Raw genomic sequence first — 229,580 nt, 5'->3', positions numbered from 1 at the left:
CACCACTGTGGCGGGCGTCGTCCCGGCGGCTGTGTGACAGGTCAAGTCCGCCAACGAAGGCAACGTCCTTGGAAGGGTCGTCGCGACGGCGGATGACCACCAGTTTTTGGTGATGGGAACCAAAAAGACGCACGCGCTGGTCCAGCAGCGCTTCACCGCCGGCATCGTTGATTTGCCGGCTGAGGAGTTCGTTGGAGCGCCCGCTGATGGGTGCCGATATCCGTTCCCCATGGGACCGCCACACAAGTCCACGGACTTCGACCCCGGACCGGGCCAGGCCCGCCAGCACCGCGCCAATCGTTGGCCCGTCAGCGGACAATCGTTCGTCTGCGTCCCCGCGCCAGTCCGTGAACCACACCCGGTCGCCGGCCTGGAGCGCCTCCAGTTCGTCGTGCAAGCGGGAGAAGTAGGATGCTCCGTGGATCAAGGGCCGCACCAGGTTTCCCTCTGACCACGACCCCGAACCATCGTTCCCTGCCTGAACAACACTGGCGGGATTTCCCCGCTCGATCCTGCTCAAAAACCACGTGCGGGCAATGTTGTCCAAAGGGCGCTCCTTATCGGGGCCGTGGGGCAGGCCGCTTCGTTCCCAAACTAGCCTACGGACGCTGCCCGCCGGGGTATCCCGGGGAGCATCGTTTGCCCCGGTGATTCAGGGGAACTTGGGATAATTGTTACCCCTGTGCAGGTTGTTTTCCACAACATCGACAGTACGATGAGCACGTTCCAGTCACTTCTGACATCTGGGGGAAACCTTGAGCTATCCGCAATACCCGTCTCAGCAGCCCTATCCGCCGCAACAGTACCCGTCCCAGCAGTCGTGGCCCGGCGGGGAGCCCCCGCTTTGGGCCCCTTACTATGGCGCGCCGTTCCAGGCGGCAGCCAAGCGGTTCTTCAAGAAGTACGCGTCTTTCTCCGGCCGGGCCAGCAGGAGCGAATACTGGTGGTGGACGCTCGTCGCCGTGATCGTCGGCATCGTCCTGAACATCATTGTCGGCTCCGGGATGGTGACGTCCACCTCCGCTTACAGCAGCGCTCCGCAGCTGGGTCCGGGTGCCGTCGTTGGCCTGATCCTGGGCATCATCTGGGGCCTGGCCACCATCGTCCCCTCGCTGGCACTAACGGTGCGCCGCCTGCACGACAGCAACAAGAGCGGACTGCTGATCCTGCTGGCGCTGATCCCATTCGCCGGAGCGATCATCCTGTTGGTCTTCACCCTCATGGGTCCGGATCCGGCCGGACAGCGGTTCGACCAGCCCGTCCAATAACTTGGCCACCGGCCGGCCCTGCAGGTAAGGGGTAAAAGAAGAGGGGAAGACCGGCGCGGTCTTCCCCTCTTCCATGTCTTGAGTCGGTCGCATCCCCCGGGGTTTGGGAAGTCCGCTGAACACGCTGAGGGAATACTGCATGCCACGGTTAACGCGGGTGGTTTTTCAAGAAGGCACGCACGTCGTCCGGGAGCCGCTTCCCGGCGTCGTCTTCGCTGAGCCACCAGTCGCCGTCCAGGGCGTGCCGGCCCTGGTCGTCGTAAAGCATGTGCTCCATCGAATCCACCCAGCTTGCGTCACGGTCGTCAGGCTGCAACCTCAAGGGCGGGGAGGAGACGTATACGAGCCGGGCCACGTTGCCCATGCCGTGAGCGGCGATCCCTACCGCGTCGCAGCCATAGGACCAGCCGACTACGACGGTGGGCGCAGGGCTTGCAGCAATGGCAGCGCGGACCTCCTCGGCATCTTCCAACAGTCCGGCGCCGGGTACTCGATGCGAGGGGAGATCAGCGGCTTTCACTTGCGCCTTGGATCTTTCGCGGAGTGCGCGCTGGACCCACGCCCAGTCTTCGGGGACACCCCACATGCCGTGAACGAGAACAACGCCTTGGGGTACGAGGCCCCGATCATTTTCCATTAGCTGATTCCAACCCGAATCGGGAGGGCGCCGGGGGGCAGAAGATTCATGGTCACTATTCCTCCCGCAGCCCTGAGGGTTCTTGCGGACCTAGATTAGGCGCGCGCGGAGCTCCCGGTCGAGACACGGAAGCCCCCTTCATTCCCCCTCTTTTTGAGGGCGCGCCGGTGGGGGATTTCTGCTTCCGTCATCATGCCCGCGTCCTGCTGCAGGCCTGCTGCCGGACCTCAGGGGTTTCTCTGGCCGGCGTTTGACCCGGGCATGGCAAAGGGTGCACCCCGTTCGCTGGGCGCACCCTTCTTGCTCTCTCCCATTACCCAAAGCCGATCCCCTTCGGCTTTTCTAATAATAAGTAGGCTGATAGTTAATTTGTCAAGACTTTGTTTCACTGCACATCTCGCGACGGTGATGGCTCGCAGGCCCGGGCGCGAGCAGCGCACCCAGGGGTTGCGGGGCGACGGACTCACAAAGTCACTCTTCTTTGCCAATAGCGCCGAAGGACGCCCGCCGGTTCGGCGCGGCACCAGAGGCAGCAAGGTCCCGGCCCCCGGGAAGGGAACCTTGTTTAGGGCAGGCGTAAGCCCTGGCGCGATCGTTGGGGCTGGATGGGGAAGCATCCTTTGGGACGTTTGTCATACAAACGAACCTAGGTTGCCTAACTTAATTTCACGTGACGATATTGGTTATTTCAGGCAACCATCAGGCGCCTGGCTTATCGTGCCTGCTGCCGCAGGTGACCGTGTAGATCACACTGATGGTGGAGACAAAAAAGCCCCGGAAAATCAGCGATTTTCCGGGGCTTGCCATTGTGCGCGGAGGGGGACTTAAACCCCCTCCGCGTGTCGTTTCTAGGAAAACCCTTGTGCTGCGGGCTTTTTGGTACGAATCGTCCCGCCCAGGGGACTCAAATTTCAGTTGTTCAACCACGCCAACCACGCCAAGGATCCACCGATACAGGGTCTGACGCATTGGCTCAGGTGTGGGTCCGTTCCTGGTGGACCGCCGTCACCTCCTCTCGTGAATAGGAGTACGAGAACACATCTTTTTCTCCGAAGGAGCAACAGAACGGCCGCAATCGGCATGGACCAACTTTTCACGCCAGAAGAAATCGCCGAGCAATTCGGCGTGTCCCCTGCGAATGGTGCGGGAAATGTACTGAACCAACACTTGGCCGCACTTGCGGCTGAACAAGCGCACGGTCCGCTTCACCGAGAGTCACTACGATCAGATCATCGCAATGGGCGAATGTCGGGCAATTACAGAAGTCCAAAAGACTGCCTCGGCTCGGAAGGCGTCCGAGTTGACCGAACTGCTGGGACGAAGACGGTCAGCGTGAGAGCAGCCGCGCTCCTTGAGCGCCGTCGACCCCTTGGGAGCCTATGCAGCCAACCACTTCTTCGAGGCCTCCGCGGACCACCGGCGCTGCGGCATCGGCCGGCAGGGGCCATCGAGCTGCTTGAGGAGCGATCCACGAGCACACCCTTCGTGGCGCATTCGGAAGGCGCGGACGAGTTCTGGGGATCCCTGGGCTGGGCGCGGTTCGAGCACCGGACTGAGCGGAAGCACTTCGGCCGCATGTTCGTCGGCCAGGCCCAGGCTCCGATAGCCTGAGGGACCAATCGTCTTTGGGGGACCGATGAAACGCCTTGCCGTATTGCTTGCCGTGCCGCTTCTGCTGACCGGCTGCGCACCTTCCAGCGAGCCCACGCCGGCTGTGTCCAGCAATCCGCCGGCCGGAGCCAAGATCTACTCGAAGCTGGACGACGCTGGGATCGAGCAGATCAAATCCTCGAAGACGGCCCTGCTGGACATGACCTCCGGCAACCTGCGGAAGTCCGACGTTGGCCTCCAGGACGGAACCGGCCACGCACCCGATGTCCACACGTCGGGGCTGATGGACCTGTTCATCGAGGCCCCATACGGCGTGATCGCCGCTCACACCGACCGGCTGCGGCTGAACGGAATGAACAACCGGGCGGACTTCAGCGAGATCACCTACTTCCTGACCGCCACGTCGCGGGAAGACCTGGCGACGCTGATCCGGGATGGCGTGGGCCGCTACGGTATCGACAGCACATCCGCTGAGGACTGGATCGAATCGGTCTCCGCGAAGCCGGACCAGATGAGCGACTTCGCTATTACCCCGGGCACCTCGACCGGCCTGCAGGTGACCTACGACCTCCGCTACGACGGCACCAAGGACACCCAAGTCATCATCGTGCACGTCAACCCGCTGCCGACCACCGGACGCTCATCGTGAACGCGGCGCAATCCCGGTAGATTGCTCCCAGCAGCGCGCAAATCGCAAGCCATGGACATTGGCGATCGTCTTCGTGGAGAGGCCCCTATCCTGCATCTCCTTTAGCCACAGAACGATGTCTCGTAACTCGGAGGCGAAGTCCATGACGCCGAGGCTGTCGGCGATGTGGTATCTCTAATTGCCTTTGTAGCGCCGTAGTGTGTACCCGCTGGCTGACGTCAGGAGGTCGAGTGGTCCTCGATCATTCTCGTGACGGTGCACACCTCGGCAAAATGTCCGTCGTACCCCCGAGAGCCGCGTCCACGTCGCAGCCGTGAGCGTTGAGCACGGTGAGCAGCAATTGGGCGTACTCCAAAGATTCCATCTTTTGGGTCATTCGACTCCTGGAGCCGGGTCGATCCATCTGCAGTAGTCCGTAACGGAACCATTCTTGCGTTTCCGCTTCTCAATGCAAGCCATCGATTACTTTGCGGCCAACCCCCTGACAGGAGTGGCACATTCACACCGACGTGGGCGAAAACACATATCGCGTGGTTGGAGACACAAAAAAGCCCCGGAAAATCAGCGATTTTCCGGGGCTTCCCATTGTGCGCGGAGGGGGACTTGAACCCCCACCCCCTTTCGAGGACTAGCACCTCAAGCTAGCGCGTCTGCCATTCCGCCACCCGCGCAGGTGGTATTTCGGGAAGCGACCCCGCCTTTCAGCGTTTCGCGCCTCTCCGAAGCAGCGAGAAAAACTCTAACACGACTTTTCGTAGAACAACGAATCGGGGCAAGTGGGTAGGCTGAGCACAGCGATTCAGCTCGTGCCACCCAGTCATTCCCTACCAAGGAGGTACCTATGCCTGACGTCCTGCCCGAGGATGAAGTTGTCCGGATCTGCCAGGAACTCATCCGGATCGACACCTCCAACTACGGTGACGGTTCAGGGCCGGGGGAGCGGGCGGCAGCGGAGTACACCGCGGGCCTGATCGAAGAGGTGGGGCTTGAGGCCGAGATTTTCGAATCCGCCCCCGGGCGCGCCAGTGTGGTCACCCGCATGGCGGGGGAGGACCCGTCGGCAAGTGCCCTCGTGGTGCACGGCCACCTGGACGTCGTACCCGCACTGCGTGACCAGTGGTCGGTAGACCCGTTCGGCGCGGAGCTGAAGGACGGCCTCATCTGGGGCCGCGGCGCCGTCGACATGAAAGACATGGATGCCATGATCCTGTCCGTCATGCGCAGCTTCGCCCGGGACGGCAGGAAGCCCAAGCGCGACATTATCTTCGCGTTCTTCGCGGATGAGGAAGCCGGCGGCGTTTACGGTGCCCGCTACGCCGTGGACAACCGTCCCGAACTGTTCGAAGGCGCCACGGAGGCGATTTCGGAGGTTGGTGGCTTCTCCGCCACCATCGGCGGCCAGCGCACCTACCTGCTGCAGACCGCCGAGAAGGGCATCTCGTGGCTTCGACTGGTGGCACATGGCAGGGCCGGCCACGGCTCGCAGATCAACACGGACAACGCGATCACGCGCCTGGCCGCGGCTGTCACGCGCATCGGTGAGTACAAATGGCCCATCGAACTCACCCCCACCACCCGCCAGTTCCTTGACGGGGTGACCGAACTCACTGGCGTGGAGTTCGACGCCGACAATCCGGACCTCCTGCTGGACCAGCTTGGTACCGTGGCCAGGTTCGTGGGCGCCACCCTGCAGAACACCACCAACCCCACCCTCCTGAAGGGCGGCTACAAGCACAACGTCATCCCGGAGTCGGCTGAAGCCCTGGTTGACTGCCGCACGCTGCCAGGCCAGGAACAGCAGGTCCTCGAGATCGTCCGCGAGCTCGCAGGCACCGGCGTTGACGTCAGCTACGTCCACAACGACGTCTCGCTGGAAGTTCCCTTTGCCGGCAACCTGGTCGATTCGATGATCGACGCCCTGCACAAGGAGGACCCTGGCGCCAAGGTGCTGCCTTACACACTCTCCGGCGGTACGGACAACAAGTCGCTCAGCCGGCTGGGCATCACCGGCTACGGCTTCGCCCCGCTGATGCTGCCGGACGAACTCGACTTCACCGGAATGTTCCACGGCGTGGATGAGCGGGTCCCGGCGGACTCCCTCAAGTTTGGCGCACGCGTGCTGAACACCCTGCTCACCAACTACTGAGAGGTGCCGGCCGTGACTCCGGAGGAACTGCTGCCCGATGAACTCCTGGAACGCATCCGGGGCCGTGCTGCCGCCTACGACCGCGACAACGCTTTCTTCCACGAGGACCTGCAGGAGTTGGCTGCGGCAGGATACCTGAAGCTCTTCGTGCCGGCGTCCGACGGCGGCGCGGGACTTGGGCTCCAAGCGGCGGCGCAGTGCCAGCGCAGGCTGGCAACGGCTGCCCCGGCCACCGCACTGGCTGTCAATATGCACCTGGTCTGGACCGGCGTCGCGCATGTCCTGGCCGCCCGGGGCGATGACTCACTGGCCTTCGTCCTGAAGGAAGCCGCGCAGGGAGAAGTCTTCGCGTTCGGCAACTCCGAGGCGGGCAACGACTCCGTCCTGTTTGACTCACGGACCACCGCGACGCCGGCCCCGGACGGCGGGTACACCTTCGCCGGCACCAAAATCTTCACGAGCCTGTCACCTGCCTGGACCCGGCTCGGAATCTTCGGCAAGGACCCGGCCGCCAGGGACGGGGCCGGGGAACTGGTCCACGGATTCATCACCCGGGAAACGCCCGGCTACAAGATCCTGGACGACTGGGACACCCTGGGCATGCGCGCCAGCCAGTCCGCCACCACGGTACTGGACGGGGCCGCCGTCCCCGCGGACCGGATCTTCCGGAAGCTCCCCGTGGGACCCAACGCCGACCCCCTGATCTTCGCCATCTTCGCCTGTTTCGAAACGCTGCTCGCCGCCGTCTATACGGGGCTGGGCGAGCGTGCCCTGGCGGTGGGCGTGGAGACGGCCAAGCGGCGCACCTCGTTCAAAAACGGCGGCCGCAGCTACGCCCAGGACCCGGACATTCGGTGGAAGGTGGCAGAAGCCGCCATGGCCATGGACAACCTGTATCCCCAACTTGAAGCGGTGACTGCGGACGTCGATGCCTTGGCCGATCACCGGTCCCAATGGTTCCCCAAGCTGGTGGGCCTGAAGGTGAATGCGACTGAAACCGCCCGGCGGGTGGTGGACCTGGCCATCCGGGTCAGCGGCGGATCCAGCTACTTCAGGGTCTCCGAACTGGAACGGCTGTACCGGGACGTGCTTGCCGGCATGTTCCACCCTTCCGACGACGAGTCAGCCCACAACACCGTCGCCAACGCCTGGCTCGGCCCCCTGGAGGACTAGACAGTCCTTTGGACCTGCATCACCCGGCGGCGCAGCCAAAAGCGCCTGCCGCCGCCCACGTAGAGCTTGCTGCGTTCCAATTCCCACTTGCCGTACTCGGAGTGTTCCACCAGGCGGCGCCGCGCCTCCGGCAGGGAATCGTCAGGGCTGACGGTCACTACGAGGTACTCGTACTGACGCAAATAATCCCGCTCCCGCTGGACCGAGCTGGTGAGAAATTGTTCCTTCATTTGCTCTCCATTTTCGTCCTTTTCCGGCTAACGTGAAGTCATGAGCATCGATCCGCGTGTCGCGCTTTCGTCCCTGACCACCGCTTTGGAAGAACACCTTATAGCAGCATCGAACCGGCGCGGGGACGGTGACCCCTCGGTGGAGGCAGCCTTTTTTGCAGTTGCAGATGCTTTCGAAGTTTATGAAGACGCCCTCTACGAGGCCTACAACGAAGTGACACCGTTGCAGGTGTTCGACGATGAAGACGATGAGGATGAGGCCGACGTGGACGACGACGAAGACCTGGAGATCGTCGACGAATAGCGCCGAGGTAAACCAGTCCGGCCGGAGGCGGCCCGCGGTGGGGCGCTAGGCGGAGACGTCTTCCAACGCCCTGGCGATCTGGGGCGGCAACGGTGAAAGCTGGGCGTCCAGGATTTCCTTCAACTGCACGTTCGTGCGGGCCCCGACGACGACGGTGGCGACGCCGTGCTGCGACAGCAGCCAGGACAACGAGACGTCCTGGGGCGTGCGTCCCAACCCTTTGGCTGCCATGCAGACCGCGTCTACAATCCGGGACGGCTTCTCCGCCAGGTACGGCTCCACGTAATCGGCCTCGCCCGCAGAGGCGCCCCGGGAACCCGCCGGAATGCTGCCGCGGTACTTACCCGTGAGCACACCCCTGCCCAGTGGACCCCAGGCCATCAACCCCAACCCGGCGTCTTCCAATGCAGGCATCAGTTCGAATTCCGCGGTCCGGTTCAGGAACGAGTACTCGGCCTGCGCGGCCACGAGCGGAACGGTGCTGATGGCCGCAGCCTTAGCCGCCTGCCAGCCGTTGAAATTGGAGATTCCGGCGTAGCGGGCCCGCCCTGACCGGACGGCGAACTCCAGCGCGGCAAGCGTCTCCTCGAGGGGAACGTTTCCGTCCCACGCCTCGGCAAACCAAAGGTCCACGTAATCGGTGCCCAACCGGGCCAGGCTGGCGTCCAGTCCGGTGAGCATCGCATTGCGTGAGGTGTCCACGGCACGGCGACCATCCGGCGTCGTCATCCCCGCTTTGGTGGAGATGGAAATCTCCGTGCGGGACACAACGTCGCCCAGGAGCGATCCCAGGACGGCTTCTGAGCCTCCGCCGGCGTACGACGCCGAGGTGTCCACGTGCCGGCCGCCGGCATTAAGGAAGGTGCGCAGCAACTCGGAGGCGTCCTGCTCGTCAGTTTCCCCACCCCAGGACCGGGTGCCCAAGGAGAGGGCTGAAACTCGCAATCCACTGTTGCCGACGTAACGCTGCTGCATAGCAGCAAGCTTACGGGCAGAAGCATCGCCGCCATGCCGTAGGGTCTTAGCGTGAACTGGTTTGAAGCGGCCCTGCTGGGCCTAGTGCAGGGACTGACCGAATTTCTACCGATTTCATCGAGCGCACACCTGAGGATTGTGGGGGAGTTCCTTCCCAACGCGCAGGATCCGGGTGCCGCGTTCACGGCTATCACGCAGCTGGGCACGGAAACAGCGGTGCTGATCTACTTCTGGCGTGACATTGTCCGCATCGTCAAAGCCTGGGCAGGCTCCCTGGCCGGCAAAGTGTCGCGGCAGGATCCCGACGCCCGGATGGGCTGGCTGGTGATCCTGGGCAGCCTGCCCATCGTCGTCCTGGGGCTGCTCTTCCAGGACCAGATCGAATCGGTGCTCCGCAGCATGTGGATCGTTGCCACCATGCTGATCATTTTTGGCCTCATCCTCGCCGTAGCGGACGCGATCGGTGCCCAGAAGCGGGACCTGACCCACCTGACCTACAAGCACGGAATCCTGTACGGCCTGGCTCAGGCCATGGCCCTGATTCCGGGCGTATCCCGCTCCGGTGGAACCATCACCGCGGGGCTCCTGATGGGCTATACCCGTGAGGCTGCTGCCCGCTATTCCTTCCTGCTCGCCATCCCCGCCGTGTTTGGCAGCGGGCTCTACCAGCTCTACAAAGTGGTCACCAAAGAAGGCATCACCGGACCGTTCGGGCTGCCGGAGACCGCGCTGGCCACAGTAATCGCCCTGGTAGTGGGCTATGTGATCATCGGCTGGTTCCTGAAGTTCGTCTCCACGCGCAGCTACCGTCTCTTCGTCTGGTACCGGATTTTCCTGGGCCTGGCGCTGTACCTCCTGCTCGGTTTCGGCGTCATCAGCGCCTAGGACTAGGCTTTACCTGTGAAATCCTGGACTTCCCGCCCCGTTCCTGCCCTGCCCGGAAACATGGCCGCCCTGCGGCTGTTCGATACCGCGGCAGGCCGTGAGGTGGCCCTTGAACCGGAGGCCAGGCCCTCCATGTACGTCTGCGGCATCACTCCCTACGACGCCACCCACATGGGCCACGCGGCCAGCTACGTCGCTTTCGACCTGCTGAACCGGGCCTGGCGTGACGCCGGCAGCGAGGTCTCCTACGTCCAGAACGTCACCGACGTGGACGACCCCCTGCTCGAACGTGCCACCGCCACGGGCGTTGATTGGCGCGACCTCGCCGCACAGCAGGTGCAACTCTTCCAGACTGACATGGAAGCCCTGAACGTCCTTGCGCCGGACCACTATGTGGGCGCTGTCGAATCGATCGGCCTGATCGTCCCCGAAGTGGAACGGCTGGTCACCATGGGGCTGGCGTACCAGGTGGCAGGCGCCAACGGCGAGCCTGACGGGGATGTCTATTACGACGTCGAAGCCGCCGGCAAGCAGTCAACGGCACCTGATGCCTGGGCCTTGGGGTCCATTTCCCACCTCGGCGAAAGCGCCATGCTGGAGCTTTTCGCCGAACGTGGCGGCGACCCCGGCCGCGCCGGCAAGCGGCAAGCCTTGGATCCGTTGCTGTGGCGGGTGGCACGGGAAGGCGAACCGAGCTGGCCCGGTGGAAGCCTTGGCGCGGGCCGGCCGGGCTGGCACATCGAATGCACGGTCATTGCACAGAAGTACCTGCCGGCACCGTTCACCGTGCAGGGCGGCGGCTCCGACTTGGTCTTCCCGCACCACGAGATGGGTGCCGGCCATGCATACTCCTTGGCTGGAGTCCCGCTGGCGAAGCACTACGCCCACGCCGGAATGGTGGGGCTGGACGGCGAGAAGATGAGCAAGTCCAAGGGCAACCTGGTACTTGTGTCCAAGCTCCGCGCCGCAGGGGAGGACCCGTCCGCCATCCGGCTGGCCATCCTGTCCCACCGCTACCGTTCGGACTGGTCCTGGACGGACGAAGGCTTCGCCGCAGCCAAGGCAGACCTTGCGGCGTGGCGCAGAGCCCTGCAGCATGCCCCCGCGGGTTCGGGATCCGCGCTTCTGGCCGAGATGCGCGAAGCGCTGGCAGCAGACCTCAACGCGCCGGCAGCGGTTGCCGCAGTTTCCCGGTGGGCACGGTCAGCGAACGACGCCGGAGCTGCCGCCAGCGCCGCGGACGCCGCCTTAGTAAAGGACGCGGTGGACGCGCTCCTGGGCGTCCAGCTGTAAAGAGTCCGCTTCGATTGGCACAAAAGAGGGCCTGGCCCGGATAAATCCGGGCCAGGCCCTCTTCGCATCCGCCAGCTTTCAGCCCCGGTCCTGGCCCCGCCGTTTTAGGTACCGTTCGAATTCCCGGGCAATGGACTCGCCGCTCGCTTCGGGCAGATCTGCCGTGTCCTTGGCTTCCTCCAGCTGGCGCACGTACGCGGCGATCTCCGGGTCTTCAGTGGCCAGTTCGTCCACCCCGCGCTCCCACGCGTCGGCCTCCTCGGCCAGTTCATGGGTATCCAACGGGACCTGAAGGAGTTCCTCGATCCGGTGCAGGAGGGCGAGCTGGGCCTTGGGCGAGGGCGCCTGGGCCACGTAATGCGGCACGGCAGCCCACAAGGAGACGGTGGGAATGCCGGCCAGCAGGGACACCTCGGACAGCACGCCGACAATGCCCACGGGCCCCTCGTACTGGGAAGCCTCCAGGTTCATCCGTTCCCGGAGCGGGGCGTCGTCGGAGGATGTGCTCACTGGAATCGGGCGGCTGTGCGGGACATCAGCCAGCAGTGCGCCCACCAGGACCACGTAATCCACGTGCAACGCTTCCGCATGTACCAGCAGCTCCGCGGTGTAGGCGCGCCATTTATAGGACGGCTCGGTACCCTGAACGAAGATCACATCCACGTTGGAGTTGGGCGCACTGGCCTTGTAGATCCGGGTGGACGGCCACTTGATCTTGCGTTCGCCCGCGGCGTTCCTGCGGACTGTGGGCCGCGTGAACTGGAAATCGTAGTACTCGTCAGCATCGATGGATGCGACCTTCTTGCCGCCCCACAATTTGTTCAGGTAGCGCAACGAATCGCTGGCCGCTTCTCCGGCGTCGTTCCACCCTTCAAAGGCGGCAAGCATGACCGTTACGCGCTGTCCGTCTGCCACTGGCTGGAGGAACCGTTCCCGCTCGGGTCCGGCATCCTCCCCGGCCGTGTCTCCTTCGAAGCTATTCATTTCTTCACCCTACGTCCAAGGTGCTTGGTCATGCATGGATTGAAGCGCCGCGAATCCGCGTAAACCCGTCCTTGTAGCACCCCTGCCACGTCATATTCGCCAAGGGCGTAGCCCACAGCCTCCGCCCAGCCATGCCCCGTAGACTGGCTGTATGTCAATACCTGCCGCCAGTTCACCGCTCAAAGCTGTCCTGTGGGATATGGACGGGACCATCGTGGATACCGAGCCGTACTGGATCGCAGCCGAGCGCGCACTTGTGGAGGCCCACGGGGGCACCTGGAGCCACCAGCAGGCAATGCAGTTGGTGGGGCAGTCACTGACTTTTTCTGCCGGGTTACTGCAGCAGGCGGGCGTGGAGCTGGAAATTCGCGAGATCATCGACGTCCTCACGGCCCAGGTCATCAGCAGCGTGCAGCAGCAGGTGCCGTGGCGGCCCGGTGCCCGTGAGCTCCTGGAAGAGCTCCACCAGGCCGGGGTCCGTTGCGCTTTGGTCACCATGTCCGAGGGCCCGCTGGCCCGGGAAGTGGTGGCAAACCTTCCCAGGCCGTACTTCGAAATCCTGGTGACCGGTGACACCGTCACCCAGGGCAAGCCGCACCCGGAGGCGTACCTGACGGCCGTGGAGTTGTTGCAGGAAAATGACCCCGAGCTCGGCATCCACCACTGCGTGGCGTTGGAAGACTCCGTTCCGGGCGTAGCTGCCGCGGTTGCCTCCGGGGTGGCAACTGTGGCTGTACCGCACATTGTTCCCCTGCCCGACCATGAGAGCTACGAACTGTGGGATTCCCTGGCCGGCCGTTCCCTCGTAGAGCTGGAAGCCCTGCTGGTGGGCGCGGGCTCCGCACACCATGCGGAGCCCGCAGTAGGTGATCCCCGTGGCTGAACACAGCACGAAAACCGGTGCCGGCGAGAAGGCCACCGGCCGCCGCGAAGGGATCCCGCTGGGACGGATCGCCGGCGTCCCTGTAGTGCTGGCCTACTCGTGGTTCGTCATCGCAGCGTTCACGGTGATCGTCTACGGGCCGGTCCTGGCACGGAACAACCCCGCGCTGGGCGCCAGCGCCTACGTCGTCGCTTTCGCCTACGCCGTCCTCCTGCTGATCTCGGTGCTGGTGCATGAACTGGCCCACGCCCTCACCGCGAAAATCTACGGCTGGCCCACCGAAAAAATCGTCCTGAACCTCTGGGGTGGGCACACCCAGTTCGAGAGCTTCACAGCTTCGCCCGGCCGCTCCGTGCTGGTGGCCCTTGCCGGACCGGCGGCGAACTTCGTCCTGGCCGGCGGCGCGTGGCTGGTGCTTGGCACCAACAGCCTGGGAAGTGTCGCCGAAATCCTGACCAACATCTTTGTGTGGGCCAACTTCCTCATCGGCGTCTTCAACATCCTTCCGGGCCTACCGCTGGACGGGGGCAGGATGGTTGAATCCATCGTCTGGAAGGCCACCGGAAGCCAGGCGAAGGGAACGGTCGCCGCCGGCTGGGGCGGCCGGATTATCGTCGTCGCCATCGCATACTGGTTCCTGGTCCGCCCCTTCCTCGCCGGGGACCGCCCGGACTTCAGCTTCCTTATGATCACCATCCTTGTGGGCGGTTTCCTGTGGATGGGCGCATCGGCTTCCATCCAGCAGGGCACACTGCGCGGCAGGCTTCCACTGGTCAGTGCTGCAGCATTGTCGATCCCCGCCGCCGGTCTGCCCGCCACCGCCTCCGCCGGTGATGCGCTGCGCCTCTCCGAAGGAGGGGCAAAGGCAGTGGTGGTCTGTGGACCGGACGGACGGCCGCAAGGTGTGGTGGACCCGGATGCACTCCAGTCCGTCCCCGCTGCCGCTGCGGATTCGACGCCAGTCCAGGCCGTCTCTTTCCCGCTGGCCAGCGGGGCCTACATCCCCGAATGGTCCAAGGGCCAGGAGCTTGTGCAATTCCTGTCAAAGGTTGACGGCCGCCATTACGCCGTGGTGGACCACAACGGCCAGGTCACCGGACTGCTGACGCAGGAAGCCGTCCTCGCCACCATCACCGGAAAGCGTCCGCGGAACAATAGCGACCCTCAAGGCCAGAACCGGTAGAGTTACCTGCCGGTCATGCATTGCCGCCGCAGACGCCGGCTGGCGCCCCCGAGGGGCCAGTGGCGCGGCACCACCAGGTTTACAGGAGCGAGGAAAAAATCATGAGCAGCGAAACTGCCGTCAACGACGCCAAGGGTGCAGCGCAATCCGGTGTTGCCGCCAGCGGCTCGCAGCCGGTGGGCGCAGCCCGTCGCCGCGGCCCTTTCCGTGAGGGGGAACGCGTCCAGCTGACCGACGAACGCGGCCGCATGAACACCATCACCCTTGAGCGTGGCGGTGCCTTCCACACCCACCGTGGCTTCCTCAACCATGACGAGATCATCGGCCAGGTGGACGGCTCCGTCGTGGTAAACAACGTGGGCCAGCAGTACCAGACACTGCGGCCGCTGCTCTCCGACTTCGTCCTCTCCATGCCGCGTGGCGCCGCCGTCGTCTATCCCAAGGACGCCGGCCAGATCGTCACCATGGCGGACATCTTCCCGGGCGCCCGCGTGGTGGAAGCCGGCGTCGGCTCCGGAGCCCTGTCCATCTCGCTGCTGCGTGCTGTTGGCGACAATGGCTACCTTCACTCCTTCGAGCGCCGCGAGGAGTTCGCGGACATCGCGCGCGGCAACGTGGAAACGATTTTCGGCGGCCCGCACCCCGCCTGGCAAATATCCCTCGGCGACTTCCAGGAGGAAGTGGTCCGGGCCGAGGAGCCCGGCTCCGTTGACCGTGTGGTCCTGGACATGCTCGCGCCCTGGGAATGCCTCGACGCCGTCGCCACCGTGCTGGCGCCCGGCGGCGTGTGGATCAACTACGTTGCCACGGTCACCCAGCTGTCCCGCACCGCTGAAGCGATCCGGGCCGACGGCCGCTTCACCGAGCCGGACGCCTGGGAGTCGATGGTCCGCGGCTGGCACCTCGAAGGGCTCGCCGTCCGCCCCGACCACCGCATGGTGGCCCACACCGGGTTCCTCCTGGTCGCCCGCCGGCTGGCCGACGGGGTCACCGGAATCTCTGTGAAGCGCCGTCCGTCGAAGACCGAATTCAACGAAGAGGACGTCAACGCCTGGACACCCGGGGCAGTAGGGGAGCGTGCGGTCTCAGACAAGAAACTCCGCCGCGCCGCCCGGGACGCCATCGCCGGCACGAACGTCGTGGACACTCCCGAGGTTACGAACTAGTCCAGATTTCGAGAGTCTCCATCCCTACCCGGCATCTTGGGACTAATGTCTTAAGAGAAGCGCAGGAAGGGGCTGATACATCATGGAGACTCCAAACCAGGACTCCGGACGTACACCGGCAGAGCAGTCTGCCGCCAACGACCTCTCGGTTGCTGACCGCCAGGTCAACATACTTCGGGACAAGCTCAGGCACATTGACCGCCAGCTCGCAGCAGCAACGCAGAACAACACCAAGCTGGTAACCATGCTTGAAACCGCGAAAGCGGAAATCCTGCGGCTCAAGAACGCCCTGGACCAGGAGGGGCAGCCGCCGTACAGCTTCGGCACCATCCTCCAGATCAATCCCAAACGGCAGCCCGCCCCGGGCAGCAGCGGACAGGCTGCCACCGAGGAATCGGTGGACATCTTCAACGCCGGGCGCAAGATGAGGGTGGGCATCAGCCCGCTGGTCAACATCAACCAGTTGGCCGTGGGGCAGGAGGTGCTGCTCAATGAGGCACTCCTGATCGTCGCCGGGCTCGGCTACGAGCGCGCCGGCGAACTGGCCACGCTGAAGGAAATGCTGGGACGCGACCGCGCCCTGGTGGTGGGCCGGGCGGACGAAGAACGCGTTGTCCGCCTCTCCGGTGCCCTGCTGGCCGAAAAGCTGCGGGTCGGTGACGCCCTTTCCATCGATTCACGCACCGGATACGCGCTGGAGAAAGTTCCACGGTCCGAGGTGGAAAACCTGGTCCTTGAGGAAGTCCCGGACATTACCTATGAGGACATTGGCGGCCTCGGACCCCAGATCGAACAGATCCGCGACGCCGTCGAACTGCCGTTCCTGCATCCGGACCTCTACCGGGAGCACGGACTCAAGGCGCCCAAGGGCATCCTGCTCTACGGTCCTCCCGGCTGCGGCAAGACGCTGATTGCCAAGGCAGTGGCCAACTCCCTCGCTGCCCGGGCGGCAGAACGGTCGGGGAACATTGACCTCAAGAGCTACTTCCTCAACATCAAGGGGCCGGAGCTCCTCGATAAATATGTGGGTGAAACGGAACGGCACATCCGCCTGATCTTTGCCCGCGCCCGGGAAAAGGCCTCAGACGGCAGCCCCGTGGTGGTCTTCTTCGACGAGATGGACTCGCTGTTCCGCACCCGCGGCACCGGGATTTCGTCCGACGTCGAGACCACCATCGTGCCCCAGCTCCTGAGCGAGATCGACGGCGTGGAGCGCCTCGACAACGTGATCGTGATCGGTGCGTCCAACCGTGAAGACATGATCGACCCCGCCATCCTCCGCCCCGGCCGGCTGGACGTGAAGGTCAAGATCCAGCGCCCGGACGCGGAAGCCGCCGCGGACATCTTCAACAAATACATCACCCCGGACCTGCCGTTCCACGAATCGGATCTGGCCGAACACAACGGTGACGTCCAGGCCACGGTCGATGCCATGGTCCAGCGGACCGTGGAAGCCATGTACTCCACGGACAAGTCCAACGAGTTCCTCGAGGTCACCTACGCCAACGGGGATACCGAGATGCTCTACTTCAAGGACTTCAACTCGGGCGCCGTAGTCCAGAACGTGGTAGACCGGGCCAAGAAGTACGCGATCAAGGATTTGCTCACCTCGCACCAGAAGGGCCTGCGGATCGAGCACCTCCTGCGCGCCGTCGTGGACGAGTTCCGCGAACACGAGGACATGCCCAACACCACCAATCCAGACGACTGGGCACGCATCTCCGGGAAGAAGGGCGAACGGATCACGTACATCCGCACCATCGTCCAGGGCAAGGCCGGGCAGGAGCCCGGAAAGTCGATCGAAACCATGCCCACTACGGGACAGTATCTATGACGGGTGGATCAGGACCCGCCGTCGGGGACGCCCTCCCTGTCGGCGGGGCCATGCGGGTCATGGGAGCGGAAACCGAATACGGCATCCATGCTCCGTCCGCGCCATCGGCCAACGCCACCATGATGAGTGCCCGCGTTGTCCAGGCGTACGCCCAGGTCACCCGGCAGCGGGCTGCCGGGGGAGCGGAGACCCGCTGGGACTATACGGATGAGGAACCGCTGCATGATGCCCGGGGCTGGACCGTGGACCGCGGGACGGCTCACCCCAGCCAGCTGACCGACCAGCCGCCGGTGCTTGACGCCGAATCCGTTGCGTTGGCCTACGGCCGTGAGGAACTGGAGCTCGACGGTCAGGATGAGTCCGGGTCCCTGTTGATGAACATGGTCCTTGGCAACGGGGCCCGGCTGTACGTCGACCATGCCCACCCGGAGTACTCAAGCCCCGAGGTGACCAACCCGCGCGATGCCGTGGCCTGGGATGCCGCGGGCGATCTCGTCGCGCTGGCCGCGGTCCGCCGGCTGGCAGCGGACCCTTCCCTGCCCCCGGTCAATCTCTACAAGAACAACACGGACAACAAGTCGGTTTCCTACGGGTCGCATGAAAACTACCTCATGCCCCGATCAGTGCCATTCGGCGACATTGTCCGTGGACTGACACCTTTCTTCGTCAGCCGGCAGGTGGTGTGCGGAGCCGGGCGCCTGGGAATCGGCCAGGACAGTTCCACCTCCGGCTTCCAGGTCAGCCAGCGGGCCGACTTTTTCGAGGCGGAAGTTGGGCTGGAAACCACCATCCGCCGGCCCATCATCAACACCCGGGATGAGCCCCACGCCACCGCGGACAAGTACCGGCGCCTGCACGTGATCATTGGGGATGCCAACCTCAGCCAGGTGTCCAACTACCTTAAGTTCGGCACCACCGCCCTGGTTCTCAGCCTCATCGAGGCCGGCTTGGCGCCAAAAATTGAGGTATACGAGCCTGTCGCCGCACTGAAGGCGGTCAGCCACGATACCTCGCTGACCGCGAAGCTCCGCCTCCTGGACGGTCGCCGGGTGACGGCGCTGGACCTTCAGTGGATGTACCACGAGGCGGCCGCCAAACTTGCGCAGGACACCGGCGTGGGTGATGCCGTGGACGGCGACGGCCACACGCACGAGGTGCTGGAGCGATGGGCTACCGTCCTGACCCAGCTGGATAACGACCGGACGGCGGCTGCGGGGTCGGTGGAGTGGCTGGCAAAGCTCTCCCTCCTGGACGGCTACCGCCAGCGCGATGGACTGGAATGGAATGACGCCCGGCTGGGCCTGGTGGACCTGCAGTGGTCTGACATCCGGCCCGAAAAGGGCCTCTACTACCGTCTGCTGGCCAGGGGGCGGATGCGGCGGGTCGTGGACGACGCCGCCATTGCCGCCGCCGTAGCGGAGCCCCCGCGGGACACTCGCGCGTTCTTCCGTGGAAAGTGCATCAGCAGCTTCGGCAAGGACGTCGTGGGGGCCAGCTGGGATTCGGTGATCTTCGACGTCCCGGGGTACGGGCGGCTCCAGAGGGTGCCCACCCGGGAACCCCTGCGCGGAACCAAAGAGCTGACCGGAGCGTTGTTTCAGCGCTACCGGGAAGCGGGACCGTTCCTGGGAGAACTGCTGGGACACAACAGCGCTCCGCCTGCGGCGTAAACCGCGCCGGAATGCCCGTCCCGTGGCAGGATGGGGATATCGGAGGATCCGCCGGATCCGCCGGAAGTACGAGGAGGGAAACCGATGGCAGGCCAGGAGCAACAGCAGCCGCACTCACGTGACAGCCAGGTCGAAGACGACATTCCCGAGGCACCCCCGGCATCGCCCGAGGCGCAGGCATCGGCATCGACAGAAGGCGTGGACGACCTCCTGGATGAAATCGACGGCGTCCTGGAATCAAACGCCGAAGAATTCGTCCGGGCATTCGTCCAAAAGGGCGGCCAGTAACCCGGACCGGATGGGTGGCTGACGCCGCGGACGGCCGGAATCTGTACCGACGTTGAAGTACCACGTTCAAGGAGTGATGAGTGCAGGAATCAACCGCCAACCAGGTAGCCGCCAACGCCACCTCGTCCTTTACCGAGCATCTGCAGCGGGACCGGCCAGAGCTCTTGCCCTTTAGCCGGTCCCTCACCGGCAGTGCGTCAGCGGCTGCCCCCGTGCAGGTTCCCCACGCCACCACGATCGTTGCCATGAGCTACAACGACGGCGTCCTGATGGCGGGCGACCGGAGGGCCACCATGGGAAATGTCATCGCCAGCCGGCACATCGAGAAGGTCTTCCCGGCCGACCGGTTTTCGGTCCTCGGCATCGCGGGAACCGCCGGCATTGCGATCGACCTGACCCGGCTCTTCCAGGTTGAACTCGAGCACTACGAAAAGATCGAAGGCACCCAGCTCAGCCTTGAAGGCAAGGCCAACCGGCTGGGCGCCATGATCAGGGGCAACCTGCCCATGGCGTTGCAGGGCCTGGCCGTGGTGCCGCTGTTCGCCGGTTTCGATACCAGCGCCAACGTGGGCCGGCTGTTCTCCTACGACGTCACCGGCGGCAGGTACGAGGAACATGAGCACCATACCGTGGGCTCGGGATCGGTCTTTGCCCGCGGCGCGCTGAAGAAGCTTTGGCGGCCCAACCTCACCGCAGCCGAGGCGCTGTCCGTGGCCGTGGAGTCCCTCTATGACGCCGCAGATGACGATTCCGCCACCGGTGGTCCGGATACTGTCCGGCAGTTGTGGCCCGTGGTTTATACGGTGGACAGCACAGGTACCCGCCGGGTTCCGGACGCCCAGCTCTCGGCCGCATCGCGGAGCGTCATTGAGTCCCGCACCATCGCCGGACGGGAGGCCTGAGATGACGCAGCAGTTCTATGTCTCGCCCGAGCAGCTGATGAAGGACCGCGCGGATTTCGCGCGGAAGGGCATTGCCCGTGGCCGCTCGGTGGTGGTGATCAGTTGCGCGGACGGCATCGCCCTGGTCGCGGAGAACCCTTCCCCGTCGTTGCACAAGATCGGCGAGATCTACGACAAGATCGCATTCGCGGCCGTGGGCAAGTACAACGAATTCGAAAGCCTCCGCCAGGCCGGGGTCCGCTACGCCGACGTGCGCGGCTACTCCTACGACCGCGAGGACGTCACGGCACGCGGACTGGCCAGCGTGTACGCGCAAAGCCTCGGAGCCGTCTTCACCGCCGAGCAAAAACCCTTTGAAGTGGAACTTGCGGTCGCCGAGGTGGGCCCCACGCAGGCCGACGACCACCTCTACAGACTGACCTTCGACGGCTCGATTGCCGACGAACACAGCTTCGTCGTCATGGGCGGACAGGCCGAAAGAGTATCCTCCGCTATCGACGCGGGCTGGCAAGCCTCCCTCGGCTTCGCTGACGCCGTCCGCCTGGCGCTGAAAGGACTTACCCCCGCCACGGACGCGGACCAGCCGGCCACGCCGTTGCCCGCAAGTGCCCTCGAGGTAGCGGTCCTGGACAGGCTTTCCGAAAGCTCCCGCGGCTCACGGCGCGCATTCCGCAGGCTGAACGACGCGGACATTACGGCATTGCTGGCCTAGGAGGACCACATGGACAAGAGAATCTTCGGTATAGAAACCGAATTCGGGATCTCGTATTCAAGCCCCGATTCGAGGCCTCTTGCCCCTGAAGAGGTGGCGCGGTATCTGTTCCGAAAAGTGGTCAGTTGGGGACGCTCATCCAACGTGTTCCTGACCAACGGATCCCGGCTCTACCTCGATGTCGGATCGCATCCTGAGTACGCCACCGCCGAATGCGATGACCTTGCCCAGCTGATCGCCCATGACCGTGCCGGTGAGCTGATCCTCGATGACCTCGTGGACGAGGCCCAGGCCCGGCTCGCAGCCGAAGGGTTCAACGGCACCGTGTACTTGTTCAAGAACAACACGGACTCTGCCGGTAACTCCTATGGCAGCCATGAGAACTACCTCATCCCGCGGCGGGGAGAATTTTCCCGCCTCGCCGAGATCCTGATTCCCTTCCTGGTGACCCGCCAGCTCATCGCCGGGGCCGGAAAAATCCTGAAGACGCCGCACGGTGCCACGTATGCGTTCTCCCAGCGTGCCGACCACATCTGGGAGGGCGTCTCCTCGGCCACCACCCGGTCACGTCCCATCATCAATACCCGGGACGAGCCCCATGCGGACGCGGAATTCTACCGGCGGCTCCATGTCATTGTCGGGGACTCGAACATGTCAGAGGCCACGGCGCTGATGAAGGTGGGCACCGTGGACCTGGTCCTGCGGATGATCGAAGCGGGGGTGATCATGCGCGACATGCGGATGGAAAACCCCATCCGGAGCATCCGCGAAATTTCCCATGACCTCAGTGGCAGGGCACTGGTGCGGCTTGCCAACGGGCGCCAGCTCACTGCCCTTGAGATCCAGCAGGAATACCTCACCAAGGTGACCGCCTTCGTCCAGGAGCATGGCGCGCACAACCCGCACGTTCCGGTCATCCTGGACCTCTGGGAACGGACCCTCCACGCGATCGAAACCGGTGACACAAAGAGCATCGACACAGAGATCGACTGGGCCATCAAGAAGAAGCTGATGGACAACTACCGCGAACGCCATGGCTTGGGCCTTGAGGCGCCACGCATCGCCCAACTCGATCTGACGTACCACGACATCTCCCGCAGCCGCGGCATCTTCTATTTGCTGCAGTCCCGGGGTGCCGTGCGCCGGATCGTCGACGATACCATCATCAAGGGAGCAGTGGACGCGCCGCCGCAAACCACGCGTGCCAAGCTGCGCGGCGACTTCGTCCGCCGGGCCCAGGAGCTGGGACGGGACTACACGGTGGACTGGGTCCACCTGAAGCTCAACGACCGCGCCCACCAGACGATTCTCTGCAAGGATCCCTTCCGCAGCGTGGATGAGCGCGTGGATGCGCTGCTCGACTCTATGGGCTGACGTCCAGCTTCAGGGTCTATTCTGGATAAGGTCCCTTTAACGGGGCCTTCTTCGGCATTGTCCGCCGCCGTGCGGAATGTCGTATCCATCTTGCCCCGACGAAAGTTTTCCTACGTGCGCCGACTACTAGCAATCCTCCTTCCCGGCCTGCTGCTGCTGACCGCCTGTGGAGGCACAGCTTCACAGCCTGAGCCCACCAGCCAGTCTGCCGGGGACACTGCAAAGTTCGACTCCCTCAAGCTGACCGACAACGGCGACAAGAAGGCCCCGGGTGTGGACTTCGACAAGCCCCTGACCGTCACCGAGCCGACCGTCAAGGTCATTTCCCAAGGCAGCGGCGACGCCGTCAAGGCGAACCAGGTGGCCAAGATTTCCATCCTGGCCCTGAACGGCACGGACGGATCCCAGTTGGAGGACACGTTCCCCAACGATCCTGAGAGCCTCGAGCTCACCGACGACCTCAAGACCAGCAGCCCGGTCATCTACAACGCGTTCGTTGGCGCCAAGGTTGGATCCAGCCTGGCGCTGGCCGTCCCCGGCCAGCAGACTGCCCCGTCAGCAAGCCCCAGCCCGTCCGACGGCGCCAGCCCCAGCCCCAGCGCCAGCGCTGCAGCTGGTCCCACCCAGTTGCTGATCATCAAGGTGGTTTCCGCTGCCGACGCCACTCCTGTCCTGGACAAGCCCCAGGGTGAGACCGTGACGCCGCCCCCTGGCCTTCCCACCGTGACGGAAAAAGACGGCAAGCCGGAAATCAACGTTGCGGGCGCAGCTGCCCCCACGGCACTGGTGTCCCAGGACCTGATCAAGGGTACCGGCGCCGCCGTCAAGGAATCGGACACCTTGACGGTCAACTACGTTGGCGTCAACCTCGCCGACGGCACCAAGTTTGATTCCAGTTTCGACCGCGGACAGCCGGCAACCTTCCCGTTGAGCGGTGTCATCAAGGGCTGGACCCAGGGCCTGGCCGGCAAGACCGTAGGCTCCCGCGTCCTGCTGGTCATCCCCAAGGACCTGGCCTACGGCGATGCCGGCCAGGGCCAGGCAAAGGGTGACCTTGTCTTCGTAGTGGACATCCTCGGGGTCAAGTAGCAACACTTACAAGGAGGCCGCATCCTTTCGCGGCACCCACCAGAACACTCACGCAGAGGAGCAAGCATGTCGTTTGGACAGCGGGAATTCGACCGCCAGAAGCCCGAGATCGACTTTCCGGAAGGCGACGTCCCCACGGAACTGGTCATCACCGACCTCATCGAGGGCGACGGCCGGGAAGCCCAGGCGGGCGACACCGTCTCCACCCACTACGTCGGCGTGGCCTGGTCCACCGGCGAAGAGTTTGATGCCTCATGGGGCCGCGGCGCACCGCTGGACTTCCGCGTCGGCGTCGGCCAGGTCATCCAGGGCTGGGACCAGGGCCTGCTGGGCATGAAGGTCGGCGGCCGCCGCCGGCTGGAGATCCCCTCGGAACTGGCGTACGGCTCCCGTGGAGCCGGTGGGGCCATCAAGCCCAACGAGGCACTGATCTTCGTCGTGGACCTCGTCGGGGTCCGCTGACGTTCAGCGCACCGCGCCAACCGAGAGCGCGGCAGCACGGGGGATCACCCCCGTGCTGCCGCGCTTTCGTTTTTCGGGGGAGGAGTTTAGTAACGTAGCCAAGGTGTCCGTATCCCGCACTGAACGACTCCTCAACCTGCTGATCGCGCTCCTGAACACCCGGTATGGGCTGCGCCGCAGCGAACTGCGGGAAAAGGTCTACCATGATGCCTCCGGCAACGACGTCGCGTTTGGGCGGATGTTCGAACGCGACAAGAACGACTTGCGGGCCATGGGCTTCGAGGTCGAGACTCTGACGGATGCCGGCTGGAGCGAAGACGACCCCGCCACCACGCGTTACCGGATCGGTAAGGAATCCAACACGCTTCCTGATGTCCAGCTGGGACCGGAGGAATGGACGGTCCTGCTGCTCGCCTCCCAGCTCTGGGAGCGGGCCGCCATGGGTTCGGCCGCGCAAAGCGCATTGCGCAAGATCCAAGCCTCCGGCCGGCTGGCTGACGTTGAACTGCCCGCCGGCGTGCAGCCCCGGATCAAACCTGCGGGGCAGGCCTTCGATGACATCGTCACCGCCATGCATGCCAGACATCCCGTCAGCTTCACCTACCTGGCGGGCAGCACCGGCAAGGAAGAAGAACGGATGGTGGAACCCTGGGGCCTTGGGAGCCGCTTTGGCCAGTGGTACCTGATGGGGTACGACCGGACCCGCAGCGCGCCCCGGCATTTCCGGCTTTCCCGGTTGACCAGCGCGGTGACCACCTTGGCAAAGGACCACTACTCGCCGCCCGCGGACTTCAGTATCCGTGCCGAACTGGACCGGCTGCCTGAACTGCCGCTGCGTACCGCCGTCGTGGACGTCCGGAAGGGGCGCCTCCTCGCGTTGCGCAGCCGCGCAGGAAGCGCAGCAACGCAGGACCCGCACGAAGGGCCCGCTGACGGCTTTGACCGGCTCGTCCTGGAGTACCGTGACCCGGAAATGCTCGCCGAAGAACTTGCCTCCTACGGGCCCGACTCCCTGGCGGTGGACCCCGACGACCTCGCCGCGGCAGTGCGCCGCCGCCTTCGGGCCGCCGCTGCCTTCAGTGCTGCGCCCATCCCGGCCTATACCTTCGTCGACGTCCACGCCCGGGCGCCCCGCAAACGGACCTCCGAGGACCAGCTCAAGCGCATGCTCCAGCTGGTCCCCTTCCTGGTCCACAACCAAGGCCTGCACATCCAGGATGTCGCAGCGCATTTCGGGATCACCCGGGAGGAACTTGAGGCCGATCTCCAAATCCTCATCTGCTCCGGGCTGCCCGAGGGGTACCCGGATGATCTGCTCGATATCCAATGGGAAGACGACCACGTCTTCATTTCCCAGGACCTGGACTTGAAAAGGCCCGTCCGCTTCACTGTCGAGGAAGCCTGCGCGCTGCTGACCGGCCTCGAAACGCTCAATGGCCTGCCCGACCTGCCCGGCGGTGGGGCTCTGGAATCGGTCACCCTCAAGCTGCTGGCGGCCGCCGGCGAGGAGGGACTCCAGGCAGCCTCCATAGCCGGACCGCAGGTGGCGCCCGCCGACGCCCAGACCCATACCACCGTGCGGCAGGCGATCGAAGCCCGCTCGCAACTGCGGCTGACCTACCTCTCACCACAGCGGGACGCGGTCACAGTACGCGACGTCGATCCGCTGCGGCTCTATTCACTGGACAACACCTGGTATTTCGAAGCCTGGTGCCACCAGGTGTCCGGACTTCGGAACTTCCGCCTGGACAGGGTGCAGGAAGTGCACCCCAACGGCGTGCCCGCCGTTGGCCACGCCACACCGACCGGAGTGCCGGCCAAACTGTTCACCGCCAACGACGACGACACCACGGTGATCGTCCAGCTCACCAGGCAGGGGAGGGGGCTGGCGGACGACTACTACGCGGAGCGCATCGCGGAACTTCCCGACGGCGGCCTGGTGGCCGAGATCAGGTTCGGCAACACAGCGTGGCTGCCGATGTTCGTGGCACAGCACGGGGGTACGGCCAGGATCCTGGCGCCGGCAGACCTTGCCGACGCGGCCAGCGATTGGCTCGCGGCGTCCCTGGCTGCCTACGGCGGATAGACTTCCAGCATGCCTTGGTGGTCTTGGATCCTGATCTGGATAGCGCTTGTTGCGGTATCCCTGCTCTTCTATGTCCTGCTGGGCATCCGCCTTTACCGACAGTTCATGACGACAGTAAAGGACCTTGGCGATGCAAGTGCCAGGCTGGCTAGCCTGGGCCCGGCAGCGTTGCCGGAGGAGGCCACCGACCCGTCACGCGTCACGCCGGGTTCGGCCGTTTTTGCCTCGCCCGCCGTCATGCGACATGATTACGAGGCATCCAAATCGGCACGGCGCGAAGAACGCCGCCGCCGTCGAGTGCAGCGCAAAAAGGACCGGGGCCAGCCGCAGGCGCTCGGAGATCTCGACTTCACATAGAAGTAGGATGTATTTAGAGGAAAGGATTTCCCGTGGGAAGACTCTTTGATGGCCCCTGGCCAATCGTCATTATCATCGTCATTGCTTTGCTTCTCTTTGCTGCCCCCAAGCTGCCGGCCATGGCCCGGAGCCTGGGACAGTCGATGCGGATCATCAAGTCCGAGGTCAAGGAAATGAAGAACGACGGCAAAGCCGAGTCCACCGAGCCCTCCGGCCCCGTGGAAGGCACCATCGTGAACCACCCCAAGGCGAAGTCCGGAGAGCCGACAGACGGCACTGACGTTCCGCCGTCGACCCGCGCCTGACCTCCCGTGGCAATGTCGCGGGCCCGTAAAGCCAACCCTGAGGGGCGGATGTCCCTTTGGGAGCACCTCAAGGAGCTGAAGAACCGGCTGATCAAGTCGGCCATCGGCGTCGTCATCGGCGGCATTGGGGGTTGGATACTTTACGATCCGCTGTTAAAGGCCCTGGCCGAACCGGTCAGGCGGATCTCCAACGAAACCGGTGGCCTGGCGGCCATCAACTTCGGAACCATCGCCTCGCCGTTCGACTTCAAACTCCAGATGTCGCTGCTCATCGGGGCAGTCATTTCCAGCCCCATCTGGATTTACCAGCTCTGGGCGTTCATTACCCCGGGGCTGACGTCCAAGGAACGCCGCTACACGCTGGGCTATATGGCCGCCGCTATCCCATTGTTCCTTGCCGGAATCTGGGTGGGCTGGATGGTGGTCCCCCAAGTGGTCCACGCCCTGACCCAATTCACTCCCGAAGGCTCCTCAAGCGTCATCGACGCCCGGACTTACATCGAGTTCGTCACGCGCATGGTGCTGATGCTGGGCCTGGCATTCCTGGTCCCGGTGGTGCTGGTCGGCGTTAACATGGCCGGCCTTATTTCCGGCCGGACCATCCTCAAGGCCTGGCGCATCACGGTGTTCCTCGTCTTCGTCCTGGCTGCCATGGCCGCCCCGGGCGCGGACGCCATTTCAATGTTTATGCTCGCAGGGCCTTTGCTGGCGCTGTTCTTCGCAGCCATCGGCATCTGCATCCTGAATGACAGGCGGCGCGACCGCCGCCAGGCCAAGCAGGTCGCCGAAACCGAGGCCACCGCCGACATCGCCACCCCGAGCAGCGAACTCAAGAACCTCTAACCTGCCGCTAGGCTTGGGATATGTCTTCCAACACCGGGTCCTTCTCCACCGGACCCACCGATTCTGAAGAACTGTCTCCCGCTGAAAGGTACCGCGCCAGCGCTGAACGCAGGGCTGAGGCCGCCACGTACCTCGGACAGTTCTCCCGGACCCTCGAGTTCGAGCTTGATGACTTCCAGCGGAAGGCCTGCCTTTCGCTGCAGGAGGGCAGGGGAGTCCTGGTGGCTGCCCCTACCGGTGCCGGCAAGACCATCGTTGGCGAGTTTGCCATCTACCTGGCCCTCCAACGGGGCCTGAAGGCTTTCTACACCACGCCCATCAAGGCACTCAGCAACCAGAAATTCAGCGAGCTCGCCAGCAAGTACGGTGCAGACAACGTGGGGCTCCTTACCGGCGACACCAGCATCAACGGCGAAGCGCAGGTGGTGGTCATGACCACCGAGGTGCTGCGGAACATGCTGTACGCCGACTCCGCCACCCTGGACGACCTTGGCTACGTGGTCATGGACGAGGTGCATTACCTGGCCGACCGGTTCCGCGGGGCAGTCTGGGAAGAAGTCATCATCCACCTGCCCAGCGAGGTCCAGGTAGCCTCGCTGAGCGCCACAGTCTCCAACGCGGAGGAATTTGGCGCGTGGCTGGACACCGTGCGCGGGGACACGGACATTATCGTGTCCGAGCACCGGCCCGTACCGTTGTGGCAGCACATCATGGTGGGACGCCGGATCATGGACCTCTTCGCCGGTGAAACAACCTTCGACGAAATCGCCCCGCCCGGTGGCGAAGACGACGACCAGTCGCCCGTCCAGGACAAAAAGCGCGAGAGCGACAAGGGCCGCGGCTTCGACGTCAACCCCGAGCTGCTGGACGTGGCACGCCGTGAAATCCAGCAAAGCTTCCGGAACCGGCAAGGGCCGGGAAAACGCGGGCAGCGCGGCCGGCGCGGCAACGAGCGTCCAGTCCGCGGCACCGAACCGGAAGGGGTGCGCCGGGCCAGCCGTCCCCAGGTGATCGCCAGCCTTGACCGGATGGACCTCCTGCCGGCCATCACCTTCATCTTTTCCCGTGCGGGTTGCGAGGGGGCCGTTGCCCAGTGCGTCGCATCCGGGTTGTGGCTCACCACGGAAACCGAGCAGCGGATCATCGCCCAGAGGGTGGATGAAGCCGGACAGGATATTCCGCCGGACGACCTCGATGTCCTGGGCTTCTGGACCTGGCGGGACGGTTTGCTCAGGGGATTCGCCGCCCATCACGCCGGCATGTTGCCCACCTTCAAGGAGGTGGTGGAGAAACTCTTCGCGGACGGCCTGGTCAAGGCCGTCTTCGCCACGGAGACCCTCGCCCTGGGGGTGAATATGCCCGCGCGCTCAGTGGTGCTGGAGAAACTGGACAAGTTCAACGGCGAGGCCCACGTGGACATCACCGCCGGTGAATACACACAGCTCACGGGCCGCGCCGGCCGTCGCGGCATCGACGTTGAAGGCCACGCCGTGGTGCTGTGGCAGCCAGGGACGGACCCTACGGCCGTGGCCGGCCTGGCCTCCCGGCGCACCTACCCCCTGAACTCGAGTTTCCGGCCCACCTACAACATGAGCATTAACCTGCTCGCACAGTTTGGCCGGTCCCGGGCCCGCGAAATCCTGGAATCGTCCTTTGCCCAGTTCCAGGCCGACCGTTCCGTGGTGGGGCTCGCCAGGCAGGTCCGCAGCCGCGAGGAATCCCTCGCCGGCTACGCCAAATCCATGACCTGCCACCTGGGTGACTTCACCGAGTACGCCCGGCTTCGGAGGGAACTGTCGGACGCCGAGAATGCCACATCCAGGACCAAGTCCCGTGTACAGAAGTCCCTCAGCGACGACTCGCTGGCCCGGCTGTTGCCCGGTGACGTGGTCAACGTTCCCGGTGGACGCGCACCGGGACCCGCCGTCGTCCTCAGCTCGGACCACGGCAGCCGCGAACCGCGGCCGGCCGTGCTGACCCTGGATAACCAGCTCCGGAGGATCGGCACCGACGACCTCGAAGGACCCATCGCACCGGTAACCCGGATCCGCATTCCCAAGTCGTTCAACGCCAAAGTGCCCAAGTCACGCCGGGACCTCGCGTCATCGGCGCGGAACGCGCTGCGGGAGAACCGCCCGCCTGCGCCCGGCCAGAACAGGAACCACGATTTCGGCCGCGGCGCGGCGCTGCCCAACCAGGAAAAGCGCATCGCGGACCTCCGGCGCGCCCTCCGCGCACACCCCTGCCACGGGTGCAGCGAACGGGAAGACCACGCGCGGTGGTCCGAGCGGTGGTGGAAGCTGCGGCGGGAGACGGACGGCCTGGTCCGCCAGATCCAAGGCCGCACCAACACCATTGCCAAAACCTTCGACCGGGTCTGCGACGTGCTCTCCGCCTACGGCTACCTGGAAGACCCGGGAGACGGCAAGCTGGTCATCAGTCCCGACGGGCAGCGGCTGCGCCGGATCTATGGCGAAAAAGACCTACTCATCTCCCAGTCACTGCGGCTGGGCGCCTTCGACGACCTCGACGCCACGGAGGTGGCGGCGCTGGCCAGTGTCCTGGTGTACCAGGCTAAACGGGAGGACCGGGGGCTGCGGCCACGGATGCCCAGCGTCTCCCTGGAGACCTCCGTGGACATCGTGGTCAGGGAGTGGTCCGCGCTGGAAGACGTGGAGGAGGAGAACAAGCTTCCACTGACCGGCGAGCCTGAGCTCGGACTCGTCTGGCCCCTCTACAAGTGGGCCCGTGGAAGGCACCTTCAGGACGTCCTCAGCGGCACCGACCTCGCTGCCGGTGACTTCGTCCGTTGGGTCAAGCAGGTGGTGGACCTGCTGGATCAGCTGGCGAAAATTCCCGGCCTGGATCCGCGCCTTTCCCGGCTGTGCGTTGAAGCCATCAACCTGATCCGCCGCGGCGTCGTCGCCTACTCCTCCGTCCTCTAGTCCACGCATCCCGCCGGCCAGCACCGGCCCGTTCACACCCCAGGAGTCCTGCCAACCATGCCCCACCCCGATGCCACGTCCCGTCCCGCCCCGGTCCTGTACCGCAACGGATCCGTCTACACCGCGGCGGACCCGTTCGCGACAGCCATGCTGGTGGACGGCGACACCGTCGCGTGGGTCGGGTCTGAACAGGCCGCAACGTCCATCGCCGACAGCTCCATGGAGATTATCGACCTCCGCGGCGCACTGGTGGCACCGGGCTTCGTGGACTCCCACATGCACCTGACGGAAACCGGCATCGCACTGGAATCCCTGCAACTTGGCTCAGCCACGTCCGCACGCGCGCTCCTGGAGGCCGTCGCCGGCGCGAAGGGCGAGGGCCCCGTGCTGGGGCACGGCTGGGATGAGACAACGTGGGCGGATCCCTCACTGCCCACGGCGGAGGAACTGGAGCGGGCGGCCGGCGGCAGGCCGGTGTACCTGTCCAGGGTTGACGTGCACTCGGCACTCGTTTCGCCATCGCTTGCGCAGTCCGCGGACCTTCGGGGACAGGACGGGTACGACGGCGGAGCCAGGGTCATCCGGGCAGCCCACGCGGCAGCGCGGCTGGCCACGCGGAAGCTGCCGGCTGAGGCCCTGAAGCTGCACCAGGCCCGTGCCCTTGCCGAGGCTGCCGCCAACGGGTATGTGGCTCTCGCCGAAATGGGGGCGCCCCACATCGGCGGGGCCGAGGACCTCAGGATCGCCGCCGAATGGAACGCACAGGATCGTTCAGCCCGGCCGGTCCCGCACGTCCTGCCGTACTGGGGCCAGGCGGCGTCGTCCGAGGAAGAAGCCCGCGCCCTCGTTGCGCAGTTCGATGGTGCCGTCCGCGGGCTTGCCGGAGACCTGAATATTGACGGATCGCTGGGCTCCCGGACTGCCGCCCTCCGCACCGGGTACAACGATGCGGGGCACGACCGCGGTGCGTTGTACCTGGACGTCGAACAGGCCGCCGCCCATCTCGCCGCCTGTTCGCTGGCCGGCATCCAGGGCGGGTTTCACGTGATTGGCGACGCCGGACTCGACGTTGCCCTGGAGGCGCTTGACCGTGCCGCCCAGGAGGTAGGCGCACAACGGGTGCGTGCCGCCGGCCACCGCTTTGAACATGTCGAAATGGTGGATGCCGCAGCTGTGGAAAGGCTGGCGTCATATTCGGTGACGGTGAGCGCCCAGCCGGCCTTCGACGCAGCCTGGGGCGGACCCGGCGGCCTCTATGAGCGGAGGGTGGGGGAGCGGAGCCGGTCCATGAATCCCTTCGCCTCGTTCTACGCGGCGGGGGTTCCGGTCTGCTTCGGCAGCGACAGCCCGGTGACACCGCTCCGGCCCTGGTCCAGCGTCCGCGCCTGCGTCGAGCACCACAACGAGGACGAAAGAATTTCCGCGCGGGCGGCGTTCCTGGGCCACACCCGGGCCGGCTGGAGGGCGGCGCGGCACGCCAACACGATGGCGGGACAACTTGTCCCCGGAGCCCCGGCAAGTTTCGCGGTGTGGGAGGTGGAAGAACTGATGGTCCAGGTGGCTGATGGCCGGGTCCAATCCTGGAGCACGGATCCACGTGCCAGGACCCCGCTGCTGCCGGCACTGGACACGGGTTCGGATCCTGTATGCCTCCAAACCGTAAAAGACGGTGCCGAACTGTTTGCCAGCCCGGCCTTGCGTTCCTGAACAGGGATTGTTCCGCCCTATAATGGGGAGTTGCGCCCACCGCCGGCCAGCCCGGCAACAGGTGCTCCGACCACTTCCACCAGGAAAGGCCCTTCGTGCGCGTCCTTACGATCATTCCCACCTACAACGAACTGGAATCCCTGCCCAAGACGCTCCAGCGCCTGCGGACGGCTGTTCCGGCGTCGGACGTGCTGGTGGTCGATGACAACAGCCCCGACGGTACCGGCGCCCTGGCCGACGGCTTTGCCGCCGAGGATTCCCAGGTCCATGTCCTGCACCGCAAGGGCAAGGAAGGCCTGGGGGCGGCCTACATCGCCGGGTTCAAGTGGGGGCTGGAAGCCGGCTACGACGTCCTTGTCGAAATGGACGCCGACGGCTCCCACCAGCCGGAACAGCTGCCCCAGCTCCTTGAAGCAATCGAGCAGGGCGCGGACCTGGCCATGGGTTCCCGTTGGGTCCCCGGCGGCAGTGTGGTCAACTGGCCGCTGTACCGCCAGGCGATTTCCCGGGTGGGCAGCACCTACGCCCGGCTGATGCTCGGCCTCCGGATCAAGGACGTGACCGGCGGCTACCGCGCCTTCCGCCGAACCACGTTGGAGAAGCTCAACCTGGACCAGGTGGACTCGGTGGGCTATGGCTTCCAGGTGGACCTCGCCTGGCGCGTCGCCAAACTGGGCCTCCGGATCGAAGAACGCCCCATCACCTTCGTCGAACGCGAACTGGGTGCCTCGAAGATGAGCGGCAACATCGTGGTGGAAGCCATGATCAACGTCACCAAATGGGGGCTCGCCGCCCGCTGGAATACGTTGGCCGGCAAAGCGAAGAACGCGCAGCCGTAGCCCGTACCAAGACGCAAAAAAGGGGGCGTCCCCGCACGTGAAGTGCGGGGACGCCCCCTTTTTATTGCCGGGCCTAGGCGGAGCGGCGCTCTCCACGGCGTTCGCGCAGAATGGTCAGGCGGTCCTCGAGGATCTGTTCCAGCTCAGGCAGGGAGCGGCGTTCGAGGAGCATGTCCCAGTGGGTGCGGACTGCCTTGTCGTTACTCGTATCCGGCTTCTCGCCGTCTACCAGGAGCGCTTCCTTGCCGGTCTTGGAGACCCATACCGGAGGAATTTCCGCTTCGGAGGAGAACGTGACGAAGACCTGCTCGCCATCCTCGCAACGGTACTCGACCCGCTGGCGCGGAGCCGGCTCAACTCCGGACTCGGTCTCCATGCTCTGCGCACCAAGGCGCATGCCCCGCAGGCTGCGATCGCTCATGATTTCTCCCTCTGGTCGGTTCGCGGATGAAAACTCCGCGACAGCCGGTGGTGACGATGCGCCGCCGGACTACTGTGTGCACTGTGCTGCATCATAGGATTCAACGCATTGCGAAGCTGTGTTGTTCCAGCCGGTGTTATCCTGCCGGACAAATACCCAATTATACGGGCCCCATGCCGCCCGGACCAAACAGGGAGGGACCCGCGACGCGGGTCCCTCCCTGTTCAGTGTGTGCTTACGGCTCGGTACGCTGGGCCGGTACTTCGTCGAAGAGTCCGTTGGCCGCTTGTTCGGGTGCGTTGCCGCCGAGGGCGTTGCCGATTCCCTTGAGGGCCTCACCCACTTCACTGGGGATAATCCACAGCTTGTTGGCTGAGCCTTCGGCGAGTTTTGGCAGCGTCTGGAGGTATTGATAGGCCAGGAGCTTCTGGTCCGGGTTTCCCTTATGGATGGCGTCGAAGACCTTCTGGATGGCCTGCGACTCGCCATCCGCACGCAGGATAGCCGCCTTGGCCTCGCCTTCGGCCTTGAGGATGGCGGCCTGCCGCTGTCCTTCGGCGGTCAGGATGGCGGACTGCTTGGTGCCTTCGGCTGTAAGGATGGCGGCGCGCCGGTCGCGTTCGGCACGCATCTGCTTCTCCATCGAGTCCTGGATGGAGTGCGGCGGATCGATAGCCTTCAGCTCCACCCGGGACACGCGGATGCCCCAGCGGCCTGTCGCCTCATCAAGAACGCCGCGGAGCTGTCCATTGATCTGGTCACGGGAGGTCAGGGCCTCTTCGAGGTTCAGCCCGCCCACGACGTTGCGCAGGGTAGTGGTAGTGAGTTGCTCCACCGCCTGGATGTAGTTGGCGATCTCATAGGTGGCGGCGCGTGGATCAGTGACCTGGAAGTAGACCACCGTGTCGATGGATACCACCAGGTTGTCTTCTGTGATCACCGGCTGGGGTGGGAAGGAAACCACCTGTTCACGAAGGTCCAGCAACGGCAGGAGCCGGTCCACGAAGGGAATCAGGATGGTCAGTCCCGGGTTGAGCGTCCGCTGGTACTTGCCCAGCCGTTCAACGACGCCGGCACGTGCCTGCGGAATGATCCGGACAGACCGGACCAACACGATGATGACGAACACGATCAGGACCACCAGCACAACGGCCAGTGCGGTTCCGCCTGCGTTTTCCATAAAACTCCTTATCCCCCAAATGTCAGGCTGTTACAGGGCCGGTGGCCGCCGCCGGCGGTACCGAAACCACTGATGTTGCGCCATCAATGGCCGAGACGACCACTTTCTGGCCTGCGGGAAGTACTCCCGCCGCGGAGCGTGCGCTCCAAATATCGCCGCCGATTTTCACCAAACCGCCATCTGAGGTCACAGCCTCCATGACGATGGCGGATTCACCGATGAGCCGGTCCACGTTGGTCCTCTGCTCGGACGGTCCCTTTTTAAGGTGCGAGAGCGCCACGGGGCGCACGAAAGCGACCATGAGCAGGGATACGATGCAAAAGACCACTACCTGGAGCCAGGGTTCGGCGCCGGCGAAGTCGGCAGCCAGCGCGGCAAGTGCGCCGCCACCAAGCATGATGAAGAACAGGTCAAGGGTGATCATCTCGATCACGGCAAACGCCAGGAACGCCGTGAGCCACAGCGCCCACCAGTTTTCCCCAAGCCATTCGAACATCCTGTTTCCCCCTTCGTCACGGGGGAGCCGCGTCTGCGGACCCGCCAGCAACTGTCCTTTCATCCTAGTCCGAGGACCAGGCAAGCGCGCCGGACGCAGGCGCCGGCCCGGGGATAGTGGCCAAGTCGTTACGCGGTACCCCTTTTACCGGGACGGAACACCAGGAGCCTGAACTTCGCGCCCGCCGTCACCGGCTCGGGCACGCCATCCAGCCGGGCCTCGATCTGCCCGAGGTTCAGGTGGTGCCCCGCAGGTCCCATGAAAGCCAGGTCTGCGGCGGCCGCCCGGGTCAACTCAAGGGGTATGTCGACGTCACGGGCACTCTCCAGGTCGAAATGCCCGGCCATGGCCTCCGCGAGGCGTTCATCCTTGCCCTCTTCGATACCGAGCATTCCCGTGACCGCCGCCACTTCCGCGAGGTGGCCGCGGCGCGGAGTCACCACCACCAGCACCCCGGCAGGGCGCAGCACCCGGGCAAATTCGGCGGGGTTCCGCGGGGCAAACACCACTGTGACAGCGTCCACTGAGCCGGTGGCCACCGGGAGGGGCTGCCAGATGTCGCAAACCATGTTGACGGCTTCCGGATTAAGCCGCGCGGCGCGGCGCAGCGCGAACTTGGAAATATCCAGGCCGATTGCGGCCACGTGCCGCCCGTCCGCAGTGGCGGCATCGAGGATCTCCCGGAGGTAATGGCCTGTCCCGGTTCCGGAATCCAGCACCACGGCGCCGGTGCCCGGAAGATTGGGGACGACGGCGGAGGCCACTGCCTGTGCCAGCGGCCGGTAGTGGCCGCCCCCCAGGAAATTGACGCGGGACTGCACCATGGCGGCGCTGTCCGCTTCAAAGGACGTTCCTTTGCCTACCAGAAGGTTGAAGTAGCCTTGCCGGGCTGCATCAAAGTGGTGTCCGGCAGCGCATGCCAGCCGGGGTTGGGTCCCGGTGTTTGGTTCGAGGAGATCCAGCGGATCCGAACAGACGGGGCACAGGAGGGGGAAATCCGCGGATGGCATGGACACCAGTTTATGGTGGCCCGCCCGCCCCGACGCCCGTTCCATGCGGGGCACGGCACCCGCGGTCAGCCGAGGGACAATCCCGCGGGACCGACGTCGAACCCCAACCCGGCGCTGGCCCTGCCGATGCCCGCTTCCGCCCAATGCGCAGCGTACTCCGCGTTGCTGCTGAGGGAACGGAGCTGGGCGCGGTCGATATAGAGAATGCCGTTGAGGTGGTCCGTCTCGTGCTGGACGATGCGGGCCTGCCAGCCGGAGAACAACCGCTGCTCCTCCGCGCCGTCGGGCGTCTGGTACTCAAGCAGCACCGTGTCCGGCCGCGCCACCACGGCTTGCAGCCCGTTGAGGGAAAGGCATCCCTCGTAGAACGATGCAAGCCCGGACCCTTGCGCGCTGTAGCGGGGGTTGAGAATCGCAAGGAACTCCAGAGGGCTCCGGTGCCGCAGCGCCGCGGCGTCGGGGTCGACGTCGTATTGGTCTTCCAGGACCGCGAGTTGCAACGGGATGCCAAGCTGGGGCGCGGCAAGGCCCACACCGGGGGCCTCGTGCATGACCTGGCGCATGATCCCGATCAGGCGGCCCAGCTGGTCCGCGGAAAGTTGTCCCTGGTACTCCGCGGCCTGCTGTCGCAACGCGGGATGGCCGGCCTGGACGATGGGCGGCAGCGAACCGGCTGACAGGATCCGTTCCACGGCCTCGCGGATTTCGTTGGGCCCGGCAGCGGCCGGGGGAGCACTCTGGGTCATGGTGACAGCCTACTGGCGGTCGACATGCGGAAACCTCGGCTAGGGTCGACTGCATGGTTGACGACTTAGCGCAGGGTTCGCCGTTGGAGCGCGTCCTGGCATTTATCCGAATCCTCGAGTCGGACGGCGGCGCAGCCGGGATCCGGCCGTTCCTTGCCGAGGGTTTCGTCTTGACGGAGGCCCCGCACCTCCTGGCACCGGAGGGGTCCACCCGGACGCTGGAAGGCGTGCTTGCCGGTGCCGACCAAAGCCGACAGGTGGTGGCGAACCAGGAATTTGCCGTGCGGCGGACCACCTCCGAGGGCGGCCGGGTGGTTGTGGAAGCCGATTGGTCGGCCACGGTGCTGATGGATCTGCGGTACTGGGACCGTGGCGAAACCATCCGGGCCAGGACCTCGTCTGTCTTCGAAGTGAGGGATGGCCTCATTGTCAGCCAGGACACCTACGACTGCTACTTCCGCTAGGCACACCCCGGACAAGCGGTGGCTTACTGCATGGTGAACCGCCTGGCAGCCCACCGGTTCAGCGCGGGAATGGAGGCGGCGGCACCAAGTGCAGCCGTACGGAATCGGAGCAGGGGAGCCGGCAGGGGCCTGCCCAGCGCCATATTGATTTCGGCCTGGCGGCGGGCCCGGGCCGCTGCCTTTCGCCGCGACAATTCGAAGTCCCTGAACACTTTTCTGACAGGGCCGCCGGCAAGGGCTGCAGATATTAGCGGGGCGAGTGCCTCGGCATCCAGCCAGCCCAGGTTCATGCCCTGGCCGCCGATTGGACTGATCTCGTGGGCCGCGTCTCCCAGCAGGATTGCCCGGCCGGCCACTGTACGGCGGGAGATGGCCGAACTGACGCTGAAGGCGCTTAGCATCGACGTAGTGGCCGGATCGGGGTGGATTCCGGTCCGCCGGACTACCAGGCCGGCGAGGTCGGCTGCCGTTGCAGCACCGGCCGGGCGGTTGAGCCGCACCACCCACCGGCGGATGCCGCCGGGAAGCGGGAATGATTCCACGATTCCCTGCTGCTCGAGGAAGAGGGCAGCTTTCTCTCCCAGGTCGCTGCCGTCGTCGAAGTCCCCCATGAGGTAGTGGTCCGGATACGTCCTGCGGGAGGCGGGTCCGCCCAGGGCGTCCCGCAGTCCGGAGCGGGCACCGTCGGCGGCCACCAGCAGCGCTGCCCTGGCCAGGGCCGGCCCGCGCGAGATGTGTTCCCGGGACTCGAATCTCACGGTGACCCTGCCGCCGTCGTCCGTAAACCCCGTAACGTTCGCGCCCCTCACCAGCGCGTCGGGGTCCAAGGTCCGTACGCGGTCCTCCAGGATTTGCTCCGTCCTGAATTGGGGAAGTGCAAGGACAAACGGGAAATCGGCAGACACGGAGCCGAAGGACATGGTTCCCACCGTTCGCCCCCCGCTCAAGGCCACGCCTTCGCGAATCCGGACACCCGCCGGAACCATCGCCGCTGCCACGCCGACCCGGGCGAGGGCCTGCAGTGCCGGCGGGTGGATGCCGATGGCCCGGGTGTGCCGGTTCCGCGACTGGCGCCGTTCGAGGACCTTGACGGCGACCCCCTCCTGAAGCAGGAGTGCGGCAAGGTACAGCCCAACAGGGCCACCCCCGGCGATGACAACGTCGGCCGCCAGCTCAGCCACGGCGCCAGGTAAGGACTTGGTGGAATGCTGACGACCGTTCAACGGACCAGCCCGGGGGAGCGGCCGCGGACAATTCGGCGGGTCTGTAGCTGCGCCGGATGGAGGTGAGGCCGTCCTCGCGGATGAAAGAGTGCCGGAACGGGAGCGCGGCCATGCTGAAGAGGGCGAACGCAGCCGGGCTGCGGACGAGGTCGTTATGCAGCGCTGTTGTTTCCGCGAGGATTTCCGAATCCGCCAGCAGTTGCCGGAACTCTTCGGGCGCAAGGTGGTGGAGGACATGGTTGGAGATGACGACGTCGAACCGGGTCCCCTCACGGACGAGGTCGCTGCTGTGCGCCTCCCTGAACTCCACGCCGGACGCAGCAGGACGCTGCCGGGCAAAGCGGGCTGCCCGGGGATCCGGGTCAATACCCGTGATGTGCATCGGTTTCCCGTCCCGGGCGGCCCACCGGGAGAGCATGACGGCGAGGTCGCCGCCGCCGCACCCAAGGTCCAGGATGGTCAGCGGGCGTTGCAGCGGCGGCACCAGGGGGCGAAGCTCCACCGCGTAGAGTCTCCGCCACCCGGAGAGAACCCTGTTGATGACGCCGAACTGCCGGTATGTGTTGTCCAGGAGCCGGGCGTCGCAGTCCGGGCGGTCCATCTGCTCCACGGCTGTTGCAGCCCGGCGACGCAGCAGGAGCTCCCTTGCCAGGTCCACTTCAGCCGGCTGCTGTCGCTTCGGAGACAGCCGGTGCGGGAGCACGTCCGTCTCGGGTGGCTGTGTCGGGGACCGCTCCACGTCCGGCGTCGGCCTGCCGGAGCTTGGTGAACAGGCCTGTTTCCACAGTCAAACCCGGGCCAAAGGCCATGGAACAGATGCGTTCACCTCCGCGGGTCCCTTCCCGGATCGGTTCTTCCAGTACGTGCTTGAGGACGAACAGTACCGTGGCGCTGCTCATGTTGCCGTAATGGCGGAGGATGTCGCGTGCGGGTACCAGCTGCTTCTCCGTGAGGCTGAGCCGCGACTGGACTTTGTCCAGGATGCTGCGGCCGCCGGGGTGGATGGCCCAATGGGGGATTGAGGTGTAGGGGAGTGCCGCCAGCTCCGGTTCCCTTGCCAAGAGCGGTTCCAGGGCACCCACGATGTGGTCGTCGATGATGTGGGGTACGTAGTTGCCGAGCACCATTTCGAACCCGTTGTCGCCGATGTTCCAGGCCATCGAATCCTCGCCAACAGGGGTCAGCACGGTTTCGAAGTGGTCCAGCGTCAGCAGCGCGCTGTCCCGGGCTTCTGGCCGGGCGGTAACGACGGCGGCAGCGGCACCGTCGGCGAACAGCGCTGAACCCATAATGGCGTCGGGATCGTTGGACGTGCGCACATGCAGGGAACACAGCTCGGCGCAAACCACCAGGACGGCCGCCCGGGGGTCCGCCTCACAGAACAATCGTGCGGCGCGAAGGGCGGGGAATGCCGCGTAGCAGCCCATGAAGCCCAGGTGGTAGCGCTGGACCGCGGGGTTCAGGCCAAGCTCGCGGACCACCTTATAGTCCGGGCCGGGATTGAAGAATCCCGTGCACGAAACGGTAATGAGATGAGTTATGTCAAGTAAATCGAGTTCCGGGGCGGCTTCCAGGGCAGCGCGGGACGCCTCAACGAAGAGCTTTGTGGCTTCGCGGGCAAAGATGTCGTTGCGGACCTTGGTGCTGGGGTTCAGCAGGAGCCCGGATTCCTGGTCATAGAACTGCGGATTGTCTGAACGGGACGTGTTGGTCAGTTCCTCGACGGCGGTAAACCGGGTCTCGATGGCTGCACCGTCAAAGCAGGTATTCACCAGCCGCGAACCCAAACGCGACAACCCGGGCTGCGCCGCAAAAACATCACGGGCTTCGGACTGGACCAGTTTGGTCGCCGGGACTGCAGTTTCCAAGGAACACACGTAGGCCGTCATTGGCTTATTCTTGACGCGCGCCGGACCAATGACAATGGGGCTCATGCTGACTGACCAGTCAGGCAGGCGTGGCCCAGGCATTCGGCCCCGCTCCCGGACGTTACCAGACTGGCAGCGAGACGTGTTGATGTGGGACCAGTCGGCGCGATTGTGCTTGATAGGCGGCCTTCAGTCGCGGGGTGACGCGGATCCTTCCGATGCCGCCACCGAAGTCTGTGGAATTTGGGTTGTGCGTGTAGCTTCCGCTCTTCACATCCGCTTTTGGAAGTATCTGGCCAGGGGCGGCACCGCAACCACGGTGGTGACTGCCGCTCCAGCTGTCATGTATAAAATCTCTGCTTCTGGAAAAATTGCCCGGAGAATAAAGGTCACGACAAGGCCAGCGACTAAGCCAGCAATACAGAGAAGAATCAGCTTTCGAAAGCCTCGTTCGTCCGCCATGTCGACCTCTCTGGTCACCTTGCTGTTCACCTTGGGAAGGAGACTCTCAGCGCGAGTTCAGCGTAGTGGCCCCATCCTACGCGGGCGATTCTGAGTTCGCCCTCACTATCTTCACCAACCCTGCGTGCTGTCACGGTGCTTTCTATCTCGAGATGGCTGATTTCAAAGCAGAGACGTATTGCGCATAGTTGGCTGACGAGTCGATGGCGTGGCGATCGATTGTAGCCGCGGAGTAGCCAAGTGCTTCGGCGATGATGGCAACGGGGGCGAGTTTGGTGAGTTCGTGAAGTGTTCCGAGCCTGGCTGCCCGACTACTGAAGGCCGTGCTGAGGCGCTGGGTGAGGGTTGAGGCTTGGATGTGCTGGCCGGGTGAGCCGCCTCGGAACACCCACTTGCTGTTGGGGTGCGCTGCTGTCTGGTGATGGGTTGGGGTGGCTGCCAGGTCGCGCCACGGCTGATCGAGCGGCGGCGTGAGTGCGATTTCGACGGTTCCGAGCGTGATGCTGACGAGTTCCTCTGTCACGGTGACGTGTCCCAGGTTAGTTGGACGATGTCTGAGACTTGTTGGCCGAAGACCAGGATGAGGATGGCTGCGGCGCGGTCCCTCGGGCTCATGTCGGTTGTGTGGCTGAGGTTGGTAACGTGTTGGGTTTGGGCGGCGGCGTCGAGCCGAGGGCTGGTGCCGCGGCGGTGGGGCTGCAGTTTCAGGGACGGGTCGATGAGATTGGTCCTGATTGCCCAGTCAAGGAAGCGTGAGGCGATGCCTCGTGTCGTGGGGCCTTCTGCCTGCCATCGGTCCAGGTGCGCTTGATTGACTTCGGCGAGTTCGGCGCCTTGATCGGTGAGCCAGTTCAGTAGTTCGATAGCGACGGTGACTGCTTGTTTGGCCCGCAGGAACGTTCCTCGGGTGACTTCGTCCATCTGATTCATCCGGCGCTGGTGGTGCCAGCGGATGTATCGGCGGGTGATGTCGCGGTGGTTCGGGCTGGTGATCCGGTCGAGGGCCTGCTCGGCCCAGTCGCTGAACCTAGTGCTGAGTTCATCGCGGAGCGGCAGCGCGTTGTGTTCGACCAGTAGGCCGCGGACGTATTCGCGGGTGCGCGATGCCGGTATTTCGTCGAGGCGGGCGTGGGTGATCACAGGTTCGGCAGCGAGTTGTTGGAGGAACTCGGTGACGTGTGGCTGCTGGATCCAGGTGAGGCCGCTGTTAGCGCGTTTCATGGACTTCAGAGCGGTGGCAACTGCCTGGAGTTCGGGGGAGGGCGGCTGGTTTTCCGGCGGGCTGAGGATCCGGTCAACGGTCATGGCAAGGATGCATGACCAGCATCGGTTGCCTGAGTGGAGTTCGTCTTCTTTGCCGCATCCGGTGCAATCGATGTTGAGGCGGACGCCGGAGCATTCCCGGCAGGCCGGCAGGGTGTCGACGCGGCCAGGCAGAACGCCGTCGTGGCCGCAGGCGCAGGTGCCGCGGGTTCTTTTGGCTTGCTGGTAGCAGTAGCCGCAGATTGCGCCGTCGGGCCAGCGAACCACGATTTTGTGGTGTTCGGCGCAGCGCCCGCAGGCTTCCGGCCACTTTGCGGGGTCGCCGGCTTTACGGGGCCTAGGCATCTTCGTCCGGTGGCAGAACGCGGATTCTGCGTGCTATCGGCGCGCCGGGGGTGATGCCCAGGTCTTCTGGCCTCTTTGGGGCATTGGCGGTCTTCGCAGCGCGCATCTGGACGTAGGGTTCGAACAGGTCGTTGGGCGTGCATTCCAGGATGTCGCAGAGCGCTGCGAAGGTCTGGGCAGGAATGCGCTCGGGCGTTCCGGTGACGAGCCGATGAACCTGGGCGTTGGAGAGGTTGATGCCCCGGGATTTCAGCAGGGGGAGCAGTTCGGTGGTCTTCCAGAGGTTGCGTTGGGCCATCAGCTGCCGGAGATTCCAGCGGTAGCCAATCCGTCGCTGTTCAGCCATGGCTGTTCCCCTCGCCATCGCCGCTGCGTAGTCGCTGGGCGATCATTTTCTGGATGGTCTTCTGTTTGAAGTCTGCCGACACGGAAGTATAGAGGGCCGTGGTGGAGGAGTAGCTGTGCCCGACCTGCTGCTGGATAAACAGAGGGTCATAGCCGGCCTCGATCAGATGCGTCACGTACGAGTGTCTCAGCGTGTGAAGGGTCAGTTCCTCGGGGAGCCCCGCGATCTTCCGCACCCGCTGAAAAGACCGGTCAAAGTTGCGGAAAACCGTGGAGCCGGAGCGTTCCGAGGGCCAGAGGCTGGCGGACCGGTCCGCGGTGGGGAAACGTTTGCGGCCGTCAGGGGAGAGCCAGTACTCCAGGAGCCCGACCACCCAATCGAACTCCGGGACGGTCAGCACCGTCCGGCGGCGGGGGCCTGAGCCCTTGGTTCCCTTTGCCCATCGCACCTGGAGCGCCCCGAAGCGTCCGAACTGCTCAACGTGCGGGTTGGGCCCAAAGTCCACGTATTCGAGCATGGCCAGCTCGCGCCGCCGGAGCCCGTAGGCGTAGGCGATCTTGAACGCCGTCGAGTCCCGCAGTGCTGGAAGCCAGCGCTTGGAGCCCTTGGCGAACTCCGTATCGACCAGGTCGTCGGCGGCATCGAAGAACGTCTGCAGTTCGGCCTTGGTGAACGCCCGGCGTCGTGCCGGCATGGCATCGTCGGTGGTGTGCCGGGGTGAGTTCCACTCGAAGACCACCTGTACCGGGATGTCGGAAAAGACCCGTTCGCAGAAGCCCGCCCAGCCGTAACGTCCATCCGTCAGGTAGGAGCAGAACGCCCTGATGGCCCCGGAATTGGCCCTCAGGGTCGACAGCGCCAAACCCTTCTCGGAGCTGCGCCGGTCGGCCATGAACTCGTCCACGTGATGCGCCGACCAGGTCCACGGATACTCGTTCGCGTGCTCCTGGAACCGCTGAACCGTCCCGCATGAGCTCTTGATATACGACGTCGACAAACCGCGCGCCAGCATCTGTGCACGCCAGCCATCCAGCATCGCCTCGAAAACGCGATCCTCTGCGCGTAGCAGCCCGACATTTGCGTTGGTTAGAAAGGCCGGAATCCGCCCAGGTTCGATACTCACTGATCAAACTGTACGCAAAAATCTCTCATCTAATGAGAGAATACGTCGCTACGCCGCGCCACCACGTGCAGCAGAGTTCTCTCATCTACTTCTACTCGTCCCACTCAAGCGCCGATAATCTACATTATGTCAAGTAATGTTAATCAGAGCTCCTACGGGAGCGTTTCAGGGGCCCTCTCCCGGACCCACCATTGGCAGCCGGTCAGTGACGCCGGCGGATAGAGGCTCCAACGACGCCTCCCAGCGCGAGCCCAACCGCGCAACCCCAAAAAGGGCTCTGGTACAGGGCCAAGCCCAGGCTGAATCCAAGGGCGGCGCCGACCAGCAGGCAGATCCACAACGGTTTGTTCACTATCTCTCCGGATGCAGGGAGTGACGTCGATCCCTGCTGACATTACTGCATACTCTTGTAGCCGCCCCAGGGAACCGGGGGTCCGCGCAGAATCGCCTGCCTTGAATCCCGAGCCGATTGGGTGGCGGGCCGGCTTATCGGACGGGCTCACCAGGGCACGCCCGGGACCATGTTCCGGAAGCTCCTCGGCCTCCTGCTCCCCCGGCGTACTAAACCATGCAGCCGGACGGCGTCACACCCGGGACGGCTAAGCTGAAAGCCATGAATTCCCTCAAAACAGAGCCGGCAACGTCCGCTTCGACACGAGCCATCATCGTGGCCGTTGCGGCCGACATCATCCTCATCCTGGCGTTTGCGGCGATTGGCCGCGATGCCCACCACCGGGAAGAACCCGTCTTGGGTGTCTTGCTCACGGCGTGGCCTTTCCTGGCCGGCGCAACTGCCGGCTGGCTGGTTGCGCGGGTGTGGCGGACTCCCCTGTCGGTACTCCGGGCAGGCGTGCCGGTATGGCTTGGCAGCCTGATCGGTGGAATGGTCCTCCGGGCGTTGACTGCCCAGACTGTGGTCCTCCCCTTCATCATCGTGGCCACCTTGGCCTTGGCAGTGTTCCTGCTGGGCTACCGGCTGCTGCTCGCGGGCGCGGCACGCCTGCGTCGCAGGTAGACGCTTAGCCGCAGGCAGGAAATCCGGGCCTGGAACGCATCCGGAAGATGCCCGCCCGTGTAATAGGCTGGCAGCAGAGAAACAGCTGCCGGGCTTTGCCGCGGCGGAACTGATTAAAGGGGTACAAACGTGGTCACCGCATTTGTTCTGATCAAGACTGACGCCGCACGCATCCCGGAGACGGCCGAGGAAATATCGGCCATTGAAGGCATCAGTGAGGTCTACTCCGTCACCGGGGAATGGGACCTGATTGCGGTGGCGAGGGTGCCCCGGCACGAGGACCTCGCAGACGTCATTGCCGACAAACTCTCCAAGGTGCCCGCGGTGGTTCACACGACCACGCACATAGCCTTCCGCGCGTATTCGCAGCACGACCTGGACGCCGCGTTCTCCCTTGGCTTTGAACAGTAACCGGGCCTAAGCGCGGGACAGCGAGACCCAGCGGTCCAGCACTGCAGCGGCTGCCCCGGAATCGATTGAGTCCGACGCCCGCACGAAAGCCGCCTGCATGCGGGCCAGGAAAGGGCCCGCGGCATCGAGGTCAAAGGCGACGAGCCCCGCTGCAGCGTTGACCAGGACTGCGTCCCGGGCCGGACCTTGCTTCCCGGAGAGGACGTCGCGGACAACACCGGCGTTGGCGATCGCGTCTCCCCCGCGAAGCTGCTCCACGGTGGCCAGGTTGATGCCGAGATCTTCGGGTGAGAAACGGAGTTCGGTGACGGCACCGTCGCGGATTTCCCAAACGGTTGACGGACCTGTGGTGGTCAGTTCGTCGAGGCCGTCGTTCCCCCGGAATACCAACCCCCTGCTCCCCCGCCGCGCCAGGACGCCTGCCACCAGGGGCGCCATCCGCGCATTTGCAACGCCGACGGCGGACGCCTGCACGTTGGCTGGATTGGTCAGCGGCCCCAGGAAGTTGAACGCTGTGGGAATGGACAATTCACGCCGGGGAACGGCTGTATGCCTGAATGACGGGTGGAAAACCTGGGCAAAGCAGAACGTGATGCCTGCTTCCTCGGCATTTCGTGCCACCCGGTCAATAGGCAGGTCCAGCCGGACGCCCAGCGCCTCCAGCACATCGGCGGAGCCGGACGACGACGAAGCGGCCCGGTTGCCATGCTTCACCACCCGGGCGCCGGCGCCCGCTGCGACCAAGGCTGCCATCGTCGAGATATTGACAGTGTTAAGTTGGTCACCACCAGTGCCGACAATATCGAGCTTTTCCCCGGAAATCGCCACCGGATTGGCGTGGGCCAACATGGCATCCACCAGGCCGGAAAGTTCGTCCACGGTCTCACCCTTGGCGCTCAAGGCCACCAGGAAGCCGGCGATCTGGCTCGGCGTCGCCTCGCCGGACATGATCGTGTCCATGGCCCACGACGTGTTGTCGGCCGTTAGGTCGGCGCCCTTGATCAGCGCCGAGATGAGCCGGGGCCAGGTGTTGCCGGACGCTGCAGATGCCTGTGAAGTCACCTGCTGATGCTATCGAGCGATGGTGCGCGCTGACCAATGTGAACGTCGACGGGAACTTTTCGGGACGAATTCGCGTCTTTGTAGAAAAAGTCCCCCGAAAAGGCGGTTTGCGTTGGGCAGCACGGACTTTTGCAGACATAATGTCTATGTGACATCTGCGACCCATGCCCCCAGTACCCCGGCGCACCCCACGCTGAACCGCCCCAATATGGTTTCTGTCGGAACCGTAGTGTGGCTGTCAAGCGAGTTGATGTTCTTCGCCGGTCTCTTTGCCATGTACTTCACCCTGCGCTCCACGAGCGGTGAGATGTGGGCGGAAGAGACAGCCAAGCTCAACTTCCCCTTTGCGCTCGTAAACACGATCGTCCTCGTGGCCAGTTCCTTCACTTGCCAGATGGGCGTGTTCGCCGCCGAGAGGCTGCAACCCCGCCGCGCCGGTGGAGCTTTGCAGTTCGCCCGCTGGGGAATGAACGAATGGTTCACCCTGACGTTCCTCATGGGCGCGTTCTTCGTTGCCGGCCAGACCACCGAGTACGCGATGCTGGTTTCCGAACACGTCTCGCTCTCCTCAAACGCCTACGGCTCGGCCTTCTACATGACCACGGGCTTCCACGGCCTGCACGTCATCGGCGGTCTGATTGCCTTCCTGCTCATCATGGGCCGGTCCTTCGCCGCAAAGAAGTTCGGACATTTCGAAGCAACGTCCGCAATCGTCACCTCTTACTACTGGCACTTCGTTGACGTCGTCTGGATCGGCCTCTTCCTGGTCATCTACGTACTCAAGTAGCCAGCTTTGATTCTTTTTCTACAAGAGGCAGAATTTCAGGTAGCGGCTCCCGGAGCCGGCGCAGGATCGAATAAAGGAACCACCACGTGAAGGCACTCTCACAAAAGCGGCGTCACCCACTTGCAGCAATAGCGCTGCTCCTGATGGGGCTCCTCATCACTGGTGGGCTGTACGCCGTGGCCACCACCATGAACCAGGCCAAAGCGAGCACCACCACGGCAAGCGCGAGCGACGTCGAAGAGGGCGGCAAGCTTTTTGCAGCGAACTGTGCAACCTGCCACGGTATGGGCGCCAGCGGTTCCAAGGACGGTCCCTCGCTGGTAGGTGTCGGTGCTGCGGCTGTTGACTTCCAGGTGGGCACCGGACGCATGCCGATGCAGATGAACGGCCCCCAGGCGATGAAGAAGCCTGTCCAGTTCAACGAGCAGCAGACCTCACAGCTTGCAGCCTACGTCGCTTCCCTGGGAGCCGGCCCGGCAATTCCTGCAGACGACCTGACAAATGGTGGCGGCGACGCTGCTGCCGGTGGAGAGCTGTTCCGCACCAACTGCGCCATGTGCCACAACGCCGCTGCCGCCGGCGGTGCACTGACACGCGGCAAGTTCGCACCTGCCCTGGCGGACGTAACCGGCAAGCACATCTACGAGGCCATGGTCACGGGCCCGCAGAACATGCCGGTGTTCAACGACGCCAACATCACCCCCGAGGGCAAGAAGAACATCATCACCTTCCTGAAGCAGATCGAATCCAGCGGTTCCCCGGGCGGCGCTGACCTGGGATCGCTTGGCCCGGTGGCCGAAGGCCTGTTCGTGTGGGTCGCCGGTCTCGGCGTCATCATTGCCTTCACCATCTGGCTGACCTCGAGGACTTCCTGAAGTCCTGCAGGCCACTCACAACTTCTGCTGCCCTGTCAGCAGCTTGAAATTAGAAACTAACCCGGCGACTGCCGGGACGAGAGAAGGATGAGGCGAATTATGGGCAACCATAGTGACGGCAGTCCGAACCACTCGGGCACCGTAGCTACGGCTGGTCAGAATGAGGTGGAGAAGTTCCAGGATCCTGGAATTCCCCCGCATCGTTTGCGCCTGGCTGACACGGACCCGAGAGCCGCAAAGCGGGCAGAACGGCAGGTTGCCTTACTGTTTGGCATTTCTGTTGTTGGAACCCTGATCTTCCTGGTGGCGTACTTCGCCATCGATCTGGGTGACGACTCCAGCATCGCCACCATCCGGCTCCAGAACACCCTGTTGGGCATCGGCACGGCCTTTGCAATGCTGGGTATCGGAACCGGCATCGTGCACTGGGCCAAGGCCCTGATGCCCGATCACGAAGTCTCCGAAGAGCGCCACGCGATCCGTTACGAAGAGGACCGCCAGGCTGCTGTCCGCATCGTTGACGACATCGTTGAGGAAACCGGCATCAAGCGCCGCCCGCTGATCCGCAACACCCTCCTGGGTGCCGTGGCTCTGGCTCCGCTTCCTGCAATCGCCATCTTCGGCGACCTCGGACCCCGCCCTGACGACAAGCTCGCACACACCATGTGGGCCCCGCAGGACGGCAAGCGCAAGCGTCTGACCCGCGACCCCGACGGAACTCCCATCAAGGCCTCGGATGTCACTATCGGCTCGGCGTTCCACGTCATTCCCGAGGGACTCAACGAACTCAGCGAAGGCAAGCTCAACGAGAAGGCCAAGTCCGTTGTCCTTCTGATGCGCCTTGATCCCGCATCGCTGAACCCCTCCAAGGGCCGCGAAGAGTGGGGCTACAACGGCATCGTTGCCTACTCGAAGATCTGCACCCACGTTGGTTGCCCCGTTGCTCTCTACGAGCAGCAGACGCACCACCTGCTGTGCCCGTGCCACCAGTCCACCTTCGACCTCACCCAAGAGTGCAAGGTGATCTTCGGCCCCGCCAGCCGTCCTCTCCCCCAGCTGCCGATCGCAGTTGATGACGAGGGCTACCTCGTCGCTACCAGCGACTTCCATGAACCCGTAGGACCAAGTTACTGGGAGCGTGATTCGCATGAGCGCAGCATCAACAGCTGAGCCGGCTTTCGTCGCCAAAACCAAAACAGGCCGGATCACCGACTTCGTTGACTCTCGTGTTGGCGGTTCCGGAATCCTCCGCGAGTTCGGCCGCAAGGTCTTCCCCGATCACTGGTCATTCATGTTCGGCGAAGTGGCGCTGTACTCCTTTGTCATCCTGCTGCTGTCCGGAACCTTCCTGACGTTCTTCTTCGACCCGTCCATGGCGGAGACGCACTACAGCGGTTCGTACGTCCCCCTCAAGGGCGTGGAAATGTCGGTGGCCTACAGCTCGTCACTGAACATCTCCTTCGACGTCCGCGGCGGCCTCTTCATGCGCCAGGTCCACCACTGGGCAGCGCTGCTGTTCGTGGCGTCCGTGGCTGTGCACATGCTCAGGGTCTTCTTCACCGGTGCGTTCCGCCGCCCGCGTGAGATGAACTGGGTTGTCGGTTGTGTCCTGCTGATTCTTGCCATGGCCGCCGGCTTCACCGGCTACTCGCTTCCCGATGACCTGCTCTCCGGCAACGGCCTGCGCATTATTGACGGCGTGATCAAGTCCATTCCGGTCATCGGCACGTTCATCTCGTTCTTCCTCTTTGGTGGCGAATTCCCGGGTTCGGCCATCATCAGCCGCCTGTACATGCTGCACATCCTGCTGGTACCGGCATTGATCCTGCTGATGATCGTGATGCACCTCTTCATGGTTGTGGTCCACAAGCACACCCAGTACCCCGGCCCCGGCCGCAACGACAACAACGTCGTCGGCTACCCCCTGGGACCTGTGTATGCCGCGAAGGCCGGTGGATTCTTCTTCATCGTCTTCGGCGTGATCGCCTTGATGGCTGCGTTCTTCACCATCAACCCAATCTGGAACTACGGCCCCTACGACCCCTCCCCGGTCTCCGCGGGCACCCAGCCTGACTGGTACATCGGGTTCGTCGACGGCGCCCTCCGGCTCATGCCCGGAACGCTCGGCAACTGGCACGTCGAACAGATCTTCTTTGGTCACGTCTTCACGTTCAACGTCCTGCTGCCTGCACTGGTACCGGCCGGAATCCTCTTCACCGTGATGTTCACCTACCCGTGGATTGAACGGTGGGTCACCAAGGACGACCGCGAGCACCACGTCCTGGACCGTCCGAGGAATGCTCCGACCCGTACCGCGATCGGCATGGCCGGTTTTGTTTGGTACTGCGTTATGTGGGCAGCCGCTGGTTCCGACCTCATCGCAACCCACTTCGGTGTTTCGTTGAACGACGTCACGTACTGGCTGCGTGCGCTGTTCTTCGTCGGCCCGATCATCGCGTTTATTGTTACCAAGCGTGTGGCCCTGGCCCTGCAGCGCAAGGACCGCGAAATCGCCCTTCACGGCCGCGAGACGGGCCGCATCGTGCGGCTTCCGCACGGTGAGTTCATCGAGGTGCACGCACCGCTGGACGAGTACAAGCGGTACAAGCTGGTTGGGTTCGAATCACCCCAGGTCCAGCCGGCCGTGCCGAACGAGCACGGCGTAGTGACCAGCAAGGAAAAGCGGCGCGCGTTCCTCTCCCGCTGGTTCTTCGAAGACCGCGTTGCTCCGGCAACGCCTGCGGAGCTGGAAGCAGCCCATGGCCACGGCCATGACGCTGTCGAAGCCGCAGAGGGAACGAAGAGCCTGACGCACTAAGGCATCGTTGGATGCAATGAAGGGCCCGATCCATACCGGATCGGGCCCTTCACTTGTCTTGGAATTTTTAGGCCCTGCGCAGTGCGGGAGGCCGTGCCCCGTACACCGTCAGCTTCAGTGGTTGCGTGTCCTGCGGGCGCCAGGGCGCTGCAGGGGAACCCAAAGCTTGTACCGGTCGGCGCGGTAATACGAGACGGAGTAGTCCACCATTGCGCGGGCCACGAAAGCGTGCCGCTGGATTTTCAGCAATGGCGCCCCCACCTCGACGTTGAGCAGCCGCGCCGTCGAGGGTGATGCAGCCGTGGCCTCGATCATGTCCTCGCCCCATTCCATCACCAGCCCAAACTGCTCGCTGAGGACGTTGTAGAGCGACGTGGGGGGTTCGTGGTCCAGCAGGCCCGGGACCCGGTGGGCGGGGATGAAGTTCTCGTCCACACTCATCGGCTCGCCGTCCGCGAGGAGGAGCCGGCGGAACCGCACCAGCGGAGTTCCCTCATCCAGTTGCAGTTCACGGGCCAGGAAGGCACTGGCTCCGATCTGCTCGAAACTGAGGACCTTGGCCGCCGGAACCATGCCGCGGCGTTGCATCTCCTCGCTGTAGGACGTCAGCTTAACTTGCAGGTCGAGCTTCGGACGTCGAACGAAGGTCCCCAACCCCACCACCCGTTCGATGACCTCCTCCCCCACCAAGGCATCAATGGCCTGCCGCACGGTCATCCGGGCAAGGCCGAACCGCTCGGCAAGATCACGCTCAGACGGAAGAGCCGATCCGGGCAGGCAGGACTCGGCAATGTAGGTCCGGAGGATCTCGCGGAGCTGCACATAGATCGCGGTGCCGCTGGTGCGGTCTATTTCGCCCGTGATGGCGGTGGCGCCAGCTGCCATGGTCCCTCTTCCTGCCGTTGGTTGTCCCTTCCAATTTTAGGACGGTCTAGACCAGCTGGTGACCGCCCACCGTTTTAGGGTCGAAGCTTGCCGGACCGATATATTTGGTCTGGAAAATTTACCCGCAGACGGATGGGGCCGTCGTGACGAAGGAGTCTCCTTTGCCAATTCTGAAGGCCGTGGTGACCGCGCCCCAGGGCCTGCACGCACGCTCTGCCGCTGTGTTCGTCCGCGCCGTTGTGGACACAGGGCTCCCCTTGACCATCCGGAAAGCCGGAGGCGTCGTTGTTGACGCGCGGTCCTTACTCCAAGTGATGGCAGCAGACTTCCACCACGGTTGCGAGGTGGAACTGGCTGTCAGCGACGACGCCCTGGACGGCCCTCTGGACCCTCAGCATGCCCGGGGAGCACTGGAGCACCTCGTGGCCCTGCTGGCGTCGCAGGGGGCAGCCCAGTCGGTCTAGGAAACACAAAAACGTCGGGCCCCACCTTTGGGTGGGGCCCGACGTCGTTATGGATGCAGTTGCCTAGTGTGCGTGGTCACCGCGGCTGTACTCGTACACCCAGCCGACCAGGGCCACAACGGCGATGCCACCGGCGATGAAGACGATCCAGAAACCGACCGCCATGCCCAAGAAACCAGTGGCGCAGGCGATGCCCAGGACCAGCGGCCACCAGCTCCAGGGACTGAAGTGCCCCTGTTCGCCGGCGCCTTCGTGAATCTCGGCATCGCTGCGGTCTTCAGGCCGCAGGCCTACGCGCTTGCCGGTGAACCCGAGGTAGGCCCCGATCATTCCGGCAAGGCCGCCGACAAGGAGAATGCCCAGGATGCCGACCCACTCGCTCCAGTGGGTCAGGAAACCGTACACCAGGGCGACAGGCACGAAGAAGAAGACTCCAGCGCCAAAGATCCAGGATTCGATTTTCACTGTTCGGTGTCCTTCTGGTCAGCGTTGCCGAGCACTGCGGCTGCGGGGGCAGGCGAATCAACGGTGTGTACCTGCCGGAGTTCCGGGTGGTGCAGGTCCAGAGCGGGGCGCTCTGAACGGATCCGCGGCAGGGACGTGAAGTTGTGGCGCGGCGGGGGGCAGGACGTGGCCCATTCGAGCGAGGCACCGAAGCCCCAAGGGTCATCCACCTGGACCCTTTCCGCCTTCCGCCACGTGATGTACACGTTCCAGAAGAACGGAATAAGGGAAGCACCGAGAACGAAGGACGACACGGTGGAGAACTGGTTCATCCAGGTGAAGTTGTCCTCCGGCAGGTAGTCCGCGTAGCGGCGGGGCATACCCATGACGCCGAGCCAGTGCTGGATCAGGAAGGTGCCGTGGAAGCCCAGGAACAGGAGCCAGAAGTGGATCTTGCCGAGCCGTTCGTTGAGCATCTTGCCGGTCCACTTGGGCCACCAGAAGTAGAACCCGGCGAACATGGCGAACACGACCGTGCCGAACACCACGTAGTGGAAGTGTGCCACCACGAAGTAGGAGTCGGAAACGTGGAAGTCCAGCGGGGGCGAGGCCAAGATGATGCCGGTCAGGCCACCGAAGAGGAATGTGATGAGGAAGCCGATGCTCCAGAGCATGGGGGTCTCGAAGGTGATCGATCCCCGCCACATGGTGCCGATCCAGTTGAAGAACTTCACGCCGGTGGGCACCGCGATGAGCATGGTCATGAACGAGAAGAACGGAAGCAGGACTGCACCGGTGACGTACATGTGGTGGGCCCAGACGGTCACCGAGAGGGCTGCAATGGCAATGGTCGCGTAGACCAGGCCCTTGTAACCGAAGATCGGCTTGCGGCTGAAGACCGGGAAGATTTCGGAGACGATGCCGAAGAACGGCAGCGCGATGATGTACACCTCAGGGTGTCCGAAGAACCAGAACAGGTGCTGCCAGAGGACTGCGCCACCGTTCGCGGGATCGAAGATGTGTGCACCGAACTTTCGGTCCGCGCCCAGCGCGAACAGGGCTGCGGCCAGCGGCGGGAAGGCCATGAGCACCAGGATCGCCGTGATCAGCGTGTTCCAGGTGAAGATCGGCATGCGCCACATGGTCATGCCGGGAGCACGCATGCAGATGATGGTGGTAATGAAGTTGACCGCGCCGAGGATGGTGCCGAAGCCGGACAGTGCCAGGCCGAAGACCCACAGGTCACCGCCGATTCCCGGCGTAAACGTGGTGTCCGAGAGCGGTGCGTACGCGAACCAGCCGAAGGACGCAGCACCCTGCGGGGTGATGAAGCCGGACACGGCGATGGTGGAACCGAACAGGAAGAACCAGAACGCAAGGGCGTTCAGGCGCGGGAACGCGACGTCGGGCGCACCAATCTGCAGCGGCATGATCACGTTGGCGAACCCGGCGAAGAGCGGGGTGGCGAACATCAGGAGCATGACGGTGCCGTGCATGGTGAACAGCTGGTTGTACTGTTCCTTGGTCTGCAGGATCTGCATGCCGGGCTCGAACAGCTCGGCGCGGATCAGCAGCGCCATCACGCCGCCGAGGCAGAAGAACACAAACGAGGCGATCAGGTACATGTACCCGATGGTCTTGTGGTCTGTGGAGGTGATCCAGTTGACGACGATGCGCCCCTTGGATTTTGGTACCACGGGCGCCGACAGGGCTCCCGCGGGTGCGGATTGGGTGTACGTAGCCACGTCGCTCCCCTTACTTGGTTTCGTTCAGGTTCGGGTTGCGGTCGTAATCAGCACCAAGCAGGCCGGTGTTGCCGTCAGCCTTGAGCTGGTCCATGTGTGCCTGGAATTCAGTTTCCGACACCACCTTGACGCGGAACAGCATTTCGGAGTGGTACTCGCCGCAGAGTTCGGCACACTTGCCGTCGTAAGTGCCCTCTTTAGTGGGGGTGAACCGGATGTAGTTGGTCTTGCCGGGGATCATGTCGCGCTTCTGCAGGAAGGCGGGAACCCAGAAGGAGTGGATGACATCGCGGGAATTGAGCTCAAGGTCAACTGACTTGTTGACCGGCAGGTACAGCGTGGGGAGCTTTTCCATATCGATGTTGTTGCCGGTCAGGTGCGCCTGGACGCCGGCCTCATGGAGGTCTTCCTGGATCACGTTGCCGGACTTGTAGTTGAAGTCCCAGGCCCACTGCTTGCCGCGGACATCAACGACGACGTCGGCAGGCTGCGAACGGTCATCGATCGCCTGCTGGTCACGGTCGGTGAAGTAGAAGAACACCAGGACCATGAAGATCGGGATGGTGAGGTAGAAGACCTCGAGCGGGAGGTTGAAGCTGGTCTGCCGCGGGAAACCTACGGTTCCCTTGCGGCGGCGGTAAGCCACCAGGCACCAGATGATCAGGCCCCACGTAATGGTGCCCACCACGAGGGCAGCAATCCATGAGTTGACCCAGAGGTCCATGATGCGGTCGGTGTTGCTGGTGGTGCCACGCTCGGTGGGCATCCAGCCTTTCTCTACCTCTGGCGAACATCCGGTCAAAACCAACGCGCCGGCAATAGCCAAGCTTGAGATCGTTGTGATCGTTTTGCGTCGGCTGCCGGTTCGGTTCTGCGAACTCACAGACGGCCCTTCCTACTTGTTGCTGTTGTCCGGGCTGCCATGGGCGCTCCGGGCACACTAAAAGTTTTACTACTCGGTGTAGAGCTTACCGCTCTGCCGGGCGTTTCGCCCACATGTCGGCGCCGAGCCTCCGTGCCGTTTTGGACAGCTGGAAGCTCGGCGCGGACATCGGGCGAAATAACCGGGTTAGTGGAACGAATCACCGCAGGCGCAAGAGCCTCCGGCGTTCGGGTTGTCGATGGTGAAGCCCTGCTTCGAGATGGTGTCCTCGAAGTCGATGCTGGCGCCACTGAGGTAAGGAACGCTCATCTTGTCCACGACGACCTCAACCCCGTCAAAGTCGCGGACGGCGTCGCCGTCGAGGAGGCGCTCGTCGAAATAGAGCTGGTAAATCAGACCCGAGCAGCCGCCGGGCTGAACAGCCACGCGGAGCCGCAGGTCCGTGCGGCCTTCCTGTTCGAGGAGGCTGCGTACCTTGCCTGCAGCGACGTCGGTCAGGTCGACCTCGTGAACGGGCAGTTCCTCACTGGCCGCTGCGGTGGTCGCGGTGCTGTTTTCGTTGGTTGCGGTGCTCATTGGCCTACCTTCTTAGGACGGTCTGGCGGCGCCGCCTGACGACGCCTGCCCCTACGGATACGGTATGGGCTATAGCTACATGCTACGCGCGGCAGTCCTGTAGCTCTAACTCCTGACGTAACCGTCAAAACCTGCCGGTTGTTCCCTGGGAGCCCGGCCTAGGCCAGGCCTGCGCTGTTGAGCCGGGCCAGCATCAGGGCTTCGGCCAGGACGGCATTGCGGAAGTCGCCGAGGTGCAGGGATTCATTGGCGCTGTGGGCGCGGGAATCAGGGTCCTCCACCCCCGTCACCAGGATCTGTACGTCGGGGTAGACCTCCGTCAGGTCGGCGATGAATGGGATGGAACCGCCGATCCCGGTTTCGACGGCGGGAACTCCCCAGGCCTCCCCCAGGGCCCACATGGCCAGCGAAGCGGCGGCGGAGGTGGTGTCGGTGCGGAACGGATTCCCGGCCTCCCCCGGAGTGAAGACCACTCTCGCGCCGAAGGGGGCGTGCGCTTCCACATGCGTGCGGACCGCTTCCATGGCGTCGGCGGGTACCTGGCCCGGTGCCAGCCGCAGGCTGAACTTGGCCCGCGCCCGCGGAATCAAGGTATTCGAGGCAACATCGACGGCGGGGGCGTCGAACCCGATGATCGACAAGGCGGGCTTGGTCCACAGCCGTGAGGCGATGCTTCCGGTGCCGGCCAGGCGCACCCCGTCCAGGACCGAAGCATCGGCCCGGTAGTCGGCTTCCGGCATCTCAACGGATGTGTTGTCGGTGGCGACGAGTCCCTTGATGGCGACGTTGCCGTCGTCGTCGTGGAGGGTGGCAATCAGGCGGGACAGCAGGGTCGGCGCGTCGAGTACGGGACCGCCGAACATGCCCGAATGCACTGCGTGCTCGAGGACCTGGACCTCGATGACGCCGTCAACCAGGCCACGGAGGCTGGTGGTCAGGGCCGGTATCCCGACTTTCCAGTTGCTGGAATCCGCAACCACGATGACGTCTGCGCGCAGCAGTTCGCGGTTGGCCTCCAGGAAAGAACGGAACGTGGGCGAACCGGCTTCCTCCTCGCCTTCGATGAAGAAGGTCACGCCGAGCCCGAGGGAATCGGAAAAGACTTCGGAGACGGCAGCATAGGCTGCAATGTGCGCCATGATGCCGGCTTTGTCGTCAGCGGCGCCGCGCCCATACAACCGGCCGTCTTTCTCGACGGCCGAGAATGGCGCGGTCTCCCACAGGGCTTCGTCACCAATGGGCTGGACGTCGTGGTGGGCGTAGAGCAGGATGGTCGGCTTGCCTTCCGCGGCAGGGCGGCGGGCGACGACGGCGGGGCCGCCGGGGGTGCCGTCCTCCTTATTGACAGCCAGGACCTGGACCTCGGGCAGTCCTGCTTCCCGTAAGAGACCGGCGACGGCGTCAGCGCTGCGTTCGAGCGGGGTGCGGTCAAAACTGGGCCAGGCAATGCCGGGGATGGCCACCAGGTCCTTGAGCCGGGCGAGGGTCTGGTCGAAGGAGCGGTCTACCGCGGAACGGAGATCGTCCGTCGCCGCGGCAAGCTCATGGCCCTGTCCTGGTGTGCCTGTTGGGGTGTGCGGGGTCGCCGCAGGTGATGAAGTCATGGCCAAAACATTACCCCCGTCACATTCCGCTTCCGGCCGCCGTCGCCCGTCCGGGAAGGCCGCGGGCTGCCTCCCGCAAGGTATTCTGGTCTGGTGTTCGGACGTAGAAAAGAAGCGCCCTCGGCGCAGGAAACAGTAGACCAGCAGGCAGCGGAAGCGGCAGCCCGGCAGAACAGCGTGGTGGGCAAGGGTGCCCCGACCCCCACCCGGAGGGCCCAGGAAGCTGCCCGAAAGCGTCCGCTGGTGCCTGAGGACCGCAAGGCGTCCAAGGCCGCCGAACGCCAGGCTGTCCAGGACCAGCGTTTGAAGATGCGCCGGGCGCTGGACACCGGAGACGAGAAGTTCCTCCCGGTGCGTGACAAGGGACCGCAAAAGCGTTTTGCGCGCGATTATGTTGATGCCCGCTTCAACCTCGGCGAATACCTGATGTTCGGCGCGCTGCTGTTTGTCCTGGTGTCCTTGGTGGTGCCGGCCTCCAGCGACATGATGATCTACGTGCTCGGCGCGTTCTGGGTGATGTTCCTGGCCGTCTTCGTTGACGTTTTCATCCTTTCCCGCAAGCTCCGCAAGAGCCTGGCCCAGAAGTTCGGCGAGGTGGAACGTGGAACAGTCTGGTACGGCTCGATGCGTTCCCTGCAGTTCCGAAAGCTGCGCCTGCCCAAGCCGCAGGTCGGCCGCGGACAGTACCCTTCCTGACGCACCGGACTTAAACGCAGGAACCCCGGCGGGCGGACCGCCGGGGTTCCTGCGTTTAAGGGTGGTCAGCGGCGGTTCTTCGCCAGCTGCCTGTTGATCCGTGCCGCCCAGAACGGTCCTTCATACAGGAACGCGGTGTAGCCCTGCACCAGGGTGGCTCCGGCGTCGAGCCTGTCCTGTACGTCCTTGGCGGACTCCACGCCACCGACTGAAACCAGGGCCAGCGCGTCACCTGTGGCGGCTTTGAGCCGCTTCAAGACGTCCAGTGAGCGCTGCTTCAGGGGAGCCCCGGACAGTCCGCCGGCTCCGCACTTTTCCACGTCCCCGGCGGCCGAGGAGAGTCCTGTCCTGGCGATGGTTGTATTGGTGGCGATGATGCCGTCCAGCTTCAGGTCCAGTGCCAGCCGGGCAACGGCGTCGATGTCTTCATCGCTAAGGTCCGGGGCGATCTTCACCAGCAGCGGGACGTGCCGTCCGGCGGCCCGGTCGGCTTCCTGCCCCACCGCTGCCAGGAGCGGGCGGAGCGTTTCCACATCCTGGAGCAGCCGCAACCCCGGAGTATTGGGGGAACTGACGTTTACCACCAGGTAGTCGGCGGCAGGAGCCAACGTGCGGGCGCTGATCAGGTAGTCGTCCACGGCATCGGCGAGCTCCACCACCTTGGTCTTGCCGATGTTGACGCCGATGACCGGCCGAACTTCGGGGTACCGGCGCTGAAGCGCTGCGCGGGCTGCCTTGAGCCGTGGTGCAACGGCGGGGGCGCCGTCGTTGTTGAATCCCATCCGGTTGATTACAGCCCTGTCCTGGACGAGGCGGAAGAGCCGGGGCTTCTCGTTGCCGGGCTGCGCTTGGCCGGTGATGGTGCCCACCTCCACGTGGCCGAATCCAAGCTCGCTGAGGGCCTCGATGCCAAGCCCTTCCTTGTCGAAGCCCGCAGCCAAACCGAACGGCGAAGGAAAAGTGACGCCAAAGGCGGTGGTCCGCAGCGCCGGCGCCGGAGCGGTCAGCTTCTGAAGGACCTTCCCCGCGCCGGTGGCATGCGCGAGCCGGATGCCCTTGAATCCGATCTTGTGGGCGCGCTCGGCGTCCATCCATGAAAAGGCCAGCTTGAAGAAAGTGGGATAAACGCGCATGCCTCCAGTTTCCCGTCTGGTGGCGTTCCACGCCAAAACGGAGTAGCGGCCCGGCAGGGGTTCGAACACACAGCGCCGGATTAGCATGAGGGAATGCAGTGGCAGCAGGACATCCTGGGCGGGGACTTCGAGTCCTGCTCTTTCGTGGCCGCCGGGGCCGACGGCGTGGAGCGGACGGCGACCCTGGTCCGGCTCCGGCAGGCGCAGGACGTGGGCATTCCGGAGGGCCCCCGCCGGTCAGTGCTGTTCCTTCACGGTTGGAGCGACTACTTCTTCAATGCGGATCTGGCCTATTTTTGGGCGCGGGCGGGGTATGGGTTCTATGCGCTGGACATGCACAACCACGGCAGGAGCCTCCGGCCGGATTTCCCTGGCGGTTACGTTGCCGACCTGGCCGCCTATGACGCGGAAATCCAGGAAGCATGCCGCCTGATCGGCCTCGCGGCCGGGCCGGGGCCCTTGGCTTTGATGGGTCACTCCACCGGCGGTCTGGTGGCGGCCTTGTGGACCAGCCGCCACCCGGAGGCCGTGTCCCAGCTGATCCTCAACAGCCCATGGCTGGAGATGCACGGGAGCGCATTGGTGCGCCGGGCAGCGTCAGGAATGGTTGGGCCGGTGGCCCGCTTCCGGCCACAGGCGGTACTCCGCCTCCCACCGCGCGGCCACTACTGGCGCACCATCAGCAGCGCGGCCGACGGCGAGTGGCCGCTTGATGAGCGGTACCGGCCCCGCATGGCGTTCCCGGTGCGTGCCGGCTGGCTGCGGGCAGTGCTGGCCGGCCACGCCCGGGTGGCCCGCGGCCTGGGGATCCGGGTGCCGATCCTGGTGCTGCTGTCCATGGGCAGCGCTAACGGGCTTTTCTGGTCCGAGGACATGCGGCGGACCGATGCGGTCCTGGATGTTTCGATCATCGGCGCCCGTGCCCTGACGCTGGGCACCACAGTGACCGTGGAACGTATTGACGGCGCCCTGCACGATGTCTTCCTCTCCCCCGAGGCAATCCGGACCGATGCGTACGCACGACTGGCCCGCTGGCTTCGGGCCTACGGGTGAGCCTGCTCCGCGGTTGAATCAGCCGGTGCGGCGGCCGCCGCATCCACGGCCCCGCCATAGCGGCGGTCCCGGCTCGCATATTCCTCGACGGCGGCCCAGAGCGTCCGCCTGTCCACGTCAGGCCACAGCGTGTCCATGAAAACGAACTCCGCGTAGGCTGACTGCCACAGCAGGAAGTTGGACAGCCGCTGCTCCCCCGAACTGCGGAGGAAGAGGTCCACGTCCGGGAGGTCCGGTTCGTCAAGGTACTTCTGGATAGTCCGTTCGGTGATGGCGCCCGGTTTCAGCTTGCCGGCCGCGACCTCGGCGGCGATGGCGGACACGGCATCAGTAATCTCGGCGCGGCCGCCGTAATTAACACACATGGTCAAATTACATGTCGAGTTGCCGGCTGTGAATTCCTCGGCCTCCTCCAGTTCCCGAATCACGGAGCCCCACAGCCGTGGCCTCCGTCCCGCCCACCGGATCCTGATTCCCCAGTCATCCAACTGGTTCCGCTGCCGTCGAAGCACGTCCTTGTTAAATCCCATCAGGAAGCGGACTTCCTCCGGCGAACGGCGCCAATTCTCGGTGGAGAACGCGTACACGCTGACGTATTCAATCCCCAGCTCGATGGCACCGGCCATCACATCAAGCAGGGCCGGCTCCCCCGCCTTGTGACCCTCGACCCGGGGCAGGCCCCGCTGGTTGGCCCAGCGGCCGTTGCCATCCATGACGATGGCCACGTGGCGGGGAATGAATTCCGCCGGGATGGCCGGCGCCACCGCGCCGGAGGGGTGCGGGTAGGGCGCCACCACGGGATGGGTGCGCCTGCGGGCTGCGTTGTTCTTTTTTCCCAGGGCCACTGTCAGCTACGCTCCACATGTTTGAGGGACTTCAATACTCGTTCCAGGTGCCATTGCAGGTATGCCGCGACCAAGCCCGCAGCTTCCTTGCGGTGCTGGGACAGGGAAGCGTCCGCCGTCGTCCACTCGCCTGTCAGTAACGCAGCGAGCAGGACCACGGTCTCGGGCGCGGGTGCGGGAGACCCTGGCGGGCGGCACTGGGGGCAGACCATGCCGCCCAGCGGTGCGGAAAACGCGGTGTGCGGACCGGGCATGCCGCACCGGGCACAGTCGGTGAAGCTCGGAGCCCAACCGCCGGTGGCAAGGGCGCGCAGCAGGTAGGAATCCAGGATCAGGCCGGCGGCATGTTCGTCGCGGCTCAGGGACGCAAGGGCCCCCACCAGCAGGTTGTACTGCGCGGTTCCGGCATCACCGTCCACGTCGGTAAGCTTTTCCGCCGTCTCGGTCATGGCCGCGGCGACGGTGTACCTGCCATAGTCGGCGGCGATGCTCCCGCCGTACGCACCCTTGGCAACAGCCTGCGTGACAATGTCCAACGTGCGGCCCGAGACCAGCTGGAGGTCCGCCACCATGAAAGGTTCAAGCCGGGCGCCGAAACGGCTGCTGGGGCGCCGGACCCCCTTGGCGACGGCGCGAACCTGGCCGTGGTGCTTGGTCAGGAGGGTGATAATCCTGTCCGCCTCGCCCAGCTTGTGGGTACGGAGCACCACGGCGTCGTCCCGGTATGCCCGGGAGGCAAAAGACTGTTGAACCACGCTCTATCTTCCCATCCTGCGGGGGCAGCAGCCGGCAGGACCCGGTGGTGCCGCCGGAGCAAACCGGCGGCACCACCGTCCCGGATCAGGCCTGGGCGTCCCGGATGGCGCGGTTGACTGCCGAGATAACGGCCTTGAGCGAGGACATGCTGGTGTTGGCGTCGATGCCGACCCCCCACAGGACACGCTCACCAACGGCACATTCGACATAGGCCGCGGCCATGGCGTTGCCGCCTTCGGACAGGGCGTGCTCGCTGTAGTCCAGCACCCGGACGTCCACGCCGTCCTCGTGCAGGATATTCAGCAATGCGGCGATCGGACCGTTGCCGGTGCCGGTGCGCTGGACCTGCGCGCCATCAATGGTGAGTGAGGCGTGTAGCGTCATGCCGCCGTCGTCACCTGTTTCCGTCTTGACGGCACCCAGCGAGTAGCGTCCCCACTGGCCGTCGGCCTGTCCGGAGGGCAGGTACTCGTCCCGGAAGATCTGCCAGAGCTGGGCTCCGCTGACCTCCCCGCCGACTGTGTCGGTGCGGCGCTGGATGACGCCGGAGAACTCGATCTGGGCGCGTCGCGGCAGGTCCAGGCTGTGCTCATTCTTGAGCAGGTAGGCCACGCCGCCCTTGCCGGACTGGGAATTGACGCGGATCACGGCCTCGTAGCTCCGGCCCAGGTCCTTGGGATCCACCGGCAGGTACGGTACCTGCCAGGTGTAGTCGTCCACGGCCTTGCCGGCTGCGGCGGCATCCCGCTCGAGCGCTTCAAACCCCTTCTTGATGGCGTCCTGGTGGGAGCCGGAGAAGGCCGTGAACACCAGGTCACCGCCGTACGGGGAGCGTTCCGGGACGGGCAGCTGGTTGCAGTACTCCACGGTCCGGCGGACGTCGTCAATGTTGGAGAAATCGATCATGGGATCGATCCCCTGCACGAACAGGTTCAAGCCCAGGGTGACCAGGTCCACGTTGCCGGTCCGCTCGCCGTTGCCGAAAAGGCATCCCTCGATCCGGTCGGCGCCGGCCATGTATCCCAGCTCCGCGGCGGCGACACCGGTGCCGCGGTCGTTGTGCGGGTGCAGGGACAGGATGATGCCCTCGCGGGGGTGGAGGTGGCGGCTCATCCACTCGATGGAGTCGGCGTAGACATTTGGCGTTGCCATCTCCACCGTGGCCGGCAGGTTGATGATGACCTGGCGGTCAGCGGACGCCTCGAAGACATCGGCCACAGCGTTGCAGACCCGAACGGCATACTCGAGCTCGGTGCCCGTGAAGGACTCCGGGGAGTACTCGTAGGTCACATGCGTGTCTGCGAGCGTTTCCTCGTACTTCTTGCACAGGCGGGCGCCCTGCAGTGCGATGTCCAGGATTCCGTCCTCGTCCTGGTTGAACACCACGCGCCGCTGAAGTACAGAGGTGGAGTTGTACAGGTGGACGATGGCCTGCTTGGCGCCCACCAAAGACTCGTAGGTCCGCTCGATCAGGTGCTCGCGGGCCTGGGTGAGGACCTGGATGGTCACATCGTCAGGGATGTGGTTTCCCTCGATGAGCTGGCGGACAAAGTCGAAGTCCGTCTGCGACGCGGAGGGGAATCCGACCTCGATTTCCTTGTAGCCCATGCGGACCAGCAGGTCGAACATCTTCATCTTGCGGGCCGGGCTCATGGGATCGATCAGGGCCTGGTTGCCATCGCGCAGGTCCACCGCGCACCAGCGCGGGGCTTTGGTGATGACCTTGTCCGGCCAGGTGCGATCCGGCAGTTCGACCTTGATCTGGTCCTGGAACGGTGTGTACCGGTGGGCGGGCATTCCTGAGGGCTTTTGTGCGTTACGCATGATGTTCGTGGCCTTTTCTATCGATCTTCAGTGAAAGGGTGGCCGGGCAACACAAACTCCGCAGCGAGGGTGGGCCGTGCGCTAGATAGCGTCTGTGGCCTCGCCGCGGCAGCTAAGGAGAAGGAACTCTGCACGCACACTTTGAGCGTAACACGGGTGCGTAAGATGAAAGGGCACTACCGTCCGATAAGTCCAGCATGCAGACGCCTCCGTGTTCGCCCGGCAGCGGCGTCGCAGCAAAAAGGAGTTGCAGTGCCCATTTCGGGGATCGATCTGTCCACCATTGATCACACAGTCCGGCCTCAGGACGACCTTTACCAACATGTGAACGGCGCCTGGCTGAAAGCCACCGAGATTCCCGACGACCGCCCCCTGGAAGGTACGTTCACCGCCCTCCGTGACGGGTCCGAGATCGCCGTCCGGGACATCATCGAGGAAGCGGCGGCCAAGGGCGCGGATGCCACCGGGATCGAGCGGAAGATCGGCGATCTCTACAACAGCTTCATGGACGAGGCAACAGTCGAGGGCAAGGGCATGGAACCCATCCGGGCCCGGCTGGCCGATGTCTTCGCCACCGGATCAGCCGAAGAGCTCATTTCCCTGGCGGGCCGGCTCTTCCGCGCGGATGTGGGCGGCCTCTTCTACATCTACCCTGCACCGGATGCGGGAAACCCCGACCGGGTACTGCTCTACACCGGCCAGGGCGGCCTGGGCCTGCCCGACGAGTCCTACTACCGCGAAGAGAAGTTCGCCCCGATCGTTGCGGCATACACGGGACACGTGGAGAAGATGTTCGACCTCGCCGGAGTGGCTGATCCGGACGGTGCCGCTGCCCGGGTGGTCCACCTGGAAACGAAACTCGCAGCGCACCACTGGGACAACGTCACCCTGCGCGATCCGCAAAAGACGTACAACCTGAAGACGGCGGAGGAGGCCACAGCGCTCTTCCCGCTCCTGGGCACCTGGTTCGAGGCAGCGGGCATTGAGCCGGCCAAACGTGCCGAAATCGTGGTTAGCACACCTGATTTCTTTTTGGGGGCCACGGCGCTCCTGGACGAGGTGCCGCTGTCAACATGGCAGGAGTGGCTGGCGTTGCGCGTCGTCAGCGCCGCCGCGCCGTACCTGTCCTCGCCGTTCGTGGACGCCAATTTCGCGTTTTACGGGACCACGCTCAGCGGCACACCGCGGAACAAGGACCGCTGGAAGCGGGGCGTGGCCGTCGTCGAATCCGGACTGGGTGAGGCAGTAGGCCAGATTTACGTGGCGCGGCACTTCCCCGAAACGCACAAGGCGCGGATGCAGACCCTGGTGGCGAACCTGACAGAGGCCTACCGCCGGAGCATCACCGACGTTGCCTGGATGGGTGAGGACACCAAAGCGGAGGCGCTCCGCAAGCTTGCTGCCTTCCGTGCCAAAATCGGCTTCCCGGACGAGTGGATCGACTACTCCGCGGTCGAGATCAGGCCGGATGACCTGCTGGGCAACGTGGAACGCGCCCACAACGCCGACGTGGACCGGCACCTTGATGAGGTGGGCAAACCGGTAGACCGCAACAAGTGGCTGATGACGCCGCAAACGGTCAACGCCTACTACCACCCCATGATGAACGAGATCGTGTTCCCGGCGGCCATCCTGCAGCCGCCGTTCTTCACGGCCGATGCCGACGACGCCGTCAACTACGGCGGCATTGGTGCGGTGATCGGGCACGAGATTGGCCACGGTTTCGATGACCAGGGCTCGCAGTTCGACGGCGGCGGGGCGCTCCGCAACTGGTGGACGGACGAGGACCGCCAGGCCTTCGAGGCGCTGACGGCCCGACTCGTGGCACAGTACGACGCCCTCTCCCCCACCGCGGCACCGGGCCACCACGTGAACGGCAGGCTCACCCTGGGCGAGAACATCGGCGACCTGGCCGGGCTCACCATCGCCTACAAGGCCTACCTGATCAGCCTGGACGGCAAAGAACCGGACGTCCTGGACGGCCTCACCGGGCAGCAACGCTTCTTCGCCTCCTGGGCCGCCGGATGGCGCCAGGTCATCCGCCAGGAGGAAGCCATCCGCCGCCTGGCCACGGATCCGCACTCCCCCAACGAATTCCGCACCAACGCGATCGCCAGGAACCTGGATTCGTTCCACGAGGCGTTCGACGTGACCGAGGATGACGGGATGTGGATGCCCGCCGCCGAACGCGTCAGCATCTGGTAGCGGCCACGCCGCAGGTCCAGGCAGACAGCAGGCCCCGCCGGTACCGGCGGGGCCTGCTGTTTTGTTGCGGGCCATGGCCCGCAACGGACAGGGTCCTGCCTGCTACTGCCGGACGATCAGCTCAGGATTTGCCTGCTGGCAGACCTTGTCCCCCGCGGTCTGGTTGACGATGTCCGACGGCAGGGCCGGCGCGCCGGAACCCATCGCGGTGCCGGTGGTGAAATCGCTGCCCACGTACACCTGTACGCCCTGGATTGTCGCCAGCGGAATCATCTGTTCGACGGGAATTCCCAGCAGGGTGGCGACGTCGGTGGCCACATCGGCGAAATTCGGGCCGTAGTACACGGCAGTCTTTGCCACCGGCTGGGCCTGGAACTGTGATGTTGCGGCGAAGCCGCCGTTCACCAGCGCCTGGACAAGTTCCTGCGCGCGGCCGGGGACGCCACTGCCGTTGGCCACCGTGACGGGCTGGATCGCCTTGTTGTAGGGCGGTACCGGCACCGCCGTCTGGGTCGGCGAGGGCGATGGCGACGCGGACCCGCCAGGTGCCGGAGCGGTGGTGGTGGGGGCCGTCGGATCGGTCAGGTCGATGTTCTTCCGGAGGGCTGAGAACAGCTGGGCGCCCGCAGGTTCGGCGATCACGAGGCGGTTGGGGTCGGTGGGTGCAGGTGTGGTAGGCACGGCCACGAATGCAACCTTGCCGATATCGATGTTCTTTAGCCGGTTGCCGATGGTGAGGAGGGCCGGGACGGAGGCAAGCCCATCGTCCACGGTCAGGTTTTGGGTGACGACGTCGGCGATCTTGAGCATCTTGGCGGGATCGGACAACGTCCCGTCGTCCTTGATCTTGCGGGTCAGCGACGACAGGAAACCTTGCTGGGCCTTGATCCGGCCCAGATCGCCTCCGTCGGCGAATGCGTGGCGGGTCCGAAGGTAGGAAAGTGCCATTTCGCCCTGGACAGTGGACGTGCCGGCGGGCAGCCGAAGCCCGGAGTCGGGGTCGAAGACCGCGTCGCTGATGCAAACTTCCACGCCGCCGACGGCGTTGGAGAGTTCCTTGACGGCGTTGAAATCGGCCATCATGAAGTGGTCCACCTGCATGCCGGTCAGCTTGTTTACCGTATCCACGGCGCATCCGATGCCGGCCTCGCCCATGACCTCATTGATCATCACGCCGCTGCGGGCCGGATAGACCTTGTTGGTCTTCTGGTCGGTGCACTGCGGGATGTCCACCAGGAGGTCGCGTGGAAAGCTGATGACGTTAACGCGCTTGTTGTCCTCGGAGATGTCCATCAGCATCATCACGTCCGATTTGCCGTAGCCGGTGGAATCGTCGGCGGTCCCGTACTGGGAGTTCTTTCCGTCACGGGTGTCCGAACCGAGGATCAGGATCTGCATCCGGCTCGTAGCATCATTGACGGGCGATTCGGTGGTGCCGCCGCCGGCGTTCAACGGTGCCTTCGAAATGTTGCCCTGCAGCCGGAAGAACCAGAAGCCGGCAAAAGCGATCCCGCCCACCAGGACGGCAGCCACCACACCGGTGAGGATCTTCAGCCACAACGGCATGGCGCGGACCGGCCCCAGGTGGCGGCCCGCCCCCGTGGCACCCCCCTCCGCGTGCCGGGATACCGGTCCCGGTCCGGCTGAGAGGTCAGCCTCGTCGTCGCGTTTGTCGCGGCCTCGATCCACGTGGTGAACCTTCCTCTTAATACAAAATCCGGTCCATTTTTAGTGGTCCAGTCTGGAGATGTGGCGGGACCGCGCCGTTGGGCCCCGTGTTGGCGGGTCAGAAACCCAGTTTGACCAGCTGCTTCGGGTCGCGCTGCCAGTCCTTGGCTACCTTGACGTGGAGGTCCAGGTAGATGCGGGTGCCCAGGAGCGCTTCGATGCCCTTGCGCGCATTGGTGCCCACTTCGCGCAGGCGGCTGCCGCCTTTGCCGATAATGATGGCCTTCTGGGAGGGCCGTTCGACATAAAGGTTGACCCGGACGTCCAGCAACGGATTGTCATCGGGACGGTCTTCCCGGGGAACGATCTCTTCGACCACGACAGCCAGGGAGTGGGGAAGCTCGTCCCGGACGCCTTCCAGGGCAGCCTCGCGGATCAGTTCGGCCACCATAACGGCCTCGGGTTCGTCCGTGAGCTCGCCGTCCGGGTACAGCGGAGGCGACGGCGGCATGTGGCCGATCAGCACGTCGGCAACTGTTTCCACCTGGAATCCGTCGGCGGCCGAGACCGGCACGATGTCCTTCCAGCCGTCCTCCCCCATCACCTCGCGGCCAAGGGCCGCTACAGCGAGCAGTTGCTCGGTCAGTGCCTGGTTGTCCACCAGGTCAGCCTTGGTGACGATCGCGATGACGGGTTTACGCCCGACGGCTGCAAGCTGTGCGGCGATGAACCTGTCACCGGGGCCGATTTTCTCGTTGGCCGGCAGGCAGAATCCGATGGCGTCGACTTCGGACAGGGTATCGGCGACGAGGTCGTTGAGGCGTTTGCCCAGCAAGGTGCGGGGCCGGTGCAGTCCCGGGGTGTCCACAAGGATCAGCTGGGCGTCCTCACGGTGCACGATGCCCCGGATGGTGTGCCGTGTTGTCTGCGGCTTGGCCGACGTGATGGCCACCTTTTTGCCCACCAGTGCGTTGGTCAGTGTGGACTTGCCGGCGTTCGGCCTGCCAACGAGGACCGAAAACCCTGCGCGGAAGCCACCGAAATCGTCCGGCACCGCATCCTTATTTTTCTTGCTCACGTGGAACTCCCTGCTGGGTTGATTCGGCCTCCTCCAGGAGGCCTTCAAAGTCAGTCTCTACTCTTGGTACGGGCGCCGCAATGATGTGGCTGACCCTGTTGCGGCGGCCTTCGAGCCGCTCGGCGCGCAGGGACACACCCTGCACTTCCACGCTGCTGCCAACGATCGGGACCCTGCCAAGTGCCTTGGCCAGCAAGCCACCGACTGTGTCCACCTCGTCGTCGTCGAGCTCCAGGTCGAAAAGTTCGCCGAGATCGTCGATGCCCATCCTGGCGCTCACGCGGTAGGAGCCATCGTCCAGCGCCACCGCCTCAGCACTTTCGGTGTCGTATTCGTCCACGATCTCGCCCACGATTTCCTCGATCAGGTCCTCCAGCGTGACCAGCCCGGCGGTACCGCCATACTCGTCGATCACGATCGCCACGTGCGTGGATTCCTTCTGGAGTTCGCGCAGGAGGTCACTGACGGGTTTGGACTCCGGCACATAACGCACTTCGCGGGCCAACGCCTCAACCACGGGCGGCGCCTGGCCGGCTTCCAGCTCGTGAATGACCGCTGCAACGTCCTTGAGGTAGATAATGCCCAGGATGTGGTCGGTGTTTTCGCTGATCACCGGGATGCGTGAGTACCCGGAGCGGAGGAACAGTGACATCGCCTGGTGAAGGCTGGAGCCGGCGTCGATGCTGACAATGTCGGTCCGGGGCACCATCACCGCCCGCACCAGGGTGTCGCCGAAGTCGAAGACCGACTGGATCATCTCAGCCTCGGTGTCTTCGATCATGTCTGATTCACTGGCCCGGTCCAACAGCTCACGGAATTCCTGCTCACTGAAGAAGGCGTCGTCTCCGCCCGGCGCTCCGGGGGCAGCGGCACTTCCCACCGCCACGAGCCATCCAGGAATGGGGCCCAGCACACTGGTGAGGAGCCGGACCATGGGCGCCGTAAACCGCACCACGGTTGTGGAGTGCAGCCTGCCGAGCTGGCGGGGCGAGACACCGACTATCACGAACCCGAGAATTGCCATGATGCCGGTTGCCACGAGGCCGGCCAGCCACACGTTTTCCAGGAGACTTGCCACCAGGACGGCGACGGCCACTGCGGAGGCCATCTCGAACCAGACACGCCAAAACCGGAGGGCCCGGGTGTGGGCCACCGGCTCCGCGAGGATACGCCGCATGGCAGTCCCGCGACTCCTGTGCAGTGCCGCTTCGGCGTCGTGCCGGGGAAGGAAACTGAAAGCGGCCTCGGCTGCTGTCAGCACGGCCGCGACGACAAGGAAGACCAGTGCCACCGCGACCAGGAGCAGTTGAGTCACTGGGTGGTCTCGGCGGGTGCTTCTTTGCCGGTGAATCCGGTCAGGAGTTCGCGCTGCAGGCCGAACATCTCCGCCTTCTCCTCCGGTTCCGCATGGTCGTAGCCCAGCAGGTGCAGGATTCCGTGAGTGGTCAGGAGCAGCATTTCGTCCTGGAGCGAGTGGCCGGCGTTCTTGGCCTGGACCTTGGCAACCTGCGGGCAGATCGCAATATCGCCCAGCATGCCCTGGGGCGTTGGCCGCCCCGGAGTACCCGGCGTGAGTTCATCCATGGGCACTGAGAGCACATCCGTGGCGCCGGGCTCGTCCATCAGTTCGATATGCAGCTTTTCCATGGCCGGTTCATCAACCAGAAGGATGGACAGCTCGGCCTGGGGATGGATGTAGAGCTGTTCAAAGATGTACCGTGACAACGCAATGAGATCGGCTTCCTCGACGTCGACGCCGGACTCGTTGTTCACCTCGATGCTCACGCGTGTTCCCCCCGCTTTTCCTTGTTGACTGAGTGTTTGACGCGGTTCCGCTGGGCCTCATCCCAGATGCTGTAGGCGTTGACGATGTCCCCCACCAGCCGGTGCCGCACGACGTCGGCCGCGTCCAGGACCGAGAAGTTCACGTCCGCGATGCCCCGCAGGATTTCCTCCACGATCCGCAGCCCGGAACGCGTACCAAAGGGCAGGTCAACCTGTGTGACGTCGCCGGTGACGACCATCTTGGAACCAAACCCGAGGCGGGTGAGGAACATCTTCATCTGTTCCGGCGTGGTGTTCTGGGCCTCATCGAGGATGATGAAGGCGTCGTTGAGCGTCCGGCCACGCATGTAGGCCAGGGGTGCCACCTCGATGGTTCCGGCGGCCATCAGCCGCGGGATGGACTCGGGGTCCATCATGTCGTGCAAGGCGTCGTAGAGCGGCCGGAGGTACGGATCAATCTTGTCGCTCAGCGTTCCGGGCAGGAAGCCAAGGCGCTCCCCTGCCTCGACTGCAGGCCGGGTGAGGATGATGCGGCTGACTTCTTTTTGCTGCAGCGCCTGGACAGCTTTGGCCATGGCGAGGTAGGTCTTGCCGGTGCCGGCAGGACCGATCCCGAAGATGACCGTGTTGGCGTCGATCGCGTCGACGTAGTTCTTCTGGTTCAGCGTTTTGGGGCGGATGGTCCTGCCGCGGCTGGAGAGGATGTCATGGGTGAGGACGTCCACCGGGTTCTGCAGTGACTGGGTGCGCAGGAGCGCAACCAGCTGCTGCAGTACCGCCGGGGTGATCACTGTGCCGCGGGCCACCAGGCCACGGACCTCCTGGAGGAGCCGCATGATCCGTGGCACGTCGCTGGCCGGTCCGCTGATGGAGAGCTCGTTGCCGCGCACGTGGAAGTTGACATCCGGGAACTGGACTTCGATGAACCGCAACGCCTCATCGTGGCTCCCAAGTGACTGAACCATCTGGTCCGAGTTCTCGAACAGGACAACTTCGGTCCTGGTGCCCGGCAGGGAGTGGGGAAATTCCCCCGGGCTGCCATCGCCTGTGTTGAGCCGGCGCTTACCATTTGCTGATTCAGTCATGGTGCTGGCCCGCAGGCCTGTGGTCCCCTCGAAGTTCTTCAATCCAGTTTTCCGTGCCGGGAGAGGCGTCCGTTGCACGGTGCTCCTCGCCCAGCGATCCCTTCATCTTACGCCAGCGGGGAGCGGCGACGGATACGGCAGGTTGCGCCATACCGCCGCAGGAACGGCATTTAGGTATCAACTTCATATCGGCCTCATATCGTTCCCGTTGCAGTTGGGCCGTGACGGCTGCAGAACCGCTGCCGGGCCTCACCGCTGTGCAATGCTGGAAATCCAGCAGCCGCTGGAACACCAGGCCGCAAGGGGATCGGCCCGCCACGCCATGAAAGGACCAGGGCAGGAAAGTGCCGGATACCTTTGTGCCCAAACGGGCAGGCCGAACGAAGGGCCGCTTGCGCCCGGCTGTCCTGGCAGGAGTCCTGGTGCTGGTTCCCGTTCTGGCGGGCTGCACGGCGGAGGGCGGCCCATCCCCCACCGGCACCATTGCTTCCGTTCCGGCCAGCGGCGGGAGCATGCCCGATGCACCGTCCACCAGTGCCCCGCTGGAAACAACCCAGTCCTCCAACAAAGCACCCGTCTACTGGATCGGCCGCAGCGGCGGCAACATCTTCCTGTACCGCGAATTCCGTGACGTCCCCGAGCAGGACAACCCGGTGACCCGGGCGTTGCGCGCCATGATGTCGGAGAAGCCGCTCGACCCCGATTTCTTCACACCGTGGCAGAATCCGGCCAAGCTGGCCACCTCGATCTCAGGGAAAGACGTCATCACCGTGGACGTTTCGGCTGACGCGTTCAACAGCAACCTTGATGCCGACATGGCTGCCCGAGCCATCCAACAACTGATCTATACAGCCACCGCGGCGGCCGCCAGTTCGGGGCTGATCGACACCAGCCAGCAGGTCCGGGTCCGGATCCTCGTGGACGGACATACGGACTACGTAGCGTTCGGCAAGGTCCAGCTGGGCGCCCTGATGACCCGCGCCGCCGGCCTGGTGGCACCGGTGTGGATCATCGATCCGCAGGAAGATACCGAGGTCCCGGCCGGCAGCGTGAAGATCACAGGCCGCAGCACGTCCCCCGGAGCAAAGCTCCATTGGCAAATCCTTCAGGTTGTGGACAACGGCGCCGGCAAGACGCCCTTCCTGACCGGCGAAACGACGTCGGCCACGGAACAAGGCCAGGCGGGCGCCTTCACGCTGGCCCTTAACCTGCCCGCCGGTGACTACGAACTCCATGTGGCGCAGGCCGGATCCGGCGGAGAGCCGGACCGCAACGAGGACACACGGTCCTTTAAGGTGCGGTAGCCCAGCGTCCCAGGATGTCGCTGGCCAGCACGACGGCGGCCGGCCCGGCAGTGGAGGACCGCAGGACGTGATGCCCCAGCAGTGCCGTCACCGCGCCGTTGTCACAAAGTTTCGTTACTTCGCGGGGGCTGATGCCCCCTTCGGGGCCCACAATCAGCAGGATTTCGCGGGGCCCGGTACCGGCGCTCCCCTGCCATCCTTCAAGGACAGTGCGCAGGGGCCGGACTGCGTCCTCGTGCAGGATGACGGCCAGGTCCGCGGCTGCCACGGCCTTGCACAACCCGGAGGTTTCGACGGCGTCCCGGACTTCAGGAATCCAGGCGCGGCGGGCCTGTTTGGCGGCTGCGGCAACTGCCGACTCCCATTTGGCGTGGGCCCGGGCCGCCCTGTCCCCTTTCCAGCGGACAATGGACCGTTCGGACTGCCACGGTATGACGGCATCGATGCCAAGTTCGGTTGCTGTCTCGATGGCCAGTTCGTCCCGGTCGCCCTTGGCCAGCGCTTGCGCCAGCACCAGCCGGACCTCGGGCTTGTCTTCGGCCACGACGGTCCCGCACTCCACTTCCAGCGCGGAGGAGGCGGCCGATGCCACCGTCCCGGTCATGCGGGTGCCGGCACCGTCCACAATGTCCACGGCTTCCCCCGGCGACAAGCGCTTCACGGTGACCGCGTGGCGGGCTTCGGGGCCCTGCAGGACAAATACCTGCCCGGCAGCGAGGCCGTCCAGCGACCCGGGGGTGGTGAAGAATACGGGGTTGCTCACCGCTACAGGTTACCGAGCCGGTCCCGGAGCTTGGCGAACATGCCGCCGCTGGCAGCGAGCTTGCCTTCGGTGATCTGTTCGCCGCGAAGCTTTGCGAGCTGGCGCAGCAGGTCCTCCTGCGCGGGGTCGAGCTTGGCGGGCGTGTCAACCTGGAGGTGGACCTTGAGGTCTCCGCGGCCGTAGCCCCGCAGGTGGGTGACGCCCAGCCCGCGCAGGGTGACGATCTCCCCCGACTGGGTACCTGGCTTGACGTCAATTTCCTGGGTGCCGTCGAAGGTTTCCAGGCTGACGTCCGTGCCGAGGGCGGCCGCCGTCATGGGGATGTGCAACGTGGCGTGCAGGTCATCGCCTTCGCGGACGTAGGTGGCGTCATTGTTGACCCGGATTTCGACGTACAGGTCGCCGGCGGGGCCGCCCGCAGGTCCGGCTTCGCCCTGCCCGGAAAGCTGGATCCGGGTTCCGGTGGCAACGCCGGCGGGGACCTTGATAGTCAGCGACCGGCGGCTGCGGATGCGGCCCTGGCCGCTGCATTCGTTGCAGGGATCCTTGATGACGGTGCCGAAGCCTTCGCAGGTGCCGCACGGTGCGGCCGTCATGACCTGGCCAAGGATGGAGCGGACAGCCCGCTGGACCTGGCCGCTGCCGCCGCAGATATCGCAGCGTTCGGGGTGCGTACCGGGGCGGCAGCATGATCCCTCGCACGTGGGACAGACAACGGCTGTGTCCACTTCGAGCTTCTTGTTGACGCCAAAGACGGCGTCGCGCAGGTCGATCCGGACGCTGATCAGCGCATCCTGTCCCCTGCGCACCCGGGACGCCGGGCCGGACGTGCCGCCGGCGCCAAAGAAGGTGTCGAAGATGTCCTGGAACGCGAATCCCTGGCCTGCGTAGCCGGCACCGCCGAACCCGTTGTCCGTTCCGTTCTCATTGCCGGTGGTGTCATAGATGCGGCGCTTCTGGGGGTCGGAAAGGACCTCATAGGCGTGAGTGACTGCCTTGAAGCGTTCCGACGCATCCGCGCCGGGGTTTACGTCCGGGTGGAGGGTGCGGGCCAGTTTGCGGTAGGCCTTTTTGATCTCTTCGCCCGTAGCTTCGGGCGAGAGTCCAAGGACGTCATAGTGGCTGCTCAAAGTTCGTATCTCTTCCTTGTTGTACTGCGTGCAACGGGGCCCGGTGTCCGGACCTCCATCCGGAGGTGCTCCGGCTGGAGGGTCATGGCCCCAAAATCCTGGAAAGGTAGCGGGCAACGGCCCTGACGGCGGCCATGGTGGTGGGGTAATCCATCCGTGTGGGACCAAGGATCCCTACCTTCGCGGCGCTGCCAGGGCCATAGCCCGTGGCCACCACCGACGCCTCGGCAAGGCCGTCGTAAGGGTTCTCCCTGCCGATGCTGACTGCCACGCCGCGGTGGTCCTGGGCCATTTCGCTCAGCAGCCGCAGCATCACCACCTGCTCCTCGAGCGCTTCGAGTACGGGGCCGATGCTCAGTGGGAAGTCCACGTTGGATCGGGCCAGGTTGGCCGTTCCGGCCATGACCATCCGTTCTTCGCGGCTGCTCTGGGCCAAGACTTCCAGCCCCTGAGCCAGTGCGTGCGCGGCCTGCCGCTGAGGGTGCGGCGTGGCGCCTACGACGGCCGGCAGGGCCATGGCCAGGTGGCTCAGCGACGTGCCGCCCAGGGCGCCGAGGAACCGGGTCCGCAACTCCGCCAGCGCCTCGTCGCCAAGGTCCTGGCCGACGTCGATAACGCGCTGCTCAACCTTGCCGCTGTTGGCAATGAGCACCACGAGTACTTTGCGCGGGGCCAGCAGCACGAATTCGATGTGGCGGACCAGTGCCCTGCTCAGGTGCGGATACTGGACCACTGCCACCTGGTTGGTGAGCTGGGACAGCAGGCGGACAGTGCGGTCCAGCACGTCATCGAGGTCGTCCGCGCCTTCCAGGAGCGACTGGATGGCACGGCGCTCAGCCGCCGACAGTGGCTTGACTGCAGAGATTTGGTCCACGAACAGGCGGTAGCCCTTGTCCGTGGGAATACGTCCTGCGCTGGTGTGCGGGGCCGTGATCAGGCCCTCATCTTCCAGCGCCGCCATGTCGTTCCGGATGGTGGCGCTGGAAACGCCGAGATGGTGCCGCTCGACCAGCGCCTTTGAGCCGACAGGCTCGCGGGAGTGGACGTAGTCCTCCACGATCGCCCGCAGCACTTCCAGTTTGCGTGGCTCGCTCACTCTCCACCTCCATCCACGGTCCGGGGCGCGTGCCCCGTCCGGTGTAGCCCAGGGGTTAGCACTCGACATGCCTCAGTGCTAACAGTCTATTATGCCTCGCCCCGTTGTTAGCATTGGTACCGCTCCGGGCGAAACTCCGCCGGGTGAGGACTTAATGCGAGGCGGATCGAATCCATGGATTACCAGAACTGGGGCCCCCGCGGGATCTCCGCCCCTGCCCGGACCGAACTGCCGGAGGTTCCCGCAGAGCGCGGCATGGTGCTTGAGGAAGTCCAGTCGGGCTGGGTGGGTGCGGTCACCCGGGTGGAAAAGTCGGGCGGAATGCATGTGGTGGCCCTGGAGGACCGCCGCGGAAAGTCGCGTTCCTTCCGGCTTGGGTTCGGGTTCCTCCTGGAGGGCCAGCCGATCCGCCTGATGCCGCCGGCCCCCGCCCGGGCTCCTGCCGGACCCGCTGCCGGGCGTACGGCTTCAGGGTCGGTACGGGTTGCCGGGCAGCGGGCCCAGGTGGCAAAGGCCAGCCGGATCTGGGTGGAAGGCAAGCATGACGCCGAACTTGTCGAGAAGGTCTGGGGAGACGACCTCCGGGTGGAGGGCATCGTCGTCGAGCCCCTCCACGGCATCGACGACCTCACGGCCGCGGTGGCGGACTTCAGGCCGGGACCGGGGAGGCGCCTGGGGGTGCTGGTAGACCATCTGGTGCCCGATTCCAAAGAGTCGCGGATCGCCGACGCCGTGATGGCATCCCCGGGCGCGGCCGGAAATGTCCTGATTGTCGGCCATCCCTACGTCGACGTGTGGCAGGCTATCCGCCCGGCGGTGCTGGGCATCCAGCAATGGCCGGCGATTCCCCGCGGACAGGACTGGAAGACCGGCATCCTGAAAGCCTTTGGCTGGCCGCACGCCACCAAGGAAGATATTGGGCTCGGGTGGCAGAAACTCCTGGGTGCGGTACGCACCTACGCCGACCTGGAACCCTCGCTGCTGGGACGGGTTGAGGAAGTGATCGATTTCCTCACCGTGCCGTGAAAGCGGCCCCAGGCCCGCGACCCAGTATTCTGGATACTGCGATGCCTTGGTTTTGGCAGAGCTGCACCGAGTCCCTAGTAGTCATCCGCACCACTTGCACCCCCGAAGGAAAACAGACTGTGGCAGAAAACGCACGTGATCACAGGGATGGCCAAGGCCGTTCCGAGTACCATGGCGTCCCCGCCAATGCGCTGCCGCTCACGGCCAGCGAAGACCGCCAATGGGCCACGCTGGCCCACTTCGGCGGGATCCTGGGGTGCGTTCCATCCCTGCTGATCTACCTGATCTTCCGGGACCGGGGACCGTTCACCGCGCAGGAATCGAAGGAAGCGCTGAATTTCAGCCTCCCGCCCACTATCGCCGCAGTCCTGGCCAACATCCTGGTGTTCATCCCCTATGTGGGCAACATCTTCGCCGTCATCGCTACGCTGATCTGGGTCGCGCTGACCTGCTTCTCTGTGGCCGCAGGGATCCACGTCAACCGTGGACAGCCGCACCGCTACCCGTACAACCTGCGCTGGATCAAGTAGCCACACCCGCAGCGGTTAGTCGGGGAGGATCCTGCGAACCACCGCGTCCGCCAGGAGCCGGCCCTTCAGCGTAAGGACCAGCCGTCCGTGGAATGCCGCCGCCGGTTCCACCAGGCCGTCCGCGATCAGGCCCGCCACTTCATGGCGCCCCAAGGCGCTGAGCGTCGAGACTTCAAGCCCGGACTGCAGGCGCGCCTCCAGCATCACCCGTTCCAGCCTCCTGGTATCCGAATCCAGGGTTTCCCGGCCCGCGGCCGGAGAGTGGCCCTGCGACAGCCGGTTGGCGTACGCGGCGGGGTGCTTGACGTTCCACCAGCGCACACCGCCCACATGGGAATGCGCCCCGGGGCCGATCCCCCACCAGTCATCGCCCCGCCAGTAGGCCAGGTTGTGCCGGCAGGCCTGCTCCGGGGTCCGCGCCCAGTTGCTGACCTCATACCAGCCAAGCCCGGCTTCGGTGATCAGCTCGTCGGCGAGCTCGTACTTGTCGGCGTGATCGTCGTCGTCGATTCCCGGGACCTCGCCGCGGCGCATCTGCGCGGCGAGCTTGGTACCGTCCTCGACGATCAGCGCGTAGGCGCTGATGTGGTCCGGTTCGTAGGACAACGCCGTTTCGAGGGAATACCGCCAGTCCGCCAGGGATTCGCCGGGCGTGCCGTAGATCAGGTCCAGGCTGACGGCAAGCCCTGCCTCCCGCGCCCACTGGACCACCTGCGGAACGCGGCTCGGGGTGTGCGTGCGGTCAAGGACCTTCAACACATGCGGGACGGCGGATTGCATGCCGAACGATATCCGGGTGAAACCGGCTTCCTTGAGGATGGCGAGGGATTCGGGCGTGACCGAGTCGGGATTGGCCTCGGTGGTGACCTCCGCACCCGCCTCGATCCCCCACTGGTCAATGGAGGCACGGAGGATCATGGCGAGGTCGGCGGCAGGCAGGAGCGTCGGCGTGCCGCCACCGAAGAAAACGGTGCTGAGCTTGCGCGCCGGGACGCCGGAACGCTGCAGTACCTGCGCGGCCAGCACCACTTCCGAGACCGCGGTGCCCGCGTAGGCGTCCTGGGATGCGCCACCGCCGAGTTCCGTAGCCGTGTAGGTGTTGAAGTCGCAATACCCGCAGCGGACAGCGCAGAACGGGATGTGTACGTACAGGCCGAAAGCCCGGGCCGCCGCACCGTCTGCCGCCTGCGCAGGCAGTAAACCGTCCGACGGCGCCGGGTCGCCAAGGGGAAGAACGCTGGGCATCAGCGGATCCCCCGCTGCGCTGTGGTCACTTCTTCTTGGCCTTGTCCTTTGATTCGTCCGTTGTGAGGGCGGCGATGAACGCTTCCTGCGGTACCTCCACGGTGCCCACCATCTTCATGCGCTTCTTGCCCTCTTTTTGCTTCTCCAGCAACTTGCGCTTACGCGAGATGTCGCCGCCGTAGCACTTTGCCAGCACGTCCTTCCGGATGGCGCGGATGCTTTCGCGGGCGATGATCCTGGAGCCGATGGCCGCCTGGATAGGCACCTCGAATTGCTGCCGCGGGATGAGTTCGCGCAGCTTGCCGGTCATCATCACGCCGTAGGCGTAGGCCTTGTCCTTGTGCGTGATGGCGCTGAACGCGTCCACCTGTTCGCCCTGGAGCATGATGTCCACCTTGACCAAGTCGGCTGCCTGTTCGCCGTCGGCCTTCCAGTCCAGGGACCCGTAGCCGCGCGTCTTGGACTTCAGGATGTCGAAGAAGTCGAACACGATTTCGGCCAGCGGGAGCCGGTACCGGATCTCCACCCGGTCCTCGGACAGGTAGTCCATGCCCCCCAGGACGCCGCGGCGGGCCTGGCAGAGTTCCATGATGGCACCGACGAATTCGTTGGGAGCCAGGATGGTGGCGGACACCATGGGTTCACGCACCTCGGCGACCTTGCCGGTGGGATACTCGCTGGGGTTGGTCACCTGGACCACCTTCTTGTCCTCCAGCGTGACCTCGTACTCGACGTTGGGTGCGGTGGAGATGAGCGCGAGGTTGTATTCACGTTCCAGGCGTTCGCGGGTGATCTCAAGGTGAAGGAGGCCCAGGAACCCCACGCGGAAACCGAAGCCAAGGGCAGCGGAGGTTTCCGGTTCATACACCAGGGCGGCGTCGTTGAGCATGAGCTTTTCGAGGGCGTCACGCAGTACCGGGTAGTCGGCCCCGTCCAGCGGATACAGGCCGGAGAACACCATGGGCTTGGCATCGGCGTAGCCGGGCAGCGACGTTGCGGCCGGCTTGGCCAGGTTGGTGACCGTGTCGCCCACCTTTGACTGGCGCACATCCTTCACGCCGGTGATGAGGTAACCCACTTCACCGACGCCGAGGCCCTTTGACGGCGTGGGTTCCGGGGAGCTGACCCCTATTTCCAGCAGCTCGTGCGAGGCCCTGGTGGACATCATCTGGATGCGTTCACGGGGGTGCAGCATGCCGTCCACGACGCGGACATAGGTGACCACGCCGCGGTAGGTGTCATAGACAGAGTCGAAGATCATGGCACGGGCCGGTGCGTCGGGGTCGCCCTTCGGGGCGGGCAGGTCACGAACAATCTTGTCCAGCAGCGCCTCGACGCCGGCGCCGGTCTTCCCGGACACCCGCAGGACATCTTCCGGATCGCCACCGATGAGGTTGGCCAGTTCCGCAGCGTATTTCTCCGGCTGGGCTGCCGGAAGGTCGATCTTGTTCAGCACTGGGATGATGGTGAGGTTGTTCTCCATGGCCAGGTAGAGGTTGGCAAGCGTCTGCGCCTCGATGCCTTGTGCTGCGTCGACCAGGAGGATCGCGCCCTCGCAGGCGGCCAGGGACCTGGACACCTCGTAGGTGAAGTCCACGTGGCCCGGCGTGTCGATCATGTTCAGGGCGTAGCTGACGCCATCCACTTCCCACGGCATACGCACGGCCTGGGACTTGATGGTGATGCCGCGCTCACGCTCGATGTCCATCCGGTCCAGGTACTGGGCCTTCATGTCGCGCGCCTGGACAACCCCGGTGGACTGCAGCATCCGGTCAGCCAGCGTGGACTTGCCGTGGTCAATGTGCGCGATGATGCAAAAGTTCCGAATAATTGCCGGATCTGTCGCGGCGGGCACCGGTGCGGTGCGGGCCATGGGAGACACGCAGGGTCCTTACTGTTGGCATTGTTCGCAGCCAACCGCAGGCACCCCAAAGGAGCCGGGCGGTGTGGCCGCACATCTTGAACTTCCAGTGTCCCACGTCCCGGGCCGCGGCACCGCATCCTGCCGCGCCACAGGGGAGGCACTTTGCCGGCCCCGCACCGCTATAGGGTTTCTGGATGGCTATCGATCTCCGCTCCGTGGCTCACGCCGTCCGCCGCGGCCTGCGCCTGCTGCAATTCAAGCGCCCCACCGAGGCTGCGCCCGGTTCCGCATATCCGGGCGACTTCACCGGCCGGTCCACCGTCCGGTACGCACCCCGGCCTGACGGCGACCCGGACCCCGGCGAGGTGGTGTGGACCTGGGTCCCCTACGAGGAGGACTACAGCAGGGGTAAAGACAGGCCCGTGCTGCTGGTGGGACGTCACGGGAAGTATCTCCTGGGCCTGATGATGACCAGCCGGGACAGGGTGGCGCCAGGCTCAGCCTCCGACCTTTACGTGGACCTTGGCTCCGGCGCCTGGGACCGGCAGGGCAGGGCAAGCGAGGTCAGGCTGGACCGGATCCTGCGCATCAGGCCGGACAGTGTCCGACGCGAGGGTGCCGTCCTGGACAAGGCGCGTTTCGAGAAAGTCGCAACCGGGCTGCGGCGGCGCCACGGCTGGACCTAGCCGCCGGAAATGGCCAGTCCCGGGCCTGACCTGCTATTCTTTATAGCTGTGTGTCCGTGCAGGTCGACGGTCACTGATGGTTGGCCGCCATAGGTATCCCCACGCCGCTCAGTCAAGGCCAGCCTGAAAGCCCTCTAGACCATTTCCGCATTACAAAGAGAGTTCACACGTGGCGAATATCAAGTCCCAGAAGAAGCGCATCCTGACCAACGAGAAGGCACGCCTGCGCAACAACGCAGTCAAGTCTGAGCTGAAGACGGCCATCCGCGCCGTCAACACCGCTGTTGACTCCGCTGATAAGGAAGCTGCTACTACTGCACTCGTCTCTGCCAGCCGTAAGCTGGACAAGGCTGTCAGCAAGGGTGTTCTGCACAAGAACAACGCAGCGAACCGCAAGTCGGCGATCTCCAAGAAGGTCAACGCACTCTAAGGTTTCCAGTTCCCGCGAACTGATGGTGTGGCCGGTACCGGAAGGTACCGGCCACATGCTTTTAATGTGCGCCCCCAGGCGCCGGGATGGGCACACGTGCATTCCGGGAGCAGTACGGCCGGCTGCGCCCGCCGGCAGTCAGGTGTGTGTGCCGGCCTTACCTGCCCTGGACCGACATGGCGATTACGGTCACGGCATGCTCCACAGCGTAGACCGGGTCCCGTGAGAGGCCTTTGACCTGCGCATCAGCCTCTGCCGTCGCCTGGATGGAACGCACCAGGCCTTCAGGGGTCCAGCGTCGGACGTCCCGCTGGGCCTGTTCAACCAGCCAGGGCTGCATTCCGAGTTCCGCCGCAATCTGCGCGGACGATCCTGACGCACCCGCCACCCGGGCCACCGTCCGCAGCTTTGCGGCGAGGGCGGCCACCAGGGGAACCGGATCCGCACCCGTAGCGAGGGCGTGACGCAGCGTGGACAGCGCCAGCGGCGCATTTCCCGCCATGGCGGCGTCGGCCACCTTGAAGGCGGTGGCTTCGATGCGCCCGCCGTAGTACCGGTCCACTGTTTCGGAGGTGACGGTAGTGGTGGCGTCGGCAATCAGCTGGCTGCAGGCGGCGGCGAGTTCTGACAGGTCTGCCCCCACAGCGTTAACCAGGGCCTGGACGGCGTCCTGGTTGATCCGGCGGCCCGCCGCTTTGAATTCAGTGGAGACGAAGGAGATCTTGTCAGCGTCTTTTTTCAAGGGCTGGCAGTCAACCACCGGCCAGCCACCTTTTTTGACGGCGTCGAGCAGCTTCTTGCCGCGGGCGCCGCCGGCGTGTCGAAGTACGACGACGGCATCCGGCTCGGGATGCTGCAGATAGTCGAGCGCATCGGCCAGGAAGGCTTCGTTCATGCCTTCCACAGACTCGACCTCGATGAGTTTGCTTTCGCCGAACAACGATGGGCTGACCTGCATGGTCAGGGCCCCCGGCTCATAGCCGGCGGCGTTCATGCGGCTGAGTTCGACGTCGGGCGCCGCCGCCCGGACCAGCGACCGGATCCTGTCCATGGCCCTGATACCCAAGTATTCCTCCGGCCCGGTGACCAAGACGATCTGGGCCGGGGTTACGTCACGCCAGGAGGCAACGTTCGACGCCGGAGAGCGGGTTTCGCGTTTTTGCGCAGCGGCCATCGAAGGTCCCTTCCGGAGGTTTTAGTGCAATATCCCAGCCTGCCATGTCCGCGCCCGCGCACCAAGCTGCCGGTGCTTATGCGGCGGGCGGAAACGACCAGCGGCCCTCCCCGGGAACCCCGGACAGGGCCGCTGGTGTAACTGGCCTACACCGCTGCGGACGGCTCGGCAGGCCGCATTCTTCCCACTAATACCTGCTGTAGGTCAGCTTTACCTTGCCGTCCTCAACGTCGACGTTGGCACTCATGGAAACCGAGGTGGTGTCCGTTGCAGGCTTCCAGTCAGCTGTTCCGAAACCGTACGAGTTGTCCTTTTCGTAGGTGACGGTGGCTTTCCCGGGAGTCTGCGTAGTGATGCGCCAGGGAGACGAACCGTACGGGTCCTTGCTCATGGTGAACGTGGGTTTCGTGGTGAGCGTCCAGTGGAAGTTCCGCGAGTAGCGCGAGGAAGCGTAGGTGTTGAGCGGGCAATTGGCCGGCTCTGCCTCGGTGGACTTCACGCACTCGGCAAGATAGGCGTCGATCTGTGCCAAGGCTTCGGACTTCAGGGCGTCAGAGGCGTCCACTTTGAGGCGGGCGGTCGCCGGTGCCTGGGCGTCCCCGATCGTGACCAGCGCCGTGGACTTCTGAGCGGTTAGATATTTTTCCGAGGAGGGCAGTTCAACGGTGTATTCGCCGGGCAACGCAGGGTAGCTGAGGCCGGATGAACCCAAAGAGCTGCCGGCAAGGTCGACGTCGAGCTCTTGACCGTTGATTACGATCTTCTTCACCGCGGTGTCCGTCGTGATGCGGACGCTCTGAAGAGGTGTCGACTCCATCTTCCAGTGATCGTCCAGGAGTTCAGGGTTCGACTTGCGAAGGCTGTACGTCGCCTGCTGCTTACGGCCGTCCTGGTGTACCTCAGCCACCACCGTGGCGGTGTCATCGGAGACCTTGGTGGACACAATGTCGAAGCCGTCGATGCGCTTGGCAGCCTTGGCGTAGACCTGATCGGACAGCAGGATCCGTTGGTCGTTGGCCAGGCCGGGATCGGCCAGTGCCATCGCCTTGGAAGCTTCGCCGTTCTGAAGTGCCTGGAGGTAGCTGCCCACGGCCTTGTCAGGACCGTTATTGCCCTTGATGACGTTCAGTGCGATGACTCCACCGACCACCAGGACGACCACGAGACCGGCGGAGCCCAGGATGAGTCCAAGCTTGCGCTTCGCGCTGGCGGACATCGGCGCACGAGGTGCCAGCGCAGGATGGGCTCCCGGAGCTGCATAACTGGTTGGAGCCGCAGCAGCACCCGCAGCAGGGGCAGTAACAGCCGGTGCGGTACCAGCCCGTGCAGCTGCTGCCGATCCGGCAGGAGCAATCGTGTAGGCCCAGGCCAGGGGAACGTAACGGCTCAGCTGAGGCGCGAGATAACGCGCTGATGCTTCTGTGGCCCCTCCCCAGAGCATCAGGAAGAACGGGGTGAACCAGGCCAGCGTCATGCTGCCGGCACCCGACGCCAGTGACCCGGCGTCAAAGGTGCCGGTCACGCTGCTCAGCCACGTCACCAGCGTCCCGGCAACGAGGAATGCAGCAGGGAGCGCTGCCCAGTCAGTGATCTTGTTGGTCACCATGGGTCCCCGGCGCAGGTACCAGAAGACCGAGGCCGCCACGATTGAGATCAGCGCCAGGAGAAGCAGCAACCATCCGGCCCAGCCAGGGATGCCGTACTGGTCCAAGGCGCGTCCAAAGCCGAAGATGATGTCGGAGCCGGAGGAATTCGCCGAGGAGCCGAAGTTCCAGTTGCGGGTGAGAGCACCCAGGTGGCCCAGGCCGAACATGAAGAAGCCTGCCGTGGGTGCCCACAGCGGCGAGGAGAGGGTGGACTGCCACCCGGACTTGATGCCCAGGGCAATCACAACCACCGGGATGGCGATGGCCAGAAAAACGACGTAATGCACCGCGACAGTCTCAAACGCCCGGCGGACCGCCGCACGGACACCGGCCCCTGTAGTGGCGCGCGGGCGCACTGATGCCCGCCCTGCGAAAGTGGCGAGCGTTCCGATCACGAGCGCAAATACGAATGACCCGAAGGTCACCGCGCCGATCGGGCTGATTTTCACGCTCGGCACCGGTATGGAAATGGCGAAGATCGCCCCGAGGATGTTGACCAGGAGAGTGAACACCAGGCCCGTTGTTACTGCCTCGATCCAGGTTCCGGCCGTTGTTTGGGCTGCGGCCCGCTTGGCGGCGTACCGGCCGCCGAAGTACAGGGCTGCGATCGAGACGGCCGTCAGCAGCAATGGAACCGCGAAGACGGAAGCGGATCCGTGCACGTTCCCCATGAACGGAATGGTTGCGTCGATGCTCGAACCGAGCGCGCCAAGCTGGCTCATGACGACAAGCTGGACGGCCAGCTGTCCTATCAGGGACCACGGTGACGGCATCGAACTTCCGCTGGGAAGCATGGAATTCGACGGTAATTCGGTATTGCCGCCATTGCTGGCGCTAATACCGATCAACGCCAGAATCAAGAAAAGAAAGGCGGTGATAAGAATCACCACGTATGAAATGGCGCCGACCAGGGCCCCGGGAATCAATGTTTTATAGTCGAAAGACTTCAGAAGACTGGAGCCCGGGGCCGCGCCCGACCCGGAATGGCCTGCGTTCCCTGCATTGCCGGCAGGCGGCCAGCCAGGCGCCTCAGTGGTTTGCCCGGATGGCCCGGTCTGCGGATACTGCTGTTCAGTCACAAATTCCCCCAATTGTTCTTGTGCTTCTCAATCGTGCCACAGACTGAATATTATTACGCGGGAATCCCGTGCCCTGTGGATTTCTTTGGCACCCGCACTTTCAGGACATCGCCTGAACGCTTGTTGTACTTTTGCGAAGCCCGCTTTATGAATTGCTTCCGGTGTATTTGCCGCCGCAGACGGGGCCGCCGTGCCCGTGCCCGCGCCCGCGTCCGCGCCCTCGCCCGCGCTTCAAGCTGTGCACATGGCGGAGGCGATGAATCCGGGTTTCGAGCAGTTGGATCAACGCTTCGGCCAGCCTGTGTGCCTCCTGGATCCGACGGAGGAGGTTCCGTGGCCGGGTGGCCGCCCACACCACGGCGAACGTGAGGACTGACAGCAGCATCATTGAGAGAAGGCCCGGCACTCCTTCCGGCCACGGCAAGGCGGATCCCGGCAGCTGCGCCGCGAACCTTGCCGTCGCCGCAACGCCTGAACCGAAGACCCCCGCTATGGCTATCAGTGCCGTGGCAGCCCAGGGCAGCAAGGCCACCAGGGGCACGGCCGCGGTCCCCAGCAGGGTTACCGGCGCCACCAGGGGTGAAGCTGCAACGTTGGCCAGCAAGGCATAGGTGGCGAACTGCGGCTGCAGGAGGACGATGACCGGTCCGCACAGCAGCTGGGCGGACAGTGGCACGGCAACCGAGGCAGCCAGCCACCGCGGCACCACCACGGGAATCCAGTCGATGATGCGCCGGCCGAGGAGGATGATTCCCAGCGTGGCCAGCACTGACAGGAGGAAGCCGAAGCTGGTTCCCAGTGCGGGATCGGACAGCAGGAGCCCCATGACGGCCAGGCAGAGGAAGCTCAGCCCTCGTCCTGAGCGTCCCCCGGCGAGGGACGCGACGGCGATGGCGCCCATCAACGCCGCGCGCAGGACGCTGGCATCCGGTCCCACCAGCACCACGAACAGTGCCAGCCCTGCCAGGGCAACCGCTGCAGCCGGGGCGCGGGCTAAACGGAACCACCGGCACAGCACCAGCAAAGCCCCGAGGACCAGGCTGCAGTTTGCCCCGCTCACCGCGGTCAGATGGGTCATACCCACCGCTTTCATGGCGTTGCCCAATCCCTCATCAAGGGCACTGGTGTCTCCGGTGACCATTCCCGGCAGGAGGCCGCGGGCGTCCGGTTCCAGGAAAGACGCGGCCGACACGAACCGGCTGCGAAGCTCCCGTGCAGTCGCCTGCAGGACTGGACCGGCCGTGGACCGCGCGGGAGCAGTGGAGGCCGCCAAGTTCCCGGCTTCCGTGCGACCCGGCTCGGCGGGACGCAACGTGCCGGCCGCGCGAAGAGTCTGTCCCGGCACCACCGAGCCCCAGTCCCGGCCGCCCATGACCACCAGCGGGGCCCGGGTCCGGATTCGCACCCCGCCCGTGGAGACTTCCAGGGTCACCACCGGCACCGACCACCGCTCTGCCGCTCCCCCGGGCCCGGTCACGGCACGCGGGCTGCCGGCCACCTCGACGACGGCAACAACCGACCTTCCTGCCGTGATCGCCTCAGCCAACGGCCCATCGAAACGCTGGCCGGAACCTGCCGCCGAATGCGCAGCAGCGGCAGCAGCAAGCATCAGGGAGACCCCGACGGCCGCGACGAAACTCCGCTGCCGGGCAGTCCGGCGTGGAGGGGCCTGGCCGCCGCGGACGGCGGCACGCTTGCGAGGCCTGCCGCCACCGGCGGCGCGGGAGATGAAGGCCGCCGCCGCTGCGGCCAGGGCGGCGCACAGCAATGCCAGGGCCATGGGTGGCAACCAGATCCCGGCTACGGCGCCTCCCCACACCAGGAGCGCAGGGAGGGCAAGACGAAGATCTGTGCGGCGCCGGGACGCAGTGGAACCGGGATCTGCTGCCGACTGGGCGTCAGCCGTCGCCGTGACGTGCTTGCGCGCCACGTCCGTGCACCGTATCCACAGGCGTTGGAGAACCAGGCGTTGACGTGGGCGGGGCCTGGGCGTACGTGACGGGTCCGCGGTTTCTGACGGCGCCCCACCCTGGGCACGTCCTGGTTGCCCATCCGCTTCTCCCCGGACGGCGGAGTCCACGAACCTGCTCCAGGGGCTCGGCCGCAGGCTCCCGGCCTTGCGGTCCTGCCCCGGTGTTCCTGGCCCGGCGCCTCCGGCACGCGGCCCCATGTCAGACCGTCACCAGGGGGAGCAGGGACTCAAGCATCTTGGGCCCGACGCCATCCACCGCGTCCAGCTCCTCAACATTTTTGAAGGGGCCATGGTCCTTTCGCCAGTCCACGATCCGCTGGGCGAGCACCGGGCCGACCTTGGGCAGCGTATCCAGTTCCGCCACGCTTGCGGTGTTGAGGTTGATCTTCCCGCCTGGCTGGCCGGACCTGGCGGCCTGACCGGCGGTTTCGGGTTCATCAGGTTTTCCTGCCCCTGAGGAGGAAGGCAGCGGCTCTCCTTCCCGTGGGACGTGGATCTTCTGTCCATCTTCAAGGACAAGTGCCAGATTGAGCCGGTCAACGTCGGCGTCGGGAGCCGGACCGCCCGCGGCAGCGATGGCATCGTCAACGCGGCTGCCCTGCCGCAAACGGATGATCCCGGGATTGCCCACCGCCCCGGCCACGTGCACCACCACCAGGCCGCCCGGCACAGACTCCCCTTGGGGCCGCCCGGACTCGGCTGACGGCTGCGGGCCGCCCCGTGCCGTCCCGCCGGCTGGATCCTCCGCGGCCACCTGGCTGCCACCGGAGGTACCCACCCCGTTCAGTGGCAGGATTTCCGGTGCGCTGGCACCCGCCTGCCACCAGAACCAGGCTCCGGAAGCCACCGCCAACGCGGTGAGCAGCGCTGCAACACGCAGTCCAACCCGCCACCGGAGCCGCGCAACCGCATCATTCCGGCTGTCCGCACCGGACTCCGTGCCGGTCCCGTCGGGTTGTCCAGTCCCCCGGTACTCAAAGCCGTCCGGGCCAGGACCATCCAACAGCAGTCCGGTGCGTCCCCGGCCGAGCGTCGACTGGAGCCGGTCCCTCGCATGCCGCGCCTGCTGACCTCCTGCTCCAGCATCCCGGCGTGACATAGTTCCACCCTAGGAAGCCATGCCCTCGGAGGGCATCCACCAACGCTCCTATGTGGAAAGGTCCGCCCCGCCGGTTCTCCTGCCAACAATGACGGCAAGCACTCCGAGCCCGGCATGGGCCGCAAGGACCGCGGGGAGGGAACTGATCTGGGCGGGCGGGCATTCGGGCAAAGCAGCCGCCAGCCTGGCAGCCAGCCCGTCGGCTTCCGACTGGTTCCCAAAGTGGTGCACGGCCAGGCGCACGGATTCACCGGGGCGCGGCACGGCCTCGGCCGCAACGATTTCCTCCAGTCGGGCAACGGCACGTACGGCCGAACGCACCCTTTCCAGCGGAACGATCCTCCCGCCGTCGACCGCCAGAATGGGTTTGATGGCAAGCATGGTGCCCACGAGCGACGCTGCGGCGCCTATGCGGCCGCCACGGCGCAACTGTTCCAGGCTCGGAACGTAGAAGTAGACCCTGGTCCGGGTTGCCTGGTCGTGGGCGGCTGCGGCAACCACGGCACAGTCTGCACCGGTTGCCGCTGCTGCGACGGCAGCCTGGACGGCCATGCCCTGGGCCATGCCGACAGTCTCCGTGTCCACCACCTCGACAGGGATTCCGACCCTCGCCGCAGCGAGCCTTGCGGCGTCCGCGGTACCGGAGAGTTCACCGGAGATGTGGACTGACACCACGGCCTCGAATCCGCGTTGTTCAGCTGCGCGGTAGGCCTGCTCGAATTGGCCCGGTGACGGCCGCGACGTTTTAACTGCCGTCCCCGAAGCCAGGGCCACGGCGATGGTCTCCAGGATGTCGTCTTCGCCTTCGCCGTAGATCTCCGCACCCACCATGACGGGCATCGGCACGACGGTAAGGATTCCTTCGTGCCGCAGCCCGGCCAGATAGCTGGCCGGGAGGGCGGCGGCGGAGTCTGTGACGACGGCGGTGCGGACCGCGGCGGCGGTGCCCGGGCGCGCGGTCCCGGGACGGGCAGAGGGCCTCAGGGCCGAGAGCCTGGACCGTACCCACGGCCAGGCGGCGGCATTACTCTCGGGCAAGGGGCCTCCTGGATACGGTGTCCGGCTCGAGCAGCACCGGCCGCCGGAAAATATCCGGCGGCCGGTGATTACTGCGGGTGCAGCGGTCAGGCCGGAACGATGTTGACCAGCTTAGGCGCACGGACGATCACAGTCCTGATGCCGCGGCCGTCCAGGGCACGCTGGACATTGTCGGACGCCAGCGCCAGTTCACGCAGCTGGTCCTCGGAAACGTCCGGGGAAACCTCCAGGCGGTCGCGGACCTTGCCTTGTACCTGGACGACTGCGGTGACGGTGTCCTGGACCAGGAGGGCAGGATCGTGTGCCGGCCAGCCTGCGTTGGCCACGGACGCCGGGTGGCCCAGCAGGTTCCACATGTCCTCGGCAGTGTACGGCGCGAACAGGCTCAGGATCACGGCTACGGCTTCGACTGCTTCACGGACTGCAGGATCGGATGCGCCTGCCCCGGAGTCGATGGCCTTGCGGGTGGCGTTGACCAGTTCCATCAGCTTGGCAACCACCACATTGAACTTGTTGGCGTCCAGCAGTTCGGCGGCGTCGGCGATGGTGCGGTGTGTTACCGAACGCAGGGCGCGGTCGCCGGCTGCAGCGTCCACGCCGGGGCTGCTGGTGACATCCTGGGCCAGGCGCCAGGCGCGGGCCAGGAATTTGGCCGACCCTGACGGCGACACGTCAGCCCAGTCCACGTCGTCTTCCGGCGGCGAGGCGAAGATCATGGTCAGCCGGACGGCGTCGACGCCGTACTTGTCCAGCTGCTCGCCAAGGTCCACGCCGTTGCCCAGGGACTTGCTCATGGCCTTGCCGCCGTTGAGCACCTGCCCCTGGTTGAGCAGTGCCCGGAAGGGCTCGTCGGCCTCGATCATGCCCATGTCGTGGATGACCTTGGTGAAGAAGCGGGCGTAGAGCAGGTGCAGGATGGCGTGCTCCACGCCGCCGACGTACTGGCCTACGGGCATCCAGTCGTTGATTTTGGCCGGATCGAACGGGCCTTCGGTGTAGTCGGGCGAGACGAACCGCAGGAAGTACCAGGAGGAGTCCACGAAGGTGTCCATGGTGTCCGTGTCGCGCTTTGCCGGGCCGTGGCAGGAGGGGCATTCCACGTTAACCCAGGCCTCGGCGGCGGCCAGCGGGGAGGTACCTTTCGGAGCCAGGTCCTCGCCACGGAGGTCATCCGGCAGGGTGACCGGCAGCTGGTCGTCCGGAACAGGCACTTCCCCGCAGGACGGGCAGTGGATGATCGGGATGGGGGCGCCCCAGAACCGCTGGCGGCTCAGCAGCCAGTCGCGGAGCCGGAAATTGACGAACTTCTCGCCGGTGCCCTGTTCCTCGAGGATCTTGATCGCGGCCGGGATGGCCTCGGCCTTGGGCAGGCCGTCCAGGGCGCCGGAATTGATCAGCGTGCCCTCACCGGCAGTCGCCGTGCCGGACATGGCCGGATCCTCTTCGCCGGTGTCCAGGACCGCCCGGACGGGAAGGTCGAAGGTCTTGGCGAAATCCAGGTCGCGCTGGTCGTGTGCGGGGACAGCCATGATGGCGCCGGTGCCGTAGTCGGCCAGGACGTAGTCCGCGGCCCAGACCGGGAGTTTCTCGCCGTTGAGCGGGTTGATGGCGTACCGGCCGGTGAAGACGCCGGTCTTCTCGCGTTCGGTGGACTGGCGTTCGATTTCCGAGAGCGCCTTGACCTTCTCCCGGTAGTCGTCCAGGGCGGCGGCGTGCTCATCAGTGACGAGTTCGACGGCGAGCGGCGCGTCCGCGGCCACCACGAAGAACGTTGCCCCGTACAGCGTGTCCGGACGGGTGGTGAAGACCGTGACCTCCCTGGCGGGCTTGCCGCCGTCGGCCTCAATCACGAAGTTGACGTGCGCACCCTCGGACCGGCCGATCCAGTTCTTCTGCATGGCCAGCACGCGCTCGGGCCAGTGTCCGCGCAGTTCGTCCATGTCGTCCAGGAGCCGGTCGGCGTAGTCAGTGATCTTGAAGTACCACTGGTTCAGGGACTTCTTGGTCACCGTGGTGCCGCAGCGCTCGCAGGCACCGTTGACCACCTGTTCGTTGGCCAGGACGGTCTGGTCCTTGGGGCACCAGTTGACCGGTGAGTTCTTGCGGTAGGCCAGGCCGCGCTCGTAGAAACGCTTGAACAGCCACTGGGTCCAGCGGTAGTACCCGGGGTCGGAGGTGTGCAGCCGCCGGGACCAGTCAGCGGAGATCGCGTACCGCTTGAACGAGGCCGCCTGGGTGTCGATGTTGGCGTAGGTCCACTCACTGGGGTGGGCGTTGCGCTTGATGGCGGCGTTCTCTGCCGGCAGGCCAAAGGAGTCCCACCCGATCGGGTGCAGGACGTCGAAGCCCTTCTGGCGGAGGTAGCGGGCCACGACGTCGCCCATGGCGAACGCTTCGGCGTGTCCCATGTGCAGGTCGCCGGAGGGGTACGGGAACATGTCGAGTACATAGCGGCGCTCCCGGGACCCGTCGTCCACCGGGGTGAAGACCTTGAGGTCTTCCCACACCTGGGGCCACTTGGCCTCCATGGCGGTGAAACTGTAGGTGCCCTCTTCAGGCTCCGTCGATACTGCTGTTGCTGTTCCGGTCTCTGTCTCCGGCTGAACGCCCACTGCTGCCCTCTTCTGTTCTGTTACGGCATCTGTGCTGCCATAACGGCCTGATCCCCTGCTGGCGGCCCGGCGCCATGCCCCGGACACACAAAAGCCCCTCTCCATGGAGGGGCTGCCGCTCAACTGTCCGATGTCCGGAAGCCGGCGGCTAACTAAGCAGAAGGATCGCACGCATGGATCTACTTTAGCGCACCGGCAGGTTGCCTGCCTCAGAAGGGCCTTTGGCCCGTTGCTTTACCCGGGGCAGGCGCGCATGATCAACCCAAAACGTTGGGAGGCGGCACACCATGTCAGAGGCAACCACCGCCGGCCCGGCCGAAGGAAAGCCCCTCTCTCTGTGGCTGGCAACCGCTGGCGCCACCGATTTCCCGCAACTTCAGGGCACCGTGGAAGTGGACGTGGCAGTCATAGGCGGAGGCATCGCCGGGCTCACCGCGGCGCTGGCCCTGAAACGCTCGGGCCGCTCGGTGGCTGTCCTCGAAGCCGGCCGGGTCGGAACCGGCGTCACTGGCCACACCACCGGCAAGGTGACGTCCCTTCACCGCCTGGCCTACACGGCATTGGAACGCAGTCACGGCGCAGACGCCGCAGGGATCTACGGGAAGGCGAACCAGGCTGCCGTGGAACACGTAGCCCGCGTGGTGGCGGCGGAGGACATCTCCTGCGGATTCCGCCGGGTAGCCAACTACACCTTCGCCGGAAGTGAGGACGCCCTCCCGCAGGTGCGCGCCGAAGCGGAACTGGCCACCAGGCTCGGCCTTCCCGCCGCATTCACGGCCGATGTACCGCTGCCCTTCCCGGTGGCGGGCGCCGTCCGGTTCGACGACCAGGCGCAAATTCACGCCGTACAGTACCTCCAGGGGATCGCCGCCAGAGTGGACGGAGGCGGCAGTTTCGTCTTCGAAGGGACGCGGGCGGTGGGCCTGCAGGACGGCCCAAGCGTGAGAGTCGCGGCCGGGAACGGCACAGTGCTGGCAGCCGAAGCGATTGTGGCCACGAATGTCCCCTTCGGAGACCATGGCAGGTTGGGGGCATTATGCCCGCCGCACCGCTCCTACATCGTTGCCGCAGCGCTGGACGCCCCTCCCCTGGACGCTACGTTTATCAGCGCCGATGAGCCCATGCGGTCGTTGCTTACGGCCCAGCTCAACGGGGTGACGTACCTGCTGACCGGCGGCGGGGGCCACCCCGCAGCCGAACACGTCGATCCTGCGCCGCGGTTTGCGAGCCTCGCGGCCTATGCCCACAGCCGCTTCGGGGCCGGACCCGTTGCGTACCGCTGGTCCACCCAGGACGCCATGCCCAGCGACGGGTTGCCCTACGTCGGGCCGTTGAATCCGGACAACCGGCATGCCTTCGTAATCACAGCCCTGCGCAAATGGGGGCTGACGAACGGTACGGCCGCCGCCCTGATGCTCACGGACCTGCTAAATGGCACCCCAAACGAATGGGCACCGCTGTTTGACAGCAACCGCGCACCGTTGCTGCCCGGGCCGGCAGCGGCAGGTCACACGACGGCGGACAGCACCCCGGACGGGCTGGAGAACAGCCCGGACGACGTCGCACGGCAGATGGCGGACCTTGCCCTGGGGGACGGCAAAGTGATTGATGCCGCCGGGACCAGCATGGCCTGCTATCGGGACCAGGCTGGTGACATCCACGCCGTGTCAGCGATCTGCACGCATCTGGGCTGCACTGTCGGCTTCAACCGGGAGGACCGCACCTGGGACTGCCCCTGCCACGGTTCGCGGTTCACCGTGGACGGCAAGGTCATACAGGGACCGGCCACCGAGGACTTGCCGCCGCACCCCGCACCCTGACATCGCCCCCCTGCGCCGTCACCTATTGCTCCCGGCATCCGACCGGAAAGGGCCGCCCCGCCAGACAGCTGCGGGACGGCCCTTTGGGTCAACGAACGCTACCGCACGTCCTCGTCCACCCAGTCCATGGACTTGGTGACGGCCTTCTTCCAGAGGCGCAGCTGGCGCTCCTGCTCCGCCTTGTCCATCTGCGGCTCCCAGCGCTTGTCCTCGGACCAGTTGGCGGACAGTTCGCCCAGGTCCTTCCAGAAGCCGACGGCGAGGCCGGCCGCGTAGGCGGCGCCGAGCGCGGTGGTTTCCACGACCTTGGGCCGGATCACCGGAACGCCCAGGATGTCCGCCTGGAACTGCATGAGGGCATCGTTGGCAACCATGCCGCCGTCGACCTTCAGCTCACTCAGCGGGACGCCGGAGTCCGCATTGACGGCGTCAAGCACCTCGCGGGTCTGGAAGGCGGTAGCCTCCAGGGCCGCCCTGGCGATGTGGTTCTTGTTGACGAAGCGGGTCAGGCCGACGATCGCACCGCGAGCGTCCGAGCGCCAGTAGGGAGCGAAGAGGCCCGAAAATGCCGGAACGATGTACACGCCGCCGTTGTCCTTCACGGCCGCGGCCAGGGTCTCCACCTCCGGTGCACTGCTGATCATGCCCAGGTTGTCCCTCAGCCACTGGATGAGCGAGCCCGTAACGGCGATGGATCCTTCCAGCGCGTAGTGCGGCTTGGCGTCGCCGAGCTTGTAGCCAACGGTGGTGAGGAGCCCGTTCTTGGAGTGGACGATTTCCTCTCCGGTGTTGAAGATCAGGAAGCAGCCGGTGCCGTAGGTGTTCTTGGCTTCGCCGGTATCGAACGCGGCCTGTCCGAACGTGGCGGCCTGCTGGTCGCCCAGGATGCCTGCCACCGGCGTCTCGCGGAGCAGCTGGGATCCGTGGACCTCGCCGTACACCTCGGAGGAGGACTTGATTTCCGGCATCATGGTACGCGGCACGCCGAAGATACCCAGGATTTCTTCATCCCACTGGAGTGTCTCCAGGTCCATGAACAGCGTCCGCGAGGCGTTGGTGACATCGGTGACGTGGACGCCGCCGTCCACGCCGCCTGTCAGGTTCCAGAGAACCCAGGCGTCCGTGTTGCCGAACACCAAGTCCCCGGCCTCGGCTTTCTCGCGGGCGCCGTCCACGTTGTCCAGGATCCATTTGATCTTGGTCCCGGAGAAGTAGGTTGCCAGCGGCAGCCCCACCTTCTGCTTGAAACGGTCCCCGCCGCCGTCCTTGGACAACTCGTCAACGATGTCCTGGGTCCGGGTGTCCTGCCACACGATGGCGTTGTAGACCGGTTTGCCGGTGGTCTTGTCCCACACCACAGCGGTTTCGCGCTGGTTGGTGATGCCGACGGCGGCAATATCGTGCCGTGTCAGGTTCGCCTTGGAGAGCGCTGAACCAATGACCTCGCGGGTGTTGTTCCAGATTTCCGTAGCGTCGTGTTCCACCCAGCCGGCCTGCGGGAAGATTTGTTCGTGTTCCATCTGGCCGGAGGAAACAATCGCGCCGCTGTGGTCGAAGATGATGGCCCGGGTGCTGGTGGTGCCCTGGTCGATGGCGATTACGTACTGGTTCATGATGACGTCCTTGTCTTGTTGTTCGAACTGTTAACCGGGAGCTTAGGAGGCGGCAGTGATTACGATCGGAACGATCCTTGCAACGATTCCGGCCAAGGCGCCGCCGACGAGCGGCCCAACCACCGGGATCCAGGCGTAGCTCCAGTCACTGGAGCCCTTGCCCTTGATGGGAAGCAGTGCGTGGGCAATGCGGGGGCCCAGGTCACGGGCCGGGTTGATGGCGTAGCCGGTGGGGCCGCCAAGGGAAACACCGATGCCGACCACGAGCAGCGCCACGGCGAGCGGGCCAAGGCCCGAGGGGGTACCGCCCAGGGTCAGGATCACGAAGACCAGGACGAACGTACCGATGATCTCGGTGATCAGGTTCCACGGGGTGGACCGGATCGCAGGGCCGGTGGAAAACGTACCCAGCTTGCCGGCAGGCTCGGGCTCGTCATCAAAATGCTGCTTGTAGGCCAGCCAACAAACCACGGCACCGAGGAAGGCGCCCACCATCTCGCCTCCGAGATAGGTCAGGGTGGAGCCGAAATCAACAGCCACCCCCGGTGCGTACTCGGCCTTGCCGTTCATCAGCAGGCCCAAGGTAACGGCCGGATTCAAGTGGGCACCGGACTTGGCGGCGACGAAGACGCCAGAGAAGACGGCGATTCCCCACCCCCATGTGACCATCAGAAAGCCGCCGTTGTTGCCTTTTGTTCCCCGCAAAGCCACGTTGGCAACGACGCCGCAACCCAACAGGGTCAGCATGCCCGTGCCAAAGACTTCGGACAGGAAGACTATTCCTAGAGACATCTTTGACTCCTTCTTTGTTTAGTTGAACGTCCTCTTCGGATGAAAGACCGTCAAGCCGGGGCGCTGGCGCACCCCGGCCGGCCGCCTGGCCTCAGGAGACCAGGCTGTGCGTTTCCACCCGGTGGAAACGCTGCAGCACGTCCTGGGCGTGCTTGATCTCCGCGGTCCGCGTTGCCGCGTCCCACTTGAGCGGCCCGGACAGCACCTCGGCTACCTCGTTGAGCAGCTCGCCGGTGACGAGTCCCCGGAAAGCCAGGGAGGTGCGCCGGATCAGGACATCCACCAGGTGGCCCACTTGTTCGTGTGCCGCCATGAATTCCAGTTCCCGGACGCTGAGCTCACGGGTTGAACGCAGCGACTGGTCAGGCGCGGCATCGAGGTACCCGATCACTTCTTCGGCCCGCGTTCCGTAGCGGGTCAGCAGGCCCGCAGTGCGGTCCGCGTCCCGGCCGGCGGACATGTGCGCCTTGATCCACTGCTGGACGCCGTTCTCGTCAGCGGGGAAACCGGCGCCGCCGCCAATGGGCAGCTGCGCGGTGGAAACCTTGCGCTGCATTCCGAGTTCGGCCAAGACGTCGTTGGCGAGGTGCTCTGCGAGGGCGCGGAACGTTGTCCATTTGCCGCCCACCAGGCTCAGGACGACGGCGGAGCTTGCGTCGGGTCCGGAGGTGCGGCGTTCGATGCGGTAGTCGCGGGAGACGAAGCCGGGCTGGGTGGCGTCATGGCTTGGCAGCGGGCGGACTCCGGAGAAGGTGTAGACGATGTGGTCCGGTGTCACGTCGATCGACGGGAAAACGTGCCCGATCAGGTCGAAGAAGTACGCGATCTCCTCATCGGTGCAGATGGCGTCCTCGGTCATGTCGGCGTCGACGTCCGTGGTGCCCACCAGGACCCGGTCACCCATCGGGTAGATCAGGACAATCCGGCCGTCGGTGTGCTCGAAGAAGATTTCCCGGCCGCGGCACGCGGCAAGGAGGCCCGGGTGGTCCAGCACAATGTGCGAGCCTTTGGTGCCGCCCATAAAGGAGGACGCAGCACCCATGGCCCCGTTGGTGAGGTCCACCCACGCGCCGGTGGTGTTCACGATGACGTCCGCCGTGAAATCGAATTCTTCGCCGGTGAGTTCGTCGCGAAGCCGGACCGTGCTGCCCCGTCCGGTCCCCGGGTTGGGCGCCGGAGACATGGACTGCAGGGAGACGTAGTTGCTGGCGCGGGCCGTGTTGCCCTGGGCCTGCTCCGTCCCGGCGGGGCGGCCGGCTTTCTCGCCGTCCTGCAGGACGTCGAGGGTGAGGCGCTCCGGGTTGTGCACGGAGGCATCGAAGTAGGTGGCCGTGTATTTGACGTCCGGGCGGAGGGCCGGCAGTTCTGCGAGGGCGGCCTTGTGGGTCCGGAACTGGTGCCGCGGCACGGTGCCGCCATCACGGGAAAAGGAGTCGTAGAGGCTCAGTCCGGCCTTGATGAGGAATGCACCGCGCTCCTTTGGCTTTCCCTGCTGCTTGTGGGTCAGGAAGCGCAGGGGGGCGGACAGGATGCCGGAGAACGTGCTGAAGATGGGGATGGTGGTTTGCAGCGGCTTGACGTAGTGCGGCGCGATCTTCAGCAGCCGGTTGCGTTCCACCACAGACTCACGGACCAGGCGGAACTCGCCGTTTTCGAGGTAGCGAATGCCGCCGTGAATCATGTGCGATGATGCGCCGCTGGCCCCCTGGCAGTAGTCGCCGCGTTCCACGAGCGCGACGTCGACGCCCTGCAGTGCCAGGTCACGGAAGGTGCCGACGCCGTTGATGCCGCCACCCACCACCAGCACTTTGGCGTGCGGCCGCCGCCGGAGGCTGTGCACCGATGAACGTTCGGCTGCGGCCCGGGGGGCAACGGCAGACGTTTGGACAGTTGGTTCGTTGGGTCCCAAAACAAACTCCTTTGGGGGCTTTGAGTGATGCGGCCGCCACAGTGGCGCGCCGCCGTTCTGCTCTATTCTTTGGAGATATGGAAAATGGAGTCAAGCACTATGCACAAACGTGCAGGAGGGAAATGAGATGACACTTTCAAAGGACGCAGATGCCCTCCGAGCTGCACAAATGTACTATCTGCAGGACCTCACCATGGACGCGATCGCACGCGATCTGCGCACGTCCCGGTCCACCGTTTCACGCCTCCTGTCCGCCGCCAGGGAATCGGGACTGGTCCAGATCCAGATCCGCAACCCGCTCGATACCGGACCTGAACTGGAAGGCATGATCCGCCGCCGCTACAACCTGGACGTACACGTGGTCCCGATCCTTGGGACGCTCAACGAGGCCGAGACCCTGGACCGTGTGGCCATGCAGGCCGCACGCACCATCGGCCCCCTGGTGGACTCCAACGCCATCATCGGCGTTGCCTGGGGGTCCACCCTCAGCGCGGTCAGCCGTCACCTCACCCGGAAGATCACGCACGACAGCGTCATAGTCCAGCTCAACGGCGCGGGAAACATGCACACTACGGGCATTACGTACGCCAGTGACATCATGCGCAGGTTCGGCAGCGCCTACGGCGCACGGGTAGAGCAGTTTCCCGTCCCGGCCTTCTTCGACCATGCCGCCACCAAGACAGCCATGTGGAATGAACGCAGCGTCCAGCGCGTCCTGGAACTCCAGGCCAAGATGAGCATCGCCATCTTCGGCGTCGGTTCGGTCCACGCCGACTATCCCAGCCATGTCTACGCCGGCGGATACCTCGACGAGGAAGACCTGAACGCGTTGGCCAACTCGGACGTGGTGGGCGATGTTGCCACCGTGTTCTTCCGGGCGGACGGGTCCTCGGACGGGATCGTCCTGAACGAACGCTCCACAGGCCCGGCACTTGCCCAACTACGCCAGGTGCGCCGCAGGATCTGCGTGGTCTCAGGTGTCTCCAAGATCAACGGCCTGCGCGGGGCCCTCGCCGCCAGGCTGGCCACGGACCTGATCCTGGACGAAGCCACCGCCCGCCGCCTGGTCGATTACGAGGGCCTGACCAGTTGAAGTGGGTAGAGTCGTTTCCATGAGAACCTCACCCCGGCTCAGCCTGAACAACGGCGTGCTGATCGACCAGCTTGGCTTTGGGCTGTACAAGGTGCCGGCGGCGGACGCCGAAGGCCTGGTGGCCACGGCCCTCGCCGCCGGCTACCGCCGCTTCGACACCGCCGCCATGTACGGGAACGAGACCGGCGTTGCGCGCGGCATCAGTTCCCAGCTGGGCGACGGCTCCGGCAGCGGCGGCTCCGGCGAGCTGTCCCCCTCATTGACCCGGGAAGACATCTTCATCACCACCAAGGTGTGGAACGACCATCACGGCTACGACGCAACGCTGCAGGCCTTCGACGACTCCATGGTCAACCTGGGCCTGGACTACGTTGACATGTACCTGATCCACTGGCCCTGCCCGCGCCGGGGGCTGTTTCCGGAAACGTACCGCGCGCTGGAGACTCTCTACCGTGAGGGCCGCGTCCGTGCCATCGGCGTCAGCAACTTCCAGCCCGCCCACCTTGACCGGCTCCTGCAAAGCGCCGAGGTGGTTCCCGCCGTCAACCAGATTGAGCTGCACCCCTGGCTGCAGCAGGAGGAACTGCGCAGCAAGCATGCGGAACTGGGGATCCGCACGGAAGCGTGGAGCCCGCTGGGCCGCGGACAGGTGCTCGCCGATCCGGTGATCGAAGCCTGCGCCGCCGAGCATGGCAGGACACCGGCGCAGGTAATCCTTCGCTGGGACATGCAGCTGGGCAACATTGCCATTCCCAAGGCAAGTTCCGAGGCCCGCATCCGGGAAAACCTGGACGTCTTCGGTTTCGACCTTTCCGAACGGGACCTGGCTGCGATCAAGGCGCTGGACCGCGGGCAGCGGACCGGTTCACACCCGGACAACGTCAACTAGGCGCGGGCATGGATACCGTGAACCCGGGGCCTTCCCCCGCGCCCGCATACCTGAGCGCCGAACTGTCAGGACGGACCTCCGCCGGCACCGTAACCCTCGACGGCGGCAGGGTGGCGTTCTGGACCTATGAGCCGCTGGAGGAAACACCGGAAACCCGCACCATCCTGGTGATCCACGGTTTCCGGGGTGACCACCACGGGCTCCTGCGTGTCGCGGACCAACTCCCGGACATGCGCATCATCATGCCGGACCTGCCGGGTTTCGGCAGCTCGGACGCGTTCGCGCGGGACGAGCATTCGGTGGAGCGCTACGGGCAATTCATCAGCGACTTCATGGCCGCCCAGGGGCTGGGACCGGACACCGTGCTGCTGGGCCACTCTTTCGGCTCGATCGTGGCAGCGCACTTTGTGGCCGCCCACCCCGGCACAGTCCGCCCCCTGATCCTCATCAACCCCATCGCCGCCCCGGCCCTGGAGGGCCCCAAAGGTGTTATGACGCGGCTGGCCGTCCTGTACTACCGGCTGGCGGCAAAGCTCCCCCGCAAGCCGGGGCTGGCCCTACTCCGCAACCGGCTGATAGTGCGCGTCATGAGCGAGACCATGGCAAAGACACGTGACAAGGAACTGCGGGCGTTCATCCACGGCCAGCACCATGCATACTTCAGTTCCTTCGCCGACCGCGACAGCCTGCTGGAGTCCTTCACGGCATCGGTCAGCAACCACGTGGCCCAGGTGGCCGGCCAGTTGGACCTCCCCGTGCTCCTGGTGGCCGGTGAACGGGACGAAATCGCCACGCTTCCCAGCCAGCATCGCCTCCTGGCACTCCTGCCGGACGCGGAGCTGAAGGTGATTCCCGGCGTCGGACACTTGATCCACTACGAAACCCCGGAGCCCGCCGCCCGCTATATCCGCAGCTTCCTGAAGGATCATCCCGCGTGAAGATTGTCATCGATGCCCGCTTTACCCGCACGGACCACCATGACGGCATCAGCCGCTACGGGGCCAGCCTGATCGCGGCCACGGCGAAGATCGCCGACGTCTCGATGCTGGTCTCCGATGTCCGGCAACTGGCCCTCCTGCCGGATGTCCCCTACACGTTGATCAACAGTCCGCTGTCACCGCTGGAGCTGTTCGTGGCCCGCAAGGTCAACAGCCTCGGGGCTGATGTGGTGGTGTGCCCCATGCAAACCATGGGCACCTGGGGCAGGAAGTATGGCCTGATCCTGACCCTGCACGACCTCATCTACTACGAGCACCCCGCTCCCCCGGGGTTCCTGCCTGCACCGGTCAGGCTGCTCTGGCGCCTGTACCACAAGGCGTTCTGGCCCCAGCGGCTGCTGCTGAACCGGGCCGACACCGTGGCCACCATCAGCCGGACCACCGAGGCGCTGATGGCCAAGTACCGCCTCACCCGCCGCCCGGTGCGCATCATCGCCAACGCCCCCCAACCGGCCCAGGTCCACCGTGAGCCGGGCGATGGCGCGGACAAGACCATCATCTACATGGGTTCGTTCATGCCCTACAAAAACGTGGAAACCATGGTGTCCGGCATGTCCGGGCTGCCGGGCTACACCCTGCACCTGCTGAGCCGGATCAGTCCGCAACGGCGGGCGGAACTCGAAGCCCTGGTGCCGCCGGGCGCCTCTGTGGTGTTCCACAACGGCGTCACGGACGAGCAATATGACGGGCTCCTCCGGCGGGCCACCGCACTGGTGAGCCTGTCCAGGGCCGAGGGGTACGGGCTCCCCCTGGTGGAGGCCATGGCCGTCGGGACACCCGTGATCGCCAGTGACATTCCGATCTTCCGCGAAGTGGGTGCCGACGCAGCCCTGTACGTGGACCCGGGCTCCCCCGAACAGTTCGCGCGCGCCGTGACGCAGCTGCGGGACGAACGGCACTGGCAGGACATGTCCCGGCGTTCCGTGGCACGGGCCGCCGAATTCAGCTGGGACGAATCGGCGAGGCAGCTGGTGGATGCGGCACACGAAGTGGTGGCGAACAGGCGGCGCTGACCCAGCACCGCCTCCGGCAGGAATTCAGGGGCGGGAGGCACCGTGCTGCGCACCTACAGGACATCCACGCCGTCCAGGCGCAGCTGCACCGGCTCAACAATCCGCTTGGCGGCCGCGGCCGACCTGGTGGCCCGCAGGACACGGACGACGGCGGCGGCCTGGCCATACGGAAAGAACAGCAGGGTGCGGACGTCCTCGGCCGAGCGCCTCCCGGACGGCGGTGCGGTCAGCACCAGCGGCGCCGGGCCTGCGGAGCGCACCGTTATTCCGGCGCTGCCGAGCCCGGTCTCCACGGCGGCCGTGAAATGCTCGACGGCGGGGCGCGGCCCGGTGACGGATGCAATCCGGACCGCCGGGGGCAACTGGAGTTCCATCCTCAGGGCCAGTTCCCGCTGGGCATAACCGGCCGGATCCCAGCGCAGCAGGGCGCCGGTGGCGGCGGTGTCAGAGGCCGTCACCACCACCAGCCCGCCGTCCGGGGCAGGCCGGACAAGTGCCGCGGCGTTGAGCCAGCGGCGGACCGTATCCTCGCCGGCGCGGAGGGTCTCCCGCCGCAACAGTGAATCGCCGTCCAGGAGCAGGGCCGCCGCATAGCCGCCGGCCGCCACGGGCTCCGCCCCCACCGTTGCCACCACCAGGGCCTTTGCTTCCCCCACCCGGGCCTTCACTTGGTCGCCCGAAGAGGTGATGATGGTTTTGCCGGGAAAGGCACGGCCCAGTTCCTCGGCGGTCCGCAGGACGCCGGTGGACCCTTTCCGGAGACGCCGGCCGCCGCAGTGGGAGCACTTCCAGTCCGGTGCCGGGGTGGAACACCACCGGCACTGGGGCAGCGCTGACGTACCCGCAAGGGCCAGGGGCCCTTGGCAGGTGACGCAGCGCGCCGGTTCGCGGCACGTTTCGCAGACCAGGGACGGCGCATAGCCGGCCCTGGCCACCTGCACCAGGACGGGTCCGCGCTCCAGGCCCTCCTTGGCGGCCTGCCAGGCCGCGTGCGGAAGACGGGCAACGGTGGCCAGCGGGTCACGCGCCTGCTCGAAGGAGTCGGCGGTACTGACGACGCGGGGAACGGTCGCGCGGAGGGTGTCCCTCGCCGTAACGACCGGGACGGCCCAGCCGGACTCCACGAGCCGCTGGACCTCCGTGCTGCGCGAGTGTCCGGCCAGGAGGCACGCGGCGCTTTCCTGTTCCGCCCGGAGGAGCAGGACGTCCCTGGCATGCGCGTAGGGTGCCCGCTGCTCGATGTGGAGGTCGTCGCCGTCGTCCCAGCAGGCCACCAGGCCGAGGTCCTGTACCGGCGCGAAGGCGGCAGACCGGGTGCCGATGGCCACCTTGGCTGTGCCGGCCAGCAGGCGCAGGTAGTTCCGGTACCGCGGCGTGGGGCCGTCGTCTGCCGTGAGCCGTGCCACGGCATCCTCAGGCAGCAGGGCCTCGAGTGCCGCCTCAAGCCGGTCAAGGTCGCGGTAATCCGGCACCACCACGAGGGCGCCGCGGCCTGAGGCGAAGGCGGCGGCAGCAGCCTCGGCGAGGAGGTGCGGCCAGCCTGCGGGTCCATAGCCCTGGAGTGGGTTGACCACCGCGCGTGGCGCTCCCCCGGCAGCCAGGTGCCGCAGGAAGGCCGGCCCGGTGCGGTATCTTGTCCAGGCTGAGGGGCCGGAGGAAGCAGGAGCGGTGCCCGCTTCCGCGGCCGCGGCCCCACCGGGAAAATCCTTTTCAAGCCTGGCGACACGGGGTGGAACGGCAAGGCGGAGGACGTCACTGACGGTACCGGCGTACCTGGCGGCAACGGCGGTGGCCAGGTCGCTGACGGCGGGCGTGAGGACCGGAACCGGTGAGACAACCTTTGCCAGCGGCACCAGGGTGTGCCCGGCGTCGGACTCCGCCACCCGTTCGAGGATGAATCCGTTGAGGTCCTGGCCGTTGAACTTGACCTTGACCCGCACCCCCGGCCGGGCATCCTGGTCAAGGGCAGCCGGGACGGCGTAATCAAACGGCCGGTCCAGGTGCGGCAGGGAGGACTCGACGAGGACCCGCGCCACCGGCAGCTGTGCTGCCATGGTGACGCCGGCGGACGGTGCCCGGGATGGAAAGCCCTGCAGTAACGATGGCTGCACTGAACTCTGAGCAACCATGGCGGTTACCTCCGTTCAGCTACCGGGTTGGACAGGGACAGCCAAGCACCGGGCACTGACATTGGTCCCCCGGCGGCCGGCGTGTGACCGGTCAGGCGTTGAAGAAAGCCTTCAGGTCGTCCACCCGGTCCAGGCGTTCCCACGTGAAGTCGGGATCGTCGCGGCCGAAGTGCCCGTGCGCGGCGGTCTTGGCGTAGATGGGCCGCTTCAGGTCCAGGGCGTCGATGATGGCGCGGGGACGCAGGTCGAAGATTTCGGCTATGGCGGCACTGATCCGTTCCGGGTCCACGGTCTCGGTACCGAACGTTTCCACGTACGTGCCCACGGGCCGGGCCTGGCCGATCGCGTAGGCGATCTGGATCTCGGCACGCTTGGCCAGTCCTGCAGCCACCACGTTCTTGGCCACCCAGCGCATGGCGTAGGCAGCGGAGCGGTCCACCTTGGACGGGTCCTTGCCCGAGAAGGCGCCACCGCCGTGGCGGGCCATGCCGCCGTAGGTGTCGACGATGATTTTGCGGCCGGTGAGCCCGGCGTCCCCGACCGGTCCGCCGATGACGAACTCACCTGCCGGGTTGAGGATGTTCGCGGCGCGCGAGAGGTCCAGGTTGGCGGCGGCAAGCACGGGTTCGATCACGACGGCGGCGAGGTCTGCACGGAGCTGCTCCAGGCTTGCGCCCTCGGCGTGCTGGCTGGAGATCACCACTGTCTCAACAGAGACGGGGACGTCTTTGTCGTAGCCGATGGTCACCTGGGTCTTTCCGTCCGGGCGGAGGTAGGCCAGCTGCCCTGTCTTGCGGACCTCGGTGAGCCGTTCGGAAAGGCGGTGGGCCAGCCAGATGGGGGTGGGCATGTAGGAGGGTGTCTCGTCACTGGCGTAGCCGAACATCAGGCCCTGGTCGCCGGCGCCCTGGAGGTCGTAGTCGTCCTCCTGGCGGCCCTCGCGCGCCTCGAGTGAGTTGAACACACCGCCCGCGATGTCATTTGACTGCTGTCCGATGGAGACGGAGACGCCACACCGGGCGCCATCGAAGCCGTTGGCCGAGGAGTCATAGCCGATCCCCAGGATGGTCTCGCGGACGATCTGCGGGATCTCAACGTAGGCGTCAGTGGTGACTTCGCCTGCCACGTGCACCAAGCCCGTGGTGGCCATGGTTTCCACGGCCACGCGTGACTCGGGATCGGCTGCCAGCAGCGCGTCCAGGATGGCGTCGCTGATCTGGTCGCAGATCTTGTCCGGATGGCCCTCAGTGACCGACTCGGATGTGAAGAGCCGAAGCGCGGGGGGCGTGGCCCCATGGGTCTGGGGAAGGTGCAGCGGTAAAGTCACTCAACTACCTTACTGGTTGGTGTTGGTTGCCAGCCGGGAGATGTCCCCGTGCTAAGCGAACGTGGCCTGAAACACTTCAGGCGCGGGGCGAAACGTGGTTCAGTTCAAAGCTGATGCGCCTGATGATGGCTTCCGAAACCTCGGTTTTGGTCCCGGACGCCTCCTGTGGTTCGGAGCCGGCCCGGGAGAGGATGACCACCGCGTTGGAGTCCTGCCCGAAGACCTTGTCCGTTCCCACATGGTTGACCACCAGCAGGTCGCAGCCTTTGCGCTGCAGCTTCGCTTCGGCGTAGGCCAGGACGTCGCCCTGGCTGTCTCCTGTTTCGGCAGCGAAGCCGACGACGAGCTGCCCGGCTCCGGCACGGGATGCGTTGCGCTGCTCCACGAGTTCCTGGAGGATGTCCGGGTTGCGGACCAGGGTGATGACGGGGTCGGCGGTGTCGTCCCGCTTCTTGATTTTCGTGTCCGATACTTCTGCAGGCCTGAAATCGGCCACGGCGGCGGACATGATGACGACGTCGGAATCGGCGGCTGCGGCCAGGGCGGCTTCCCGGAGCTCCAGGGCGGTCTCCACCCGTTGCACGTCCACCCCTGCCGGGGCCGGGACCTCCATGTGGGCTGCCAGCAAGCGCACGGTGGCTCCGGCGTTCCGCGCCGCGATCGCCAGCGCCACGCCCTGCTTCCCGGAGGACCGGTTGCCAAGGAACCTGACCGGATCAAGGGGTTCGCGGGTGCCGCCCGCGCTGATGGTGACGGTGCGTCCAGCCAGGGGCAGCTGGTAATCGGACCGGCCCTGCACCAGGGCCATGGCCGCCTCGAAGATTACTTGGGGTTCCGGAAGCCTGCCGGGTCCCGAATCCGCACCGGTCAACCTGCCGGAGGCGGGTTCCAGGACCGTTGCGCCGCGTGCGCGGAGCGTCTCCACGTTGGTTCGGGTGGCGGCATGTTGCCACATCTCCGTGTGCATGGCCGGGGCAAAGAGTACCGGGCCGTGCGCCATGAGCAGCGTGTTGGTCAGCAGATCGCCGGCTTGGCCGGTTGCCGCCTTGGCCAGGAGGTCCGCAGTGGCCGGCGCGACGACCACGAGGTCGGCCTCATGGCCCAGGCGGACATGGTTGACCAGGTGCACGTCATCGAAAACGCTGTTGCTGACCGGGTTGCCGGACAGCGCCTCCCAGGTGGCGGTACCGACGAACCGGGTGGACGCCTCAGTGGGAATCACCGTGACGTCATGGCCGGCTTCAGTAAAAAGCCGGAGGAGCGATGCCACCTTGTAGGCGGCAATCCCTCCCCCGACTCCGAGGACTATGCGCACGTGATCTCCGTCAACAGCAAGTCAGTTCGGCTGCAGGACTACTCTGCGGCTTCGATCGGCGTGGAAACCAGCTTGCCTTCGTTGATCTCGCGCAGGGCGATCGAGAGTGACTTCTCGTTCAGCTTGGTGTCGACCAGGGGGCCGACGTATTCGAACAGACCCTCGTGCAGCTGGGCGTAGTAGGCGTTGATCTGACGAGCACGCTTGGCACCGAAGATCACCAAGCCGTACTTGGAATCCGCTACCTTCAGCAGATCGTCGATCGGCGGGTTGATGATGCCTTCAAGGTTCGTAGACACGAATTTCTCCAAATTCCTAGCGGGCTGACGGTTCCGGCAAATGCGGGTGCGGTGTCAGCCCCATGAGTGAAACAAGCTCGTCCGCTGCCCGGCGGACGTCATCATTGATGACGGTATGGTCGAACTCCGGTTCAGCAGCAAGTTCCAGTTTAGCGGTTTCCAGCCGGCGCTGCTGTTCCTCCGGGGTTTCGGTCCCCCGGCCCACCAGCCGCCGGACCATCTCGTCCCACGTGGGCGGGGCCAGGAAGACGAACTGCGCGTCCGGGACGGCTGCCTTGACCTGGCGGGCGCCCTGGAGGTCGATCTCCAGCAAAACCGAACGGCCCTCGGCAATAGCCTCGTTCACGGTGCTTTTCAAAGTGCCGTAGGTGTTCTGGCCATGGACCACAGCCCATTCCAGGAGTTCACCGTCGGCGATAAGCTGCTCGAACTCTTCCTTGGACTTGAAGAAGTAGTGGACGCCATCTTCTTCACCCGGCCGGGGGGCGCGGGTGGTGGCCGAGACGGAAAGCCAGACTTCGGGGTAGTTGTCCCGGATGTAGGTGGACACGGTGCCTTTGCCAACAGCCGTCGGACCTGCGAGGACTGTCAGTCCCGGTTTCTTGCTCACGTATTCCTTTGCCGGAGGTGGGGGAAGCGCAGGCGTCCGGCCTGCGCTAATGCTCGTCTATAAAATCTACCAGCGCCCGCCGCTGGTGGACGCCCAGCCCGCGGACCCGGCGGGACGCCGCAATGCCCAACTGCTGCATGATGGCTGCGGCCCGGACCTTCCCGATGCCGGGAAGGGCTTCGAGCAGTTCGGAAACCTTCATCCGGGCCAGGGCGTCGTCCTCATGGGCCGAGCCGATGATGTCCGCCGCGGACCTGTTCCCGTTTCGAAGACTTTCCTTGGCCGCCGCCCGGGTGGCCCTTGCCGCTGCCGCCTTGCCCAGGGCCTCAGCCCGTTCAGTCGCAGATAGAGGTCGCAGGACCATCACGGACACCCCCGGAGTCGGCGGATTTCATCCAAGGGCGGCCGCCCTTGGACCTGTCCTGAAAATACCCTGTGGTGCAGCCTGAAGCAATGCATCCGCGCAATTGGCGGACTATTGTCCCCGCAGCCCGTCCAAGGTGCGCTGCGCCGCCTCCCGCAATCCGTCCGGCCGGGGCCCTGCCGAGAGGATGTCCCGGCTTGAAGTTCCCAGGACCAGCGGGTACGCGTCGCCGAATGTCGCCCGAAGGTCGGCCGGGGTTGCACCCTGGGCTCCCAGGCCGGGCGCAAGGATGGGCCCGCGGACTGCAGCCAGGTCCAGGTCCAGGTCCGTCAGGGCGCTGCCCACTGTCGCCCCCACGACCAGGCCCACCGACCCCAGGCTTCCCGCGTAGCGGGCGTTCTCCGTGGCCGCGGCAGTGGTAATCCGGCGGGCCACCGAATCCTCGCCGCCGACGTGCTGGACGGAAGCGCCCTCCGGGTTGGAGGTCAAGGCAAGGACAAACACGCCCCGGCCCGTCTCCGCAGCAAGGTCCAGTGCCGGCCGCAGGGACTCGAACCCCAGATAGGGGCTGAGGGTGACCGAGTCCGCCGCGAGCGGGGAGCCGTCGCGGAGCCAGGCGTCAGCGTAGGCGGCCATGGTGGAACCGATGTCCCCTCGCTTGGCGTCGGCGATGCTGAGCACTGACTGGTCCCTGGCTGCGGCCAGGACCTCCTCCAGCACCGCAATGCCCGCGGATCCGTGCCGTTCGTAAAGCGCCACCTGGGGCTTCACCGCGGCAGCGAGCGGAGCCACGGCCTCCAGGACCGTCAGCGAAAACTGCCTCAGCCCCGCGGCGTCGTCCTCCACGCCCCAGCGCTTCAGCAGCGCCGGGTGCGGGTCGATGCCCACGCAGAGCGGGCCGCGGGATGCCATGGCGGCGCCCAGCCGGGAGCCAAAGGACTCCCGGCCGGCGCCCGATACCTGCTCAGGCATGCTGCAGGGCCGCTTTCTGCTGCGACTCGGCAAGTGCTGCCGCGTGCTCCTGCAAGCTGATGACGGACCACTCGTAGGTGCGCATGGCTTCGATGGCCTGGACGGCGGCGTTGAACTCGGCCACCGTGGTGATGCACGGAATGCCGATGGACGTGGCCGCGGCCCGGAGCTCGTAGCCGTCGCTGCGGGCTTCGCCGCCGGACGGGGTGTTGAAGACCATGTCGATCTCGCCCGCGACGATGAGGTCGGCAATGGTGCCCTCGCCCTCGGCGCTGCTGCCCTCGGCCACCTTCCGTACCGGGGTGGCCTGGATGCCGTTGCGGCGCAGGACGTCGGCGGTGCCGCCGGTGGAGACGATCTCGAAACCGAGGTCGGAGAGCCGCTTCACGCCCATGATCACGGAACGCTTGTCCCGGTTGGCCACGGACACAAAGACCTTGCCCTCGGTGGGCAGTGCGTTGTTGGCACCTGCCTGGCTCTTGGCGAACGCGGTGTCAAAGTGCTTGTCGATGCCCATGACTTCGCCCGTGGAGCGCATTTCGGGCCCGAGCAGGGAGTCCACCACCTTGCCTTCAAGGGTACGGAACCGGCTGAACGGTAGCACGGCTTCCTTGACGGCAACGGGCGCGTCCAGCGGCAGGGTGGAGCCGTCACCGGTTTCCGGCAGCATCTTGTAGGCGCTGCGCAGCTGGTTGATGGTCACACCGGTACCGATCAGGGCAGCCGCTTTGGCCATCTGGACGCCGGTGGCCTTGGACACGAACGGCACGGTCCGGGAAGCGCGCGGGTTGGCTTCCAGGACGTACAGGACGTCCGAAGCCAGCGCGAACTGGATGTTGATCAGACCGCGCACGCCCACGCCTTCGGCGATGGCGCGAGTTGCCACGCGGACCCGTTCGATGACGTTGCTGCCCAGGGTGATGGGCGGCAGGACGCAGGCGGAGTCACCGGAGTGGATGCCGGCTTCCTCGATGTGTTCCATGATGCCGCCCAAGTACATGTCGGTGCCGTCGAAGAGGGCGTCGACGTCGATCTCGACAGCGTCCTCCAGGAACCGGTCGATCAGAACCGGGTGGTCCGGGGTGATCTCGGTGGCGTTGGCGATGTAGCGGGAGAGGTTGGGCTCGTCGTAGACGATTTCCATGCCGCGGCCGCCCAGCACGTAGGACGGGCGGACCAGGACGGGGTAGCCGATCTCATCGGCGATCTTCTTGGCGTCCTCGAACGAGACGGCGGTGCCGTTCTTCGGCGCCACCAGGCCCGCCTTGTCCAGGACACGGGAGAAGGCGCCACGGTGCTCGGCGAGGTCGATGGCCTCCGGCGAGGTACCCAGGATGGGCACGCCGGCGTCGGCAAGCTGCTGCGCGAGCTTCAACGGGGTCTGGCCGCCGAGCTGGACGAACACGCCCATGACGCCGCCGGTGCGTTCCTCGGCCGCAATGACCTCCAGGACATCTTCGAGCGTGAGGGGCTCGAAGTAGAGCCGGGTGGAGACGTCATAGTCGGTGGAGACGGTTTCCGGGTTGCAGTTGACCATGACGGTCTCGTAGCCGGCCTTGCGCAGCGCCATGGACGCGTGGACGCAGGAGTAGTCGAACTCGATGCCCTGGCCGATCCGGTTGGGGCCGGAGCCGAGGATCAGGATGGACGGCTTGGAGTGCAGCGCAACCTCGTCCTCCTCGTCATAGGCCGAGTAGTGGTACGGCGTGTACGCGGCGAACTCGGCGGCGCAGGTGTCAACGGTCTTGTAGACCGGGCGGATGCCGAGGGCCTGGCGCACGCCCCGGACCACGGCCTCCGTGTTGTGGGTGAGGGAGCCAATCTGCTCGTCCGAGAATCCGTGGCGCTTGGCGCGCTTGAGCATGTCGGCCGTCAAGGCACCGGCCTGCCGGATTTCGTGCGAGATCTCGTTCAGCAGCTGGAGCTGGTCGAGGAACCAGGGATCGATCTTGGTGGCCTCGAAAAGCTGCTCCACGGTGGCGCCGCCCAGGAGGGCGCGCTGGACCTGGTGCAGGCGCTCGGTGGTGGGGCGCTTGGCCTTTTCGATGAGTTCGGCCACTTCCCACTCCGGGACGCTGCTGAAGTCCAGCTGCGAGCCCTTCTGCTCCAGGGAACGCAGTGCCTTCTGCAGGGCTTCGGTGAAGTTGCGGCCCATGGCCATGGCCTCGCCCACCGACTTCATGGTGGTGGTGAGGGTGTCGTCCGCCGCCGGGAACTTCTCGAAGGCGAAACGCGGGACCTTGACCACCACGTAATCCAGGGTGGGCTCGAAGGACGCCGGGGTCTTCTGGGTGATGTCGTTGGGGATCTCGTCCAGGGTGTAGCCGAGCGAGAGCTTGGTGGCGATCTTGGCGATCGCGAAGCCGGTGGCCTTGGACGCCAGCGCGGACGAGCGGGACACGCGGGGGTTCATTTCGATGACCACCACGCGGCCGGTGGCGGGATCGATGGCGAACTGGATGTTGCAGCCGCCGGTATCCACACCCACTTCACGGATGACCGCGATGGCGACGTCGCGCAGCTTCTGGTACTCACGGTCCGTGAGGGTCAGCGCCGGAGCGACCGTGATGGAGTCGCCGGTGTGCACGCCGACGGGGTCGAAGTTCTCGATGGAGCAGACGACAACCACGTTGTCGTTCTTGTCCCGCATCATTTCGAGCTCGTATTCCTTCCAGCCGAGGATGCTCTCTTCGAGCAGCACCTCGCTGGTGGGGCTGTACTGCAGGCCCTGGCCGACGATGCGGCGCAGGTCGCCCTCGTCGTAGGCGAGGCCGGAGCCCAGCCCGCCCATGGTGAAGGAGGGCCGGACCACCATCGGGTAGCCAAGGTCTTCGGCGGCGGCGAGGGCCTCATCGATGGTGTGGATGATGTGGCTGCGGGCGGATTCGGCGCCGCAGCGCTCGACGACGCCCTTGAACTTTTCCCGGTCCTCGCCCAGCTCGATCGCGGCGATGTTCGCGCCGATCAATTCGACGTTGTACTTCTCGAGCACGCCGTTCTTGTCCAGGGCGATGGCGGTGTTCAGCGCAGTCTGGCCACCCAGGGTGGGCAGTACGGCGTCCGGCCGTTCCTTGGCGATGATCTTCTCCACCACCTCGGGGGTGATGGGTTCGACGTAGGTGGCGTCGGCGAACTCGGGATCGGTCATGATGGTGGCCGGGTTGGAGTTCACGAGGATGACGCGCAGGCCTTCCTCCTTGAGGACGCGCAGCGCCTGCGTGCCGGAGTAGTCGAACTCGGCGGCCTGGCCGATAACGATCGGGCCGGAACCAATGACGAGGACGCTTTTGAGGTCTGTACGTTTCGGCATTACTTCTTGTCCTCGGTCTTGTTGTCGGTGGCGGTCTTGGTGTCAGCGTTCTTGGTGTCCGCCATCAGGTCGATGAAACGGTCGAACAGGTACGCGGCGTCGTGCGGGCCGGCCGCCGCTTCGGGGTGGTACTGCACGGAGAACGCCGGGATGTCCAGGCAGGCGAGGCCTTCCACTACGTCGTCGTTCAGGCTGATGTGACTGACTTCCACCCGGCCGTACCGTGATTCCGGCGCCTGGGTGGCGCCTTCGAGGGGGGCGTCCACGGCGAAGCCGTGGTTCTGGGAGGTGATTTCCACTTTGCCGGTGCGGCGGTCCATGACGGGCTGGTTGATGCCGCGGTGGCCGTAGCGGAGCTTGTAGGTGCCAAAGCCCAGTGCGCGGCCCAGGATCTGGTTGCCGAAGCAGATTCCGAAGTACGGCAGCTTCTGGTCCAGGACGGAACGCAGCAGGGCGACCTGGGCGTCCGCGGTGGCGGGGTCTCCCGGGCCGTTGGACATGAAGAAGCCGTCCGGGTTGACGGCCTTGACGTCCTCGAGGGTGGCCGTGGCCGGAAGCACGTGGACGCGGACGCCGCGTTCGGCGAACCGGACCGGGGTCATGGCCTTGATGCCGAGGTCGATGGCGGCGATGGTGAAGCGGGGATCGCCGTCCCAGCCGTGGTCCTTCGGTTCCACCACGTAGGCTTCGTCCACGCTGACTTCCTCGGCCAGGCGCGAGCCCTCCATGGGAGCGCTGGCCAGGACGGCGTCGAGCAGTTCCTTGTCGGTTGCCTGCGCCGCGTCGCCGGAGAAGATGCCGGCACGCATGGTCTTGTGTTCGCGCAGGTGCCGGGTGATCGCACGGGTGTCCACGCCCTGGATGCCCACGATGCCCTGGTCGGCCAGCTCCTCGTCGAGGGAGCGCTCGGAGCGCCAGTTGGACGGCCGGCGGGCGGCGTCGCGCACAATGTAACCGGCCACCCAGATGCGGCGGGACTCGGCGTCCTCGCTGTTCACCCCGGTGTTGCCGATGTGCGGTGCCGTCTGGACCACCAGTTGGCGCGCGTAGGAGGGATCGGTGATGGTTTCCTGGTAGCCGGTCATGCCGGTGGCGAAGACGGCCTCGCCCAGGGCGGTGCCGGTGGCGCCATAGCTGGTGCCGCGGAAGATGCGCCCGTCTTCGAGGACCAGCGCAGCTGGGGCCGGTACAGGAGCGGAGGTGGTTGCTGTCAACGTATTCGCTTTCATTGTCTTACTTTCCACTGGTGGCACCAGCCGCTGGGGCTGACGAGATTAATTGCTGCAGGGCCTGGTAGAGCACGTCCTTGTCCGCGGCGCGGCGGGTACGGAACCCAGTGTCCAGCGCGTGCGCGCCAAGGGTCCAGGCCAGCACCAGCAAGCCATCCTTTTCGACGAACTTTCCTGCCATGCCGCTCTCCTGCCGGACCTCCGTGAGGGAGGCGGCGGGGATGTAGAGGGCGGCCGCCCCGGATCGCTCATAAAGGACGCCGTGCGGGTAAACGGCCACGCTGGAGTTGGTGCGGATGCCCAGCCCGTGCACCGCGATCCGGTCCAGCCAGTCGCCGGCCGTGGTGGTGGCCACGTACTGGCCCTCGGCTACCGTGACGGGCTCGCCGGGTGCGGCGGGCACCTCGGGCAGCTGTTCGACGTCGGACTGGCGCTTGAGGCGGTTGCGCCAGCCGATGCCCAAGAGGACAAAGACGACGGCGACGACCGCCAGCATGGCAAGCCCCGGGAGGATCTTGTCCATCAGGCAGCGCCTGACGGGGTGGCTGCGGCCTCGGGGTGCGGCGTGTTGAGCGCACCGTCCAGCACGGTGGGGTGCCCCTTGAAGAACGTAGCCACCACCTTGCCCGGCAGTTCCCGGCCCTTGAACGGGGAGTTGCGGCCCATGGTGGCCATCTTGAACGGATCGACGGTCCAGCGGGCTGCAGGATCCACCAGGATGAGGTTGGCAGGTTCGCCTGCTTCGATGGGCCGTCCCTGGTCAGTGAGCCGCCCGATCTTTGCCGCGGCCGTGGACGTGACCCTGGCGAAGTCTGCCCAGGTCATCAACCCGGTCTCGATCATGGCGTGCTGCACGACGGAGAGTGCGGTTTCAAGCCCGGTCATCCCCATGGCGGCCTGGGCCCATTCACATTCCTTGTGCTCGCTGGGGTGCGGTGCGTGGTCGGTACCCACAACGTCGATGGTGCCGTCTGCCAGCCCGGCGCGCAACGCCTGGACGTCCGCGTCGGTGCGCAGCGGCGGGTTGACCTTGAAGACGGGGTCGTAGCTTCGCACGAGGTCGTCGGTGAGCAGCAGGTGGTGCGGGGTCACCTCCGCGGTGACGTCGATGCCCCGTTCCTTGGCCCACCTGATGATCTCCACGGACCCGGCCGTGGAAACGTGGCAGACGTGCAGCCGCGAGCCCACATGCTGGGCCAGCAGGACGTCCCGGGCAATAATGCTTTCCTCCGCGACCGCAGGCCAGCCGGTCAGGCCGAGGACCGCTGAGACGTCGCCCTCGTTCATCTGTGCCCCGGCGGTGAGGCGGGGCTCCTGTGCGTGCTGGGCCACCACGCCGTCGAACGCCTTGACGTACTCAAGGGCGCGGCGCATCAGGACGGGGTCGTGGACGCAGATGCCGTCGTCGGAGAACATCCGGACCCGGGCGCGGGAATCGGCCATTGCGCCGAGCTCGGCCAGCTGCTCCCCCGCCAGGCCCACGGTGACCGCTCCGACCGGGCGGACGTCCACCCAGCCTGCGGCGCGGCCGAGAGTGTAGACCTGCTCCACCACGCCGGCGGTGTCCGCGACAGGGGTGCTGTTGGCCATGGCGTGGACGGCGGTGTAGCCTCCCAGCGCCGCTGCGCGGGTTCCTGTTTCGACGGTTTCGGCGTCCTCCCGGCCGGGTTCGCGCAGGTGGGTGTGGACGTCCACCATGCCGGGCAGGGCCACGAGGCCGGTGGCGTCGATGACGGTGGCTCCGCCGTCAGCGAGGCCGTGGCCGATCTCGGCGATGATGCCGTCGCGGACCAGCACGTCCGAGGCTTCGCCGCCAAGGATGGAGGCGCCCTTGATGAGGTAGGTTCCGGTGGTGGTCATCAGATGCTCTCCTTGATGGGCGGGGCGGTGTAGGCCGGGGCCCGGGTTGCGGCTGGTTCGCGGGAATCCCCGGAGAGCAGCAGGTACAGTGCGGCCATTCGGACGGACACGCCGTTGCGGACCTGCGCCAGGACGGTGGACCGGGGTGAGTCGGCTGCTGCGGCGCTGATTTCCAGGCCGCGGTTCATGGGCCCGGGGTGCATGATGATGGTGTCCGTCATGCCGAGGTCGTCCAGGGCACGGAGCCGGTTGTCGTCGAAACCCCAGCGCCGGGAGTATTCCCTGGTGCTGGGGAAGAACGAGGCGTTCATGCGTTCGCCCTGGACGCGGAGCATCATGACAGCGTCCACGCCGTTGGCCAGGGTTTGGTCGAGGTCGTAGCTGACGCTGCAGGGCCATTGTTCGACGCCGACCGGCAGCAGCGTGGGGGGCGCCACCAGGGTGACCTCCGCGCCCAGGGTACGCAGGAGCCAGACGTTGGACCGGGCCACGCGGGAGTGCAGGACATCGCCGACGATGGCCACCCGCAGGCCCTTGAGGTCGGTTCCCTCCGAAGGCGTGCCTGCCAGCCGTGCCCAGTGCCGGCGCATGGTGAAGGCGTCGAGGAGGGCTTGGGTGGGGTGTTCGTGGGTGCCGTCCCCGGCATTGATGACACCGGCGTCGATCCAGTCCGTTGCGGCGAGCCGGTGCGGTGCGCCGGACGCCCAGTGCCGGATGACGACGGCGTCCGCCCCCATGGCGGACAGCGTCTGGGCCGTGTCCTTGAGGGATTCGCCCTTGGACACCGAGGAGCCTTTCGCCGCGAAGTTGATCACGTCGGCAGACAGCCGCTTGGCTGCGGCCTCGAAGGAGATGCGGGTCCGGGTGGAGTCCTCGAAGAAGAGGTTGACCACCGTACGTCCGCGCAGGGCCGGGAGTTTCTTGACTTCCCGCTCCCCCACGGCAGACATTTCCTCGGCGGTGTCCAGGATGCGGATGGCGTTCGAAAGGCTGAGGTCCTGGGTGGACAGAAGGTGTTTCATGCGCCGCCCTCGATCACGACTTCGTTGACTGGAGTTCCGCCCTCCGGAGTATCGGTCTCCTCGAGCCGGACACGTACCTTTTCGGCGGAGGACGTGGGCAGGTTCTTGCCAACATGGTCGGCGCGGATGGGAAGTTCGCGGTGGCCCCGGTCGATCAGGACGGCAAGGCGGACGATGCGCGGACGGCCGAGGTCCACGAGGGCGTCCAAAGCGGCACGGATGGTGCGTCCGGAGTACAGGACGTCGTCGATCAGCACCACGACCTTGTTGTCGATGCCTGTCCGGGGCAGTTTGGTGGGGTATGGCGGCCGGGTCCCCTGGTGGGAAAGGTCGTCACGGAACATGGTGACGTCGAGTTGCCCCACGATGGCGGCGGCGTCCACGGTTGCGTCGGCGGCGGCTATTTTGTCGGCCAGACGTAGAGCCAGGGGGTAGCCGCGGCGGGGAATACCCAGCAGGACCAGATCCCGGGACCCCTTGTTGGCTTCGAGGATCTCATGGGCGATACGAGTGAGTGCCCGGTCTATGTCCGCCTGGCTGAGGACAACCCTGGCTGGAACCGGTGCGCTGGTGACTGATGTCAACGCTCGTCTCCCCTTTCCCCGCCTCACAGGACGGAATTAAAAAAGGAACATTTGCTGTTCAAAATTACCACACAGCCTCCCGGTGCCGGCTCCCCAAGGAACGCGTTGCTGGTCACACCGGACGGCTCCAGTTTGCGGTTCCTTGGCCGTCCGGCAGCCCCCGCCTAGGCTTTCGGGTATGCCGACGTATCCGCAGCAACCAACACCGGGGCTCCCCGACGACCCGTACCGCGAGGCGGCCGGGCCGGTGCCCCGGCAGGCCAACCCCTCCTGGATGGGCCAGGTCCACCCAGGACATTACCGCTCGGCACCGGGTCACGGCGGCCTGCCACTGGCCACGGTCGGGCCCCAGGCCCAGGGAACCGGGCTACGGCCGTCCCGGACGCGGAACGGGTTGGCGGGGCTGTCCATCGCAGGCGGGCTCCTGGCCTTCCTAAGCCTGTTCCTGGTGGTCCCGTTCCTGCTGTCCAATACGGGCGCGGGCGGATTCCTGATCGGGTTCCTGGCGTCATTGGTTCCCTTGTCGGTGGTCCTTGCGGCCGTCCATATCATCGACAGGTGGGAACCGGAGCCCAAGCGGCTGCTGTTGTTCGCCTTCCTGTGGGGTGCCGCGGTATCCGTTGCCGTGACGCTGCTCATCCAGCCGTTCTTCGTTATTGCGTTCCAGTTCACCGACCAGCAGGACCTGCAGACGTACATGGCCACCGTGCAGGCGCCTGTCGTCGAGGAATTCGCCAAGTCCCTGGGCCTGCTGATCATACTGCTGGCAGCGCGACGGCACTTCGACGGGCCGGTGGACGGCGTCGTGTTTGCCTTCACCATCGCCGGCGGGTTCGCCTTTACCGAGAACATCCTCTACTTCGGCAGGGCCGTGGCCGAATCGGCTTCCCCTGCCGGGGACCTCGCCCAGATCTTCTTTCTCCGTGGCGTGATGTCGCCGTTCGCGCATGCGATCTTCACCGGAACCACCGGGCTGGTGATGGGGTTTGCCGCGAGGAAATGGCACACCGGAGCGTCGGTGGGAGCATTCCTCGTGGGGCTGCTGCCGGCCATGTTCCTGCACAACAGGTGGAACAGTATGGGCCGTGGATTCCTGCTGGACTACATCATGGTCCAGGTGCCGATCTTCCTGCTGGCGGTGGCCGGCATCATCTTCCTTCGGATTGCCGAGAAGCGCCTGACCCGGCAGCGCCTGCTGGAGTATTCGGCCGCAGGTTGGTTCACGCCGGACGAGGTCCAACTCCTGGCGACCCCTGCAGGCCGGCGTACGGCACTGGCCTGGGCCGCCGCCTCCGGCCGGAGACCGCAGATGAAGCAGTTCCTCAAAGCGGCCACCCAGCTCGCGAATACCCGGCAGCGGATCTTGAGCGGGCGGGACGTGCCCCTCCATCAGGCCGAGGAACGGCAACAGCTCCAACGCATCCTGGAGCTCCGCGCGGCTGTCGCCGGTTGAGGACGCACAAGGGCCCGCCGGTTGTCCGGCGGGCCCTTGTGCTTTTAGCTCATGCTGTGCACCCAGGTGTAAGGCTAGGCGAGCAGCGAAGGCTTCAGCTGCTGCAAGCGGCCCAGCAGGCCGTTGATGAACTGCGGAGACTCGTCCGTGGACAGCGTCTTGGCCAAGGCAACGGCCTCGCTGACCGCCACACCGTCAGGGACGTCGTTATTGTACAGGAGCTCCCAGGTGCCGATGCGCAGGATGATGCGGTCCACTGACGGCATCCGTTCCAGGCTCCACCCCTGCGAGTAGGTCTCCAGGAATTCGTCGATCGCTGCCTGCTGGGACACCACACCCTCAACGATTTCCAAAGTGTAGGGGTTGATCACCTGGTCGGTCTTTTCCCGGCGTGCGCGAAGCACGTCAAACGCCGAAACAGAGCGCTGCTCCGCCTCGAAAAGAACATCCAGTGCCCTGTTGCGGGCTTTACCGCGGGCGCTCACTACTCGGTGACCCGGCCCAGGTAGCTGCCGTCACGGGTGTCCACCTTGACCTTGGTGTTGTTCTCGATGAACAGCGGCACCTGGATCTCGTAACCCGTTTCCAGGGTGGCAGGCTTGGTACCTGCGGAAGAGCGGTCGCCCTGCAGGCCCGGCTCCGTGTAGGTGATTTCGAGGACAACGCTCGGCGGCAGTTCGATGTAGAGGGGGTTACCGTCGTGGATGGCGATGTTCACCATCTGGTTTTCCAGCATGAAGTTGGTGGCGTCTCCCACCGTTGCACCGGAAACGGTGATCTGGTCGTAGTCGGAGGTGTCCATGAACACGAAGTCCGCGCCATCCTGGTACAGGTACTGGTAGTCGCGGCGGTCAACGGTGGCCGTTTCAATCTTGAGGCCGGCGTTGAAGGTCTTGTCGACAACCTTTCCGGACATCACGTTGCGCATCTTGGTGCGGACGAACGCGCCGCCCTTGCCCGGCTTGACGTGCTGGAACTCGATGATGTTCCACAACTGGCCCTCAAGCTTCAGGACCGTTCCGTTCTTAATGTCGTTAGTGGTTGCCACTGGTTTCCTCTGGTTTCTTTGTCTGGCCAATGGGGCCAGGTGCTGTATGCCGGGCGGGCAAACCAAAGCGGCCCGCCTGCACGTGTTTGTCAAAAATCGCGTGGATGCAAAAATTCCACAACCATTCTACCCGGTAATTACCGGGGAGCCTGTCCGCTGCCGACGCTTTGCGTCTCAGCAGGCCAAGTCCAGGATGTCCCGTGCACGCTGGAGCGCCACCGTGGAGGAATAGATCTGGGCGGCATCCGCGGACTGTGCCACCCGCAGGTCCAGCGCCTTGGAGAAGGACTTCACGGCGGCGGAGGTCTGGCCGGCCACGTACTGGGTCTTGCCCAGGAACTGCAGTGTAAGTGCTTCGCGGGGGGTGCCGTGGGCCTCGGCCAGGAGCTGCCGGAACAGGTCAATGGCGCGGTCCATCCGGTGGGTGACGCTCAGCACCTCGGCTTCAAAGATGCGGAGCCGGAACGATTCCGGGTCCTTGAACCTGGCTTCGGCCAGGAGTTCAGCTGCTTCGGACGCATGGCCCTCAACCAGCAGCACGAAGATGTGGTCTGCCGGGTCTGTGGAGGCTGCGAGGGCTTCCTCGACGGCGTCCGCATTGACGATTTGGGGCATCAGGGTATCCGGGTTGATACGGATGCCGGGGAACCCGGCCTGGGGCCAGTCGGCGGTGCCGGTCACGTCGCCCTGCATCAGGACGCGATTTCCTGGTAGGCCGCGAACAGCAACGAGGTGTCGGGCACGTCAAGGATGCCTGGCTTCGCGATTCCGTCCAGCACCACGAAACGCAGCAGGTCGCCGCGAGACTTCTTGTCGCGCCGCATCCCGTCCAGCAGCCCCTGCCAGCGGTCCCGCCGGTAGGTGACCGGCAACCCGAGGCCGTCCAGGATGCTCCGGTGGCGGTCGGCGTCGGCATCGCTGAGCCTGCCCACGCTCCGGGCAAGTTCGGCCGCGAACATCATGCCTACGGATACCGCGGCGCCGTGCCGCCAGGAATAGCGCTCCACCAGTTCGATGGCGTGGCCCAGTGTGTGTCCGTAGTTCAGGATTTCCCGGAGTCCGGATTCCTTGAGGTCTTCGGAAACCACCTTGGCCTTGACGGCGATGGCACGTTCGATCAGCTCACGCAGGGCGTCCGAGCGGGGGTCCACCACCGCGGCCGGGTCCTTCTCCACGAGATCGAGGATGGCGGGGTCCGCGATGAAGCCGCACTTGATCACCTCGGCGAGCCCGGAAATGATTTCGTTCTTCGGCAGCGTGTCCAGCGTATCCAGGTCAGCCAGAACGGCTGCCGGCGGGTGGAATGCCCCCACCAGGTTTTTTCCTTCGGCGGTGTTAATGCCGGTTTTGCCGCCCACGGACGCGTCCACCATGCCCAGCAGGCTGGTGGGCATGTGGATGACCTTGACACCGCGCAGCCAGGTGGCGGCGACGAAGCCGGCGAGGTCGGTGACCGCGCCCCCGCCCACGGCCACGATGGCGTCCGAACGCGTGAAGTCGTTCTGGCCCAGGACCTGCCAGCAGAATGCAGCCACCTGGATGTGCTTGCCTTCTTCGGCGTCCGGGATTTCCGCCGTGAGCGAGGTGAAGCCGGCCTCGGCCAGCTCGTCGCGGACGGAGTCGCCGGTGAGGCGGAGGGCGCGGGGGTGGATTACCAGGACACGGCGGACGCGTTCACCCAGCAGGGCGGGAAGTTCACCAAGCAGGCCCCGTCCGACGACCACGCCGTAGTTGTTTCCGGCACCTTCGCCGGTGACGTTGATGACTGTTGATTGCGTGTTCACTTCTCAACTTCCTGTTTGGCAGCTGCGTGGTGCCGCAGTGCTGCTTCCAGCCGTCCGCCGAGCTCGGGTATGGAGCCGTGCCGGACGTCCAGGGTAATGTCAGCCAGCCTCTCGTAGACCGGCTTGCGGGTGGCGAACATTGCTGTCCAGCGGCCCATGGCGTCGCCGGCAAGGAGTGGCCGGCCCGAGTTCCGTGCGATCCTGTCTGCCACGGTGTCAGCGTCGCATTCGAGGTAGACCACGGTGCAGCGGCCCATGAGCTGCTGCGTCCCGGAGTCGAGGACTGCACCGCCGCCGAGCGAAATCACCGTAGTGGTCCCCGCCGCTTCGTCAACGGCGTCGGCCACGGTCCGGGCTTCAATTTCCCGGAACGCGTGCTCGCCGCGGCCCGCGAAGATATCGGCGATGGATCCGTGCCCCGCAACGATGACGGCGTCGGTGTCAATGAACCGGGCGCCCAACTGTTGTGCCAGCTGCTGGCCGATGGCCGATTTACCGACGGCCATGGGGCCGATGAGCACAATCGGCCGGCCGCCTGCCGGGCCGGTACTGCTGTGATGGAGCACTACTGGCCGATCGAGTCCAGGGAAGCCGGGATGTTGTCCAGGTAACCCTTGATGTTACGGGCGGTTTCCGCCACGGAGTCACCGCCGAACTTCTCAATGACGGCTTCGGCCAGGACCAGGGCCACCATGGCCTCGGCCACGACGCCTGCGGCCGGGACGGCACAGACGTCCGAGCGCTGGTGGTGGGCCTTTGCCGGTTCACCGGTGCTGACGTCGATGGTGCGCAGGGCGCGCGGCACGGTGGCGATCGGCTTCATCGCGGCACGGACCCGGAGGACGTCGCCTATGCTCATGCCGCCTTCGATGCCGCCGGCACGGTTACTGGCGCGGCCGATGCGGCCCGTGCCGTCACGGACGATTTCGTCGTGGGCGGCCGAACCCCGGCGTGCAGCGGTGAGGAAGCCGTCGCCCACCTCCACGCCCTTGATGGCCTGGATTCCCATGAGCGCCGCGGCCAGCCGGGCGTCAAGCCGGCGGTCCCAGTGAACGTAGCTTCCCAGCCCCGGCGGAAGCCCGTAGGCGAGGACTTCCACCACGCCGCCAAGCGTTTCGCCTTCCTTGTGCGCGGCGTCCACCTCGGCAACCATGGCGTCGGAGGTTTCGCGGTCGAAGCAGCGCAGCGGGTCCGTGTCCAGGGCGATGACGTCGCCCGGCAGAGGCAGCGGCCGGCCTTCGGGCACGGTGACACTGGCGATGGAAACGGTGTGGCTGACCAGCTCGATTCCAAGGTGCCGGAGGAACCGGGCCGCCACGGTGCCCAGCGCCACCCGGGTTGCGGTTTCGCGGGCGCTTGCGCGCTCCAGGACGGGACGGGCTTCGTCGAATCCGTATTTCTGCATGCCGGTAAAGTCGGCGTGGCCCGGGCGGGGCCGCGTCAGCGGCGCGTTGCGGGCCTGATCGGCGAGGAGCTCAGGATCCACGGGGTCGGCCGACATGATCTGCTCCCATTTGGGCCATTCGGTGTTGCCCACCTGGATGGCCACGGGACCGCCCTGGGTGAGTCCGTGCCGGACCCCGCCGAGGATGGTGACCACGTCCTGCTCGAATTTCATCCGTGCGCCGCGGCCGTAGCCGAGCCGGCGGCGGGCCAGGGAGTCTGCGATGTCCCCGCTGGTGATTTCCACGCCTGCGGGGACGCCCTCAATAATTCCCATCAAAGCCGGGCCATGGGATTCACCGGCAGTCAACCAACGCATAATTTCCATCCTGCCACGTAGGGCGGTCACAACGCCCGTCGGGCAAGGCCGACTGCGTCACACATCACATCTATGACAGCTGCGTTAACGTCTTCCCCGCGCCGGGTGAAGAGCCGCACCTGCTCCACCGCCTGGTACAGCAGCATCTCCAGCCCGGGCACCACGCGCCCGCCGCCGGCCTGCCATACCGAGGCCACCAGGCTGGGCCAGGGATCGTAGGCGACGTCCAGGAGGACACCCGGCGTCGATGTCTTCAAGGCGGCAATTTCCGCGGCGAGCCCGTCGGCCGCACGCGGCGGCAGGGTGGAGATGACGACGTCGGCTTCCGACGTCGGGTGCGCGGCGTCGGTGAGCGGACGGACCTCCAGCGCGACGCCCAGCTTGCCGGCAGCCGCACGGACGTCCGCCGTCCGCGACGCATCGCGGACGAAGACCTGAACCTCTGAGGTGCCGAGTTCCTTCAGGGCGGCAACAGCCGACGCCGCCGTTCCGCCGCCGCCGAGGATGACGCCGGACGGTGCCGCAGCAGTCCCGGCGTTGCAGAGCGCGTTTACGATCCCTGCGACGTCGGTGTTGGAACCGACCGTTTTCACCGCGCCGCCGGACTCCTCGAAAGTGACCGTATTGACGACCCCCAGCGTCTGCGCCACACCCTGGACTTCGTCCACTTCATCAAGCATGGCCGTCTTCAACGGCATGGTCACGGACAGCCCGCACCAGCCGGGCTGGTTCCGGATCTGGCGCATGAAGGACGGAAGCAACTGTTCGGTGACGTCGATGGCCGTGTAGCTGATGGCCGCGCCCAGCCGCTCATACGCCGACAGGTGCAGCGCGGGAGACTTTGAGTGGCTGATCGGATGGCCCAGGACGGCAGCCCGCAGGCTCATGTGCAGCGGCCCGCGTTGGCCTTGCACCACGCGTTGTACTGCTCCACGTTGGCGTTGTGTTCTGCCAGCGTCTTCGCGAACTTCGTTTCGTTGGTGTCCAGGTTGACGGTCACCCAGTACAGGTAGTCATTGGCTTTGGGCTTTGCGGCTGCGTCGATGGCAGTCTTCCCGGGCGAGCCAATGGGGCCCGGCGGGAGGCCGGGGTTTGCGTAGGTGTTGTACGGGTTGGACTTGTCCTTGCGCTGATCATCCGTGAAGTTCAGGCTCTTGGTTCCCAGGCCATAGGTCACCGCCGAGTCCACCTGGAGGAAACCGCCGGTCTGGTCGTTCGGCTTGAGGCGGTTGTAGATCGCCCCCGCCACGTCCCCGTAATCGGCCTGGCCACCCTCTGCCTGGACAATGCTGGCCACGGTGACGGCCTCGTACTGCTTGGCGGGGTCGGTGATTCCCTGCGACACCAGTTCATCCGTGGTGGCCTTCACCAGGGACTGGAGGATGTCCTTGGCCGGCGTACCCAGCGGGAACCGGTACTCGCCGGGAGCAAGGTACCCTTCCAGGTTCTTCGCGTTCGCCGGCAGGCCGAACTGGGCAGGCTGGTTGCTCAGCGCCTGCAGCTGCTGCATGGAGACGCCCGAGCCCTCGGAAATTGCCTGCAGCGACTCCCCGACCCGCAAGCCGGCGCTGAGGGCGAAGTAGATGACCTTGGACTTGTCTTTGCCGGCCAGGACATTGACGGCGTCGGCATTCTTCATTTCGGTTTTGAACACGTAATCGCCCGGCGACAGGGTGGCTCCGGACGCATGGAACGCCTGAATGAAGGTGTCAGCATTGGCGACGACCCGCTGGTTTTCAAGGTCGGCGGCAACCGAGCGGGTGCCCTCTCCGTTTTCGACGGTCACGTGGACCTCGCCGGTTCCCGGTCCGGGGAAGTCCGATGGCTTGCCGCTGCCGAGGAGGGGCTTGAGGAACTGGGCACCCACGGCAACAGCCGTCACGAACACAGCCAGTGTCAGGAACAGGGCCAGCAACCTCCGCCGGCGCCTGACCTTTTTCGAGGGCCGAGGCACAACTTGGGCGGCGGAGGACAAGGGAAGCAGCTCATGGGCAGCATCCGGGTGGGCAGCGTCCGGATGCGCAGCGTCGTGGTATCCGGCGTCGTATGCGTGGTCGCCGTGATCCCCGCCGTAATGGTGGCTGTCGGTCAACGCGACATGGTCGGGGTGGTGGGCAACGTCGTCGTGGTGCTGTGCGTCCAGGTGGTGCGCGGCGTCCGCGTAGGCGTACGCGTCTCCGCTGTGTTCCAGGTCCCCGCTGTGCTCCAGGTCCCCGCTGTGCTCCAGGTCCCCGACAGGGGCCACGTCGTCGTGATGGTGGACGTCCTCGTCGTGCTGGACGCCCTCGTGGTGCGTGGGTTGCTCGTCGGCAGCTGCCTCCACAGGGTGCGCATCTGCGTCGTGGTGGGTACCGGCGGAAGACTCGTTTGTCCAAGCATCATCGGTGTGGGACTCACCCGCCGTCGGCCCATCCTGGATGGACGGCGGCGCTTCCGGGGCAGCAGGCACGTCCTCGGCAGCGGGAAGCGGCGCAAAAGTTGATTCGGCGGAGGCACCCGCTGCCGGCGGCGTAACGGGCGGCGGCGGTACCTCGCCCGTCTCGTATGCCTGCTCGGGAACGGCGTCATGGCCACCGGTATTGAGGCTCTTCTCGCGTGCGCGCAGTTCCTTGCGGGTCAACGGCCTCCCGGCCCCGGTGTCCTGCGGGCCGGAAGTGTCGTCAATGTTGGCAGGGCTCACTGTTGCCTTCCATTATCTGAAAATCGGGCCGTGTCTGCGGAGGTGGCGCGGACGGATTCGTCCAGGCCACCGGCCCCCAGGTCCACGGACGGGGGTGGCGCTGTCACGCGTGAGCCGACATCCGCTCCCCTGGCTTTCTGCATGTCGATGGCGTGCTGAAGAATACCGGCCGCCGCGACCTGATCAACTACTTTACGGTGGTCTCTGCTGCTCATGCCAGCTTCGTGCAGGTTCCGGTGGGCCGTGACGCTGCTCAGCCGCTCGTCCACGAGGTTCACCGGGACCGCCAGGCCGCGGGCGGACAACTCGTCCACCAGGAGCAGTGCGTAGTCCGTGGCCATCCTGGCGGAGGCGTGTTCCTCGCCCTTCATGGTGCGGGGCAGGCCCACGAAAACCTGGACCGCTCCCAGTTCCTCCGCCAGTCTGGCAATGACCCGGACGTCCGAGTTCTTCTTGGCGTTCCGGTCAAGTGTCTTGTACGGCGTGGCCAGGATCGCATCGCGGTCACAGAGGGCCACCCCGACCCGGACGGTGCCCACGTCCACCCCCAGTTTGACGCCCTGGGGGTAGCCGCCGGCGGCTGCAGGATTGGTCATGGCAGGTTTAGCGCGCCGAAATGGCGTTGACGACGGCGGCAAGAGCGGCGCCAACCTTTCCGGCGTCGGTCCCTCCACCCTGGGCAACGTCGTCCTTGCCGCCACCGCCACCGCCGAGCACACCGGCGGCAACGCGGACCAGTGCGCCGGCTTTGACGCCGGCTTCACGGGCTGCCTCGTTAGTGGCCACCAGGATCAAGGGACGGTCGTTGGCCACACCCGCGACGGCGACGGCGGAGGCCGCCGAACCGAGCCGGTTGCGCAGGTCCAGGGCCAGGCCCCGGAGGTCGTCCGCTCCGCTGACGGTGCCGGCGTCGTGGGCCAGCACCTTCACTCCCCCGGCGTCCTTGGCCGTGTCCACCAGCTGCGCGGCCGAAGCGGCCAGCTGTTCCTTGCGGAGCCGGTCGAGTTCCTTCTCCGTGGCCTTCAGCTTGGCCAGCGTGGCGGAGATCCTGTCGGCGAGCTGGCCGGACGGGACCTTCAGGAGGTCGGTCAGTTCGGTCACCAAGGCCCGCTCGGCGGCAAGGTGGCGGAAGGCCTCCATGCCCACGAAGGCTTCCACGCGCCGGTTGCCTGAACCGACGGACTGTTCGCCCAGCAGGGACAGGCTGCCGATCAGTGAGGTGTTGGCGACGTGTGTGCCGCCGCAGAGCTCGCGTGACCACGCGCCGTCGATTTCCACCACGCGCACTTCGCTGCCGTAGTTCTCGCCGAAGAGCGCCATCGCACCCATGGCTTTGGCCTCGGCCAGCCCCATGATCTTCGTTTCCACCGCATAGTTGTTGCGGATGGCAAGGTTGGACACCTCTTCGATTTCCGAACGCGTGGCGGTGCTCAGGCCCTCGCCCCAGGCAAAGTCGAAGCGCAGGTAGCCGGCTTTGTTGAAGGAGCCGCGCTGGGTGGCTTCCGGACCAAGGATCTGGTGCAGGGCCGCGTGCACGATGTGCGTGCCGGTGTGTGCCTGCTCTGCGGCGTGCCGGCGTTCACGGTCGACGGCGGCGCGGACCAGCGAGTCAGCGCCGATCTCCCCTTCCCGGACTACCGCCTTGTGGACGCTCAGCCCCTTGATGGGCCGCTGGACGTCCAGGACCTCGACGACGAACCCGTCACCGGTGATGAGGCCGGTGTCGGCAGCCTGGCCGCCGGCCTCGGCGTAGAACGGGGTTTCGGCGAGGACAAGTTCGATTTCGTCGCCGGTGGCAGCCTGCTGGACCTTGCGGCCCGCGCTCAGGAGGCCGCGGACACGGGACTCGCCCTCGAGCTCGGAGTAACCGGTAAAGACCGTCTCGCCCTGGCCCAGGAGCTCCTGGAAGACCGAGACGTCGGCGTGGCCGCCCTTCTTGCCCTTGGCATCAGCTTGCGCGCGCTGGCGCTGTTCCTGCATCAGGCTGCGGAAAGCGGCCTCGTCAACCTTCAGGCCCGCCTCTTCGGCCATCTCGAGCGTGAGGTCAATGGGGAAACCGTAGGTGTCATGCAGGGTGAAGGCATCCTCGCCGGACAGCGGCTTGTTGGCGGCCTTGGATTCCTTCACCGCGTCCTCCAGCCGGGCGGTGCCGGACGCAATGGTGCGCAGGAACGCCTTCTCCTCGGCATAGGCGATGCGGCTGATCCGTGCGAAGTCGGTGTCCACCACGGGGTAGACGCCCTTCATGGCGTCACGGGACGCCGGCAGCAGATCGGGCAGGCAGGCCTGCTCGACGCCCAGCAGGCGCATGGAACGCACTGCGCGGCGGATGAGGCGGCGCAGGACGTAGCCGCGGCCTTCATTGGACGGGGTGACGCCGTCGGAGATCAGCATCAGGGCCGAGCGGATGTGGTCGGCGACAACGCGCATGCGGACGTCGTCCGTGTGGTGGGGGTCCTCAGGAGTTTCGGCGGAGGTGTATTCCTTGCCGGAGAGCTCGGCTGCCTTGTCGATGACCGGACGGACCTGGTCGGTCTCGTACATGTTCTCGACACCCTGCAGGATCATGGCGAGGCGTTCCATGCCCAGGCCGGTGTCGATGTTCTTCTTGGGCAGCTCGCCCACAATGTCGAAGTCCACCTTGGAGCGCACGTTTTCGATCTGGTACTGCATGAACACGAGGTTCCAGATCTCGATGTAGCGGGTTTCGTCAGCCAGCGGACCGCCTTCGACGCCGTAGGCGGGGCCGCGGTCGTAGTAGATCTCGGAGCACGGTCCGGCGGGACCGGGCTGGCCCGTTGACCAGTAGTTGTCCGACTTGCCCATGCGCTGGATGCGTTCAGCGGGCACGCCGGTGTTCTTGAGCCAGAGTTCCTCGGCTTCGTCGTCCTCCTCGTAGACCGTCACCCACAGCCGCTCAGGCGGAAGGCCGTAGCCGCCGTCGTCAACGCTGGTGGTGAGCAGCTCCCAGGCGAACTTGATGGCGTCTTCCTTGAAGTAGTCGCCGAACGAGAAGTTGCCGCACATCTGGAAGAAGGTGCCGTGCCGGGCGGTCTTGCCTACTTCCTCGATGTCGCCGGTGCGGATGCACTTCTGCACGCTCGTGGCGCGGGAGTAGGGCGGTTCCTCACGCGCGGTGAGGTAGGGGATGAACGGGACCATGCCGGCCACCGTGAACAGCAGCGAGGGGTCGCTGGAGACCAGCGATGCGGAGGGAACCGCGGTGTGGCCCTTGCTGACAAAAAAGTCCACCCAGCGCTTTGTGATCTCCTGCGACTTCATGAGCTGTTTTCTTACCCTTCGTGGTCCGCGGCTCCTGCCGGGCGCGGAAAGTTAGTTCAGGTGGCGGGTTCCGGGATCGGTTCCTGCCGGTTTTCGTTGGCTGCTTTTGCCGGGCCCTTCGGCTCAGCGCCTCACCAGTTCGGCGGAGTCGACGCCGAGGGCGGCGCGGAGGTCGGTCTCACGCTCCCGCATCCCGGCGCGGACGGCGTCGGCGAAGTCGTACACGCCGTCCGCAAGGCGTCCCACGGCACGGTTGAGGCCCTCCGGCCCGAGGTTGGACTGCGCCTCGGTGATTTTGCGGAACGCAATGACGCCGATGGCCACGCCAATTCCCATCCAAACAATTCTTTTCATGTTCGTTCTTTTCGAATCTAGCGGCTGCGGCGGCCGGCGGCGGGCTTCCTGCGGTTCGCGAAGGCGCTGCGCACGCCGTAGCTGAACGCGGCCACCTTGATCAGCGGCGAACCCACCGTGGCCGCGACCAGCGAGGAAAGGGCGGAAATGTTGGCGGAAGCATCCGAGACATTGGATGAGATGCCATCCACTTTCTTCAGCTGCTGGTTGGTGGTGGAAACGGTGGCGGTGACCTCGTCCATCAGGGGCGTGGCGCCGTCGCTGATGGATTTGATGGCAGTGCGCACCTCGTCGAAAACACTTCCCAGCTTCAGGATGGGTACCGCGAGCAGCAGCACCAGGAGCGCGAACACCCCAGCAGCGATCAGGCCGGCAATATCGCCACCAGACATAGACGTTCATCTCCTCGAAATTCCGTGGTTGGGTCCCATCCGGGCCGGGCCCGGAAGGCCCGATGCGCAGATGTCCCCCAAGTACCTTACATACAAAGAAGCCCGTGGCGCTTGCCACGGGCTTCTTTGGATACGCTGCTGGGATTTAGCGTGCGTAGAATTCGACGACGAGCTGCTCTTCGCAGGTCACCGGGATTTCGGAACGCTTGGGGCGGCGGACCAGGCGGGCCTGCAGGGCTTCCAGCTTGACGTCCAGGTAGGCCGGGACGGCGGGCAGGACGTCGCGGTGGGCACCGGCTGCGGCAACCTGGAGCGGAACCATGGTTTCGCTGCGGCTGTGGACGTGGACCAGCTGGCCCTCGCCGACGCGGAACGACGGACGGTCAACGCGGATGCCGTCAACCATGATGTGGCGGTGCACAACCAGCTGGCGGGCCTGGGCGATGGTGCGGGCGAAGCCGGCACGCAGGACCAGGGCGTCAAGGCGCATTTCGAGCAGTTCGATGAGGTTTTCACCGGTCAGGCCCTTGGTGCGGCGGGCTTCCTCGAAGGCACGGGTCATCTGTGCTTCGCGGATGCCGTACTGGGCGCGCAGGCGCTGCTTTTCGCGCAGACGAACGGCGTAGTCGGAGTCCTGCTTCTTGCGGGCACGGCCATGCTCACCGGGGCCGTACGGGCGGCGCTCCATGTACTTGGCGGCCTTGGGGGTCAGAGCGATGCCGAGGGACCGCGAGAGGCGGGCCTGACGGCGAGCACGAGTGTTGTTAGCCACTTGTGTCCTTCCAATATCTGCGGTGTGTCAGTGTTACTGGCCTCCACGATGGAGAGCATCGGCCAACCGCTGCCTTTTGCTACTGGGCACAGGGCATAACCTTGCCAAACCGAATTGGGGAGATTGTGCGTCCGCGCCTTGCCAGACAAAGATTCAGCTTACCACGCCATCACGTGCCCCGGACAATCTTCCGCAAGCGCTCGAGCCGCTGAGCGATGTCCCGTTCAGCACCATTGCCGGTGGGCTGGTAGTAGTCGCGGCCCACCAGGTCATCCGGTGGGTACTGCTGGGTGGCGACAGCATGGGGTGCGTCGTGCGCATACTTGTAGCCCACGCCGTGGCCCAGCTGCTTCGAGCCCGGGTAGTGTGCATCGCGCAGGTGCGCGGGAATTCCGACGCCAAGCCCTGCCCGGACGTCAGCGATCGCCTTGTTGATTCCCATGTAGGCGGCGTTCGACTTCGGTGCGGTGGCCAGGTGGACCACGGCCTCCGCGAGGATGATCCGGCCCTCCGGCATGCCGATGAGCTGCACTGCCTGCGCTGCTGCCACGGCGGTCTGCAGCGCGGTGGGGTCCGCCATGCCCACGTCCTCTGCCGCCGAGATGACGATCCGCCGGGCGACGAAGCGGGGGTCCTCCCCCGCTTCGAGCATCCGGGCGAGGTAGTGCAGGGCGGCGTCCACGTCTGAACCCCTGATGGACTTGATGAAGGCACTGGTCACGTCGTAGTGCTGGTCTCCCGCCCGGTCATAGCGCACGGCCGCCGCATCCAGTGCGCGCTCGGTGTGGCGCAATTCCACGATGACCGGTTCAACCGCCGCACCTTCCGCCGCCGCTGAACGTTCGACGTCGTCCGCGTCACCAAAGGCGACCCCCGCCGCTGCTTCCAGCGCCGTCAACGCCCGGCGCGCGTCCCCGCCGGAGAGCCGGACCAGGTGTTCCAGTGCCTCGTCGCTGAGCCGGACCTTGCCTCCCAGCCCGCGCGGGTCCTCCACGGCCCGCACCAGGAGTCCCTCGATATCGGCGTCCGTGAGCGGCTTAAGCGTCAGGAGAAGGGACCGTGACAGCAGCGGGGAGACCACGGAAAAGGAAGGGTTCTCGGTGGTGGCAGCCACCAGGACCACCCAGCGGTTTTCGACGCCGGGCAGCAGCGCGTCCTGCTGGGCCTTGTTGAAACGGTGGATCTCGTCCAGGAAGAGCACGGTGGTGGTCTTGTAGAGGTCGCGGGCGGTGAGGGCGTCGTCCATGACGCGGCGAACGTCCTTGACGCCTGCGGTGATGGCGGACAGTTCAACGAACTTCCGCCCGGGCCCGCGGGCGATGACGTGCGCCAGCGTGGTCTTGCCGGTGCCCGGGGGTCCCCAGAGGATCAGCGAGCTCGGCCCGGCGGGACCTGCGGCGTCAGCCCCTGCCGCCAGCTGCCGCAGGGGCGAGCCCTGGCCGAGCAGGTGCTGCTGGCCCACCACTTCATCCACGCTGCGCGGCCGCATGCGTACCGCGAGCGGGCTCCGCGGCGATCCCTGTCCCCGCGCACCCTGTCCCCCGGTACTGGTGCCTGCCCCGGCGACGGGACCGTCGTCGTCGTCGTTTTCTGGGCCGTGCCCGAAGAGATCATCCACATAGATAGGCTACTTCCAGTCCACTCCTGCTTTTCCCCGGCTCCCTACAGCAAAGGATCGCCCATGCCCGCCACTGCTTCCGCCGGCGGCCCGCCGTCCGTCCGGACGGCGTTCGTGGCCGGTGCCCGGCTGGCCGGCTGGGTGGAACGGTTCGGTTCCTCCCACGGCGGTTTCCGGTTGCGGGATGACGACGACGGTCTCCGGCTTTTGGCCGCTGACGGTGCTGAGGCGCTCCTGCAGGCGCCGTGGCCGGCGGACGGCCGTCCGGGACGCGGCAACGATCCGGTGGAACGCCTGGCCGCGCTTGCGTCGCAGCCGCGCCGCCTGGGATTGCTCTTGGTGCGGCGGGGCGGCTACGGCATCGGGGTGGCAAGCGAGGGAAACCTGCTGGCGTCGAAAGCGGGAAGCCGGTATGTCCAGGCCCGAACGGCTGCCGGCGGCCAGTCACAGCAGCGCTTCGCCCGGCGGCGTTCCAACCAGGCCGATGCCCTGGTGGCAGCCGTGGCACAGCAGGCGGCGGAAGTCTTCCGTGCAGCGGCCTTCGAACACGTGGTGCCCGGAGGCGACCGTGCCCTGGCGGACCTCGTCCTGCAGGATCCTGCACTGCGTGGTTACGCGCAGGTGCCACGGCTCGCCTACCTCGACGTACCGGAGCCCAGGGCGGCGGTCCTGAAGAAGGCGGCGGCGGACGCGTGCTCCGTACGGGTCACGGTGGCGGACCCGGCGGGTTAGCGGCCGTCCCTGATTCAGCAACCGGTGGGGGCCCGCCGGGGGCGCTCCTGCCGGTAGAGGTAGCGGCCGGTTTCGAGGAACCCGGCTTTCGCGTACAGCTCCTGCGCGCCGTGGTTCGCCGCCGTCACCAGCAGCCAGTAGTCCGTCACGCCGCGGTGCCTGCCGGCCTGCAGCAGGGCCTGGAGAATGGCTGCTGCGTACCCGTTGCGGCGCGCGTCCGGGCGTGTGGCCATGCCGTAAACGCCGCCGAGGGTGCTGCCGGCAGGGATGGCAAGGCGTCCGACGGCGGCAGCGCGGCCGCCGCTGTCCCGCGCCAACGCGTAGACCGACGGGCACCCTTCGAGGATTGTCCTTGCGGTAGCCAGGGCATCCTCCCCGCCGCGGCCGTCCACTTCCCACCAGACGCGCAGCCATTCCCCGGACGGCATCGGTGCCAGTTCTACTGCAAGTTCTGACGATGCGGCTTCCCCGGGGGACTCAGGTGCACCGGCTACGGGGGCGCTGAGTGTCATGACCAAGGTCTCGGACTGGCGGGTGAACCGCTCTGCGTCGAGCAGGTCGTCGAGCGCCGACGTGACCGGGTTGTCGAAGAGCTGGAAGATCACCAGCAGCCGGCGCCTGCGGTACCAGGCCTTGGCCTCGGAAAGCTGGGCGGCCAGGTCGGCGTCGGATTGGCCGGCCTCCGGGGAACGCGGCCAGATGGAGTTGGCCCGCTGCGTAACGCCGCCTGCCGCCCTGAGCACCCAGTTGCCCGCTTCCTGCCGTTCCAGGGCCGGCCACGCAGCGTCCATGGCAGCTTCGAAGTCCAGGGCAGTTGGTTTCACATCGTCCGGGGTGGCCACCGGCAGTCCTTCCTTAACGGCCGAAGGTCCCCCGGATGACCCGGGGAACCTTCGGTGACGGCGCCTTGGCAGCTGCCGTCCTTGAACTAGTGCTTTTCTTCCGGCTTCCTGGCCTCCGGTTTGAAGTCCACGCCTGCTTCCTTGCGCTGCTGCGGCGTGATCGGCGCCGGTGCGGCGGTCAGCGGGTCGTAGCCGTTGCCGGTCTTCGGGAAGGCGATGACGTCGCGGATGGACTCGACGCCGGAGAGCAGAGCCACCACGCGGTCCCAGCCGAACGCGATGCCGCCGTGCGGGGGTGCGCCGAACTTGAAGCCCTCGAGCAGGAAGCCAAACTTCTCCTGCGCGTCCTCGTGCGAGAGGCCCATGACCTTGAAGACCCGCTCCTGCACGTCGCCCTGGTGGATACGGATGGAGCCGCCGCCGATTTCGTTGCCGTTGCAGACAATGTCGTAGGCGTAGGCCAGCGCCGTCTCCGGGTCGGTGTCGAAGGTGTCCATGAATTCGGGCTTGGGCGAGGTGAACGCGTGGTGCACGGCGGTCCACTGGCCCCCGCCGACGGCGACGTCACCGGAGGCAACCGCGGCCGCGGCCGGCTCGAACATGGGGGCGTCGACCACCCAGCAGAACGCCCAGTCGGCTGGGTTGATCAGGCCGGTGCGGTGGCCGATCTCCACGCGGGCGGCGCCGAGCAGGGCCCGGGACGGGGTCTTCTCGCCGGCGGCGAAGAAGATGCAGTCGCCGGGCTTGGCGCCGACGGCGTCGGCCAGGCCGGCGCGTTCGGTCTCGTTCAGGTTCTTGGCCACCGGGCCGGCCAGCTCGCCGTCTTCCTTGAAGAGGACGTAGGCCAGGCCCTTGGCGCCGCGCTGCTTGGCCCATTCCTGCCAGCCGTCCAGGGTGCGGCGCGGCTGGGAGGCCCCGCCGGGCATGACGACGGCGCCGACGTAGGGGGCCTTGAAGACGCCGAAGCTGGTGTCCTTGAAGAACTCGGTCAGTTCGGTGAGCTCCTGGCCGAAGCGCAGGTCCGGCTTGTCCGAGCCGTAGCGTGCCATCGCGTCGTTGTAGGTGATGCGCTGGATGGGCATCGGAATCTCGACGTCGATCAGCTTCCAGAGCGCCTTCACGATGCCCTCGCCGAGGCTGATGATGTCTTCCTGCTCGACGAAGCTGGCCTCGATGTCCAGCTGGGTGAACTCCGGCTGGCGGTCCGCGCGGAAGTCCTCGTCCCGGTAGCAGCGGGCGATCTGGTAGTACTTCTCGAAGCCGCCGACCTGGAGCAGCTGCTTGAACAGCTGCGGCGACTGCGGCAGCGCGTACCAGGAGCCGGGGGCCAGGCGGGCGGGGACCACGAAGTCGCGGGCGCCTTCCGGCGTGGAACGGGTCAGCGTCGGGGTCTCGATCTCGACGAAGCCTTCACCGTGCAGCAGCTCGCGGGCCACCCGGTTGGCCTCGGAGCGCAGGCGCAGGTTGCGGGCCGGGCCGGGGCGGCGCAGGTCCAGGTAGCGGTGCTTCAGGCGCGCTTCCTCGCCCACCTCGACGTGCTCGTCAATCTGGAAGGGCAACGGGTCGGAGGTGTTGAGGATGGTGACGTCCTCGGCGATGACCTCGATCTCGCCCGTGGCCAGCGCGGGGTTTTCGTTGCCTTCCGGACGCCGGGAAACAGTTCCCTTGACCTGCAGGACGTACTCGTTGCGCAGGCCGTGGAAGACCTCTTCTTCACGCACCACCACCTGGGAGACGCCGGAAGCATCGCGCAGGTCAACGAAGGCCACACCACCGTGGTCACGACGGCGGCCCACCCAGCCGGCCAGGGTTACGGTTTGTCCAATGTGCTCGGAACGAAGGGATCCGAGGTCATGTGTGCGCAGCACAGCACGCCTTTCTGCGGGAAAACAGTGGGAGTTCAATATGATCGTTCCGGGAACGATCCCGTCCGAGTTTACCCGCTGGAAAGGGACTGCCGCCGCATGAGCGAACCGCAGCAGCTGCAACGCCGCTTGGGAACCTTCGATGCTACGGCCATTGGCCTCGGTTCCATGCTGGGCGCGGGCGTGTTCGTGGTATTCGCCCCGGCGGCAGGGCTTGCTGGGAGTTTCCTGGTCCTCGCCGTGGTGGTCGCGGGCGTAGTGGCGTACTGCAATGCCGTTGCTTCCGCAGCCCTCGCCGCGAAGTACCCCACCAGCGGCGGGACCTACGTGTACGGCCGCAAACAACTCGGTGAGTGGCCGGGCTTTATTGCCGGGTGGGGTTTCGTGACAGGGAAGACTGCCTCGTGCGCCGCCATGGCTTTGACCTTTGGCAGTTACGTTGCGCCGGACTACGCGGTACCGGTGGCCGTAGCCGCCGTCGTGGCCCTCACCGGTGTCAACCTGCTGGGCATCACCCGTACCGCCCTGCTGACCCGGATCCTGCTGTGCATGGTCCTGGCGACGCTCGTGTTTGTTGCCGTCGCCGCAGTGCTCGGCCCGCATCCTGCCGCAGGGACAGCGGGCATGCAGTCCGGCGGCCTGGCTGGGGTCCTCCCTGCCGCGGGCCTGATGTTCTTCGCGTTTGCCGGGTACGCACGGATTGCAACCCTGGGCGAAGAGGTCAGGAACCCGGAGAGGGCCATCCCACGGGCTATCTTGGCGGCCTTGGCAGCCGCCTTCGCCATCTACCTGCTGCTGGCGGTGCTCCTGCTGGCGCATCTCGGAGGGCGGCTTTCCACTTCCGGGACCCCGTTGCTTGATGCAGTACTGGATTCCCGTCTTGCCCCGGCCGCACCGCTGGTCCAGGCGGGCGCCGCCGCGGCATGCCTGGGCGCGCTCCTTGCGCTGATCACGGGTGTGGGGCGGACCACCCTAGCCATGGCCCGGGAACGCGATCTTCCAGGCCCCCTGGCAAGGGTGGGCGGAACCCACACGGTCCCCTTCGTGGCAGAACTTGCCGTGGCCGCCGTCGTCATCCTGCTCCTGGTGACCACCAACGTGATGACCGTAGTGGGCTTCTCAAGCTTCGGCGTGCTGGTGTATTACGCAGTAGCGAACGCCGCTGCCTACACCCTTGCCGTCCACCCGAACTATGCTCCCCGGTGGCTCAACGCGGTGGGTTTCGCAGGGTGCGTGGTCCTGGCGTTCACGTTGCCGGCGGCCCCGGTACTGACCATGGCCGGCGTCATTGCCGCAGGCGTGGCGGGGCGCTGGCTGGTGCTTCGAGTCCGGCAGCACCAGCCAAGCCCATAGCCAGCCTCGCTAGACCGAAGCTGGAGCCGGTGCTGTTGTTTCAACCTGGACCGTGAGGTCCTCCAGCGGCGGCATCCAGGTTTCCGGGGCTGCCAGTACCTGCTCGCCGGTGCGGATGTCCTTGACCTGGTGGGTGCCGTCGTCGTCCGTGAACCAGACGAACGGAATGCCGCGCCGGTCAGCGAACTTGATCTGCTTGCCGAACTTCTCCGCCTTCGCCGCAACTTCGGTGGGAATACCCCGGCTGCGCAGCAGGGCAGCAACGTCCTGGGCGGCGCCCCAGCTGTCGTCGTGGCTCAATGCCACCAGCACGGCAGTAGGAACTGAGCGGGAGGCCTTGGCCAGCTCCTGGCTCAGGATCCGGGATACCAGGCGGGTGACGCCGATGGACAGGCCTACGCCGGGGAACTTGCGGTTGCCTTTGGACGCCAGGGCGTCGTAGCGGCCGCCGGAGCAGATGGACCCCAGCTGCTCGTGGCCCACCAGCACGGTTTCCACCACCGTGCCGGTGTAGTAGTCCAGTCCGCGGGCGATGCTCAGGTCCGCCAGGACCTTGCCCGGGGCCCGCTGGACGGCGGCATCAATCACCTGTTCCAGTTCGTCCAGGCCCTCGTCGAGGAGCTCGTCGCTGACGCCCAAGGCGCGGACCTGTGCCACGAAGGAGGTGTCTTCCGTGCGGATGGCTGCAAGCTGGAGAGCCTTTGCCGCCTGCTCGTCGGAGGCACCCAGCTCCGTCTTCAACAGCTCCGTTACCTTGGCAGGACCGATTTTTTCGAGCTTGTCGATGCTGCGCAGCACGCCGGCTGTGTCATCAAGCCCAATTCCCCGGTAGAAACCTTCAGCCAGCTTGCGGTTGTTGATCCGGAGCCGGAAGTCAGGGATGGGCAGTGCCCTGAGCGCTTCGGCGATCACCAAGGCAATCTCCACGTCGTAGCGGAACGGCAGCTCACCGTCGCCCACAACATCGATGTCCGCCTGGGTGAACTCGCGGGCCCGGCCTTCCTGGGGCCGCTCGCCGCGCCATACCTTCTGGATCTGGTAGCGGCGGAACGGGAACGCAAGGTACCCGGCGTTTTCCACGACGTACCGGGCAAACGGAACCGTCAGGTCAAAATGCAGGGCAAGCGCGTGGGGGTCAGCCTTGCCGCCCTTGGCGGGAGTGTCGCCGTCGTCCTCCTGCAGCCTGCTGAGCCCATACACCTCTTTGTCGATCTCGCCCTTGCGCAGCAACTGGCCCACCGTTTCCACCGCGCGGGTTTCGATCGAGGCGAATCCGTGCAGTTCAAAGACCCGGCGCAGGGTATCGAGCACATGCAGCTCCACCAGCCGCTCCTCGGGAAGCCACTCGGGGAATCCGGACAGGGAGGCGGTGCGTGCCATGGGGAAAGTTCTCCTTACGGTGAAAGGTGCGCCGGGGGCTGCCCGCGCGCCGCACCAAGGCGACGTTCGGGGGCAGCACAGCCAGCCATGCATAAACTATGTGCGGCAGCCAGTTTATGCGCCATCCGTGTGCATCTCTAATGCAACGGACCGGCGCTGATACCGGCCCCACCTGCGCCCTGCGGCCATCCGCAGGGCACCAGCAGCCCGACGACGAGGAGGACCCTTGGCGGCCAGTTCACGCAGTGCCCGCGAAACAAAACGGCGCATCCAGCAGATGGAGGCCAAGCGCGAGCTGCGGCGCAACCAGGACAAGCGGCGTAAACGCGACAACTTCGTGGCCGCCGGAGCGGGAGCTGCCGCCGTCGCACTGGCCGTTGTACTCCAGCTCACCGCCTTCGCCGGGAATCCAACGGAGGACGAATACGCTGCCGCCCAAGCCGGGCTGACCGATCCGTCGGCCTCCGCAAGCGCTTCCGCCACCCCTTCCCCGCAGGTCTCCAACGGAGCGAACATTCCAGCAGCGGACACGGCCGCGGGGAAGACCTTCTCCGGTGAGCTCTCGCTGAACGGCAGCCCGCTGGGCGTGGAAGTGGATGGCACCAAGGCACGGCAGGCCGCTGCAGTGTTCAAGTCACTCACCGATCAAGGTTTCTTCAACGGCAAGGCCTGCCACCGCCTGACCACAGCGGACCAGTTCGGTGTCCTGCAGTGCGGCTCCGCCAACGGTGACGGCCAGGGCGACCCGAACTACACCTGGGGTCCCCTGGAAAACACCCCCGCGGACAACAAATATCCCGCAGGGACCATAGCCGTTGCGCGGACCGGGAACAACGCCTACGGCAACGGGACCCAGTTCTTCATCGTCTACAAGGACACCGTCATCAACCCGGACTCGGCCGGAGGCTATACGGTGGTGGGCAAGGTGACGTCCGGGCTGGATACCGTGTCCAGGATTGCCGCCGCAGGTATTACGCCGGGGGCAAGTGACACAGACGGCGCACCGATTCAACCAGTCACGATAGACTCGTTTTCTCTGAAGTAGGACGCCGGGCCGCAGCGGCCCCGGTGCAGTACGTGAGTATTTCCCTCCAAGCGAAAGACTTTTAGCGGTGACAGACAGTCAGAAATCCGACGAAACAGCAACAGACATGACCCTGGCGGCGGCCTCGGACACCACCGAAGACGCCGGCACCGAGGCAGGCACCGCCCAGGCAGCCGCAGCCCCGGAGGAGGCCGCTCCTGCGGACGCACCTGACGCGGAGCCTGCACCGGCACCGGGCCCCCGGCCGTCCGCACCGTCTCCAGCCGCCTTTGCGTCGCGTCCGAAGCCCGCTGCCGCCGCTCCTGTCGCTGCACCCGTTCCTGCCGCGCCCAGCACGTCTGTTGCCGAGGCCTCCAAGTGGGGCAGGGTGGAGGGTGACGGCCACGTTTACCTGACCATCGACGACGGTGAACACCCGGTCGGGCAGTACCCCGGCGTCAGCGCCGAGGAAGCCTTGATCTACTTCGCGCGGAAGTATGACGACGTCGTGGCGCAGATCGTGCTCCTGGAACAGCGGGTCAGCTCCAAGGCCCCCAGCACGGACATGCAGAAGACGGTGACGCACCTGCACGAGCAACTCGCCGAACGGAACATGGTGGGTGACCTCCGCGCCGCCGAAGCGAGGTTGGAAAAGCTTGCCGGCCAGATCACGGAACTCGAGAAGACCGAGAAAGCCGAGCACGACGCCGTCCGCGCCGCCGAGCTCGCTGCCCGGGAAGCCATTGTGGCGGAAGCCGAGCAGATTTCCGGCCAGGATCCCGCGCAGACGCAGTGGAAGACGTCCAGCGCCCGGATGAACGAGTTGTTCGAGAACTGGAAGGCCGCACAGAAGAGCGGTGTCCGGCTGGGCCGGAGCAATGAGGATGCGCTGTGGAAGCGGTTCAGGGCTGCCCGGACCGTCTTTGACCGCCACCGCCGGGCCTATTTCTCCCAGCTGGACAGCAACAACTCGTCGGCAAAGGCCGCCAAGGAGAAGCTGATTGCGGAGGCAGAGGCCCTGTCCACGTCAACGGACTGGGGCTTCGCCGCCGGCGAGTACCGCCGGCTGATGGACCAGTGGAAAGCATCGCCGCGGGCCAGCCGGAAGGACGACGACGCGCTCTGGGCCAGGTTCCGTGCTGCCCAGGATGTCTTCTTCACCAACCGTCAGGCCGCCAACGACGAGATCGACCAGGAATACACGGCCAACCTGGCCGTCAAGGAAGAGCTGCTGGCCGAAGCCAACGCGATTCTCCCGGTGAACGACCTCGCGGCCGCAAAGAAGGCACTGCAGTCCGTCCGTGACCGGTGGGAAGAAGCAGGCAAGGTGCCCCGGGCAGACATGGGCCGGATCGAAGCCGGCCTGCGGAAGGTGGAGGACGCCGTCCGCCACGCCGAGGAAGAGCAGTGGCAGCGGTCCAACCCGGAGCGCAAGGCCCGCACCAACAGCGCCCTGTCGCAGCTGGAGTCCGCGATTGCAGGGCTCCAGGAAGACCTAGCCAAGGCTGAGAAGAGCGGCGACCAGCGCAAGATCAAGGCCGCCCAGGAGGCCCTCGAAGCCCGCCAGGCCTGGCTGGACCAGATCCAGCGGTCGGCCAGCGAGCTGTCCTGACGCGCAGTCCTGACTGACGCACAGGCCCGGTCCGGTTATCCACATAACCGGACCGGGCCTGTCCCGTTTAACGGCCATCCGGGCAGGATGGGGACATGGCCACAGCACCAGTCCCTTCCGTTTCCGGGCAACGCAGCCCCGCTATCGCGGGCCCTCCCCCGGCAGGCGGCCAGGTCCCGGCCACAGATGCCGCCTTCGCTCCCCGTTTTCCGGAACTGTATGCCCCCGGGGTTCCCTTTGCCGGGCCGGAACTGCAGTCCCTCGCCGCCGACGGGTTGTTGGCCCGGTTCCACCAGCACGGCTACACCCTGCCAGGGGTGCCCGCGTCGCCGAAGCTGAGGGCCCGCGCAGCGGCCGCCGTGGTTCCCACGGCGGTACGGCAACGCGTGGTCGCGGGGCGAATGACCGCAGCCTGGATCTACGGTTGCGCTGCGGAACCTGACCGGCTGGCATTGTTGGTGGACACGAAACGGAGGGTCTCAAGCCTGCGGAACACGCGCGGCTGCACCCTTCACGAAGTAAAACTCGGTCCGCTCGATGTCATCAGCCTCGGCGGACTGATGGTCTCCAGTCCGCTGCGGACGGCTTTGGATATTGCGCTGCACGTGGAAGCCGAACGCGCCGTGCCCGCCCTCACCGCACTGCTGGCCCGCCCACAGCAGGACGTGGCGCTGCGGCTGCTGGTGCGCGCCATCGAAGCGACTCCCCGGGTGCCCCACAAGCGCGGGGCACTGGAAAAGCTGGCGCTGTTAGCTCCGGCGCTTGTTCCCGGTGGTGCGGTAGACATCGAACACCCCGTCGATCCTTCGGACGGCGCTCAGCACGTGGCTGAGGTACTTGGGGTCGCCCATCTCGAAGGCGAACTTTGAGATGGCCACGCGGTCGGTGGACGTATGGACGCTTGCCGCCAGGATGTTGACGTGGTTCTCCGACAGGACTCGCGTGACGTCCGAGAGCAGGGATTTGCGGTCAAGGGCTTCTACCTGGATCTCCACCAGGAACACGCTTGACTGGGTAGGCGCCCAGTCAACGTCCACGATCCGGTCCGGCTGGTCCTTGAGGTCCGAGATGTTGGTGCAGTCGGTGCGGTGCACGGAAACGCCCGAGCCCCTGGTCACGAAGCCAAGGATGGGATCCGGCGGCACCGGGGTGCAGCACCGGGCCAGCTTGACCCAAACGTCGCCGACGCCACGGACCACAACGCCGGAATCGGAGAAGCGGGCTTTCGTAACCTGGGTGGGGATGCTGATCTCTTCGACGTCATCATCGCCGCCTTCGTTGCCGCCCAGGCTCTCGATGAGCTTCTCCATGACGGACTGGGCCGAGGTATGGCCGTCGCCCACGCCTGCGTAGAGGCCCGAGATATCGGTGTACTTGAATTCCTCGGCCACGGCAGCCAAGGCTTCGTGCGTCATCAGGCGCTGCAACGGAAGGTTCTGCTTCCGCATGGCGCGGGTCAGGAGTTCCTTGCCGCGGTCGATCGCCTCTTCGCGGCGTTCCTTGCTGAACCACTGGCGGATCTTGTTGCGGGCCCGCGCGCTCTTGACGAAGTGCTGCCAGTCCTGGCTGGGTCCGGCGCCCTCAGCCTTCGACGTGAAAATCTCCACCCAGTCGCCGTGGTTCAGTTCGCTGTTGAGTGGAACCAGCTTCCCGTTGACCCTGGCGCCAATGGTTCGGTGACCCACCTCGGTGTGCACGGCGTAGGCGAAGTCAACGGGAGTCGATCCTGCCGGCAACGCCATGACCTCACCCTTGGGGGTGAAGACGAACACTTCGCGGGCGTTGATCTCAAAGCGGAGCGAATCCAGGAACTCTCCGGGATCGGACGTCTCCTGCTGCCAGTCCACCAGGGAGCGCAGCCAGCCCATGTCGCCGTCGCGCGGGCTGCCCGGCCCCACGGCGGTGCGGTTGGGCTGGTCCTTGTACTTCCAGTGCGCGGCGACGCCGTACTCGGCCCGGCGATGCATCTCATGGGTCCGGATCTGGATCTCCACCGGCTTGCCGCCAGGCCCGATCACGGTCGTGTGCAGGGACTGGTACATGTTGAATTTGGGCATCGCGATGTAGTCCTTGAACCTGCCGGGCAACGGGTTCCAGCGCGAATGCATGGTGCCCAGGGCGGCATAACAGTCCCGGACGGAGTCCACCAGGACACGGACACCCATGAGGTCATTGATGTCGTCAAAGTCCTTATCGCGGACAATCATCTTTTGGTAAATCGAGTAATAGTGCTTCGGCCGGCCGGTGATGGTGGCCTTGATACGGGCGGCACGCAGGTCCTCGGTGATCTGGTCCCGGATCACGCCCAGGCTCTTTTCCCGCTCCGGGGTCCGGTCCCCCACCATACGGACAATCTCTTCGTACACCTTGGGATAAAGCGCCGCGAAGGACAGGTCCTCAAGCTCCCATTTGATGGTGTTCATACCCAGGCGGTGGGCCAGCGGAGCAAAAATCTCCAGTGTCTCCCGGGCCTTGCGCGCTGATGACTCCGCGGACACGAACCGCCAGGTGCGGGCATTGTGCAGCCGGTCCGCCAGCTTGATCATCAGGACCCGGATGTCCTTGGCCATGGCTACGACCATCTTGCGGACCGTCTCGGACTGGGCGGCCTCGCCGAAGCTCACCTTGTCCAGTTTGGTTACGCCGTCGACCAGCATGGCCACTTCCGGACCAAAGTCGCGCTTCAGGTCCGCAAGGGTATAGGGGGTGTCCTCCACGGTGTCGTGCAGCAGGGCAGCTGCAAGGGTGGTTCCGCTGAGTCCCAGTTCCGCCAGGATGGTGGCGACTGCGACGGGGTGGGTGATGTACGGGTCGCCGCTCTTTCGCTTTTGCCCGCGGTGGCTTCGCTCGGCGACGTCGAAGGCACGCTGGATGAGGTCAAAGTCCTCTTTGGGATTGTTGGCCCTGACCGTCCGCAGCAGCGGTTCGAGGATGGGCGAGTAAGTGGCCGTCCCCCGCCCTGTCAGGCGGGCAAGCCGGGACCGGGTGCGCTCCCGGCGCCCGGGAAACGTGGCACGGGAGCCTGAGTTGTCAACGGGAACCAACGATCCGGGGCGCGCCGAAGATGCCATACCGGCCTGTACACCGGCAGGATCATTAGCATCCTCAGCCGTAGGCGCCGACGCCGCTCGTTCTTCCAATGAAGCACCCCTCACCACCATTTAATTACCCCAGTCTATTCCCCAAGGCAGCGACTTTTATAACCGGCCCCGCATACGCCAGGACCGGGCAACGCAGAGTCTGCGTTGCCCGGTCCTGGTGGGAGCAGCGGGTGCCGTCGGGGGCGGATCAGGCCTTGGCCGGCGAGGCGGGAACTGCCCGTTCTGCCGCGCCCGCACGCCGTTGTTCGACGCGCCGCGCCTGCTTGACCAGGTCCGGTTCGCCCTGGCGGAGCCACGCATACAACGGGGCAGCCACAAATATGGTGGCTGCCGTACCAATGAGGATTCCGACGAACAAGGCCAGCGACAGGTCGCGCAATGTACCCGCACCCAGAAGCCCGGCACCGATGAAGAGGATGGCCCCGACCGGAAGGATGGCCACCATCATGGTGTTGATGGAGCGCACCAGGGTTTGGTTGACGGCGAGATTGACCTCCTCGCCGAACGTCCGGCGGGTGGAGGCATCAATACCGGAGGTGTTTTCCCGGATCTTGTCGAAGACCACCACGGTGTCGTACAGCGAGTAGCTGAGGACCGTGAGGAAGCCGATGATGGCCGACGGCGTGACTTCGAAGTCGCTGAGGGCGTAGACCCCTGCGGTGATGAACATCGTCACCGCCATGCCGGCGAGAGCCGAGAGCGACATCTTCCACGTGCGGAAGTACAGGGCCATCAGCAGCGCCGCGAGGAGCACGAATACCACCAGGCCGATCAGCGCCTGCTTAGTCACGTCCGCACCCCAGGTGGGACCGACAAACGTGGATGTCACCTCGTTGTCGGTGACACCGTAAGCCGTGGTCAAGCCTTGCTTGATCTTGAGGGTTTCATCATCAGCAAGCTTGTCGGTCTGGATGCGCATGGTGTTGCCTGCGATGTTTGCCACCCGGGGAACACTTCCGGCCACGACATCGGTCACTGCGTGCTCACCCACGGTGGGGTCGGTGGTCTTCACATTGGAAACCGTGAATTCGGATCCGCCGCGGAATTCGATGCCGAGGTTGAAGCCCCCCTTGGCCACCGGGATGATGATGGAGAGTGCCACTGCCACGGCAGCGATCAGGAACCAGATCTTCTTGGCTCCGACGAAGTCGTAGGAGCGCTTTCCGGTGTAAAGCTCATTACCAAAGCTGGCGAAGCCTGACATTACTTGTTCTCCTTCGCGGAGGTTTTCGACGAGCCGGCGAGCTGTTCCTGCTTCTCCGCCAGGCGCCGTTCGGCGATGGTCATGCGGCGCTCGGCCTCGGCCGCGGCACCGGCATTCTTGCCGCGCACCGCCACGGGCCGGTCCTCAGGGGTCCGGATACGGCCGGCACCGCGGTACAGCGGCACCGCTCCGAGCCGTTCGGGGTCCAGGCCGGAAAACTTGTGGCCCTCGCCAAAGAACCTGGTCTGCGCCAGGAGCTGCAAGGTGGGGTGCGTGAACATGAATACCACGATGAGGTCGGCGATGGCCGTCAGGCCCAGGGTGAAAGCGAACCCCCGGACGTTGCCAACGGCCACGAAGTACAGGACGAGGGCAGCGAGGAGGTTGACCGCCTTGGAGGCAAGGACGGTGCGCTTGGCACGCTTCCAGCCGTTCTCGACGGCGGACACCAGGCCGCGGCCCTCACGCAGTTCGTCACGGATGCGTTCGAAGTAGACGATGAACGAGTCAGCCGTCTGGCCGATGGCCACGATGATGCCCGCGACGCCCGCGAGGGACAACCGGTAGTTCTCGGTCCAGCCAAGGATCGCGATCGCCAGGTAAGTCAACGCTCCGGCCACCACCAGGGATGCGATGGTGACAAATCCGAGGGCCCGGTACTGGAACAGCGAGTAGACCACCACAAGGAGGAGGCCGATCAGGCCGGCCAACAGGCCCATGCGCAGTTGTTCGCCACCGAGCGTGGCCGAAATCTGCTGGTCACTCTGGATTTCGAAGCTGATGGGCAGGGCACCGAATCGCAGCTGGTCGGACAACGCCTTGGCGGTCTGCTCGGTGAAGCCACCGGTGATCTGCGGGCGGCCGTCGGTGATGACAGCCAACGACCGCGGGGCGGAAATGACGCGATCGTCCAGCACAATGGCGAACTGGGACTTCGGATCGGTGCCCGACTCGCCGCCGGCGGCAACGTAGAACTGGTTCAGCCGCTCGGTGACGTCCTTGAATTTGGCCGTACCCTCGGCGTCGAACTGGATGTTGACGGCCCAGTCATTGGTGACAGCGCCCTGTGCGCCCTGCTGCAGCTGGAAGGACGAGGTGACGATATTGGTGCCCTTGACCTCTACCGGCCCCAGGATGTACTTGATGGCAGGAGTTTTGGCGGTGGCAGGTTCGCAGGTGACCAGCGGCTTGGTGGGATCGGACCGCTGCGCGTTCTCGGCCTGGGGACTGTTGCAGTCCAGTGCTTCGAACTGCTTGTAAATCTCCGGGGTGATCCAGTTGGTGTCGCTGCTGTTGGCCGGCGCAGCCGTTGGCTTGGGCAGCTGGGCGTCCGGAGTCTGCGACTCCGGCGGCACCGCTGCTCCGTCACCGTTGAGGATGACAGGCCGGAAGTTCATGTCGGCGGATGCCTGGATCAGGTTCCGGGTTTCAGCGGACGGCGTGCCGGGGAGGCTGACCACCACGTTGCGACCGGACTGGGTGCTGATTTCCGCTTCGGAGACACCGGAGCCGTCCACGCGCTGGCGGATGATCGCCACGGCCTGGTTGAGTTGCTGTTCGTTGATGTCCGAACCCCCCTCAACCTTCGGCGCCAGGATCATCTGGGTGCCGCCTTCGAGGTCCAGGGCCAGTTTGGGTGCCCAGCTGGCTTGTCCGGCGATGGTGCCGCCCGCCAGGACGGCGGTCAGCGCTGCCAGGACTACACCAAGCCAGACCAGGACGCGGAGCCCTGGTTTCTTGCGGCCAGTTCGTGCCATTGTCGATCTTTCTCTTATTCGCGGAAGAACCGCCGGTGCGGGCTGCAGCCTGCGCCGGCGGTCATCCGCAGCGGTAGAGGGAGGAAAGGAGCCAGCGGGCCTAGCTGTCCTTCTTGCCCTCATCGTTGAGGCGCTTCAGGGTTTCCTCGGGAGTCTCGGTACCAGTCACCCGGCTTCCGGTTTCGGGCGTGGTCAGCGACGAAGCATCGTCCGGCACGGCAGGTGATTCAACGGCCGGTTCAGCTGCAGGCTCGACCACTTTGGTCACCGCCTGGCGGTGCACGGTGGCAAGGTTTCCGGGGGACAGTTCAAGGGTGACCTTGTTCTCCGCTTCGTCGATATCCACGATCCGGCCGTAAAGGCCAAAGCTGGTCATGACCTCCACGCCCGGGGCGAACTTCGACTGGAGCTCTGCCTGCTGCTGCTGCGTCTTCTTGTTGCGGCGGAACATCATGAAGATGAAGACGCCGAGCATGACGAACAGGAGAATTGACATTGGATCCAAGGGGAATTCCATTCTTTTGCGTGGGTGGTGCCGGTTTTCCAGCGACGCGGGCCTCGCTTCAGCCGGGGCGGGATGTAGACGCAGGCAAAGCCTGACGGTTCCTTCCCCAAGCGACGGAGGCATCAGGGCCACCGGCGAAACAAAGCGCCGAACGTGCCGGGCGTCATACCAGTCTAAAGGGAAAAGCTGAAGGGATCCTGCTATTGGCCCTCCGGGGCCCACTCGCCGGCGCCTGCGGCTTCTTCGCCGGAATCGAAAATGTCCAGCTGTTCCTGCGCGAAGACTCCCGAGGGGATGGCGTAACCCAGGTGCGTCCACGCGGGTGCCATGGCGATCCGGCCGCGCGGGGTGCGACCCAGCAGCCCCTCGCGGACCAGGAAGGGTTCCGCCACGGTCTCGACGGTTTCGGTTTCTTCGCCGACGGCGATGGCGAGCGTAGAGAGGCCTACGGGACCTCCGCCGAACTTGGTGATCAGAGCCTCGAGGACGGCCCGGTCCAGCCGGTCCAGGCCTTTCTTGTCCACTTCATACATGTCCAAAGCTGCCGATGCCGCCCGTGAGTCGATCTGCTCGATGCCGTGCACCAGCGCCCAGTCCCGGACACGGCGGAGGAGCCGGTTGGCAATGCGGGGGGTGCCGCGGGAACGGCCGGCGATTTCGGCGAAGCCGGCGGAGTTCACCTTCAGGTCCAGCAGGCCCGCGGAGCGCCGCAGGACCAGCTCAAGCTCCGGGACGGAGTAGAACTCGAGGTGGCCCGTAAAGCCGAACCGGTCCCGGAGCGGCCCTGGGAGGAGGCCGGCCCGGGTGGTGGCGCCTACCAGGGTAAACGGCGGCAGCTCCAGCGGAATGGCGGTGGCGCCCGCGCCCTTGCCCACCACGATGTCCACCCGGAAGTCTTCCATGGCCATGTAGAGCATTTCCTCGGCCGGCCGGGACATGCGGTGGATTTCGTCCAGGAACAACACTTCGCCCTCCGAGAGGGAGGACAGGATGGCGGCGAGGTCACCGGCGTGCTGGATGGCAGGTCCGCTGCTGAGGCGCAACGGAGCGTTCATCTCCGCGGCCACGATCATCGCCAGCGTGGTCTTGCCGAGCCCGGGCGGCCCGGAAAACAGCACGTGGTCCGCGGTCCGCCCGCGCATCCGGGAGGCTTGCAGCACCAAGGACAGCTGCTTGCGGACACGGTGCTGGCCAACGAAGTCGTCGAGGTTCTTGGGCCGCAGCGCCGCCTCGATGGCCCGCTCTTCCGGCTCCTCCCCCGCTGCAACCAGTGACGGTTCAGCCACGGCTGCCTACGCGGTTGCCGGCCCGGGCGCCATCCTGGCCCAGCCAGCGGAGCGTGGTGCGCAGGATTTCCGGAACGTTGCCGCGGAAGGAAACTTCAGGCTCGTCGGCCAAGGCTTTGTCGATGCTGCCTGAAGCGTCTTTTTCGGACCAGCCAAGGCTGGTCATCGCGGCGATCACTTGCGGCTTCCAGGCGGCCTCGGCGGGAGTGGCAGCACCGGCGGCGGGGGCGGTCCCGTGCGGAACAAGTTTTCCGGCCAGCTCCAGCACGATGCGGCCCGCTACCTTGGGACCGATACCGGGCACTTTGGTGAACGTCTTGCTGTCCCCCGTGTGCGCTGCAACCCGGATCGCCTCGGGCTCGTGGACCGCCAGCACCGCAAGGGCAAGCCTGGGACCTACGCCGCTGACACTGAGCAGGACGTCGAAGACCTCACGTTCGTCGTCGGAGGCGAAGCCGAAGAGCGTGAGCGAGTCCTCCCGCACGATCAGGGATGTGAACAGTTGCCCCTGCTCGCCCACGTGCAGCCGACTGAGGGTCTGCGGGGTGGCGTTCACGCTCATCCCGGCGCCGTTGAGGTCGATGACGGCCGTGGACAGGCCAACGTGCGCTACGGTTCCGCGGAGGAAACTGATCAAGGCCGGGCTCCCGTTGTATCGCCGGCCTCGCAATGAGCACCCGGCTATCCGAACATATCTACGAATACCCTAGCAAGGGGCAGGGACATTCAGCGTGCGCGGCGCGCCTTGGCCTCCGCCTCGGCCCACGCCCGCTGTGCCGGCGTTAAGGAGGAACTGCCCGGCCCGGTGGTTGCCACGGCGGCTCCGCTTCCGGCCCGCCACGCGTGCGTAATGGCCAGTGCCAGCGCGTCGGCGGCATCGGCAGGCCGCGGCGGCGCCTCGAGGCGGAGGATCTTGGTGACCAGCTTGGTCACGGCGTCCTTGTTGGACGTGCCGCTCCCGGTCACCGCCGCTTTCACTTCCGACGGCGTATGCAGCGCCACCGGGATGCCACGGCGGGCCGCCGCCGCGATGACGACGCCGGACGCCTGCGCCACGCCCATCACGGTGCTGACGTTCAGCTGCGAAAAGACGCGTTCGACCGCAAGGACCTCGGGCTCGTACCGGTCCAGCCACTCGTCAATGGCGGTGGCTATCACCAGCAGGCGCCGGTCCAGCGATTCCTCTGGCGAGGTGCCCACCACCCCTACGGCCACCATCGTGGCCCTGCGGTTCCGCTCGACGTCCACCACGCCGATCCCGCACCGTGTCAGGCCTGGGTCGACGCCCAGGACGCGGAGCGTCACCGCAGGTTCCTGGCCTTAGCGGGCAAGGCGCGACGTCACTCTGATTCCAGGGCAGCCTGGACTTCGTCGCTCAGGTCGGCGTTGCTGTAGACGTTCTGGACGTCGTCGAGGTCTTCGAGGGCGTCAGCCAGCTTCAGGAACTTGCGGGCACCGTCGACATCGAGCTCCACCTGCATCGACGGGACGAATTCCACCTCATCGGTGTCGTATTCGATGCCGGCTTCCGTCAGTGCCTCGCGGATGGCCTGCAGATCACCCGGTTCCGAGTGGATCTCGAAGGTCTCGCCGTTGTCCTTGACTTCCTCGGCGCCCGCGTCCAGCACGGCCATGAGGACGTCATCCTCGCTCAGGCCGTTCTTGGGCAGGTTGACCACGCCCTTGCGGGTGAAGAGGTAGCTCACGGACCCGGGGTCGGCGATGGTGCCGCCGTTGCGGGAGATGGCCAGGCGGACCTCGGAGGCTGCCCGGTTCTTGTTGTCCGTGAGGCACTCGATCAGCAGGGCCGAGCCCTGGGGGCCGCGGGCCTCGTACATGATCTCGGTGTAGTCCACCACTTCGCCGGTGAGTCCGGCGCCGCGCTTGATGGCGCGGTCGATGTTGTCGTTGGGGACCGACGTCTTCTTCGCCTTGGTCACCGCAAGTTCCAGGCCCGGGTTGCCCGCGAGGTCCGGTCCGCCCATCCGGGCGGCTACTTCGATGTTCTTGATCAGCTTGGCGAACGACTTTGCGCGGCGGCTGTCAATGATCGCCTTTTTGTGCTTGGTCGTCGCCCATTTGGAGTGGCCTGACATGCTTTACGCTTCTCCTCTGATCATGCGGATAAAAAGTTCGTGTACGCGTTTTTCGCCAGTCACTTCCGGGTGGAAGGAGGTGGCCAGCAGGTGGCCGGAACGCACTGCCACAATTCTAGCCGCCCCCGGCAGCGGGACGGCGTGGGAGGCATGGTCCGGGTCCGCCGGTTCAACCTGGGCGAGGACTTCCACGTCCGGGCCCACCCGCTCCACCCAAGGGCCGCGGATGAAAACAGCGTGCACCGGCGCCACCCCTGATTCAGTGGCACTGAAGTCCAGCCCCTTGAAGTCCAGATCGGTTTCGAACGACTCGCGCTGGCGGCCAAACGCGTTGCGGCGGACGGTGATATCCAATCCTCCGAACGTCTGCTGCGGGGCTCCGGAGAGGTCGGTGGCGGGATCGGCGATGTCCGAGGCGAGCAGGATCATGCCGGCGCACGAGCCGTAGACGGGCAGTCCTTCGGCGACGTACTTCCGGAGCGGATCGGCGAGCTCGAAAGCCCGGGCGAGCTTGTCGATGGTGGTCGATTCGCCGCCGGGAATAATGAGGCCGTCCAGGCCGTCCAGCTCCGCCGGACGGCGTACTGTTACGGCCTGCGCGCCCGTGGCTTCGGCCGCGCGCAGATGCTCGCGAAAGTCACCCTGGAGGGCAAGGACACCAATTTTAAGGCCTGAACCCACGCGCGCAGGAGCAGCAGAGGGGGGATTTGTCATCTTTCCAGCATACGGCCCGGCCCGTCCGGCCGGTGCCGTATGGCGTCCTATCGGCGAAGGTTGCATGCCGCTGCTGGGATATATTCGAAACATGGTCTTCTACAGTGTTCCGCTCGGCAAGCTGGTCCGCAGGGTATCCCGGCTCCGGGGCGGCGGCTCCGCCCTGCCAGGCCTGGTGGTCGAGAAGATCGATCCCGGATTCATGCGCCGGACACTGGCCACGCTGCCCCACGGAGTCGCGGTGGTCAGCGGCACCAACGGCAAGACCACCACCACCAAAATGGTGGTTGAGCTCCTGGAAAGCCAGGGCCTTAGGGTCTTCACCAACCGAACCGGCAGCAACTTCACGCGGGGTGTGGCCGCTGCACTCCTGGGCGAAGTGGACTGGCGCGGCAGGCTGGACGCGGACATTGCCGTCCTGGAACTCGACGAAGCCCACGCGGTGCACTTCGTGAACAGTGTCCCGCCAAAGTACTGCCTGCTCCTGAACGTGCTGCGCGACCAGCTGGACCGCTTCGGCGAGATCGACAAAACAGCACAGCTCCTGCAGCACATCGCCGCCAAGACCACCGGAACCGTGGTCCTCAACCGCGAGGATCCCAGGGTGGCGCGGATCGCAGACACCCTCACGGGCCAGGAGGTCAAGTACTTCGGCCTTGACGACTCCCTGCTGGGAACCTTCCCCAACGACGACGACATGCGCGCTGCTCCCGGCAGCCCCGCCCCGGCGGGCCTGCCGGAAAAGCCGGCTGCCGACGTCGTACTCCGCAAAGTGGGTGCGGACAGCGCCGAGTTTGAGTACGACGGCGGCACGGTCACCACGGCGATGAAGCTGCGGGGCGTTTACAACATCTTCAATGCTGCCGCGGCCATGACCCTGGCCCGCAGCATCTGCGGCGCAGGGGCCGCCACCGCGGACCACGCCACCTTGCTGGAAGCGTTGTCCAAGGTGGCTCCGGCCTTTGGCCGCGGGGAAAGCCTCACCGTGGACGGCCAGCCGCTGGACCTGGTGCTGGTGAAGAATCCCAGCGGTTTCCGGCTGGGACTGAAATCCTTCGCTGCGGGCGGTTACGCCACCATGATCGCGATCAACGACAACTACGCCGACGGCAGGGACATGTCATGGCTCTGGGACGTTGAATTCGATTCCCTCCGGGAGGGCGGGGTGGACGCGCTTACCGGGTCCCGCGCCTACGATATGGCGCTGCGGCTGCAATACGACCAGGTTCCCGTAGGAGCAGTTGAGACGGACATCCCCGCCGCCCTGGCCGCTTTCATCAGGGAAGGCCGGGGCAAGCCCAAACGGATCTTCTGCACCTACACCGCTATGCTGGCCATCCGCCGCGAGCTGTCCAAAATCACCACTGTGGAGGTTGTCTCGTGAATCCTGCCGAAGCACCAACCGCTGCCGCTCCGTCCAAGGGGACGCTCCGCGTGGTACAGCTCTATCCGCGGGACATGAACATCTACGGCGACTGGGGCAACGCCTTGGTCCTGCAGCGCCGCATTGCCTGGCATGGCTACACCCCGGAACTGCTTGAGTACAACGTGGGGGATCCGTTTCCTGACGGCGTGGACATCATCGTCGGTGGCGGCGGGCAGGACAGTGGCCAGCTGATCATCCAGGACGACCTGCAGGCGCGGGCCGGCCAGCTCAAGGAGTTGGCCGAGGACGGCGCCCCCATGCTGGTCATCTGTGGCCTGTACCAGCTCTTCGGAAAGTTCTTCAAGACCCGCACCGGCGCCGTGATCCCCGGCATCGGCATCCTGGACGTGGAAACCCAAGGCACCGACGAACGGCTGATCGGCAACGTCAAGGTGTCAACCACCGAGTTTGGCGAAGTGCTCGGGTACGAGAACCACAGCGGGCAAACCACCCTGGGCAGCGGTGTACGGCCCCTGGGAACGGTTGCCAAGGGCACCGGCAACAACAGCAATGACGGCCACGAAGGAGCCCGGTTCCGGAACATCGTGGCCAGTTACCTGCACGGTTCCCTGCTGCCCAAGAACCCGGCCATTGCCGACTTCCTCATCAGGACCGCCGCCGAGCGCAAGTTCGGCAGCTTCTCCCCCGGAGCACCGGACGATGCCTACGCGGTCCTGGCGCGGGAGCACGCCGCCCAACGACCCCGCTAGGGTATTTGCCGCAAGCCGGCGCTACCCACTTAGCGCCACTGGAAATACTCACGGTGGATATTCGCCCGGCGGACTCCGGCTGCCAGAAAGGCCTTCCGGAACTGGCGAAGCATGGCGTCCGGGCCACCCATGAACACCGACAACCTGCGCGGTTCGGTGCCCACGGCTTTCAGGACTGCCTCGGGAGTCAGGCGGCCGTCCGCCAAGGTGTCCACCAAATGCACCGTGAGGCGCGGATGGTTCCTGGCGACGGCGGCCACCTCGTCGGCGAACGGCGAAGGACCGGCCGATGTGACGAAGAAGTGGACGTTTTCGTGGAGTTCCTCGTCGAGCGACCGGAGCCAGCTCAGGAACGGCGTGATACCCACGCCACCCGCTATCCAGACCTGGTCGTTGGTTCCGCGGTGCCGGTCGAAGCGTCCGTAGGGGCCGCCGACCACCGCCGGCATCCCCGGCTGGATGACGTCCGGAAGCCTGGTGGTGTGGTCGCCCAGCGCCTTCACCGTGATGCTGATGCCACCCTCGCCGGCAGGGCCGGAAATGGAAAAGGGATGCCGCTGCCAGCCTTCTGCGGTTTCCAGGTAGATCATGGCGAACTGCCCCGGCCTGAAGCTCAACGGCCGGCCCAGGGGACGGAGGGCCACCTCCACCAGGTCCGAAGCGACCGCCCGCACCCCTGACACCTGGTAATCGTGGTGCGGCAGGAAATGGCGCGAGAGCAGTTCCCGGTAGGCATAGAACGCCAGACCCGTCGCGCCGATGGCCACGTAGCTCCACCGCAACACGGGGGCCGCCTCGAAAGCGCTGGCATCGAGCAATCCGTGCAGGAATCCGGCAGCCACGAACAGTCCGGTCAGCCGGTGAAAGCCGCGCCAGCGTTCATAGCCACCCAGCAGGCGGCCCGCAAGCTGGAAGGGCCGGGTTTGCAGGGAGGCGATGACGACGCGGCGGGCGGCCGCCGGCAGCATGGTCCGCCACCGCGGCAGGATGGCCCACACCACCAGCGCAATAAGGCCGCAGACGGCCACCACGGCCAGTGTCTTGCCCAGGCTCGTGGCCTCCGGGCTGGCCGCAAATTCGATGTGTGGCAGCAGCAGGACGGTTGCGGTGATTGCGGCCCGCCGGTGCCAGATGGCGGCGTGATCTATCCCGCCAAAAATCGGTTCGACGTGCGGGAGCGTGCTGACCAGGATCAGGGCAATCGAATACAGCAGGACGGACTCCCCGCCGAAAAGCTGCCCTACGTAGCCCAGGACGGGTTCCCCCGCAGGACGGACCGCGTACCAGAACAGGCCGTACCCCACTGCCAAGACCAGCACCGCACCTGGTCCCATCCAGCGGAGGGGCATTCCCAGGATGGCGGCCCGTGGCCTCGTGGCAGGCTTGGTCATTGGCCGGATCCCTTCGTGGTGGCAACCTGCTGCGAATCCAGGCAAAGGACACGCAATGTGCGGGCCGTTCGTGGCCCGCACACGTAAGTCTAGGGAGCGCAGCGCGCTTCAGCCGCCTTTTCCGGTCGTTGAGAAGCGTGGCCTGCTGTGAAAGGTTTACCCCATGACGAACCCGCTCCTGACCTCGAGTCCGCTCCCCTATGGCCTCCCGCCCTTCGCACTGCTTACCGCTGAGCATTACGGTGAGGCCGTCAAGGCCGGGTTGGCGGAACACTTGCACGAGATCAACGCCATCACAGCGTCCGAAGAGGCTGCGACCTTCGAAAATACTGCCCTGGCCATGGAGCGCTCAGGGCAACTAGTGAACCGGGCGGCAGCTGCCTTCTTCACGCTGGTTTCGGCCGAGGCCTCGCCCCGCATCAGGGAACTCGAAACGGAATTGTCGCCCCTCCTCTCCGCCCACCAGGACGAGATCTTCCTCAACCGGGCACTGTTCGAGAGGTTTGCCGCCATCGACACCGACAGCCGCGATCCGGAGTCAGCGCGCCTGGTGGACGAATACCTGAAGGAGTTCCGCCAATCAGGCATCCAGCTGGACGGCCCGGGCCAGGAATGCCTGCGCGCCATCAACGCCGAGCTGGCCCGGCTGGGCACCGAATTCGGGCAGCGCGTCAAGGAAGGGATGAAGTCCGCCGCCCTGTTGCTCCACGATGCCGGAGACCTGGCGGGCCTGCCGGCAGACGAGGTGGCAAGCGCTGCGGAGGCGGCCCGCGCCGCCGGGCATGACGGCGGCTTCCTGCTCACCCTCATCCAGCCAGGCAACCAGCCGGCCCTGGCCGCGCTCGAGAACCGGGACGTCCGCCGTCGGCTGTTCGAGGCATCCGTGGCGCGGGGCAGTAGTGGCGGAAAGCTGGATGTCCTGGACCTTGCCAGGGAAATGGCGGGGCTGCGTGCGGAAAAGGCCCGGCTGCTGGGGTTCGCCAACTACGCCGAACTGGTGGCGGACCGGCAGACGGCACCTGACTTCATGGCGGTACAGACCACGCTGAACCGGATGGCACCGGCAGCCATCCGCAACGCCGACGCCGAGGCCGCAGCGCTGGCGGAAGCTGCCGGCCACCCCTTGGAGCCCTGGGACTGGGCCTACTATTCCGCCAAGGTGCGGCGGGAGAAGTACGACGTCGACGAACAGGCCCTGCGGCCCTATTTCGAGCTGGACCGGGCCATAGAGGACGGCGTCTTCTTCGCCGCCACAGCGCTGTACGGGATCACTTTCCACCAGCGGAACGACCTTGAGGGCTACCACCCGGACGTGCGGATCTGGGAGGTCCGCAATGCAGACGGTACCGGCTTGGGGCTGTTCCTCGGCGATTACTATTCCCGGGAAACCAAGCGGGGCGGGGCATGGATGAACTCGCTGGTTGAACAGTCCGCGCTGCTTTGCAACAGGCCCGTGGTGATCAACACCCTCAACATTTCCAAACCTGCCGCCGGTGAACCGACGCTGTTGACGCTGGATGAGCTGCGGACCCTGTTCCACGAGTTTGGCCACGCACTGCACGGCCTGTTCTCTGCGGTCACCTATCCGCGCCTCGCCGGGACGTCGGTGCCGAGGGATTTCGTGGAGTACCCGTCCCAGGTCAACGAAATGTGGATCATGTGGCCTGAGGTGCTGTCCAACTATGCCCGCCACCACGTCACCGGGGAGCCGTTGCCCCAGACCATCGTGGAACGGCTGGAGGAATCGCGGCTGTGGGGTGAGGGCTTCGCCACCACCGAGTACCTGGGTGCGGCGCTTCTCGACCTTGCCTGGCATGTACTGGAGCCCGGAAACGTCCCCGGGGATGCCCTGGAGTTTGAGGCAAAAGCCCTCGCCGCCGCGGGCATCGCCCACCCGCTGATCCCGCCGCGGTACCGGACAGGGTACTTCCAGCACATCTTCGCAGGTGCCGGCTACGCGGCAGGGTACTACTCCTACATTTGGAGCGAGGTGCTGGACGCCGAAACCGTCGACTGGTTCAGCGAGAACGGCGGGCTGACCAGGGCCAACGGTGAACGCTTCCGCACCGAACTGCTCTCCAGGGGCAACAGCCGTGATCCGCTGGAATCGTTCCGGCTCCTGAGGGGCCGGGCTGCCAACCTGGAACCGCTATTGAAACGCCGCGGCCTCGAGTAACCCCATCGATTGCTGAGTAGTTGTCGTTTTCAGGCCCGAAAACGACAACTACGGAGCAATCGATGGGTTTTAAGAAGCCCAGCCAACAACGACGCCGGGTGGCCACCTTTTAAAGGCGGCCACCCGGCGTCGTACTTCTTTTTAGGGACTACCAGCCGCGTTCGGCGAGGCGGTGGGGCTGGGGGATCTCGTCGACGTTGATGCCCACCATGGCCTCGCCCAAGCCGCGGGAGGCCTTGGCGATGACGTCGGGGTCGTCGAAGAAGGTGGTGGCCTTCACGACGGCGGCCGCGCGCTGGGCAGGGTTGCCGGACTTGAAGATGCCGGAGCCAACGAACACACCGTCAGCGCCGAGCTGCATCATCATGGCAGCATCCGCGGGGGTGGCGATGCCACCGGCGGTGAACAGCACCACGGGAAGCTTGCCGGCGGCGGCAACTTCCTTGACCAGCTCGTACGGCGCCTGCAGCTCCTTCGCCGCAACGTACAGCTCGTCCTCGGGCAGCGCAGCCAGCTTGGCGATCTCGGAACGGATCTTGCGCATGTGTCCGGTGGCGTTGGAGACGTCACCGGTGCCGGCCTCGCCCTTGGAACGGATCATGGCCGCACCCTCATTGATGCGGCGCAGGGCCTCACCGAGGTTGGTGGCGCCACAGACGAAGGGAACCTTGAAGTTCCACTTGTCGATGTGGTTGACGTAGTCGGCCGGGGTGAGGACCTCGGACTCGTCGATGTAGTCGACACCGAGGGACTGCAGGACCTGGGCCTCGACGAAGTGGCCGATGCGGGCCTTGGCCATGACGGGGATGGACACGGCATCGATGATCTGGTCGATCATGTCCGGATCGGACATCCGGGACACGCCGCCCTGGGCGCGGATATCGGCCGGAACACGCTCCAGCGCCATGACTGCCACGGCACCGGCGTCTTCGGCGATGCGGGCCTGCTCGACGTTGACGACGTCCATGATGACGCCGCCCTTGAGCATCTCAGCCATGCCACGCTTCACGCGGCTGCTGCCCGTGACGCTGTTCGCGGACGAACCGGCCTCGTTGCTTACATCAGGTGTAGACACAAAAACCCCTATGGGTAGACAGATGATCTTCGCCGGGCATGCGGCGGCAACTGCCGGAGGTGCACGCACGGGTTGCCGGGTCGCTTGACCGGGCACTTATATACTAGACCCCCGCCGCGCGGCAGGCTTAATCATGCTTAATCAGCGGGCGTTGGCTCCGCCAGGGCCTGCCGGCGCACCGAAAGAACGCGCTGTACCACTGTGACCAGGCTCGCCGCCGCCAGGAGGACCAGGGTGGCAAGGAGCACCACCGCCGGCAGCCCCAGGCCGGTGAGGCCGGTAACCACCAGGACGGACACGAGCCGTTCGGCCCGCTCCGCGATCCCCACATTTGCGGTGAACCCCAGCGACTCGGCCTTGGCACGGGCGTACGAGACAACCATTCCCAGCACCAGGCAGACCAAAGCTGCCGAGGCGATGATGGCGTTGTTGCCGCCGGTGTAGAACCAGACTGCCACCCCGGCGAACAGCGCACCATCGGCCACGCGGTCCAGGGTGGAGTCAAGGAAGTTGCCCCAGCGGCTCTTCACGTCCTGCATCCGGGCCATGATGCCGTCCAGGACGTCGGAGAAGATGAATGCCGTGATGAAGACCGTTCCCCAGAACAGTTGTCCCAGCGGATAGAACACCAAGGCCCCTACCGCCACGCCAAGGGTCCCTGCGATGGTTACTGCGTCAGGTGAAACGCCCAGGCGAAGCAGCCAGCGTGCCAGCGGGGTGAACAGGGCGGTGAAGAACCCGCGGGCATGCCTATTCAGCATCCGACTCCCCGGGCCAGGCGTCAGCCACTTGCTGCCGGACCTCGTCGAGGGTCTGGGTGATGGCCTTGGTCTGGGCGATGATCGGGAAGAAGTTTCCGTCGCCGCCCCAGCGCGGAACGATGTGCTGGTGCAGGTGCGCGGAAATCCCCGCCCCGCCCACAACGCCCTGGTTCATGCCCAGGTTGAAACCGCCTGGATTGGATACCTTGCGCAGGACCCGCATGGCCGTCTGGGTGAGCTCGGCAAACTCGGCCGTCTCCTCAAGGGTCAGGTCCGTGTAGTCCGGGATGTGCCGGTAAGGGCATACCAACAGGTGGCCCGGGTTGTAAGGGAACAGGTTCAGCACCACGTAGCAGGTCCTGCCGCGGTGGACAATGAGCGCCTCTTCATCGGTGCGGCCCGGGCCAACGCAGAACGGGCAGTCGTTTTCGTTCTTGAACTGGTGCTGGCCGCCCTTGATGTAGGCCATGCGGTGCGGAGTCCACAGGCGCTGGAAAGCGTCCGGGACACCGGCGAGGTCGAAGTCGTCGGTAACGCCGGCATCACCCGGATACCCTGCGCCTGTGTTCTCCTGCACTGTGCTGTTTCCGTTCGGCTAGCTGGTCCGGTTACGGACGGCTTCGGTAATCCGCTTGACTGCCTCGGCCACGGGCACGCCGTTGTCCTGGCTGCCGTCCCGGAACCGGAAGGACACGGCTCCTGCCTCCGCGTCGTCGCCGCCGGCGATGAGCACGAACGGGATCTTGTCCTTGCTGGCCGTGCGGATCTTCTTGGGGAACCGGTCCGAGGAGGTATCCACCTCGGCGCGGATACCCGCCGCCTTGAGCTCGTCGACGACGTCGAACATGTAGTCGTTGAAGGCCTCCGCCACGGGAATGCCCACCACCTGGACCGGGGCCAGCCATGCGGGGAAGGCGCCGGCGTAGTGCTCGGTCAGGACGCCCATGAACCGCTCCACGGATCCAAACAGTGCGCGGTGGATCATCACGGGGCGCTGGCGGGTTCCGTCTGCGGCCTGGAATTCAAGTTCGAACCGTTCGGGCAGGTTGAAGTCCAGCTGGATGGTGGACATCTGCCAGGTGCGGCCCAGCGCATCCTTCGCCTGCACGGAGATCTTGGGTCCGTAGAAAGCGGCTCCGCCCGGGTCCGGCACCAGTTCCAGACCGGACTCCTGCGCCACCTCGGCCAGGGTGCGGGTGGCTTCCTCCCAGGTGGCGTCGTCGCCTACGTACTTCTCCGGGTCCTTGGTGGACAGCTCCAGGTAGAAGTCGTTCAGGCCGTAGTCCTTGAGCAGGTCCAGGACGAAGGTGAGGGTCTTGGTGAGCTCGTCCTTCATCTGTTCGCGGGTGCAGTAGATGTGGGCGTCGTCCTGTGTCATGCCCCGGACACGGGTCAGGCCGTGCACCACGCCGGACTTCTCGTACCGGTAGACCGAACCGAATTCGAACAGCCGGAGGGGCAGTTCGCGGTAGGACCGGCCGCGGGAACGGAAGATGAGGTTGTGCATGGGGCAGTTCATCGGCTTCAGGTAGTAATCCTGGCCGGGCTTGCGAACGGTGCCGTCCTCGTTGAGTTCCGCATCAACGTGCATGGCCGGGAACATGCCTTCCTTGTACCAGTCAAGGTGGCCGGAGACCTCGTACAGGTGGCCCTTGGTGATGTGCGGGGTGTAGACGAACTCATAGCCGGCCTCGACGTGCCGCTGGCGGGAGTAGTCCTCCATCTCCTTGCGGATGATGCCACCCTTGGGGTGGAAGACGGGCAGGCCGGAGCCAAGCTCGTCAGGGAAGGAGAACAGGTCCAGTTCGGATCCGAGCTTGCGGTGGTCGCGGCGTTCGGCCTCGGCGATGCGCTCCTGGTAGGCCTTCAGTGCGTCCTTGGTGGGCCAGGCGGTGCCGTAGATGCGCTGCAGCTGCTGGTTCTTCTGGTTGCCCAGCCAGTACGCGGACGAGGACCGGGTCAGCGCGAACGCGTTGGAGATGAGTTTGGTGTTGGGCAGGTGCGGGCCACGGCAGAGATCGCACCAGACGGTGGTCCCTTCTTTGCGTTCCACGTTGTCGTAAATGGTGATGTCGCCGGCGCCGACTTCGACGTTCACGCCTTCCCCGGCTTCGGCGGCTTCGTTCTTTTTGCCCAGGAGCTCGAGCTTGTAGGGCTCGTTCTTCATGGCTTCGCGGGCCTCGTCTTCGCTGACCACGCGGCGGACGAACTTCTGGTTCTGGTTGATGATCTTCTGCATCATCTTTTCGAGGGTCTTGAGGTCCTCGGGAGTGAAGGGCTCGGCCACATCGAAATCGAAGTAGAAGCCATCGGTGATGTAGGGGCCGATGCCCAGCTTGGCGTCAGGACGGAGCTGCTGCACCGCTTGGGCCATCACGTGGGCGGTGGAGTGGCGCAGGACGTTCAGGCCGTCGGGGGAATCGATGGTGATGCCCTCCACCTCGGCACCCCCGGGAAGTTCCTGGTCCAGGTCCTTCAGTTCGCCGTTGACGCGGGCTACAACTACGTCACGGCGCTCAAAGAAGAGTTCCGCACCGGTTGTCCCGGTAGTCACCACGGTCTCTTCGCCATCGACGAGAAGGGTGATCTGCTGGGCATCTGACACGGGTGTCTCCTATTCAAAGTTCAGGCTTCATAGCTTGTGGCATACGGGGACCACAGCCAGCCACCGTCAATGCTATCGGTTCCGGCAGGGGCCGACCAACGCGGCACACGGTGCCCGGGGCACGGTTCAGCCGCTGAAACCGGTGATGGCCAGTGCCCTGCTGATGCCATCCAGGGGATGCGGGCCTTCAGGGTCAAGGGGCGGTGTCGATTCCGGAAACGGCAAAGTCTCCGTGCGGGCCAAGTCCCAGGCCATGCTCGCGCTCAGGCTGATGCCCCGGGGACCGGTCCTTCTGGTGGTGCCCCGGATCAGCAGCAAACGGGTACCGAATAGGAGGGGTCCTGCGTTTTCCTGGGCTTCATGGAAGAAGACCGAGTCCACGCAGCCGGTGCCGTCGTCGATGCTGATGAACACCACCCGCCTGCCGCCGCGCATCGGAGGGGTCTGGGTTGCCACCCGGACACCGGCCACCAGGACCTCGGTGCCGTTGCGCAGGCCCAGGAGGGAGTCTGCTGTGGTGACGCCGAGCCTGTCCAGCAACGGCCGGTGGCTGTCCATCAGGTGGCTGCTGACATCCACGGCCATCAGGTCGAGTTCGGCCCTGACGTTTTCCACCAGGGTCGGTGCCGGCAATCCGGGTTTGATGTTCCGTAGTTCAACATCCCCCAGGGGCAGCGACAGTTGGCCATCCAGGACTTCCAGGCCCTTTCGCCCCCCTTTGCCGGCCTGGAGTTGTTGAAGGTGCTGCACAAGGTCCGCCCGGTTGGCGTGGCCTCCCGCTTCACGGTGCAGAGAATCGAAGGCTCCCAGCTGCGCGAGGCGCCTGATGCTGGGTTTGCTGAGCCGCGAGCGCGCCCTGAGGTCCGCCAGGGAGTCGTACGGCTGCCCGGCGACGATCCGCTTCAGTTCTGCCGCCGAGAGGCCGTAGATTCCGTTCAAGCTCAGCCGGATACCTAACTTTCCCCGGTCTTTGCCTGTCTCCACCCGCTCCACCCGGTACTCTGCCTGGCTGCGGTTGATGTCGAGCGGCAGGATGGGGATGCCGAGCCTCCGGGCTTCGGCAACCAACAGCCGCTTGGGATACATTCCGGGGTCATGCTCCCACAGTCCGGCGAGGAACGCTTCGGGATGGTGGGTCTTGAGCCAGGCCGACTGGTAGGTGGGCACGGCAAAGGCTGCCCCGTGGGCTTTGCAGAAACCGAAGCTGCCAAAAGCTTTGAGGGTTCCCCAGACCTTGTCCACCACCTCGGGAGAGTATTTCCTGGCGCGGGCTTCGCGGCGGAAGAATTCCTCCACCGCCACTTCCAGGGCTTCGTTGCCGAGGGCGCGCCTGAATTCGTCCGCGCGGGCCAGCCCGCATCCGGTCATGACGTCGAAGGTCTTGAGGATCTGCTCATGGAAGACCGTCACTCCATGGGTTTCCTGGAGCACGGGCTTGAGGTGCGGGTGCGGGTACACCTCAGGGGCGAATCCGTGGCGGTGTTCCAGGAAGGGCCGCACCATGTCCGATTTCATGGGTCCTGGCCGGAACAGGGAGATATCGATGATGAGGTCGTTGAACTCCCTGGGGGCCAGCTTTCCAATCAGCTCCCGCTGTCCCGGGGATTCAATCTGGAAACACCCGAGGGTGTGGGTGCTGCGGATCAGCTCATAGGTGGGTTCGTCGTCGAGGGGGACGGAGTTGAGGTCGATCCGGCCGTCGGCGGCGATGTAGTCAGGTCCGCTTCCGTCCGGTCCTGCGGGGTGGCGGCCTGCAGCCACTACCTCGGCCTTGGACGGGTGGAGGCGGATCACTTCCCGGACTGCGAACGCCATGGCGCTTTGCATCCTGACACCGAGGACATCGAGCTTGAGCATGCCCATGGGGTCCATGTCGTGTTTATCGAACTGGCTCATGGGCAGGCCCAGGCCGCTGGGCTGGACAGGGGTGCGGTCCAGGAGGGTGGCGTCCCCCAGGATGACCCCGCAGGGGTGCATCGAGATGTGCCGGGGCAGCCGGTCCAGCCGTTCGGTCAGGTCCACCAGCAGGTCCAGTTGCTGGTTTCCGTCGGCATCGCGGTGCTCCACCCGGCCCGCGAACTCCTTGAGCTCGGGTTTTTCCTGCAGTGCTTCCCGGAATTTCCTGGCGGAGAACCGCCACAATTGCTTGGCGATCTCCCCCACTTCGTCGTCGTCCATGCCCAGCGCCATCCCGGCGTCACGCACTGCCCCCCGGGCCCGGTACCCGTTTTGCATGCTCATCAGGGTCACGCGCTCGGCGCCGAAGCGTTCGAAGATTTGGCGGTAGACGTTATGGCGTTCAGCGCTTTCGACGTCGATGTCGATGTCCGGGAGCGTGGCACGGTCGTTGGAGAGGAACCGTTCAAAGATGAGATCGTGCTGCAAGGGATTTACGTGGCTGACCTCGATCAGGTAGTTGACCAGGCTGGACGCCCCGGATCCGCGGGCTGCCGCCCTGACTCCCATGTCCTGGATCATCCGGGATACCTCAGCCACGGTCAGGAAGTAGGAAGAGAACCCCAGGTTCCTGATGATCCCCAACTCGTGCTCCAGCCGTGCCAGCATCGTGGTTTCGTCATGTCCGCCTATCCCGGGGAACCGCCTGCCGATTCCCGCATGGCACCTCTGGATGAGTTCCACATGCGGATCCTGGGTAATGCCAATAACCGATGCTTCCGGCACCACGGGTTGCTTCCACCCCATGTCCGTGGCGGGGTCCATCCGGCAGAGGTCGGCGAGCGCCTCGGTTTGGGCCATCAACTGCTTGAGGTCGGCTGCCCCGTACCCCGCAGCGGAAATGATTTCCTTGCCCAGGCCGAGCATCTGCTCCGCGGTTTTCAGCCATCCCTGTCCGGTGGGCTGCAGCAACGGTTCCCCTGCCAGTTCGGGCAGGGACTTCAAAGTACGGGCAGAGTCCAGGACATCCGCTGTTGGCGCACCGTCAGCAGCGCAGTACCGCACCGCGTTGCTGAGGATGGCGGGCACGTGGTGTTCCTCTGCGAGCCGGAGCATACGGACTGCATGGGAGGTGCTGAGGGGAAAGCCTGGTGCGCTGAGCTGGGAGACGATTTCCGCCACGACGGTTCCCGCGGGCATGGCGTCCAGCCATTGTTTGAAAAGTGTCCTGGGACGAAGGTAGCGCCGGCCTCCCATGGCCCTTCCCACGTCTGAATCCGGACCTATCAGGACGGTCAGCACCGGCTTGAGTGTTGCAGGGTCCAAGGTCCGGGAAGCCAACTCGGCTCGGGTGACTGCCACGGGAACTGTTCCCCCCGCCTTCCCGGAGGTCCGGGCGTGGGCGTCGGAAACCAGCCGGCACAAGGCACGGTACCCAGCGCCATTATTGTGGCCTCGAGCCAACACCACCACCCGGCCGGCCACCTGCGTCCGCTGGTCTCCGTCGTCGTCAAAGACCGCAAGGTCAACCCCCACGATGGGGTCGATGCCCGCAGCCATGCAGGCTTTGAGGTGTTTTATGGTGCCGTAGAGGCCGTCCCGGTCGGTGCAGGCCAAGGCAGTGGCGCCGTCGCTGGCAGCGGCCTGGGCAAGTTCTTCCGGCCAGGAGACGCCGTAGTGGGCGCTGAATGCTGTGGAAACGTGAAGGTGGGTGAAGCTCATGCTGTTCTGGGGCGAAGGGCGTCATGGATCCGCAGCAGGCGCCAACGGCCGCTGCCAACATGCCGGGTGAGGTCGAGGGTCAGTGGTTCTGAAGCATTGTCCGCGGCAGCAGGAAGCACCTGGATTCGCCAGATTTCGTGGTCCACCACGCCTGGGCCGCTGCCAAGGGGGGCCCTGGCGTCTTCAGCCCACCACTGCCGGCGTTCATACCATCTGACGGGTTCGGCACAGACGCGGTAATCCCTTCCAGCCCACTCCAGGAACTCAGGCTGGCCGGAGGCTGAACATGCCACGTCAATGGACTCGCTGAACATGCCCATGCGCGCCTCCCGGACTGTACTTCCCTAATTGCTTTATTCGAATATGTGTTCGAATAAAGGAAGTCTACGCCGGGGAGGCGGCAAAACATAGGCGGGGGTGGACGGACCGTGCGGCAGGGAGCAGGATGATGGCATGAGTACCGATGACGCACTCCTGAAGCAGGCAAGCATCAAGACCCAGGACTCCACCCTGGTGGCCACGTTCAATATCGATGGCGCCATTCCGGAATCCGGCGCCTATGTGGTGGGTCTGATGGGAGCCACACCGGACTATTCAACGCAGCGGCGGCTTTGCATTGAATTCATGAACGGGGAGGCCATTGCCTGCTATGCCTTCAATCGAGACCAGGGAGTCGAGGAAGACTACGACCTGTCCGGCGTGTCCCATTCGGACAGCACCATTACCGGGAGCTTTCCCGCCACTGCCTTGAACGGGCTCGGGAAAGGGCACCTCCTGTCAGCCTTCAGTGAGGCTGACGGACGGGAATTCCAGCATGGGGTGCCGGTGGATGAATCCCTGTAGGGTTCCTTAGCTGCTTTCCTTGTGGATCTTCAGTTCGAGTTCAATGAACCCGGAGATCATGGCCCGGTAGGTTGACTCGACGATGTCCGGGTCAATGTCCTTTTTCTCTGCCGCGGCCCGGACGTGCTCAATGATGCGCTCCACCCGGCCGGGCGCCCGCACCTCGGCGTCGTCGCCTTTCAGGGTTCCTGCGATCCGGATCAGCCGTTCACGGCGGGCGATGAGGGTGACGATCTGGTCGTCCACCTCATCGACGGCAACCCGGACAGCCGCGAGTTGTTCCTTGTCGGCCTGGGCATCCCGATCGTTTCCTTGAATTGTCGCCATCGTCTGACAGTATCGAAGCATGGAGCCAAGAGTCGACTTTATCTCCCTCGGAGTCCGCAGCGTTGACCGGTCCCGGGCCTTCTATGTCGACGGCCTCGGCTGGCCGGTCCACCGCGAGGTTGCCGGGGAGGTGCTGTTCATCCAGGTGAACCACGGCCTGGTGCTTTCCCTCTGGGACGCCCGGCAGATGCAGGCGGAAGCAGGCGTCAGCCCGCCGGACGGGATTCCCTGCGTCACGTTGAGCCACAACCTGGAAAGCGCCGCGGACGTGGACCGGGTCATGGAAGAGGCCGCGGGAGCGGGCGCTGTCATCATCGCCGAACCCGTCACACAGCCCTGGGGCGGCTATACAGGGTACTTTGCAGACCCTGACGGCTTCCGCTGGGAGGTGGCGTACAACCCCACCTGGACCGTGGACGACGCCGGAACGGTCACCGTGTGATGGCTGTCCGCGCCCGTGGCGGGGCTGCTAGAACAGGGCCTCCACCGGACGGATCAACTCAGGTCCGTTGTTGCGGACGTTACCGACGTCCTTGCCGACGGACTCCACATGCCAGTCGGCGGCAGCGTCCTTGACTCCTGACCGCACCAGGTCCACAAGGGCGGCTGCGTCGTCAGCCTGCGGGTCCAGCCAGGCCTCCATGGTGGCTTTGTCCATGGGCAGCGGCACGCGGTCATGGAGCTCCGTCAGCTTTCCGAAGATGGTGGATTCAGTCCCGGGCGGTGGTGTGTCCGCCGTGAGGATGGACGTGGAGAGCAGCCAGCGTCCCGGTTCCCCTTCCGGAACGGACGGGTCCTTCCACCACTCATACAGGCCGGCGAAGACCAGGCCGTGGTCCTGGCCGGGGTGCACGTAATAGGGCTGCTTGGACTTGCCGGGGCCCTGCTTCCATTCGTAATAGCCGTCGGCGGGATTATCCGGTACTCCCAGGCCCCCGTCTTTTACGTCTTCAACAGTCAGACTTTGCCCTCTGGAAAGTGTTGAAGTCGGCATTACCCGGTACCCGTCTTTGACGCTGCGGCCATCTTTCGTGTCGCTGCGAGGCGGGCGAGCCGGCCGGGTGGACTATGGGCTTGGCAAAGGAGCCGCGCGATGAGGGTGCAAAGCATACGGTTGGAGGGCGAGGAGCCCACTTGGACTGTTCTGGGCGCTGATCTGCTGCCAGCCAAGGAGATCGAGTCGTACCTTGAGTTTTTGCGGCAGACCGACGCCTCGCCGAACACAGTCAAGGCTTACGCGCGAGGGTTGGCGTTGTGGTGGGAGTTCCTCGAGCTTCGTGGCCGGAGCTGGCACGTTTTCGGTGTTGAGGATTTCACTGGGTTCCTCGGCTGGATGCGGTCGGGGCTTCCGCCGGGAGTTGCATCACTGTCCGCTGTGCCGGCGCGGATCGCGAATGCAACGGCGGCCCAGAGACTGCAGGCGGTTCGCTCGTTCTATGTGTTTCAGCAGTGGCGCGGCCTCGAGGGAATTCCGCCGCTGTTCCTGGGTCGGGACTCGAACTCGCCGTACTTGCCGTTCCTGACTCACATCCGACGCGGTTCTCGTGCGGCGTCGGTGTCTGTGAAGGTCCACCGGCGACGGCGGGCGGCACCGACCTTGACGCCTGCGCAGATCGATTCCATCAAACAAGCCTGCGCGCACTGGGACCCCGGCACGCGCTCGTGGTCGGGATCGCTCAGGGACCGACTGTTCTTCGCTTTGCTTGAGGAGACAGGCATGCGGCTTGGCGAGGCACTGTCGCTGCAGCACCGGGACTGGCATTCTGGCGGCGGCGAGAATCCGTACATCGAGGTTGTCCCGCGCCCCCATCCCCACGGGGCGCGGGTGAAGGGCGGAAATTACCGCAAACTCTACATTTCCGACGAGCTGGACCGCCTCTACGCCGAGTACGTCTGGCTCCTCTGCGAGGCGGGCCTGGATCTGGTAGTTGAGGACATCGACGGCTCATACGTTTTCGTGAACGTCGCCGGCGGAGAGCGCTTCGCCCCGATCCGCCCAGAGACGATTTACAAGCTGATCGCCCGGATAAAGCGCGTACTCGGCGACCTTGTGCCAGCGCGTTGGTCCCCGCACTGGTTCCGTCACACGCATGCCACAGCCCTGCTTCTCTCTGGCCGACCGATTCATGTGGTCAGTCGACGACTCGGTCACGCCGATGTCCAGACGACCCTGAACACCTACGCCTGGGTGACTGAGGACGAAGAGTTACGGGCACTGGCCGATTGGGCCGCCGTGACAAAACAATGGAGGGACGGGCATGCGGACATCTGACGCAGAAATGGTCGGGATCCTGAGTGCCAGCGGAGCGCCGGGCTTCAATGCGACACGCAACGAGGAACTGCTCAGCGCAGTCCCCGAGGGCCTTCGGCTGCTGCACTACACGCGCGACTCGATCCCGGCCGAGCATCTGAGCTCATTCGGTTTTTATCATGACAAGATCGGCAACATTCACCTCGACGGCCTGACCACCACGATGCAGAACGAGCTGATGTTCGCGATCTGGCGCATCGTCGAGCTCGGCGGCCGGGTGCCCTGCGCGTCGCTGGGATTACTCCTTCGGGAGCTCGCCGCGACATCGAAACGGCTGCAGCGCGCCGGCCAGCCGTTCGAGAGCGTGATGGATTACACGCCGGCCGGATGGCGCACCGAGCTGGCTACGACCTGGGTCCGGCGCACGAAGCAGCTGCCTAATCCGAACACGCTGCGCACGTTCCTGTCGCCGCTGGATCGAGTCAGCAAGCTTCTCTGGTTCGCCTACGATACGAGGCCCTGGTGGCAACGAGAGATCTGGGACCTGACCATGGACCGGCGTATCCCCCGGCGGCCCCAGGAGATGCTCTCGCAGGTCGCGGTCCACTGGCACCGCCTCCAACCTACATGGTTCCGTCAGGGCGCGATGTTCTACGTCAAGACGCAGCTCGAGGCAGGCCAGTTGACCTGGGCAAGCGTGCACAACCGCCACAACGCGCTCCTTCCCTTCGGAGAATTTGCGGCAGCCCGAAATCTGCCGGGTCCGCGACTCACGCCGGACCCGGCCCTGCTGCGCCCATTAATGCTGGAGTTCCTGGGCGAAACTCGCCAGACGAAAGCACGCCACGGGAAGAACACCGGCAAACTGCGCTCGATCGGGAGCGTCGCCCAGATTACCGCGGCAGTCCGGGGCCTCTACGCATTCATGAACGATTTCGGACCCGAGGCTGCGGCCGCGGTCGGTGATGAGCGGTGGACCGGTATTGGTCCTGAGTATCTGAGGTTCTGGCGGCCGGGAGACATCCCGCGCGTTCACAAGAACCGCTACGACGAACGGCACCTGTTTACCGACACAGTCATGTCGGCGCTGGCGTCACATGCCCATCTGCTTGGCGTCCCTCGCCCGCTCGGTGGATTAGGGGACGAGCAGGGGATGCGGATTCTGTTGCTGATGATGGCTACCGGACGTCGGATCAATGAAATCTGCATGCTGGATCTGGATCCGATCATCCCGGTTGAAGGCCCCACGCCTGAAGGCGGGAACATCGCAAAGCTGCGCTACCAGCAGACGAAAATCGTGGACGCACCGGACACGATCTTCGTCGACCAGGAAGTCACCGCCATCATTGCAGAGCAGCGCCGCTGGCTCACCGAAAACTTCGAAGCCGGGCTGACGCCGAAGTACTTGTTCGTAAAGGCTCAGGGCAATCTGCGTGGCCAGCACCCCTACAAAGACGGACGGTTCCGACAACAACTGCATCATCTCGTTGCCCTCGCCGGGTTGACTGAAGCCGACGGGACCCCGCTGGACCTGGGCAAAACGCACCGGTTCCGGCACACGAAAGCGACAAGCCTGATCAACGCAGGCGTGCCCCTGCACGTCGTCCAGCGCTACATGGGCCACCTAAGCCCCGAAATGACGATGCACTACGCGCAGACCCTCGACGCGACAGCGAAGGCCGAGTTCCTCCGCTACCGCAAGATCACAACGTCGGGCTCCGCATCAGCGATCCAGGGTGAGGACCTCTATGAGCTGATGGCGTTGGACTCACGCACCGACCGGATACTACCAAACGGCTGGTGCACACTGCCCCCGGCAAAGAGCTGCGACAAAGGCAACGCCTGCCTCACCTGCAACCTGTTCGTCACCGACGAACGATTCCTTGGCGTCCACGAAGGCGAAGCCGTCGCTCTCGACCAGCTCATCGACAACCGGCAGGCTGCGCACCAGCAACGCACAGGACAACCGATGAGCGAAAACCACGTATGGCTCACCCTCCGGCGCCGCGAGCAGCTTGCACTCAAGACCATCGTTGAAACGCTCACTACACAAACGGATGATGCCCACGAGCCGATCCGCGGCCCTGGAGAGCAAACCCGAATCAGCGCGGACAGACGCGATCCGCAGGAGTCGCAATGAGCCGCGGCAACCCGGAACTACTCGCCCAGGCCGCGTCACGAAAACGACAAGCAGCACGTGACCGCGCTGACGCCGGCATACGCGCACTACTGAAAGCCGGCACACCCATCACCTTTGAGGCGGTCGCGACGGCGGGCCACGTTTCCAAGGACTTTCTCTACCGCACGACTGATCTGCGTAACCGCATCCAAGACCTTCGCAGCCGCACTGCCGGCATGCGGGCGGCAGGGCCGCCCAGCGAGCCCGCCGCGGCAACCTCCACAAGCAACATCGTCCGCACACTCACCATCGCCCTCCGAGACGAACGGGCCCGGCATCGGGCCGAGATCTCCGAACTCAAGGCCGCTCTGGAAGCCGCCCATGGCGAACTGCTGCGGCTGCGGCGCCACCCTGGTTTGCACGATGCCGACTGACCAACGGATCTCTCTTCCATCAATGCACTGGACGACGGTTGAGGCCATGGGACAGGATGAGCGGCCGCAGCAGCGGGCATAATGGCCCTATGTGCGGCAGATACGTCATGAGCAGGGCTGTCGGTGATCTTCTCGCGGCTTTCGACGTCGAGGAGTCCTACGTCGATGAACTCCAGCCTTCCTACAACGTGGCCCCAACAGACACGGTCCCCCTGATTCTGGACCGGAGCTCAGGAGACGGCGCACCAGTGACCAGAAAGTTAGTCACCGCCCGCTGGGGCCTTGTTCCGTCCTGGGCCAAGGACCCCAAAGGCGGTGCGAGACTCATCAACGCCAGAATGGAAACCATCACCGAGAAACCCTCCTTCAGGAAAGCCGCATCGGCGAGACGGGGATTGCTCGCAGGCGACGGATACTTTGAGTGGGAAAAAACCCCTGAGGGCGGGAAGATCCCGACATACCTCTACGGGCAGGACAATCAGATTCTTGCCTTCGCCGCCCTCTTTGAGAATTGGCCCGATCCTTCCCTGCCCAACGACCACCCTGACAAATGGCTGCGCACTGCCACGGTCATCACCACTAATGCCTCCGATGCCCTCGGCCACATCCACGACCGCACGCCGCTGATCGTGCCTCCGGAGATGTATTCGGACTGGCTCGACCCGGACACGACCTCCGAGGCAGACGTCCGGGCCTTACTGGATTCCATGCCCGAACCGCACCTGGTCCCACGTGTGGTCAGCGACCGTGTCAACAACGTCCGCAATGACGGGCCGCAGCTGATAGAACCGGCCGTCACAGACAGCTGAGCGCCCCTGCAACACGTTACTAGGCCCCTATAGCGACTTATCAGGGGCTACAGATTCAGTATTCCGGCAATCAGACTGATCATCCCTCCAGCAGCCATCAACATGGCAGCCGCCACCGAGGTTTTGTACTGGAAGGCATATGTCTTAAATCTCCCTGCCCCAGGGAGTGATTTCCACGACTGCTCACCGGTGCGAGCCATGACCCTACGCAGCAGGAATAACCCTCCTGCACTGACCAAAAGAAAGATGCCCAGGATTATGAAAAAAGGACCGGTGACTCCTGGTCCCCAAGTCATGGCTTTCCCACTACAGAGACAAACCCGATGACAGTTGCAGCCGCCAGCAGAAGGATGGAGAACGCCAGTCCCATTTGCTCCCATCCCTTAACGCGGCTCTCGGGCGCTTCCCCACCTCCGGTGAAATCAGCCATGATTTGAGCCTGCCGGCGGGCAATCCCTTTCCGAAAAATAAGCCAAACCAGGCCCACGGCCGCGAAGACTATTCCTACTTCCATGCCTCCTCTTTCCCGTTTGAAGGTCCGTCACGGGCCAAGCGCTGGTCCGCGAAGACGCGTCTTCACCACTTCCAATCCCCAAACGCCGGGGCCGCCGACAAAACGACTACAGATAAGCCGGGACGGCACAGCGCCGCGATTGGACAGCCTTCCTGAACGCCGGCTTCTCCAGTACGGATTCACTCCGGGCGTTGATCATGCGCGACCCGATCCCGGGATCTTTGGCCCAGGACGGGACCAGGCCCCAGCGGGCAACATGGAGCTGCCGCACCTGCCGGGCCCCTGCAGCGTCATCCACCAGCCGCTCCAGGACAATGGGAACGGCGTCCGTAGGCGCTACATTCCACGACGGCGGGATGCTCACCTCATCCTCCAGCTCGGCGTCGAACTCGGCCAGGAGGTCTCCCACGGCGCGTGCCATTACGTAGCGTCACACATGGCACCAGCATGCCACCGGCGCCACATACTGTCATCCAAACGCCCCGCGGCGCCGGAAGGCCGGGGAATACCGGCGGCCACGCTACCGTTGACGGTAAGGAAACCTTTCAAGCGACGTTTAGGAGATCCGCGTGGACTTCACTCCCGAATCCGGCACCATCACCATGTTTTCCACCACCTGGTGCGGCTACTGCAACCGGCTGAAGAAGCAGCTGGACGCCAAGGGCATCGGCTACACGGAAATCAACATCGAAGAGGTTGAGGGCACTGCCGAACTCGTGGAGAAGCTGAACGGCGGCAACCGCACCGTTCCCACCGTCCTTTTCCCGGACGGCTCCGCTGCCACCAACCCGTCGGCCGCCGAGGTCCAGAGCAGGCTTGCTGCCTGAACCGGCCTGAGACATCCGGCTTCGCGCCGAAGAACTGATGCGGGTCACGCCCCCAGGCTGCTGAAGGAAGCAGTTTCCAGGGTGGCGTGGCCCGCATACGTTTCCAGGAGGGCCTGCTCCACGGCGGCTACATCCAGCCCGGGCACCAGGTCGTCGGCGGCACCGGCCGTGGCCGGGTCCCAGTCAAGGCCGAGGGCGGCGTAACAGTCCGTGAGAACCTTTCGGATGGGGGCGGAATCCTCCACCACAATCACCGAGCTGAAGAGCCAGCCACCGGAGACCACCCGCTGGGCCGTACCCACCAGCTTCACCCGGCGCGAGCTGTCCCCAGCATCGGTTCCATGCACACTGAACTCGCCGGGGCAGTATTCGCCGGGGATCTCCCCCACCGCTGCCTGGACACCCACGCTCCGCAGGGCCTGCGCGAAGAGTTCACCAAAGTAGCCGAACCGCGCTTTGGAGCCGGCCACTGCGTCTGCGTCCGGTTCGATGTGGTCCACCACCAGGGTGCCTTGGTGGTAGGCGGCGGCCCGTCCCCCGGCCCTGCGGACCAAGGGTTCGAATCCATTCGCCAGGCAGGCCCGGGTGGCCGCATCAAACCCGGGCAGCCTGGTATCCCGCTGCCCGAAAGCGACGGTGGGAGCAGGCCGGTACAGGCGAAGGGTGGGACCAAGGCTGCCTGCCCTGGCCCTGGCCAGCAGCTCCAGGCCGAATTCGAGGTCCCGTCCCGCGCCGAGGGATACGTCCTGCCGCACTACGGTCAGCGGGCGCGCTTCGGTACCGGTGTGGTGCATTGTTGCTGAACTCCCTGGGGTCGACGGCGGCCGGCGGACAGGCCTCCCTTAGGTTACGCCCGACGACGGCGCAGCCCTTAACGACTCCGGCGCCCCGCCCAGAGAGCGTGCAGCAGGGGAACCACAGAGGCCGCCATCAGGACGCTGCCGAAGACCAGGTCGTCAACGCGGACGATGGCGCCCGCCACCAACAGTGCACCGAAGACCAAGGCCGAACCGGAGCGGCGGGCCGCCCTTTCCAGCCGGGCAGCCTGCCGCTCCAGCCGCGGGACGGCGACCTCCAGCGAGCCCTCCTCGAGCCGGCCGGCCAAGGCGTCCAGCCTGCCGGGCAGGCGGAAGGCGGTAGCGGCGGCGTCGAAGGCCTGCCGGGCCACGTCCTGGACCACGTTGCCGCGTTCGTTTCGAAGCAGCTGTGCCGCATAGGGTTCCACGGAGTCCCAGAGGTTGAAGCGTTCATCCAAGGCGCTGCACACCCCTGAGGTCAAGGACATGGCGCGGATGATCAACAGGAAGTTCTCGGGCAGCTGGAATGGCAGCGACCGGACCACGTCACCGAATTCCACTGCGAAGTCGCGGAACTCGCGGGGGTCCACCTCGCGGAGTTCGGCAAATCCCATGCCCCCGAAGCGGGCAAAGAGCTGGGACATGGCCCGTTCCAGTCCCGCACTGTCAGCCGACGGCATCAGGACTCCGACGTCGTTGATCGCCGCCACAAGTCCCTTGCCGTCGCGGGCGGCCGCAGCGAACAGGAGCTTCCGCAGGCCGCTGCGCGTGGAGGCCGTGACCTCCCCCATCATGCCGAAGTCGATGAACGTCAATTTCCAGCCGGGTTCTCCGGCGCCGGCGCTGACCGGGGTGACGAAGATGTTGCCCGGGTGCGGGTCTGCATGGAAGAACCCGTTGGTGAAGAGCTGGTCGAACATGATGGACGCAAAGACGGGGGCCACCGAGGCGGGATCGATGCCGGCGGCCCGAAGAGCGGGTGCGTCGGTGATTTTGATGGCCGTGACGTCCTCAAGGGTAAGCACGCGGCGGGTGGTCCGTTCCCAGACGACCTCCGGCACTGCCACCCTGGGGTCGCCGGCAAAGTCTGCGGCGAACCGTTCGGCGTTGACGGCTTCGTGCAGGTAGTCAATCTCGAGCCGGCTGATCTGGGCGAATTCCTCCACCAGCGCCGGCATGTCCGCGCGGCGCGAGACGAGCCTGACGTGGCTGAGCCAGCCGGCCACCTTCCGCAGTGCGGCGAGGTCAACGTCAACGATCGCGTCGATGCCCGGGCGCTGTACTTTCACGACGACCGCATGCAGTCCCGTATCTTCGGCGTCGAAGGGATTCAGGCGGGCACGGTGGGCCTGGCCCAGGGAGGCGGCCGCGATCGCGGATTCGTCCACGGTGGCGAAGACCTGGGCCACGGGGGCACCCAGTTCCTGGGCAGCCAGGGCGGCGATCCGCGGGAAGGCCACCGCCGGCACCTCGTCCTGCAGCCCTTCGAGTTCTTTGGTGATTTCCGGCGGGAGGACGTCGAGCCGGGAGGACAGGAACTGCCCCACCTTGATCATCAGGCCGCCGAGGTCGATGGCCAGGTCGTGGAACCGGCGCGCGAAGTTCCGCATCCGGCGGGACCGCGTCCGCGCGGAGATCCGGCCCAGCCCCACCCTGGGCAGGAACAGCTCGAACCACCATGTGGTGGCGAGGTGCCAGGCAGCGAAGCGGAGGATCCGCCGGTACCGGCCGCGGTGTTCCCGTAGGGGCGACGCGGGGGCGGCCCGGTCTCGGACGGTCAGCGCCACCCGGTCAGTCCTGCGCGAGGATGGCGTAGAGCCGCCGCCGGGCCTCGTCGAGCACCGCCACTGCCTGCTGTACCTGGTCCGGTGAACCGGTCCGGCCAACCTGCGCGGCGGCCTGCGCCAGGTCGATTCCGGCCTTCGGAAGGGACGCGCCGCCTGTTCCGGGCGTGGGGGCCGCGGGATCCCATGGCGCTGAACCGTGGTGGTCTGCCGACTCCTCGCGGCCGGCATCGGTCAGCGAGTAGATTTTCCGGCCATTGGATTCCGAGGCCATGATGGACCCTTCGTCTGCCAGCAGCTGCAAGGTGGGGTAGACCGATCCGGCGCTCGGCTTCCAGCTGCCGCCGCTGCGCTCCTCAATTTCGCGGATGATCTGGTAGCCGTGCATGGGCCGTTCAGTCAGCAGCGCAAGGACAGCCGCCCGGACCTCGCCTTTTCCGGCCCGGGTTCCGGCCCGTTTCTCGAACCGGGAACGAAGCTCCTCGACCGCCTGCCACATTCCGTCCAGGTTGTTCCCGCCGAACCCGCCTGCTGGGTTTGAACCACGCATGATGAACTCCTTCGTCAATCGTGAACGATATACAACGATACTCAACGATACATTCACGCACCATAGCCGACGGCCGGTTTTCGGGGACAGGCAGGGCCTCTGCGAGGTCAGGTCTTGCGCAGGGTGAGGATCTGCTCCGCCCGGCCGAAAGGGCCCTGCCGGTCGTGCAGCACCGTGGAGGTGAGGCCGATCCCGTCAGAGCCAAAGGAAACGGCGTTGTCCAGCCCCAGCCACTCCCCTTGCGGCCGGCGGTACATGTGGATTTGCAGGTCCAGGTTGGGGAACGCATAACTGTCCTTGCCCGGCGGGACCCTGGCGGCGACGCCGTTGGCCGTGTCCACCATTCCCATCAGCCGCGCCAGGTCCCCGCTGTCGGCGCGGTCAGTCAGCGGGTGCTCGGTGCGGAGCCACACTTTCCCCGCCCCGGGGCGGTGCCCCTCAGCCACCCGCATCTCCAGTGAACGGATGTAGCCTCCCGGCCAGACGGCGGAGGCGTCGTAGGGCTTGCATTCGTCCGGGCCTGGAATGGCCGCGTCTTCGATTTCTGCTACCGAACCTGTATCGCTGGTCAGCATGCGCCACGCCGTGGCGCGGATGGCTGTCCGCCCGCCGGCCACCAGTTCGGCCTGCACCAGTTCAATGGTCCGGCCTGGCCGCAGGGTGGTGGTGTCGATCCGGAAATCACCGCCGGGGATCAGTCCCAGGATCTCGTAGCTGATCCGTGCCATCCGCATGTCTTCCCGCGGCTGGTGCCGTTCCAGGAGGTCCGCCATCAGGCCTGACGCCGGGGCCATGTGCTGCTCGTGGGCGTTCCAGGCACCCTGGGCATGGATGGTTGAACGGAACCGGCCGCCGCCCAGTTCCAGGTAATAGAAGTTTCCCTCGGCGAGTTCAGGCAGGTCTGCAGTCAAGGCTGGCCCCTTTGGCAAAATTCGGTGAATTGCCACTAACTCTATCGCCCGTCGGTACGCCGCGACGCGGAAGGCAGCGAAATGTTGGCGGGTAGGACAGCCAAGCGGACTACACTCAGGAACTGGTCCTGTCGGCAACCCTCAAAAGAGGTGTTTCATGCGCGTCATCAGCTACAACCTCCGCAAGCACGCCGCAAGCGGCGAACTTCTCGCCTTGGCACGGAATCACGACGTCGATGCGCTGTGCCTCCAGGAGGTGGATTCCAGCGACCTCCCGGAGACCCTTGGCCCCCTCCATCTGGCGGATGCCACTAAGGGCAACAGGCTGGGGCTGGCCATCTACTACCGGACCAGCAGGTTCACGGCGCTCGACACACAGTCTTTCGCGTTGAAGAAATCCATGCACGACAGGGTGCTTGCTCCGGCCCATGAGCGGCTGATCGGCACGCGCGTCATGGACAACGAGACCGAACACGAACTGGTGATCGGCTCGTTCCACGCAGCACCCCTGACGGCGTCGAACTCATTGCGGCGCAAGCAGATCCACGCGGCCCACGCCGAACTGCTGAGCATGGGCAGGGGGCTGATGACGCTGATGGTGGGCGATTTCAACTATCCGTTCTTCACCAAGAACCTGGATATGCACATGAAGAACTCCGGGTACGCCCTCTCGCTGAGCAACCGGCGCACCTACACCCGGTACAAGGTGTTCAAGGGCCATTTCGACTTCGCCACCTCCCTGGGCCTGGATATCGCGAGCGTCGAAACGCTTCCGCGCGGCAATTCGGACCACCTGCCCATCCTGGTGACTGCCGAGTACGGCGAGGGCTACTAGGACCGCCGGCGCCGGACGACCTTTACCAGGAATCGCCTTACCAGAAGTCGCCGGCGTCCAGCCGCGCCAGCAGGTCCGGCCACGACGCCGCGAAACCGGGGTGGAGTTCCATGCCATGGACTTCAGCCACCGGAATCCACAGCAGCGCAATGCTCTCCGGATCGCTGATGACCGGCTCAAAGGATTCCCGGACCCGGACCACCACGGTGGTGTAGGACCAGTAGCCATGATCCAGCACGGAGGTAAACAAAACTTCGACATTCCCGGCCGGAACCGAAGCTTCCTCGTACGCCTCCCGCAGGGCGCCTTCGACCGGCTCTTCGCCCTCATGGAGGGCACCGCCGGGCAGGCCCCACGTTCCGCCGTTATGGCTCCACACGGCGCGGTGCTGCAGGAGGACTCCCCTGTCGGGATCCCAGGCCAGGACGCCGGCCGCGCCAAACCTGCCCCAGAACCGTCCGCGGTCCCCTTCCACCCAGGCGTCGCCGGGATCACGGGGGCCGGTCCGCGGCGGCGGCGTGGAAGACAGGCTGGCGGCTGGGAATTGATCCATTGCCCCAGTTTGACAGGTAAAGCCGCGGGAGGTCAGGTGCCCTGCCCGTGGTCGACGGCGAAATCACCACCCGGATACATGACCGTCTCGTGGCCGTCGTCGAACCGGACAAGGTAGGGCGGACCACCACCCGGGCCGCGAACCTCCAGGATCACCCCGTGCCGGTCCGCCGACCCCACATTCCTGCCGCGCACTACGATCCTGTCGCCTTGGGCTGCCTCCATGGCAATCACCTCCACGCCCCAAGGGTACGACTCGCGGACGCGCCCGAACAGGGCTGCATGGCAGGATTCGGGTATGCCGCTGAACCTGCTCCTGCTCGCCGACACCCATGTACCCAAACGCGCCAGGGACCTGCCGCAACAAGTGTGGTCCGCCGTCGAAAACGCCGACGTGGTCTTCCATGCCGGCGACTGGGTGGAGTCAGCGCTGCTGGACGAATTCGAACGCCGGAGCAAACAACTGCTGGCCGTCCATGGCAATAACGACGACCCCGACATACGGCGGCGCCTTCCCGAAACGGCGGCCACCACCCTGGACGGAGTCCGCTTCACCATGGTCCATGAGACGGGCCAGGCAAAAGGCCGGGAACTCCGGTGCGAAGCGCTGTACCCCGACGCCGACGTGCTGGTCTTCGGCCACAGCCATATCCCTTGGGACACGGTGTCGCCGCGCGGGCTTCGACTGCTGAACCCAGGCTCGCCCACGGACCGCCGGCGCCAACCGGCCTGCACCTACATGGAGGCAGTGCTCGACGCCGGCAGCCTTGCCGAGGTCAGGCTGGTGGACGTCGTGCGGTGAGCCGCTTGGCACGACGGCCCGGATTGCCTAGGCTGGAACAGTAAGTAAGCTTAGCTTTTGTTGGTTGCTCTTTCCGCAAGTGCCGGCTGCTTCATACCCCGGGCAGCAAAAAGCCCATGTCCCGCCCGATCAGGAGGACCACCATGACTGACCAGTACACCTTCCGCAACCCCGTGACAGCCTACGAAAAGATCTCCCCGTCCAAGCAGCACCAGCCCGAACCCGGCCTCGACGCCGGCCTTGACCCCAAGGCTGACCTCGGCGAGGAAACCTACCGCGGCACCGGCCGGCTCGAAGGCCGCCGGGCCATTGTTACGGGTGCCGACTCCGGGATCGGCGCTGCAACGGCCATCGCCTTTGCGAGGGAAGGCGCCGACGTCGTCCTTTCCTACCTCCCGGAGGAAGAGGAGGATGCCGCGCGCATCGCCGGGATCATTGAAGCCGCAGGCCGGAAAGCGGTCAAGGTTCCGGGCGACCTCAAGGACCCGGCGGTCTGCCGCGAACTGGTGGACACGGCTGTGGAGGTCCTGGGCGGGGTGGACCTGCTGGTCAACAACGCCGGGAAACAGGTTGCCCAGGAGGATCTTCAGGACATCACCGACGAGCAGTTCGACCACACGCTTAAGACCAATGTCTACGCCATGTTCTGGGTGACGAAGGCTGCCGTGCCGCATATGCCGGCCGGCTCCACCATCATCAACACCACGTCCATCCAGGCCTACAACCCGTCACCCACGCTGGTGGACTACGCCACCACCAAGGCCAGCATCAACAACTTCACCAAGGGCCTGGCGCAGCAGCTTGCGCCCAAGGGTATCCGCGTGAACGCGGTGGCACCGGGGCCCATCTGGACTCCGCTGCAGGTCAGCAGCGGCCAGCCCAAGGAGGAGCTTCCCGAGTTTGGCCAGTCCACTCCCCTGGGCCGCGCCGGCCAGCCCGCCGAACTGGCTCCCGCCTACGTTTTCCTGGCTTCGCCGGAGTCCAGTTACGTGGTGGGCGAGACGCTGAACGTCAACGGCGGCAGCCCCACGCCGTAGCAGCCCGCCCGGCGCCCTGTTATTCGGCGGCGTCCCGGCCGGCCAGGAGTTCGTCCGTGGCAGGATCCGGCTCGCCATCGGAGAATTGGGCCAGGACCGTCTTGAACACTGTTTCTCCGGGCGCGGCCCGGAGAAACAGTGTCATGGACGAACGGAGCTTCTGCGCATCGATTCCGCCAAGGATGCCCGACGCCGAACGGCCTGCATGCGTGGTGAGAGCCAGGGCACACTCAAGAAGGCGCGGGCCCAGGACGGGGTGGTCCAGGTAGGCCCGGGCCTCCGCCAGGGACGAGATGGCGTAAGTGCGTGAGGTGGCGCTCTGCCCCAGGCCAGCAATCTGGGGGAAGATGAACCACATCCAATGGCCGGTCTTGTTGCCGAGCTGCAGTTCACCCAGCGCGTGCCCCTAGGTGTCCCCGCTGTCTTGGGCGGCGACGAATCGGTCCAGGTCAAACGGTTCACTCATGGGGTCTCCTCTGCGGGTCGCGGTCACTGTGTCAGCTCTTTTGCCAGGAGGCCTGCTGCCGATTGGAGCCGGGGTTCCGGATCGTCGCGCCACCGCGCCAGGACGGCGGCGGCCCGCTGGCGGTCGCGGCTTCCCAAGCCGGCCAGCAGGGGCACCAGGACATCGGAGAGAAGGGGTGCGGCCAGGTCTGCCGCCTGGGCCGTGCGGAGGAAGCCCTCCAAACGGGTCAGGTCTGAGTGCCGCAGCAGCTGCACCTTCGTTTGCAACAGTACGACGGCGGCAAGGCGGCGTTCGAAGACCGGCCGGGAGCCGGGCTTCGGCTGGCCCCACAGGGCGGAGGCGAGCATGACCGTACTGTCATGGCCCATGTCCTTGAACTTCCGGAGGGCATCCCGTACGGTGCCACGGACTGCACCGATGGAAGAGCCGTAGGAGGCCAGCGCCCCGCCGAGCCGAAGGCCCACTTCGTCGGCCCGGTACCAGGCTCCCTCGTTCTGGAGGGTCCGGTCGATGAATTCAGCCGCGGCCGCGACGACGGACACCTCGGTCACCGGCTCCGTCCTGCAGAGGCATGAAGGATGCAGAAGGGGGTCCAGGGCCGCGCTTCGAGCCTGCCGTCCGCTATGGGGCCGCCGCAGACCACGCAGGTTCCATAGGTACCGTTGGCCAGGCGGGCCAGGGCCGCCTCCACCTGGTCCAGACCTGCTGAACTCTGCCTCAACAGGGCTGACGCCTGCGATAGTTCGAAGGCGATCGTGGAGCCCTCGGGATCGTGTTCGTCGTCGACATTGGAGTCCTGCCGGGCCAAATTGGCCTCGTCGATATCAGCCCGCAGCGCCGGCAACAGCGCCAACCGCCGGGCCCGCTCCTCTTCGAGCAGCACCCTGAACCGTTCGAAATCTGGCATGCGGAAAGCCTAGCGCGTCTGTCAGTACCAGTTCAGGGCAACCTCATGGCTCCAGGCGCCGCACGGGGAGCCGTAGCGATCGCGGATGTAGCCGAGCCCCCACTCGATCTGCGTCCGGTAGCTGGTCAGCCAGTCGCTTCCGGCGCTGGCGTATTTGCCCGGCGGCAAGGCTTGGGCTATGCCATAGGCCCCGCTGGAAGCGTTCGTAGCGGTGGTCAGCCAGCTGGATTCCTTGGTCCACAGCTGGGACAGGCACTGGAACTGGTCGGGGCCCCAACCAAAGGCCCCCAGGCGGCCGGAGGCGTAGGCCTTGGCGCCGGCAGGATCATTGACGGCGCCGCCGGGGACGGAAGGAACGACGACGGGCGGCGGGCTGGGGACCGCAGGCTGCGGCGGATTGCCGGGAACCGCGGCGGCCGGCGGGGCAGGGTCCGCCGCGTTGCCGGCAGGAGCGGGTTTGGGCTGGCGTGCCGCGGCCGCGGCGGCCTGCGCCGCTGCTTCTGCCTGCTGGCGGGCCTGCTCTGCCGCAGCGGCGCGCTTGGCTTCCTGTGCTGCTTCATAGGCCGCCAGTGCCGCCTGGCCCTGGCGGTATTCTCCCTCGAGTGCCGCCGTCGTTCCCTTGAGCGAGGCCAGCTGGGCGGTCAGCTCAGTGCTGTGCTGTTGTTCGTCACTGACCTGCCGGGCGAGGGCGTCCTGGGCGGAGCGGGCCGCGTCCAGTTTCGCCTTTGCTTCCCCGGACAGGCGTTCGCGCTCACTGCGCGCCACTTTTTCCTGTTCCGCCAAGGACGCGGCGACTTTGCCGGCGGAGGCGGCATTGTCTACCAGCGCCGCCGTCTTGTCGCCCACCAGCTGAACCAGGTTGAGCCCCTGGACGCTGTTGGTCTCCAGGGCATCCAAGGCCACGAAGAATCCGGTATTGGTCCCGCCCGTCTTGTACGACTGGACGGCAAGTGCGCCGATTTCCTTGCGATAGCGGGCCAGTTCGTCGTTGGCGCGGCCGGCTTGGGCTGCCAGCGCGTCCAGCCGAGCCGACGCCGCTTGCAGCTCAGCGTCGGCTGCGGCATAGTCGGCTGCTGCCCGGACGGCGGCGTCACCGGCCGCTTCCGATTGGGTCTGGAGGTTGCCCAGGAGACCGTCGATGGTGGTGATCTCTGCCGCTTTCGCCGCCTCGGAAGTCTGCGCCTGCTGCACGTCGGCCCAGGACGGGTATCCGCCGGGCGGTGGAGGCTCGTCCGCGGAGGCAGGCAGCACCGTGGTCGCAGCCACCGCGACGGCGAGCAATCCGCCCAACAGCCGGGACTTGGGCATGGTCACGAACAGGGGCATAGTCCCGAAGCATACCGGCGACACGCCAGGGGGGAAAGGCGGACGTGCCCGCTTTGTTACCCTGGCAGGCCGCGCCGGGTTGTTACCCTGGCAGGCCGCGCCGGGCCAGCGGCAATCCCGGCGCGGGCGGAACATAGACGACCAATCGTCGGCAGGATACGAGAGGTAAAGCTCGTATGTTACCTAAACGTGACAATTGGGGTGCCCGCGGGTTATGGTCTTCTGGTGTCCCCCGCAGAACGGGACATTCCCATCAGCTTGCCGAGCCCTGCCGCTGATACCGGGATCCAACCGCTTTCGTGCTGGCAGGGACGGGGGAACCAAGTTTCCACGACCTTTCAAGGTCTTGGGGTTAAGTCGGACAACTCCTCCGCCCACTGCGGAGAAGCTTCCGGCCGGGTATCTCCAACCCGAACCCGACAGCTCACCCCGCAGGCATGGGAGAGGCGATCTACCGTGTCAAAAAATCTCACCACTGCCCGTCACCGCGCGACTCCGGCCCGTTCCATTGTGCTCGAGGGTCTCGCCGTGACGGCCAAGTCCCAGGCCCGTTCGCTCGGCCGCCCGGCCCTCGCTGTTGTGGCCGCATCCGGCATTGCCTTCGGGGTCGGCGCCCCGGCCCACGCGGGGGTGACAGGCCCGGACTCCACTGAGCAGGCCAGCGTCCAGGCCGCCGCAGCACCCGCAGTTGCTCCGGCAGCCGCGGCAGCAACGGTCCATACGGTCGTTGCCGGGGACACCCTCGGTGCGATTTCGGCCGCGTACGGTGTCAACCTCAATGACGTCCTGGCCGCCAATGGCCTGGGATTATCGTCGGTCATCTACCCTGGCGACCAGATCCAGATTCCGGGCGCAGGCTACGTGGCCGCCCCGGCGCCGGCAGCAGCCCCCGTTCAGGTGGCCGCCGCCACCGCACCGGCGAACACCGGGATGACCATGTCCTATGCATCCGCCACACCGGTGGTTTCCAGCACCGGGACCGGCACCGGCGCTGCCATCCTGGCTTCCGCCTACAGCCAGATCGGCGTGAACCAGGACTGCACGGCCATGGTTGAAAAGGCGCTTCGCTCCGTCGGCAAGAGCGTCGGCGACCTGGCTCCCACGCAGTTCTTCCAGTACGGCAGCGTGGTGGGGAGCCCGGCACCCGGCGACCTCATCATCACCTCGGGCCACGTGGGTGTCTACGCCGGCAACGGCCAGGTTGTGAGTGGCGGCGTCAACGGCTACACCACACAGGTTCACCCCATCAGCTGGCTCAGCGGCTACTCCGTGGTCCGCGTGGCGTAGTCTTCGCACAGCAAAAGCCTGCCTTCAGAAGGAGGGTGGCGGCCGGGTCTCCGGCCGCCACCCTCCTTTTGTCCTGCTGCGGGCCTCGTTCCGCGGCGGATCAGGTGCCGCAAAAGGTCGTATAGGAGCCGAACTCTTCCGGGGCGGCTTCCATGTAGCGCTCCAGGCCGGCCCGCTCGGTGAAAGGGTCGGTGACGGCCTCGAGAAGGCGGCGCAGCGGGGCAACGTCCCCTTCGGTACCGGCAGCGAGGGCTTCCTCCACGAGGTGGTTCCGCGGAATGTACGCAGGGTTCACGCTGTCCATCAACTCTGCATCGGGTTGGAGCGCCAGCCACCGCCCTGCCCAGGCGTCGAGGCCGGCCGCGTCCCTCACCATCCCGCGCACGGGGCGCATATCGCCACGGGCCGCCTTGCCCAGGTTCCGGAAGAACAGGGTGTAATCGACCGGACCGTCTTTGAGGATAGCCACCGCATCGTCGATAACACCGGACACGGCGTCGTCACTGATGTTTTCAGCGGCAAGGCCCAGCTTGGTTTTCATGCCGCCGGTCCATGCCCTGCTGTACTGTTCCCGGAATCCACCCAGCACCTCCACCGCCGAAGCAACAGCCTTTTCCTCGTCCTCGTCGATGAGCGGGAGCAGTGCCTCGGCGAGGCGGGCGAGGTTCCATTCGGCAATGACCGGCTGGTTGGCGTACGCGTAGCGGCCCTCGACGTCGATGGAGCTGTAGACGGCGGCGGGATTGAAGGCATCCAGGAACGCACACGGGCCGTAGTCGATGGTTTCCCCCGAGACGGTCATGTTGTCCGTATTCATGACACCGTGCACGAATCCCGCGAGCATCCAGCGGACCACCAGCCCGGCCTGGGCGGCAACGACCGACGCGAACAGGGCCAGGCAGGGGTTTGGGGCCTCGGCAGCCTGCGGATAGTGCCTGCTGATGGCATGGTCAGCCAGCCGCTTCAAGAGGTCCATGTCTTCCGTGGCCCGGGCGTACTGGAAACTCCCAACCCTCAGGTGGCTCCGGGCCACCCGCGCCAGGACAGCACCGGGTTGCATGCCCTCGCGCCGGACCTGCCGCCCCGTTGCCACGACGGCGAGCGAGCGGGTGGTGGGAATACCCATGGCGTGCATGGCTTCACTGACAAGGTACTCGCGCAGCATCGGCCCGACGACGGCCCGGCCGTCCCCGGCGCGGGCGAAGGGGGTGCGTCCCGAGCCTTTGAGGTGGATGTCCATCAGGCGGCCGGTGCGGTCAGTGACTTCCCCGAGGAGGAGCGCGCGTCCGTCGCCAAGAAGCGGCGAGTACCCGCCGAACTGGTGGCCGGCGTAAGCCTGGGCTACCGGACTGGCGCCGGCAGGAACGCTGTTGCCCACGAGGAGGCGCACCCCGTCGGGACTGCGGAGGTATTGCGGGTCAAGGCCCAGGCCTGCTGCGAGCTGTTCGTTCAGGACCAGAATTTCGGGACCAGGCGCTTCCTCGGCCTGCCAGGGAACAGCGAGTTCCGGCAGTTCACGGGCAAAGCGGCTATGAAATGTGACCGTGGATTCAGCTGCTGCCGTCATGGGTTAACCCTATCGCCGTGGTGCCGCCCGGTGCCCCGCATTATGCGTCCATTGCCACCCAGGCAATGGAGTTGCCGTTGCCGAAAGGACGGCATGCCTTCCGCGTTAACCCCGCCAAAAACCATAAGCTTACTGAGTAACTGTGGCGCCTGCGAACTCCAGGCGCAGTCAACACCGGCGCTGTTTCGGCTTTCAGCGGAGGTGGGGTACAAGGTAACCAAGGTGCACCATCTCGTGGGCCGAATGGCGGCAGGCAAGGAGAACCCATGGAACGCAGCAATCTTTCCCCGGACGGACACGGGGCGGAACCGTCCGGGCCACAGTCCTTCGGGGCACGGATGTCAGCCCTTTGGGCTGACGGTTTGGGCCGGGCCAGCATCCGCGCGGTCCAGGCGCTCTCGCTGCTGGCGCTCGCCTGGGTCGCAGTGGTGGCCGCCACCCGGGTCCCGCTGGTGACCATCCCGGTGCTCGTAGCTTTGATCCTGGCCTCGGCAATGGCTCCTGCGGTCCGGTGGCTCGCCGCCCGAGGTTTCCCGCGGGCGCTCGCAGTACTGTCGTCCTTCCTGCTGATCTTGGCGGTGGCGGCCGGAGTGGTGGGCGGCATCATTGCCCTTGTCCGGCAGCAGGCCTCAGTGCTGGCATCCCGGGCCGAGGCAGGGATCGGCCAGCTGCAGCAATTCATTACCACCGGACCCGTCGCGCTCACCGGCGCCCAAATCGACGCTGCCCGCGGCGAATTCCAGAAGTTCCTCGCCGGCGGGACCTTGGGAGCCGATGCGCTGACCGGGCTCAGGACCGCCGGGGAAATTGCTGCCGGGACGGTCCTCACGGCCGTTATCCTGTTCTTCTTCCTCAAGGACGGCGAGAAGATCCGGATGTTCGTGATCGGGTTCCTCCCCGGCAACCACCGGGGAAAAGCCCAGCTCGCTGCCGAACGCAGCCTCCTGGTGCTCGGCGGCTATGTCCGGGGCACCCTCATCATTGCCGCCATCGACGCTATCCTGGTCCTGGTGGGACTGCTGATCCTGCGGGTCCCGCTGGCCGTCCCGCTGGCCGCCGTGGTCTTCCTGGGCGGGTTCATTCCGATCATCGGCGCAACCACCGCCGGCAGCCTCGCGGTGCTGGTTGCCCTGGTGGAAAACGGCCCGGTTCCCGCGCTGATTGTGCTGATCATCCTGGTGGCCGCCAACCAGTTCGAGCACCACATCCTCCAGCCTGTCTTCATGGGCCGGGTCCTGCGGATCCACGGGCTGGTCATTATCCTGGCGCTGACGGCCGGTGCAACCCTGGCAGGGGTGGTCGGGGCGCTGCTGGCCGTCCCGCTGGCCGCCGTCGGGTGGACCATCTTCAAGACCGTCACCGGACGCGAAGCAACAGCCGGGGAACCGCCGGCACCGTCAGGGCCCGCGATCTAACGGTGCTCCCGCGCCTGCTTCGGTGACTTTCGGCCCTAGAGGGCCGATGGGGCCGGGGCCAGTCTTGAAGGGCATGAAGACCCTTTCACGACAAGCAGGAAGTACGGCCATGACATCCCAGAAACCCATCGCCGTGGGCACCAACGATTCAGCACAAAGCCAGGCCGCTGTCTTGTGGGCAGCCCGCCGAGCCCATCGCGCCAACCTGCCCCTGGTGATCCTCCACGTGGTCGATGACCGGTGGATCGCCGAACCTTACCCGTGGTTCGGGACCCTCCAGCAGGCCGGCGAGGAACTCCTCAAGACCGCCGCCGGACGTCTTGAAGGGTCTGTGCCGGTCACTCCCGCCACGGAAATGCTCACCGGAAGCATTGGTGGGTCCTTGGCCAAATACTCCAAGAAGACCTCCATGATGGTTATCGGCTCCGGCAGTGGCCACCTCGGGGGCACCCTGGCCGACCGGGCACTGCAGGTTGCCACCGCCGCCAAAGTCCCGGTCGCCGTCATCGGAACCCATGACCTTGAAGGACGGACCGGCGTGGTGGTCGGCGTGGACGGATCCGCGGAATCCACCCACGCCGTCGCGTTCGCCGCGGCCGAAGCAGACCGCAACGGTGACGAACTCACGGTCATCTACTCCGTGAATGTTCCTGACCCGGTGGTCGATGCAGGACTGACACCCGGCGCACTCGCTGACCTGATCGTCGATGAGGAGCGCATTGTCCTTTCCGAAACCGTGGCCGGGCTCAAGGAGGACTACCCGGACTTGACGGTGCACCAGCGCCTCGTATCCGACAGGGGCCCGGTGGACGCCCTCGTCGAAGCCGCCGCTGGGGCGCGGCTCCTGGTGGTGGGCAGTCGCGGACGGGGCGCCTTCAAACGCCTGCTCCTTGGTTCCACGGCGCATGGGGTGCTGAAGCACCTTCCGTGCCCCACCATCATTACCCGGACGCAGGCCATCAAGGACGCCATCTAGCAGCGGAGCCGCGGTTTCCTTCCCCACCTGTCCATGCCACCACCCGTAAGGTCCGGCGCCATGAAAAAACCCGCCGCAATCATCATGCTGGTCGTTGGGATCCTGCTGGCACTTCCGGGCCTTGCGGCACTGGCGGGAGGCGCCGTGGCTTCCGCTGTGGGCTCGATCCAGGGCGACGGATACCTCACCTCCGGTACGTCACGGTTCTCCGTGAACTCATTCGCCCTGACCTCCCCCCGGGCCGACACTATGGGTCAGGAAGTGCCCGGCCGGCTTCCCTTTGATATTGGCACCCTGCGGCTGCGGGCAGAGTCCGTGGCGCCGGGCAAGGCGGTCTTCATCGGCATAGCACCGCAGGCCGACGTCGAAAAATACCTTGCCGGCGTGCACCACTCCGAACTCCTCAACGTCTACCAGCGGCCGTTCCGGGCCGACTACCGTGACGTTCCCGGGAGCAGTCCTGCCGCCCCGCCGACAGACCAGCGCATCTGGAGCGCCTCGGTATCAGGCACCGGCCAGCAGGAGCTCACCTGGAACCTGGCCCCGGGGGCCTGGGAAATCGTGGTGATGAATGCCGACGCCTCATCCGGCGTGGACGTCCAACTGCAAGCCGGCTTCCACTCAGACCTCTTCCGGCCGGCAGCCACGGCGTTGCTGGTGGCCGGGATCATCGCCCTGCTGATCGGGATCCCGCTGGTTGTTTTCGGGGCGGCAGGACTTCGGCGGCACGCGGGACCCCCGACGGGCGGACCACCAAGGGGAGCACCGGCAACCGCAGGCCCGGCGATGGGCATGGCCGGCTCCGGTTATGCCGCCGGGCCAGCCATGTCCGGCGGTCCGGCACCATCCGGCGCCTTCCCCGCACCGCAGCCCTTTGCGCCGGCACCGGTTCCACCCACGGGCTACCCGGCCAGGCTAGTCGGCGAACTGGATCAGGGCCTCTCCCGGTGGCTGTGGCTGGTCAAGTGGTTCCTGGCCATCCCCCACTTCATCCTGCTGTTCTTCCTCTGGTTCGCGTTTGTGGTCACCACGATCGTGGCGGGATTCGCCATCCTGTTCACCGGCCGCTACCCGCAGGCTCTGTTCGATTTCAACGTCGGCGTCATGCGCTGGAACTGGCGCGTGGCCTTCTACGCCTATGCCGCCCTCGGCACTGATCGTTACCCGCCTTTCACACTGAGGCGCACGGACTATCCTGCCGACTTCGATGTTGACTACCCTGAGCGGCTGTCCCGCGGCCTTGTCCTGGTGAAATGGTGGCTCCTGGCGATCCCGCATCTCCTCCTTGTGGCCGCGTTCGCGGGAGCCACGGGCACCGTCTGGAGATGGCAGGCCGGGGACAGCGTCATCGGCAGCGCCTACGAACGCGGATCGGGCCTGTCCCTCCTGGGCCTGCTGGTGCTGGTTGCGGCGGTCATCCTGCTGTTCACCGGCCGCTATCAACGCCCGTTGTTCGACCTCATCCTCGGCGTGGACCGCTGGATCTACCGGGTCCTTGCGTACACCTCGCTGATGCGTGACGAGTACCCGCCGTTCCGGCTGGACCAGGGCGCCGGCGAGCCAGGGTTGGCACCGGAAGTCCCTTCGGCAGGCCTTCCACCTGCCGGGGCCGGGCCGCCGGCGGTTGGGCCCCCGGCCGCGGGGGCCCGCGCAGTGACCTTCGCCCCTACCTCCCGGCCGCCGGGAAGACGATGATGGCGTGACCAGCCGGGTCCGATGAGGGAGCAGACATGAGCGTTGCCGGGGCACCAATAGCCAGCATTGTGGTGGGCGTCGATGGATCGGAGGCGTCCGTGGAGGCCCTCCGCCAGGCTCAGAGGATGGCTGTTCCGTTGGGCGCCAAGGTGCAGGCGGTAGCCTGCTGGGACTACCCCCAGGTGTATACCGGTTACGTGATGATGGGTGTGGAGGGCTTCGAAGAAGGCGCCAAAGCAGTCCTGGACGAGGCCGTGAGGCAGGCCTTTGGCTCCGAAACGCCGGAGAACGTCACCGCAACCCTGGTCCGGAGCCATCCGCGTGAGGCGCTGATCGACGCCACCCGGGAGGCCGACATGATCGTGGTGGGCCGCCGCGGACACGGCGGATTCGGCGGCCTGCTGCTGGGCTCGGTGAGCTCCGCCGTCGTCGCCCATGCCCACTGCCCCGTCCTGGTGGTGCACACCCCGGAGGCCGGTACCGGCGACTCCAAGGCCTCCTGACAGGGACGGCCCGGAGACAATCGGCATCCGGGGCGGGTTAGGGCACGTGCCAGGGAATGACGTACGACGACGGACCCTCGCCCTGGCGATCGCCGGCGCCCTGGTGGTCCTCGCCGTCGTCCTTGTCCTTTTTCGCCCCGCGCCGGCGGGCAGTCCGCCGGCGCCGCCCGCTTCCGGGGCCTCGACCGCACCGTCCTCCGCCCAGCCCGCCCGGACTGCCTCCGCGTCGGCGTCCGCAAGCACGGATACTGCCCCCGGCAGCACACCGCCGGCTGAAACAGACACACCCGAAGCGGGCGAAACCCCGGTGCAACCTCCGGTTACGGTGCCGGCAGCCGAGCCCGGGCCGTCCGATGCACCGGAAGAACCTGCCGCACCGGAAGAACCTGCCCCTCCCCCGCCGCCGGCGCCGTTTCCCGAATACCTCCGCGGCCAGGACCTCACAGTCGTTCCAGGGGCGGGCCGCGCAGTCGCACTCACCTTCGATGCCGGCGCCAATGCGGCGGGACTGCCAAAGATCCTGTCAACGCTCGCCGCCAAGGGCGTTGCCGCCACGTTCTTCCTGACCGGCAACTGGGCTGCCAACAACCCGCAAGGGGTGGCGCAGATTGCCGCGGCCGGGCATCGTGTGGCAAACCATTCCATGACCCATCCCGGGTTCACCGGACTGGCCGACGAAGCCATTGTCCAGCAGCTGCGAAGCGCGGAACAGGCCATCCTGGCAGCAGGAGCCGATCCCCGGCCACTGTTCCGGTTCCCCTACGGCGAACGCGACGCCCGGACCATCGCGGACGTGAACTCACTGGGATACGTCGCCGTTCGATGGACGGTGGACACCCTTGGATGGAAGGGAACCAGTGGCGGCGCCAGCGTCCAGTCAGTGGCCGACCGTGTCCAGGCCGGACTGCAGCCCGGGGAAATCGTCCTGATGCACATCGGGTCCAACCCCGACGACGGCACCACGCTCGACGCGGACGCCCTCCCCCAAATCATCGACCGCATCCGGGCCGCAGGATACGGTTTTGTCACCCTCGATGCCCTGCTGGGGGAATAGCCTCCGGCCGGACCGGCGAGATCCGCACCGGTGCCGCCGGAACGGGACCAATGGCTCTGCCCGCGGCCCCCGCCCAATCCAATACTGGAAGGGAAGGAAGCCGGTTGGCGGCCGCCTTCAGCGAATCGGAGGTCGGGGAAGTGTACGGCTGGAATGACGGCATGGGCCTGTGGGGCTATGTCCTGATGAGCATCAGCATGGTGGTGGTCTGGGGAGCGATCATCACCGGCATTGTCCTGCTGGCCCGCTCCCTGCGGGCGCCGTCCCCGCACAATCCACAGTCTCCGTCTCCGCGGATCGCGGAGGACCTGCTCGCGGAGCGTTTCGCCCGCGGGGAGATCGACGTTGCGGAGTACCAGAACAGGCTGGCCGTCCTGCGCGGCCACCCGGGCACCTGAGCCAATGTCTCCGGCAGGAAACGGACATCGGGAGCCTATCGTGCCACTTTCGGAATTCGAGAAAAGGGAACTCGAACTCATCGGCCGCGGCCTGGAGCAGGATGCCCCCAGACTCGCCGTCATGCTCAACCACGACGCCTTCGCCCGGTCACGCCGGACCAGCTTCCGGCGTGCGCTGGTGCTTCTAGCGGCGGGGGTCTGCATCCTCGTGGTTGGCCTGGTCGCCCACGTCCCCGCCATTGGTATCGCCGGCTTCGCGGTGATGAACGGCGCCGGGTACTGGGCCGTCAAGGACCTGCACTGGACCCCGCGGAAGGCAACCCCGCATGCCACCCCGGTGGAAGGCACCACCAGCGAATAAGGCGGGCAACGGGGGTGTCCCGGATTGCGTGGGCAAAAACGGGATTGCGTGAGCCACACGGGACCGGGCCTGAGGGCAAAGCCGTCACATTGCTGCGGGAGACTCCCCCGCGTCCCCTGTTTCCGCGGCATGGACCACCAGCACCGGGCAGTGGGCGTGGCTGACAAGGGTTGAACTGACAGAGCCAAGGACGAGGCTGCCGTGGCCCCGCCGTCCCACAACCAGGAGTGAGGCGGTGCGGCTCGCGTCCAGGAGCACAGGACCGGGCTTACCGCGCACGATCCGGGAATGCACGAAGGGCGGCATTTCTCCGAACGCGTCCTGGACAGCCTGGCCAAGGACCTGCTCGGCGGCGTACTTGAAACCCTCGATGCCGACGGCCAGGTAGACCCCGTAGCCGGCAGGAACATCCCAGCACGCCCATGCCTCGATCGGCGCGCCCAGGGGTTCGGCAACCGCGCGCGCCACGCGCAGGGCAGCGACAGACGCGTCGGAACCATCCACTCCGACGATAATTTTCGGGCGCCGTTCGGCGGCCGCCGGAGGCGACCCGTTCCCTGCTGTTGCCACGTTCCCTCCCGTTGCCATCGGACCAAGCGTGGACCGGAACCGGTTACCGGGAATAGGGCCAAAAGTCATGGCGGCACGGAACCGCGCCAGGGTCCGGACGGTGCACCCGGTGGTGACCGGACCGGCCGCCGGACTTTGGTCCCTTCCTGCCAGGCCTGTTGCAGGTAACAATGGGGTGTGGCCGCTCGGGGAGTTGCCTGTACGGGTGTGAATTGGTCCTGAAACGTTTGGGAGCGTTGGGTGCACATGCATGAAACTGCCAGCAGTGAAGCCGCCGGGTCCTCCGGGCCGGTCCGCGTGTTCATCCTTGATGATCATGAACTTGTCCGGCAGGGCCTGAAAGACCTGCTCGAGGGCGAGGGTTTCGTGGTGGTTGGCGAAAGCGGCTCGGCAGCTGAGGCCACACGCCGCATCCCCGCCCTGCACCCCGACATTGCTGTCCTGGACGGACGCCTTCCCGACGGCACGGGGATCGAAGTATGCAGGGATGTCCGGTCCCTTGATCCGCGCCTGCGCTGCCTGATCCTCACCAGTTACGACGACGAGCAGGCCCTTCGCGGGGCTGTCCTCGCCGGCGCGTCCGGGTACATCCTGAAGCAGATCAGGAGCGATGACCTCCTGGCCGGAATCCGGAAAGCCGCAGCAGGGGAATCCCTGTTCGAGCCGGGCGTTGAGAAACGGATCATCGCAGGCCTTTCCACTGCCCCCACGGATCCCCGCCTGGACGGCCTGAGCACGCAGGAGAAGAAGGTGCTCGCGCTGATCGGCCAGGGCCTGACCAACAGGCAGATTGGCGATGAGCTGTTCCTGGCCGAAAAGACGGTCAAGAACTACGTCTCGTCCATCCTGGCCAAGCTCGGTTTCGAACGGCGGACGCAGGCCGCCGTCTACGTCACCCGGAACACCACGGAAAGCGCCTGAGCGGGCAAGCGCAATAGGGTTGCGGCGCTGCTGGGTGACCGCGTACTCAGGCCACGCCGGCGGACCACGTCACGGATGTTCCTTCGCCGGGGACGCTGCGAATGTCACAGCGGCCGTCAAGGAGCCCGGCGCGGTAGCGCATGTTGGCGAGCCCGCTTTCCTTGGCGGGTTCGTTGAAGCCGCGGCCGTTGTCATTGATGGACAGCTGCACCTCCGTGCCGGCAACGGTCAGGCTGACCTGGATCTCCTCCGCACCGGAGTGCCTTAACGCGTTGCTGAGGGCTTCCGAGAGTACCGGCAGCAGCTGGGCTGCCACGTCTTCGCTGACCGAATCCACCGGACCGTCCAGGGACACCTTGGGAATCAGGCCGTAGCTGCGCGAGCTTTCCCGGACAACCCGGAGGATCCGGCCGGTGAGGGGCTCCCGTTCCACGTCCGCGGTGCGAAGGGAGTAGATGGTGTCCCGCAGCTTGCGGATGGTGTCGTCAAGTTCCTTGGTGACCGCCGCGATCCGCTCATGGGCCACGGGGTCCATGGTGAAGCGGCGCAGGCTTTGGATGCTCAAGCCGGCGGCAAACAACCGCTGGATGACGAGGTCGTGCAGGTCGCGGGCAATCCGTTCCCGATCCGTCAGGAGCAGGTCCTGTTCGCGCAGGGCGCTCACGCGCGCCAGGTCCAGGGCCAGGCCCACCCTGCTCCCAAAAATCGAACTGGATTCGGCATCGGCCTGGGTAAATGCGGCAGCCCCGTGGGCACGGGCCAGCACCAGTACCCCATAGTCGCTCTTGCCGTGCCCCAGCTGACAGACAAGGACGGGCCCCAGTTTTTCCGCAATCCGAGGCTCAAAGACCTGCCGCGGATCCGCAGCCACGAACGCTTCACCGCTTTCGACGACGGCGGACACCGCGCTGGAGAGCATCAGTTCCTGCCCCGCCTGGAGGCCCTGCACGCCCAGGCACGAGCGGCCGTGAAACACGCCGTCGCCTCCCAGGACCCCGATCACGGCCGCCTCGGCTCCGGATACTTTAAGGGCGGTTTCGGCCACGATATCCAGGCTCTCCGCATCCCCGGTGCGGGGCGTCACGATCAGCCTGCTGCTCAGTTCCATGCCCGCCTCCAGCCATTGCTGCCGCCGGCTGCTGTCTTCAAAGAGGCGTGCGTTCTGGATGGCGACTCCGGCGGCGGCGGCCAGGGCTACCGCCAGGTCTTCGTCTTCCTGGGTGAAATCAACGCCGCCCTGTTTTTCCGTCAGGTACAGGTTTCCGAATACCTCATCCCGCACGCGGACCGGCACGCCCAGGAACGTCCTCATCGGCGGGTGGTTGGGTGGAAAACCGGATGCTATGGGGTGCTGGCCGAGGTCGTGGAGCCGCAGCGGCTTGGGTTCGCGGATCAGCAGCCCCAGGACACCGTGCCCGGTGGGCAGGTCGCCGATGGAACGGATCCCCGCTTCGTCGATTCCCACGGTGATGAAGTGGCTCAGCCGGCGGTCTTCGCCGATGACGCCAAGGGCCCCGTACCCGGCACCGACCAGGGCGCAGGCAGACCTCACCAGACGGTCCAGGACAGCTTCAAGGCTCAGGTCCTCCGCGACGGCAATAACGGCCGCCAGCAGGCCGTTGATCCGCTCCCGGGTATCCAGCAGTTCGTCCCCGCGGGCCGTGAAATCCCGCAGCAGGTCTTCCAGTTGGTCCCGCATTGGAGGGCGCCACGGCTGCTCAGTGCTCACGTCCCACCTCCGGCGGCAAAGCCTGCAGGGCAGCGGGCCTGTAGCGCAAATCAAGTGTTCGAAGACATCATCTGGGATTAGTCTAGGGGTCCGCGTCAACGGCAGGCATCCCCTGCAGGTGGCGCGACACCAACCCACCCCTGCCGGCCGTCAGCACCGGCGGGACCTTTTCCCCTACCGGCCGGATGACCACGGCCCTAGGCTACGGCCATGGATACAGCAGGAGCAGAATCGGAAATCAAGGAACTCGGTGTCCACGATTGTTGGAAACTCCTTCACTCCACGTCCATTTGCAGGGTCGCGTTCGTGGACGGGGACTCGGTTGAAAACATTCCGATGAACTTTGTCACCACCAACGGAACCCTGCTGATGCGTACGGGTGAGGCAACAAAGCTTTCCTCCTTCGACGGTACGGCAGTGGCCGTTGAAGCAGACGGCATGAACCAGTACGGGACCATCGCCTGGAGCGTCATCATCAAGGGGCACGCCGCCGTGGTTTCCGACGCGGAAGAAACCCAGGACGCCGTGGATACCGGACTTTCACCATGGCAGCCGGGCCAGAAGAACACGCTCATCCGGATTACACCGCAGGACATCAGCGGCCGGAGGTTCGTCATCGCGGCGCCAACACACTGGCAGCCGCCCCGGGAGCCCGCAACGGACTGACCATCACCGCACCAGGACCCCCCGTTCGCGCGCGCCCCGTCCACCCCCAACTACACCCAGAAGGATGGCCCGACATGGCACCTGCCAAGCCAATCGCCGTCGGCATCACCAACACGCCGGCGTCCGACGCTGCCCTGATGTGGGCCGCCGAGCGGGCCGCCAGGCTCAAGGCTCCCCTCGCCATCCTCAACGTGGTGGACGACCGGTGGATGGCCTCCGAGGTGCTGCCCTACTTTGAGGTGTTGCGCGAGTCAGGCCTGGGCCTGTTGAAGGAGGCCGGCGAGAAGGTCAGCGCCGCTTGCCCGGGCTTGGCGATGTCCCTGCAGCTCCTCGAAGGAGGCGTGGGCTCGGCATTGGGCGCGTACTCGAAAGAGGCCGCCATGCTTGTCCTTGGCACCAGCGGCCACTCACGCGGCGCGCTGACAGACCGTGCCCTCCAGGCCGCCGCCACGGCGGAATGTCCGGTTGCAGTCATCGGCGAAGGGCAGGAAAACGGCCGCGGCATCTTCGTTGGGGTGGACGGTTCCGAAGAATCGACGCAGGCCATGGCCTATGCGGCCGCCGAGGCTGACGTCCTCGGCGAGGAGCTGACAGTCCTCTACGCGTTCACCGGCCCCCACCGCTGGATCGCGGCGGGCCTGCCCTCAAGCGGTTTTGCCACCCACGTGCTCGAAGAGGAGCAGATTGTCCTGGCGGAAACCGAAGCCGGCCTGCGGCAGGACTACCCCGACCTCGCAGTGCACACGGTGATGGAAACCGTCGTCGAGCCGGCGGATGCCCTGGTGCGCGCCGCCGCCGGGGCTCGCCTGCTGGTGCTCGGCAGCCGAGGCAGGGGCGGCTTCGAGCGGTTGCTCCTGGGCTCCACAGCGCACGCGGTGCTGGCACAACCCCCTTGCCCCACCGTCATCACGCGGATGCACCCGCCGCAGCACCACGACTGAGCCGACCGCTTGGTGGAGCATGCCATGCCGGCAGCCGGGGAAGCCGGGCAATCCGCACCCGAAGTGGACGCCCGCCGTGCCCTGGAAGGGCTGACCACGCGTGACGTCCTGGAGCGGACCGCAGCCGGCCGGATCAACAGCGTGCCTACGGCCACCAGCAGGACAGTCCGGGAAATCATCCAGGCCAATGTATTCACCCTCTTCAACGCGGTAGTGGGTGGCTGTTTCATCCTGCTGTTCGTCCTGGGGCAGTGGCGTGACGCCCTGTTTGGCTTGTCGGCCATCAGCAACTCGTTGATCGGGATTGTCCAGGAGTACCGGGCCAAGCGTTCACTCGACCAGTTGGCCATTACGCAGGCGGCCACGAACACAGTGATCAGGAACGGCGCACGGGAACGGATCCCGTCGACCGGACTGGTCCCCGACGACATCGTGGTGCTTGCCGGCGGCGACCAGGTCACAGCTGACCTGCTGCTGCTGGGCGGAGCCTCCCTTGAGGTGGACGAATCCTTGCTGACCGGCGAATCCGAACCGGTTCCGAAGGTTGACGGCGCGGTCCTGCTCTCCGGATCGCTGATCCTGGCCGGCAGTGGCCGGGCGGCCGTGCTCCGGGTCGGGCCGGAGACCTTCGCCTACCGCCTCGCGGCCGAGGCCCGCCGGTTCTCACTGGTCACATCGGAAATCCGCAGGGGCCTGGGGAAGGTGTTCGTTGTCATCACATGGTTGCTGCTGCCCACCGCGCTACTGCTGATGAACGCCCAGATGCAGGACCGCGGCGGGTGGGCGGGCGCCTTCGGCTCAGGGCGGTGGATCCCCGCTGTGGTGGGGGCCGTGGCGGGGATCATGGCGATGATCCCCCTTGGGCTGCTCCTGATGACCAGCGTGGCATTCGCCGTTGGCGGCCTCCGGTTGGCAAGCAAAAAGGTCCTGATCCAGGAACTGGCGGCCGTGGAAGTGCTGGCGAGGGTGGATGTCCTGTGCCTCGACAAGACAGGCACGCTGTCCTCGGGCTCCATGGTGTTCGACGCCGTCCATGACCAGCGGGGCTTTCCGGAGGCCCGCTGGCAACCGGTGCTGGAATGGTTTGGGGCCCAGGCGGAGGGCGGCAGCACCGCCGCCGCAATCGGCGCGGCCTTTCCCACGACGGCTCCCCTTGCGGAGATGGCTGCCGTCCCCTTTTCCTCCGCCCAAAAATGGAGTTCGGTCACCGTGGGTCCGGAGTCCGGCGCCGCCGGAACATGGATCCTCGGCGCGCCGGACGCAGTCCTCGGAGATTCCCCGGGCTGCGCCGAGGCACACCGGGAGGCGGGGGCACTGGCCTCCACGGGCCTTCGGACGCTGGCCCTGGCGTATCTCCCGGGGACGCTGCCGCCAGACGCGGCAGAAACCGGACTGCCGCCGGTCCTGGCGCCGGTGCTGCTGGCGACGTTCCGCGAGAGCATCCGCGCGGATGCCGCCGCAACACTGGACTACTTCCGCCGGCAGGGCGTGACCGTCAAAATAATCTCTGGTGACGATCCCAGGACGGTGGGCGCCCTGGCCCGCGGAGTCGGATTTGGAAACGGGGTCGCGTACGACTCCCGCCACCTTCCCGATAATCCGGCCCTGCTGGAGGAGACGGTGGAAGCGCAGAGCCTCTTTGGCAGCGTCACGCCGTCCCAGAAACGGGACCTGGTGAGTGCCCTGAAGCGGAAGGGGCACACGGTGGCCATGACCGGGGATGGCGTGAACGACGTCCTGGCACTGAAGGAGGCGGACCTTGGCATCGTCCACTCCAAGCACCAGCTGGGTGAGGTCGTTGGACCCGATGGAGAAGCCGTCAAAGCGCTTCGCGAATTCTTCGGCCAGGATCACATTGGATGGGATCTCACACATCATGTAGAGCTGCAGGCCCTCTGCGCCGCGGACCAGGCCGTGCTCCGCCATCGCTTCGATGACCTGGTCCGCTTCGCCCACGGTGCGGCAGAAGGGGACCATGACGATGACGTTCCGGAATCCTGCCTGTTCCCGGACCCGTTTGAGGGCGTTGCACTCGAGGGCGAACCCTTCCCGGTAGTGGCTGCTGTAGTAGCGGGGGGCACCGCGGAAGCCGATCATGGGGTTTTCCTCGGGACGTTCGAAGAAGCTGCCGCCCACCAGGTGGCTGTATTCGTTGCTCTTGAAATCGCTGAGCCGGACGATCACCGGCTTGGGATGGAAAGGGGCGGCGATCTTGGCGATTCCCGTGGCCAGCACGTCCACGAAGTACTCCTGCGGGTCGTCGTAGCCGCTGGTGAGCTGCCGGATGAGGTCCGCTTCCTGCGGGTCGGTCACTTTCTCCGGGTGCACCAGTGCCATGGGGTGGACGCGGATCAGGCTGTTGATGATGAACTCCATCCGGGCCAGTCCCACCCCGGCTGCGGGCAGCCGCCACCATTTGAACGCGGCGGCCGGGCTGGCAATGTTGATCATCACCCCCGTGCGGGTTGCGGGAAGGCCAGCCATGTCCACGTCCTCCACTGAGTACTCCAGCAGTCCTTCATAGACGCGTCCCTCCTCACCCTCCGCGCAGGACAAGGTGACCGGGGCGCCGTCGGGCAGTATCTCCGTTGCGTTGCCCGTCCCAACGACGGCGGGCACGCCAAGCTCACGGCTGACGATCGCCGCATGGCTGGTGGTCCCGCCGTGGTCGGTGATGATCCCGGCGGCCCGCTTCATCACCGGCACCCAGTCGGGGTCGGTCATCCGGGTGACCAGCACGGAACCGTCAACGAAGGACTCGATGTCCTTCGCGTCCCGGATGACGCACGCCGCACCCTTGGCGATGGCATCTCCGATCGCTGCTCCGGTTGCCAGGACCGGGCCGGGATGCAGGAGGTGGTAGGTCCGGAAGGTGGAAGTGCTTCTGCGCGCCTGGACCGTTTCCGGCCGCGCCTGCACCATGAAAAGCTCCCCGGTCAGCCCGTCCTTGGCCCACTCCATGTCCATGGGCCGCCCATAATGCTGTTCGACGGCGGCAGCCCACCGGGCCAGGAGGACAATTTCCGGGTCGCCCAGTACCAGCGAACGCCGTTCGCGTTCGCTGGTGTCAACTGTCCGGGTCCGTGCGTCACCGCCTTGGCTGTACACCATCTTGCGTTCCTTGGCGCCAACGGCCCGTTCAATCACCGGACTGAACCGCGGGTCGGCCAGCAGCGGCTTGAACACCTGGTATTTGTCCGGGTTGATGGTCCCCTGGACCACCGTCTCCCCCAGTCCCCAGGCCGCGCTGATGACCACGACGTCGGGAAAGCCAGTCTCGGTGTCAATCGAAAACATCACCCCGGAGGCGCCGAGGTCGGACCGGACCATCCTCTGGACGCCCACGGACAAGGCGACATCCAGGTGGTCGTATCCCTTCATCTCCCGGTAGCTGATGGCACGGTCGGTGAACAACGATGCGTAGCAGCGCCTGCAGGCATCCAGGACGCCCCGCTCGCCTGCCACGTTCAGGAAGGTCTCCTGCTGGCCGGCGAAGCTGGCGTCCGGCAGGTCCTCTGCAGTGGCGCTGCTTCGGACGGCCACCGGCACCTGGGCCTGCCCGGTCCGGCTGCACAGGTCGCGGTAGTGTTCCTGGATGTCCGCGGCGATGGCGTCAGGAAAACTCGCCTGCAGGAACAGTTCACGGATGGCCGCGCCCGCCTGCCGGAGCGTAGCCCGTCCGGAACGCTGGTCATCCACGTGCTTCCGGATCCTGGGCTCCAGGCCGTTGGCGGCCAGGAACGTCCGGTAGGCTGCGGCGGTGGTGGCGAACGCCTCGGGAACCCGCACCCCGGACGATTGAAGGGAGCGGCTCAACTCCCCCAAGGATGCGTTCTTGCCTCCCACTGACGGTATGTCCGCGAGCCCGGTGTCTTCGATCCAGGTGACATTGACGTTGGCCAGGACGGCTTCTGAGGGGGCAGTCATGGCTCGATTCTGGCCTCCGCCCGGCAGCGCAGGCAGAGTCTTTGGTCCCGGCGCCCGCACGGCGGAGCGAGGGTACTCACGCCACGGAGTGCGCCCGGGGCGGCCGCCGGCGGTTCCGGACAGCTTTGTGGATCCAGTCGGCCGCCAGGACCGCGGGGGCGGCCAGGAGCGCAAGGGCAATGCCCATGGGCGTGGGCGGGGCCTGGCCCAGCGCTCCCGCGATATACGGCAGGTAGAGGCATGCTGCCAGGATGGCCAGTTCGGCCAGCACGGCCCACACCAGCAGCCTGTTTGTCGCCCAGCCAAGCGTCCACGGCGGCACCGTGGCGCTCCGGCATGCAAAGGCATTGGCGAGCTGCCCCAGGACCACTGCCATGAAAGCGGCCCCGGATGCGGCCGCAAGGAGGCCGGGCGCCGGCGGCTGTCCCCGGGTCCAGCCGCCGACGGCGAGGACCGCCGCGAAGACAGCCATTTCCGTGACGGCTTCCACCGGCCCCAGGATGCAGAAGACCCGGATGATGAGCCGCCGGTCCATGAGGTGCCGGCGTTCAGGGGGACGGGAAAGGACCCGTTTGCCCGGTGACTCCGCTCCGAGCGCCAGTGCCGGCAGCAGGTCGGTGCCAATGTCCAGGGCAAGGATCTGGAGTACCCCCAGTGCCAACGGAAACTGGCCGCCGGAAAGCGCCCAGATGACGAACGGGGTCAGTTCGGCCACGTTGTCGGTCAGGTGGTAGGTCAGGAAGCGGTGGATATTGGCGTACGTGGCACGGCCCTGCTCGATGGCTGCGACGATGGTGCCGAAGTGGTCATCAAGGAGCACCAGGTCCGACGCTTCCCGCGCCACGTCGGTGCCGCTGAGCCCCATGGCCACGCCGATATCGGCTTCGCGGAGGGCGGGGCCGTCGTTCACGCCGTCGCCGGTCATGGCCACCACGTGCCCGCGGGCCTGCAGCGCCCTGGCGACGCGGAGCTTCTGCTCGGGCGAGACCCTGCTGACCACCACCCCGTCCCGGTCCAGGAGGGCCCCCAGGACCTGCTCGTCCTCGGGCAAGTCCGAGCCCTCCAGGACACATTCGGGCGATCCGATCAGGCCGATCTGGCGGGCAATCGCCGCCGCTGTTCCAGGGTGGTCACCGGTAATCATGGCGATTTTCAGGCCGGCCCGACGCGCAGTGCCGATCACGTCGGCCACATCGGGGCGGGGCGGGTCCTGGAGGCCGATCAGGCCGAGGAGTTCCAGCCCGGTTTCCAGTTCAGCGGGCGAGTTGGACTGCCACATTGCCGGGACTCCCCCGAGTCTCCGCCGCGCCACGGCAATGACGCGCAAGCCACGCGACGCCATCACTTCCACCTGTTCCTTGACGTTCGGGGGCACGGAGCCGCAGACCGGGAGCACGGTTTCGGGGGCCCCCTTGCAGAACAGGTCCGGTCCCACAATGGCGGATTCCCTCCGCCGCGCCGGGTCAAAAGGCAGCCGGCGCGCAGGGGCAACCCCTGGCGCGGTTCCCGTCAACCTGCGAGCCAGGACGTCCAGGGCCGCCTCCATCGGATCGCCCTGGGCCCGCCATTGCCCGTCGTGCAGTTCGGCCCGTCCCTGTGACGCCGCCCGTGCTGCGAGCGCGGCGGCCGCCGCTTTGTCCACGCCGGGCCCCTGCACGTCGGCGTCGGGGCCATAGCCGTCGCCCGTCACACGGACGGAGCCGTCGGCGGTGAAAACCTCGACGGCGTTCATCCGGTTCTGGGTCAGGGTGCCGGTTTTATCGGTGCAAATGAATGTTGTGGATCCGAGGGTTTCGACTGCTTCGAGGTTGCGCACCAGTCCATTGCGCGCAGCCATCCGTTGCGCACCCATGGCAAGGGAGAGGGTCACGGTAGGCAGGAGCCCCTCCGGGACCAGCGCCACGGCAACACCAATGGCGAACAGGAACGAATCGCGCCACTGGAATCCCACCAGCAGTGATGCGAGGAAGAAGACGGCCGCGATTCCCAGCGCCATCGCCGCGGTGACCCGGACGATCCGGCGCAGTTCCAGGGACAGTGGCGTCGGGGGTGAAACCGCTTTGCTGGTGAGCTCGGCGATCCCGGCCAGCCTGGTGTTGGCACCCGTCGCGGTAACGGTGGCTTCCCCGTAGCCGTTCACCAGGAAGGTGCCGCCCCAGACCTGGTCCGCCGCCGCTTTGGGGACAGGTTCGCTTTCGCCGGTCAACATCGATTCATCCACCGCGCACGCCGAGGCCGCCACGAGGACCATGTCAGCGGGCAGCCGGTCACCGGCAGCGAGCAGTACCACATCGTCCACCACCAGTGCGCTGGCGTGGACCTTCCGTACTTTCCCGTCCCGCCGGACCATGACGTCGGCCGGCAGCAGGGCGCGCAGCTTGGCGGCGGCGTGCTGGGCCCGTTCCTGCTGGATATGGGCGAACACCCCGTTGACGATGACGACGACGACGATCGCCACGGCCAGCTGGGGCATGTCCGCGATAAAGGCCAGCCCTGCGGCGCACCAGAGCATGAGGGCGAAGAAGTGCGTCATCTCGCCCCAAAGCTTCCGCCATTGCGGGACGGGTTTTTCCGTGGGGAGCTGGTTGGGACCGGCCCGTTCCAGGAGTTGCGCGGCCCGCTCAGACGTCAGGCCCTCCGCGGTCCTCACACAGCGTCCGCCTCCTGGCCCACCAGGAGCACCGGGCAAGCGGAATGGGCCGCGCATGCCTTGGTGACGGAGCCCATGGACTGCTTGAGGAGGCCGCCCTCTCCGTGCCTTCCCACCACCAGCATCTGCGCCCGCCGGCTCTCGTCCACCAGCACCTTCCCCGGGGGCCCGAACTTGACGCTCACGTCCACGTTCTCCGGCCGCTCGCCCGGGAAGGCCCTGCCCAGGGCGTTGTCCACGAGGCGTTCGGCAGCGTCCTCAAGCCTCGCGGTGAACTGCCGGTCCGCCCCTTCGAGGCGTGAGGTCACCAGGTAATCGGGCATCCCAACGCACGTTATGACCTCAAGGCGGGTCCCCAAGCGGGCTGCCAGCTTGCCGGCATACCGCAGGGATGCGGAGGAAAATTCGGAACCGTCCACGCCCACGATGACGGGCTTGGCCACTGTCTCTGCGCTCATACCACCACGTTCCCGGCTGGTGCATCCAGTGGGAAGGGCCAAAGGTCACGCGGGCGGGGAGACCGCACCGCGGGCACGCACACGACGCCAGAAGCCTGCAGTTCGCGCCGGGTCAGCACCATGGAGGGCGCGCAGGCCGTTGAGGATGGTGGCCAGGTCCACCAACTCCTGCAGCAGGGCGCCGGCTACGGCGGGAATGTATCCGGTCATGGCGATGGCCATCAACACGAGGCTGAGCAATATGCCCGTCCAGATGCTCACCAAGGCCACACCCACCGTCCGCTTGCCGATGGCAACCGCCTGGGCCACCTTGGAGAGGTCATCGAGCATGATCACCACGTCCGCAGATTCACTGGCCGCCGTTGCTCCCTTGGCGCCCATGGCGATTCCTACTTCGGCGGCGGCCAGGACGGGGGCATCGTTGACGCCGTCGCCCACCATGACCACCGGGCGTTCCCGGATGGCGGCCACCGTGTTGACTTTGTCCTCCGGCAGGCATTCGGCCCGTACGCGGCCGATTCCCGCTTCCTCGGCAATGTGTGCAGCGGTTGCCTTGGCGTCCCCGGTGAGCAGCATGGTGTTCCGCACTCCCAGGGCGTGCAGCTGCGCCAAGGTGTCCACGGCGTTGCGGCGCAGCGGATCCTTCATGACCAGCGCGCCGGCGTATTCGCCGTCCACGGCCACGTGGATGGCCAGCTGGCCGCTGTGGACCGGTGTTTCACGGAATCCGGTGGACAGGCTGCCGACCAGGCTTGCTTTGCCCACCACCACGCGCCGGCCGCCGCAAACAGCTTCCACCCCGTGGGTGGCGGTCTCGGCCGCCTGCTGTACCGGCAGGAGCACCAAATTGGCGGACCGTGCCGCCTCGATCACCGAACCTGCCAAAACATGCGAGGAGTATTGCTCAGCAGAGGCGGCCAGCTGCAGGATCCGTTGGCTGCCCAGGGCCTCCCCTTTGCCCGGCGCCACCCGCACCTCGTCAAGGACGGGACGCCCGGAGGTCAGGGTACCGGTCTTGTCGAACACCGCTGTCTGCGCCTTCGCAAGTTGCTCGAGCGTCCGGGTGTTCTTGATGATGATGCCCTTGTGCGCGGCCTGGCTGGTACCGGCCAGGAAGGCCACCGGCGCCGCGATCAGGAGCGGGCAGGGAGTGGCCACCACCAGGACCTGGGCAAAGCGGAGCGCTTCACCTGACAGGAACCAGGCCGTGGCGGCCATGGCCAGCGCCAGGAGGGTGAAGGGGACCGCGTACCGGTCAGCGAGCCGGACCACGGGTGCCCGGCTGTTTGATGCCTCTTCGACCAAGGCGATGATGCGGCTGTATTGGGAGTCGGCCGCGGTGGCCGAGGCACGCATCCGGATGGCTGCCACACCGTTCACCGAGCCGCTGAGGAGCACCTGCCCCCGGATGTGTTCCACGGGAAGGCTCTCGCCCGTCAGCGAGGATTCGTCGAGGCTTGCCGTTTCGGACAGAAGAGTGCCGTCCACCGGCACCAGCTCCGAGGGGCGGACTACCAGCACGTCCCCCGGCGCCACGTCACCGATCGGGGTATCTTCGAGCTCGGCGCCGGTCCCCTCGCGGTGAGCAAAGCGGGGTGCCCGGTCCAGCAGGGACCGCAGTTCCCGGGCTGCACGGCCTTGGGCGAAGTTCTCTAGCGCCTCCCCGCCGGTGAGCATGAGGATCACCACGAGGGCGGCCAGGTATTCACCTACTGCCACGGTGCTGGCGATAGCCGTCAAGGCCAGGAGGTCGATCCCCCAACGCCCCTCCCGCAGGGCACGGACCATCCCGCCGGAACGCAGCACCACGATCACGGCGGCGTAGGCGGAAGCGAGGATGCGGACCTGCAGTTCCAGGCCGAATTGCAGCAGCACCAGCGTGGCCGCCAGGAGCAGACAGGTCAGCGCGACGACGGGGTACCGCTTGGTGAAGCGCCACGCCTTCCCCAGGGGTGACTTCGCAGGCAACTCGGCGTCAACGCCCTCAAGGCGGCCGCCGGATGCTGCGGGCGGGGCGTCCGGCTTCCTCATTCAGGACACTTCGGTGCCGGGTACCTGTAGTGATCACGCATAGAGCCGAAACTACCGGGCCGCCCCCGCTGGGGGTAGGGCATTAGGACCCCGGCCCCTGGCCTGCCTTGCGTTTAGGGTCCTATGGCACTGTGAGGCCGCCGGCGCCGCGGGAAGGCTGGTGGCATGAACGGAAACGGGCCTGAACCACGAAAGATCCACGTTACCGAGCAGGCTGTCGCAGTGGTCCGCGAGCGCGTCCCGATGGACGCCTTGACAGACTTTTTTGGCCGGGCCTTCGGCGCTGTGATGGCGGCTGTCCAGATGCAGGGCGCCAGCCCGGCCGGGCCGCCGTTCGCGCTGTACCACGGAATACCAAGCGAATCTGTTGATGTAGAAGCGGGTTTCCCCATCGCAGGACACTTTCACGGCACAGGCGAGGTAACCAGCGGGACGCTTCCCGACACGGATGCCTTTGAGGCCATCCACAGCGGTCCTTACGACACCCTGGGCACCACCTACGATGCCATCCGGCAGCGTATGGAAGAAGACGGCGCCACACCCGCCGGGATTGTGTGGGAGTACTACCTGAGCGATCCGGAGAAGCAGCCGGATCCGGCCACGTGGCAGACCAGAGTGGTCTGGCCTGTTGCCTAAGGCAGGGCAGACGCCGGCCATCAACCCCCGGTGCGGGTGAAGGACAGGTCCCACGGCTGCGTGCCATGGCCGGTTTCCGACCATCCGTCGCGGGCTATCTCCCGGCACAGTTGGCGGAGGCTGGCCTGCAGGCCCGGGGCCCACTGTTCCTCAAGAGGTGTCCGGTTCAGCGGCGGCCCGGGGAACGTGTCGCTGACGTAGAGCCGACGGCCGTCGGCCTTGCCTACGAACCGGAACTGCGTGCTCCCATACTGTGAGCCGAGTGTGTAGAGGATGCGGGCCCACCACTTGCGGGATGCAGCGTCCTCCAGCTCCACCCGGAGCTGTTCGGTATTGGCGGGGTTCTCGCCCATGTCGTCCTTATTCATGCCGGTCATCGGTCTTCCGTCCAGTCAGGCCTGCAGTCTTGCAAGGACCGGCGCCACAGAACAGGGCACTTAGTACCTCTTTGGGTGAACTAAGGGAACCCGCATGGCAGCCGGGCCGAATGGCACTGTCTACTCCGGTGCCCCCAGTGGCAGAGTCGAGGCATGGAGAGGCCTGGCGCCGGATCGCACTGTTCCGGCTGCCGGGCCGGCCCGGCAGCCGGAACCGGCCAACCGGGACTTTGGGCCCTAAACGCCGGCCCGAACCCTCTGGGATGGTGGTCTGGGCCGGTACACCACGCCCGGGTTGTGCATCCGCGCCGATGGGCCGGACAACGGCCAATCCAGCCCCGACCGAGGCAGGAATCCCTGAGGAGCAAAAGGCTTATGGCAGGTATGTTCGAACTGTTTGCAGATGACGACTCCCTGATCCGGTTCCGGCTTGTGATGCCGGACGGCCACGTTCTGGCTGTCTCCGGCCCATTCACGGACAAGCGTTTGGCGGCCGCGGCCATAGAAGAAGTCCGGGAATGTGCAGGGACCGGACTGATCCGTGACGTGGTGCCGCCCCCGGACTTGTCCTTGCTCCGGCAGCACACACCCGGTACACCATTCGGCGCGGGATCGACCGGCTCGGTTCGCTTGGGGTCGCATAGGCCTCCCCGGACACCGCCCCCCGGAACTAGAAGCTTGACGAACTGCCCGACCCGGAAAAGCTCCCGCCGGTGCTGCTACCCGGTAGTGCCGCCACCACCCCTGGCCGAGTTGACACTTCCGATGCCGCCGGTGAATCCGGAATTGAAGGTGGCGACCGAGAAGAACTGGTAGGTGGGATAGCACGTGCCAAGGATGCTCGGTTCGTACGTACGCTGCCCGCGGCGGGTGGGGCCTTCGTGGGCGGCGTCCATTTGCTCCCGCATCAATCGCGTCTCGCGATCATTCCTGGCAAACCCCTCGATGACCGTTTCGGCGTGCTTCTCCAACAGCTCCGAGAGCCGGGAACGTGCGGCATAGAGCCGGTCCAGTGCCTGCTCCGGCGTGATGGCCCGGTCCGCCAGATCGGCGGTCCAGCCTTCAATCTCCCGCAAACTCTCGTCCCGGAAGGACCGAAGGGCCGCCGCGCTGGCGGAATCGCCTTGTCCGTGGCGTTTGGCCAGGAGCTGTTCCAGGCCGCCCAGGTCCGTGCGGAACGGTGCAAGCTGCCGGTCCCAGGCCGTTGGCCAGGTGGCGGCGCGGTTCAGCAGGGCGTTGCTGTCCGCGATGACGTCGTCCAAGGCGTCCAGCTGGGCCGCTTTGTCGGCGAAGTCGCGGGCCAGGTTGAGGCTTTTCCGCCGGCTCAGCGCTCGCCGCGGGAGCGCATGCACCTGGTTGGCCAACTCTGTGGTGGCTGCGTAGCGGCTCAGGAAAGTGCGGTGCTTCTCGAGGACCTGGCTGCCATAGCGTGAGGATTCGGGAATGGTGCCCGCGTTCAGCTCCGTGAGCTCCAGGTCCATGCTGACGTTGGCGTAGCTCCGGTCCCCCCTCGCAATCTGCTTGCGGCACCTGGCCCGGGTCACGCCGCGGACTGTAAGCCATGCGGCTGCGCCCAGCGCCGCCAGCCCGCCCGTTACCCACGATGTGATGAGGAACCCGGTGGACCGGTGCCAGGGCTGGTTGATGAGCTCAGCCGCCCGGCGGATGCCGGCCACCGTACCGTCGGTCCACTGGGCATCGCGGAGCAGGTCTTTCGACGCGTCCTGGATGTCGGCGCGCTGCTCCAAGGACACTTTCCGGTCCTCACCCATATACGTGCCTACGTGGCGGCCCACAGGATCGAGCGCGAAGATGAACAATCCGTCAGCCCATTTCTGCCCGTCAGGACTGATCCATTCAGGGTGTCTGGACCTGGCGAACGCGAGGACTGTTTCGTTGAGGTTGTCGGCCGCGGTTCCGTTGTAGGTGAAGACTGCCACCCGGGTGGGTTCGTAGAACTGGATGCGTTCGACCGCAGGCACCAGGGTGTTCAGGTCAAGCACCCCGGCGGTGTCCTCCACAATGACGGCGACGGGCGCGTCCGCGGCGCTCGCGGCCGGCACCCCCGCCAGGACGGCACCCAGGGCGAGCATGATCACGCCAATCCGGTTGGCCAGAGTGCCCATGTCCCTCTCCTCACTGCCTTGAATAAGGATGGAACCGGAGGGCGGGGCGGCCAAAGAGCCGAAGGTCCCGTGCGTACGGGCCGGCCGCGAGGACGCGGCGCCCTCCCGGCCTCCGGCCGTACCGCCGCCTAAGCTGGTCTGGTGACCCCTGTACCCTCCCCCGGCGCGCTGGACGTCGTCGTCCATTCCGGGCCCGCTGACTGGTGGGTCATCCTTGCCGGACTCGGTCCGCTGGCCGTACTCATCGCGGCACTGCTGGCCTTCTACATCAATTGGCGGACGCTGAAGCAGCGGACCGCCGCGGACAAGACGTCCCTGGACCAAAAGCGCGAAGCGGACGCCAACGCCCTGCAGCAGAAGACTGCGGCGGACAGCCGGGCCGAATGGTGGCGACGGACCCAGTGGGCCCTGGACAGGGCGTTGGACCCGGATGAAGGAACAAAAGCCCTGGGGCTTGCCACCTTGGAAGTGCTGGCCAGGAGCGAGCTTGCGCGCACCGAGGAGCTCGAGTTGTTCGATATTGCCTGGAAGAGTGTGTCCGGGGACGAGAATGGGGACGACGCCGAGACCGACACGGGCTCCGGGCAGGAACGGGCCGTCGTGGACGGCCACGCCGACTTGGGTGAGAATGGAATGACGGATGAAGACAGTACCAGGGAGGTTGGACCATGAGCGCGACGTCGCCTGAACACGGTTATGTCCACGTCCCCCGAAACACCGCTGCCGCATCCGGCCAGAAGAAAGCCACCCCGGCCGAGCACCGCGTCCAGGTCGCTGCAGCCAGGCTCCGGGTCACGCTCGATGAACGGCTTGGGCGCGAAACACCCGCCAAAACCAAGGCGCTGGCCAAGGAACCGATCTAAATCCCGCTGCACGGTGGGGGCCTGCGACGCGCGCCCGGGTCAGGTGCGCGGTGGCTGCTGTAATACTGGCCGCGGACGCTGATTCCCTGCGCCGCCGGAACTACCATTCCGCCGTCGAACAGGTAGCGACGTACGGCCGGTTCGTGGACCGCTGGAACCTCGATTCCCGGCCGGCAGCAGGCCCGGGAACTGAAGCCTGGCTGGTGCTGTGCCGCAGCAAAAGCCAGGGCAATGGCCTGATTGGCCACGGACTGGTGCTGTCCGAGCCCTGCCTGGTCCCCGCAGACGGCAATGCCGCTGACGCCGGCTGGTTCATCACCGTGGTTTTCGATTCCCTGCTGCCCCTTGGCGAAGAAACCGGCCCCGGCGTCATCGAAGCGGTCCTTCCGGAGGAATTCCCCGCCGACATGTCCGGACGGTCCCTGCTGTCGGTGCCACCGGCGTCCGAGGCCGCCCTTCACAGGTTGTGGCGTGACCACGGTCCGGCGACGCCGGATCCCGATGAACTGCCAGGCGGAACCTTTCCCCCGGAGGCCGTCCGCCATGCCCAGGTAAACCGCTACGAGCGGGACCCGGATGCGCGCAGGTTGTGCCTGGCCTTCCACGGCACCTCCTGCTCGGCCTGCGGCTTTTCCTTCGAGGCCGCCTACGGTGAGGCCGGCACTGCCATGGTCGCCGTGCACCACCTGGTTCCGGCGGAGATGCTCGGCAACGGTTACCAGCTTGATCCGGTTGCCGATCTCGTCCCGCTGTGCCGGAACTGCCACACGGTCGCGCACAGTGAGAACCCGCCCCGGACGGTCGCCGAACTGCGTGCCATGGCCGCCGCTTCCGGCCACGTGACGGGCCACGTGGCCGGCCCGTCCGAACTCCAGGCGCAGGCGGATGCGCGGCGGATCCTTGGAAGCGGCCCGGCGTAGGGTTTCGCAGGACTATGTTGGGACCATGGCAACGCTTGGCAGGAGCGAGCACGGGGACAATCCCGAAGAGCTTGGCCGTGCCCGGGTGGACGCGGCCGCACTGCTGGATGCGGCGTTGGGCGACGTCGACTGGGCAGTCCCGCCATTAGGCTCAGTACGCTTCAGCATCGACGCACCCAGCGGCAAGCTTGCCGCCATGGCGTTGGGCGATCCGGGTGACCCGTGCGTCGTGCTGGTCCCCGGCGCCACAGGCTCGAAGGAGGACTTCTCCCTGATGATGCCGGACCTCGCCGCGGCCGGCTACTTTGTTGTGGCCTACGACCTTGCCGGCCAATACCAGTCAGCCAAAGCGGGCCCGGAGAACCTGGTTCCGCCCCGCAGCCATTATGACTACCGCTTGTTCGTGGATGACTTCGTTGCCGTCCTGGAGACAACGGCCACGCCTGTTCATGTGGTGGGGTACTCATTCGCGGGCATCATTGCCCAGCTTGCCTGTGTGGAGCGGCCCGGACTCTTCCGGTCCCTGACACTGCTGGGCTGTCCCCCTGAGCCGGGGCAGAGCTTCAAGGCGGTGAGCAGGATCGGCCGGTTCAGCACCTGGGTGAACGGCCGGGCAGGGGCCGCCCTGCTGATCTGGGGCATCCGCAGCGGCCGGGTGGCGCGGGTCCCACGGGGCAGGCAACGGTTCGTGAACTACCGGTTCCGGTTCACCCGCCGCGCCTCGGTCCGGGACATCTACACCCTCATGCAGCGCGTTCCGGATGTCCGGCGTGAGCTGGCGGAGTCATCCCTCCCCAAGTTCGTGGCGGTCGGCGAGCATGACCTGTGGCCGCTAAGCCTGCACCGTCAGTTCGCCCAGGCCATCAAGGCCCGCATTGGGGTGTACCGGGGTGGCCACAGCCCCTGCGAAACGTCTCCGCACGAGTTCAGCCGCGACCTGCTGGCCCTGTACGCCAAGGCCGGGGAAGCGTAACGTCCGGCTCATTGCCTCCTGCCCGTCAAACAGCAGCCGTGCCGCAGGGCTGCATTAACGGATGCCGGCCGCGCGCAGGGTCCGGGCCAGCTCCCCAGCCGCTGCGTGCAGGGTCTCCACGGTTTTTGCGATGACGTCATCGGTGGCAAGCTCGATCGGCATGGAGCAACTTATGGCATCCGTGCCGGGGATTCGGTACGGGACCACCACGCTGACACAGCACAGGCCAACCGTGTTCTGTTCCCACTCCACTGCATGCCCGGTTTTCCTGAACTCGGTCAGCTCTGCCTGCAGCGCAGCAAAGTCGGCCACGGTGTTGGGGGTCAGCGGCGCGTAAGGTCCCGTGCCAATCCGCTGCCGCACCTCTTCATCGGTGTATTCGGACAGAATGGCCTTTCCCAGCGCCGTCACCTGGGCCGGCAGCTTGCGGCCCACCCGGGAAGAAAGCCGGCGGCGGTCCACTGCCTGCCGGGTGGCCAGGTAGATCACATCCGAACGGTCCAGGCGGGCGTAGTGGGTGGTGAAGGTGGTCGCATTGCGGACCTTCTCGAGGACGCCGGGGACATGTCCCATCACAGGATCCCGGTCAAGGTAGGCGGTGCCACACAGCAGTGCATGCGTGCCGATCCGGTAGGCGCCTTCCGGTGTCTGCTCGATCCAGTTGAGCTCAAGCAGGGTCAGCAGGAGCCAGTGCAGGCTGGAGCGCGGATATCCCGTCAGCTTGAAGATCTCCGCGGTGGTCAGCGGTTGCGGGGCCGCCGCCACCAGTTCGAGGATCGCGATGGTCCGCTCGGCGGACTTCACCAGCTTCACGTCGCCGCCGGGCGCCTCCCCGCGCGGACTCTCCTGTACCCCGAGTGATGCCACCTGTGCTCCCCCTGTCGCCGCAGCTCCGGCATGCCGCGCGTTCACTTGGCAGCCAGGTGCGGGTAGTTGTCTATTCCCAGCTTATGGTCACTGCCGGCCCAGGCGCCGCCAAGGAGTGCCGCCCAATTGTCGGGAGTCGCGGTGTCAACGTCACCGGCGAATACCTCCGCGTTGTCCCGGGGCTTAAATCCGATGGCACGGCCGGCTTCCAGGTTCGCCCACCCGCGGGTGTTGTCAGATACCGCCCACACGACATGGTGCCCCGGGGCACCCGCATCGCTGAGGGCCGCCTCGACCAGGCGGAAGGAATCGGCCGGGGAGAGCCACGAACCGAGCGTCCGCACGTTACCCGGCCGTTCACCTCCGGTCCCGATCCGCGCACTGACCACCTTCATGCCGAACTTGTCTGCATACAGGCTGCCCAGCGCCTCTACGGCGGCTTTGCTGACGCCGTAATAGGTGTCCGGTCGCGGCGCCAGGACAGTATTGCCCGCAGCCGCGTGCGTCGGATGGAAGCCCACAGCATGCGTGGAGCTGGCCAGGAGGACGCGTTCGACGCCGTTGCGGCGGGCCGCTTCAAGCGTCACCTGGGTGCCCGTGATGTTGGTGGACACAAGCTCCTCCCAGGTCTTCTCGCGGTGCAGGCCGCCCCAGTGCACAACCCCGGTAACGCCTGCCAGGGCCGCGTTCATGAAGTCGGGGTCCGTCACCGATCCCACGTATACCGTCTCATGCGCGCGGGGCTGGGGGGCCTCCACCAGGTCCAGCAGACGGACAGCGTAGCCGGCGTCGGCCAGGTAGGGCCGCAGCAGCGTGGCCATCATTCCGGCACCCCCCGTGACGGCAACAGTGGGGGGAGTTGATGTTGCGGCCAAGTTTCCTCCAGTGGTTGACAGCCTGTGACCATGATCATACTCTCATGAAGTACGTTTCACATGGTAACAGTTATTTATATATGTAAAAAGGAGAATCAGAGTGGATTCGAAGTTGAAGTCCCGCTCCCGGGCCGCGCTGGCGCTGTCCCTCGCTTCGGCTGCCTTGCTGACCGGCTGTGGCAGCGGATCCTCGGCACCGGCGGCGAAGGATGATGGACAACCCATCGAGGTGTGGGCTCGTGCGGGCACCGATGCCGCCACCACCTACTCCGCACTGTTCAAGGAGTTCACAGCCAAGACGGGTGTGCAGGTCAACTTCCAGGGCGTCCCGGACCTGGACCAGCAGCTCCAAACCCGCGCGGCGTCCAAGAAACTGCCGGACATCGTCATTAACGACTCCGCGGCCCTGGGCAATTACACATCGCAGGGCTACCTGCAGAAAATCGATAAGTCGTCCGTCGCGGGCAACGACGCGATCCCTGATTCCCTGTGGAAGGAAACCCAGGGCCTGGACGGATCCACCTACGGCGTTCCGTTCTCCCGCCAGACCATGGTGACCCTGATCCGCAAGGACTGGCGCGAAAAGCTTGGCCTGCCCGTTCCCAAGACGCAGGAGGACTTGGCGAAGCTGGCTGCTGCTTTTGCCACGCAGGATCCGGACGGCAACGGCCAGGCCGACACCTATGGCATGACTGTTCCCGGATCCACGGAGCGCGGCTACTTCGGTTGGTGGGCCTCCTCCTACCTCTGGCAGGACGGCGGGGCCTACCTTAAGGACGACGGCAACGGGAAGTATTCCGCCTCCGCATCCGGAGCGCAGGCGGGAGTCACCTGGATCAAGCAGCAGTTCTGCACCCCGGGCAATACCCAGCCGGGTGCCCTCACGGCTGCCACGAGCGCCGCAACCCCCTTCTTCCAGACCGGTAAAACGGGCATCATCCTGACCGGTCCCTATAACTTCTCGTCGTTCGATGCTTCGCTCGGCAAGGACAAGTACGAGGTCATCGAAACCCCGAAGGGCAGCAAGGACAACACCGTCCTGGCGGAAGGTGAAAACATCTACGTCACTGCCACCAATGGCAAGAAGGACCAGACCAAGCAGGTCATCGACTTCCTCGTTTCACCCGACGGGCAGAAGGCCGGCATGACCGCCGGCAAGCAGCCGATCGTCCGGGTTCCGGTGAACTCCGGCGTCGACGCCGCCGCCGTCTACAACGATCCGCGCTGGACCGTGGTCCAGGATGCGTTGAAGAACTCATCGAAGTCGTTCCCGTCCGCCATCAACTTCGTCCCGATCAAGCAGGCCGCCGCTGAAGCGCTGAACAAGATCGCCTCCGATTGCGCTGCAGACAATGTTGCCTCCGGACTCAAGGACCTTGACACCGCCATCAACAACGAACTGACAAGCCAGAACGCGAAGTCATGACCACTGCCCCAACCAAACCAGCACGGTCGCTGACCCGGGCCCCGGATACCGGCCAGGCACCGGCTCGCAGGAAGCTCCGCAACAGCAAGCAACTCCTGGCCATCTGGCTCTTCCTGGTGCCGGCGGCCGTCCTGGGCCTCTACTTCAAGTTCATCCCCATGGTCGAGGGCATCCGGCTGAGCTTCTTCAAGGTCCAGCCGTTCCTGGGCGACGTGTTTGTCGGCCTGGACAACTACGTCAGCGTGCTGACAGATTCCCGGTTCATGGAAGCCCTGGGCCACACCGTGGTCCTCGGCGTGACCCAGACACTGGGCGCACTGGTGGTCGGGTTTGCCTTGGCCCTGCTTCTGGAAGGGCAGGCCCGGTCGTTGTGGATCCTTCGCACCACCATCTTCCTTCCCGTCGTCACGGCCCTGGCCGTCGTAGGCGAAATCTGGCGGATCCTGTACTTTCCCACCGCTGACGGACCGCTGAACAGCATCCTGGGCTGGCTGGGACTCGGTCCCATGCAGTTCCTCAACGGCACGGACACGGCACTGTGGTCCATCGCCGTCGTCGGTATCTGGAGCGGTGCGCCCTACAACATGGTGATCATCCTGGCCGGCCTCACCGGCGTGGACCGTTCGCTTTACGAATCCGCCGGAGTGGACGGCGCCAGCATCTGGCAGCGGCTGCGGTACATCACCCTGCCCGCCCTGCGCCCGTCGCTGGTTATTGTCCTGACCCTTGCCGCCATCCGAAGCCTTCGCAGCTTCACCGAGGTCTACGTGCTCACCGGCGGCGGCCCCGCCGGGTCCACCGAAGTCTGGATGACGCGCATGTACTCACTCGGATTCCAGCGCAATGACATCGGCGTGGCGTCGGCAGCGGCCGTCCTCCTGCTGGTGGTCACCCTGCTGCTCACCGTAGGAACGCAGCTTCTTGGCAAAAGGAAGGCAGCACGATGACGCAAACCATTTCCCGCCCCAAAGCGCGCGCAGCCAAACCGTCCGCGGGCGCCCGGTTCGACACCGCCCTTGGCTGGTCTCCCCGGCTGGGACCGAACATGGTCCTCCGCATCCTGCTCTGCGTGCTCGTCTTTTGTATCTTTGCGCTCCCCTTCGTAGCCATCATTTCCGGAGCCTTTGACCGGAATTCCAGCCCCACGGACATATCACTGCTGCCCAAGAGCTTCACGTTGCGGAACTTTGAAGCCGCCACGCAGCAAGGGCTGTGGGGGTACCTGCTGAACTCCCTGGTGGTGGCCGGCGGCGGACTCCTGCTGCAGATGACAGTTTCCGTCTTCGCCGCCTACAGCCTGAGCCGGAAGAAGTTCCGGGGACAGGCACTGGTGCTGCTGCTGGTCCTGTTGACCATGATGCTGCCGGAAGAGATCATCGGCATTCCGCTGTCCCTGGTCCTGGGAGACTTGCCGCTGCTGGGCATCAGCCTGCGCGGCTCCGTCCTGGCCGTCATCCTCCCGGTGGGCATCTGGGGTTTCTCCATCTTCATCATGAGTGAATTCATGAAGGAGATCCCGGGCGAGATCGAAGAGGCCGCCCGGCTGGACGGGGTGGGCGAATTCCGGATGCTGTTCACCATCATCCTCCCCCTCTGCAAACCCGCCCTCGGCGTGATCGGAATCTTCGGCTTCATGATGGTGTGGGACCAGTACCTGCTGCCCCTGATCGCCGCCAACGACCCCAGCAACTACACCCTGACCGTCGCCCTCTCGGTGCTCCGCAATGACACCACGGTGGGACCCGGAGTGCTGCTGGCGGGCGCCTTGATGGCCATGATTCCAAGCCTCCTGGTCTACCTCTTCCTGCAACGCTCCATGATCCGCGGCATCACCTCGGGCGCCACCAAGGGATAGGGCGAACCGCTCACTCCCCCGCCCATTCCACGAAAGAAGTTCAATGAAAACCAGCACCACGGTCCAGGCCGCGTCCACGCCCACCGCGGCGGACCTGATCATCACGGACATCACCATCACCCCCATCGCCTTCCCTGACCCGCCGCTGCTGAACGCCGTCGGGGTGCACGAACCCCTGGTCCACCGGGTGGTCATCGAGGTCCGGACAGCCAACGGCCTGCTGGGACTGGGCGAATGCGCCGGCGGCCGCAGCCGGCTGGACAACCTGGCGGTCGGGGCCAACGCCATCAAGGGCGTCAATGTCTTCGAGACCACCCGGATGGAACAGCTGATCAACCAGGCCCTGGACCCGTCCCTCTCGGCGTTCGAACGCGCCGCCGTCTTCTCCGCCTTCGAGGTCGCCGCGCTGGACATCCAGGGACACGCCACAGGCCGGACTGTCAGCGAACTGCTGGGCGGCACCGTCCGCAACGAGGTTCCCTTCAGCGCCTACCTGTTCTACAAATGGGCCGAACATCCGGCCATGGATGGCAAACCAGCCATCGGCGACGAGTGGGGCGAGGCACTGGACCCTGCAGGCATTGTCCGGCAGGCACAAAAGATGATCGCCGATTACGGGTTCAAGTCCATCAAACTCAAGGGCGGAGTCTTCCCGCCGTCGCAGGAAATCGAAGCCATCAGGGCGCTGCGCGAGGCATTCCCTGACATGCCGCTGCGGCTCGACCCGAATACTGCATGGACGGTGGAAACATCCCAGTGGGTTGCCCGGGAAACCGAAGGCCTGCTGGAGTACCTTGAGGATCCGACGCCGGGACTTGAGGGGATGGGGCAGGTGGCCGCGGCAGCCAGCATGCCCCTGGCCACGAACATGTGCGTTGTTGCCTTCGAGCACATCAAGCGCAGCGTCGAACTGGACTCCGTCCAGGTCATCCTGGGCGACCACCACTATTGGGGCGGCCTGCGCCACACCCGGGAGCTCGGGGCCATTTGCGAGACCTTCGGAATAGGATTGTCCATGCATTCCAACTCCCACCTGGGCATCAGCCTCGCCGCCATGGTGCACGTGGCAGCGGCTACCCCGGCCCTGACCTACGCCTGCGACACCCACTATCCCTGGAACGGGCACAACGATGTGGTCAAGCCCGGCGTCCTGCGCTTCGTGGACGGAAGCGTCCGTGTTCCCACCGGTACCGGATTGGGCGTGGAACTGGACCGGATCAAGCTGGCCGAACTGCACCAGCAGTACTTGGACGCCCGCATGACGGCCCGGGATGACACCGGCTACATGCAGCGCTTCGTTCCTGAGTTCACGGCGGACCTCCCCCGGTGGTAGGCACGCAGGCGCCGCAGGTCACCGGCTACCTTTATCCTTGGGACGTACTGGGTGGCCCCGCGGCCGTTGAGTGGATCAAGGACAGCGGAGTTGACCGCGTGGCGCTTGCGGCGGCCTACCATTCGGTGCGGGCGGGCACGCCGCGGCACCCCGGCCGCCGTGTGGTGGATGCCCATTCGGCCGCACTCTACGTTCCCGCCGCTGACGCTTTCGCCGGCGGGCCCCTGGTCCCCGGCAGTGCCAGGAACTGGACAGGGACGGACAACTCGTTCGGTGAGGCCGCATCGGCCCTCCGGGCTGCCAACATCGCCGTGGACGCATGGACGGTCCTCACCCACTCAAGCGCAGCCGGGGGAAACAACCCCGGCATGTGCGTGCGCAACGCACTCGGTGAGGTCTACAGCTACGCGTTGTGCCCCTCGCACCCCGCGGTCCGCGCTTACGCCGCCAGGATCGTGGCCCAGGTCCTGGCCCAGGGGCAACCTGACGGCCTCATTCTGGAGGCTGTGGGCCCGCTGGGATTCAGCCACCAGAACAGGCACGAAAAGACTGAGGGTGCGGAGTACTCACCGTGGGTGCAGGCGCTGTTGTCGCTGTGTTTCTGCGGGGCATGCAAGGCTTCCTACGAGCTGCGCGGCCTGCCGGCCAGCGCACAGCAGGACCGGGTGCGCGCCGCGATCATGGAAGCAGAGGATCCCGAACTTACGGTGGCCACAGCGGCCAACGCGCAGGATTTCCTTCCATTACTGGAGGTCCGGTGGGACGCGTCCGCGGCGCTGCTGGATCAGTGCCTGGCAGCCGTCGAAGCCTCCGGGTCCAGTCCCCGCATCTCCTTGCATGCGTCGCCGGATCCCTGGAATACGGGACCATTCCTTCCGGTGGAGGCGCTGCGCAGGAGCCGGCTGGGGAGGACGCTTGGTGGCGTGACCGCCGTCGTGCCTTGCTGGGGCAGCCCGGGCGACGGTGCGCGGACGGTCCAAGCCATCTCCGCGGACGGTGTGCGCGTGGGTGCGTACGTTTTGGCGCTGCCGCCCAAGACGTCCGACGGCGGCGTCCTGGCCGGCGAGTGGGGCGCGCTGCACGCGGCCGGAGCCGACGAGCTGCACGTCTATCATTTGGGCCTTGCTTCGACCAGGCGGCTCACGGCGATTTCAGAGGCTGTCGCCCGCCTGCGCTGAGGGTGCGGTACCGCGCCGTGCGCCGGGCGCCGGGGGCCTCAGGTCGCCGGCCCGGATGGGCCGGCCCCGGTTTGGGCCTGATCGAGCGCTGTGAGGAGGCCGTCGCCGTCGTCCACATCGTAGAAGGCCACTGTCTGCCCCAAACCGAGACCGAAGAAATCCAGTCCTGTGTTCTGGTACATGCCAAACAGCGCCGACAGTCCTGCGCCACCGAAAGTCACGCTGACGTGCCGTCCATCCCTGGACCGGTCAACCTTGGTGGGCAAGCCGCCCACCGGAGAATCCGAAACAGACCTGTCACCCGTGCAGACGATTGCCCGGCGGTTGGTGAGCGCATACACCGTGGCAAGCTTGCGCCGCCTCTTGAAGATGAACCGGCCAAAGATGAAATACAGTCCCACCAGGACGAACGGAATGCCCCAGAGCACAAAAATTGGCTGCTTCACTTGGGAGATCGCCGCGAGCTCCCAGAAAACTGCGAAGCCACCCCAGAGAATGCTGAACGGCACCAGGAACGCGTCGGCCCCGGTGAAGCGGACGCTCGGGTCCGGCCTGCCTGCCCACAGCAACTGTTCACCTTGACGGAGGAGGGGGAGAATCCTGGCCCGTGGATCGTTCATGCCCGGCAGTCTTGCACCCGGATATCCCGCGGGGATTCCTACGGCGGAATCTTGAGCCAAATTTGCGCGGAACGTGGGCGCCCGTTTGGGCTTCGCTCCTACCGTTGAGAGCAAGATTCTGCCAGCGAGGCAGGAACTTGCACCAGGGACAGGACCGGCGGCCAGAGCACCCACGAGACCAAGGGTGCCGCCCCCCAAAAGCCGCCGGTCCATCCCCTCCGCCGTACCCGGTTGCTTTCACCGGTGGCCGCGACCACCATGGAAGCGTGCAAACGAAAGGCTGCTGGCGCCGGCCGGCTCTGGCCCTCTGCCTTCTGGTGCAGGTGGGCGGAACGGCCGGGTGCTCGTACGACTACCCGGATCCGGCCCACACCCCCGTTACCGAAACGGACGCCACAGCCACACCGCGGCCGTCGCGATCCGTTGCAGGCGCACCTGATCCCCTGGTCCTTGAACGCGAGGTGCGGAACTACCAGGATCTGGACGGGCTCCTCAAGGCTGTCCCGGGGGACGTCCTCCTGTTTCGCGAGGGGCCATTGGACGGCCCTGCCAGGGGTTTCGGCACCACGGAACAAGTCCTCGCGGCCGGCGAGTACACGGTCACCGCTGCCTGTATCGGCGCGCCCAACGCTAAGATCTACATCCGCCAGGAGAATCCCAAGGTCACCCTCTGGCCCGTCGAACTCACGGTGGATTGCCCCGGATCCACGTCACAGGTCATCACGCTTCAACAAGGCTACGTTTCAGCGCACCTGTCCCTGCCTGCGCCTGCAAACACGCCCTGGACGGGCGCGGTGGGTGGAGTGCGGGTCACCAACTGACTCGTGCCTGGGCGCCAACACCGACCGCCGCCCGGTCATCGGACTGCCACGTCCCTCCAGACAGCCAACCGGCCCAGGCCGGCGGCAAGGCCAACCGTTGCCCAGAGGCCGAGGGCTTCGATGGACCAGCCGAAGCCGAGCAGGGAACCGAGCGCCCAGAAGCCCAGCGTCGGCACCGTGAAGAAGGCGGCCACATGGAACCACTGGTTGCGGATGGGCCGGAGCGCATGCCCAAGAAGCCAGGCCAGCGGCACTCCCGTGACCAGGGCGACGCCGTACCCGTACATCAGGACCATGAGGGCGAGGTCGAGCAGGAACCCCTGGGAGGTCGCGGCCAGCACGACGTACAGTCCGCCCAGCCAGAGTGTCGTGGTGATGGCCCAGCCCTTGAACAGTGCCCGGCCCGTGAGGATCACACCCCTCCTGATCAGCACCTCGCCCGCAGGAGTGCCGTCACCGGGTGCACTGTGCGTCATGGCCCATGCCCTGCAGCGTGACCGCGCCTCACTTGGCGGCGAGTTCGTTGCGGCGGAAGGTTCCGGCGATGGAAAGTTTGCGTCCGTATTCGATGGATCCGTACCTGAACAGGTGGACGGCCAGCCGCAGGACCAGGATCCCGACGACGAAGAGTTCGACGACGACGATGGTCGCTTCAACGGGGTTGAGGGTTCCGAAGCCGTTGCGGAGCAAGGCGGTGACCGGGGCGGTCAGCGGGAAGTACGTGAAGATCTGGACAATCAGCGCCCCCGGGTTGGAGATGATCAGGCTGAATGTGTAGAAGGGGACGAACATCATCGCCACAAGCGGGCCGAAGACGGTTCCGGCTTCCTTGGCGGTCGGCATGATCGCCCCGATGGCTACGAGTACGCCGGTGAAGACAGTGAACCCGCCCAGCGTGAGCAGTGCCCCCGTGATCACGGGGCCGGGTTCAAAGACCAAGGAGGACAGATCAACCTCGGGCAGTGCCAGGCGGTCCCGGAAGAACAGGTAGGCCAGTCCCACCGGCGCCAGGAACACAAGCATCTGGACCAGCCCGACGGCGAACAACGAAATGATCTTGCCGGTGATCAGGGTGGTGGGGTTCAGGGTGGTCAGGATCATCTCGGTGACCCGGTTTTCTTTCTCCTCCAGGGTGGAGTTCAGCATCTGGTTCGAAAGAAGGATCATCGAAATGTAGAAGATGACCAGGAACAGCAGCGGCGGGATGATTCCGCCGACGCCGGCCGCCACACTGCCGTCTTTGAACATTTCGGAGTCGAACTTCACGGCGCCGGTCAGGGCGGCGGTGAGCTGGGGTGAGCCCACCTGGTTCTGTGCTGATACCGCCAGAAGCTGTTTCGCCACGGCCTCGTATTTGTCGTTCTCAAACATGCCTTTGTCGGTTCCGTATACCTTGACCGCTTCCTTGGCCGGGTCCGCCGGGTAGGCAAAGTATGCCTCCGAGGCGCCGTTCTTGACTGCTGCCACAGCGGCTGCCGGATCGCCGGCGACCGTCCCGCCGGCCAGCTTGGCGGCAGCAGGCACGATAATCCCGGAGGCGTCAGTGTAGGTGAACGCGAACTTTGCGCTCTTCTGGGCGGCCGCCGTGTCCTTGGTGCTGGCGTTGGACGCATAGACGAGGGCGAAGATGAGGACCAGGATGACCGGAAGCGCCAGGGTTGCGATGACGAAGCCCCGTTTCTTGATGGTCCGGAAGAACTCGAAGGAAATGACGGTGCCAAGGTTGTGCTGTCCCATTGCCATCTCAGCCTTCCGCCAGTTCATGCTGTTCGCCGTAAACCTGGATGAAGATTTCATCCAGGGAAATCCTTGCCGGGGTAAAGGACCGGACTCCGGCGCCGGCGTCCACAAGCGCACGGAGGACTCTTTCCTCCGTCGCCCCGGGTCGCGGAGAGAGTTCCGCCCGGCCGTCAGCATCGGATACGACGTCGAACAGCGGCGACGCCGGCAGCGGACCGTCATGGGTGACCCGGTAGACGGTGCCGCCAAATTCCTCCTGGACCTCCTCCACCGTCCCGTAGGCACGGGAAACCCCGTCCTTGAGCAGGATGACGCGGTCGCAGAGCCGCTCGACTTCCTCCATCTGGTGGGTGACCATAATGACGGTGGCCCCGGCCCGCTTGTGTTCTTCGATGATGTCCATCAGCAGCCGCCGGTTGACCGGGTCGAAGCCCTTGGTGGGTTCGTCCAGGATCAGCAGGCCCGGGTTGTTCATGATGGTTACCCCGAGCTGGACCTTCTGCTGCTGTCCGCTGGAGAGTTTGTCCAGGCGCGTCTTTGCTTTGCCGGCCAGCCCAACCCGTTCCAGGTAGTCTTCAGACCAGGACCGGGCAGTGGTCTTGGACAATCCCTTGAGCCTGCCGAAGTACACCATCACGTCCAGGACGCGTTCCTTCTTATAGAGTCCGCGCTCTTCGGGCAGGTAGCCGAGGCTGGCCCCATCCTTGGGCTCGAAGACCTTCCCGCCGATGTGCAGCGTCCCTGTCGTGGGCCGGTAGATGCCCAGGAGCGCCCTCAGCGTGGTTGTTTTCCCGGACCCGTTGCTACCCAGGAATCCGAAAGTCTCCCCGGCGTGCACATCAAAGGACAGGTCACGGATAACCGTGGTGTCCCCGAAGTCCATCCGGAAGTCCCGTATATGTACCAGCGGCTCCTGTGCCGCGTCCCCCGATGTCATGATCCCAGCGTATCCGCTGGCAATCGGGCTGTACCCCGGTCTTCCGGCCCTCGTTCGAACGCAGTCACCGGGCACCCACGGGCCAGGGACGCCCCGGCCCCCGCCGCCGTCGTCTGTCCCTTAATCCGCCGGGCACCAGGCGGGCCGCTCTTTGCAGCACTGGCTAACGCAACGCTGCGCGCAGCCGCTCCGCCAGGTCGTCGAGGGAGTCGCGCCACTCAGGCTCATCGGCGTCGTCCCACAGCTCGGCCAGCTCGGACTGGTCTCCGGCGACCCGTTCGACCGCTTCGAGGGCCATTTCCACGTCCTCAGCCGTGATCTCGGCCCCGTGGGCCGTCACCCAGTCGGTGACGTTCTCGGGAAGGTCCCCGAGCGGATTGCCCTGGGTTGCTGCGGTAACCTCTGCCGCGGCGAGGGCTACCGCCCCTTCAGGGGCCTCAACATAGCGATCCCCTGCCTTCGCCAAGGCCTGGCGGACAACTTGCGCCCCGCCGGCCTCAAGGTCCTCGATCCAGTCCAGTGCGTCGTCGTTCTCAAACGGCAGGTATCCCCATGCACCCATCGTCGCCCTTCCCGGTGTCTGGCTACTTGCACCACTATGGCAGATCCCTGGACGGGATGTTGGCAAAAGGCCCATAGTCCAGAGGACGCGCACGGGGTCGTAGACTCGGTCCATGAAAACGGGTCGGGGGATCCTGGGGATACTGCTGTTTGTGACGACCGGCGTCACTGGATGCGGTGTCGCATGCCCTGCTGTCGGCTACATCACCACCATCACCGTAACCGTTGAAGGTGATGCGACAGCTGTTGATGAAGTGCAATTGTGCAGCGATCAAGGATGTTCCCAAAGACTGCCGGCCGAAGAGCCTGCCGTTCCTATCCAGACGGTGGCTCCAGAACCATCCGCTACCGTGAGCCCGCCCCGCGTCCCCCATGCCGCGTTTTTCTCATCACGGAAGGACGCCAACACGTGGGAATTCTCCGTCAGCCAAAGCGGCAACCCGACCCGCGTGACAGTACGTGCCCTGGCATCCGACCGGACTGTACTGGCCGAGCAGCAGAACGACCTTGTATGGACGAAGGCCGATGGATATTCACCGTGCTCGGGCCCCACAACGACTCCCCCGATCACACTCAAACTTCCATCGTCGATCCTGCGTTAATTCTTGAAAGCTTCGATCAATAGCGTTGCCCCTCAAGTTTTCCCGCCATACCGTTTCCAAAGCATCAGGAAGCGGGAGGTGACGATTGGCGGGACTGGACAATCTGACGGCCGGGTCTGAGGTCGGTTCCGGCGTCAACCAGAAAGTAATGCTGCCGGTACGGCGGGTCGGTGGCGTGGAAGCTGGTTTTGACGTAGACATGATGCCTGTGAACGCCGCGACCGATAAACAGACCACGCTCAGCCCCTTCGTCGTACAGGCGTCCAAAGATCATCACGTCATTTTCTCGGATCTCGACCGCCTGAAGTTGGAAACGATAAGTGATCCACAGGTTCCGAGCGTCCTTCTAAAGCCAGCCTTCTCGCACAGCTGACGGAGTCCGCTACATTGTGATCTCCCGGGACTCGGGAGCGAAGTAGCCAGCCAATTGTTGATTGCTGTCGGGGACAATCCGCACCGATTGGGGAACGAATCCCAGTTCGCGTCGCTCCTCGGGGTCGCCCCGCTGCCAGCGCCATCCGGCAAAACACCACGCCGCCGTCTCAGTAGATGCCGCGACCGCAGCCAGCAACGTCCTGCACCAGGTTGTCCTGGTCCGTATGGGCCCGTGCCACCGGGCCCAAGGAGTGCGTGCTCAAGCGCAAGACCGTGGCTAGGACAAACAAGAAAACATGCGCTGCCTCCAACCGCGGACAGATCCGTAATGGCGGCCTGGCGGCCTAAAACCAATTGCTCATCGAGCAAAAGGTAGCCCAGGCCCCATCCCTCGAACTAGCCGCGCCGACGCTGCCACTGCCCGGCGTGCCAGAACATGAGGCCCAGGAAGGTCAGAATTCCGACGAATACAGCCGGCGTGGCAAAGGAGAACAGTACGTAAGCCACGCTGACCCGGTCAGTCATTGACACAGACAAGGGTGCGTTCAAAAGGAATGCGGTTCCGCCGACAACCAGCACTGCGCCCACCAGCCACAGCGCCCCGATGAACGGGTTCAACCTAGGGCCGGACCCGGCACCATCCTCAACGAGGACCTCGGCTGCTGCCGTCAGCGGGTTACCCTCCTGGTCCACTTCCTGAAATCCAACTACTCCAGACTGGTGCTGGTTCATGCGCTCCCCCTTGGCTGTCCAGCAGCCCGAACAGGCTGTGAAAGCACCAGCCTAACTGTCTCCACCGGCATGATGCCGCCGGCCTCAACGAACCCTCAAATCTATGGGAGGTGCGCTCAGCGAGCGGGCGTACCTTTCCCATGTCAGAAGGAGGACGTAGGCCGAATGCTCAAGCTTTCCTGAATTCATCCCCGGTTGGCCCCGGATTCGGTACGGTGGTCGAATCTGCGAAAAGGGGGCCCCACATGAAGCGAAGGCTTCGAATCTTCTTGGTGCTACTCCTAATCGTCGTTGTATACACCCTCATTACGCTCGCCCGTCCCCTGCTGAGTGGAAAAGAAATCGGGCTGGACCGGATACTTTCTGCTCTGGCCGTGGGTGTCATCGTGGCTGCAGCCGCTTGCGGCATCGTCCGCTGGCAGCAGGCCAGGGAAAACAAGAAGCCCCACGGGTTTCCAACGGTGACGCGGTTCAGGGCTGCGGTGTCCAAGGGACGGCTTCCCGCGGACGTCGATCAGGACCAATGGCATCGCGAGCTGACCAAGACCATTCGAGTGGAAGAGCCCTTCATCTGGGCCGGCCCACTCATCTTCGGAGCCTTTGCCGTACTAGGCGCTGTTCTCGCCCTTTCGAACCGTGACCGTCCCTGGTTCTGGGTGAGCTGCACCTGCTTCTTCCTTGGGTTGGCCATCTGGGCGCCCATCTGCGTCATCCACCGACGCCGAACGATGGAATCGCTGATCTCCGAACTGACTGATTCCCCATCTCCAGGCAATAACCTCTAACAGCTTCCCCGGTAGGCTCGCCCTTGTGGGGGCAAGGACGACGAACCGCATCGAATGCCGTCCATTCAACTAGTGCTCTTTCGGGAACCGTTCCGGGTGTTTAGGGTCCCTGCCCCGCTCCAGCCAGTATTCGTTGCGCTGCCACAGCGACAGTCGGACCGCAGCGGTCCCGTAGACGACAACGAAGACGACCTCAGCCACCAGCATCCCGGTCCGCCACGGCCATGGAATGTTCGGGATCAGGTTCAGCACAGCAAAGACGGCGACGAATGGCAGCGACCAATACGTGAGACGGGTGATTCGTCGCCGGGCGTCCTCTTTGGAGGCAGGCGGTAGGCCGCCCTGGGACTTTTTCGCCGGTGTTGGCATGCATGAACTGAACCACCGGCAGGGGGCGAGGGCAAGGTGCTTGAGCCGATCTTTCGGCGTTGGCTATTGAGGCGCCGATTCCACGGCTTCCTGGATCTTTTGGAGCGTGTCAGGGCTGGCCGCGATCTCGATGGGTCCGCCGTCAGAGTCGAAGGTGACGACCTGGAAGCCCAACGGGACGGCCTGCTTGTTGTCACGACGATCAGCCTTGCGAGGCTGTGACCGGGTGGAATGGAGGCCGGTGAGGGCCCGGCTTCGGCCGCTTGGGACCAGGTCTTCGTAGACGGCAGGCTGGAAGTCGATCCGCCCCTGCGAAGAGGTGGCCACACCCATCTGCCAGACGCCGCTGAGGGACCCTGGCCTTGAGTCTGGGTACCTCAGGAACATGAGAGACTGGCCGTGCTCGTCCAGTCTGGCCTTGGTCTTCCGGGTGCGCTTCTGAGCGAAGTAGCTGCTGCCCCAGAAAAACAACATCCAAAACACTGCATTCACGATAGCGGTGTCCAGCGTTCGCCCCAGCAGCATGTCAACGAACAGGACGACGACGCCGCCGAGGATGGCGAAAAGGGCGGACGACAGGACTGGATGCTTAGCGGCCCACTTCCTCATGTCGGGAGTCTAGGGTCGGCACCGAGCTTCCGCCAGTTCTCCTAAATCTCCTGGTCCTCTCGTCGAGCTCGCCGGCGACGATCAGCGCACTCCAAGGTCAGTGGCTGATCTCGAACCCAAGGTTCCATCAAGTCCATTGCCCCAAAACTCCTCCGGAGGCTACGGTCGGCCTTGGGATCCGTACTTTGGGGGTGAGGGATGAGCGGATTGGATGACTTACTGGCGGAGTCCGAGGACCGGTGGGCCAAGGCTGAACGGCGGTCACAGGGCGTGGCTGACAAGGGCCTCGGCAAGGCGGTCAGGACCTATTTTACCCTGTATTTTCCGGCCGGCATGGTGCTGCTGTTCATCATCGGGGCTGTGCTTGGAATGCTGCTGTTCCGGGGCGAATTTGCCAGTGCCCGGTGGTATGTGTTCGCCGGAACCATGTTGGCGGTGATTGGCACGATTGCCTCGGGCATCACCTACAACTCAAAGGTCATCGCTTCCTCGGTGGCTATGGGCAGCATGAATGTCACGATGTCACTCCACACCGCGGAGCAAAAAAGAGCTCCGCCGGGAAATCCTGGGACGGGCCACGCTGAAGCCAGTACACCTGGCAGTGAAACGTGCGGCCGCCATTCAGCTGAGGAAAGTACTGTCAACGCAACTCGTCGTGGTCGCACCCATCCTTGAATTCCAGTTCCTGGTCCAGGTGCTGAACGACAAGAACCCTATCGCGTGCCTGTCTGCGATCGTGTGGATCGCGTATTCGGTCCTTCTGGTCGTGCCCGTACGTCAGTTCCTAGCCCTAGGTGTAATTCCCAGGGACGTTGTGAACAGCGTGGCGTGATGTAAGTGGCGAGGGCCTCCGGTATCGATTTGGGTTACCACACTCATCTCGACGCCAGGAGGCCCTCGTGTCCTACGTTACCCACGCCAACGCTGACCTCACACCTAAGGCCAGGGGTAAGCTCGCCCGCTTAGTCATCGAGCAGGGCTGGACGTTGCGCCGAGCTGCAGAGCGTTTCCAGTGCTCGCCCGCCACCGCAAAGAAGTGGCTGGACCGGTACCTCGCCCGGGGTGAGGACGGTATGGCTGACGCGTCCTCCCGCCC

At 65.5% G+C, this 229,580-nt stretch carries 219 protein-coding genes, 1 tRNA gene, 4 pseudogenes and 1 riboswitch (1 of these 225 running past the window's edge); of the genes and pseudogenes, 96 read left to right on the top strand and 128 right to left on the bottom strand.

Annotation, left to right across the window (positions count from 1 at the left end; genetic code table 11):
* Positions 1–436, bottom strand: the beginning of a protein-coding gene (locus tag QRN53_RS05690) for a phospholipase D family protein (protein WP_285243040.1). The gene continues 1,064 nt to the left of window position 1, outside the view; only the first 436 of its 1,500 coding nucleotides appear in the window; its start codon is at positions 434–436; the stop codon falls past the left edge of the window.
* Positions 437–755: 319 nt separating this feature from the next.
* Between QRN53_RS05690 and QRN53_RS05685 the strand changes: the two genes are divergently transcribed.
* Positions 756–1,268, top strand: a complete 513-nt coding sequence (locus tag QRN53_RS05685) for a DUF805 domain-containing protein (protein WP_285243039.1) — start codon at positions 756–758, stop codon at positions 1,266–1,268.
* Between the two features lie 148 nt (positions 1,269–1,416).
* On the opposite strand, the gene QRN53_RS05680 is transcribed toward QRN53_RS05685, so the two are convergent.
* On the bottom strand, positions 1,417–1,905 hold the full coding sequence (locus tag QRN53_RS05680) for an esterase/lipase family protein (RefSeq protein WP_285243038.1): 489 nt from the start codon (positions 1,903–1,905) through the stop codon (positions 1,417–1,419).
* A 1,485-nt stretch (positions 1,906–3,390) separates the two neighbouring features.
* Here QRN53_RS05680 and QRN53_RS05675 point away from each other — a divergent pair.
* Positions 3,391–3,516 (top strand): hypothetical protein, encoded by a 126-nt coding sequence (locus tag QRN53_RS05675; RefSeq protein ID WP_285243037.1) that lies wholly within the window; start codon positions 3,391–3,393, stop codon positions 3,514–3,516.
* Between the two features lie 25 nt (positions 3,517–3,541).
* Positions 3,542–4,165, top strand: coding sequence for a hypothetical protein (locus QRN53_RS05670; protein WP_285243036.1), 624 nt, complete (start codon positions 3,542–3,544; stop codon positions 4,163–4,165).
* Between the two features lie 588 nt (positions 4,166–4,753).
* On the opposite strand, the gene QRN53_RS05665 is transcribed toward QRN53_RS05670, so the two are convergent.
* Positions 4,754–4,836 (bottom strand) — tRNA-Leu (locus QRN53_RS05665).
* A gap of 170 nt (positions 4,837–5,006) precedes the next feature.
* On the opposite strand from QRN53_RS05665, the gene QRN53_RS05660 reads away from it, so the two are divergent.
* The gene (locus QRN53_RS05660) at positions 5,007–6,311 is read left to right on the top strand and encodes a M20/M25/M40 family metallo-hydrolase (RefSeq protein ID WP_285243035.1); all 1,305 of its coding nucleotides are present in this window, start codon (positions 5,007–5,009) and stop codon (positions 6,309–6,311) included.
* Positions 6,312–6,323: 12 nt separating this feature from the next.
* Positions 6,324–7,484, top strand: a complete 1,161-nt coding sequence (locus tag QRN53_RS05655) for an acyl-CoA dehydrogenase family protein (protein WP_285243034.1) — start codon at positions 6,324–6,326, stop codon at positions 7,482–7,484.
* Here the strand turns inward: QRN53_RS05655 and QRN53_RS05650 are convergent.
* A complete protein-coding gene (locus QRN53_RS05650) occupies positions 7,481–7,714 on the bottom strand; it encodes a DUF5703 family protein (RefSeq protein ID WP_285243033.1) in 234 nt (77 codons plus the stop codon). The genes QRN53_RS05655 and QRN53_RS05650 overlap by 4 nt on opposite strands.
* 40 nt (positions 7,715–7,754) lie before the next feature.
* Between QRN53_RS05650 and QRN53_RS05645 the strand changes: the two genes are divergently transcribed.
* Entirely contained in the window at positions 7,755–8,018 is a 264-nt protein-coding gene (locus QRN53_RS05645) for a hypothetical protein (protein WP_285243032.1), read from the top strand.
* Between the two features lie 45 nt (positions 8,019–8,063).
* Here QRN53_RS05645 and QRN53_RS05640 read toward each other — a convergent pair whose 3' ends face one another.
* Positions 8,064–8,993 carry an aldo/keto reductase gene (locus tag QRN53_RS05640; protein ID WP_285243031.1) on the bottom strand — a complete coding sequence of 310 codons (930 nt, stop codon included), beginning with the start codon at positions 8,991–8,993 and terminating at the stop codon, positions 8,064–8,066.
* 51 nt (positions 8,994–9,044) lie between these two features.
* On the opposite strand from QRN53_RS05640, the gene QRN53_RS05635 reads away from it, so the two are divergent.
* Together QRN53_RS05635 and mshC are read left to right on the top strand one after the other, a co-directional pair.
* The gene (locus tag QRN53_RS05635; protein ID WP_285243030.1) at positions 9,045–9,878 is read left to right on the top strand and encodes an undecaprenyl-diphosphate phosphatase; all 834 of its coding nucleotides are present in this window, start codon (positions 9,045–9,047) and stop codon (positions 9,876–9,878) included.
* 15 nt (positions 9,879–9,893) lie between these two features.
* On the top strand, positions 9,894–11,171 hold the full coding sequence (gene mshC, locus QRN53_RS05630; protein WP_285243029.1) for a cysteine--1-D-myo-inosityl 2-amino-2-deoxy-alpha-D-glucopyranoside ligase: 1,278 nt from the start codon (positions 9,894–9,896) through the stop codon (positions 11,169–11,171).
* 78 nt (positions 11,172–11,249) lie between these two features.
* Here mshC and QRN53_RS05625 read toward each other — a convergent pair whose 3' ends face one another.
* Positions 11,250–12,155, bottom strand: a complete 906-nt coding sequence (locus tag QRN53_RS05625; RefSeq protein ID WP_285243028.1) for a PAC2 family protein — start codon at positions 12,153–12,155, stop codon at positions 11,250–11,252.
* Between the two features lie 199 nt (positions 12,156–12,354).
* Between QRN53_RS05625 and QRN53_RS05620 the strand changes: the two genes are divergently transcribed.
* The 18 genes from QRN53_RS05620 (at position 12,355) to QRN53_RS05535 (ending at position 32,800) form a co-directional block, all read left to right on the top strand.
* Positions 12,355–13,038 (top strand): HAD family hydrolase, encoded by a 684-nt coding sequence (locus QRN53_RS05620; RefSeq protein WP_285243229.1) that lies wholly within the window; start codon positions 12,355–12,357, stop codon positions 13,036–13,038.
* Positions 13,031–14,221, top strand: coding sequence for a site-2 protease family protein (locus QRN53_RS05615; RefSeq protein WP_285243027.1), 1,191 nt, complete (start codon positions 13,031–13,033; stop codon positions 14,219–14,221). Before QRN53_RS05620 ends, QRN53_RS05615 begins: the two co-directional genes overlap by 8 nt.
* A gap of 101 nt (positions 14,222–14,322) precedes the next feature.
* The gene (locus QRN53_RS05610; RefSeq protein ID WP_285243026.1) at positions 14,323–15,387 is read left to right on the top strand and encodes a tRNA (adenine-N1)-methyltransferase; all 1,065 of its coding nucleotides are present in this window, start codon (positions 14,323–14,325) and stop codon (positions 15,385–15,387) included.
* 82 nt (positions 15,388–15,469) lie between these two features.
* Positions 15,470–17,221 (top strand): proteasome ATPase, encoded by a 1,752-nt coding sequence (gene arc, locus QRN53_RS05605; protein WP_285243025.1) that lies wholly within the window; start codon positions 15,470–15,472, stop codon positions 17,219–17,221.
* A complete protein-coding gene (gene dop / locus QRN53_RS05600) occupies positions 17,218–18,891 on the top strand; it encodes a depupylase/deamidase Dop (RefSeq protein ID WP_285243024.1) in 1,674 nt (557 codons plus the stop codon). Before arc ends, dop begins: the two co-directional genes overlap by 4 nt.
* Before the next feature lie 84 nt (positions 18,892–18,975).
* Positions 18,976–19,179: a ubiquitin-like protein Pup gene (locus tag QRN53_RS05595; protein WP_285243023.1), complete on the top strand. Its 204-nt coding sequence runs from the start codon at positions 18,976–18,978 to the stop codon at positions 19,177–19,179.
* A gap of 80 nt (positions 19,180–19,259) precedes the next feature.
* Positions 19,260–20,081 (top strand): proteasome subunit beta, encoded by an 822-nt coding sequence (gene prcB / locus QRN53_RS05590; RefSeq protein ID WP_285243022.1) that lies wholly within the window; start codon positions 19,260–19,262, stop codon positions 20,079–20,081.
* 1 nt (position 20,082) lies between these two features.
* Positions 20,083–20,793: a proteasome subunit alpha gene (gene prcA, locus QRN53_RS05585; RefSeq protein ID WP_285243021.1), complete on the top strand. Its 711-nt coding sequence runs from the start codon at positions 20,083–20,085 to the stop codon at positions 20,791–20,793.
* A gap of 9 nt (positions 20,794–20,802) precedes the next feature.
* A complete protein-coding gene (pafA, locus tag QRN53_RS05580; protein ID WP_285243020.1) occupies positions 20,803–22,167 on the top strand; it encodes a Pup--protein ligase in 1,365 nt (454 codons plus the stop codon).
* Positions 22,168–22,281: 114 nt separating this feature from the next.
* Positions 22,282–23,256, top strand: a complete 975-nt coding sequence (locus tag QRN53_RS05575; protein WP_285243019.1) for an FKBP-type peptidyl-prolyl cis-trans isomerase — start codon at positions 22,282–22,284, stop codon at positions 23,254–23,256.
* 66 nt (positions 23,257–23,322) lie between these two features.
* A complete protein-coding gene (locus QRN53_RS05570) occupies positions 23,323–23,718 on the top strand; it encodes an FKBP-type peptidyl-prolyl cis-trans isomerase (RefSeq protein WP_285243018.1) in 396 nt (131 codons plus the stop codon).
* A gap of 103 nt (positions 23,719–23,821) precedes the next feature.
* Positions 23,822–25,804, top strand: coding sequence for a helix-turn-helix transcriptional regulator (locus tag QRN53_RS05565; protein ID WP_285243017.1), 1,983 nt, complete (start codon positions 23,822–23,824; stop codon positions 25,802–25,804).
* Between the two features lie 9 nt (positions 25,805–25,813).
* Positions 25,814–26,161 carry a hypothetical protein gene (locus QRN53_RS05560; protein WP_285243016.1) on the top strand — a complete coding sequence of 116 codons (348 nt, stop codon included), beginning with the start codon at positions 25,814–25,816 and terminating at the stop codon, positions 26,159–26,161.
* A 32-nt stretch (positions 26,162–26,193) separates the two neighbouring features.
* Positions 26,194–26,466 (top strand): Sec-independent protein translocase subunit TatA, encoded by a 273-nt coding sequence (tatA, locus tag QRN53_RS05555; protein ID WP_285243015.1) that lies wholly within the window; start codon positions 26,194–26,196, stop codon positions 26,464–26,466.
* Between the two features lie 48 nt (positions 26,467–26,514).
* Entirely contained in the window at positions 26,515–27,309 is a 795-nt protein-coding gene (gene tatC / locus QRN53_RS05550) for a twin-arginine translocase subunit TatC (RefSeq protein ID WP_285243014.1), read from the top strand.
* A gap of 20 nt (positions 27,310–27,329) precedes the next feature.
* Positions 27,330–30,254, top strand: a complete 2,925-nt coding sequence (locus QRN53_RS05545) for a DEAD/DEAH box helicase (RefSeq protein WP_285243013.1) — start codon at positions 27,330–27,332, stop codon at positions 30,252–30,254.
* A gap of 57 nt (positions 30,255–30,311) precedes the next feature.
* Positions 30,312–31,961, top strand: a complete 1,650-nt coding sequence (locus QRN53_RS05540) for an amidohydrolase (RefSeq protein ID WP_285243012.1) — start codon at positions 30,312–30,314, stop codon at positions 31,959–31,961.
* Positions 31,962–32,056: 95 nt separating this feature from the next.
* Entirely contained in the window at positions 32,057–32,800 is a 744-nt protein-coding gene (locus tag QRN53_RS05535) for a polyprenol monophosphomannose synthase (protein ID WP_285243011.1), read from the top strand.
* Positions 32,801–32,873: 73 nt separating this feature from the next.
* Here QRN53_RS05535 and QRN53_RS05530 read toward each other — a convergent pair whose 3' ends face one another.
* From QRN53_RS05530 to QRN53_RS05510, 5 genes are all read right to left on the bottom strand, one after another.
* On the bottom strand, positions 32,874–33,221 hold the full coding sequence (locus QRN53_RS05530) for an RNA polymerase-binding protein RbpA (protein WP_018761356.1): 348 nt from the start codon (positions 33,219–33,221) through the stop codon (positions 32,874–32,876).
* 235 nt (positions 33,222–33,456) lie between these two features.
* Positions 33,457–34,401, bottom strand: coding sequence for an SPFH domain-containing protein (locus QRN53_RS05525; protein WP_285243010.1), 945 nt, complete (start codon positions 34,399–34,401; stop codon positions 33,457–33,459).
* A 22-nt stretch (positions 34,402–34,423) separates the two neighbouring features.
* On the bottom strand, positions 34,424–34,897 hold the full coding sequence (locus tag QRN53_RS05520; RefSeq protein ID WP_285243009.1) for an NfeD family protein: 474 nt from the start codon (positions 34,895–34,897) through the stop codon (positions 34,424–34,426).
* Positions 34,898–35,025: 128 nt separating this feature from the next.
* Complete coding sequence (locus QRN53_RS05515) at positions 35,026–35,907, bottom strand: putative RNA methyltransferase (protein WP_285243008.1); 882 nt, start codon at positions 35,905–35,907, stop codon at positions 35,026–35,028.
* 65 nt (positions 35,908–35,972) lie between these two features.
* Positions 35,973–36,653, bottom strand: coding sequence for a peptide deformylase (locus QRN53_RS05510; RefSeq protein ID WP_285243007.1), 681 nt, complete (start codon positions 36,651–36,653; stop codon positions 35,973–35,975).
* A 53-nt stretch (positions 36,654–36,706) separates the two neighbouring features.
* On the opposite strand from QRN53_RS05510, the gene QRN53_RS05505 reads away from it, so the two are divergent.
* The gene (locus QRN53_RS05505) at positions 36,707–37,117 is read left to right on the top strand and encodes a nuclear transport factor 2 family protein (protein WP_285243006.1); all 411 of its coding nucleotides are present in this window, start codon (positions 36,707–36,709) and stop codon (positions 37,115–37,117) included.
* A 23-nt stretch (positions 37,118–37,140) separates the two neighbouring features.
* Here QRN53_RS05505 and QRN53_RS05500 read toward each other — a convergent pair whose 3' ends face one another.
* From QRN53_RS05500 to QRN53_RS05465, 8 genes are all read right to left on the bottom strand, one after another.
* Positions 37,141–38,298 (bottom strand): FAD-dependent oxidoreductase, encoded by a 1,158-nt coding sequence (locus QRN53_RS05500; RefSeq protein WP_285243005.1) that lies wholly within the window; start codon positions 38,296–38,298, stop codon positions 37,141–37,143.
* Positions 38,291–38,941 (bottom strand): class I SAM-dependent methyltransferase, encoded by a 651-nt coding sequence (locus QRN53_RS05495; protein WP_285243228.1) that lies wholly within the window; start codon positions 38,939–38,941, stop codon positions 38,291–38,293. The genes QRN53_RS05500 and QRN53_RS05495 overlap by 8 nt, the downstream gene beginning before the upstream one ends.
* Positions 38,942–38,999: 58 nt before the next feature.
* On the bottom strand, positions 39,000–40,229 hold the full coding sequence (locus QRN53_RS05490; protein ID WP_285243004.1) for a type III polyketide synthase: 1,230 nt from the start codon (positions 40,227–40,229) through the stop codon (positions 39,000–39,002).
* Positions 40,230–40,478: 249 nt separating this feature from the next.
* Positions 40,479–40,700 (bottom strand): hypothetical protein, encoded by a 222-nt coding sequence (locus tag QRN53_RS05485; protein ID WP_285243003.1) that lies wholly within the window; start codon positions 40,698–40,700, stop codon positions 40,479–40,481.
* Between the two features lie 112 nt (positions 40,701–40,812).
* Positions 40,813–41,193: a hypothetical protein gene (locus QRN53_RS05480; protein ID WP_285243002.1), complete on the bottom strand. Its 381-nt coding sequence runs from the start codon at positions 41,191–41,193 to the stop codon at positions 40,813–40,815.
* A complete protein-coding gene (locus QRN53_RS05475; RefSeq protein ID WP_285243001.1) occupies positions 41,190–42,200 on the bottom strand; it encodes a hypothetical protein in 1,011 nt (336 codons plus the stop codon). Before QRN53_RS05475 ends, QRN53_RS05480 begins: the two co-directional genes overlap by 4 nt.
* A 70-nt stretch (positions 42,201–42,270) precedes the next feature.
* Positions 42,271–42,624 carry a helix-turn-helix domain-containing protein gene (locus tag QRN53_RS05470; protein WP_285243000.1) on the bottom strand — a complete coding sequence of 118 codons (354 nt, stop codon included), beginning with the start codon at positions 42,622–42,624 and terminating at the stop codon, positions 42,271–42,273.
* Positions 42,617–43,747 (bottom strand): tyrosine-type recombinase/integrase, encoded by a 1,131-nt coding sequence (locus tag QRN53_RS05465; RefSeq protein ID WP_285242999.1) that lies wholly within the window; start codon positions 43,745–43,747, stop codon positions 42,617–42,619. The genes QRN53_RS05470 and QRN53_RS05465 overlap by 8 nt, the downstream gene beginning before the upstream one ends.
* Before the next feature lie 613 nt (positions 43,748–44,360).
* Here QRN53_RS05465 and QRN53_RS05460 point away from each other — a divergent pair.
* Both QRN53_RS05460 and QRN53_RS05455 read left to right on the top strand, forming a co-directional pair.
* Entirely contained in the window at positions 44,361–44,762 is a 402-nt protein-coding gene (locus tag QRN53_RS05460; RefSeq protein WP_285242998.1) for a DUF3054 domain-containing protein, read from the top strand.
* A 129-nt stretch (positions 44,763–44,891) separates the two neighbouring features.
* On the top strand, positions 44,892–45,173 hold the full coding sequence (locus QRN53_RS05455; protein ID WP_018761366.1) for an Lrp/AsnC family transcriptional regulator: 282 nt from the start codon (positions 44,892–44,894) through the stop codon (positions 45,171–45,173).
* Between the two features lie 6 nt (positions 45,174–45,179).
* On the opposite strand, the gene trpD is transcribed toward QRN53_RS05455, so the two are convergent.
* Positions 45,180–46,235, bottom strand: a complete 1,056-nt coding sequence (gene trpD / locus QRN53_RS05450) for an anthranilate phosphoribosyltransferase (protein ID WP_285242997.1) — start codon at positions 46,233–46,235, stop codon at positions 45,180–45,182.
* Between the two features lie 148 nt (positions 46,236–46,383).
* Between trpD and ctaE the strand changes: the two genes are divergently transcribed.
* The 4 genes from ctaE (at position 46,384) to qcrB (ending at position 50,715) form a co-directional block, all read left to right on the top strand.
* Entirely contained in the window at positions 46,384–47,022 is a 639-nt protein-coding gene (gene ctaE / locus QRN53_RS05445; protein WP_285242996.1) for an aa3-type cytochrome oxidase subunit III, read from the top strand.
* Positions 47,023–47,108: 86 nt separating this feature from the next.
* Positions 47,109–47,897, top strand: a complete 789-nt coding sequence (gene qcrC, locus QRN53_RS05440; RefSeq protein ID WP_285242995.1) for a cytochrome bc1 complex diheme cytochrome c subunit — start codon at positions 47,109–47,111, stop codon at positions 47,895–47,897.
* A 99-nt stretch (positions 47,898–47,996) separates the two neighbouring features.
* Complete coding sequence (gene qcrA / locus QRN53_RS05435; RefSeq protein ID WP_285242994.1) at positions 47,997–49,067, top strand: cytochrome bc1 complex Rieske iron-sulfur subunit; 1,071 nt, start codon at positions 47,997–47,999, stop codon at positions 49,065–49,067.
* Positions 49,045–50,715 (top strand): cytochrome bc1 complex cytochrome b subunit, encoded by a 1,671-nt coding sequence (gene qcrB, locus QRN53_RS05430; protein ID WP_285242993.1) that lies wholly within the window; start codon positions 49,045–49,047, stop codon positions 50,713–50,715. The genes qcrA and qcrB overlap by 23 nt, the downstream gene beginning before the upstream one ends.
* A gap of 114 nt (positions 50,716–50,829) precedes the next feature.
* Here qcrB and QRN53_RS05425 read toward each other — a convergent pair whose 3' ends face one another.
* Complete coding sequence (locus QRN53_RS05425; protein WP_285242992.1) at positions 50,830–51,600, bottom strand: GntR family transcriptional regulator; 771 nt, start codon at positions 51,598–51,600, stop codon at positions 50,830–50,832.
* Positions 51,601–51,761: 161 nt separating this feature from the next.
* Here QRN53_RS05425 and QRN53_RS05420 point away from each other — a divergent pair, with 161 nt between their 5' ends.
* Positions 51,762–52,064, top strand: a complete 303-nt coding sequence (locus QRN53_RS05420; RefSeq protein WP_285242991.1) for an HPr family phosphocarrier protein — start codon at positions 51,762–51,764, stop codon at positions 52,062–52,064.
* 63 nt (positions 52,065–52,127) lie between these two features.
* Here QRN53_RS05420 and QRN53_RS05415 read toward each other — a convergent pair whose 3' ends face one another.
* The 5 genes from QRN53_RS05415 to QRN53_RS05395 form a co-directional block, all read right to left on the bottom strand.
* Complete coding sequence (locus tag QRN53_RS05415; protein WP_285242990.1) at positions 52,128–52,529, bottom strand: cytochrome c oxidase subunit 4; 402 nt, start codon at positions 52,527–52,529, stop codon at positions 52,128–52,130.
* Positions 52,526–54,253, bottom strand: a complete 1,728-nt coding sequence (gene ctaD, locus QRN53_RS05410; protein WP_285242989.1) for an aa3-type cytochrome oxidase subunit I — start codon at positions 54,251–54,253, stop codon at positions 52,526–52,528. Before ctaD ends, QRN53_RS05415 begins: the two co-directional genes overlap by 4 nt.
* A gap of 10 nt (positions 54,254–54,263) precedes the next feature.
* Positions 54,264–55,136, bottom strand: a complete 873-nt coding sequence (ctaC, locus tag QRN53_RS05405) for an aa3-type cytochrome oxidase subunit II (protein ID WP_285242988.1) — start codon at positions 55,134–55,136, stop codon at positions 54,264–54,266.
* A 186-nt stretch (positions 55,137–55,322) separates the two neighbouring features.
* A complete protein-coding gene (locus QRN53_RS05400; protein WP_133831571.1) occupies positions 55,323–55,712 on the bottom strand; it encodes a HesB/IscA family protein in 390 nt (129 codons plus the stop codon).
* Positions 55,713–55,870: 158 nt separating this feature from the next.
* Entirely contained in the window at positions 55,871–57,316 is a 1,446-nt protein-coding gene (locus QRN53_RS05395; protein WP_285242987.1) for a dipeptidase, read from the bottom strand.
* A gap of 93 nt (positions 57,317–57,409) precedes the next feature.
* On the opposite strand from QRN53_RS05395, the gene QRN53_RS05390 reads away from it, so the two are divergent.
* On the top strand, positions 57,410–58,012 hold the full coding sequence (locus tag QRN53_RS05390) for a DUF3043 domain-containing protein (RefSeq protein WP_285242986.1): 603 nt from the start codon (positions 57,410–57,412) through the stop codon (positions 58,010–58,012).
* Between the two features lie 65 nt (positions 58,013–58,077).
* Here the strand turns inward: QRN53_RS05390 and QRN53_RS05385 are convergent, their stop codons facing one another.
* On the bottom strand, positions 58,078–59,145 hold the full coding sequence (locus tag QRN53_RS05385) for a quinone-dependent dihydroorotate dehydrogenase (protein WP_285242985.1): 1,068 nt from the start codon (positions 59,143–59,145) through the stop codon (positions 58,078–58,080).
* Positions 59,146–59,238: 93 nt separating this feature from the next.
* Here QRN53_RS05385 and QRN53_RS05380 point away from each other — a divergent pair, with 93 nt between their 5' ends.
* Entirely contained in the window at positions 59,239–60,198 is a 960-nt protein-coding gene (locus tag QRN53_RS05380) for an alpha/beta hydrolase (RefSeq protein ID WP_285242984.1), read from the top strand.
* On the opposite strand, the gene QRN53_RS05375 is transcribed toward QRN53_RS05380, so the two are convergent.
* From QRN53_RS05375 to leuA, 3 genes are all read right to left on the bottom strand, one after another.
* Positions 60,189–61,043, bottom strand: a complete 855-nt coding sequence (locus tag QRN53_RS05375) for an isoprenyl transferase (protein WP_285242983.1) — start codon at positions 61,041–61,043, stop codon at positions 60,189–60,191. The two genes, QRN53_RS05380 and QRN53_RS05375, sit on opposite strands and share 10 nt — an antisense overlap.
* 2 nt (positions 61,044–61,045) lie before the next feature.
* Positions 61,046–61,798: a DNA repair protein RecO gene (gene recO / locus QRN53_RS05370; RefSeq protein ID WP_285242982.1), complete on the bottom strand. Its 753-nt coding sequence runs from the start codon at positions 61,796–61,798 to the stop codon at positions 61,046–61,048.
* 85 nt (positions 61,799–61,883) lie between these two features.
* Complete coding sequence (gene leuA, locus QRN53_RS05365) at positions 61,884–63,623, bottom strand: 2-isopropylmalate synthase (RefSeq protein WP_285242981.1); 1,740 nt, start codon at positions 63,621–63,623, stop codon at positions 61,884–61,886.
* Positions 63,624–63,875: 252 nt separating this feature from the next.
* On the opposite strand from leuA, the gene QRN53_RS05360 reads away from it, so the two are divergent.
* Positions 63,876–65,828 carry a M13 family metallopeptidase gene (locus QRN53_RS05360; RefSeq protein WP_285242980.1) on the top strand — a complete coding sequence of 651 codons (1,953 nt, stop codon included), beginning with the start codon at positions 63,876–63,878 and terminating at the stop codon, positions 65,826–65,828.
* 102 nt (positions 65,829–65,930) lie between these two features.
* Here QRN53_RS05360 and QRN53_RS05355 read toward each other — a convergent pair whose 3' ends face one another.
* The 5 genes from QRN53_RS05355 to QRN53_RS05335 form a co-directional block, all read right to left on the bottom strand.
* The gene (locus QRN53_RS05355) at positions 65,931–67,517 is read right to left on the bottom strand and encodes an LCP family glycopolymer transferase (protein ID WP_285242979.1); all 1,587 of its coding nucleotides are present in this window, start codon (positions 67,515–67,517) and stop codon (positions 65,931–65,933) included.
* A gap of 97 nt (positions 67,518–67,614) precedes the next feature.
* Positions 67,615–68,574 carry a GTPase Era gene (gene era / locus QRN53_RS05350; RefSeq protein ID WP_285242978.1) on the bottom strand — a complete coding sequence of 320 codons (960 nt, stop codon included), beginning with the start codon at positions 68,572–68,574 and terminating at the stop codon, positions 67,615–67,617.
* Positions 68,558–69,889, bottom strand: a complete 1,332-nt coding sequence (locus QRN53_RS05345) for a hemolysin family protein (protein ID WP_285242977.1) — start codon at positions 69,887–69,889, stop codon at positions 68,558–68,560. The genes era and QRN53_RS05345 overlap by 17 nt, the downstream gene beginning before the upstream one ends.
* The gene (gene ybeY / locus QRN53_RS05340) at positions 69,886–70,359 is read right to left on the bottom strand and encodes an rRNA maturation RNase YbeY (protein WP_285242976.1); all 474 of its coding nucleotides are present in this window, start codon (positions 70,357–70,359) and stop codon (positions 69,886–69,888) included. Before ybeY ends, QRN53_RS05345 begins: the two co-directional genes overlap by 4 nt.
* Positions 70,356–71,444, bottom strand: a complete 1,089-nt coding sequence (locus tag QRN53_RS05335; protein WP_285242975.1) for a PhoH family protein — start codon at positions 71,442–71,444, stop codon at positions 70,356–70,358. Before QRN53_RS05335 ends, ybeY begins: the two co-directional genes overlap by 4 nt.
* Before the next feature lie 419 nt (positions 71,445–71,863).
* On the opposite strand from QRN53_RS05335, the gene QRN53_RS05330 reads away from it, so the two are divergent.
* The gene (locus tag QRN53_RS05330) at positions 71,864–72,748 is read left to right on the top strand and encodes a GerMN domain-containing protein (RefSeq protein WP_502934823.1); all 885 of its coding nucleotides are present in this window, start codon (positions 71,864–71,866) and stop codon (positions 72,746–72,748) included.
* On the opposite strand, the gene QRN53_RS05325 is transcribed toward QRN53_RS05330, so the two are convergent.
* The 3 genes from QRN53_RS05325 to hrcA all read right to left on the bottom strand — a co-directional run bounded on the left by QRN53_RS05325 (position 72,735) and on the right by hrcA (position 75,737).
* Complete coding sequence (locus tag QRN53_RS05325) at positions 72,735–73,511, bottom strand: 16S rRNA (uracil(1498)-N(3))-methyltransferase (protein WP_285242973.1); 777 nt, start codon at positions 73,509–73,511, stop codon at positions 72,735–72,737. The genes QRN53_RS05330 and QRN53_RS05325 overlap by 14 nt on opposite strands.
* A 2-nt stretch (positions 73,512–73,513) precedes the next feature.
* The gene (gene dnaJ / locus QRN53_RS05320; protein WP_285242972.1) at positions 73,514–74,641 is read right to left on the bottom strand and encodes a molecular chaperone DnaJ; all 1,128 of its coding nucleotides are present in this window, start codon (positions 74,639–74,641) and stop codon (positions 73,514–73,516) included.
* 82 nt (positions 74,642–74,723) lie between these two features.
* The gene (hrcA, locus tag QRN53_RS05315) at positions 74,724–75,737 is read right to left on the bottom strand and encodes a heat-inducible transcriptional repressor HrcA (protein WP_285242971.1); all 1,014 of its coding nucleotides are present in this window, start codon (positions 75,735–75,737) and stop codon (positions 74,724–74,726) included.
* A gap of 174 nt (positions 75,738–75,911) precedes the next feature.
* On the opposite strand from hrcA, the gene QRN53_RS05310 reads away from it, so the two are divergent.
* Positions 75,912–76,763 carry a DUF3097 domain-containing protein gene (locus QRN53_RS05310; protein WP_285242970.1) on the top strand — a complete coding sequence of 284 codons (852 nt, stop codon included), beginning with the start codon at positions 75,912–75,914 and terminating at the stop codon, positions 76,761–76,763.
* A gap of 119 nt (positions 76,764–76,882) precedes the next feature.
* Positions 76,883–77,293, top strand: a complete 411-nt coding sequence (locus QRN53_RS05305; RefSeq protein ID WP_285242969.1) for a DUF4870 domain-containing protein — start codon at positions 76,883–76,885, stop codon at positions 77,291–77,293.
* Between the two features lie 15 nt (positions 77,294–77,308).
* Here the strand turns inward: QRN53_RS05305 and hemW are convergent, their stop codons facing one another.
* Both hemW and lepA read right to left on the bottom strand, forming a co-directional pair.
* Positions 77,309–78,538, bottom strand: a complete 1,230-nt coding sequence (hemW, locus tag QRN53_RS05300) for a radical SAM family heme chaperone HemW (RefSeq protein WP_285242968.1) — start codon at positions 78,536–78,538, stop codon at positions 77,309–77,311.
* Between the two features lie 25 nt (positions 78,539–78,563).
* On the bottom strand, positions 78,564–80,420 hold the full coding sequence (gene lepA / locus QRN53_RS05295; RefSeq protein ID WP_285242967.1) for a translation elongation factor 4: 1,857 nt from the start codon (positions 80,418–80,420) through the stop codon (positions 78,564–78,566).
* 176 nt (positions 80,421–80,596) lie between these two features.
* On the opposite strand from lepA, the gene QRN53_RS05290 reads away from it, so the two are divergent.
* Positions 80,597–81,088, top strand: a complete 492-nt coding sequence (locus QRN53_RS05290; RefSeq protein WP_285242966.1) for a type II toxin-antitoxin system PemK/MazF family toxin — start codon at positions 80,597–80,599, stop codon at positions 81,086–81,088.
* A 169-nt stretch (positions 81,089–81,257) separates the two neighbouring features.
* Positions 81,258–81,518, top strand: a complete 261-nt coding sequence (gene rpsT / locus QRN53_RS05285) for a 30S ribosomal protein S20 (protein ID WP_285242965.1) — start codon at positions 81,258–81,260, stop codon at positions 81,516–81,518.
* Positions 81,519–81,675: 157 nt separating this feature from the next.
* Here the strand turns inward: rpsT and holA are convergent, their stop codons facing one another.
* The 6 genes from holA to leuS form a co-directional block, all read right to left on the bottom strand.
* Complete coding sequence (holA, locus tag QRN53_RS05280) at positions 81,676–82,692, bottom strand: DNA polymerase III subunit delta (protein WP_285242964.1); 1,017 nt, start codon at positions 82,690–82,692, stop codon at positions 81,676–81,678.
* A 187-nt stretch (positions 82,693–82,879) separates the two neighbouring features.
* Positions 82,880–85,060, bottom strand: a complete 2,181-nt coding sequence (locus QRN53_RS05275; protein ID WP_285242963.1) for a hypothetical protein — start codon at positions 85,058–85,060, stop codon at positions 82,880–82,882.
* 502 nt (positions 85,061–85,562) lie between these two features.
* On the bottom strand, positions 85,563–87,347 hold the full coding sequence (locus QRN53_RS05270) for a ComEC/Rec2 family competence protein (RefSeq protein WP_285242962.1): 1,785 nt from the start codon (positions 87,345–87,347) through the stop codon (positions 85,563–85,565).
* Between the two features lie 241 nt (positions 87,348–87,588).
* Positions 87,589–88,488: a ComEA family DNA-binding protein gene (locus QRN53_RS05265; RefSeq protein ID WP_285242961.1), complete on the bottom strand. Its 900-nt coding sequence runs from the start codon at positions 88,486–88,488 to the stop codon at positions 87,589–87,591.
* A gap of 48 nt (positions 88,489–88,536) precedes the next feature.
* Complete coding sequence (locus QRN53_RS05260; RefSeq protein ID WP_285242960.1) at positions 88,537–89,526, bottom strand: DegV family protein; 990 nt, start codon at positions 89,524–89,526, stop codon at positions 88,537–88,539.
* A gap of 86 nt (positions 89,527–89,612) precedes the next feature.
* The gene (gene leuS / locus QRN53_RS05255) at positions 89,613–92,138 is read right to left on the bottom strand and encodes a leucine--tRNA ligase (RefSeq protein WP_285242959.1); all 2,526 of its coding nucleotides are present in this window, start codon (positions 92,136–92,138) and stop codon (positions 89,613–89,615) included.
* A gap of 287 nt (positions 92,139–92,425) precedes the next feature.
* Here leuS and QRN53_RS05250 point away from each other — a divergent pair, with 287 nt between their 5' ends.
* The gene (locus QRN53_RS05250; RefSeq protein ID WP_285242958.1) at positions 92,426–93,958 is read left to right on the top strand and encodes an FAD-dependent oxidoreductase; all 1,533 of its coding nucleotides are present in this window, start codon (positions 92,426–92,428) and stop codon (positions 93,956–93,958) included.
* Between the two features lie 98 nt (positions 93,959–94,056).
* Here the strand turns inward: QRN53_RS05250 and glpK are convergent, their stop codons facing one another.
* The 3 genes from glpK to QRN53_RS05235 all read right to left on the bottom strand — a co-directional run bounded on the left by glpK (position 94,057) and on the right by QRN53_RS05235 (position 98,272).
* Positions 94,057–95,571, bottom strand: coding sequence for a glycerol kinase GlpK (gene glpK, locus QRN53_RS05245; protein WP_285242957.1), 1,515 nt, complete (start codon positions 95,569–95,571; stop codon positions 94,057–94,059).
* Positions 95,572–95,613: 42 nt separating this feature from the next.
* A complete protein-coding gene (locus QRN53_RS05240; protein ID WP_285242956.1) occupies positions 95,614–96,363 on the bottom strand; it encodes an MIP/aquaporin family protein in 750 nt (249 codons plus the stop codon).
* Between the two features lie 91 nt (positions 96,364–96,454).
* Positions 96,455–98,272 (bottom strand): glycerol-3-phosphate dehydrogenase/oxidase, encoded by a 1,818-nt coding sequence (locus tag QRN53_RS05235; RefSeq protein WP_285242955.1) that lies wholly within the window; start codon positions 98,270–98,272, stop codon positions 96,455–96,457.
* A 127-nt stretch (positions 98,273–98,399) separates the two neighbouring features.
* Between QRN53_RS05235 and QRN53_RS05230 the strand changes: the two genes are divergently transcribed.
* From QRN53_RS05230 to QRN53_RS05215, 4 genes are read left to right on the top strand one after another with little or no spacing between them, the layout of a single operon-like run.
* The gene (locus QRN53_RS05230; protein WP_285242954.1) at positions 98,400–99,365 is read left to right on the top strand and encodes a sugar-binding transcriptional regulator; all 966 of its coding nucleotides are present in this window, start codon (positions 98,400–98,402) and stop codon (positions 99,363–99,365) included.
* Positions 99,366–99,384: 19 nt separating this feature from the next.
* Complete coding sequence (locus tag QRN53_RS05225) at positions 99,385–100,254, top strand: aldo/keto reductase (protein ID WP_285242953.1); 870 nt, start codon at positions 99,385–99,387, stop codon at positions 100,252–100,254.
* An 8-nt stretch (positions 100,255–100,262) separates the two neighbouring features.
* The gene (locus tag QRN53_RS05220; protein ID WP_285242952.1) at positions 100,263–101,192 is read left to right on the top strand and encodes an alpha/beta fold hydrolase; all 930 of its coding nucleotides are present in this window, start codon (positions 100,263–100,265) and stop codon (positions 101,190–101,192) included.
* Entirely contained in the window at positions 101,189–102,265 is a 1,077-nt protein-coding gene (locus QRN53_RS05215) for a glycosyltransferase family 4 protein (RefSeq protein ID WP_285242951.1), read from the top strand. The genes QRN53_RS05220 and QRN53_RS05215 overlap by 4 nt, the downstream gene beginning before the upstream one ends.
* 53 nt (positions 102,266–102,318) lie before the next feature.
* Here QRN53_RS05215 and QRN53_RS05210 read toward each other — a convergent pair whose 3' ends face one another.
* The 13 genes from QRN53_RS05210 to pyrR all read right to left on the bottom strand — a co-directional run bounded on the left by QRN53_RS05210 (position 102,319) and on the right by pyrR (position 117,286).
* Positions 102,319–104,394 carry a primosomal protein N' gene (locus tag QRN53_RS05210; protein ID WP_285242950.1) on the bottom strand — a complete coding sequence of 692 codons (2,076 nt, stop codon included), beginning with the start codon at positions 104,392–104,394 and terminating at the stop codon, positions 102,319–102,321.
* 91 nt (positions 104,395–104,485) lie between these two features.
* Positions 104,486–105,721 carry a methionine adenosyltransferase gene (gene metK / locus QRN53_RS05205; protein ID WP_285242949.1) on the bottom strand — a complete coding sequence of 412 codons (1,236 nt, stop codon included), beginning with the start codon at positions 105,719–105,721 and terminating at the stop codon, positions 104,486–104,488.
* A gap of 76 nt (positions 105,722–105,797) precedes the next feature.
* Positions 105,798–107,036, bottom strand: a complete 1,239-nt coding sequence (gene coaBC / locus QRN53_RS05200) for a bifunctional phosphopantothenoylcysteine decarboxylase/phosphopantothenate--cysteine ligase CoaBC (RefSeq protein WP_285242948.1) — start codon at positions 107,034–107,036, stop codon at positions 105,798–105,800.
* A 38-nt stretch (positions 107,037–107,074) separates the two neighbouring features.
* A complete protein-coding gene (gene rpoZ / locus QRN53_RS05195) occupies positions 107,075–107,335 on the bottom strand; it encodes a DNA-directed RNA polymerase subunit omega (protein ID WP_026264487.1) in 261 nt (86 codons plus the stop codon).
* Positions 107,336–107,351: 16 nt separating this feature from the next.
* Complete coding sequence (gene gmk, locus QRN53_RS05190; RefSeq protein WP_285242947.1) at positions 107,352–107,945, bottom strand: guanylate kinase; 594 nt, start codon at positions 107,943–107,945, stop codon at positions 107,352–107,354.
* A gap of 46 nt (positions 107,946–107,991) precedes the next feature.
* On the bottom strand, positions 107,992–108,309 hold the full coding sequence (mihF, locus tag QRN53_RS05185; protein ID WP_285242946.1) for an integration host factor, actinobacterial type: 318 nt from the start codon (positions 108,307–108,309) through the stop codon (positions 107,992–107,994).
* A gap of 111 nt (positions 108,310–108,420) precedes the next feature.
* Positions 108,421–109,281 (bottom strand): orotidine-5'-phosphate decarboxylase, encoded by an 861-nt coding sequence (pyrF, locus tag QRN53_RS05180; protein WP_285242945.1) that lies wholly within the window; start codon positions 109,279–109,281, stop codon positions 108,421–108,423.
* Complete coding sequence (carB, locus tag QRN53_RS05175) at positions 109,274–112,591, bottom strand: carbamoyl-phosphate synthase large subunit (RefSeq protein WP_285242944.1); 3,318 nt, start codon at positions 112,589–112,591, stop codon at positions 109,274–109,276. Before carB ends, pyrF begins: the two co-directional genes overlap by 8 nt.
* Positions 112,591–113,820, bottom strand: coding sequence for a glutamine-hydrolyzing carbamoyl-phosphate synthase small subunit (carA, locus tag QRN53_RS05170; RefSeq protein WP_285242943.1), 1,230 nt, complete (start codon positions 113,818–113,820; stop codon positions 112,591–112,593). The genes carB and carA overlap by 1 nt, the downstream gene beginning before the upstream one ends.
* 4 nt (positions 113,821–113,824) lie before the next feature.
* Entirely contained in the window at positions 113,825–114,343 is a 519-nt protein-coding gene (locus tag QRN53_RS05165; protein ID WP_285242942.1) for a PH-like domain-containing protein, read from the bottom strand.
* Entirely contained in the window at positions 114,343–115,680 is a 1,338-nt protein-coding gene (locus tag QRN53_RS05160; protein WP_285242941.1) for a dihydroorotase, read from the bottom strand. The genes QRN53_RS05165 and QRN53_RS05160 overlap by 1 nt, the downstream gene beginning before the upstream one ends.
* Entirely contained in the window at positions 115,680–116,702 is a 1,023-nt protein-coding gene (locus tag QRN53_RS05155) for an aspartate carbamoyltransferase catalytic subunit (protein WP_285242940.1), read from the bottom strand. The genes QRN53_RS05160 and QRN53_RS05155 overlap by 1 nt, the downstream gene beginning before the upstream one ends.
* Positions 116,699–117,286 carry a bifunctional pyr operon transcriptional regulator/uracil phosphoribosyltransferase PyrR gene (pyrR, locus tag QRN53_RS05150; RefSeq protein WP_285242939.1) on the bottom strand — a complete coding sequence of 196 codons (588 nt, stop codon included), beginning with the start codon at positions 117,284–117,286 and terminating at the stop codon, positions 116,699–116,701. The genes QRN53_RS05155 and pyrR overlap by 4 nt, the downstream gene beginning before the upstream one ends.
* 178 nt (positions 117,287–117,464) lie before the next feature.
* On the opposite strand from pyrR, the gene QRN53_RS05145 reads away from it, so the two are divergent.
* Positions 117,465–118,739, top strand: coding sequence for a PrsW family intramembrane metalloprotease (locus QRN53_RS05145; RefSeq protein ID WP_285242938.1), 1,275 nt, complete (start codon positions 117,465–117,467; stop codon positions 118,737–118,739).
* A 74-nt stretch (positions 118,740–118,813) separates the two neighbouring features.
* Here the strand turns inward: QRN53_RS05145 and nusB are convergent, their stop codons facing one another.
* The 14 genes from nusB to QRN53_RS05075 all read right to left on the bottom strand — a co-directional run bounded on the left by nusB (position 118,814) and on the right by QRN53_RS05075 (position 132,431).
* Complete coding sequence (gene nusB / locus QRN53_RS05140; RefSeq protein WP_285242937.1) at positions 118,814–119,224, bottom strand: transcription antitermination factor NusB; 411 nt, start codon at positions 119,222–119,224, stop codon at positions 118,814–118,816.
* Complete coding sequence (efp, locus tag QRN53_RS05135; protein WP_018761428.1) at positions 119,224–119,787, bottom strand: elongation factor P; 564 nt, start codon at positions 119,785–119,787, stop codon at positions 119,224–119,226. Before efp ends, nusB begins: the two co-directional genes overlap by 1 nt.
* Positions 119,788–119,961: 174 nt before the next feature.
* Positions 119,962–120,480: a tetratricopeptide repeat protein gene (locus QRN53_RS05130; RefSeq protein WP_285242936.1), complete on the bottom strand. Its 519-nt coding sequence runs from the start codon at positions 120,478–120,480 to the stop codon at positions 119,962–119,964.
* Positions 120,480–121,571 (bottom strand): 3-dehydroquinate synthase, encoded by a 1,092-nt coding sequence (gene aroB / locus QRN53_RS05125; RefSeq protein WP_285242935.1) that lies wholly within the window; start codon positions 121,569–121,571, stop codon positions 120,480–120,482. The genes QRN53_RS05130 and aroB overlap by 1 nt, the downstream gene beginning before the upstream one ends.
* The gene (locus QRN53_RS05120; RefSeq protein ID WP_285242934.1) at positions 121,568–122,137 is read right to left on the bottom strand and encodes a shikimate kinase; all 570 of its coding nucleotides are present in this window, start codon (positions 122,135–122,137) and stop codon (positions 121,568–121,570) included. Before QRN53_RS05120 ends, aroB begins: the two co-directional genes overlap by 4 nt.
* Complete coding sequence (aroC, locus tag QRN53_RS05115; protein ID WP_285243227.1) at positions 122,137–123,336, bottom strand: chorismate synthase; 1,200 nt, start codon at positions 123,334–123,336, stop codon at positions 122,137–122,139. The genes QRN53_RS05120 and aroC overlap by 1 nt, the downstream gene beginning before the upstream one ends.
* A 23-nt stretch (positions 123,337–123,359) precedes the next feature.
* Complete coding sequence (locus QRN53_RS05110) at positions 123,360–124,220, bottom strand: shikimate dehydrogenase (RefSeq protein ID WP_285242933.1); 861 nt, start codon at positions 124,218–124,220, stop codon at positions 123,360–123,362.
* Entirely contained in the window at positions 124,217–126,013 is a 1,797-nt protein-coding gene (gene mltG / locus QRN53_RS05105; RefSeq protein WP_285242932.1) for an endolytic transglycosylase MltG, read from the bottom strand. Before mltG ends, QRN53_RS05110 begins: the two co-directional genes overlap by 4 nt.
* Complete coding sequence (gene ruvX, locus QRN53_RS05100) at positions 126,010–126,609, bottom strand: Holliday junction resolvase RuvX (protein WP_285242931.1); 600 nt, start codon at positions 126,607–126,609, stop codon at positions 126,010–126,012. The genes mltG and ruvX overlap by 4 nt, the downstream gene beginning before the upstream one ends.
* 7 nt (positions 126,610–126,616) lie before the next feature.
* On the bottom strand, positions 126,617–129,295 hold the full coding sequence (gene alaS, locus QRN53_RS05095) for an alanine--tRNA ligase (RefSeq protein WP_285242930.1): 2,679 nt from the start codon (positions 129,293–129,295) through the stop codon (positions 126,617–126,619).
* Positions 129,296–129,418: 123 nt separating this feature from the next.
* Complete coding sequence (locus QRN53_RS05090; protein ID WP_285242929.1) at positions 129,419–129,631, bottom strand: hypothetical protein; 213 nt, start codon at positions 129,629–129,631, stop codon at positions 129,419–129,421.
* Between the two features lie 35 nt (positions 129,632–129,666).
* A complete protein-coding gene (locus QRN53_RS05085) occupies positions 129,667–130,041 on the bottom strand; it encodes a DUF948 domain-containing protein (RefSeq protein ID WP_018761438.1) in 375 nt (124 codons plus the stop codon).
* 145 nt (positions 130,042–130,186) lie between these two features.
* Positions 130,187–130,813, bottom strand: coding sequence for a 30S ribosomal protein S4 (gene rpsD / locus QRN53_RS05080; RefSeq protein WP_043454433.1), 627 nt, complete (start codon positions 130,811–130,813; stop codon positions 130,187–130,189).
* Between the two features lie 169 nt (positions 130,814–130,982).
* Positions 130,983–132,431, bottom strand: coding sequence for a replication-associated recombination protein A (locus QRN53_RS05075; RefSeq protein WP_285242928.1), 1,449 nt, complete (start codon positions 132,429–132,431; stop codon positions 130,983–130,985).
* 63 nt (positions 132,432–132,494) lie between these two features.
* Between QRN53_RS05075 and QRN53_RS05070 the strand changes: the two genes are divergently transcribed.
* Positions 132,495–133,163, top strand: a complete 669-nt coding sequence (locus QRN53_RS05070; protein WP_285242927.1) for an acVLRF1 family peptidyl-tRNA hydrolase — start codon at positions 132,495–132,497, stop codon at positions 133,161–133,163.
* A gap of 14 nt (positions 133,164–133,177) precedes the next feature.
* Here QRN53_RS05070 and QRN53_RS05065 read toward each other — a convergent pair whose 3' ends face one another.
* Both QRN53_RS05065 and aspS read right to left on the bottom strand, forming a co-directional pair.
* The gene (locus tag QRN53_RS05065) at positions 133,178–134,011 is read right to left on the bottom strand and encodes a GNAT family N-acetyltransferase (protein ID WP_285243226.1); all 834 of its coding nucleotides are present in this window, start codon (positions 134,009–134,011) and stop codon (positions 133,178–133,180) included.
* 80 nt (positions 134,012–134,091) lie between these two features.
* Positions 134,092–135,873 carry an aspartate--tRNA ligase gene (gene aspS / locus QRN53_RS05060; RefSeq protein WP_285242926.1) on the bottom strand — a complete coding sequence of 594 codons (1,782 nt, stop codon included), beginning with the start codon at positions 135,871–135,873 and terminating at the stop codon, positions 134,092–134,094.
* A 96-nt stretch (positions 135,874–135,969) separates the two neighbouring features.
* On the opposite strand from aspS, the gene QRN53_RS05055 reads away from it, so the two are divergent.
* A complete protein-coding gene (locus QRN53_RS05055; protein WP_285242925.1) occupies positions 135,970–137,223 on the top strand; it encodes an APC family permease in 1,254 nt (417 codons plus the stop codon).
* Between the two features lie 9 nt (positions 137,224–137,232).
* On the opposite strand, the gene hisS is transcribed toward QRN53_RS05055, so the two are convergent.
* Positions 137,233–138,603, bottom strand: coding sequence for a histidine--tRNA ligase (gene hisS / locus QRN53_RS05050; protein WP_285242924.1), 1,371 nt, complete (start codon positions 138,601–138,603; stop codon positions 137,233–137,235).
* A 226-nt stretch (positions 138,604–138,829) separates the two neighbouring features.
* Between hisS and QRN53_RS05045 the strand changes: the two genes are divergently transcribed.
* From QRN53_RS05045 to QRN53_RS05035, 3 genes are all read left to right on the top strand, one after another.
* Positions 138,830–139,648 carry a peptidylprolyl isomerase gene (locus tag QRN53_RS05045; RefSeq protein ID WP_285242923.1) on the top strand — a complete coding sequence of 273 codons (819 nt, stop codon included), beginning with the start codon at positions 138,830–138,832 and terminating at the stop codon, positions 139,646–139,648.
* A gap of 67 nt (positions 139,649–139,715) precedes the next feature.
* Positions 139,716–141,239, top strand: coding sequence for a DUF349 domain-containing protein (locus QRN53_RS05040; protein WP_285242922.1), 1,524 nt, complete (start codon positions 139,716–139,718; stop codon positions 141,237–141,239).
* Between the two features lie 95 nt (positions 141,240–141,334).
* Positions 141,335–142,108, top strand: coding sequence for a type IV toxin-antitoxin system AbiEi family antitoxin (locus QRN53_RS05035; protein WP_285242921.1), 774 nt, complete (start codon positions 141,335–141,337; stop codon positions 142,106–142,108).
* Here QRN53_RS05035 and QRN53_RS05030 read toward each other — a convergent pair.
* The 9 genes from QRN53_RS05030 to pdxT all read right to left on the bottom strand — a co-directional run bounded on the left by QRN53_RS05030 (position 141,989) and on the right by pdxT (position 151,902).
* Positions 141,989–144,379 (bottom strand): RelA/SpoT family protein, encoded by a 2,391-nt coding sequence (locus tag QRN53_RS05030; RefSeq protein ID WP_502934819.1) that lies wholly within the window; start codon positions 144,377–144,379, stop codon positions 141,989–141,991. The two genes, QRN53_RS05035 and QRN53_RS05030, sit on opposite strands and share 120 nt — an antisense overlap.
* Positions 144,380–144,527: 148 nt before the next feature.
* Positions 144,528–145,544, bottom strand: coding sequence for a protein translocase subunit SecF (gene secF / locus QRN53_RS05025; protein ID WP_285242919.1), 1,017 nt, complete (start codon positions 145,542–145,544; stop codon positions 144,528–144,530).
* Positions 145,544–147,301 (bottom strand): protein translocase subunit SecD, encoded by a 1,758-nt coding sequence (gene secD, locus QRN53_RS05020; RefSeq protein ID WP_285242918.1) that lies wholly within the window; start codon positions 147,299–147,301, stop codon positions 145,544–145,546. The genes secF and secD overlap by 1 nt, the downstream gene beginning before the upstream one ends.
* Before the next feature lie 100 nt (positions 147,302–147,401).
* Positions 147,402–147,797: a preprotein translocase subunit YajC gene (yajC, locus tag QRN53_RS05015; RefSeq protein ID WP_285242917.1), complete on the bottom strand. Its 396-nt coding sequence runs from the start codon at positions 147,795–147,797 to the stop codon at positions 147,402–147,404.
* Positions 147,798–148,006: 209 nt separating this feature from the next.
* Complete coding sequence (ruvB, locus tag QRN53_RS05010; RefSeq protein WP_285242916.1) at positions 148,007–149,092, bottom strand: Holliday junction branch migration DNA helicase RuvB; 1,086 nt, start codon at positions 149,090–149,092, stop codon at positions 148,007–148,009.
* Positions 149,085–149,729 (bottom strand): Holliday junction branch migration protein RuvA, encoded by a 645-nt coding sequence (gene ruvA / locus QRN53_RS05005; protein WP_285242915.1) that lies wholly within the window; start codon positions 149,727–149,729, stop codon positions 149,085–149,087. The genes ruvB and ruvA overlap by 8 nt, the downstream gene beginning before the upstream one ends.
* A gap of 89 nt (positions 149,730–149,818) precedes the next feature.
* On the bottom strand, positions 149,819–150,397 hold the full coding sequence (ruvC, locus tag QRN53_RS05000) for a crossover junction endodeoxyribonuclease RuvC (protein WP_285242914.1): 579 nt from the start codon (positions 150,395–150,397) through the stop codon (positions 149,819–149,821).
* A 35-nt stretch (positions 150,398–150,432) separates the two neighbouring features.
* Positions 150,433–151,188, bottom strand: a complete 756-nt coding sequence (locus QRN53_RS04995) for a YebC/PmpR family DNA-binding transcriptional regulator (protein WP_018761454.1) — start codon at positions 151,186–151,188, stop codon at positions 150,433–150,435.
* A 3-nt stretch (positions 151,189–151,191) separates the two neighbouring features.
* The gene (gene pdxT, locus QRN53_RS04990; RefSeq protein WP_285242913.1) at positions 151,192–151,902 is read right to left on the bottom strand and encodes a pyridoxal 5'-phosphate synthase glutaminase subunit PdxT; all 711 of its coding nucleotides are present in this window, start codon (positions 151,900–151,902) and stop codon (positions 151,192–151,194) included.
* 91 nt (positions 151,903–151,993) lie between these two features.
* Here pdxT and QRN53_RS04985 point away from each other — a divergent pair, with 91 nt between their 5' ends.
* Positions 151,994–153,286 carry a Mur ligase family protein gene (locus tag QRN53_RS04985; RefSeq protein ID WP_285242912.1) on the top strand — a complete coding sequence of 431 codons (1,293 nt, stop codon included), beginning with the start codon at positions 151,994–151,996 and terminating at the stop codon, positions 153,284–153,286.
* Positions 153,283–154,038: a type 1 glutamine amidotransferase gene (locus QRN53_RS04980; RefSeq protein ID WP_285242911.1), complete on the top strand. Its 756-nt coding sequence runs from the start codon at positions 153,283–153,285 to the stop codon at positions 154,036–154,038. The genes QRN53_RS04985 and QRN53_RS04980 overlap by 4 nt, the downstream gene beginning before the upstream one ends.
* A gap of 29 nt (positions 154,039–154,067) precedes the next feature.
* Here the strand turns inward: QRN53_RS04980 and QRN53_RS04975 are convergent, their stop codons facing one another.
* Positions 154,068–155,429 (bottom strand): ferredoxin reductase family protein, encoded by a 1,362-nt coding sequence (locus tag QRN53_RS04975; protein WP_285242910.1) that lies wholly within the window; start codon positions 155,427–155,429, stop codon positions 154,068–154,070.
* Between the two features lie 163 nt (positions 155,430–155,592).
* On the opposite strand from QRN53_RS04975, the gene QRN53_RS04970 reads away from it, so the two are divergent.
* Positions 155,593–157,605 (top strand): M3 family metallopeptidase, encoded by a 2,013-nt coding sequence (locus QRN53_RS04970; RefSeq protein ID WP_285242909.1) that lies wholly within the window; start codon positions 155,593–155,595, stop codon positions 157,603–157,605.
* A gap of 148 nt (positions 157,606–157,753) precedes the next feature.
* Here QRN53_RS04970 and pdxS read toward each other — a convergent pair whose 3' ends face one another.
* The 6 genes from pdxS to QRN53_RS04940 all read right to left on the bottom strand — a co-directional run bounded on the left by pdxS (position 157,754) and on the right by QRN53_RS04940 (position 165,984).
* The gene (gene pdxS / locus QRN53_RS04965) at positions 157,754–158,680 is read right to left on the bottom strand and encodes a pyridoxal 5'-phosphate synthase lyase subunit PdxS (protein ID WP_026264497.1); all 927 of its coding nucleotides are present in this window, start codon (positions 158,678–158,680) and stop codon (positions 157,754–157,756) included.
* Between the two features lie 137 nt (positions 158,681–158,817).
* Positions 158,818–159,441 (bottom strand): phosphatidylinositol phosphate synthase, encoded by a 624-nt coding sequence (gene pgsA / locus QRN53_RS04960; protein ID WP_285242908.1) that lies wholly within the window; start codon positions 159,439–159,441, stop codon positions 158,818–158,820.
* Complete coding sequence (locus QRN53_RS04955) at positions 159,431–160,018, bottom strand: HIT family protein (protein ID WP_285242907.1); 588 nt, start codon at positions 160,016–160,018, stop codon at positions 159,431–159,433. The genes pgsA and QRN53_RS04955 overlap by 11 nt, the downstream gene beginning before the upstream one ends.
* An 18-nt stretch (positions 160,019–160,036) precedes the next feature.
* Positions 160,037–162,046: a threonine--tRNA ligase gene (gene thrS / locus QRN53_RS04950; RefSeq protein ID WP_285242906.1), complete on the bottom strand. Its 2,010-nt coding sequence runs from the start codon at positions 162,044–162,046 to the stop codon at positions 160,037–160,039.
* 126 nt (positions 162,047–162,172) lie between these two features.
* Positions 162,173–165,664, bottom strand: coding sequence for a DNA polymerase III subunit alpha (locus QRN53_RS04945; RefSeq protein ID WP_285242905.1), 3,492 nt, complete (start codon positions 165,662–165,664; stop codon positions 162,173–162,175).
* The gene (locus QRN53_RS04940) at positions 165,661–165,984 is read right to left on the bottom strand and encodes a DUF6504 family protein (protein ID WP_285242904.1); all 324 of its coding nucleotides are present in this window, start codon (positions 165,982–165,984) and stop codon (positions 165,661–165,663) included. Before QRN53_RS04940 ends, QRN53_RS04945 begins: the two co-directional genes overlap by 4 nt.
* Positions 165,985–166,117: 133 nt before the next feature.
* Here QRN53_RS04940 and QRN53_RS04935 point away from each other — a divergent pair, with 133 nt between their 5' ends.
* Positions 166,118–166,507, top strand: coding sequence for a hypothetical protein (locus tag QRN53_RS04935; RefSeq protein ID WP_285242903.1), 390 nt, complete (start codon positions 166,118–166,120; stop codon positions 166,505–166,507).
* A gap of 6 nt (positions 166,508–166,513) precedes the next feature.
* Here the strand turns inward: QRN53_RS04935 and QRN53_RS04930 are convergent, their stop codons facing one another.
* Entirely contained in the window at positions 166,514–166,834 is a 321-nt protein-coding gene (locus QRN53_RS04930; RefSeq protein WP_285242902.1) for a chorismate mutase, read from the bottom strand.
* 19 nt (positions 166,835–166,853) lie between these two features.
* Between QRN53_RS04930 and QRN53_RS04925 the strand changes: the two genes are divergently transcribed.
* On the top strand, positions 166,854–167,276 hold the full coding sequence (locus QRN53_RS04925) for a VOC family protein (RefSeq protein WP_285242901.1): 423 nt from the start codon (positions 166,854–166,856) through the stop codon (positions 167,274–167,276).
* A gap of 27 nt (positions 167,277–167,303) precedes the next feature.
* Here QRN53_RS04925 and QRN53_RS04920 read toward each other — a convergent pair.
* A pseudogene (locus QRN53_RS04920) lies at positions 167,304–167,747 on the bottom strand (SOS response-associated peptidase); the annotation flags it as partial.
* Between the two features lie 180 nt (positions 167,748–167,927).
* Between QRN53_RS04920 and QRN53_RS04915 the strand changes: the two are divergent.
* The 4 genes from QRN53_RS04915 (at position 167,928) to QRN53_RS04900 (ending at position 172,447) form a co-directional block, all read left to right on the top strand.
* A complete protein-coding gene (locus QRN53_RS04915; protein ID WP_285242899.1) occupies positions 167,928–169,106 on the top strand; it encodes a tyrosine-type recombinase/integrase in 1,179 nt (392 codons plus the stop codon).
* Positions 169,093–171,225 carry a tyrosine-type recombinase/integrase gene (locus tag QRN53_RS04910; protein ID WP_285242898.1) on the top strand — a complete coding sequence of 711 codons (2,133 nt, stop codon included), beginning with the start codon at positions 169,093–169,095 and terminating at the stop codon, positions 171,223–171,225. The genes QRN53_RS04915 and QRN53_RS04910 overlap by 14 nt, the downstream gene beginning before the upstream one ends.
* Positions 171,222–171,638, top strand: coding sequence for a DUF6262 family protein (locus tag QRN53_RS04905; RefSeq protein WP_285242897.1), 417 nt, complete (start codon positions 171,222–171,224; stop codon positions 171,636–171,638). Before QRN53_RS04910 ends, QRN53_RS04905 begins: the two co-directional genes overlap by 4 nt.
* Before the next feature lie 89 nt (positions 171,639–171,727).
* Positions 171,728–172,447: an SOS response-associated peptidase gene (locus QRN53_RS04900; protein ID WP_285242896.1), complete on the top strand. Its 720-nt coding sequence runs from the start codon at positions 171,728–171,730 to the stop codon at positions 172,445–172,447.
* A gap of 292 nt (positions 172,448–172,739) precedes the next feature.
* On the opposite strand, the gene QRN53_RS04895 is transcribed toward QRN53_RS04900, so the two are convergent.
* Both QRN53_RS04895 and QRN53_RS04890 read right to left on the bottom strand, forming a co-directional pair.
* Entirely contained in the window at positions 172,740–172,877 is a 138-nt protein-coding gene (locus tag QRN53_RS04895) for a hypothetical protein (RefSeq protein ID WP_285242895.1), read from the bottom strand.
* 199 nt (positions 172,878–173,076) lie between these two features.
* A pseudogene (locus QRN53_RS04890) lies at positions 173,077–173,382 on the bottom strand (SOS response-associated peptidase family protein); the annotation flags it as partial.
* 148 nt (positions 173,383–173,530) lie between these two features.
* Between QRN53_RS04890 and QRN53_RS04885 the strand changes: the two are divergent.
* Positions 173,531–173,788: a mycoredoxin gene (locus QRN53_RS04885; RefSeq protein WP_285242894.1), complete on the top strand. Its 258-nt coding sequence runs from the start codon at positions 173,531–173,533 to the stop codon at positions 173,786–173,788.
* Positions 173,789–173,832: 44 nt separating this feature from the next.
* On the opposite strand, the gene QRN53_RS04880 is transcribed toward QRN53_RS04885, so the two are convergent.
* The 4 genes from QRN53_RS04880 to QRN53_RS04865 form a co-directional block, all read right to left on the bottom strand.
* Positions 173,833–174,582: a lipoate--protein ligase family protein gene (locus QRN53_RS04880; protein ID WP_285242893.1), complete on the bottom strand. Its 750-nt coding sequence runs from the start codon at positions 174,580–174,582 to the stop codon at positions 173,833–173,835.
* Between the two features lie 77 nt (positions 174,583–174,659).
* Positions 174,660–176,372 (bottom strand): ABC1 kinase family protein, encoded by a 1,713-nt coding sequence (locus QRN53_RS04875; RefSeq protein WP_285242892.1) that lies wholly within the window; start codon positions 176,370–176,372, stop codon positions 174,660–174,662.
* Between the two features lie 4 nt (positions 176,373–176,376).
* A complete protein-coding gene (locus tag QRN53_RS04870; RefSeq protein ID WP_285242891.1) occupies positions 176,377–176,919 on the bottom strand; it encodes a PadR family transcriptional regulator in 543 nt (180 codons plus the stop codon).
* A gap of 107 nt (positions 176,920–177,026) precedes the next feature.
* Complete coding sequence (locus tag QRN53_RS04865) at positions 177,027–177,830, bottom strand: thioesterase family protein (RefSeq protein WP_285242890.1); 804 nt, start codon at positions 177,828–177,830, stop codon at positions 177,027–177,029.
* A gap of 157 nt (positions 177,831–177,987) precedes the next feature.
* On the opposite strand from QRN53_RS04865, the gene QRN53_RS04860 reads away from it, so the two are divergent.
* On the top strand, positions 177,988–178,665 hold the full coding sequence (locus QRN53_RS04860; RefSeq protein WP_285242889.1) for an endonuclease/exonuclease/phosphatase family protein: 678 nt from the start codon (positions 177,988–177,990) through the stop codon (positions 178,663–178,665).
* Positions 178,666–178,702: 37 nt separating this feature from the next.
* Here the strand turns inward: QRN53_RS04860 and QRN53_RS04855 are convergent, their stop codons facing one another.
* Together QRN53_RS04855 and QRN53_RS04850 are read right to left on the bottom strand one after the other, a co-directional pair.
* The gene (locus tag QRN53_RS04855; RefSeq protein WP_285242888.1) at positions 178,703–179,218 is read right to left on the bottom strand and encodes an NUDIX domain-containing protein; all 516 of its coding nucleotides are present in this window, start codon (positions 179,216–179,218) and stop codon (positions 178,703–178,705) included.
* A gap of 32 nt (positions 179,219–179,250) precedes the next feature.
* A complete protein-coding gene (locus QRN53_RS04850; protein WP_141946349.1) occupies positions 179,251–179,442 on the bottom strand; it encodes a DUF1918 domain-containing protein in 192 nt (63 codons plus the stop codon).
* 73 nt (positions 179,443–179,515) lie between these two features.
* Between QRN53_RS04850 and QRN53_RS04845 the strand changes: the two genes are divergently transcribed.
* On the top strand, positions 179,516–180,019 hold the full coding sequence (locus QRN53_RS04845) for a metallophosphoesterase family protein (RefSeq protein ID WP_285242887.1): 504 nt from the start codon (positions 179,516–179,518) through the stop codon (positions 180,017–180,019).
* A 143-nt stretch (positions 180,020–180,162) separates the two neighbouring features.
* Positions 180,163–181,056, top strand: a complete 894-nt coding sequence (locus QRN53_RS04840; RefSeq protein ID WP_285242886.1) for a glucose 1-dehydrogenase — start codon at positions 180,163–180,165, stop codon at positions 181,054–181,056.
* A gap of 19 nt (positions 181,057–181,075) precedes the next feature.
* On the opposite strand, the gene QRN53_RS04835 is transcribed toward QRN53_RS04840, so the two are convergent.
* The 4 genes from QRN53_RS04835 to QRN53_RS04820 all read right to left on the bottom strand — a co-directional run bounded on the left by QRN53_RS04835 (position 181,076) and on the right by QRN53_RS04820 (position 183,755).
* On the bottom strand, positions 181,076–181,453 hold the full coding sequence (locus tag QRN53_RS04835; RefSeq protein ID WP_285243225.1) for a DUF1810 domain-containing protein: 378 nt from the start codon (positions 181,451–181,453) through the stop codon (positions 181,076–181,078).
* Between the two features lie 92 nt (positions 181,454–181,545).
* Entirely contained in the window at positions 181,546–182,073 is a 528-nt protein-coding gene (locus QRN53_RS04830) for a DNA alkylation repair protein (RefSeq protein WP_285242885.1), read from the bottom strand.
* Entirely contained in the window at positions 182,070–182,429 is a 360-nt protein-coding gene (locus QRN53_RS04825; RefSeq protein ID WP_285242884.1) for a TraR/DksA family transcriptional regulator, read from the bottom strand. Before QRN53_RS04825 ends, QRN53_RS04830 begins: the two co-directional genes overlap by 4 nt.
* 21 nt (positions 182,430–182,450) lie before the next feature.
* Entirely contained in the window at positions 182,451–183,755 is a 1,305-nt protein-coding gene (locus QRN53_RS04820) for an aggregation-promoting factor C-terminal-like domain-containing protein (RefSeq protein WP_285242883.1), read from the bottom strand.
* Between the two features lie 279 nt (positions 183,756–184,034).
* Positions 184,035–184,208: riboswitch (cyclic di-AMP (ydaO/yuaA leader) on the top strand.
* Between the two features lie 3 nt (positions 184,209–184,211).
* Between QRN53_RS04820 and QRN53_RS04815 the strand changes: the two genes are divergently transcribed.
* Positions 184,212–185,042 carry a LysM peptidoglycan-binding domain-containing protein gene (locus QRN53_RS04815; protein WP_285242882.1) on the top strand — a complete coding sequence of 277 codons (831 nt, stop codon included), beginning with the start codon at positions 184,212–184,214 and terminating at the stop codon, positions 185,040–185,042.
* A gap of 100 nt (positions 185,043–185,142) precedes the next feature.
* Here the strand turns inward: QRN53_RS04815 and QRN53_RS04810 are convergent, their stop codons facing one another.
* A complete protein-coding gene (locus tag QRN53_RS04810) occupies positions 185,143–186,609 on the bottom strand; it encodes a protein adenylyltransferase SelO (protein WP_285242881.1) in 1,467 nt (488 codons plus the stop codon).
* A 266-nt stretch (positions 186,610–186,875) separates the two neighbouring features.
* On the opposite strand from QRN53_RS04810, the gene QRN53_RS04805 reads away from it, so the two are divergent.
* The 7 genes from QRN53_RS04805 to QRN53_RS04775 all read left to right on the top strand — a co-directional run bounded on the left by QRN53_RS04805 (position 186,876) and on the right by QRN53_RS04775 (position 193,011).
* The gene (locus tag QRN53_RS04805) at positions 186,876–188,024 is read left to right on the top strand and encodes an AI-2E family transporter (protein WP_285242880.1); all 1,149 of its coding nucleotides are present in this window, start codon (positions 186,876–186,878) and stop codon (positions 188,022–188,024) included.
* Between the two features lie 109 nt (positions 188,025–188,133).
* A complete protein-coding gene (locus QRN53_RS04800) occupies positions 188,134–189,000 on the top strand; it encodes a universal stress protein (RefSeq protein WP_285242879.1) in 867 nt (288 codons plus the stop codon).
* Between the two features lie 60 nt (positions 189,001–189,060).
* A complete protein-coding gene (locus QRN53_RS04795; RefSeq protein WP_285242878.1) occupies positions 189,061–190,695 on the top strand; it encodes a DUF4389 domain-containing protein in 1,635 nt (544 codons plus the stop codon).
* A 35-nt stretch (positions 190,696–190,730) separates the two neighbouring features.
* The gene (locus QRN53_RS04790) at positions 190,731–191,198 is read left to right on the top strand and encodes a universal stress protein (RefSeq protein ID WP_285242877.1); all 468 of its coding nucleotides are present in this window, start codon (positions 190,731–190,733) and stop codon (positions 191,196–191,198) included.
* A gap of 46 nt (positions 191,199–191,244) precedes the next feature.
* Positions 191,245–192,252 carry a polysaccharide deacetylase family protein gene (locus QRN53_RS04785; RefSeq protein ID WP_285242876.1) on the top strand — a complete coding sequence of 336 codons (1,008 nt, stop codon included), beginning with the start codon at positions 191,245–191,247 and terminating at the stop codon, positions 192,250–192,252.
* Between the two features lie 104 nt (positions 192,253–192,356).
* The gene (locus QRN53_RS04780; protein WP_285242875.1) at positions 192,357–192,650 is read left to right on the top strand and encodes an SHOCT domain-containing protein; all 294 of its coding nucleotides are present in this window, start codon (positions 192,357–192,359) and stop codon (positions 192,648–192,650) included.
* Positions 192,651–192,690: 40 nt separating this feature from the next.
* Complete coding sequence (locus tag QRN53_RS04775; RefSeq protein WP_285242874.1) at positions 192,691–193,011, top strand: DUF3040 domain-containing protein; 321 nt, start codon at positions 192,691–192,693, stop codon at positions 193,009–193,011.
* A gap of 84 nt (positions 193,012–193,095) precedes the next feature.
* On the opposite strand, the gene QRN53_RS04770 is transcribed toward QRN53_RS04775, so the two are convergent.
* Positions 193,096–193,581, bottom strand: a complete 486-nt coding sequence (locus QRN53_RS04770; RefSeq protein ID WP_285242873.1) for a universal stress protein — start codon at positions 193,579–193,581, stop codon at positions 193,096–193,098.
* Positions 193,582–193,827: 246 nt separating this feature from the next.
* Between QRN53_RS04770 and QRN53_RS04765 the strand changes: the two genes are divergently transcribed.
* On the top strand, positions 193,828–194,502 hold the full coding sequence (locus QRN53_RS04765) for a response regulator (protein ID WP_285242872.1): 675 nt from the start codon (positions 193,828–193,830) through the stop codon (positions 194,500–194,502).
* 46 nt (positions 194,503–194,548) lie between these two features.
* Here the strand turns inward: QRN53_RS04765 and QRN53_RS04760 are convergent, their stop codons facing one another.
* Positions 194,549–196,201 (bottom strand): sensor histidine kinase, encoded by a 1,653-nt coding sequence (locus QRN53_RS04760; protein ID WP_285243224.1) that lies wholly within the window; start codon positions 196,199–196,201, stop codon positions 194,549–194,551.
* A gap of 240 nt (positions 196,202–196,441) precedes the next feature.
* Here QRN53_RS04760 and QRN53_RS04755 point away from each other — a divergent pair, with 240 nt between their 5' ends.
* From QRN53_RS04755 to QRN53_RS04745, 3 genes and pseudogenes are all read left to right on the top strand, one after another.
* Positions 196,442–196,897 carry a pyridoxamine 5'-phosphate oxidase family protein gene (locus QRN53_RS04755; RefSeq protein WP_285242871.1) on the top strand — a complete coding sequence of 152 codons (456 nt, stop codon included), beginning with the start codon at positions 196,442–196,444 and terminating at the stop codon, positions 196,895–196,897.
* A gap of 74 nt (positions 196,898–196,971) precedes the next feature.
* Positions 196,972–197,838, top strand: a complete 867-nt coding sequence (locus tag QRN53_RS04750; protein WP_285242870.1) for a universal stress protein — start codon at positions 196,972–196,974, stop codon at positions 197,836–197,838.
* A 24-nt stretch (positions 197,839–197,862) separates the two neighbouring features.
* A pseudogene (locus tag QRN53_RS04745) lies at positions 197,863–199,536 on the top strand (HAD-IC family P-type ATPase); the annotation flags it as partial.
* Positions 199,537–199,605: 69 nt separating this feature from the next.
* Here QRN53_RS04745 and ppsA read toward each other — a convergent pair.
* From ppsA to QRN53_RS04725, 4 genes and pseudogenes are all read right to left on the bottom strand, one after another.
* Positions 199,606–201,765: pseudogene (ppsA, locus tag QRN53_RS04740) on the bottom strand (phosphoenolpyruvate synthase); the annotation flags it as partial.
* A gap of 76 nt (positions 201,766–201,841) precedes the next feature.
* The gene (locus QRN53_RS04735) at positions 201,842–204,415 is read right to left on the bottom strand and encodes a cation-translocating P-type ATPase (protein WP_285242869.1); all 2,574 of its coding nucleotides are present in this window, start codon (positions 204,413–204,415) and stop codon (positions 201,842–201,844) included.
* The gene (locus QRN53_RS04730; protein WP_285242868.1) at positions 204,412–204,873 is read right to left on the bottom strand and encodes a universal stress protein; all 462 of its coding nucleotides are present in this window, start codon (positions 204,871–204,873) and stop codon (positions 204,412–204,414) included. Before QRN53_RS04730 ends, QRN53_RS04735 begins: the two co-directional genes overlap by 4 nt.
* A gap of 45 nt (positions 204,874–204,918) precedes the next feature.
* Positions 204,919–206,904, bottom strand: coding sequence for a heavy metal translocating P-type ATPase (locus tag QRN53_RS04725; RefSeq protein WP_285242867.1), 1,986 nt, complete (start codon positions 206,902–206,904; stop codon positions 204,919–204,921).
* 165 nt (positions 206,905–207,069) lie between these two features.
* Between QRN53_RS04725 and QRN53_RS04720 the strand changes: the two genes are divergently transcribed.
* Positions 207,070–207,540 (top strand): GyrI-like domain-containing protein, encoded by a 471-nt coding sequence (locus QRN53_RS04720; protein ID WP_285242866.1) that lies wholly within the window; start codon positions 207,070–207,072, stop codon positions 207,538–207,540.
* Positions 207,541–207,560: 20 nt separating this feature from the next.
* On the opposite strand, the gene QRN53_RS04715 is transcribed toward QRN53_RS04720, so the two are convergent.
* Positions 207,561–207,917 carry a hypothetical protein gene (locus QRN53_RS04715; RefSeq protein WP_285242865.1) on the bottom strand — a complete coding sequence of 119 codons (357 nt, stop codon included), beginning with the start codon at positions 207,915–207,917 and terminating at the stop codon, positions 207,561–207,563.
* A gap of 153 nt (positions 207,918–208,070) precedes the next feature.
* Here QRN53_RS04715 and QRN53_RS21770 point away from each other — a divergent pair, with 153 nt between their 5' ends.
* Complete coding sequence (locus QRN53_RS21770; protein ID WP_350224158.1) at positions 208,071–208,733, top strand: YegP family protein; 663 nt, start codon at positions 208,071–208,073, stop codon at positions 208,731–208,733.
* On the opposite strand, the gene QRN53_RS04705 is transcribed toward QRN53_RS21770, so the two are convergent.
* Positions 208,637–210,043 (bottom strand): DUF5129 domain-containing protein, encoded by a 1,407-nt coding sequence (locus QRN53_RS04705; protein WP_285242864.1) that lies wholly within the window; start codon positions 210,041–210,043, stop codon positions 208,637–208,639. The two genes, QRN53_RS21770 and QRN53_RS04705, sit on opposite strands and share 97 nt — an antisense overlap.
* Positions 210,044–210,184: 141 nt before the next feature.
* Here QRN53_RS04705 and QRN53_RS04700 point away from each other — a divergent pair, with 141 nt between their 5' ends.
* From QRN53_RS04700 to QRN53_RS04685, 4 genes are read left to right on the top strand one after another with little or no spacing between them, the layout of a single operon-like run.
* Positions 210,185–210,715, top strand: coding sequence for a hypothetical protein (locus QRN53_RS04700; protein WP_285242863.1), 531 nt, complete (start codon positions 210,185–210,187; stop codon positions 210,713–210,715).
* The gene (locus tag QRN53_RS04695; protein WP_285242862.1) at positions 210,712–210,906 is read left to right on the top strand and encodes a hypothetical protein; all 195 of its coding nucleotides are present in this window, start codon (positions 210,712–210,714) and stop codon (positions 210,904–210,906) included. Before QRN53_RS04700 ends, QRN53_RS04695 begins: the two co-directional genes overlap by 4 nt.
* Positions 210,907–210,956: 50 nt before the next feature.
* Positions 210,957–211,826 carry an HNH endonuclease gene (locus tag QRN53_RS04690; protein WP_285242861.1) on the top strand — a complete coding sequence of 290 codons (870 nt, stop codon included), beginning with the start codon at positions 210,957–210,959 and terminating at the stop codon, positions 211,824–211,826.
* Between the two features lie 25 nt (positions 211,827–211,851).
* Positions 211,852–212,799 carry an alpha/beta fold hydrolase gene (locus QRN53_RS04685; protein ID WP_285242860.1) on the top strand — a complete coding sequence of 316 codons (948 nt, stop codon included), beginning with the start codon at positions 211,852–211,854 and terminating at the stop codon, positions 212,797–212,799.
* A 54-nt stretch (positions 212,800–212,853) separates the two neighbouring features.
* On the opposite strand, the gene QRN53_RS04680 is transcribed toward QRN53_RS04685, so the two are convergent.
* Complete coding sequence (locus QRN53_RS04680; RefSeq protein WP_285242859.1) at positions 212,854–213,666, bottom strand: IclR family transcriptional regulator; 813 nt, start codon at positions 213,664–213,666, stop codon at positions 212,854–212,856.
* A 41-nt stretch (positions 213,667–213,707) separates the two neighbouring features.
* Entirely contained in the window at positions 213,708–214,541 is an 834-nt protein-coding gene (locus tag QRN53_RS04675; RefSeq protein ID WP_285242858.1) for an NAD-dependent epimerase/dehydratase family protein, read from the bottom strand.
* 100 nt (positions 214,542–214,641) lie between these two features.
* Here QRN53_RS04675 and QRN53_RS04670 point away from each other — a divergent pair, with 100 nt between their 5' ends.
* From QRN53_RS04670 to QRN53_RS04650, 5 genes are read left to right on the top strand one after another with little or no spacing between them, the layout of a single operon-like run.
* Positions 214,642–215,967: an ABC transporter substrate-binding protein gene (locus tag QRN53_RS04670; RefSeq protein ID WP_285242857.1), complete on the top strand. Its 1,326-nt coding sequence runs from the start codon at positions 214,642–214,644 to the stop codon at positions 215,965–215,967.
* Positions 215,964–216,914 carry a carbohydrate ABC transporter permease gene (locus tag QRN53_RS04665; protein ID WP_285242856.1) on the top strand — a complete coding sequence of 317 codons (951 nt, stop codon included), beginning with the start codon at positions 215,964–215,966 and terminating at the stop codon, positions 216,912–216,914. The genes QRN53_RS04670 and QRN53_RS04665 overlap by 4 nt, the downstream gene beginning before the upstream one ends.
* Positions 216,911–217,822: a carbohydrate ABC transporter permease gene (locus QRN53_RS04660; protein ID WP_285242855.1), complete on the top strand. Its 912-nt coding sequence runs from the start codon at positions 216,911–216,913 to the stop codon at positions 217,820–217,822. The genes QRN53_RS04665 and QRN53_RS04660 overlap by 4 nt, the downstream gene beginning before the upstream one ends.
* Positions 217,823–217,865: 43 nt before the next feature.
* On the top strand, positions 217,866–219,155 hold the full coding sequence (locus QRN53_RS04655) for a glucarate dehydratase family protein (RefSeq protein ID WP_285242854.1): 1,290 nt from the start codon (positions 217,866–217,868) through the stop codon (positions 219,153–219,155).
* Positions 219,149–220,333 carry a hypothetical protein gene (locus tag QRN53_RS04650; RefSeq protein WP_285242853.1) on the top strand — a complete coding sequence of 395 codons (1,185 nt, stop codon included), beginning with the start codon at positions 219,149–219,151 and terminating at the stop codon, positions 220,331–220,333. Before QRN53_RS04655 ends, QRN53_RS04650 begins: the two co-directional genes overlap by 7 nt.
* A 38-nt stretch (positions 220,334–220,371) precedes the next feature.
* Here the strand turns inward: QRN53_RS04650 and QRN53_RS04645 are convergent, their stop codons facing one another.
* The gene (locus QRN53_RS04645; RefSeq protein ID WP_285242852.1) at positions 220,372–220,953 is read right to left on the bottom strand and encodes a hypothetical protein; all 582 of its coding nucleotides are present in this window, start codon (positions 220,951–220,953) and stop codon (positions 220,372–220,374) included.
* A 266-nt stretch (positions 220,954–221,219) separates the two neighbouring features.
* On the opposite strand from QRN53_RS04645, the gene QRN53_RS04640 reads away from it, so the two are divergent.
* Positions 221,220–221,774, top strand: coding sequence for a hypothetical protein (locus QRN53_RS04640; RefSeq protein ID WP_285242851.1), 555 nt, complete (start codon positions 221,220–221,222; stop codon positions 221,772–221,774).
* A gap of 35 nt (positions 221,775–221,809) precedes the next feature.
* Here QRN53_RS04640 and QRN53_RS04635 read toward each other — a convergent pair whose 3' ends face one another.
* From QRN53_RS04635 to QRN53_RS04620, 4 genes are all read right to left on the bottom strand, one after another.
* Complete coding sequence (locus QRN53_RS04635; RefSeq protein WP_285242850.1) at positions 221,810–222,250, bottom strand: hypothetical protein; 441 nt, start codon at positions 222,248–222,250, stop codon at positions 221,810–221,812.
* Positions 222,251–222,278: 28 nt separating this feature from the next.
* On the bottom strand, positions 222,279–223,571 hold the full coding sequence (locus QRN53_RS04630) for an ABC transporter permease (protein ID WP_285242849.1): 1,293 nt from the start codon (positions 223,569–223,571) through the stop codon (positions 222,279–222,281).
* Positions 223,519–224,451, bottom strand: coding sequence for an ABC transporter ATP-binding protein (locus QRN53_RS04625; RefSeq protein WP_285242848.1), 933 nt, complete (start codon positions 224,449–224,451; stop codon positions 223,519–223,521). Before QRN53_RS04625 ends, QRN53_RS04630 begins: the two co-directional genes overlap by 53 nt.
* A gap of 163 nt (positions 224,452–224,614) precedes the next feature.
* Positions 224,615–225,013, bottom strand: coding sequence for a DUF4259 domain-containing protein (locus QRN53_RS04620; RefSeq protein ID WP_285242847.1), 399 nt, complete (start codon positions 225,011–225,013; stop codon positions 224,615–224,617).
* Positions 225,014–225,125: 112 nt separating this feature from the next.
* Between QRN53_RS04620 and QRN53_RS04615 the strand changes: the two genes are divergently transcribed.
* The 3 genes from QRN53_RS04615 to QRN53_RS21765 all read left to right on the top strand — a co-directional run bounded on the left by QRN53_RS04615 (position 225,126) and on the right by QRN53_RS21765 (position 226,365).
* On the top strand, positions 225,126–225,614 hold the full coding sequence (locus QRN53_RS04615) for a hypothetical protein (RefSeq protein WP_285242846.1): 489 nt from the start codon (positions 225,126–225,128) through the stop codon (positions 225,612–225,614).
* Positions 225,615–225,699: 85 nt separating this feature from the next.
* Positions 225,700–225,987, top strand: coding sequence for a hypothetical protein (locus tag QRN53_RS04610; RefSeq protein WP_285242845.1), 288 nt, complete (start codon positions 225,700–225,702; stop codon positions 225,985–225,987).
* Positions 225,988–226,041: 54 nt separating this feature from the next.
* Entirely contained in the window at positions 226,042–226,365 is a 324-nt protein-coding gene (locus tag QRN53_RS21765; protein WP_350224157.1) for a transposase, read from the top strand.
* Positions 226,366–226,385: 20 nt separating this feature from the next.
* Here QRN53_RS21765 and QRN53_RS04605 read toward each other — a convergent pair whose 3' ends face one another.
* A complete protein-coding gene (locus QRN53_RS04605; protein WP_285242844.1) occupies positions 226,386–226,721 on the bottom strand; it encodes a hypothetical protein in 336 nt (111 codons plus the stop codon).
* 245 nt (positions 226,722–226,966) lie between these two features.
* On the opposite strand from QRN53_RS04605, the gene QRN53_RS04600 reads away from it, so the two are divergent.
* Entirely contained in the window at positions 226,967–227,506 is a 540-nt protein-coding gene (locus QRN53_RS04600) for a hypothetical protein (RefSeq protein ID WP_285242843.1), read from the top strand.
* A gap of 69 nt (positions 227,507–227,575) precedes the next feature.
* On the opposite strand, the gene QRN53_RS04595 is transcribed toward QRN53_RS04600, so the two are convergent.
* Together QRN53_RS04595 and QRN53_RS04590 are read right to left on the bottom strand one after the other, a co-directional pair.
* The gene (locus tag QRN53_RS04595) at positions 227,576–227,875 is read right to left on the bottom strand and encodes a hypothetical protein (protein WP_285242842.1); all 300 of its coding nucleotides are present in this window, start codon (positions 227,873–227,875) and stop codon (positions 227,576–227,578) included.
* 63 nt (positions 227,876–227,938) lie between these two features.
* On the bottom strand, positions 227,939–228,484 hold the full coding sequence (locus tag QRN53_RS04590; RefSeq protein WP_285242841.1) for a hypothetical protein: 546 nt from the start codon (positions 228,482–228,484) through the stop codon (positions 227,939–227,941).
* A gap of 198 nt (positions 228,485–228,682) precedes the next feature.
* On the opposite strand from QRN53_RS04590, the gene QRN53_RS04585 reads away from it, so the two are divergent.
* Both QRN53_RS04585 and QRN53_RS04580 read left to right on the top strand, forming a co-directional pair.
* A complete protein-coding gene (locus QRN53_RS04585; RefSeq protein ID WP_285242840.1) occupies positions 228,683–229,159 on the top strand; it encodes a hypothetical protein in 477 nt (158 codons plus the stop codon).
* Between the two features lie 224 nt (positions 229,160–229,383).
* The coding region (locus tag QRN53_RS04580) for a helix-turn-helix domain-containing protein (RefSeq protein ID WP_285242839.1) at positions 229,384–229,580 on the top strand (197 nt) is incomplete at its 3' end.

This window comes from Pseudarthrobacter sp. fls2-241-R2A-127 (assembly GCF_030209355.1).
Taxonomy (GTDB): domain Bacteria; phylum Actinomycetota; class Actinomycetes; order Actinomycetales; family Micrococcaceae; genus Arthrobacter.
The sequence above is the reverse complement of the archived record's forward strand: the minus strand, read 5'-3'. Positions and strand labels throughout refer to the sequence as shown.

Excerpts from the sequence above, each read along its gene's own strand:
- QRN53_RS05680 (WP_285243038.1), bottom strand. The coding sequence starts at position 1,905 with ATGGAAAATGATCGGGGCCTCGTACCCCAAGGCGTTGTTCTCGTTCAC.
- QRN53_RS05670 (WP_285243036.1), top strand. The coding sequence starts at position 3,542 with ATGAAACGCCTTGCCGTATTGCTTGCCGTGCCGCTTCTGCTGACCGGC.
- QRN53_RS05660 (WP_285243035.1), top strand. The coding sequence starts at position 5,007 with ATGCCTGACGTCCTGCCCGAGGATGAAGTTGTCCGGATCTGCCAGGAA.
- QRN53_RS05650 (WP_285243033.1), bottom strand. The coding sequence starts at position 7,714 with ATGAAGGAACAATTTCTCACCAGCTCGGTCCAGCGGGAGCGGGATTAT.
- QRN53_RS05645 (WP_285243032.1), top strand. The coding sequence starts at position 7,755 with ATGAGCATCGATCCGCGTGTCGCGCTTTCGTCCCTGACCACCGCTTTG.
- QRN53_RS05640 (WP_285243031.1), bottom strand. The coding sequence starts at position 8,993 with ATGCAGCAGCGTTACGTCGGCAACAGTGGATTGCGAGTTTCAGCCCTC.
- QRN53_RS05625 (WP_285243028.1), bottom strand. The coding sequence starts at position 12,155 with ATGAATAGCTTCGAAGGAGACACGGCCGGGGAGGATGCCGGACCCGAG.
- QRN53_RS05620 (WP_285243229.1), top strand. The coding sequence starts at position 12,355 with ATGGACGGGACCATCGTGGATACCGAGCCGTACTGGATCGCAGCCGAG.
- QRN53_RS05610 (WP_285243026.1), top strand. The coding sequence starts at position 14,323 with ATGAGCAGCGAAACTGCCGTCAACGACGCCAAGGGTGCAGCGCAATCC.
- arc (WP_285243025.1), top strand. The coding sequence starts at position 15,470 with ATGGAGACTCCAAACCAGGACTCCGGACGTACACCGGCAGAGCAGTCT.
- dop (WP_285243024.1), top strand. The coding sequence starts at position 17,218 with ATGACGGGTGGATCAGGACCCGCCGTCGGGGACGCCCTCCCTGTCGGC.
- QRN53_RS05595 (WP_285243023.1), top strand. The coding sequence starts at position 18,976 with ATGGCAGGCCAGGAGCAACAGCAGCCGCACTCACGTGACAGCCAGGTC.
- prcA (WP_285243021.1), top strand. The coding sequence starts at position 20,083 with ATGACGCAGCAGTTCTATGTCTCGCCCGAGCAGCTGATGAAGGACCGC.
- pafA (WP_285243020.1), top strand. The coding sequence starts at position 20,803 with ATGGACAAGAGAATCTTCGGTATAGAAACCGAATTCGGGATCTCGTAT.
- QRN53_RS05570 (WP_285243018.1), top strand. The coding sequence starts at position 23,323 with ATGTCGTTTGGACAGCGGGAATTCGACCGCCAGAAGCCCGAGATCGAC.
- QRN53_RS05560 (WP_285243016.1), top strand. The coding sequence starts at position 25,814 with ATGCCTTGGTGGTCTTGGATCCTGATCTGGATAGCGCTTGTTGCGGTA.
- tatC (WP_285243014.1), top strand. The coding sequence starts at position 26,515 with ATGTCCCTTTGGGAGCACCTCAAGGAGCTGAAGAACCGGCTGATCAAG.
- QRN53_RS05545 (WP_285243013.1), top strand. The coding sequence starts at position 27,330 with ATGTCTTCCAACACCGGGTCCTTCTCCACCGGACCCACCGATTCTGAA.
- QRN53_RS05540 (WP_285243012.1), top strand. The coding sequence starts at position 30,312 with ATGCCCCACCCCGATGCCACGTCCCGTCCCGCCCCGGTCCTGTACCGC.
- QRN53_RS05530 (WP_018761356.1), bottom strand. The coding sequence starts at position 33,221 with ATGAGCGATCGCAGCCTGCGGGGCATGCGCCTTGGTGCGCAGAGCATG.
- QRN53_RS05525 (WP_285243010.1), bottom strand. The coding sequence starts at position 34,401 with ATGGAAAACGCAGGCGGAACCGCACTGGCCGTTGTGCTGGTGGTCCTG.
- QRN53_RS05520 (WP_285243009.1), bottom strand. The coding sequence starts at position 34,897 with ATGTTCGAATGGCTTGGGGAAAACTGGTGGGCGCTGTGGCTCACGGCG.
- QRN53_RS05515 (WP_285243008.1), bottom strand. The coding sequence starts at position 35,907 with ATGCCATCCGCGGATTTCCCCCTCCTGTGCCCCGTCTGTTCGGATCCG.
- QRN53_RS05510 (WP_285243007.1), bottom strand. The coding sequence starts at position 36,653 with ATGACCCAGAGTGCTCCCCCGGCCGCTGCCGGGCCCAACGAAATCCGC.
- QRN53_RS05505 (WP_285243006.1), top strand. The coding sequence starts at position 36,707 with ATGGTTGACGACTTAGCGCAGGGTTCGCCGTTGGAGCGCGTCCTGGCA.
- QRN53_RS05495 (WP_285243228.1), bottom strand. The coding sequence starts at position 38,941 with ATGGACCGCCCGGACTGCGACGCCCGGCTCCTGGACAACACATACCGG.
- QRN53_RS05490 (WP_285243004.1), bottom strand. The coding sequence starts at position 40,229 with ATGACGGCCTACGTGTGTTCCTTGGAAACTGCAGTCCCGGCGACCAAA.
- QRN53_RS05470 (WP_285243000.1), bottom strand. The coding sequence starts at position 42,624 with ATGGCTGAACAGCGACGGATTGGCTACCGCTGGAATCTCCGGCAGCTG.
- QRN53_RS05460 (WP_285242998.1), top strand. The coding sequence starts at position 44,361 with ATGAATTCCCTCAAAACAGAGCCGGCAACGTCCGCTTCGACACGAGCC.
- qcrA (WP_285242994.1), top strand. The coding sequence starts at position 47,997 with ATGGGCAACCATAGTGACGGCAGTCCGAACCACTCGGGCACCGTAGCT.
- qcrB (WP_285242993.1), top strand. The coding sequence starts at position 49,045 with ATGAGCGCAGCATCAACAGCTGAGCCGGCTTTCGTCGCCAAAACCAAA.
- QRN53_RS05425 (WP_285242992.1), bottom strand. The coding sequence starts at position 51,600 with ATGGCAGCTGGCGCCACCGCCATCACGGGCGAAATAGACCGCACCAGC.
- QRN53_RS05400 (WP_133831571.1), bottom strand. The coding sequence starts at position 55,712 with ATGAGCACCGCAACCAACGAAAACAGCACCGCGACCACCGCAGCGGCC.
- QRN53_RS05395 (WP_285242987.1), bottom strand. The coding sequence starts at position 57,316 with ATGACTTCATCACCTGCGGCGACCCCGCACACCCCAACAGGCACACCA.
- QRN53_RS05385 (WP_285242985.1), bottom strand. The coding sequence starts at position 59,145 with ATGCGCGTTTATCCCACTTTCTTCAAGCTGGCCTTTTCATGGATGGAC.
- QRN53_RS05380 (WP_285242984.1), top strand. The coding sequence starts at position 59,239 with ATGCAGTGGCAGCAGGACATCCTGGGCGGGGACTTCGAGTCCTGCTCT.
- leuA (WP_285242981.1), bottom strand. The coding sequence starts at position 63,623 with ATGCGTAACGCACAAAAGCCCTCAGGAATGCCCGCCCACCGGTACACA.
- QRN53_RS05335 (WP_285242975.1), bottom strand. The coding sequence starts at position 71,444 with ATGACTGAATCAGCAAATGGTAAGCGCCGGCTCAACACAGGCGATGGC.
- QRN53_RS05310 (WP_285242970.1), top strand. The coding sequence starts at position 75,912 with ATGGATTACCAGAACTGGGGCCCCCGCGGGATCTCCGCCCCTGCCCGG.
- hemW (WP_285242968.1), bottom strand. The coding sequence starts at position 78,538 with ATGCCCAGCGTTCTTCCCCTTGGCGACCCGGCGCCGTCGGACGGTTTA.
- QRN53_RS05290 (WP_285242966.1), top strand. The coding sequence starts at position 80,597 with ATGGCTATCGATCTCCGCTCCGTGGCTCACGCCGTCCGCCGCGGCCTG.
- holA (WP_285242964.1), bottom strand. The coding sequence starts at position 82,692 with ATGGCCGCTGCGCAAAAACGCGAAACCCGCTCTCCGGCGTCGAACGTT.
- QRN53_RS05275 (WP_285242963.1), bottom strand. The coding sequence starts at position 85,060 with ATGAGCCAGCTTGGCGCGCTCGGTTCGAGCATCGACGCAACCATTCCG.
- QRN53_RS05265 (WP_285242961.1), bottom strand. The coding sequence starts at position 88,488 with ATGTCACGCCGGGATGCTGGAGCAGGAGGTCAGCAGGCGCGGCATGCG.
- QRN53_RS05250 (WP_285242958.1), top strand. The coding sequence starts at position 92,426 with ATGTCAGAGGCAACCACCGCCGGCCCGGCCGAAGGAAAGCCCCTCTCT.
- glpK (WP_285242957.1), bottom strand. The coding sequence starts at position 95,571 with ATGAACCAGTACGTAATCGCCATCGACCAGGGCACCACCAGCACCCGG.
- QRN53_RS05240 (WP_285242956.1), bottom strand. The coding sequence starts at position 96,363 with ATGTCTCTAGGAATAGTCTTCCTGTCCGAAGTCTTTGGCACGGGCATG.
- QRN53_RS05230 (WP_285242954.1), top strand. The coding sequence starts at position 98,400 with ATGACACTTTCAAAGGACGCAGATGCCCTCCGAGCTGCACAAATGTAC.
- QRN53_RS05225 (WP_285242953.1), top strand. The coding sequence starts at position 99,385 with ATGAGAACCTCACCCCGGCTCAGCCTGAACAACGGCGTGCTGATCGAC.
- QRN53_RS05220 (WP_285242952.1), top strand. The coding sequence starts at position 100,263 with ATGGATACCGTGAACCCGGGGCCTTCCCCCGCGCCCGCATACCTGAGC.
- QRN53_RS05210 (WP_285242950.1), bottom strand. The coding sequence starts at position 104,394 with ATGGTTGCTCAGAGTTCAGTGCAGCCATCGTTACTGCAGGGCTTTCCA.
- mihF (WP_285242946.1), bottom strand. The coding sequence starts at position 108,309 with ATGGTCCTGCGACCTCTATCTGCGACTGAACGGGCTGAGGCCCTGGGC.
- pyrF (WP_285242945.1), bottom strand. The coding sequence starts at position 109,281 with ATGCCTGAGCAGGTATCGGGCGCCGGCCGGGAGTCCTTTGGCTCCCGG.
- carB (WP_285242944.1), bottom strand. The coding sequence starts at position 112,591 with ATGCCGAAACGTACAGACCTCAAAAGCGTCCTCGTCATTGGTTCCGGC.
- carA (WP_285242943.1), bottom strand. The coding sequence starts at position 113,820 with ATGAAAGCGAATACGTTGACAGCAACCACCTCCGCTCCTGTACCGGCC.
- QRN53_RS05165 (WP_285242942.1), bottom strand. The coding sequence starts at position 114,343 with ATGGACAAGATCCTCCCGGGGCTTGCCATGCTGGCGGTCGTCGCCGTC.
- QRN53_RS05160 (WP_285242941.1), bottom strand. The coding sequence starts at position 115,680 with ATGACCACCACCGGAACCTACCTCATCAAGGGCGCCTCCATCCTTGGC.
- QRN53_RS05155 (WP_285242940.1), bottom strand. The coding sequence starts at position 116,702 with ATGAAACACCTTCTGTCCACCCAGGACCTCAGCCTTTCGAACGCCATC.
- QRN53_RS05145 (WP_285242938.1), top strand. The coding sequence starts at position 117,465 with ATGCCGACGTATCCGCAGCAACCAACACCGGGGCTCCCCGACGACCCG.
- QRN53_RS05130 (WP_285242936.1), bottom strand. The coding sequence starts at position 120,480 with ATGCAGGGCGACGTGACCGGCACCGCCGACTGGCCCCAGGCCGGGTTC.
- QRN53_RS05110 (WP_285242933.1), bottom strand. The coding sequence starts at position 124,220 with ATGAGCCTGCGGGCTGCCGTCCTGGGCCATCCGATCAGCCACTCAAAG.
- ruvX (WP_285242931.1), bottom strand. The coding sequence starts at position 126,609 with ATGACCAATCCTGCAGCCGCCGGCGGCTACCCCCAGGGCGTCAAACTG.
- alaS (WP_285242930.1), bottom strand. The coding sequence starts at position 129,295 with ATGAAGTCGCAGGAGATCACAAAGCGCTGGGTGGACTTTTTTGTCAGC.
- QRN53_RS05090 (WP_285242929.1), bottom strand. The coding sequence starts at position 129,631 with ATGGGAATTGGCGTGGCCATCGGCGTCATTGCGTTCCGCAAAATCACC.
- QRN53_RS05085 (WP_018761438.1), bottom strand. The coding sequence starts at position 130,041 with ATGTCTGGTGGCGATATTGCCGGCCTGATCGCTGCTGGGGTGTTCGCG.
- QRN53_RS05070 (WP_285242927.1), top strand. The coding sequence starts at position 132,495 with ATGCCCGCCACTGCTTCCGCCGGCGGCCCGCCGTCCGTCCGGACGGCG.
- QRN53_RS05055 (WP_285242925.1), top strand. The coding sequence starts at position 135,970 with ATGAGCGAACCGCAGCAGCTGCAACGCCGCTTGGGAACCTTCGATGCT.
- hisS (WP_285242924.1), bottom strand. The coding sequence starts at position 138,603 with ATGGCACGCACCGCCTCCCTGTCCGGATTCCCCGAGTGGCTTCCCGAG.
- QRN53_RS05035 (WP_285242921.1), top strand. The coding sequence starts at position 141,335 with ATGGCCACAGCACCAGTCCCTTCCGTTTCCGGGCAACGCAGCCCCGCT.
- secF (WP_285242919.1), bottom strand. The coding sequence starts at position 145,544 with ATGTCAGGCTTCGCCAGCTTTGGTAATGAGCTTTACACCGGAAAGCGC.
- secD (WP_285242918.1), bottom strand. The coding sequence starts at position 147,301 with ATGGCACGAACTGGCCGCAAGAAACCAGGGCTCCGCGTCCTGGTCTGG.
- yajC (WP_285242917.1), bottom strand. The coding sequence starts at position 147,797 with ATGTCAATTCTCCTGTTCGTCATGCTCGGCGTCTTCATCTTCATGATG.
- QRN53_RS04995 (WP_018761454.1), bottom strand. The coding sequence starts at position 151,188 with ATGTCAGGCCACTCCAAATGGGCGACGACCAAGCACAAAAAGGCGATC.
- pdxT (WP_285242913.1), bottom strand. The coding sequence starts at position 151,902 with ATGACAAATCCCCCCTCTGCTGCTCCTGCGCGCGTGGGTTCAGGCCTT.
- QRN53_RS04985 (WP_285242912.1), top strand. The coding sequence starts at position 151,994 with ATGGTCTTCTACAGTGTTCCGCTCGGCAAGCTGGTCCGCAGGGTATCC.
- QRN53_RS04975 (WP_285242910.1), bottom strand. The coding sequence starts at position 155,429 with ATGACCAAGCCTGCCACGAGGCCACGGGCCGCCATCCTGGGAATGCCC.
- QRN53_RS04970 (WP_285242909.1), top strand. The coding sequence starts at position 155,593 with ATGACGAACCCGCTCCTGACCTCGAGTCCGCTCCCCTATGGCCTCCCG.
- pgsA (WP_285242908.1), bottom strand. The coding sequence starts at position 159,441 with ATGCTGAATAGGCATGCCCGCGGGTTCTTCACCGCCCTGTTCACCCCG.
- QRN53_RS04945 (WP_285242905.1), bottom strand. The coding sequence starts at position 165,664 with ATGAGCTTCACCCACCTTCACGTTTCCACAGCATTCAGCGCCCACTAC.
- QRN53_RS04940 (WP_285242904.1), bottom strand. The coding sequence starts at position 165,984 with ATGGGCATGTTCAGCGAGTCCATTGACGTGGCATGTTCAGCCTCCGGC.
- QRN53_RS04935 (WP_285242903.1), top strand. The coding sequence starts at position 166,118 with ATGAGTACCGATGACGCACTCCTGAAGCAGGCAAGCATCAAGACCCAG.
- QRN53_RS04930 (WP_285242902.1), bottom strand. The coding sequence starts at position 166,834 with ATGGCGACAATTCAAGGAAACGATCGGGATGCCCAGGCCGACAAGGAA.
- QRN53_RS04925 (WP_285242901.1), top strand. The coding sequence starts at position 166,854 with ATGGAGCCAAGAGTCGACTTTATCTCCCTCGGAGTCCGCAGCGTTGAC.
- QRN53_RS04915 (WP_285242899.1), top strand. The coding sequence starts at position 167,928 with ATGAGGGTGCAAAGCATACGGTTGGAGGGCGAGGAGCCCACTTGGACT.
- QRN53_RS04910 (WP_285242898.1), top strand. The coding sequence starts at position 169,093 with ATGCGGACATCTGACGCAGAAATGGTCGGGATCCTGAGTGCCAGCGGA.
- QRN53_RS04905 (WP_285242897.1), top strand. The coding sequence starts at position 171,222 with ATGAGCCGCGGCAACCCGGAACTACTCGCCCAGGCCGCGTCACGAAAA.
- QRN53_RS04900 (WP_285242896.1), top strand. The coding sequence starts at position 171,728 with ATGTGCGGCAGATACGTCATGAGCAGGGCTGTCGGTGATCTTCTCGCG.
- QRN53_RS04895 (WP_285242895.1), bottom strand. The coding sequence starts at position 172,877 with ATGGCTGATTTCACCGGAGGTGGGGAAGCGCCCGAGAGCCGCGTTAAG.
- QRN53_RS04880 (WP_285242893.1), bottom strand. The coding sequence starts at position 174,582 with ATGCACCACACCGGTACCGAAGCGCGCCCGCTGACCGTAGTGCGGCAG.
- QRN53_RS04870 (WP_285242891.1), bottom strand. The coding sequence starts at position 176,919 with ATGCGTGGTTCAAACCCAGCAGGCGGGTTCGGCGGGAACAACCTGGAC.
- QRN53_RS04860 (WP_285242889.1), top strand. The coding sequence starts at position 177,988 with ATGCGCGTCATCAGCTACAACCTCCGCAAGCACGCCGCAAGCGGCGAA.
- QRN53_RS04855 (WP_285242888.1), bottom strand. The coding sequence starts at position 179,218 with ATGGATCAATTCCCAGCCGCCAGCCTGTCTTCCACGCCGCCGCCGCGG.
- QRN53_RS04850 (WP_141946349.1), bottom strand. The coding sequence starts at position 179,442 with ATGGAGGCAGCCCAAGGCGACAGGATCGTAGTGCGCGGCAGGAATGTG.
- QRN53_RS04845 (WP_285242887.1), top strand. The coding sequence starts at position 179,516 with ATGCCGCTGAACCTGCTCCTGCTCGCCGACACCCATGTACCCAAACGC.
- QRN53_RS04840 (WP_285242886.1), top strand. The coding sequence starts at position 180,163 with ATGACTGACCAGTACACCTTCCGCAACCCCGTGACAGCCTACGAAAAG.
- QRN53_RS04825 (WP_285242884.1), bottom strand. The coding sequence starts at position 182,429 with ATGCCAGATTTCGAACGGTTCAGGGTGCTGCTCGAAGAGGAGCGGGCC.
- QRN53_RS04820 (WP_285242883.1), bottom strand. The coding sequence starts at position 183,755 with ATGCCCCTGTTCGTGACCATGCCCAAGTCCCGGCTGTTGGGCGGATTG.
- QRN53_RS04810 (WP_285242881.1), bottom strand. The coding sequence starts at position 186,609 with ATGACGGCAGCAGCTGAATCCACGGTCACATTTCATAGCCGCTTTGCC.
- QRN53_RS04805 (WP_285242880.1), top strand. The coding sequence starts at position 186,876 with ATGGAACGCAGCAATCTTTCCCCGGACGGACACGGGGCGGAACCGTCC.
- QRN53_RS04800 (WP_285242879.1), top strand. The coding sequence starts at position 188,134 with ATGACATCCCAGAAACCCATCGCCGTGGGCACCAACGATTCAGCACAA.
- QRN53_RS04795 (WP_285242878.1), top strand. The coding sequence starts at position 189,061 with ATGAAAAAACCCGCCGCAATCATCATGCTGGTCGTTGGGATCCTGCTG.
- QRN53_RS04790 (WP_285242877.1), top strand. The coding sequence starts at position 190,731 with ATGAGCGTTGCCGGGGCACCAATAGCCAGCATTGTGGTGGGCGTCGAT.
- QRN53_RS04765 (WP_285242872.1), top strand. The coding sequence starts at position 193,828 with ATGCATGAAACTGCCAGCAGTGAAGCCGCCGGGTCCTCCGGGCCGGTC.
- QRN53_RS04760 (WP_285243224.1), bottom strand. The coding sequence starts at position 196,201 with ATGCGGGACCAACTGGAAGACCTGCTGCGGGATTTCACGGCCCGCGGG.
- QRN53_RS04755 (WP_285242871.1), top strand. The coding sequence starts at position 196,442 with ATGGATACAGCAGGAGCAGAATCGGAAATCAAGGAACTCGGTGTCCAC.
- QRN53_RS04750 (WP_285242870.1), top strand. The coding sequence starts at position 196,972 with ATGGCACCTGCCAAGCCAATCGCCGTCGGCATCACCAACACGCCGGCG.
- QRN53_RS04730 (WP_285242868.1), bottom strand. The coding sequence starts at position 204,873 with ATGAGCGCAGAGACAGTGGCCAAGCCCGTCATCGTGGGCGTGGACGGT.
- QRN53_RS04725 (WP_285242867.1), bottom strand. The coding sequence starts at position 206,904 with ATGAGGAAGCCGGACGCCCCGCCCGCAGCATCCGGCGGCCGCCTTGAG.
- QRN53_RS04720 (WP_285242866.1), top strand. The coding sequence starts at position 207,070 with ATGAACGGAAACGGGCCTGAACCACGAAAGATCCACGTTACCGAGCAG.
- QRN53_RS04715 (WP_285242865.1), bottom strand. The coding sequence starts at position 207,917 with ATGACCGGCATGAATAAGGACGACATGGGCGAGAACCCCGCCAATACC.
- QRN53_RS21770 (WP_350224158.1), top strand. The coding sequence starts at position 208,071 with ATGGAGAGGCCTGGCGCCGGATCGCACTGTTCCGGCTGCCGGGCCGGC.
- QRN53_RS04705 (WP_285242864.1), bottom strand. The coding sequence starts at position 210,043 with ATGGGCACTCTGGCCAACCGGATTGGCGTGATCATGCTCGCCCTGGGT.
- QRN53_RS04695 (WP_285242862.1), top strand. The coding sequence starts at position 210,712 with ATGAGCGCGACGTCGCCTGAACACGGTTATGTCCACGTCCCCCGAAAC.
- QRN53_RS04685 (WP_285242860.1), top strand. The coding sequence starts at position 211,852 with ATGGCAACGCTTGGCAGGAGCGAGCACGGGGACAATCCCGAAGAGCTT.
- QRN53_RS04665 (WP_285242856.1), top strand. The coding sequence starts at position 215,964 with ATGACCACTGCCCCAACCAAACCAGCACGGTCGCTGACCCGGGCCCCG.
- QRN53_RS04660 (WP_285242855.1), top strand. The coding sequence starts at position 216,911 with ATGACGCAAACCATTTCCCGCCCCAAAGCGCGCGCAGCCAAACCGTCC.
- QRN53_RS04655 (WP_285242854.1), top strand. The coding sequence starts at position 217,866 with ATGAAAACCAGCACCACGGTCCAGGCCGCGTCCACGCCCACCGCGGCG.
- QRN53_RS04645 (WP_285242852.1), bottom strand. The coding sequence starts at position 220,953 with ATGAACGATCCACGGGCCAGGATTCTCCCCCTCCTCCGTCAAGGTGAA.
- QRN53_RS04635 (WP_285242850.1), bottom strand. The coding sequence starts at position 222,250 with ATGACGCACAGTGCACCCGGTGACGGCACTCCTGCGGGCGAGGTGCTG.
- QRN53_RS04630 (WP_285242849.1), bottom strand. The coding sequence starts at position 223,571 with ATGAAATCTTCATCCAGGTTTACGGCGAACAGCATGAACTGGCGGAAG.
- QRN53_RS04625 (WP_285242848.1), bottom strand. The coding sequence starts at position 224,451 with ATGACATCGGGGGACGCGGCACAGGAGCCGCTGGTACATATACGGGAC.
- QRN53_RS04620 (WP_285242847.1), bottom strand. The coding sequence starts at position 225,013 with ATGGGTGCATGGGGATACCTGCCGTTTGAGAACGACGACGCACTGGAC.
- QRN53_RS04615 (WP_285242846.1), top strand. The coding sequence starts at position 225,126 with ATGAAAACGGGTCGGGGGATCCTGGGGATACTGCTGTTTGTGACGACC.
- QRN53_RS04605 (WP_285242844.1), bottom strand. The coding sequence starts at position 226,721 with ATGAACCAGCACCAGTCTGGAGTAGTTGGATTTCAGGAAGTGGACCAG.
- QRN53_RS04600 (WP_285242843.1), top strand. The coding sequence starts at position 226,967 with ATGAAGCGAAGGCTTCGAATCTTCTTGGTGCTACTCCTAATCGTCGTT.
- QRN53_RS04595 (WP_285242842.1), bottom strand. The coding sequence starts at position 227,875 with ATGCCAACACCGGCGAAAAAGTCCCAGGGCGGCCTACCGCCTGCCTCC.
- QRN53_RS04590 (WP_285242841.1), bottom strand. The coding sequence starts at position 228,484 with ATGAGGAAGTGGGCCGCTAAGCATCCAGTCCTGTCGTCCGCCCTTTTC.
- QRN53_RS04585 (WP_285242840.1), top strand. The coding sequence starts at position 228,683 with ATGAGCGGATTGGATGACTTACTGGCGGAGTCCGAGGACCGGTGGGCC.